This window comes from Rickettsia endosymbiont of Villa modesta (assembly GCF_964026485.1).
Lineage (GTDB): Bacteria > Pseudomonadota > Alphaproteobacteria > Rickettsiales > Rickettsiaceae > Rickettsia > Rickettsia asembonensis.
The window spans coordinates 692,057-922,742 of sequence record NZ_OZ032157.1 but is presented as its reverse complement, the minus strand read 5'-3'; the positions used below and the strand labels follow the sequence as shown (position 1 = coordinate 922,742).

The following is a 230,686-nucleotide window of genomic DNA, read 5'->3' as shown; positions in this document are numbered from 1 at the left end:
ATATCTGCTGAAGCTGATAAGGCCTCAATAGAAATCGGTAAAGAAAAAGGAGCATGTCCTGATGCTCTAGATGCAGGAAGTAATGAACGATTTAGCAATAAAACTGCAATAGCACCCACCGCTTCAATTTCGGTAATAGCAGGTAATGCCTCACCCGGAATAGAGCCGTTTGCCGCTAATAGCTTTGTACAAAAGACTTTAACCGGTTCTTTTAACGTGCGTAACAAACATTTAGAAAAGTTATTAGAAGAGAAAGGATTTAATAATGATCAAGTTTGGTCTTCGATTGCAACACATGAAGGATCAGTACAACATTTAACATTTTTATCCGAAGAAGAAAAACAGGTTTTCAAAACCGCTTACGAAATTGATCAGAATTGGCTAATTGAACTGGCAAGCGATCGTACTCCTTACATTACGCAAGCACAATCTTTAAACATCTTTTTACCGGGGAATGTTAGTAAGAAATATTTAAATAATATTCATTTTAAAGCCTGGAAAAAAGGAGTAAAAAGTTTATATTACTGTAGATCGACATCAATACAGCGAGCCGATAAAGTGTCACATGATGTACTAAAAGCAGATTTTAAAGACTTAGAGAAACAAAACGATAAGTTAGCAGAAGCCGGTAATTACGAAGAATGCTTAGCTTGTCAGTAAGGATTAGGTGTGTTGTTGTATTGATTAATGTCATTATAGCTCTGTATTACCTAACCGTCATTGCGAGCGACTGTAAGGAGCGTGGCAATCTCGTCAAATATCCTGAAATTGCTTCGTTAATTATTTCATAATTTCCTCGCAATGGCGAAAAACCAAAGCCATAAATATAAAAAAATAAAAGAAAAAATTATGTCATTACTTGATGCAAGTCCAATTTATAAACCGTTTTCATATCCATGGGCGTATGAAGCTTGGCACACTCAACAAAAAATTCATTGGTTACCGGAAGAAGTACCGCTTGCCGATGATGTTAAAGATTGGAAATATAACTTAACTCCAGGGGAAAAACATCTATTAACGCAAATATTTCGTTTTTTTACACAGGTAGATATTGAAGTGAATAATTGCTATATGAAGCATTACTCACGAGTATTTAAACCGACTGAAATATTAATGATGTTATCGGCATTTTCTAATATGGAAACGGTACATATTGCAGCATATTCACATTTACTTGATACGGTAGGTATGCCGGAAGTAGAATATTCAGCATTTCTTAAATATAAGGAAATGAAAGACAAGTATGATTATATGCAGCAATTTGGAGTGGATACCAAAGAAGATATAGCAACTACACTCGCAGTATTTGGAGCTTTTACCGAAGGATTACAACTATTTGCTTCTTTTGCGATTATGCTTAATTTCCCTCGTTTTAATAAAATGAAAGGTATGGGTCAGATTATTGCTTGGTCAGTGCGTGATGAAACACTTCATACTAATTCAATTATTACTCTGTTCAAGACTTTTGTAAGAGAGAATCCTGAAGTTTGGACGGAAACTTTACGTAAACGTATTTATGAAGCTTGTACGACTATTGTGCATTTTGAAGATGCCTTTATTGAACTTGCTTTTGAAGTCGGAGGTATTGAGGGGTTAACGGCATATGAAGTAAGACAATATATTCGTTATATTGCCGATCGTCGTTTAATGCAGCTAGGACTCAAAGACGTATATTTGGTAAATCATAACCCGCTTCCTTGGCTTGATGAAATGCTGAACGGAGTCGAGCATACAAACTTTTTTGAAAATAGAGCAACTGAATATTCAAAAGCAGCGACTACCGGTTCATGGGAAGAAGTATTCACTGAGATGGATGCCAAAAGCGGAGGCTAAATAATATACTTAGATAGAACTTGAAAAATTGGCAGCCATGTCTTCGTAAGTCCTCGGATGCTGAACACGTTGTGTCGAAGTATACATATTAACAACAAGAATAAAAAAAATTAAAAATTTCGAGTAATTTTATGACTGTTATAAATAATAAAAACTATCAAAAAGTTGTAGAAAAAGTTTTATCTTCTTCTAAAGCTAATAAAGTATTAAAGAGTGCAATTAAGGACTTATCGTCTTCAAAGAGTATAAGTTTAAGAACGATGTTACTCGGAGCAAGGTTTGTTTTAACTAATCCTGTAAATAGTTATAATCTTGTTAAGCTTGCTAAATCCTCTAATATATATCTTGATCCGGAATTTCAAAAATCACTTCTTGAAAAATCTCCAATATGGGAATTTTTAAAAAAACATTCAGATGATTTGCCTAAAATAGGTCAAATCTTAGCAAATGCGGGCTTTAGAGAATTTCAAGATAAGAGTGCTTTAGATAAAAAGGGACTCGAAATACTAAAGGAATGTTTTAAAAATGAAAAAGTACTTAAAAAACTTCAAGAAATTGCAGTTGAAGTAAAGCAAGAGCTACCGGACTGGAATAAAGTGACTTCTAGAACTTTAGATATGCTGGTTACCGATAAAAATTTCAAAAAATTCTTTAATGAAAAGAGCGAAGATATTACAAATTATATACGCACCGGAGCAACTGAAATACTTCCAAGCGATTATATAAAAACTTTTGATGATATATTACAAAAACCCGAAAAGAAAAATTTATTAAAAATATTTAAGGAACATCCTGATTTTAAGCAAGAACTGGCTGAAAATATAAACAATCCTAATACTCTAAAAAGGTTTAATAAGTTATCTCCTGAAAAACAACTAATTATTGAAAGTTTCTTAGCAGAAGTAAAAGAACAAGCTAAACCTTTCTTAAAAGAACATTTTGAAAGCTACAAAATCGATCTTAAAATTTTAGATATTATTCCTACTTTATTAAATAAAATTCCTGAGACAAAAGAGATTTTTGATACTCTTAACGCTCCAAATCAAGGTGTAATGATATCTCTTGAAAAATCCTTAGCAATGGTAGCGGGTGATGATAAATTAAAAAGTTTTTTTGCTAATAATAAAACAATCTTACCAAATATTGCTTTAGGTATTATTGAAAATACTCCTAGCGTACAAAGCATAACAAAAGAATATAATTTTGATAAACAAATGCTTAGTATAGTAGGCGAAGTTATGTCAAAACCGGAAATTGCTCATGAGATTATTGCAGACTTAAATAAAGGCGATTATATGAGTTTAACCGGTAATATAATCTCTGCACTTAATGATCATTCATTTAAATTAAAAGATATATTAGTAGAGCAAAGTAAAGAAGGTCTATTTGATAATTTAATTACAGGAGTTTTAGAACAAGATGAAAAAAATAGCCAAACTATAAAACAACAACTTATAAATTACGGTCTGGAAGCGAGTGATATTACAAAGCTAACGAGCATAATGCCTATATTACTTGATAAACCTGAATCATTAAAAAAGGTTTTTCGAGATTTTATTAAAGGTGATTATACGGGAATGGCAAAAGAGTTAATAGCTTTAACTAAAGGTAATCCTGAGATTAAGCGATATTTAAACGATAATAGAGAAATATTTGCAAGTATTTTAGATAAAACTTTAAAAGATATACCGGGCATAAATAACCTTGATAAGAAAGAATTATATAAGGTACTTCCATCAATGTTAAACCATCCTGATGAATTAGTTAAAGTTATAGAAGAGGTTGAACAAAGTAATTATCGTGGAGCCGCTAGTGCTATATATAATCTAGCTCAAAAAACCAATTATTTTGAAGGGCAATTGCCGAATATTATAAAAGCAGGTTTTAACTATGCTACTGAAAAAGTAAAAGACGTATTTAGTCCATCACAAGATTTTAAAGATAAAACTATAGATGAAATTACTCTTAGAAATTATTTAAATAAAATACAAAATGGAAAATTCAGCTTAGAGGGAGCTATATTAGTAGGTAATTTATCTAATATTGACTTCTCAGGCGTATCATTAAAAAATGCAGATTTAACTAAAGTAACTTCTTTAAAAGATTGTAATTTTAAAAATACTAATTTAGCCGAGACTAAATTACCTGACAATTTAATACTACTTACTGATACTTACAATCTCGATAAGGCTATCCCTCCTTTAGCACCTGAACTAATTAAAGAACAACAAGCAAAATTAATTGATAAGGCAATTGATAAAGTATTTTTACAAATACAAGCCGAAGAAAAAAGAAATTTACTTAGTAAAAAAGAATTTGCTCAACAGGTAAATATATTATGCGAAGAAAATCAAACGATTAAAGACTATATTATAGAGAAACTAAATTCATTACCTATGAATATGATTACTAACCTAGCTACTTCTAAAACAAATCAATATAAACATATTACAAATCATGTAAATTCTCCATTACAAATATTGAACCCTTTATATGAAAATATTGCAAATAAACAAGATATTAAGAGTAATTTATTGGCAAATATTTTAAGCGAGAAAATATCACAAAAACTTTTTGATAAAGGTGATAATAGAGGTGAAGATTTTTACATGATTAATCAGATGCTAAAACCTATCGTTTCTGAATATTCTAAAGAGAATCCCGATAATATAAATAATTGTTTAGAGCCGAAAAATCTAGAAAAGTTAGCAAGTAATATTGCCTCTACTTTAAATTCTAAATCTAAATATACTTGGGTAGGTACTATTACCGGTGGAATTTATTTACCAAAAGAAATCTTCAATGAACAGTTAAAAGATAATTTTAAGAATGAGTTTGAAAATATTAATAAACTAAATGTTTTAAAAGAAGCAACAAATATAGTTTCAAATTTAGATAGTAAAGTGCATATAGTAGATAATCACGATAAATCACATACTTACGAATCATTACCTACAAAAAATAAAAAAAATACACAGATAACTCCATAAATCTTAGATCAAATTGATTTAATTATCATATTATGCAATAAAAATTAAAATATTTAAGTAGTTCTTAATTTATTTCTTTGCATCAATTTTAAGATAATTTAATTAAAGGGGTTTTAGAACAAGATGAAAAAAATAGCCAAACTATAAAACAACAGCTTGTAAATTATGGGCTAGAAACAAAAGATGTTACAAAACTTACGAATGTAATGCCTATATTACTTGATAATACTGAATCATTAAAAAAGGTTTTTGATGGCTTTGTTAAAGGTGATTATACAGGACTAGCTAAAGAATTGGTAATGTTAACTAAAGAGAATCCCGAAATCAAAAAATACTTAAACGATAATAAAGAAATATTTGCAAGTATTTTAGATAAAACTTTAAAAGATGTACCCGGTATAAATAAGCTCGATAAGAAAGAATTATATAATATACTAACACCTATACTTCTTCAACATGAAGAGTTGTTAAAATGATTAGGCACAATGGTTTGAAAATTGTCATTTACCAATGAAGAAATTTTATTTTTATATTTTTCAATATTTTCAAAAAATATTCGTATAGAATCAGTAAATGTCTCAAAATTCGCATAAAATTTATTGTTACTTACAACAGAATGCATAAATTCCCACAGTCGTTCAATTGGATTCAAATTAGGACTATATGCTGGCAAAAATAGTAACTCTATTTTACTGTATTGTAGATATTCTTTTACCTTTTTTGACCTATGATATCCAGCATTATCGCATATCAAATAAATCTTACTTTTATCTTGATTATTTGCTTCTAATTCCTTTAAAAATTCAATAATATAATCACCATTAACCTTAGGATTGTCAGTTGTTACTACCTCTAAATCCTTAAGATTAATAGCACCAATAATATGTTTACGCTTCCAACCACTGAAACTTGGTAATGTTTTAACTACATTCTTTCTAATCCAACCAAATCTTGCTCGAGTTTGGTATTGAGGATGAACACTATCCATAAAATAAATAGACTCATCTTTAGCTAAATTATTTTTTAGCAAACTATATTGCAGCTTAAATTCCTCTTGCTTAGCTAAATCTATTTTTCCAGGAATTAACTTAGGTTTCTGATAACTAAAACCAAGTCTGTGTAACAGCTTGATTACCCCAGCTAATGTATAGATTACTCCATATTGACGTTCTATGAACAAACCTATATCTCTAGCATGCACATAATTATTATTTTCTAGATGAACTATTAACTCTGCTTCCTCCTGTCTAGTAAGTTTACTATCACTACCGCCATTTCCAGGCTTAAGCTTCTGAGCATTATGATAATCTATACTTCTTTAACTTGAAAAGTTGGAAAATGAATATTTAGATGAGCGAATAATCAATGTTCTTATGGATAATTAATATCTAATACTACCAATTCTTCAGGTAAAAGAAGTATACACTATCAAGTGCTCTATTCTGCCAGGCAGTAACTTCCTCTAAAATACCATCAGTTACCTTTGATATTAACTCAGATGATACCTTGGTAGCATATAGTTCTTCTAAGTGTCCTTGTATTTCCCTAATGGTCATTCCCCTAGCATATAAGGATATTACTTTATCATCAAATCCTTCAAATTTTCGTACTCCTTTTGGAATGAGTTGAGGTTCAAATTCTCCATCCCGATCCCTTGGCACTTCTACTGTCAATTTACGACCTTCAGGATCTATTAAAGTCTTTTCATAATTGCCATTACGTCTATTCTCTGACTCCTTGGCATTCTTAGAATGCTTCTCATAACCTATATGAGATTCCATTTCTTTCTCTAAAATCTTATTTACTATCTGCTTTTTAAATTCCTGAAATATCCCTTCTTTGCCAAATATCTCAGATGGATCACTTTGTGATAGTATTTCTGATACTACTTTTTCTATAGTCGGATTTGATACTTTGCTCTTATTCTTCATATTAGCCTCATGTAAGTTGTTTTAATTAATTTTATTCTTAACTATTTTTACAACTTACACAAACTTTCTGACACCCTCTATAGAATCAGTAAATGTCTCAAAATTCGCATAAAATTTATTGTTACTTACAACAGAATGCATAAATTTCCACAGTCGTTCAATTGGATTCAAATTAGGACTATATGCTGGCAAAAATAGTAACTCTATTTTACTGTATTGTAGATATTCTTTTACCTTTTTTGACCTATGATATCCAGCATTATCGCATATCAAATAAATCTTACTTTTATCTTGATTATTTGCTTCTAATTCCTTTAAAAATTCAATAATATAATCACCATTAACCTTAGGATTGTCAGTTGTTACTACCTCTAAATCCTTAAGATTAATAGCACCAATAATATGTTTACGCTTCCAACCACTGAAACTTGGTAATGTTTTAACTACATTCTTTCTAATCCAACCAAATCTTGCTCGAGTTTGGTATTGAGGATGAACACTATCCATAAAATAAATAGACTCATCTTTAGCTAAATTATTTTTTAGCAAACTATATTGCAGCTTAAATTCCTCTTGCTTAGCTAAATCTATTTTTCCAGGCATTAACTTAGGTTTCTGATAACTAAAACCAAGTCTGTGTAACAGCTTGATTACCCCAGCTAATGTATAGATTACTCCATATTGACGTTCTATGAACAAACCTATATCTCTAGCATACACATAATTATTATTTTCTAGATGAACTATTAACTCTGCTTCCTCCTGTCTAGTAAGTTTACTATCACTACCGCCATTTCCAGGCTTAAGCTTCTGAGCATTATGATAATCTATTAAATGTTTTCTTATCCCTCCCCATCACTCAGTAATAACACTTTCGATATCTCATCAATACTATAGCTATCATCATACATGAAAACAGCTTTGATTCTATCACAAATCCTCTTATCCCTTTCGCTTCTATGGTAAAGCTTTAATTCTTCTTTTTCTACTGATGTTAATTTTCTATAAATCCATTCTTACTTAATAACACTTGCTGACTTCTTTGACAATTTTTCATTCACTAGAGGTATAAATACCTTTGAATATAAAGAATTATTTGTATTTAGAGCTTTAGTAAATAAACACTAATATAATTCTTTTTTATTGATTACATTTTAGTTTGCTGAAAACATAACATCACTTATTTCTAAAAGATAATTAAAATTAAGCTCTGTTATGTAAGAAAAGTGTATTTAACATTATTTAATTAAATATGCAAATTATTTTTACAATTAATAACTGAAAAACTATTTTTTTAAAGTATTATTATCTGAATTATAATACTCACAATACTCTTTAATAGGGCAGATGTCGCAATCGGGTTTTCTAGCTTTGCAAATATATCTACCGTGCAGAATTAGCCAGTGATGGGCATGAGTTAACCATTTCTCATTAATAATTTGCAGTAGCTCTTTTTCTACTATTTCAGGACTATTACCTTTAGCAAGCCCTATCCTTTTGGCTACTCTAAAGACATGTGTATCAACTGCCATTGTCGGCATACCAAATAAGCAGTTTAGTACAACATTGGCAGTTTTTCTGCCGACGCCTGGCAGTTTAACTAATTCCTTAAAATCATTTGGTACTGAAGCTTGATAATTGCTTATCAATATTTTACATAATGCGATAATATTTTTTGCTTTGCTGTTAAATAGTCCGATAGATTTTATATATTTTTTAAGCCCGTCTTCGCCGAGTTCTAAAATTTTTTCCGGTGTATTATAAGTTTCAAATAAAGATTTAGTTGCTAAATTTACTGATATATCGGTGGCTTGAGCAGATAATATTACGGCTACTAATAAGGTAAAGTCATTCTTATATATTAATTCAGTTTTTGGGCTTGGATTGTCCTTGCTTAGAATCTCAAAAATTTTATTAACTATTTGTGCTTGCATGATGTATTATGAAGAGTATATATTAGAGAATAATATTTATATCAGGTTTTGAATGACGGAAAATAAAAATTTTGAATTTATAGCAAATGAAATAAAAAATAATAAAGTAGTGCTGTTCATGAAAGGTACTAAGGAAGCTCCAATGTGCGGTTTTTCTGCTAAAGTAGTAGCTATTTTGAATAAATTAGGTGTAGAGTTTCGTGATATTAATGTATTTGTTAATCCGGAATTTCGTGAAGATTTAAAAAAATTTAGCGATTGGCCAACATTCCCACAATTATATATTAACGGGGAATTAGTCGGCGGTTGTGATATTGCAACGGAGCTATACAATAATGGCGAGCTTGAGAAGATGTTGAAGAGTTGAGATGTCATTCTTAACGTCATTGCGAGGAGGCGTTGTTGCGTGGCCCAACTTCACCTCTGTCATCCCGTGGCTTGACCACGGGATCCAGTTAAAAATACTAAAATTATTAGTATTTTTTGTTGTTTTTATGGACCCTGTGGTCAAGCCACAGGGTGACACAGTGGGTTTTACCGGTCTACGCAACAATGCCTTACGAGGAAAGGCGATGCCTTGACGTGGCAATCTCATGAAGCAGTACTAAATTCCTGAGATTGCCGCACTCGCTTGCTCGTTCGCAATGACGGAAAAACAGCAAATTTATATAAAAACTATGAACAAATATTTAGAATACCCAGAAGTAGAAAGTAAAGAGCAACCGCCGAAGAAGCTAGTAGTATTACTGCACGGTGTCGGCTCAGACGGATATGATTTAATAGGACTTGTGCCTTATATCAAAAATGATTTACCCAATTGTCATTTTATTTCCCCGCATGGTATCGAGGCTTATGATATGATGCCTTACGGTAGACAATGGTTTAGCTTGCAAGACCGTAGTCCGCATATTATTGCAAAACTAATTGCGAATAATATTTCTAAACTTGAAGATATAATAAAGCAAAAACAAGAAGAGCTAAATCTAACCAATAAAGATACTATTATTATCGGTTTTTCTCAAGGTACGATGATTGGTTTATATTTAACTCTGATTCAGCGAGAACCATTTTTTTGTACTATCGGTTTTTCGGGTGCATTAATTCCACCTATGGAAGTTAATAATAAGCTTACCCCTATATGTTTAATTCATGGGGAATTAGATGAGGTGGTCGGTGTTAGCGAGAGGTATAATGCTTCAAATTATTTATCTAAGCTTCATATAGAGCATAGCGGGCATAAATTAACATCGCTTACTCATTCAATAGACGGACGAGGACTTGAGATTGCGATTAATTTTATAAACACATGTCATACCGCGACTTGATCGCGGTATCCAGTCTTTTTTATTTTTTTGGATACCGTGGTCAAGCCACGGTATGACAATGAGAGCGTTGAAGCATGCAACAAAATCAAAACATATGAGGATGAATGAATATTTTTAATAATAATTTACACGAAACGGATAAAGAAATTAATGAAATAATAAAGCATGAAAAGGCACGTCAAAATAGCGTAATTGAGCTTATTGCATCAGAGAATTTCGTAAGCCCCGCAGTGCTTGAAGCTCAAGGATCGATTCTGACTAATAAATATGCTGAAGGATATTCCGGTAAACGTTTTTATAATGGTTGCGAAGAAGTCGATAAAGCTGAGAATTTAGCTATAGAACGAGTAAAAAAATTATTTAACTGCAAATATGCAAACGTGCAACCTCATTCAGGCTCACAAGCAAACCAAGCCGTGTATCTCGCTTTATTACAGCCGGGTGATACAATTCTTGGCATGTCCTTAGATAGCGGCGGGCATCTAACGCACGGTGCAGCCCCGAATATGTCCGGTAAATGGTTTAACGCCGTTTCTTATAGCGTAAATAAAGAGACTTATTTAATCGATTATGATGAGATTGAACGCTTAGCGGATTTGCATAAACCAAAATTACTTATAGCCGGTTTTTCTGCTTATCCTCGTAATATTGATTTTGCAAGATTTAGAGAAATAGCGGATAAAGTAGGAGCTTACTTTATGGCAGATATTGCTCATATTGCAGGACTTGTTGCCACAGGCGAGCATCAAAGTCCTATTCCTTATGCTCATATTGTTACCTCTACCACTCACAAAACGCTCCGAGGACCGCGAGGCGGTTTAGTTTTATCTAACGACGAAGAGATAGGTAAAAAAATAAATTCTGCATTATTTCCAGGACTACAAGGTGGTCCGTTAATGCATATAATCGCCGCAAAAGCCGTAGCTTTTTTAGAAAATTTGCAGCCTGAATATAAAAGCTATATTAGGCAGGTAATAAGTAATGCTAAAGCTTTAGCAAGTAGCTTGCAAGAAAGAGGATGTGATATATTAACAGGCGGTACAGATAATCATATTGTTTTAGTAGATTTGCGTAAAGACGGGATTACCGGAAAGCTTGCTGCTAATTCTTTGGATAGAGCAGGGATTACATGTAATAAGAATGCTATCCCGTTTGATGAAACTTCGCCTTTTATCACTTCAGGTATTCGTCTTGGCACTCCGGCATGCACTACTAGAGGATTTAAAGAAAAGGATTTTGTATTAGTCGGTCATATGGTAGCAGATATTTTAGACGGCTTAAAAAATAATGAGGATAATAGTAAAGCTGAACAGAAAGTATTAAGCGAAGTAACAAAACTAATTAAATTATTTCCGTTTTATGACTAATTTAAACAAAAGACCGGAGTGGATAAAAGTAAAAGCTCCGAATTCCGCAGAGTATTATAATACAAAAGATTTAATAAAGAATCTGAGATTAAATACTGTGTGCGAAGAAGCTGCTTGTCCTAATATTGGTGAGTGCTGGTCAAAAAAACATGCAACCGTGATGATTTTAGGTTCGGTTTGTACTAGAGCTTGTAGGTTTTGTAATGTCAAAACCGGTAGACCGGATTTACTTGACCCGCATGAGCCGCAAAGGTTAGCGGAAGCGGTACAAAAGTTAAATCTTACGCATGTAGTAATTACTTCCGTCGATCGTGATGATCTTGATGATGGTGGAGCTACGCATTTTGCACAGTGTATTAGCGAAATTAGAAAATCATCGCCAAATACTACTATTGAGATTCTAACTCCTGATTTTTTAAGAAAAGAAGGAGCAGCCGAAATAATAGCTAATTCAAAGCCTGACGTCTTTAACCATAATGTCGAAACAGTACCGTCTTTATACAAAACGATTAGACCTGGAGCTAGATATTATAATTCTTTAAACTTACTTCACAATATCAAAAAATTATCTCCTGAAATTTTTACAAAATCTGGTATGATGGTAGGGCTTGGGGAAGAAATAAGTGAAGTAGTCCAAGTTATGGATGATTTAAGAGAAGCAAAGGTTGATTTTCTAACTATTGGGCAGTATCTGCAACCTACCAAAAATCATGCTGAGGTCGCAAAATATGTTACTCCCGAAGAGTTTAAATATCTAGAGCGAGTAGCAAAAACAAAAGGATTCTTGATGGTTTCGGCAACCCCGCTAACCCGTTCTTCATACCATGCCGATAAGGATTTTCAAAAATTAAAAGAGAATTATCAACAGCGTCATTGTGAGGAGGCATTGCCTGCGTGAATCAATTTCACCTCTGTCATCCCGTGGCTTGACTTATAGTACCGGACAATTTTTAAAAAGCTCTCGATGTCATCCCTGCGAAAGCAGGGATCCATGCTAAAAAAACCTTGATTCCAAAGATTTTTTTATTAGATAATTTTTTTTCAAATAAAGCTTTTTTAAAGCTCGATTGATCTCGCTTTATTTTGGATTCCTGCTTCCGCAGGAATGACATAAAGTGAAAATTGTCCGGTACTATGGGTTAAGCCACGGGGTGACGGTGAAAAGTACTGGATTCCCGCCGTTGCTGGAATAACATTGATGTGATAGGATTAAGAAATGATAAACGTAGAAATCATAAAAAATTACAACAAATGGCGTGAGCATAAGCAGATAAATAAGAGTTTAATCAAAAAAATAACTCAAAATATTTTATTGCGGTTTGATAATTTTAGTAAAATAAAACAATTTGAATTATCAATTTTACTAACAAATACTGCAGAAATATTGACCTTAAACAAACAATTTCGTAATATAGAAAAAGTTACTAACGTTCTTTCTTTTCCAAGCAACGAATTAAATTGGCAGGATTTATATTCTAAACTTGAATTTTTAGGCGACTCTGATTATATGCATCTAGGTGATATAGCATTTTGTTATGAGGTAATATATAATGAATCGTGCGAGCAGCAAAAAAATTTTGAGAATCATTTTATTCATCTTTTAATACATAGTATTTTACACTTAATTGGGTTTGATCATCAAAATGACACAGAAGCAAATATTATGGAAAATCTAGAAATTGAAATATTATCATATTTCGGTATTTCTTCCCCTTATTAACTAAATAAAAAAATTTATGTTAAAATCTTCAAAAAAAGAAGATTCTAGTAAAAAAAATCAAAATAATAAGTTAATTTTTACTGTACGAAAATTATTCTCTCCGATAAAAAATTTTTTTAGAAAAACAAAAACGCCTGATAATTTTGTTGGTGTCATAAAACGCCTTAAAATTAATAACCAAAAAATGACTTTAGACGAGCGTAATATTTTAGCTAATTTATTGGAGCTAGAAGATAAAACTATTGAAGATATAATGGTACCGCGTTCCGATATTGCGGCAATAAAATTAACTACGAATCTAGAAGAATTAAGTGAGTCTATTAAGTTAGAAGTTCCACATACACGAACTCTTATATATGACGGTACTTTAGACAATGTAGTAGGGTTCATTCATATCAAGGATTTATTTAAAGCATTGGCTACAAAGCAAAACGGTCGTTTAAAAAAGCTTATACGTAAGCATATAATTGCAGCTCCTTCTATGAAATTATTAGATTTGCTAGCAAAAATGCGTCGTGAGAGAACACATATTGCAATAGTTGTTGATGAGTATGGCGGTACTGACGGTTTAGTTACTATTGAAGATCTTATAGAAGAAATAGTAGGGCGAATTGATGATGAGCATGATCAGCAATTAGATAGCGATAATTTCAAGGTTATTAATAACTCAACAATTATTTCAAATGCACGTGTTGAAGTAGAAGTGCTTGAAGAAATAATAGGAGAAAAGCTAAAAAATGATGATGATGAGTTTGATACGATAGGAGGACTCGTATTGACTAGAGTCGGTAGTGTTCCGGCTATCGGTACTAGAATAGATATTTCAGAAAATATTGAAATTGAAGTTACAGACGCAACTCCTCGTTCTTTAAAACAAGTCAAAATTAGACTAAAAAACGGCTTGAATAGTAATAAAATTTAATCTTAAATAAATATGAATTTATAGGCTATCTGTAAAGTTATTTTAATTAATAATTAAAGAGATTTTATAGCGAAAATTATAAATTTTTTACAGAAATAGCTGTTCCTATTTTAAAAAAACTTATAATTTGCAGCAAAAAAGAATTTAATTTATTTAGTATATTTCAGCTTGTGCTTCATTTCCTATCAGTTCCATCGGACTTTCTTGCGACGTTGCTTCTGTATAATGCTCATATGCTAGAATAGCTCCCATTGTTGCTACTACACCGGCACCACATTTGAGAATAAAAGCTGGAGATTTAAGTAAATCACCTGCTATCACATAAATTCCAACAGCACACGCTCCTACTACTGCAAGCTTACCATACCAAGGGGTTGTATTATCGTTTACTATATCATTGATTATTTCTTTAAGCATAAATATAAATCTATTAATTAATATTAAATTTTAGAAGTATACCTCTAGTAAATGAAAAATTGTCAAAGAAGTCAGCAAGTGTTATTAAGTAAGAATGGATTTATAGAAAATTAACATCAGTAGAAAAAGAAGAATTAAAGCTTTACCATAGAAGCGAAAGGGATAAGAGGATTTGTGATAGAATCAAAGCTGTTTTCATGTATGATGATAGCTATAGTATTGATGAGATATCGAAAGTGTTATTACTGAGTGATGGGGAGGGATAAGAAAACATTTAATAGATTATCATAATGCTCAGAAGCTTAAGCCTGGAAATGGCGGTAGTGATAGTAAACTTACTAGACAGGAGGAAGCAGAGTTAATAGTTCATCTAGAAAATAATAATTATGTGTATGCTAGAGATATAGGTTTGTTCATAGAACGTCAATATGGAGTAATCTATACATTAGCTGGGGTAATCAAGCTGTTACACAGACTTGGTTTTAGTTATCAGAAACCTAAGTTAATTCCTGGAAAAATAGATTTAGCTAAGCAAGAGGAATTTAAGCTGCAATATAGTTTGCTAAAAAATAATTTAGCTAAAGATGAGTCTATTTATTTTATGGATAGTGTTCATCCTCAATACCAAACTCGAGCAAGATTTGGTTGGATTAGAAAGAATGTAGTTAAAACATTACCAAGTTTCAGTGGTTGGAAGCGTAAACATATTATTGGTGCTATTAATCTTAAGGATTTAGAGGTAGTAACCACTGACAATCCTAAGGTTAATGGTGATTATATTATTGAATTTTTAAAGAAATTAGAAGCAAATAATCAAGATAAAAGTAAGATTTATTTGATATGCGATAATGCTGGATATCATAGGTCAAAAAAGGTAAAAGAATATCTACAATACAGTAAAATAGAGTTACTATTTTTGCCAGCATATAGTCCTAATTTGAATCCAATTGAACGACTGTGGAAATTTATGCATTCTGTTGTAAGTAACAATAAATTTTATGCGAATTTTGAGACATTTACTGATTCTATACGAATATTTTTTGAAAATATTGAAAAATATATAAAAATAAAATTTCTTCATTGGTAAATGACAATTTTCAAACCATTGTGCCTAATCATTTTAACAACTCTTCATGTTGAAGAAGTATATAATATATAACTAAGTATTAATTGATTGTCAATGATAATTACCACGAAACATGGTAAAATGTAATTTTATAACATTATTTTTATTTGACTTAGCAGAGAAATTTGAGTTAAATATCGAAGCTCTATACATAAAAAATTATCGTTATGAATGAATTACATATTAAACTATAAAATTACAGTAGCACATATCCTGAAGAAATTGTTACAAAAACAAAAATGCTTGAATTTTTAAATGAATATGACAATCCTTTTAGCCGAGATTTACAAATAGGGCATTTCACTGCTTCAGCTTTTTTACTTAATAATGATAAAACGAAATTTTTATTGATGCACCATAGAAAGCTTGATAAATGGCTTCAACCAGGCGGTCATTGTGATGGAGATAGTAATATATTAAATGTAGCGGTTAAAGAAGCTATAGAAGAATCCGGAATTAATGAGATTAAAACGATAAATAAGGAAATTTTTGATATAGACACCCATTATATTCCGCAAACTCATAAGGAGCCTGCTCATTATCACTATGATGTACGATTTTTACTAAAAACAGTAGATAATGATAATTTTATAAAAAACAACGAATCGAATGAACTTAAATGGTTTAACTTTTCTGATTATTCAAAATTAGATATTGAGCTAGAACGCTCTGTTACTAGGATGATAGAAAAGTTTATGAAAATTAACCATCCTGCTTGTTAAATATAAATTATTTCTCTATAATGCCATTATCTAGAATTTTTTCATTCCGTAGTAAGAATAAGGAAACTAACACTCCAAAAAACCTCAAAATTACGCATCCAAAGCCAATTAATGAGAGTGGACATGCAAACTCTCTAGCCGGCGAAGTTGTTACTATTAAACTTAATGATCAGTCTCATAATTTTATAAAGAGTGAAAAAGTTGTTCTAACTTCATTTAAGTCCGATTCTCCTGAAAGTGATATTCAAAATAGCTTGAATGAACTTGACGTTTTGCTAGATAACATTTAAATGGATATTAAAGCTTTAGGAGAGATTGATTCAGAGTAAAATCGATAGTTTTATGCATGACTCTCAATGTCATTCCTGCTTCCGCAGGAATGACAATCATTATGCTATTTTTTGATATTCAAAATATATTTTCCTTACTGCATAAATCCACGCTAAGCATACAAAAGTAAATACCACCATTAGAATCGGTGAGATTGAGGTAAAAGTAGCAGTCGGAACTAAGGTAAAGATAATAGATTGTACAAGACCGCTAGAGGATTTGCCGACTTTCGCACTTATTACGTCAACCGCTGCTTTGCCTTTGGTTTTAAGTTCATCATCAAGCGGTATATATAACATTTCTCTAGAAGTATCCCATATAGAATATTTAGTACCTTTAGCTAAAATATTTTGAATACCGCCGATCGAAACGGCAAGAGCAAGCGGTGACATTAAAATTGCTCCATCAAATAATGATAAAATTTGTTGATCAAATACGATAAGTACAAAGAACAAAATGCCGGTCACCATTATTATAACCGGTGAAATAACTGCTGCTACAAACCAGTTGTGCATACGCATAACGTTATTACCGATGATGGTCATAACCATTATTGCAACGCCCGTCCACAGTATATACAGACTGTTAAATTCAGCATAGGTATTTACAGTCGGATATAATTCCTTAATTTTTGCTTTCCATACGGTTTCGACTAAGTTAATAGCAAATCCGAAAGCTGCCGAACAAATTAAAAGTAGCCATAAATATTTTGATTTCGCAATATATTTAAAGCTTTTAATCAGTCCCATCCGTTCTGAAGTTGATCTACCGCTTTTTGCTTTAGCATAAAATAACGGGTTAGTAAAAACGTTCTTGCTAATAAACCTAACTAACACACAACAAACAACAGCAACAATTGCTACAATTGTCGTGGATACTTGAACTAAAGTGATTTTACTATCCGAAATACTCATAAACTGCTTAATAATAGTATCTTCCGATGATAGATTCATCATTAAAAAGCCGACTAATATTAAAGAAGAGTTGCCAAATAGCGAAAAGAGAGTATAAAATCTTTTTGCTTCTTCGGTAGTAGTAAGTTCATTAGCGAACTGCCAAAATAATAATACGTAAAAAATATTAGGCCAAAGCTCGGCAAGGCTATAATATACTATATAACCCCAATTACCTACTAATGAGATATACCACTTAAAATGAGGATAGCGTTCCATCCAGTCAGCTAAATTATCGGGATGTACGTGAAAAACATGGATATTAGGATAGATTACAAAAGCAAATAAAACAAAAAAGCTGATGAAAAATGCACTTAAATAATAAAAGATCTTCTCAAAAGTAAGATGATTAATCATTTTAGCATAAATAATCACGAATAAGGCAGCTGCGGGCGTAACGCAGTAAACTTTAGCAAAACCTGCTATTTCTGCACTAATCTCGGAGATTAAAATACTGTCTTTTAAGATCCGTAAAATATTCTGATTGAATAGAATGCAAAACATTAAGGCACTCATCGGAATAAACTTTCCGAGTTCGTAATTATGCACAGGCCAAAATGCCGCTCTGAATTTGCTTTTAAACGATCGTGACGGTGAGGTACTTAGCATTATAAAGCCCTAAGGACAAAAAAAAAACTTAAGCACTTCAAGATTTTACGAAAATATATTTACAGATAACATCTTGGAGATGGTATACTGTTTATTACACTCTGAAGGTGCTGAAACCTATATAATGTATTTAGTCTTTTGTCAAGGATTATTAACATAAAATAATATATTTACAATGCAAAGTAACGATAAATATCAAGAATATAAGGACGCATAATTTAGGTAATAAATATTTAGAATCCGGTAAAATAGTAATGCAAACTGAGCATTATAGGGTGTTGTATTACTCTTCAACCAATGTCATACCGTGGCCCCGCCACGGTATCCAAAAAAACATTAAAAAAGACTGCATCCCGCTACAAGCTCGCGGGATGACAAATCAATTTACCAATTTGCATAATAATACCTTCCTAATCATTCCTTCTATCTTCAACTCACTGGAAATATTTTTTTAGCTCGTGTGAAAATTAAGGACATTAATTTAATAGGTCATTGTATCGGTGGTAACCTTGCGATAGCTGCAAAAATACTTATACCTAAATTTATAAAAACTCTGACTTTACTTACCTGTCCGTGGGATTTGTCTCATTTTTTCTATATAAGCATGTTGCATCGATATTTAAAACTAGATAGTGGCATAGAAAATTTACCGATAATTCCTAAGATTCATATTCAAATTTTATTTTTCCTGTTATTTCCTGATTATTTTAATGCTAAATTAAAAAAATTTTTCTCTATAACTTCCTATAAGGAGCAAGAATTAGTGTTTAGAATAGAACATTGGCTTATGTCAATAATATATCTAAAGGGGTTTATAATCAAATTATGCAAAATATATTAGATGAAAATATGTTTATAAATCTTAAATGGAAAATCGATAATTTTATTATTGATCCGAGTTTAATTGATTGCCCTGTATATATAGTAGGAGCGGAAGATGATCAAATAGTGCCTAAATCTTCCATTTTATCTTTGCGAAAATTATTAAAAAACTCTAAACTTATAGAAGTAAAAGGCAGACATATTAGCTATTTGATAAATGATAAATTATTTAAGGAGTATGAGTGTTAATGCTATAGCTCAAAAATTTAAGCCCGATGTCATTCCTGCGAAAGCAGGAATCCAAAAAAAAAGCGAGATAAATCGAGCTTTTAATTTTAAAAACTTACCGGGTATGTACCTTATTTATTACTGGATTCCCGCTTTCGCGGGAATGACATGAAACCGCTGTGTCAATCGAACAAAAAAGCTTTTTACGTTTGCTAAACTTTTTTATACTTTCTTGCCAAGCTTGCTCTCGGATTTCTTGAAAAGAAAGAGTAGTATTTTTGTTGTAATCAGCGAGTGAGCCGCTAAGTTCAAGCATAGATTTATTATTACTCTATATGTAATCTATCATTCAAAAGTTTACATTTTTAAATTATATTGATAAATTTATTATATTACTACTTTCAATATAAGTAAATAAATTATTTAAGGAGTACACATTATGACAAAACCGGTTTATATAACTCATGCGAAAAGGACGGCTTTCGGCTCGTTTATGGGTAGCCTTAGTACAACAGCTGCACCTATGCTTGCTGCTCATTTAATAAAGGATATATACTTCTTCAACATGAAGAGTTGTTAAAATGATTAGGCACAATGGTTTGAAAATTGTCATTTACCAATGAAGAAATTTTATTTTTATATTTTTCAATATTTTCAAAAAATATTCGTATAGAATCAGTAAATGTCTCAAAATTCGCATAAAATTTATTGTTACTTACAACAGAATGCATAAATTCCCACAGTCGTTCAATTGGATTCAAATTAGGACTATATGCTGGCAAAAATAGTAACTCTATTTTACTGTATTGTAGATATTCTTTTACCTTTTTTGACCTATGATATCCAGCATTATCGCATATCAAATAAATCTTACTTTTATCTTGATTATTTGCTTCTAATTTCTTTAAAAATTCAATAATATAATCACCATTAACCTTAGGATTGTCAGTTGTTACTACCTCTAAATCCTTAAGATTAATAGCACCAATAATATGTTTACGCTTCCAACCACTGAAACTTGGTAATGTTTTAACTACATTCTTTCTAATCCAACCAAATCTTGCTCGAGTTTGGTATTGAGGATGAACACTATCCATAAAATAAATAGACTCATCTTTAGCTAAATTATTTTTTAGCAAACTATATTGCAGCTTAAATTCCTCTTGCTTAGCTAAATCTATTTTTCCAGGAATTAACTTAGGTTTCTGATAACTAAAACCAAGTCTGTGTAACAGCTTGATTACCCCAGCTAATGTATAGATTACTCCATATTGACGTTCTATGAACAAACCTATATCTCTAGCATACACATAATTATTATTTTCTAGATGAACTATTAACTCTGCTTCCTCCTGTCTAGTAAGTTTACTATCACTACCGCCATTTCCAGGCTTAAGCTTCTGAGCATTATGATAATCTATTAAATGTTTTCTTATCCCTTCATCACTCAGTAATAACACTTTCGATATCTCATCAATACTATAGCTATCATCATACATGAAAACAGCTTTGATTCTATCACAAATCCTCTTATCCCTTTCGCTTCTATGGTAAAGCTTTAATTCTTCTTTTTCTACTGATGTTAATTTTCTATAAATCCATTCTTACTTAATAACACTTGCTGACTTCTTTGACAATTTTTCATTTACTAGAGGTATACTCTCTATCACTGCTTCTGTTGGTTTTTCACAAAATATATCAACCTTACTTAGATAATTTTTAAAGTCCTTATTTTCTTCTGCTAACCTATTAGCCATATTCCAATCTATTTCAGGTTTTTCTTTAGCAGGGATTAATATTTCACTATCTTCAGGAAACTCCATATTTATTAAAATAAAACCTATCCCATGCCTAGTACATAATATGTCGAGTTCATGCCTAGTGTCAGACCTAATTTCGTCTAGAATAGGTGCAACTAAATAACCATAATGTGCCCATGATGAATTTGATAAAGCCTAAAAAAAGACTCTCTTACGTTACTACGTTTTATTTTCTTTTTTACTTCGAAAGACCAAAGTCTTGCTTGTTTTCCACCATAATATTTAGCACAATTTTTGATTAGTGGACTCCATTTTTTATTAAGAACTTCCATGCCTACCCAATCAGGATGTAACCATATATTACTTCCAGTTCCTTGTTTATTTGAAGAAAAACTATGTCTAATTTGCATATTATAGATACCTAATTCATCAAGATATAATTTAAGTACGTCATATATACTTCTTTTACCTGAAGAATTGGTAGTATTAGATATTAATTATCCATAAGAACATTGATTATTCGCTCATCTAAATATTCATTTTCCAACTTTTCAAGTTAAAGAAGTATACTTCTTCTTCAGTTATATCATTTTCTTGTCTTACTTTATTTTTAAGGTTTGTTACTTGTTCATTATTAATTTGATAATCAGGATTTTGACTATAGTACAATCTTACTTGAGGTTCTGACTCTATTCTAATATTAGGCTTTGATTTCCACTCATTAAACCTACCTCTACTAATTTCATTTGCATAAGCCTTTATAACTTCCTTAATTTTTTCTTCTTGAGTTTTTGCTGCTATTATTCTCTTATTTCTACTTGTATTTGCTTTGCGTCTAGCTTCTTTAGGATAATTTTCGACAAGCCATTTTGCTATGCTATAAGGAGTAAATTTCTGCCCTTCATTTTCTTTTAAAAAACTAATAATAGCATTTTTACGATCAAATTCCATATTAAATATACTAATAATTGAAATACTATAAAAATATACATGTTATTTTATAAATTTCAACTTTAAATTATCAATCTTTATGATTTTATAAAGTATTATTTATTTATATACCTCTAGTAAATGAAAAATTGTCAAAGAAGTCAGCAAGTGTTATTAAGTAAGAATGGATTTATAGAAAATTAACATCAGTAGAAAAAGAAGAATTAAAGCTTTACCATAGAAGCGAAAGGGATAAGAGGATTTGTGATAGAATCAAAGCTGTTCTCACGTATGATGATAGCTATAGTATTGATGAGATATCGAAAGTGTTATTACTGAGTGATGAAGGGATAAGAAAACATTTAATAGATTATCATAATGCTCAGAAGCTTAAGCCTGGAAATGGCGGTAGTGATAGTAAACTTACTAGACAGGAGGAAGCAGAGTTAATAGTTCATCTAGAAAATAATAATTATGTGTATGCTAGAGATATAGGTTTGTTCATAGAACGTCAATATGGAGTAATCTATACATTAGCTGGGGTAATCAAGCTGTTACACAGACTTGGTTTTAGTTATCAGAAACCTAAGTTAATTCCTGGAAAAATAGATTTAGCTAAGCAAGAGGAATTTAAGCTGCAATATAGTTTGCTAAAAAATAATTTAGCTAAAGATGAGTCTATTTATTTTATGGATAGTGTTCATCCTCAATACCAAACTCGAGCAAAATTTGGTTGGATTAGAAAGAATGTAGTTAAAACATTACCAAGTTTCAGTGGTTGGAAGCGTAAACATATTATTGGTGCTATTAATCTTAAGGATTTAGAGGTAGTAACAACTGACAATCCTAAGGTTAATGGTGATTATATTATTGAATTTTTAAAGAAATTAGAAGCAAATAATCAAGATAAAAGTAAGATTTATTTGATATGCGATAATGCTGGATATCATAGGTCAAAAAAGGTAAAAGAATATCTACAATACAGTAAAATAGAGTTACTATTTTTGCCAGCATATAGTCCTAATTTGAATCCAATTGAACGACTGTGGAAATTTATGCATTCTGTTGTAAGTAACAATAAATTTTATGCGAATTTTGAGACATTTACTGATTCTATACGAATATTTTTTGAAAATATTGAAAAATATAAAAATAAAATTTCTTCATTGGTAAATGACAATTTTCAAACCATTGTGCCTAATCATTTTAACAACTCTTCATGTTGAAGAAGTATATATTATCTAATATTAATGGACTAAATAGAAGAAAAGTTAAAAATATTACTAATTGCGTTTTTTAAATTTTTAGTGGATGAAATTTATAGCATAAACACGTAAGTGCTAGTGCTACAAAAAATTCTACTATAGAAATAATGAAATTTTGATGTATTACTGCTTCAGCGGTATAGTGTAACGAATCTTTAAGTATATTACTACAATGAATATAAGCAAAATAGAACCACACCGGTTGTGCTAGTTGTATTAAAAAATAATAGATTGCAGTCTCTTATTAACTTTTTCCTGCCATACAGGGTTATTTTTTATTTTTGCTACATCAATTATATTACTATCTTTTATAGTTTCTTGTATTCTACGCTTAGCATCAACAAAATCCGGTGTTTCACGTAAAGTAGTCCTAGCAGCACTACCTATTGGAGCAATTCCTGCACCTACCCAAAATGCGATACGCCAATTAAAGCCATAGGATGTAACTAAGGTTGCTACGCCACAAGGGCAACAGTCAATCCTAAGCTAGCACATACCCCTACAAACGCTACGGCAGGAAAGCGTTTAGGAACTCCTACGGATTCCGTTAAATATAATTCTGCTCCTACTCTTTCTCCCATGGACGACATACCTTGCACTATACGGCATATTGTTACTATCCAAGCGGCACTAGTACCTACTTGGGCATAAGTAGGAAGATTAGCCATAACGATACAAGAAAACGACATTAAAATAGTGGTAATAATGACTGTAGATTTTCGACCTATATTATCTCCTATCCAGCCAAATAACAAAGCTCCTAAGGGTCTAAAAATAAAAGTAGAACAAAAAGAAAAAGCTGCAAGAAGGCGATTAACGTGAGTATCATATTGCGGAAAGAAAAGCTCATTAAGTAGTACTGCCATATGAACATATAGCATAAGATCAAAATACTCTAAAAAAGTACCTATCGATAGTAAACCTATAGCCTGTTTTTGTTCTCTATTTTAATTTTTTTGTTTTTTTTTTCATATCCCAACACAATTTTTTCTAAAAAGTTAATTTATAGAAAGGTTATATTGAGAAGATTTAAAGTCAAGAAAAAAGTTACAATATTTTATGATTATACTTATTTAAAACTTCTTTGACTAATGAAGTTGTTATTTTTCTTTTGGAAATTAAAGCAAAATAGTTAATATTTTCTAATATTTCTATAATTTTAGAATATTCCCTAGGTAAATTTACTAAAAGAAAATCTATTATTTGTCCTGATATTGTTACCGAAGAAATAGAAAAATGCTTAAATATTAGAATTTTGATTAATTCATCATCAGGTGAATTTAATACAATACTGAGTACTGATTTAATACGTGAAGATAAATCGGGTAAAGTAAAATTGCTGCTTTTATTAGATGAGGTAAGTAAAAGATATTTTTGTTTTTCGTTAATAATATTAAATATATGAAGTAATGCCGGCTCTTGCCAGTTTTCAATATCTTCAATGATAAAAGCATTATATTTTTCTAAAATTTCTTCATTAAAAAAAATATCTTTAATAATATAGGCACTGCTTAAATTTTGCCATATTTTGGTTAAATAAGTTTTTCCTGACGAAGAAGGTCCTTTAATTAATAAAGTAAATTTATAAGGATTAACGCCAAAGCTGCACTGCCAATTTTTTATAATATTATAAGCTTGCTCGTTAGAACTAGAAACAATAAACTCATCAGGATGATATTTATTAGAAGTAATAAAACGAAATATATATTGCTGCATTATTAATCCTTAGCAGCATTGTTGTAGGTCGAGGGGGTCATTTTCATGCTTCTCTATGTCATTCCCGCGAAAGCGGGAATCCAGAAAAATAATCTTAATACCAGTACAAAAATTATACATTAATTCATAAAATAAACCTAAAAAAACAAGTTTTTTATAGGTTTGACTGGATTCCCCGCTTTTAGCTAGGAATGACATTAGACACTTTTTAAAAATCATACAATAATATTATAACTTAGCCGTCTGTGCGATAGAATTTGCTAGATTTATAAAATTTAATTAGATTTAGGAGTAAAATTTTTGTAATCCCTGCAATCGGTATAGCAAAAAATATTCCAATAATTCCAAATAAACTGCCGCAGGCAAAAATCGAGAATATAATCCAAAGAGGATGCAAACCTATTTTATCACCGATAATTTTAGGAGTTAAAATATAAGACTCACAAATATTCCCGACTAGATAAATTATCATTATATATAATAATTTTGCGGTCATGCCGAAAGTTAAATAACCGATAATTAGAGTCAAAAGAAACGATATAAAAGTACCGATAAAAGGAATAATAACTAAAAATCCCGTTAAAATGCCAAGTAAAAGAGCGAGATCAATCCCTATTACGGTAAATGCAATACTATAATAAGTAGACAATAATAAGCAAATATTTAGCTGTCCTCTTATGTAAGCAGATAACAGATTATTAATTGCCGATAATATTTCAAGGATTTTCGGTCGGGTTTTTATAGGTAATAATGATTTCATGTTTGCAATAATTTTAGCCCAATCACGTAGGAAATAGAATAATATTATAGGTATAAGTAAAAATAAAATAAATATGTTAATAGTAATAATGGTATAACGCCAAAAATTATTAGCAATACTGCCAAGTATAGTAAATATACTATTTATAAGATTGCTTAAAGAATTCTTGATTTTATCGGCAATATCAGGTTCTATCGAATAAATTTTTGCCATTATAGGCGGTAATATTTCTGCTTGTAAATAATTTTTATATTTTGGAATATTATTTATAAAAGTAAAAATTTGTCCATAAATTATCGGCACTAAAATAGTTAAGCTTAAGAAAAATATGCTCAAAAATATCAGATAAATTATGCTTGATGCAAATTTATTTGATATTTTGAATTTTGATGCGATAAAACCTATAGCAGGTTGTAGTAAGTAAGATATTATAAATGCGATAAAGAATGGTTTTACTGCGTCTAAAATTAGCATAAAACCGCTTATAAAAAGCCCTAAAAAAACTAGCCAAAATATAGCGGTTCTATTCATATTATTTTTTCCATTTCTATACGAAGATCAACTTCAAAAAGAGCAAGGAGTTCACAAGGCGAGGATCGCAGCGTATACTTAATACGTGAGAACCGAAGCTCTTGTAGAACGACAACGCAAATTTTTGAAGTTCATCGAGTATTAAGATTTTTTAGCTACTTGTACGGTAGCCGGGCGAAGCAGTCTATCTCTAATTTTATATCCTGATTGCATTAAAGTAACAATGCTATTCGGTGCATGATCAGGATGTTCTATCTGCGAAATTGCATTATGTAAATTATAGTCGAACATTGATCCTATTTCCGGCTTTATTTCTTCAATATGATGTTTATGAAAGATTTTGTCCAGTTCATCTTTAGTCATCTGAACGCCTGCAATAATATTTGTGATTTCTATATCAGAATTTGCCGGTTTATGTGCTAATGCTCTTGAAAGATTATCACTAACATTTAGTAGTTCTTTAGCAAATGTAGCAATTGCATAATCTTTTGCTTCGTCACGTGCTTTTTCTAAACGTTTTCTTGTATTGTCTATTTCGGCAGTAGTTCTAATTAGTTTGTCTTTTAGCTCTTCAATTTCTGCTTTTAACTTTGTTATTTCTGGATTTGCCGTTTCAACTATCTCTTCAGCAATATCATTTATTGTTTGTTCATTATTTTCTATATTATCATTTATCATATTATTTACTTTATATTTTTTTTGAGATACATATAGATATAATAAAAATTTTTTCAATGGTATACTCGTTTAATTTGAAAAATTAAACTTCGTCTACTACTTATTTTTACTTATGGAGTACAAATTGTATTATGAGACAGTCAGGAAGAAAAAGCAACCGATTACGTCCTATTTCATTAGAATTATCACCGCTTATTAATACGGAAGGTTCATGCCTTATTAAAATCGGTAATACACATGTCATGTGTAGTGCTACTTGCGAAACTACCGTACCGCCGTTTTTACGAGGGCAGAATCAAGGTTGGGTTACCGCTGAGTACGGCATGCTCCCAGGCTCTACATCTCAGCGTATTAAAAGAGAAGCAGTACAAGGGAAGCAAGGCGGAAGAACCCAAGAAATACAGCGTTTGATAGGAAGAAGCATGCGATGTGTAATTGACTTGAAGAAACTAGGTGAGAGGCAGATTATTATAGATTGTGACGTTATTAATGCCGATGGCGGTACTAGAACGGCAGCGATAACAGGAAGCTACGTAGCATTACACCTAGCTATTAGATCATTGATGAAAAAGAGAATTTTAAAGGTAAATCCGTTAATTAGTCAAATTGCAGCTGTTTCCTGCGGGATATATAAAGGCGAGGCGATACTAGATTTGGATTATTTAGAAGATAGCGATGCTGAAGTGGATAGTAATTTTGTATTTGCAGGTAACGGTAATTTAATCGAAGTGCAAGGCACGGCAGAGAAAGAACCTTTTTCCAAAGAGCAGTTTATAGCAATGTTAAAACTTGCTAAAGGCGGTGCGGCAGAATTATTTAAACTACAAAATCAAGTGCTGCTTGGGGCTTAGAGGTGTTATTTTGTGGGGCGGTAAAATGCTCTTTATGTCATTCTGTGAGGCATTGCCCGCGTGGATACCACCCCGTCATTGCGAGCAGGCATTGTTGCGTAGACCGGTAAAATCCAATGTGTCACCCCGTGGCTTGACAGAGGCGAAATTGATCCACGCAACAACGCATTCCTGCGAAAGCAGGAATGACAGAGAATATCAATAAAATTTAAGCGTAGGGATTATCATAAAAATTAGTATCTTCACCTGATAATATAATTATCTTATCTCGATTAGTATTATTTATAAATACCTTATGATTAAGATCTGTTACTTTAACACTACTATGTGGTCCTAAGATTAATTCCTCAATATTACCTAGGCTTTTAAACGTGACCCGCTGATTAGCTCCAATTGTTATTTTATCGGGAGATATATACTTCTTTAACTTGAAAAGTTGGAAAATGAATATTTAGATGAGCGAATAATCAATGTTCTTATGGATAATTAATATCTAATACTACCAATTCTTCAGGTAAAAGAAGTATACACTATCAAGTGCTCTATTCTGCCAGGCAGTAACTTCCTCTAAAATACCATCAGTTACCTTTGATATTAACTCAGATGATACCTTGGTAGCATATAGTTCTTCTAAGTGTCCTTGTATTTCCCTAATGGTCATTCCCCTAGCATATAAGGATATTACTTTATCATCAAATCCTTCAAATTTTCGTACTCCTTTTGGAATGAGTTGAGGTTCAAATTCTCCATCCCGATCCCTTGGCACTTCTACTGTCAATTTACGACCTTCAGGATCTATTAAAGTCTTTTCATAATTGCCATTACGTCTATTCTCTGACTCCTTGGCATTCTTAGAATGCTTCTCATAACCTATATGAGATTCCATTTCTTTCTCTAAAATCTTATTTACTATCTGCTTTTTAAATTCCTGAAATATCCCTTCTTTGCCAAATATCTCAGATGGATCACTTTGTGATAGTATTTCTGATACTACTTTTTCTATAGTCGGATTTGATACTTTGCTCTTATTCTTCATATTAGCCTCATGTAAGTTGTTTTAATTAATTTTATTCTTAACTATTTTTACAACTTACACAAACTTTCTGACACCCTCTATAGAATCAGTAAATGTCTCAAAATTCGCATAAAATTTATTGTTACTTACAACAGAATGCATAAATTTCCACAGTCGTTCAATTGGATTCAAATTAGGACTATATGCTGGCAAAAATAGTAACTCTATTTTACTGTATTGTAGATATTCTTTTACCTTTTTTGACCTATGATATCCAGCATTATCGCATATCAAATAAATCTTACTTTTATCTTGATTATTTGCTTCTAATTCCTTTAAAAATTCAATAATATAATCACCATTAACCTTAGGATTGTCAGTTGTTACTACCTCTAAATCCTTAAGATTAATAGCACCAACAATATGTTTACGCTTCCAACCACTGAAACTTGGTAATGTTTTAACTACATTCTTTCTAATCCAACCAAATCTTGCTCGAGTTTGGTATTGAGGATGAACACTATCCATAAAATAAATAGACTCATCTTTAGCTAAATTATTTTTTAGCAAACTATATTGCAGCTTAAATTCCTCTTGCTTAGCTAAATCTATTTTTCCAGGAATTAACTTAGGTTTCTGATAACTAAAACCAAGTCTGTGTAACAGCTTGATTACCCCAGCTAATGTATAGATTACTCCATATTGACGTTCTATGAACAAACCTATATCTCTAGCATACACATAATTATTATTTTCTAGATGAACTATTAACTCTGCTTCCTCCTGTCTAGTAAGTTTACTATCACTACCGCCATTTCCAGGCTTAAGCTTCTGAGCATTATGATAATCTATTAAATGTTTTCTTATCCCTTCATCACTCAGTAATAACACTTTCGATATCTCATCAATACTATAGCTATCATCATACATGAGAACAGCTTTGATTCTATCACAAATCCTCTTATCCCTTTCGCTTCTATGATAAAGCTTTAATTCTTCTTTTTCTACTGATGTTAATTTTCTATAAATCCATTCTTACTTAATAACACTTGCTGACTTCTTTGACAATTTTTCATTTACTAGAGGTATACTATAATAATAAAGCCCGGTAAGTTTATTCCTGATAATGAGATGTGGCTTTATAAGAACAATAATAATGAGGTGCTTGATAAAGCAATAAAATGGGTAGAAAAAAATAAACGACGTGAAAATTTTGATGAAATAATTGACATTTTGTAGCTTTCCGATGTCATCCCCGCTTTCACGGGGATGACATCAAGTGCATTTACCGAGCCACGCAACAATGCCATGCGGGAATGACATAAATCGATCCATGCGACAACGCCTTTAGTCGCTCGCAATGACGTTAAGGCAATTCTGATTTAAACAGAGTTAAAAGTTCTTTTCTCCAAATTACCAAATTTAGAAAATTGACTATCATAATAAAGCGGAACATTTCCAACCGGTCCATTACGATGTTTTGCAACAATTATATCGGCAATATTATATACTTTATTGAGCTTATCTAACCATTCGGCATGTTTAGCATCGCCTGCTGCCGGTTCTTTTCTTGTTAAATAATATTCTTCACGGTAAATAAACATTACTATATCAGCATCCTGTTCTATAGTTCCTGATTCTCTAAGGTCGGATAGCATAGGTTTTTTATCCTCACGTAGTTCTACCGCTCTTGAAAGCTGAGATAACGCAATAACCGGAATATTTAACTCTTTTGCTATTGCCTTTAAACCTTGGGTTATTTCTGAAATCTCGCTAACTCTATTTTCAGATTTACTTACTCCTCTAATTAATTGTAAATAATCGATAAATAATATACCGAGATTATGTTTGCGTTTCATTCTTCTAGCTCTTGTTCTTATAGCGGAAATAGATAGAGCAGGGGTATCATCGATAAAAAATTGTAATTCCGATAAAGTGTTTGCTTCTTTGCGAAGGCGGTTATATTTTTCTTCACCTAGAATCCCTGTACGAAGAGAGGTAGAATCAATTTCTGCACACATTGAAAGTAGACGTGTGGTTAGCTGTTCTGAGGACATTTCTAAAGAGAAAAAACCTACCGACTGAATTTCTTGATTATCCCTAATATTTTTAAGACGCATATTATTACAAGCGTTGAGTGCAAGATTTATAGCAAATGCTGTTTTACCCATCGACGGACGTCCTGCGAGAATTAAAAGATCGGAATTATGAAAGCCGAATAATTTATTATCTAGATCAAGTAAACCTGTAGATATACCGATTACGTGATCGTTATTTTTCATAGCTCTATTGATGCTAGCAAGGGATTCTGAAATAGATATACCGATTTTGGTAAAACTTTTTTCATTTAAGCCTTCGCTAGCTAAATCGTAAAGTTTAGCTTCGGCATGTTCAATCTGTTCCTTTGCTTCAACTTCTAATGAAGAATTATAAGCATTATTTACTACTTCTTCACCGATATTTATTAAATTACGCTTTATTGCTAAATCATATATTATTTTACCGTAATCAATCGGATTTATTACCATCATTGACATAGTTATCAATTTTGCTAAATATTCCGTTCCTTCTATTTCTTGAAATAGTTCATCTTGAGTTAACATACTACGTAAAGTAATAGGTGTAGCTATCAAACCTTTTTCGATAATTTTTTCAATTGCATTATAGATTTTTTGATGAATAGGCTCAAAAAAATGTTCATCACGTAAAAATTCCGATACGTAATTTAGTAATTCATTATTGGTTAAAATCGCCCCAAGTAGCATTTGCTCTGCTTGAACATTTGAAGGTAAAACCCTTGGTATAGGTAAATTATCTTCGTCATCAGTTAGTGTATTTGTCATTTTATTTATTACTTAACGAATAAGTATAATTTTACAATTTAATTGCACATTAGCCCATGCTTTATCTGCCGTGTATATAGGATAGCCGGTAATTAACCATAGTGTAATACAAGCACGATCTTCAAGCGATAAGCCTAAATGTCTAGTTTGTTTTTTTATAGTTGCAGCAAGAAAAGATTGTTCCTCATCAAAAGGTACAATAGAATTTACAAATGGCTCTATATAATTCTTACATTCTTGATATGACATTCCAGATTCTAATAAAATTCCGGCTACTTCAGAAACATTAACAGAAGACATGGATACATTTCCTAATAATTTTTTAATTCTATATTAACGCTTTCATTCTTTATTAGAGCCAATAAGGTTGACGCATCAAATATTACATTATTCATTTTTTGCTTCATTTCTACGTTCAGCGATCAATTTATCTACTAAACTTTCTTCCGAAGAGTAGTATTTATTGATATTAGTATGGACTTTTTTTAACACAAAACTTAATGGAGAAATTACCACCTCATTTTCTTTAAGAGTAAATACTACTTTATCCCCTTCTTTTAAACGTAATTGTTTCCTATAAGCAGCCGGTATAGAGACTCTACCGTCTTTAGCTATTTTAGCACTATTTACCATATGGATACCGCAATCATTAAGATTAACCTACAATTATATTCTATACTAAAAATGATTGTAGTACTATTATTATATTTAGAACTAATTTTTAATTAAACACTCCCCCACCTTTTAATTAAATTAGTTTCAATATCGAAAAAATCTAAAACTCTAGTAATAGAATGATTCACTATATCATCTATGCTTGCAGGATTATTATAAAAAGCCGGCACGGGCGGTGCTATTATCCCGCCGTAATTTGCAACTTTTAACATATTTTCTAAATGTCCGATATGCAAAGGCGTTTCACGGGTCATTAAAATAAGTTTTCGTCTGTCTTTAAGTACAACTCCTACCGCTCTACTAATTAAACTATCTTCCATTGAGTGAGCGATACTTGCTAAGGTCTTCATACTACAAGGGGCTATTATCATTCCCAAGGTTTTAAAAGAACCGCTTGAAATGCTAGCACCTAAATCTTTATCGTCATAACAATAATCAGCTAGAAACTTAACTTCATCTATGGAATATTTAGTTTCGAGCTTTATGGTGAGAAGAGCTCCCTCTGAAATCACTAAATGAGTCTCAATATTTTGCTCTTTTAGTACTTCAAGCAAGCGAATACCGTATATAGCACCTGATGCTCCGGAAATTGCTATAATAATTTTTTTCATCTAACTTTCTACAATCTGTTAGTTTTAGTATATAATAAAAAAAAAATTATAAAATACATTATATATGCGAATAGCAAAAATATTATTACCGGCAGCAAAATTATTTCCTTTAGATTATTTAATACCGGAAGATTTAGAGCTAAATATTGGTGATCTTGTTGTAGTGCCTTTTAGAAATAAGGAATTAACCGGCATAATATGGGAGTTCACCACTATTCCTGAAGCGAAAAAGCTAAAAACCGTAAAAGAAAAAGTACCGTTAAATTTAAGTATTACCTCAGAAGTTTTAGAGTTAGTTAAATGGATGAGTAGCTACTATATGTCGGAACTTGGGAGCATAGCCAAGTTAGTACTGCCTATAGATATCGCCGAAAAACCGATCAAAGTTAAAGAGCAGAAAGTAAATAATAACTTTGTGCTACCCGATTTGTCGGAAGAGCAGAATAGAGCAGTAACAATCTTAAATGAAAGCCGTAAGCCTGTGATTATTAAGGGTGTTACGGGGTCAGGTAAAACGGAAATATATTTCCGGCTGATAGCAGATTACTTAGCAAAAGACAAACAAGTGCTTGTGATGTTGCCTGAAATTGCTTTAAGTACACAAATTATTAATCGTTTTATAGAGCGATTCGGTTTTGAGCCTATCATATGGAACTCAAGCGTTACCAAAGCTCAAAAGAAAATGATTTTAAGAGGTATATTAAGCGATAAAGTTAAAGTAGTAATTGGGGCTAGAAGTAGTTTGTTTTTACCTTTTAAAAATCTCGGTTTGGTGGTTATAGATGAAGAGCATGACGATTCCTATAAACAAGATGACGGTATATTATATAATGCTAGGGATACAGCTATCGTAAGAGGTATATTTGATAAAGCACAAATTGTTTTGTGTTCGGCAACACCGTCTATTGAAACAATGTACAATGTAGAAATAGGTAAATATCAATTGATTACATTGATTAATAGATACAAAAATGTCGACTTACCGAATATAGAAATGATCGACATGGGTAAAGAAAAGCTATCTAAGAATTCTTATTTATCTAAGATTCTTATAGAAGCTATCAAAAATAATTTAGCTAATAAAAAGCAAACATTATTATTTCTTAATAGGCGAGGCTATGCACCGCTCATGCTATGTAAAGCTTGTGGTCATAGATTTACCTGTAAATTCTGCTCTTCTTGGATGGTAGTACATAAAGCGACTAAAAAACTTGAATGTCATCATTGCGGTTATCAAAGTAAAATTTTTAGTTCTTGTCCTGAATGTCTAGAGGATGAAACATTAACTATCTGTGGTCCAGGTATAGAAAGAATAGAGGAAGAAGCGAAAGCACTCTTTCCTGAGAGTAAAATTGCGGTGATAAGTAAAGATCATGCTAAAAACCCTGAAAAAATAGCACAGCTTCTACATCAAATGGAAAATTTAGAAATTGATGTTTTAATAGGCACACAAATAATAACAAAAGGTTATCACTTCCCGAATCTTACTTTAGTTGGAGTAATAGATGCTGATCTTGGAAGCAATAACGCCGATCTTAGAGCATCTGAGCGAACTTTTCAGCTACTACATCAAGTAGGAGGTAGAGCGGGTAGGGGAGATGGTAAAGGTGTAGTATATTTACAAAGCTATTATCCTGATAATATAATTTTTAGTTATGTTAAAGCCGGCGATGAAGATAGTTTTTTTGCAAATGAACTTGAAATAAGAAAATCAGCAGATATGCCACCATTTTCCAAAACGGCATCGGTAATTTTATCAGGTTCCAATGAGTCTAAAATTTTAGAGATTGCTAGAAATATGGTCCGAATTGCACCAAAAGCAAACGTGAAAATTTTAGGACCGGCAAGCTCATTAATGTCAAAGCTCGCCGGTAAATATCGTTACCGGATACTTATTATAGCCGATAAGAAATTTAATTTGCAGAAATATTTAAAATTTTGGCTAAGCCTTATAAAAATTCCTTCTTTTTGCCATCTAAAAATAGATATCGATCCTAAAAGTTTTTATTAGCTTCTATATCTTTCTCCTTTATTCTTCGATGGTGGTACATTAGATGAATGAGGAGAAGGATTAGTAAGAGATTTTTGTATTTCTGCTATAGCTTTTTTAGTATTTTGAGTAGAATTTTTTATAGCGTCTTTATAAAAAGCAGCTTTAGCTTTATCTCCGGTGAATGAATATTTTATAAAATTACCAATATTTTTCCAAATAGGATTATTATCCATTTTTGTAGTTTCTTCACACCATTTACCTACCTCTTTCAGTTTTGCTTCAACTTTAGTTATAGCAGCTGGATTATGTTTATTATCATCATAAATTTGAATAAGGTTATTTACTTTTTCTTTAAATTCAATGTGTTTTCTACTTTGTTTTAAATGACCTATTATATCATCATTGTTTACTAATTCTCTAAGATTATCAATTATATCAGGTAATTTAGGTGGTTCAGGTAATTTATAATGTTGATTGATTTTCTCAAATTTATCTTTATGTGGATGATTCTTTATTAGCTCATCTTCTATAAAAGAAACAAACTCTTTTTGAGGTACTCCTACTTGATTTATTAGTCGTCCTAATGATTGTTCATAAGCTTTAACAGTAACGTCAAGACGCTTTCCTGTCATAGAATTGCTTAATTTTATATAGCGGCTAAATTCCGGAATAAAAGCATCTTTGGTATCAATATTATGATTTTTAAAAAATTTTTCTATTTTTTCTTGTACGGTTAAATTAGATTGTTTTTTAGGTGTTTCTTCCGGTACTTTTGTTTGTTCCGGAGCGGGTTTTGAAAAAATAATAGGCTTTTGGGTTTCCACTTGTGGAGATGTGGTATCGACAAATATATTAAGTGCTTGGGAATGTGTAGTTAAGTCAGTCTGTTTTTTATGTTCCTCGCTCCATGCCTTTATTTTCTCAGGAGTAGGTTTTGGAGGAACAGCCGGTTTTGTATTTTTTGGTGGGGTATCTGACATATTTGTTTTGTTTTCCCACTCTTTTATTCTATCTTTTACTGATTTTGGAATATTATCTTGTGCCATATTAAACTCCTATATTTATTTACATAATTAAACCATATTTTTATTTTCGTTAGTTTGCTTAAATTTTTTATAAATTGCAAGAAAAATTTCTTTTTGTAATGTAATATTTTTACTATAAGATAGTTAAGTTAAATATACCTCTAGTAAATGAAAAATTGTCAAAGAAGTCAGCAAGTGTTATTAAGTAAGAATGGATTTATAGAAAATTAACATCAGTAGAAAAAGAAGAATTAAAGCTTTACCATAGAAGCGAAAGGGATAAGAGGATTTGTGATAGAATCAAAGCTGTTTTCATGTATGATGATAGCTATAGTATTGATGAGATATCGAAAGTGTTATTACTGAGTGATGGGGAGGGATAAGAAAACATTTAATAGATTATCATAATGCTCAGAAGCTTAAGCCTGGAAATGGCGGTAGTGATAGTAACCTTACTAGACAGGAGGAAGCAGAGTTAATAGTTCATCTAGAAAATAATAATTATGTGTATGCTAGAGATATAGGTTTGTTCATAGAACGTCAATATGGAGTAATCTATACATTAGCTGGGGTAATCAAGCTATTACACAGACTTGGTTTTAGTTATAAGAAACCTAAGTTAATTCCTGGAAAAATAGATTTAGCTAAGCAAGAGGAATTTAAGCTGCAATATAGTTTGCTAAAAAATAATTTAGCTAAAGATGAGTCTATTTATTTTATGGATAGTGTTCATCCTCAATACCAAACTCGAGCAAGATTTGGTTGGATTAGAAAGAATGTAGTTAAAACATTACCAAGTTTCAGTGGTTGGAAGCGTAAACATATTATTGGTGCTATTAATCTTAAGGATTTAGAGGTAGTAACAACTGACAATCCTAAGGTTAATGGTGATTATATTATTGAATTTTTAAAGGAATTAGAAGCAAATAATCAAGATAAAAGTAAGATTTATTTGATATGCGATAATGCTGGATATCATAGGTCAAAAAAGGTAAAAGAATATCTACAATACAGTAAAATAGAGTTACTATTTTTGCCAGCATATAGTCCTAATTTGAATCCAATTGAACGACTGTGGAAATTTATGCATTCTGTTGTAAGTAACAATAAATTTTATGCGAATTTTGAGACATTTACTGATTCTATACGAATATTTTTTGAAAATATTGAAAAATATAAAAATAAAATTTCTTCATTGGTAAATGACAATTTTCAAACCATTGTGCCTAATCATTTTAACAACTCTTCATGTTGAAGAAGTATATCTATCCCTTAACTCTTTTAAGAGTTAAAATAGTAATATTTGGCATTCTTATTTTTCCTTATTTATTAAATATAATAACTACTCCTTTGAGTTTATTGATATTACAAGTTATACTAATTTCATTTTCTATAGAGGGAGTGTTGAGCTATGAAGAGTAAAAGGTTATAATGTGATAAAAAAATAAGAAAGTAAAAAATGTCAGAGCATCAAATAACAATGGTCAGTTTAGATGAATTAGTTAGCCCGGAACATCAATATCGTAAATTTAAAAGTTAATTTAATTTCAAAGCAGTTGCAAGAGAGTTATTAGCGATAGAAACTGAAGCTAATTATAAAGGCTATGGAGCATTGAGGTTATTTAAATGTTTACTTCTACAATTTATGGAAGACTTATCTGATCGAGAATTAGAACGTTATTTGGCTGATAGTAATGCCGGCAAATGGTTTTGTGATTTTGCTCTTACAGAGACGACTCCAGATTATAGTGTGTTTAGTAAAATACGTAAGAAAATAGGTACTAACTTACTATCAAAAATATTTGCAAACTTTAGAGAACAACTACGAAAGCAAGGTTATATGAGCGAGGTATTTACCTTTGTAGATGCCTCTCATTTGATCTCAAAAGCTAGTCTTTGGACAGAACGTGATGAGTTGAGGAAGCAAAAATATGACAAGCTAAATAATGAGACTTTGCCCAAAGTTGCGAATGATAAACAAGCTAAAATTGGTTGTAAAGGAGGTAATAAGTTTTGGTATGGTTATAAAAAACATGTTAGCGTTGATATCCAATCAGGGATTATTAATAAGGTTGCAGTTACCTCTGCAAATGTTACTGATAGCAAAGGTTTTAAACACGTTATGCCACGCTCCGGTGCTGCATATGTAGATAAAGCATATTGTACAAAGTCTACCAAAGATACAGCAACTAGGCAAGAAGTGCATCTTTGTGCTGTAAAGAAAAATAACATGAAAGATAAAAATTTTGACCTTGATAGATATTATACAAAAATTAGAGCACCTTTTGAAAGAGTATTCTCACAAGATAATAAACGTGTCAGATATATTGGTATTGCCAAAAATCAATTCTCGGAATTTATGAATGCTATATGTTTTAATTTGAAACGCTTAACCGTTTTAACGGCTAGCTAATATTATAATGGATAACGCATAGATAATAACAAAATCTCCACTGATTTTTACTAATTTTGTATATATACTTCTTTTACCTGAAAAATTGGTAGTATTAGATATTAATTATCCATAAGAACATTGATTATTCGCTCATCTAAATATTCATTTTCCAACTTTTCAAGTTAAAGAATATACTGAACAAAAATTATCTTAATTTTAAACACTATTTCTTCCAAAAAAATATCCTTCCTATAATTCTCTACTTAATTTCTTATCTCTCAACACTTCCTAAAAGTAAAATTTGGGGCATTTATAATCTTTACAGTAGCTATTCCTTATTTTCTAAATGCGAGTCTTTTATATGCTTTATCTAGAACTTTTATGAGTATTCTTACTTCATTTGGTTGAGTATATTTTACTAAATATTTGGGTAATTGGGGAATATCAGTTATAACTGTTCCTATAATATTAAGTTCAATGTGGGGGGTCTCACATTTTTACAAGCTAGAGAAAAAGGCTAAAAATTATCCTTAAAAGGAAAATATATTTTGTTGTATTGGTTTAAAGCTAGATATACCTAAATTTTCGTTACATAATTCAATTAAGCGATGAGTTAAAACAGGAATTTCTAAATATGTAGCAAAGCTAATAAAATGTATTAGAGTTTCCTTTATTACTTTTCTAGCTTTCTTAGGTGATTTAGCTGCTAATGTTTGTACATTATGAATACGATCAAATAATTTTATAAGTGCGGTATCATATCTTTTTTGTTTGATTAACAGGTTTAAGCTTTCCTCGGCACTGATTTTTCCATAAGGTTTGATTCTAGTTAAACCCTCTACATGTCCCGCTACTTCTATTTCAAAAATTTCGGTAATCATCTCTTCAGTAAGTTCTGTATCCTCAATAGTATCGTGAAGTAGAGCAGCATTTATCATATTAGAAGTAAAAAGCTTAGGGGCTTCGTCTGCTACAAACTCCGCAAGCATAATCGCTACCTCAATTGGGTGAGAGTAGCAAGGATCGCCTGATTGACGCATTTGCAAGCCGTGATATTTACGGGCGTAGTAGATACCTTTTTTGATTTCCTCTATATCAACAGGATTTTTTACTTTATCGTTTAAATATTCGAGTTTATCAATCAGCTTTTTAGCGTAAATGCAAATTTCAAACTTTTCTTTCCAAGAGCTTATATCTTCCATAAAAGTTATTTTATTTATATTAATAATAGTTGATTACAATTAAAGCAAAAGTTAAAAAATTGCAATAACAAATAATTTTAACTTTAAATAGATTAATAACTTTTGATTACATTGTATTTAAACAACTTCATTCTGTTTTATTATTTACTTTTGCTTCTTGTTCTTGCTGTAATTTATACTCTGCTGCTTTTTCTTCTATATAGTTAAAAAAGAAATAACAAAAAGTTAAAAAACTAGTAAGAATAATAGCAAATGTTATTAATATTAACTTAAGTTCTTTCCTTGCATTTTGAGCTTTTAAACGCTTTTCCTCCTTTTCATCTATTATTAACTCAGAGGTTAAAGTTTCTTCTTCTTTATTTTCCATATGTTAACTCTTAAAAATTAGATTATATTATGAATGACAGAGTTTAATTATCATTTAAGAGAAGTAATCTATAGAAGTAATTAAAATAAGTCAATAACTATAATTATTGATTGTAATAATTATAAATTTAATTCACCTATAAATATAATTATTTAGAGTTGAAAACATCATTAACAGAAAGGAATAACATTATGAATAAAGAAACAATAAAAGAAAAATTTAAAGGCATTGCTAACTAAAGAGAGATAATAATAAAAAAATCTTTGAAATCAGGATTTTTTTAGCATGGATCCCTGCTTTCGCAGGGATGACATCGAGAGCTTTTTGAAAATTGTCCAGTACTATAGATTTATTCACGGGATCCAAAAAAAAATGCCTAAACATCTAGTATTTTAAGTTGTTTTCCTGGATATCGTGGACAAGCCACGATATGACATCTCTCTTTAGTTAGCAATGCCAATTTAATAATGTAGTTAAAGCTATTTACAATGCTTATAACGGTGAAATCACAGAAGAACAAGCACGACAAACAGCGAGGAATTTTATCGCATTTTGTCAAAAGCTTATAGAGGTACAAACTAGATTAGAAAAGGAAAAAAACAATAAAACGTAAAGTTTAATTGACTTTTTTGGGAAGTTGTATATAGAATCATAACCGGAATGGCAAAATGCTATTTCGGGGCTTAGAAACCTCTTGCTATTATGGTTATGCATCAGCCATTATATGGTGCAATCCTCAGCACTTATGGTTGGGGATGACGATAGACATGTCCAGAGCTTAGGGGTTACTTTGAGCTTAAAATCTATTGTGAACTGTTAGTAGCGGTTTTTCTAACTCCCCAACCACCATAAAATATTTTGTGGTGGTTAGAACTTAAAAATCTAAGTTTAACTAAACGGGGTAAATCAAAATGACTTCCACTAAAAAAATAATAATCTTTCTAACACCACTCTCAAATTCTGAAAATCGTAAGCGTCGTAGAGAACTCCTTAATTCATATTGTCGGCAAAATAATTTCACTATATTAAAAATCTTAGAGCAAAGCTCATTTGATCATGTTATTTTAAGAGAGCTAGTTGCTCAAATCTTACACGAGCCTAAAGGAACCATTACTGCTTTTATTGAAGATAAATTATTAAACACTCCAAACAGTATAGTTCTCTTTTCAGTAATTGGGACTTTATATTTACTTGGACTGATTAAAACGGAAATATATAATAAATCTTATACTGAGTTAAAACTTTGTGGTTCAATACTTGATGATTTTTTAAGTATTGCGACCTTTAATCTTAATTTTTATATTCCAGGATAAATTATAGTATGCTAAGATATTGCTTTTAAAAATAAGTGATTATTAGTGTCAAAATTTTCTTTTAATATTCATCATCAGAATAAAAAAGCTAGAAGCGGTGTTATCACAACCGCACACGGTGAGATTCGTGCCCCTGCTTTCATGCCGGTCGGGACTAGAGGAACCGTTAAGGCAATACTGCCTGAATCAGTAGCTGAAACCGGAGCGGATATATTACTCGGAAATACTTACCATTTAATGCTGCAGCCGACTGCCGAGCGTATAGCACACCTTGGCGGTTTGCATAAATTCATGAATTGGGATAAGCCGATATTAACCGATTCCGGCGGTTTTCAGGTAATGTCGTTATCGAAGTTACGCAAGATAACCGAAGAAGGAGTAAGTTTCAGCTCTCATATTAACGGTGATAAATATATGTTAACGCCTGAGCGTTCTACCGAAATACAATATCTGCTCGGTAGTACCATTACTATGGCTTTTGATGAATGTACGCCTTACCCTGTAACCTTTGAAGAAGCTAAAACTTCTATGCAGCTTACGACTAGATGGGCAAATAGATCACGTAATGCTTTTGTTAAGCGGGAAGGCTACGCACAATTCGGTATTATTCAAGGTAGTGTTTACGAAGAATTACGTGAGCAGTCAGCTAAAGATTTAGTAGAACTCGATTTTGAGGGCTATGCTATAGGCGGGCTTGCAGTAGGTGAGGGGCAAGAGCTTATGTTTAAAGTACTTGATTATGCTCCTAATTTTCTGCCGCAAAATAAGCCGCGTTATTTAATGGGAGTCGGTAAGCCTGCTGATATTATCGGTGCGGTTAACAGAGGTATAGATATGTTTGACTGTGTAATCCCAACACGTTCAGGTCGTAACGGTCAGGCTTTTACCAAATACGGCACGGTAAATATCCGCAATAGCAAATACGCAGATGATAACGAGCCGTTAGAGCATGATTGCCTATGTCCTGCTTGTAAAAACTATAGTAAAGCTTATTTGCATCATTTAGTTAGAATCGGTGAGATACTTGGCTCTATGCTAATGACTTGGCATAATCTTACATATTTTCAAAGCCTCATGAGTCGCATTAGAGAATATATTAAACTAGGTAAAGATTTTGATTTTGATTCTTAAGATGGTTTGTTTTATCATATGACCTAGAAAAACCTGTTCGATGTCATTCAACAAAGTCACTTAAAAAACATGAATTACTAATGCAAAATATTGATTTAATATCTGCAGAAGAAGCAAAAAAATTACTAGAAGAACTCAGCTGTAAAATAGCAGCGTATAATCATGCTTATTACATAGAAGATAATCCTTTAGTTTCAGATGCCGAGTATGATCAGCTATTTAATACCAATCTAAAGCTAGAGCAGAAATTTCCCCATTTAGTTTTAGAAAATAGTCCTAGCAAAAAAGTAGGTGCTAAAATAGCAAATAAATTTGCTAAAGTTACGCATCAATCACCTATGCTATCTCTTAGTAATGTTTTTGATGAGCAAGATGTAAGAGATTTTATAGACCGCATTAAAAACTTCTTACGTCTTGATGAGTTTGCTCCTATCTTTTGTGAGCCTAAAATAGACGGTTTGTCTTTTTCTGCTATTTATAAAAACGGGCTACTTATAACGGGAGCTACAAGAGGTGACGGATATGTCGGTGAAGATATAACGGCAAATATTAAAACAATCAAAAATTTTCCTCATAAAATAGATAATGCTCCGGAGTTTTTAGAAGTACGCGGGGAAATTTATATTGAAAAACAAGATTTTTTAAACCTAAATGAAGAACAAGAAGAGCAGGGCAGAGATAAATTTGCTAACCCCCGTAATGCTGCTGCCGGTTCGCTTCGTCAGCTTGATGCTTCTATTACGGCTCAAAGACCGCTCAAATATTTTGTTTATTCAGGAGGAGTAACTGAGCAGCATCTAGCTTCTTCACAAGATCAATTACTTATAAAGTTAAAAGAATTCGGTTTTAGTGTTAATGAAATATCTAAGCTTACAAATTCCGAAGAAGAAATTTTCACCTTTTATGAATATCTCAAAACAAATAGAGAAAAATTACCTTATGAAATTGATGGAGTAGTATATAAGCTAAATGATTTTGCACTGCAAAATAGAATGGGGTTTATCGCTAGATCTCCAAGATTTGCTACCGCTCATAAATTTCCTGCAATAATAGGGCAAACGAAGCTGCTTTCTATTACGGTGCAGGTCGGTAGAACCGGTACTTTAACGCCGGTAGCCGAGCTTGAACTTATAGAAATAGGCGGGGTAACCGTTAGCAGAGCAACGCTGCATAATTTTCAGGAAATCATGCGAAAAGACGTACGGATTGGTGATTATGTATTTCTGCAGCGTGCCGGTGATGTTATTCCTAAAATCATGGGAGTTGATTTTGATAAACGCCCTAATGATACCGCACCGTTTGATACTCCTTTATTTTGCCCGTCATGTAATTTTAAGTTGCATTATGTGCCTGAAGATATTATTATACGCTGTGATAACGGTCTTAACTGTCCTGCTCAGAATTATGAGCGTATCCGTCATTTTGTATCGAAAAATGCTATGGATATTGAAGGGCTTGGACGTAAGCAAGTTGAGTTTTTAATAGATAAGGGATTAATTAGCAATCCACTCGATATATTCTTTTTAAAAGAAAAAAATGATTCTAGTTTAACCAAATTAGAGAATATGGATGGGTGGGGCAAAAAATCAGTAGAGAATCTTTTTAAAAATATCGAGAAATCAAAGAACGTTAGCTTGCCAAGATTCATATATGCTCTGGGTATAAGGCATATCGGTGAACAAAACGCTAAATTGCTTGCTAGAGAATTTGGCAGCTATGCTAATTTTATAGCTCAAATGGAATTGCTTAGCAAAAATGATCCTGATATTTATCAGAAATTAAATGATTTAGAGGGTATCGGCGATAAGATTCTAGTAGATATTATTGATTTTTTTGATATTAAAGAAAATACCACGCTTATCAAAAAACTTGGTGAAGTATTAAATATTGAAGATTATAAAGAGATTAGAGAACAAAGCAGTTTAACGGGCAAAATAGTAGTATTTACCGGTAGTTTACCGACGATATCTAGAGCGGAATCTAAAGCAACGGCTGAAAAACTTGGGGCTAAAGTTGCAGCTAGCGTATCATCTAACACGTATTTAGTCGTAGCAGGCGTTGATGCAGGCAGCAAACTTAAAAAAGCTAAAGAGCTTAATATTAAAATTATTGAAGAAGAAGAATGGCTTGCAATAATAAAAAATGTTTAGGAAAAGCAGCGGTTGCATTTTTTGCCACAACTGCTACTGATGGTAAAGCATATCTAGAGGAATAAGAGCTAATGAATAAAGAAATGGAAAGTCAGATAGTAATTTATCAAGATGAAAATGGGGAAGTTAATGTTGAAGTCAAGATAATAGACGAAACTGTTTGGCTATCTTTAAATCAAATAGTAGAACTATTTGCTCGAGATAAATCAGTAATTTCAAGACATCTAAAGAGTATATTTAAAGAAAGAGAATTAGAAGAGAACGCAACTGTTGCGTTTTTTGCAACAGTTCAAATAGAAGGAGAAAGGAGGGGCGAAAGACAAGGGGAATATTATAATTTAGATGCAATAATATCAGTCGGGTATAGGGTAAATTTTAGGAGAGGGATTGCTTTTAGAAAGTGGGCTACTAACTTACTTAAAGAATATCTCATTAAAGGCTATAGCATTAATCAAGATAAAATCACTCAAAAGAAATTAAATAATCTACAACAAGCAGTAGAACTATTAACTAATACTTTGATAAATCAAAATTTGGTAAATAGTACAGGACAAGAATTAATTAACCTTATAAAGAATTACTCTAAAACATGGAAGATATTAGTTAAATATGATGAAGACAAATTAAATCCACCGACAAAATTACAGTTAGAAACTAATGGATTATTAAGCTACCAAGAATCTTTAGAAGCAATTAAAAAATTAAAGCAAGAATTAGGCAAACAAGAGGATGCAGAAATAAGTAATTTATTTGGAGCTGAAAGAGACAATAGTTTTAAAGGAATTTTAGGTAATATTGATCAAACTTTTGAAGGTAAATCTTTATATAACTCGGCAGAAGAAAAAGCAGCTCATTTGTTGTATTTCATAATATAAAGATCATCCATTTAGTGATGGTAATAAAAGAATAGGTTGTTTACTTTTTTTACTTTATCTTACCAAAGCAAATATTGGGTTAAAAAATATTGGAGTAAGTGCTATGACATCACTAGCATTAATTATTGCAGAAAGCGATCCTATACAGAAAGAATTAATGATTAGTTTTATGGCTAGTAAAGCTCAATTAATATGGGTAGAAATTAAGAATTACTTACGTGAATTAAAAGAAAATAGAGAAGATGCAGAAATTGCTTTAGCAAGAAGAAATAATAATAGTGATAAACTTCTTACTTCAGAAGAAGCAACAGAATTGTTAAAAAAGAAATACGGTTTATAATTTTGAACTATCGTCATATTTACCATGCAGGCAATTTTGCTGATATAGTCAAACATTTAGTGCTAATTAGCATTTTAGAACAGCTTAAGAAAAAAGAAAAGCCTTTTGCGGTTTTAGATGCTTTTGCGGGTCTTGGTCTTTACGATTTAAACTCAGAGGCGGCTTCTAAGACTTTAGAGAGTAATAACGGCATTGACAAATTATTGAAGCTTACAGACCCTATTCCTGAACTTCTAAAAGTTTTTTTAAATATAGTAAATCTAGCAGGTCTTAATCATTATCCCGGTTCACCTTTTATAATTAAACAATTATTACGACTGAATGATCGTTTAATTGCCTGTGAGCTTCATCCAAGCGATTACTTGAGTTTAAAAAAACTACTACCGAATAATACGCATAATATAGATGCGTATAATGCGATTAAAGCTTTTCTACCGTTTAAAGAGAATAGAGGGTTAATTTTTCTTGATCCGCCTTTTGAGGTCAAAAATGAGTTTCAAAAACTACTCGAAGCTCTTAAAAAAATTAAGCTACGAGTTCTTAATAATCCCGTCTTAATTTGGTATCCTATAAAAGATTTACCTTTAGTCCGTGATTTTTACCACAACTACAAGAATATCGGATTTAAAGAAACTATAATTATTGAATATGAGCTTTTAAATAGTGATAAAAATATGGTAAAGTGTGGGTTAATGTTAATTAATCCTCCAAATATAAAAGAGGAATTAGAAAAATTAACGGAATATTTAAGCAACCTTCTTAATTTAAAATTTACGTATTATACTCGTTGAACTTGAAAAATTGGCTTCGTTATTTTTTGCTTTTAATCCTCACGACTAGTATGTACGCTGCGGTTAAAAGCTTCAAAATGCCTTGCTCTTTTCCAAGTTGAACTTCGTATATCAACTATTCATTTCACAGGAGTATAGTGATCTTTAATGTCTCTTCAAAAATATATCTTTTTACTGTTTATAGTTTTTCTTGTTCAAGGTTGCAGCAGTATTAAAGAATCTAGTGATACTACATTACTTTCTACGACTTCATCTCAATTAAAGCAAAAATATAAAATCAGTCATGCAAATTTAGTAGTACAGTATGATTTAACAAATAAAAATAGCAAATGTATATATGCAAAAAACTTAGGTCTAATAATTAATAACCCTAAACAAAATAAGATTTTTCTACAAAAATTCCATAATAAAAATCCGGCAGAATTTAATAAAGCAGCTGAAATAAAAATAGCTGATATAAAGACAGTTGTAACAAAGCTAAATTCAAAATATAAGTTTCTCTCTAAACCGGAAGCTAGCTATTTTGCAAAAAAACAAACTCATAGGAATAACATCTCGGAATTAACCAAACTTGATAGAATAATTAGCACGATTCCGCTTATGATGCCGGAATACGAGCCAAAAATTACTAGCCATTACGGAACTAGGAACAGTCCTCATAAAAAGAAAAGAAAAAAGAAATGTTTCCATAGCGGTATTGATTTGCAAGCTAAAAAAGCAGCACCGATATATGCAGCAGCAAGCGGAATTGTTATAAAAGCCGCTAGAGCATCTGATTACGGGAATTTTGTTGAGATTAAACATGGACGCAAATTTGTTACGAAATATGCTCATTTAAAGGAAATGTCAGTTAAGGAAGGAAATAAAATTAAGCGGGGTCAATTTATCGGTATACAAGGAAAAACCGGTAATGCTACGGGTGAGCATTTGCATTTTGAAATTCTACTAGACAACAAAGCAATCAATCCGTTTGACTTTATTTTTAATTGCCGTAAATTTTGATAAATAGGTTTTATTGTATAGTTTCATGTCATTCCCGCGTAGCATTGTTGCGTGGATCAATTTCACCTCTGTCATCCCGTGGCTTGACCACGGGATCCAGTTAAAATACTAAAATTATTAGTATTTTTTATTGTTTTTATGGACCCCGTGGTCAAGCCACGGGGTGACACATTGGGTTTTACCGGTCCACGCAACAATGCCACGTGGGGATGACATAGAGTAGGTTTTTTGAGCCACTCAACAACACGAATATTAACCTAATTTATATTAATATGATCAAACTTTTATATCCTGAATTTTGGCAGAAGCGAAATATTATAGCTTATTTGCTTTTGCCGGTAAGCTTGATATATCAATTTTTAGGCTATTTACGAGCTAGTTTAGCACGTCCTATTATGTTGCCTGCTAAAGTTATTTGTGTCGGTAATTGTAGCGTAGGAGGTACGGGTAAGACACAGATAGTAATGTATCTAGCCAAATTACTGAGAGCTAAAAATGTAAGTTTTGTAATAGTAACTAAGGCTTATGGTAGTAACCTTAAAAGTGCCACTACCATACATCAAGGACATACAGCATTAGAGGTAGGAGATGAATCTATAATACTTGCAAAGTGCGGAACAGTTATTGCTACTAAAAATATTAAAGAGATTTTACCATTAATTAACGAGCTTAAACCTGATATAATAATAATTGATGATTTCCTACAAAATCCTTATTTTCATAAAGATTTTACTATAGTTTCAGTAGATAGCCAAAGGCTTTTCGGCAATGGCTTTCTAATTCCTGCCGGTCCTTTAAGACAATATCCAAATAAAGCCCTTGATGCAGCTGATTTAATCTTTTTAGTCAGTAGCAATCACGATAAAATACAAAATGAACTAGTGCCTTATACAGGTAAACTAATAAATGCTCAAATCATACCCTCAAGTAATATAGACAACACTAAAAATTATTTTGCTTTTAGCGGTATCGGTAATCCTGAGCGTTTCTTTTCGACTTTAAAAAATTATGGATTGAATATAACCGGTTACAAAATTTTTCCTGATCATTATAATTATTTACAAGCGGATTTAGAAAATTTATATTCATTAGCTAAAGAGCATAGTGCTACCTTAATTACTACAAGAAAAGATCATATTAAGTTCAATGATTTAAAGAATAATATTGTCTGTTTAGATGTAGAACTATCTATAAACAACCCTGATTTATTAAATGAAAAAATTTTTAAAAAAGCTCAGATATTTAATTGAGTATTTTATCGTCGTTATATTCCTTAAAGTAACAGGAATATTCGGTGTAGATAAAGCGGCAGATATTTGTAGTTTCATAGCAAGAAAAGTCGGTATATTATTCGCCGTTAATAAAATTGCTAGACGAAATATTAAAGCAGTATTCGGCGATATGTGTGATGTTGAAAAAATCATAGATCAAACTTGGGATAATTTCGGCAGATTTATAGGCGAGAGTGCTTATATTAATAAAATGAGTGAAACCGAGTTAGAAAATAGAGCCGAGATAATAGGTATTGAGAATATTAAAAAGCTAGGAGGGCAACCCTTTTTATTGTTTAGCGGTCACTTTGCCAATTGGGATATCGGTCTTAATCTTCTGCATAAATCTTATCCGAAATTTGCCGTAATTTATCGTAAAGCAAATAACCCGTATGTTAATAAGCTAATTAATGAAAGTCGGGCTAGTGATAAATTGAGGCTTATACCGAAAGGTCCTGACGGTAGCAGAGCTTTAGTTAGGGCTATCAAGGAGAGTGAATCTATTGTTATGCTTGTTGATCAAAAAATGAACGATGGAATTGAAGTGCCTTTTTTAGGATATCCTGCTATGACTGCAAACGCCATAGCTAAAATTGCTTTGCAGTATAAATATCCAATTATACCTTGCCAAATCATTAGAACTAAAGGCAGTTATTTTAAAGTAATAGTTCACCCGCAATTAAAGTTTGAGCAAACCGGTGATAATAAAGTTGATTGCTATAATATTATGCTTAATATTAATCAAATGCTAGGAGCATGGGTTAAGCAAAATCCTTCTCAATGGTTCTGGTTTCACAATAGATGGAAGAAATAATTTATACCAGTTTAATTTGAAAAATTGGGATTGTGGCATGAATCGGCTTTCCGTCATTGCGAGCAGGGATTATTGTGTGGATCGGAAAACCTACTCGATGTCATTCCCGCGTAGGCGAGAATCCAGAAAAAAGTATAAATACAGCAAATTTTTGAAATTAAAAGCTCGATTTATCTCGCTTTATGCTGGATTCCCGCTTCCGCGGGAATGACATCCGTATCCTAGCAACAACCCACTACTGCTTAAGAAAGCATAGTCCGTAATTTTTCAAGTACTTCTTGGGCGTGATTTTTAGCATTTACCGAACGCCAAATATGTCTAACGATGCCTCCCTTATCAAGTAAAAACGTAGCTCTCTCAATGCCCATATATTTTTTGCCGAACATCGATTTTTCTACCCATACCCCTAATTGTTCGCATAAGTTTGAATTTGCATCGGATGCTAAGTCAAATCCCAAGCCGTATTTTTCTTTAAATTTATCATGAGAATCGAGTTTATCTTTAGATACTCCGATAACTACCGTACTAAGCTTATCGAATTCCGGTTTTAGCCTATTAAAATCTTGTGCTTCAATAGTACATCCAGGCGTATCGTCTTTCGGATAAAAATATAATACTATGAATTTTCCTTTTAAATCCGATAGTTTAATTATTTTATCGTTACCTATGTGCAGCGAAAAATCAGGAGCTTTTTTTCCTAGTTCTAATGTCATAACATCCTCAAATTTATTTTATATAATAACTATATATTAAATAGGTATTTTTTAAAATCGCTTTTTAAGATTATATTATTTATGATTCTGAATATATAATATTTAAGTTTAACTTTTATTAACTATTTTCAAAAAGAGGTGTTATGAGAACTATAGGTGAAGCACTTGAAGAATTACATAAAAACCTTAAGAATTCTGCTGAAATTATTACTGCCGACTTTAATAAAAAATGTCATGAAGTAGCAGATAAATTATCCGTCAAAATTAATGATTTAGAGGAATATGCTAAGGATAGTAAAGACCACTCTTTAGAAACTATAAAAGAGCAATATAAAAGTTTAACGAAAGAGTTGCAGGATTATCAGAAAATTAAAGATGATAAAGTAGAAGAATATAGACAAACTCTTGTAAAAAAACTTGATGATTTAAGTAAGAAAATTGAACAATATAACAATAAATATAAATAATCGGAGAATATAATGAAAAGAATATTAATAACACTAGGGGCTACCGCTACATTATTATTAACACCTAGCATTTTTGCAGATTCGCCTACCAAGGATGAAACAAAAGCAAATGAAGTGCAAACTGAATAAATAGCTACAAGCAGTACAAAAACAATTACCGAAAATTTACAGGAATTAAAAGACAATTTAACAAACTTAGCCCAAACGGGAGCAGATAAATTTAATCAGACCTTAAGCAATACTTATGATCAGATAGCACAAAGTGTTGCAGAGATAAAAAAGAATGTGAAAGATCAGAAAGATAAAAAAGGTGAAGAACAGCAAAAATCTATAGATGATGTAAAAGCAAAAATGGAAGATTATAAAAAAGCAGGAAGCAAGAAAAAATACGTCAGCACCTAGTGGATAAATTAGAAGAGCTAAATAAAAATATTAACGAATATAATAAAGAAAAAGCAAATTCGTGATTTTATTTAGTGGGCGTTGGTTCTACTATTGTCACCCCGTGGCTTGACCACGGGGTCCAGCCTTTTTTAATTTTTTCTGGATACCGTGGTCAAGCCACGGTATGACATCATTAAAAAATCGGTATTATTTATGACTATTACCAAAGAAAAAATTTCAGCTATGTTAAGCTCCAAATTGGGTTTTTCAAATAATTTATGCGAGGAAATAGTTAATACGGTTTTTTCTAATATTTTAGAAATAGCAAAAGAGCAAAAATTAACTTTAAAGAATTTTGGCAGTTTTGAGGTTAAACAAAAAAATCCACGTCCCGGAATAAATTTTCATACTAAATCACCAGTAATTATAGAATCAAAAAAGAATTTACGTTTTGTCCCGTCTTCCAAATTAAAAGCTTTAATTAACGAACATGACAAACAGTAAGCTAACAAAAAAATATTATTCTGCTAGTGAAGTGATTAAGCATTTCAAATGTTGCTTTACATCAATTAAGATATCTAGAGACAAAAATCCCTGATTTATCTAATTATAAAATAAATAATAGAAAATATTATACTGCTAATGATATCGAACTACTTCAAAAATCTTGTTACAAAACGAGTTATACGAAGATCAACTTGGAAAAGAGCAATGAGCCTATAAGCCGAGGAGCGGAGCGTATAATAATACGTGAGCATCCGAGGACTTACAAAGACATTGTCGCCAATTTTTCAAGTTCATCGAGTAGAATTGATATACCTCTAGTAAATGAAAAATTGTCAAAGAAGTCAGCAAGTGTTATTAAGTAAGAATGGATTTATAGAAAATTAACATCAGTAGAAAAAGAAGAATTAAAGCTTTACCATAGAAGCGAAAGGGATAAGAGGATTTGTGATAGAATCAAAGCTGTTTTCATGTATGATGATAGCTATAGTATTGATGAGATATCGAAAGTGTTATTACTGAGTGATGGGGAGGGATAAGAAAACATTTAATAGATTATCATAATGCTCAGAAGCTTAAGCCTGGAAATGGCGGTAGTGATAGTAAACTTACTAGACAGGAGGAAGCAGAGTTAATAGTTCATCTAGAAAATAATAATTATGTGTATGCTAGAGATATAGGTTTGTTCATAGAACGTCAATATGGAGTAATCTATACATTAGCTGGGGTAATCAAGCTATTACACAGACTTGGTTTTAGTTATCAGAAACCTAAGTTAATTCCTGGAAAAATAGATTTAGCTAAGCAAGAGGAATTTAAGCTGCAATATAGTTTGCTAAAAAATAATTTAGCTAAAGATGAGTCTATTTATTTTATGGATAGTGTTCATCCTCAATACCAAACTCGAGCAAGATTTGGTTGGATTAGAAAGAATGTAGTTAAAACATTACCAAGTTTCAGTGGTTGGAAGCGTAAACATATTATTGGTGCTATTAATCTTAAGGATTTAGAGGTAGTAACAACTGACAATCCTAAGGTTAATGGTGATTATATTATTGAATTTTTAAAGGAATTAGAAGCAAATAATCAAGATAAAAGTAAGATTTATTTGATATGCGATAATGCTGGATATCATAGGTCAAAAAAGGTAAAAGAATATCTACAATACAGTAAAATAGAGTTACTATTTTTGCCAGCATATAGTCCTAATTTGAATCCAATTGAACGACTGTGGAAATTTATGCATTCTGTTGTAAGTAACAATAAATTTTATGCGAATTTTGAGACATTTACTGATTCTATACGAATATTTTTTGAAAATATTGAAAAATATAAAAATAAAATTTCTTCATTGGTAAATGACAATTTTCAAACCATTGTGCCTAATCATTTTAACAACTCTTCATGTTGAAGAAGTATATTATATGGAAGCTACAGATATTATTCTTGGAATTCTACTAATTATCAAAAATAAAATAAGTAAGATATGTAGTTTACAAATTTTATTAATACTAGCTTATACTCTACTATTAACATATCTTAAGCCAATATTATGGCTAGATCCGCTTGGTCCGATATTTAAAAATATTCCAATAATATTACTTACTTTAGTATTAATGGCTATAGAACGAGATAAATAATGGATTATCTTTTTATAAAAACTATTCATATTATTAGCTCTACCATTTTATTTGGTACTGGAAGCGGTACTGCTTTTTTTATGTGGTGGGCAAATAAAACCGGCGACTTAAATGCAAAGGCATACGCAGCTCGCACTACACAGTTATAGCTGATCTTCTTTTTACTACTCCAACTGTGATAATTCAACCAGTTAGCGGCATAATATTAGTAAATATGCTTGGCTATAATTATTCTGATTTATGGCTTACCTTAACTTATATACTTCTTCAACATGAAGAGTTGTTAAAATGATTAGGCACAATGGTTTGAAAATCGTCATTTACCAATGAAGAAATTTTATTTTTATATTTTTCAATATTTTCAAAAAATATTCGTATAGAATCAGTAAATGTCTCAAAATTCGCATAAAATTTATTGTTACTTACAACAGAATGCATAAATTTCCACAGTCGTTCAATTGGATTCAAATTAGGACTATATGCTGGCAAAAATAGTAACTCTATTTTACTGTATTGTAGATATTCTTTTACCTTTTTTGACCTATGATATCCAGCATTATCGCATATCAAATAAATCTTACTTTTATCTTGATTATTTGCTTCTAATTCCTTTAAAAATTCAATAATATAATCACCATTAACCTTAGGATTGTCAGTTGTTACTACCTCTAAATCCTTAAGATTAATAGCACCAATAATATGTTTACGCTTCCAACCACTGAAACTTGGTAATGTTTTAACTACATTCTTTCTAATCCAACCAAATTTTGCTCGAGTTTGGTATTGAGGATGAACACTATCCATAAAATAAATAGACTCATCTTTAGCTAAATTATTTTTTAGCAAACTATATTGCAGCTTAAATTCCTCTTGCTTAGCTAAATCTATTTTTCCAGGAATTAACTTAGGTTTCTGATAACTAAAACCAAGTCTGTGTAACAGCTTGATTACCCCAGCTAATGTATAGATTACTCCATATTGACGTTCTATGAACAAACCTATATCTCTAGCATACACATAATTATTATTTTCTAGATGAACTATTAACTCTGCTTCCTCCTGTCTAGTAAGTTTACTATCACTACCGCCATTTCCAGGCTTAAGCTTCTGAGCATTATGATAATCTATTAAATGTTTTCTTATCCCTTCATCACTCAGTAATAACACTTTCGATATCTCATCAATACTATAGCTATCATCATACGTGAGAACAGCTTTGATTCTATCACAAATCCTCTTATCCCTTTCGCTTCTATGGTAAAGCTTTAATTCTTCTTTTTCTACTGATGTTAATTTTCTATAAATCCATTCTTACTTAATAACACTTGCTGACTTCTTTGACAATTTTTCATTTACTAGAGGTATATATTAATTTATTTTAACTTTATCTTGACAAAAACATTAACATACTCTAGAAACCATGTTTTATGGTTTTATTAATTAAATTAAAGGAGTAATAATTATGGCACCTGTATTAAATATAAACTTAAACTGTTTCATGCCTATATTTGCAAATGAAATGGTGAGTAGCTTACCTGGAAATACAAAACATACTATTTATAAGTTAGGCAATACTATACTTTCATCAGTATATAATACTGTTAAAGGAAGTTTCACTAACGGTTATTTAGTTGAGAATATAAAATGTAATTGGGCAGGGATCTCTAATCATTTAACAGATGTACCTAACGATTTATCAGCAGTAATTAGGGAGTGTACAGGCATTAAAATCCCTATAAAATCTATTGCTACTTATGGAAACAGTACTAGCGTTATTTTAGAAGAAGGTAAGCACTTACTTCAAAACACTACCTTAGTAGAATTAAAGGAATGCACTACCACTGAAGGCGAAGCTATTTTACAAGAGCATAATGCCAAAATGCTTGTTAATAATTTGAGAGATATTTTTAATCATTCGGAAATAACTTTGAAAAATGCTCAAGAAGCAGGGGTAGAAATTTTTAACTTATTGAATATACCAGTCAAATTTACTACTGATAATCTTAAGGTTATTCTAGATGCTTTCAACGTAACTTTGGACGATATATCCCCTACAGAAGTAGGTAAAAATATTTTAGATTTACTAAGTAAACCTTTCACTGAGGCAACCACTTCCACTACAGAAAAACCTAACGACGATACAAATGGCGATGGAACGTGGGGCTATGTTATTGGAACAGTAGGATTTATAGCAGCCTCATTGATGGTAGCTAAATATGGATGGGATAGGTATAAGGGAAAAAATATAAAAGATAAAAATTTAGAGTTAGAGAGTGAAAACATAAAGTTAGAGGGTAAAAACATACAGTTACAAAAGGATAATATAAATCTTAACACACTAATTGAATTTCAAGCTATATTAGATGAAATTATAGAAATTGGAAATTTAACAGATATACTTGCAATACTAAGCAAAACTAATCAAGATCCGATAAATTTACATGGTCAAGATTATGATATTTCTCTATTAAAATCAAAAATACAAGGTCTAGATAAAGCAATTATAAAGTTAAATTCTGTCTCTAACATATGTACTAATATAAATTCTTTAGGTAACACATTACATAAAATATGTGACCTTCTTAATGGAAAGGATACTTTTATTGCTATTAAATCTTTTGCAAATTTAATAAAAGAATCGAGGGAAATGGATATTAAATCCGCAGAACACCAAAACTGTCTTGAGAAAATATTCGAGACGCTACTTGGAATTGATGAAACCTCAAGCGGAGAATATACTTATATTTCAGAAGAGTTACAAAATCATGAAATGCCATTATTAGCCGATGTATCATCTAGCTCTTTAGTCATTAGTAGTATAGAACGTTGTTAGTATAATAACAAACCATCATTGACTTTTTAAAAGTTATCTATAAAATGATACTTGAAATAGCAAAATGCTATTTCGGGGCGTAAGAACCTCTTAATCAACGTGGTATTTGTGTCGACCATAAAAATGATGCAATCCTCGGCTTTATTCCGGTCGGGGTTATAATAGTTGTGTCCAAGGTTTAAAGCTTAAGCTTAGAACCTAAAGGCTATTATGGCTATCGTTGATGGTTTTCTTACTTCCCCGACCACCAAAGTTAAACTGCGGTGGTTGAAACTTGAGCAATTTAAGTTTAATCAATCGGGAGTAAATATGTCTGACCAAGATACTAAAACCATCTCAAAACTCATCATAGAATTTACTTTAAATGAAACTAAAAAAATCTAAGAGCCGAGATAGCAGATTTACTAGAAAGACCTATAACAAAAAGCGATATCGAAAGAATAGAACGCTTAGCAGAATTAGAAAAAATATTTAGTAATGATTTATAGCCTTGAAAATATCATCATCCCATTTTATTAACTACTTACTACCAAAATAAGCACTAAGATAATTTATAGTAACCATTATGATAAATAGTGCAAAACTGTAAAGTTCTATACCCGTTTCATCGTGTAATAAAGTCATTAATGCAGAGAGGTTGAATGCTTTAAAAGGAGGAAGAACATACATAATCACGCCCGCCAATATTAGCATGATTATTCCTAAAATAATACCTACTACATTAAATGCATTTATAAAAGCAATATTAACCTCCTTAATTAATTCGTGAGCAAATGAAGGCGGTAATTGTTGAGCAATAATTATTCCTTCACCGATTGAGTCACGAGCTATTTCTGCCATTGATACAGAAACACCGTTAGGGATGACTAGATTGTTACTATATATAAAGGAAGTGTTGAGAGATAAGAAATTAAGTAGAGAATTATAGGAAGGATATTTTTTTGGAAGAAATAGTGTTTAAAATTAAGATAATTTTTGTTCAGTATATTCTTTAACTTGAAAAGTTGGAAAATGAATATTTAGATGAGCGAATAATCAATGTTCTTATGGATAATTAATATCTAATACTACCAATTCTTCAGGTAAAAGAAGTATACCACTAAATACTTTATTGCTATTTGTACGTTTTGTATGACATATCGATAATTTAGTTGAATCTATGCAATAAATTCCTGTTTCCTCTCCTCTAAATAGTTGCAACATTATAACCAAGCGGTAGAATTAATCTTGACCATAATTGTATTATTCGACTATTACTTGGTAATTTAAAATAACCTCTATATTTATATGATAAGTGATATAAATAATAATTCTTAAAATCTTTGCACGGCGATATATAAAAATATAATACGATAGTTAAAAGCTCTGAAAGGCTTAAATTCCCTTCTCTCCGGCGTTTTCTATCTGTTGGTATTAATTTTTGCTTCTCCCATTCTTCATATATTTCACAAAAATTGTCTAGTATCTAAAATAAAGTTGTGATACATTTTTTCATTGTTGGGTTCTTGTTTTTTTGTTGAAAAACTTCAGTAACCCAACACTCTTAACTTGTAAATACTTTATTCTTATTCCATGCTTCTCTTCTTCCTTATCCTAAATTCGCGTTATAATATTAGCTAGCCGTTAAAACGGTTAAGCGTTTCAAATTAAAACATATAGCATTCATAAATTCCGAGAATTGATTTTTGGCAATACCAATATATCTGACACGTTTATTATCTTGTGAGAATACTCTGTCAAAAGGTGCTCTAATTTTTGTATACTTCTTTTACCTGAAGAATTGGTAGTATTAGATATTAATTATCCATAAGAACATTGATTATTCGCTCATCTAAATATTCATTTTCCAACTTTTCAAGTTAAAGAAGTATATAATATCTATCAAGGTCAAAATTTTTATCTTTCATGTTATTTTTCTTTACAGCACAAAGATGCACTTCTTGCCTAGTTGCTGTATCTTTGGTAGACTTTGTACAATATGCTTTATCTACATATGCAGCACCGGAGCGTGGCATAACGTGTTTAAAACCTTTGCTATCAGTAACATTTGCAGAGGTAACTGCAACCTTATTAATAATCCCTGATTGGATATCAACGCTAACATGTTTTTTATAACCATACCAAAACTTATTACCTCCTTTACAACCAATTTTAGCTTGTTTATCATTCGCAACTTTGGGCAAAGTCTCATTATTTAGCTTGTCATATTTTTGCTTCCTCAACTCATCACGTTCTGTCCAAAGACTAGCTTTTGAGATCAAATGAGAGGCATCTACAAAGGTAAATACCTCGCTCATATAACCTTGCTTTCGTAGTTGTTCTCTAAAGTTTGCAAATATTTTTGATAGTAAGTTAGTACCTATTTTCTTACGTATTTTACTAAACACACTATAATCTGGAGTCGTCTCTGTAAGAGCAAAATCACAAAACCATTTGCCGGCATTACTATCAGCGAAATAACGTTCTAATTCTCGATCAGATAAGTCTTCCATAAATTGTAGAAGTAAACATTTAAATAACCTCAATGCTCCATAGCCTTTATAATTAGCTTCAGTTTCTATCGCTAATAACTCTCTTTCAACTACTTTGAAATTAAATTAACTTTTAAATTTACGATATTGATGTTCCGGGCTAACTAATTCATCTAAACTGACCATTGTTATTTGATGCTCTGACATTTTTTACTTTCTTATTTTTTTATCACATTATAACCTTTTACTCTTCATAGCTCAACACTCCCTTTATAGTCATGCCGTCATAAAGAAGTCCTTCAAGAGCAGCTTCAGCCGAAGGATAGATTTTATTCATAAATTTAAAATTATTTAATATCTATTATTTAAGAAATTAGGAGGATTTTCAAAAGAAGTCAAGGATATAGACACGCTTAGTATATTAAAAAAATACTTTACAAATTTAAAATAGTATATATTATAGCTACTTATGATTAATAAAAATTAATGATACTATGAAATTAAATAAACTAAATTTAACTATTGCTGCTTGTCTTTTATATTCATCATCAGTATTAGCAACTGCATCAAATATTGATGACGATATAACAATTCAAGAAAATTCTAAAAAAATTATAGCTATGTAATTACCTATGATAAAGATATGTCCTCAAGAGCAAGTAGTGATGCTGCTATGTCATTGATTGAAGGTTATCGTCAATTAGATGATGCTATGTTTGCCGATTCAGATAATATAGCTATGAAAATCTTAAGTTATATTACAAGATTTACTGCTACGTCTTGGATTATGGTAGGTAATCATGAGATAGGCGGTCATGGAGCAAGAGCAAGAGAGTTTGACTTAAAAGTAACAAAATATGAAGTAGATCCTTTGAGGGTACAACATATTTTAAAACTAAAGATTTTAATTCTTTGCAAGTTCATAAGCAAATTGCTATAGATACAGGTGGGATTCAAGCAAGCTATTTGTTATCTGAAAATATTAAAGATAGATATATGACAAGTAACAAAATTAATCCTACTTACGGTATAGGTTATTTATGGACAAGACTAGATCAAGCAAGTTATATTTTTAGTACTAAGTTTGACGGTAAAGATAAAGATGGTAATGATATAAATGCATATGTAAAAGCGATTAACTCCATATACGGTAAAAATTATATTACTAAAAATAAAATTCGTTCATATGCTTATTTAGATTTATTTGATCCGTTTTTAGTTTATTCAGGTTATTCATTTGTAATGAATACTAACTTAAATGATATTCCTATGATTGAATTAGGACCGGTTAAATATTTACCTGCGACTAGAGCGATACTTGCTCCATACGGTTTGGAGCGTGGTTTAGTTAACCATTTTGTTGTTGATAATAAATATATTCAAGTTAATATTAATTACGGCAAAAATCAGAAATTTAAGTCTTACGGTGTTGGAGTTAAAGCTAATAACCTAGTCAAATTTGATTTTGTCGGTTTAGGTTTAGAAGCGGCATTTTGGAATCAGCCTAAAATGTTAACCGCTACTCCTTTAAAAGAGAGCTGTAAGCAAGGCGGACTTGGGGCAGTTAATTTTGAGCTTAGCTTAAATGAAACATTTAAGATAGTGGGCTCAGGCGGTTACAAAACAGCGGGATTTATCGAAGGTATGCCTTTAAAATCTTCAGCTATAGTTAGAGCAGGACTAAAATTAGATTTATAAGCATTTCAAAAAACGTCATTGCGAAGCGTTGCCTGCGTGGACCGAAAAATCCGTTCGGTGTCACCCCGTGGCTTGACCACGGGGTCCAGTTAAAATACTAAAATTATTAGTATTTTTTATTGTTTTTTGGATGCCGCGGTCAAGCCGCGGTATGACAACGAACAACATGTTTATTCCGGATGATTTCCTAAATCCCCCATAACATCTGTTTCGTTCTTTTCTGCAAGCGAAACTATATTATCCGGGTGAGTAAGGTGAAAATTCTTAAAAAATTCACTCTTGTATAATTTTTCATCTCTTTGACATATCAAATCTTTAATTTCTCCCCCTTTCTCCATAGCTATATTAAATGCTTCTTGATCTAAATTGACATATCGATAAAATTAATCATTTCAAACATTAATTTTTTTAAATCTTCTACATTATCTTCATCCATTGCTGTTTGGAATTTACTTCCTAATTCGTTAGCTTCATTCTGCATGAATACAGTAGCTGAATTTCCTTGTTGATTAGTTAATATGTTAACCTCTATTTAATTTTTTTATAAAATAGCAAACAAATATAATCATGTAAACTAAAAATTCTTATTAATTTTCTTAGCAAAATAATTTAGAATATCTTGATTTATCAGAAGTGTATACCTCTAGTAAATGAAAAATTGTCAAAGAAGTCAGCAAGTGTTATTAAGTAAGAATGGATTTATAGAAAATTAACATCAGTAGAAAAAGAAGAATTAAAGCTTTACCATAGAAGCGAAAGGGATAAGAGGATTTGTGATAGAATCAAAGCTGTTTTCATGTATGATGATAGCTATAGTATTGATGAGATATCGAAAGTGTTATTACTGAGTGATGGGGAGGGATAAGAAAACATTTAATAGATTATCATAATGCTCAGAAGCTTAAGCCTGGAAATGGCGGTAGTGATAGTAACCTTACTAGACAGGAGGAAGCAGAGTTAATAGTTCATCTAGAAAATAATAATTATGTGTATGCTAGAGATATAGGTTTGTTCATAGAACGTCAATATGGAGTAATCTATACATTAGCTGGGGTAATCAAGCTGTTACACAGACTTGGTTTTAGTTATCAGAAACCTAAGTTAATTCCTGGAAAAATAGATTTAGCTAAGCAAGAGGAATTTAAGCTGCAATATAGTTTGCTAAAAAATAATTTAGCTAAAGATGAGTCTATTTATTTTATGGATAGTGTTCATCCTCAATACCAAACTCGAGCAAGATTTGGTTGGATTAGAAAGAATGTAGTTAAAACATTACCAAGTTTCAGTGGTTGGAAGCGTAAACATATTATTGGTGCTATTAATCTTAAGGATTTAGAGGTAGTAACAACTGACAATCCTAAGGTTAATGGTGATTATATTATTGAATTTTTAAAGGAATTAGAAGCAAATAATCAAGATAAAAGTAAGATTTATTTGATATGCGATAATGCTGGATATCATAGGTCAAAAAAGGTAAAAGAATATCTACAATACAGTAAAATAGAGTTACTATTTTTGCCAGCATATAGTCCTAATTTGAATCCAATTGAACGACTGTGGAAATTTATGCATTCTGTTGTAAGTAACAATAAATTTTATGCGAATTTTGAGACATTTACTGATTCTATACGAATATTTTTTGAAAATATTGAAAAATATAAAAATAAAATTTCTTCATTGGTAAATGACAATTTTCAAACCATTGTGCCTAATCATTTTAACAACTCTTCATGTTGAAGAAGTATATATGCTAACTATTCTAGAAAAATTCTTATTTGCTCCTGTAAAAACGTTCATCAATATACGTGAAGATACCGTATCGGCTCTTAAGAGGCTTGGTATTAATAATATTCGTGATGTATTATTTTATCTACCTGTTTCATATCAAAATAAAATATTATCGCCTAATTTAACTGAGGTTAGGGACGGTGAAATAATCCAAACGGAAATTATAATTGAGAGCATTAATTTACCAAAGAAAAGTAATCAGCCTTTAAAAATTACAGCTAGCAATGATACCGGTTCTTTGTTATTAGTGTTTTTTCATAAGCCCTCTCCATTCATCTTCAATAAATTAACAGTTGGAACAAAGCATATTATTAGCGGTAAAGTACAATTTTTTGATCATCACTTACAAATTTCGCATCCTGAATTTATTACGAATCCTAAACTCGCAAAAGAAATAGAGCCGATTTATTCCCTGACATATTTACTGAGTAACAAGCAGCTATATTCATATATCATAAAAGCAATAGAGATATTTGAAGAGAAGTGTAAGAGTATAGAAGATAAAGAGGTAAAGGATTATTTGGATGTTATATTGCAGAATTTGAAAATGTTGCATGTAAGTGAGGCTGTCATACCGTGGCTTGACCACGGTATCCAGGAAAAAATTAAAAAAGACTGGATCCCGCGATCAAGTCGCGGGATGACAACCCCAAGCAATACAATAAAGCCACGGGATGACACCGGCGCTGCCAAAAAACAGCTAGCAGCCAAGGAACTTATCGCTAATCAAATATCTCTTTTTAATGTACGTACGCAAATAGCAGGTAAACAAGGTAATATTTACCCTAAAGCTGTAGCTATACAAGCAAATATATTAAATGAGTTAGGGTTTGAGCTAACTTCTTATCAAAAGCAGGTTATAGAAGAAATAGAGCTTGATCAAAGCGATAAAGTAGAAATGATGAGATTACTGCAAGGCGATGTTGGCTCCGGTAAAACTTTGGTAGCTTTGCTGACGATGGTAAATACGGTAGAAGCAGGGTTTCAAGCAACGCTTATGGCTCCAACCGATTTGCTTGCCAATCAGCATTATGAGTTTTTTGTTAAAGCTTTAAAAAATACTAATATAAGAGTCGGATTACTTACAGGTAAAATACTGGGGGCAGCTCGTAAAAATATTATGATACAACTTGAAAACGGTGAGATTGATATATTAGTCGGTACTCATGCGTTATTTCAAGAGAAAGTAAGTTTTAAGAAGCTAGGTTATATAGTGATTGATGAGCAGCATAGATTTGGAGTGCAGCAGCGTTTGAATCTAATAAATAAAGGAGTAAATCCTGATGTATTAGTCATGACTGCAACACCGATTCCAAGAAGTTTAGCACTTACTATGTTTGGTGATATGACTATCTCGAAGCTAACGGGTAAGCCGAAGAATCGTTTGCCTATCGCTACGAACACCATGTCAGTTAATAAGATAGAACATATTATCGAAGCGATAAATAAGAAGCTTATAGCAGGTGAGCGGGTATATTGGATATGTCCATTGATAGAGCAGGGAAAACCCCTTGATGTCATACCGCGGTCAAGCCAGCGTTGTCGTATGGTTCACTCCCACCATTGTCATCCCGCGACTCGATCGCGGGATCCAGTTAAAAATACTAACAGTATCAGTAGTTCTAGTTATTTTTTGGATCCCGTGGACAAGCCACGGGATAACACCGAACGGGTCTCTCGAACCATGCAACAATGTCAGTCAAGCCACGGGATGACAATGGAGGAGGAAGAGGATGGTTTATTAATGGATGTGATGAATCGTTTTAACTCTATCGAAAATATATATCAGGGTTATACCGGTATTATTCACGGTAAGATGAAGGACGAGCAGAAAAACCAAATAATGAAGCAGTTTAAGGAAGGTAAAATTAAGATATTAGTTGCAACAACCGTCATTGAAGTCGGAATAGACGTACCTGAAGCAACTTTAATTGTTATCGAAAACGCTGAGCAGTTTGGTCTCGCTCAACTTCATCAGCTTAGAGGTAGAGTAGGGCGAGGCTCTTTGCAGTCATATTGTATATTGCTCTATAATCCTAAAAGGCTTGGAAAAGTTGCACGAGGTAGGTTTGAGATAATGAAACAAACTAATGATGGATTTTATATCGCTGAACAGGATTTAAAACTTCGAGGTAGCGGTGAGATTTTAGGAGTAAAACAAAGCGGTGAAATGGAGTTTTTCTTTGCTGATTTGGCGGAAGATTATGATCTATTACTTAAAGCTCATAAATTTGCGGAAATAGGTTCAAAAGGTAATTTAAATTTTGTTAACTTTCAGATAAAGCTCTTCGCCAAATCGCAAGTAAGTGAGTTGGTTTAGGTTTAGTGATTTTCGTCATTGCGAGAAGAATTACGTAGTAATCAAGGCGAAGCAATCTTAGGAAGTTTGACAAGATTGCCACGTCGTGACTATGTCCCTCCTCGCAAGGCATTGTTGCGTAGACCGTTAAAACCTACTGTGTTACCCCGTGGCTTGACCACGGGGTCCATAAAAACAATAAAAATACTAATAACTTTAGTATCTTTAACTGGATCCCGTGGTCAAGCCACGGGATGACAGAGGTAAAACTGATCCACGCAACAAGACCTCCTCGCAATGACGGGGTGGTATCCACGCAATAATGCTTTGCGAGGAGCAAAGCGACGTGGCAATCTAGTTTTAATTTCCTGAGATTGCTACACTCCTTTTAGTCGCTTGCAATGACGATTTTTAGTCACTCAATAATGCTTTCGTAGGATTTAATTACTTTCTAGTATTTCTCCTGTCATATGAGTAGCATCATCATAATATGAAAGATTATAAGGTGGAGGAGAATCTAAATCTAAAGTATTTGAATCTATTTTGTTAGCAGAGGCTTGAATTACTATTTTATTAAGATCATGAAGCTCTGCTATTTTATGATAAAGAATTTTTGAAATTTTTTTATTGTCTGCTACTGCAGCAATCTCATAAATTGTATGACCGCTATTATTAGGGGAGTGTTGAGCTATGAAGAGTAAAAGGTTATAATGTGATAAAAAAATAAGAAAGTAAAAAATGTCAGAGCATCAAATAACAATGGTCAGTTTAGATGAATTAGTTAGCCCGGAACATCAATATCGTAAATTTAAAAGTTAATTTAATTTCAAAGCAGTTGCAAGAGAGTTATTAGCGATAGAAACTGAAGCTAATTATAAAGGCTATGGAGCATTGAGGTTATTTAAATGTTTACTTCTACAATTTATGGAAGACTTATCTGATCGAGAATTAGAACGTTATTTGGCTGATAGTAATGCCGGCAAATGGTTTTGTGATTTTGCTCTTACAGAGACGACTCCAGATTATAGTGTGTTTAGTAAAATACGTAAGAAAATAGGTACTAACTTACTATCAAAAATATTTGCAAACTTTAGAGAACAACTACGAAAGCAAGGTTATATGAGCGAGGTATTTACCTTTGTAGATGCCTCTCATTTGATCTCAAAAGCTAGTCTTTGGACAGAACGTGATGAGTTGAGGAAGCAAAAATATGACAAGCTAAATAATGAGACTTTGCCCAAAGTTGCGAATGATAAACAAGCTAAAATTGGTTGTAAAGGAGGTAATAAGTTTTGGTATGGTTATAAAAAACATGTTAGCGTTGATATCCAATCAGGGATTATTAATAAGGTTGCAGTTGCCTCTGCAAATGTTACTGATAGCAAAGGTTTTAAACACGTTATGCCACGCTCCGGTGCTGCATATGTAGATAAAGCATATTGTACAAAGTCTACCAAAGATACAGCAACTAGGCAAGAAGTGCATCTTTGTGCTGTAAAGAAAAATAACATGAAAGATAAAAGTTTTGACCTTGATAGATATTATACAAAAATTAGAGCACCTTTTGAAAGAGTATTCTCACAAGATAATAAACGTGTCAGATATATTGGTATTGCCAAAAATCAATTCTCGGAATTTATGAATGCTATATGTTTTAATTTGAAACGCTTAACCGTTTTAACGGCTAGCTAATATTATAATGGATAACGGTTCTGTCAGATTCTTTGTGTAAGTACGATTTCGCCATTTGTCCAATTTTGTAAATTAGTATCACAAAGGATTGCAAATTGATTTAAAGCCATTGCCCAATTCTTAATAGGCATTGTCCATTTTTTAGAGGCATTTGTCAATGCCAAAAAGATTATTTTCTGCATTGATTTATCATCTGGAAATACTCCCTTATTTTTAATAATTTTACGAATTTGACGGTTAGTGGATTCAATAGCATTAGTAGTGTAAATCGCCTTTCTAATGTCTTCTAGAAAGCTAAAAAATGGAGCTATGCCAGACCAATTTCGTTGCCATATATCAAAAATAACTGGATATTTTTCATCCCATTTTTTGGCAAAGTTTTGTAATTCTCTCAATCCCTCTGCTTCATTTATTGCAGAATAAACTGCCTTTAAATCAGCTGTTACCGATTTTAAATCTTTGTATGATACGTATTTTACAGAATTTCTTACCATATGCACAATACACAACTGTACTATGGTTCTTGGAAAAATACTATTTATCGCCTCTGGAAAACCTTTAAGACCATCAACACATGCAACATATATTTGTTCAACTCCTCGATTCTTCAGTTCTGTTACTACCTGCATCCAAAATTTAGAACCCTCATTCTTACCTATCCAAATACCTAATAGCTCCTTCTTGCCTCCCATATTAACTCCTATAGCCATATATATTGCTTTATTTATTATTACATGCGTATCTCTTGCTTTAACATGAATACAATCTAAGTACATTATAGGATATATACTTCTTTAACTTGAAAAGTTGGAAAATGAATATTTAGATGAGCGAATAATCAATGTTCTTATGGATAATTAATATCTAATACTACCAATTCTTCAGGTAAAAGAAGTATACACTATCAAGTGCTCTATTCTGCCAGGCAGTAACTTCCTCTAAAATACCATCAGTTACCTTTGATATTAACTCAGATGATACCTTGGTAGCATATAGTTCTTCTAAGTGTCCTTGTATTTCCCTAATGGTCATTCCCCTAGCATATAAGGATATTACTTTATCATCAAATCCTTCAAATTTTCGTACTCCTTTTGGAATGAGTTGAGGTTCAAATTCTCCATCCCGATCCCTTGGCACTTCTACTGTCAATTTACGACCTTCAGGATCTATTAAAGTCTTTTCATAATTGCCATTACGTCTATTCTCTGACTCCTTGGCATTCTTAGAATGCTTCTCATAACCTATATGAGATTCCATTTCTTTCTCTAAAATCTTATTTACTATCTGCTTTTTAAATTCCTGAAATATCCCTTCTTTGCCAAATATCTCAGATGGATCACTTTGTGATAGTATTTCTGATACTACTTTTTCTATAGTCGGATTTGATACTTTGCTCTTATTCTTCATATTAGCCTCATGTAAGTTGTTTTAATTAATTTTATTCTTAACTATTTTTACAACTTACACAAACTTTCTGACACCCTCTATAGAATCAGTAAATGTCTCAAAATTCGCATAAAATTTATTGTTACTTACAACAGAATGCATAAATTTCCACAGTCGTTCAATTGGATTCAAATTAGGACTATATGCTGGCAAAAATAGTAACTCTATTTTACTGTATTGTAGATATTCTTTTACCTTTTTTGACCTATGATATCCAGCATTATCGCATATCAAATAAATCTTACTTTTATCTTGATTATTTGCTTCTAATTCCTTTAAAAATTCAATAATATAATCACCATTAACCTTAGGATTGTCAGTTGTTACTACCTCTAAATCCTTAAGATTAATAGCACCAACAATATGTTTACGCTTCCAACCACTGAAACTTGGTAATGTTTTAACTACATTCTTTCTAATCCAACCAAATCTTGCTCGAGTTTGGTATTGAGGATGAACACTATCCATAAAATAAATAGACTCATCTTTAGCTAAATTATTTTTTAGCAAACTATATTGCAGCTTAAATTCCTCTTGCTTAGCTAAATCTATTTTTCCAGGAATTAACTTAGGTTTCTGATAACTAAAACCAAGTCTGTGTAATAGCTTGATTACCCCAGCTAATGTATAGATTACTCCATATTGACGTTCTATGAACAAACCTATATCTCTAGCATACACATAATTATTATTTTCTAGATGAACTATTAACTCTGCTTCCTCCTGTCTAGTAAGTTTACTATCACTACCGCCATTTCCAGGCTTAAGCTTCTGAGCATTATGATAATCTATTAAATGTTTTCTTATCCCTGCATCACTCAGTAATAACACTTTCGATATCTCATCAATACTATAGCTATCATCATACATGAGAACAGCTTTGATTCTATCACAAATCCTCTTATCCCTTTCGCTTCTATGGTAAAGCTTTAATTCTTCTTTTTCTACTGATGTTAATTTTCTATAAATCCATTCTTACTTAGTAACACTTGCTGACTTCTTTGACAATTTTTCATTTACTAGAGGTATATATGATATGAATAAATCGAGTAAAAAAGAGGAAAATCAAGTATTTGGACGAATTTTTATCCAAAAATCAAGAGCAAAGCTAGGACTCGGTGATGTTACCGAAGCTCTAGAATATGCCAAAAAAGCTAAAGCAATTTTCTTTAATGATCCAACTAGACCTAATAACGCCAGTTTAGGATAAGAAGAGTTTAAGATTATCGAAAAAAGAGTTTAAAATATTAGTTTTAGTAATATTAAAAGCATTAACACAAGCTAGAATATGAACTAAAAAATTAGTAGGTGATCGATGCCTTGAGTGTTCAAGATTCATATTATTTTTTAGGACATTAAATACTGACTCAACCAACGACCTTTTTCTAAGCTGTATTTTATCTTCCATTTCCAATAAATGATTCTTCATATCTTTTCTAATTCCTGTAAATAAGCGTAATCCACGACCTAATAATTTAGTAAATAATTCCTTAGAAATATATCCCTTATCACCAAAGAGTTTACCTTGTAATCCATCAGTTATATCGTCTGCTACCGATAAATCACTATTATTTGCTTTGGTAATTTTGATCGCCATAATCGCTCCCTTATTGTTAATTACTATATGCAACTTAAACCCCATAAACCATCCATAACTACTCATCCCTATTTTAGCTATATACTTCTTTAACTTGAAAAGTTGGAAAATGAATATTTAGATGAGCGAATAATCAATGTTCTTATGGATAATTAATATCTAATACTACCAATTCTTCAGGTAAAAGAAGTATATAATAAGATTCTTGTGCTTTTAGGATAAAACCGTTTGAGGCATAGAAATCTCCTTTAATATCAATCAAGGTAAGGATTATTAATGGATGTCATTCCTGCGGAAGCAGGAATCCAGTGCTTTTCACTGTCACCCCGTGGCTTGACCACGGGGGCCACAAAAACAATAAAAAATACTAATAATTTTAGTATTTTTAACTGGATCCCGTGGTCAAGCCACGGGATGACATTTCACTTTTTTCTGGATTCCCGCTTTTAGCTAGGAATGACATAGAGAGCATTTACCGGTCTACGCAACAATGCTTCACGGGAATGACATAAAACAAACCATGCGGGTAACGCTACTCCACAATGATGCTTCCTATAGTGCCGCGATAATAGGTATGAGGGTCATACATAGCTTCGCTGTAAATAGCGGGAGTTGCGAATATGCCTTTATTAACCGCTTTGATTTTATACTGATACGTCATTTTTTGATCAGAAATAGTACCGAAAATCATAACTCTATCATCACGATTATTGATATATATTGGTTTCCATATCATTACTTCCTGCGTTCGTGCTAATATATTTACGTTATTATTATCAGGTAAAAGCTCGAAGCCTGCCGGTAATAAATCAAGTATCACCATATTGCTTAAGGTTTTATTGCTACCTGAACGCATGGTGATTTCCACCGTAATATTATCACCTAATTTTACTTTGCTGACTTCTTTATTAGTTTCATCGAGATATTTTTTGGTTATCTCTATACCTTGAACTATTTCTTTATTTTCTTTTAAAACTTTGTCATAGCCTGAAGTTAGAAGCTGATAGAAAAAGCCGTTACTTGAGGATGTTAAGTCTATATCCTTATTTTCTACCGACAGCTCAGCAATCATCACTTTATCGCCGTTTAAAGTAACTTCTTTATCTGTAGAAGTCACCTTAATATTAGCCTCATCTACATTATTTATCTTATCAGCATATGTAAGACTTGCCATAATGGCGTAGCTTGCCGATAGACTATTATAGTTATCCTTAGCAAAAAGAGCGATATCCTGTACAATTTTTGGGTCAAAGTTTTTTAACCTTTCCGGAAAATGTATAGAAATTAAGTATAAATACTGACTATATTTTATTAGAGGATTATAATACTGATAGTCTGTTTTTGATATAGGTTTATTTAGAGTAAATCTATCTAATAATTTATCTGCTTCTTCATGCATTTGCAGCATTTTATAGCTAGAGGCTAAATAAACGCTAGTTAAATCATCCTGCCATGTATTTTTATGGTACTCGTCTAAATATTTTAAAATATTTGCAATATAGCTTGTAGTAATAACGCTATTTTTTGTCAGGATATAAACTGCATATGCTTTTTCTCTTGCTTCATTTAGAGAGCTGATTGATCTATTCGCCATATTCTCTAAGTAGTAAATACCTTGATTAAAAATATCACTTGGAACGGCTAAATATCTAGTTGCTCCCTCGCTTAAGAAATGCATAGCATAAACGGAAATAAATGGATCGGAATCGTCATTAAAATTGTTCCAATATCTAAATCCACCGTCATAATTTTGACGTTCCGATAAAGTTTGGAATATTTTCGATAATGATTCATCCATTTTTTTACGATCAGTTTTAAGAATCTGAACTAGCTCTTGTTCATTATATAATAAAACATTAGCAAAATTTTGGCTTATTAATTGCTCAGTGCAACCATAAGGATAATTATCTAGGAAATCTTTAAAGCCGGAAATAATAGCTAGCGGTGATTTAGAAGCGGAAATTTGCAGCTTAGCAAATTCAGGATATAAATCTCGCAAGATTTTTAAATTAGCTTTGTTGTCTGTAATAAAGCCTGTATCGACTGTTGTAACGCTCGGACTAGCAGGGCGAACGCTCGTAGTACTAGTTAGTTCTGAGCTATGCACTACTGCCATAGATATTATACCTGGCTTTAGGTGATTTATAGAAGCCACAACCTTTAAATTTGCTGAACCGAGTTTATCAATCGCTTTTAATTTAACATTAATAGTAGCTTCCTTATTTTCGTCTATCGGTATCTCTTTAGGATAATCTAATATTTTAAGTCCTTCACTTGTTTCAATATTTAGAAAAACCTGAGCATTTCCTGAATCTTTTAGGTTATTAAATATTGTTACCGGTACTGTAAATTCATCATTCGGAACTACAAATAAAGGTAAATTTGGATTGATAATAAGATCGGATTGGACTAATAAATCAGCTTTGGAAGTTCCTATAGCGTCAAGGCTTGAGGCTACCCCTATAACTCTTAAAGTGCCGTTAAAATAGCTCGGTATGTCAAATGTGACTTCTCTCTCATCAAGATCTGCTTCTAAAATTCCTGACCAAAACGCTACCGGAGGCTGGCTTTTTCTTTTAAATGGATTAAGGTTTCGAGCGACATTTATAAAACCGTCTCCGGCAGGAGCCGCCATATAAGCTTTCATTAATAAAGGACGCTCAGGTAATATTAAATCCATGATTTGTGACGTTCGGACTTCTAAGGCCTTATCGTTAATGAAGTAATTAAGCGGATCGGGAGTTTGATAACCGGCAAATGATAATATCCCTTCATCAACGGCAAATATTATGATTTTACCTGGGGTTGCAGTGCGATAATTAATTGTTAATTTTTTGCCTGATTTAATTTTTGCAGGAAGCGTTAATTCAATATCTTGTTTATGTTTATAAATGCCCGCAGTAAACGGTACTACTGCATAGCTAAAAGGTGACATAAAGATTTCCGTGGCTTCTATGTCTCTTATAAATTGTACGTTTATATATCCTTTACCTTCAAAACCATCAGGGATTTTGATTTCTTGAATGCTATTATTTTCGTCAGCTTTAAACCATTCAAAATTATGTACTTTATCTGTTTCGATAGTAATTAATCCATAACCTGTATAAGGAGTTATAACATTTAAAAGAATGTTATCGCCTGCTTTATAATCATCTTTATCAAGTTTAACTTTTAAATTTGCTTTGTCTGTTAAATTAGCTGTAACATTTCCTTCACCTATTACCGAAAATTCAGCTTGAGCAAAGATTGTATCTTCTTTATCAGTTAAGTAAATAACGTAATCTCCTGCTTCTTTAGTAGGCACTTTATAAATATAACTTTCGTTTGCTGTGATATTAACCTTGTCAGAAGATATATTAGTCTCAATAGGTACTGAACTGTAAGAATAATTACCGTTACTATCTGCTACTAAGTTATTTACATAATTAATCTTTTTTAAGTTAAGAGTTAAATTAGGTGCAGCTACTTTTTCTGCTTTATTTGATATGGCTATGAATTCTATTGCTGAAGTAGTTTTTTTCTTAATATATTTTAGATCGCTATCGCTTCTAAATCCTATAATATAAGGCAGAGGTGAAACTATAAGCGATTTGCTTGCGTTTACGCTTCTTCCTGAGTCAGGCTCAAATCCTTCCGCCGAAAATGTTAGACTAAAAGTAGCGTTATAATATTTTTCAAGGTTAAGATCAAAATTTGCCGTACCTGTAGAGTCGGTAGTAATATCTCCTAAACGTTCGTTAAAAAACTCTTTATTTCCTTTGCTACTATAAAATTTGTATTCTTTAAAGCTAGGTACGAAAAACTCGGTAGGTCTAATATCAATAAAGCTGCTGACTTTTCTATTTGCTGCAGGAGTGCCGTAAAGATTTATAAGATTAACAGTTGCTTTAAGATCTTTTGGATTCGTCCATAGCTCATCTTGTGAGTTATTGAAGTTTATGTTTATTTTCATGCGGTCAGGCTGAAAATCACCAACCTTGACAGATACGCTATTAAGATAGTTATTTGTGCCTTTATCTCCTACTAAATGTAAGCTTATATTATATAAGCCGGTTAAGGAATCATCAAGCGTTGAGAATAAATATTCGCCGAATCCTTCTGCATCTAGAGCTATTTTACTTTTATCTATTACTTTTCCTCTAGGGTTAGTTACTTGTATTTCTAAAGGTAAGCCGTCAAATTTTCCTTGCCAATCGGTTTGTTTGAGCATAATGCCTATATGACCTTGCTCGCTTGGTCTATAGATGCCACGATCGGAAAATAAATAAGCTTTTAACCCTTGATCGGAACTAACGGCTCCTGCTACATCAAACCGAGAATAATTAACTTGCCTATCAATTCTACCATACGGCATAAACGAAAAATCATCCTTAGTAGTTAATATATAAGCCACTGGAGTTTTTTCTTTTGTAAAATCATTTATATTTGATAAAATGGCATGTCCTTTACTATCGGTTTTGCTGCTTACTAACACCTCACTGTTAAGTCCTATAATATCTGCTTTAACGCCACCGGCCGGTTTACCGTTACTGATATAAGAAACAAAGATATGATGTGTTCCGCTTTTATCGGTTTTTACTATAAAACCAAGATCGGTAACTAAAATTAATCTTTTATCTTGAGATATAATGTTATTATTATTGTCTTTAGCATAGGCTTTTGCTAAAAATAAGCCTTTAGAATAGCTGCCTGCTTCTTCTAAATTAAAATATTTGCTAAAATCTAAATCGGTATAATTAGGTAAATTTAAATTGGGGGAATTAACTATTACTTCCTCTTGAAATACTTCAGAAATATTATACTCATTAAAATTATATTCATTTATGAAAGTTGGGTTTTGGAAAATATTATATCTATTTGTTTGGCTGATTAAGTGATTAATTTCTTGCTGATTAATCTTATCGATTTCTACATATAATTTATCTATGCCAAGTGAATATACGGGAAGCTTTCTTTCGCCAGCTAATGAAAGAATAGAACCGTCAGACATTAGTTTAACTTCTTTAGGATTATCGGGTATTTGTACTATTTGAGAGTAATCTGAGCCAAGTGTTAAATTATCTGATGTTTTAACACCTTTATTGACTTTAATAAGCAAAGTTCTTGAGGCAAGGGTATCTACTTTAAGGCTATGCATAGTAGTAATGCTTGGGACGGAAGGTAAAAGCTCAAAATTTATTTTTTCACTCGATTTAAGAATATCATCGGTTATTTCTTTCGGACTTTGCCATTTATAGTTTTTTTTGCCTGCAACTCCTAAGAAAGCCGGCTTATCTTGCGGTAATAAAAATAACTCTAAATGTTTTTTTATCTCCTCACCCGAAACCGGTGTATTTGTAGTAATTATAATTATCTGTTCCAGTTTTAGCTTATCATCTTTAACAATTGTAGCAGTACTATTAGTGATTTTTAAATATGAGGATAGACTTGGAATTAATACATTTTCTTTATAAGAATATCTTATATTATTCGGCGTCTTATTATTTTGCTCTTCTACATTTTTATATGTGAAAATTTCTCCGCCATATAGAGGTTTAACACCGTCTTTTATAATTACGGAAACAGTATCTTCTTTATCTGTAAGCGGTGGTATATTAGTAATAATCGTAGCTTCCGTATTATACGTGTTGAATTTGATAGAAAACGGTAATTTTTCCTTGGTTGAAGATTTTATAAATTCTATTCTTTCCTCTAAAGTTTTAGGCTCTATAGGGTAGTTAAAGGCTATTTTAGTTTGAACGAATTTTTTGGAAATATCGATATTATCCTGTAGATAATTCATTTCTTTAATAACAGGAAGTAGAGGTAAAGTTGTAAAACTTATATTATTACTTTTTAGACTGATAAAATGAGGAAATATATAATCTTCGATAGTAATCTTATAAGTTTGATGAGCTGCAAAATTGCTTTCTGGAGTAAAATTTATGTTATACCACCAGCCAAATCGCCATTCTCCTTTAATATCAGGCGAAATAGATATGTAATCATTCATTCTTTTTCCGTTAAGCCCTAGCTCTCTTTGCGGCTTTGTACACCATTCTTTAATTCTAGAGTCGCAAAGGTCAATATTTAACGAATTTTGCCCTGCTAACAGATTTTCGTTAGTTAACTTAAAATATAAAGGTATTTTTTCGTTAAAGCTTGCAGCAATTAGTTGTAAATTTATTAAACATAAGAAAATAGCAAATACAAATTTGCGGGGAATATTTTTCATATCTATAGCTTATTATTTATGATAACTTCAATTATATATAAATAAAATTAAGTAAAGCAATGAATAAGGATATTTTCTTTCAATATTTAACAAAATTTTTTTTGTTACTTGGACAAGAATATTGTTATGAGATTAGTATAAACGCGAATTTAGGATAAGGAAGAAGAGAAGCATGGAATAAGAATAAAGTATTTACAAGTTAAGAGTGTTGGGTTACTGAAGTTTTTCAACAAAAAAACAAGAACCCAACAATGAAAAAATGTATCACAACTTTATTTTATATACTAGACAATTTTTGTGAAATATATGAAGAATGGGAGAAGCAAAAATTAATACCAACAGATAGAAAACGCCGGAGAGAAGGGAATTTAAGCCTTTCAGAGCTTTTAACTATCGTATTATATTTTTATATATCGCCGTGCAAAGATTTTAAGAATTATTATTTATATCACTTATCATATAAATATAGAGGTTATTTTAAATTACCAAGTTATAGTCGAATAATACAATTATGGTCAAGATTAATTCTACCGCTTGGTTATAATGTTGCAACTATTTAGAGGAGAGGAAACAGGAATTTATTGCATAGATTCAACTAAATTATCGATATGTTATACAAAACGTACAAATAGCAATAAAGTATTTAGTGGTATACTTCTTTTACCTGAAGAATTGGTAGTATTAGATATTAATTATCCATAAGAACATTGATTATTCGCTCATCTAAATATTCATTTTCCAACTTTTCAAGTTAAAGAAGTATATAGCTAAAATAGGGATGAGTAGTTATGGATGGTTTATGGGGTTTAAGTTGCATATAGTAATTAACAATAAGGGAGCGATTATGGCGATCAAAATTACCAAAGCAAATAATAGTGATTTATCGGTAGCAGACGATATAACTGATGGATTACAAGGTAAACTCTTTGGTGATAAGGGATATATTTCTAAGGAATTATTTACTAAATTATTAGGTCGTGGATTACGCTTATTTACAGGAATTAGAAAAGATATGAAGAATCATTTATTGGAAATGGAAGATAAAATACAGCTTAGAAAAAGGTCGTTGGTTGAGTCAGTATTTAATGTCCTAAAAAATAATATGAATCTTGAACACTCAAGGCATCGATCACCTACTAATTTTTTAGTTCATATTCTAGCTTGTGTTAATGCTTTTAATATTACTAAAACTAATATTTTAAACTCTTTTTTCGATAATCTTAAACTCTTCTTATCCTAAACTGGCGTTATAATACTCGGATTTACTATATTTAGAAGGCAACTATTTGCACAAGCTATTTGTGTATTACTTTTCACTACAATTTTAAATACATTATTAAAATATACATTTGAAATACCTTTAAATCCTGCTCTAAATATTAAAGGTTTTGCTTTTCCTAGCGGTCATATGAGCAGTGGCGTAGTATTTTACGGTTGGTTTTTTGCGAATATTATGGGAGTGTTGAGCTATGAAGAGTAAAAGGTTATAATGTGATAAAAAAATAAGAAAGTAAAAAATGTCAGAGCATCAAATAACAATGGTCAGTTTAGATGAATTAGTTAGCCCGGAACATCAATATCGTAAATTTAAAAGTTAATTTAATTTCAAAGTAGTTGAAAGAGAGTTATTAGCGATAGAAACTGAAGCTAATTATAAAGGCTATGGAGCATTGAGGTTATTTAAATGTTTACTTCTACAATTTATGGAAGACTTATCTGATCGAGAATTAGAACGTTATTTGGCTGATAGTAATGCCGGCAAATGGTTTTGTGATTTTGCTCTTACAGAGACGACTCCAGATTATAGTGTGTTTAGTAAAATACGTAAGAAAATAGGTACTAACTTACTATCAAAAATATTTGCAAACTTTAGAGAACAACTACGAAAGCAAGGTTATATGAGCGAGGTATTTACCTTTGTAGATGCCTCTCATTTGATCTCAAAAGCTAGTCTTTGGACAGAACGTGATGAGTTGAGGAAGCAAAAATATGACAAGCTAAATAATGAGACTTTGCCCAAAGTTGCGAATGATAAACAAGCTAAAATTGGTTGTAAAGGAGGTAATAAGTTTTGGTATGGTTATAAAAAACATGTTAGCGTTGATATCCAATCAGGGATTATTAATAAGGTTGCGGTTACCTCTGCAAATGTTACTGATAGCAAAGGTTTTAAACACGTTATGCCACGCTCCGGTGCTGCATATGTAGATAAAGCATATTGTACAAAGTCTACCAAAGATACAGCAACTAGGCAAGAAGTGCATCTTTGTGCTGTAAAGAAAAATAACATGAAAGATAAAAATTTTGACCTTGATAGATATTATACAAAAATTAGAGCACCTTTTGAAAGAGTATTCTCACAAGATAATAAACGTGTCAGATATATTGGTATTGCCAAAAATCAATTCTCGGAATTTATGAATGATATATGTTTTAATTTGAAACGCTTAACCGTTTTAACGGCTAGCTAATATTATAATGGATAACGCATAGATAATAACAAAATCTCCACTGATTTTTACTAATTTTGTATATATACTTCTTTTACCTGAAAAATTGGTAGTATTAGATATTAATTATCCATAAGAACATTGATTATTCGCTCATCTAAATATTCATTTTCCAACTTTTCAAGTTAAAGAAGTATACTGAACAAAAATTATCTTAATTTTAAACACTATTTCTTCCAAAAAAATATCCTTCCTATAATTCTCTACTTAATTTCTTATCTCTCAACACTTCCATTATCATAATGCTCAGAAGCTTAAGCCTGGAAATGGCGGTAGTGATAGTAAACTTACTAGACAGGAGGAAGCAGAGTTAATAGTTCATCTAGAAAATAATAATTATGTGTATGCTAGAGATATAGGTTTGTTCATAGAACGTCAATATGGAGTAATCTATACATTAGCTGGGGTAATCAAGCTGTTACACAGACTTGGTTTTAGTTATAAGAAACCTAAGTTAATTCCTGGAAAAATAGATTTAGCTAAGCAAGAGGAATTTAAGCTGCAATATAGTTTGCTAAAAAATAATTTAGCTAAAGATGAGTCTATTTATTTTATGGATAGTGTTCATCCTCAATACCAAACTCGAGCAAAATTTGGTTGGATTAGAAAGAATGTAGTTAAAACATTACCAAGTTTCAGTGGTTGGAAGCGTAAACATATTATTGGTGCTATTAATCTTAAGGATTTAGAGGTAGTAACAACTGACAATCCTAAGGTTAATGGTGATTATATTATTGAATTTTTAAAGAAATTAGAAGCAAATAATCAAGATAAAAGTAAGATTTATTTGATATGCGATAATGCTGGATATCATAGGTCAAAAAAGGTAAAAGAATATCTACAATACAGTAAAATAGAGTTACTATTTTTGCCAGCATATAGTCCTAATTTGAATCCAATTGAACGACTGTGGAAATTTATGCATTCTGTTGTAAGTAACAATAAATTTTATGCGAATTTTGAGACATTTACTGATTCTATACGAATATTTTTTGAAAATATTGAAAAATATAAAAATAAAATTTCTTCATTGGTAAATGACAATTTTCAAACCATTGTGCCTAATCATTTTAACAACTCTTCATGTTGAAGAAGTATAGACCTTGTCAGCGTTGCAAGCCTCTTTCTCGTCCTTACGAAGCTTCAGATTTAGTTCGCACTCTTGTTGACGCTGTTGAGCTTGAGCCTGCTAAGAGGTGGAAAGATAGTGATTTTGATGAGCTATCAGTAGATGCTTCTACAGCACGTCGCCAATTTAAAAAACGTTTTGGTATGACGTTTGTAGAATATGCAAGAGCAAGGCGTATGGGTATTGCAATGACGCAAATTCGCATGGGTGAATCAGTAATTAATACACAAATCGATATGGGTTATGAGTCAAGTAGCGGTTTTCGAGATGCTTTCTCTAAAATAATGGGCGGACCGCCGACAAAACTTAATAAGCATTTAAATATTTTAAAAGCTGCTTGGTTAGATACTACACTTGGGGCTATGATTGCAATTAGTGATGAAAAGCTACTTTACTTATTAGAATTTGTTGATAGAAGAGGTTTAGAGCTGGAAATTGAAAGGCTAAGAATTAAGACGAAATCTGCTATTATTCCTGGAAGTACTAAACCGATTTTAATGATTGAAGAGGAGCTTAAATTGTACTTTAACGGTACTTTACAAAAATTTAATACACCTATATATCTTTTAGGAAGTCCATTTCAAAAAATGGTTTGGCAAGAATTAATTAATATACCTTACGGTAAAACACGAAGTTATTTAAATCAGGCTAAAGCTTTGGGCAAACCTACTTCTTATAGAGCTGTTGCAAATGCTAACGGCATGAATCAGTTAGCAATAATTGTTCCTTGCCATCGTATTATTAATAGCAATGGCGAACTTGGAGGATATGGCGGAGGATTACATCATAAAAAATGGCTTATTGAACATGAAAGAAAATTTACAACAAATTAGAAATATTTTACTTGAGAATGCTACTATTCCTTTGGAACGTAGAACGCTGTTTTTTAAAACTAAGGAAGGGGAGTATGGAGAGCATGACCAATTTATTGGGGTTACCATGCCAATTTTACGTAAAATAGCTAAAAGTTATTATAATTTAGATGTGGGGGATTTAAGCCGACTTATTACTTCAGAATTTAATGAAGAAAGATTTTTAGCGTTAGCTATTTTAATTATGCAATATCAGAAAGCACAAGATAAAGAGCTTTTTTATAATTTTTATTTAAACAATATAAAATACGTAAATAATTGGAATTTAGTGGATGCTTCGGCTCATCATATAATCGGGGCTTATTTATGGGATAAAGAAAAGGACTATCTTTTTACATTAACAAAATCGGAAATTCTTTGGGAGAGACGAATAGCTATAGTCTCTACTTGGTATTTTATCAAAAATAATCAATTAGATACAACTTTTGAAATAGCAAAATTACTCTTAAACGATAAACATGATTTAATGCATAAAGCAGTAGGTTGGATGCTGCGTGAAGCAGGAAAAAAAGATGAAAAACGGTTAATAGATTTTTTGGATCGTTATATATCACAAATGCCAAGAACCGCAGTTCGTTATGCAATAGAGAAATTTCCTGAAGAGGTACGTAAGAATATTTTGCAAAAAAAATAACTTATGCTAGTATACTCGTTTAATTTAGCAAAGGTATTATTATGTTAAAAACTTTATTAGTCGGTTTTATAACTTTAATTTGTGCAGTAAGCTATGCTGATGACCAAACAGCTCAAAATCCTAATTCTACAAATTCTTCTTCTGATCAGCCCGATGATCTATTACCTGCAGAGGCAGCCGTTAACTTTGCACAGCCTTGGGCAAGACCTACAACAAATGTGCAAGGTAAAGTTAGCAATTCTGCTATGTATTTTACATTAATAAATAGTAGAAGTAAGAGTTATAATTTAGTGAATATATCTTCAGATAAGATAAGCGGAATAGAAATTCATCAAACAATTAATGATCAAGGAGTTAGTAAAATGGTAAAAGTCGATTATCCATTTTCAATTGCCGGTAATATTAACGTTGATTTTAAGCCCGGTGGCATGCATGTTATGCTTTATGACCCGAAAGTAGATTTAAACGCAGGAGATGAGTTTAAAATAACTTTTTACTTTGATGACAATACACGAAAAATAGTGAATGTTAAAGTAGCAAATGACAATCCGTATAATAAAACAGGAAATTAGGAAAAACATCATAAGCTAAGCTACTAAAGGTATTATTGCGTGGACCAGTAAAACCCACGGGATGACAAATGCACAAAACATATGACCCTAGAAATTACCGGAAGTGAGTTAATTAAATCTAAACTTACAGATGCTCCTGAACGCTGCGGGGTTTATCGGATGTTTGACGTTAACAAGCAGGTAATCTATGTCGGTAAAGCTAAAAATTTAAAGAAACGTCTTACTAATTACATTAAAAGCGATTTAGATAATAAGACGCTTCGGATGATTGCAAATACTTGTTTTTTAGAGTATAGCATTACTAATTCCGAAGTTGAGGCACTACTTTTAGAAGCCCAGCTAATCAAAAAATTTCAGCCGAAATTTAATATTCTTCTTAAGGACGACAAGTCTTTTCCTTTCATCAAGTTACGTTTAGATCATGATTTCCCGCAATTGCTAAAATATCGAGGTAAAACTCTAAATGACGAAAAATTTTTTGGTCCTTTTGCTTCCGCCACGGAAGTTAATACTACTTTAACGGAATTGCAAAAAATCTTTAAATTACGTTCCTGCACGGATAATTACTTTAATTCACGTACTCGTCCTTGTCTGCAATATGAGATTAAACGTTGTTATGCTCCTTGCGTCGGTAAAATAAATAAGGAGGACTATAGGGACTTAGTAGCTCAGGTTAAAGATTTTTTACAAGGTCGTACTAAAGAACTCCAAGAGAACTTATCTAAAAAGATGGAAGAGCTAAGTAGTCAGATGCGTTTTGAAGAGGCGGCAGAAATTAGAGACCGTATTAAGGCACTTAGTTATGTGCAGCTTAAGGCAGGTGTTTCAGATATTGTTAAAGACGCAGATATAATCGCTATTGTAGAAAAGAACGGACATTATTGCGTAGAAGTGTTTTTATATAGGGCAGGGCAAGCATGCGGTAATATTCCTTATTTTCCTACTTCTACCGAAAATAGTACTAAAGAAGAAGTATTAGAATATTTTTTATTACAATTTTATCAAAAACAACAAGTGCCTGCGGAAATTATAATTAATCATGAAATTAATGATAAAGAGAATGTGATAGAGGCGATTAAAAAAATCAATAATATTACTAAACTCAATATTATAATACCTATTAGTGGAGGTAAAGCCAAGCTAGTTCAGAATGCCACAATAAATGCTTTATTCTCTCTAGAGCAATATTTGAAGAAATTTGCAAAAAATCAAGAGATTATGCTTAAAATCAAAGAGCTATTTGGTCTTTCTGAAATTCCTGAAAGAATTGAGATTTATGATAATAGCCATATTCAAGGTAAATTTGCGGTTGGTGTTATGGTAGTTGTCGGTAAAGCCGGTTTTGATAAAAAGGAATATCGGGTTTTCTCATTGTCATCCCGTGGCTTGACCATAGGATCCAGTAAATCAATAAATAATGATGATGCTAGTTGTTTTTTGGATACCGTGGACAAGCCACGGAATGACATGACTAAAGGTGACGATTATGAAATACTCCGGCAAGTTTTAACACGAAGATTAACTAGACTTAAGAATGAGCCGCATAAATTGCCAAGCTTGATGATTATAGACGGTGGCAAAGGGCATTTAAGGTTAGTTAAAGAGGTAATGAATAAATTTGAGATGAATATTCCTTTTGTTTGTATGTCAAAAGGAGTAGATAGAAATGCCGGTCTTGAGCAGTTCCATATGACAGGTAAAGAAGTATTTACTCTGGATAAAAATTTGCCGACTATGAAATATTTACAAATTTTGCGGGATGAGGCACATAATTTCGCCATAAAGAATCATAGACTCGGTAGATCGCGTGCCATAAAATTATCAAGCCTTGATGATATAGAGGGTATAGGTGAAACTCGTAAAAAAGCATTGCTGCACTATTTCGGTTCTTATAAAGCAGTATGTGATGCAACAATAGATGAGCTTACTAAAGTAAACGGTATTAACAAGTCACTTGCCGAGATGATTTTTAATGCTTTGCACAAAAAAAACTAATTTTATAACTCATGATATGGTATTGGCAGCATAAAGATTGGCCTAACTTTAAATATGATCAGAAACATAATATTAGATTTAGAGAAAAATTTTGTTAAAAATAGTGGTATTCTTTTAGGGGCAACTAAATATCTTTCAGAAGCAGATCAAAATAATTTGATTGTTATGCTTGCAAGTGATGAAGCTTTAAATATACTTCTTCAACATGAAGAGTTGTTAAAATGATTAGGCACAATGGTTTGAAAATTGTCATTTACCAATGAAGAAATTTTATTTTTATATTTTTCAATATTTTCAAAAAATATTCGTATAGAATCAGTAAATGTCTCAAAATTCGCATAAAATTTATTGTTACTTATAACAGAATGCATAAATTTCCACAGTCGTTCAATTGGATTCAAATTAGGACTATATGCTGGCAAAAATAGTAACTCTATTTTACTGTATTGTAGATATTCTTTTACCTTTTTTGACCTATGATATCCAGCATTATCGCATATCAAATAAATCTTACTTTTATCTTGATTATTTGCTTCTAATTTCTTTAAAAATTCAATAATATAATCACCATTAACCTTAGGATTGTCAGTTGTTACTACCTCTAAATCCTTAAGATTAATAGCACCAATAATATGTTTACGCTTCCAACCACTGAAACTTGGTAATGTTTTAACTACATTCTTTCTAATCCAACCAAATTTTGCTCGAGTTTGGTATTGAGGATGAACACTATCTATAAAATAAATAGACTCATCTTTAGCTAAATTATTTTTTAGCAAACTATATTGCAGCTTAAATTCCTCTTGCTTAGCTAAATCTATTTTTCCAGGAATTAACTTAGGTTTCTGATAACTAAAACCAAGTCTGTGTAACAGCTTGATTACCCCAGCTAATGTATAGATTACTCCATATTGACGTTCTATGAACAAACCTATATCTCTAGCATACACATAATTATTATTTTCTAGATGAACTATTAACTCTGCTTCCTCCTGTCTAGTAAGTTTACTATCACTACCGCCATTTCCAGGCTTAAGCTTCTGAGCATTATGATAATCTATTAAATGTTTTCTTATCCCTTCATCACTCAGTAATAACACTTTCGATATCTCATCAATACTATAGCTATCATCATACATGAGAACAGCTTTGATTCTATCACAAATCCTCTTATCCCTTTCGCTTCTATGGTAAAACTTTAATTCTTCTTTTTCTACTGATGTTAATTTTCTATAAATCCATTCTTACTTAATAACACTTGCTGACTTCTTTGACAATTTTTCATTTACTAGAGGTATATATCCAAGTCGTCATTGCGAGGAAATTACGTAGTAATTGACGAAGCAATCTAGTAAAAAATTCTGATTTACAGAATTTTTTTTATTATTTTTCTGGATTGCCACGCAAGTACTACGACTGCTCGCAATGACGGGGTGGTATGGTATCCACGCGGGTAATGCCTCCTCGCAATGACGGAAAAACCGCTCCACGTCGGGCAATGTTAAGCCATGAGCCATTCAATAAAATCTAAATATTTCTTAGAATTATTTTACTTAATTCACAATTCAAGTGTGAGAAGTTTATCTCTTCAAATCCTTTTCTTGGGATAATAATCATTGCGAATTTTATAGCATTAAGCTTAGAATCGCTAACAATAATTCTAATCAGATGTCTTATACGCCTTTTAATTTTGTTGCGAACCACGGCTTTTTTATTTAGTTTTCTGCTAACTTTGATTCCTAAAAAGGTGTTATATTTTGATTCAAGGAAGATTTTTGGAAGTTTTTTGGCTATTACCAAAATAAAATATCTCTCATGGAACTTCTTTCCAAGCTTATTTATAAGCTCAAATTCTTTTTGATTTTTTAAAGAGGTAATAGACAATGTGATAAGTCAGATTATTTTAAGCAGATAATTTATGTCTACCTTTAGCACGACGTTTTCTTAAGATTGCTCTTCCGGTTGGAGTAGCCATTCTAGATCTAAAACCATGTCTTCTTTTTCTAACTAAATTGCTAGGTTGAAATGTACGTTTCATAATATTTATACCGAACGAAAATAAAAATTAATTGTTATAAATATGTCATCCCGTGGCTTGACCACGGGATCTTGTTATCGTAGCTTGTGTCCTAAGATCCCGCGATCAAGTCGCGGGATGACACTAAATATATGCTTTTGCTTTTTCTACGATACTTGCGAATCCATCACTGTTATTGACGGCAAGTTCTGCAAGTACTTTACGATCTATATCGATTTCTGCTTTTTTAAGACCCCCCATAAATTGAGAGTAAACAAGCCCATGCTCTCTTACTGCTGCATTTATTCTTTGAATCCATAAGCCTCTGAAATCACGCTTACGATTTCTACGATCTCTGTAAGCATATTGGAGGGCTTTTTCTACTTTTTCAATAGCTACTCTAAAACAGCTATTAGCTCTACCTCTATAGCCTTTGGCTAATTTGAGGATTTTTTTATGTCGATTTTTGGAAATTTTTCCTGATTTTGCACGTGTCATTGCTGTAGCTCCTAATTAAATTAATTTATACCGTATGGTAGAAAATATTTTTTAATATTATATCCGTCTTGAGGACAAAGTATTGTAGTTCCTCTAAGGTTACGGATTTGAGCTTTAGTACGACGACGCATAAAATGTTTTTTACCTGCTTGGGATGCGACAACCTTACCGCTAGCAGTAAGTTTAAAACGCTTTTTTACAGCGGATTTTGTTTTTAATTTAGGCATATCTATTCCTTATATTGGTATTTACTAGATTTAAACTGTAATTAGGCATACCAAAGCCACGTACAGATAGAAAACTAGATGATAGTTTTTTTTATTAGTTATTGCAAGATTTTTTTTAAAGTCTTAGAGATTCACCTAATAAATAAAAATTAAAACTAGATTAATTATTGATTTTTTAAGAAAAAATTCATATTCTATATGCTATAAATTCAATCTAAAATTAAAATTTTATGAAAAATACTAATTCTTTTGAAGCTCTTACCGATGCTAACTTCAAGCTCAATATACCGCATGGAAAACCGATTAAATTTCATATCCCTAGAGGTAGTAGCGTTACAGTAAATGATGAAATGCTTGGTTTGCTTGAGGGTAGACCTTATATTAAATTCACATGTGATAAAAATTCCAATGCAGTAATATTAGAATCAGGAAAGAGTTATCAGCATTTTATACTGAATGACGAGCTAGTGGTAACTCCTTTGGGTGATGTACCCATGAATAATATTGTAGAACTTGATTAAATTTTTATTGAGCAAACGCTCTATTATTTTTTAAAGCTATTTGCTATAATGGGAATGCTGAATACATAATTAATACTGAAAATGTTCGGACAAAATCCTAAAAGAAGCATATTAAATGGTGACGGTACTAAGTTAGAGGTGCAGTCTATTTTTAAGACTATACAAGGTGAGGGTATTTTTGTAGGTTGCCCTGCGATCTTTATTAGGCTTGGAGGGTGTAATCTTGCTTGTAATTTTTGCGATACCGAGTTTGAAGATTTTGAGTTAATAGATATAGCTAAGATTTTAAATAAAGTTGAAAGTTTGGTATTAAATTCTAAAAATGAAAAATCAATTAATTTAGTAGTCATAACCGGCGGTGAGCCAATGCGTCAACCTATAGAATTATTATGTCAAAAGTTACTAGATCAAGATTTTAAAATCCAGATAGAGACTAACGGTACGTTATATCGCTCTTTGCCGAATGAAGTGTCTATAATTTGTTCGCCAAAAGCAGGTAAAAACGGTTATAGTAAAATAAGAGAAGATTTATTGCCTAAAATTAGTGCGGTGAAATTTATCGTTGCTAAAAATATTTTAGAATATAGTCTCATACCGGAAGTAGGGCAAACCTCTTATAATATACCGGTTTTTGTTCAGCCTATGGATCAAAACGACCAAAGACTTAATGACGAAAATAATGAGTTAGCAGTAAAATTAGCACTAGAAAGCGGCACTAGGTTGTCGTTGCAGACTCATAAATTTTTAGGGATTGAGTAAATATTGTCAAGTCACTTGTCATTCTCAGCTAAAAGCGGGCTTGTTGCATGGCTCTTATGTCATTCCCGCTTCCACGGGAATGACATCGAAGCATTAAGCCATCACAGATATTTTAAAAATACTTGAATTTTATATTAATTGAAGCTATTATAATCTTTTTTAAGTTTAAAGTGTTGAAATAATGAGTGAAATATTAGAACTTGAAGCTAAATCCCGTAATGAATTCGGTACGGGAGCAGCAAGAGCATTAAGAAGAGAAGGGCGTGTTCCGGCTATTATTTACGGAGCGGGTAAAACACCTGTTAGTATTTCTTTAGAAGAAAAGGAAATAACAAAATATTATAGAAAGCCGGCTTTTATCTCTCAGTTAATTAATTTAACAATTGATAAGAAAAAATATAAAGTGTTACCGAAAGCCGTGGAGTTACATCCTGTTACGGATATAGTACGCCATGTGGATTTTGTCTTTTTAGAAGAGAAAACTCAAAAAATGGAAGTGCCTGTAGTATATGAAGGGAAGGAAAGAGCTTTAGGCGTTAAAAGAGGCGGATATTTTAATATAGTAAAAAGAAGAGTTACTTTATTATGTGATGTTAATAATATCCCAAGAAATGTAACTATAGACGTTACTAACATGCCTATTGCTACCTCGCTAAAATCATCAAAAATAGAATTGCCGAAAGGATGCAGTTTTACTACTAAAAAAGAATTTGTTCTTGCAACTATTATAGGACGTAGAGGTGCAAAAACTGAAGCTGAAGGTGAACAACAAGCCGCTGAAGCAGGGAAGTAAGATAATTCTCACGATAAGGACTTGCTTAGATACTTAAATCGTCATTGTGAGGATTCGTAGGTGTTGTTGTTTGGCTCATTTTATGTCATCCCCGCGTAGGCGGGAATGACATCGAGTAGGTTTTTCGATCCACGCGGGCAATGCCGCTAGAAACGAGAATGACATTCTGAATGTTCATATATACTTCTTTAACTTGAAAAGTTGGAAAATGAATATTTAGATGAGCGAATAATCAATGTTCTTATGGATAATTAATATCTAATACTACCAATTCTTCATGTTGAAGAAGTATACTTCTTCCAAATTAATGTTTCTTCAAAAATTTTCCATTACTGTTTATTAGGTAAATTATTATGATTCTTGTTATTGGTCTTGGTAATCCAGGAAAAGAGTATCAATATACGAGGCATAATATAGGCTTTATTGCTATAGAGAAAATAGCAAACCAATATAATTCATCATTTAGTACAAAGAAAAAATTCAATTGTGAAATTGCTGAAACTATTAGTGATGGACAAAAGATAATTTTTATAAAGCCCAATACCTATATGAACTTGTCCGGTAAGTCAGTGATATCGGTGAAAACATATTATAATATCCACCCCGCAAAAATCTTTGTTATTCATGATGATATTGATTTAGAAACAGGTAGAATAAAATTCAAAACGGGTGGCGGTAACGGCGGGCATAACGGTTTAAAATCAATTGACGGTGTTATAGGCAATAATTATAATCGCATTAGGGTTGGGGTAGGTAGACCGCAAAATAATCAGGATGTAGCAGATTATGTACTTAATAATTTCTTGAAATTCGAGTATGAAACAGCGTTGCAAGCTATAGATAAAATAGCTAATAATTTTGGTTTAATATTAGAGAATAAGTTAGAAGAGTTTAAGAGTAAGGTTGGATAATGTTATTTTGAGTTGCCTGTATGGCTTAAAAAAGCCTACTCGATGTCATTCCCGCGTAGGCGGGAATCCATTACTTATAAAACTTTTTAAAAGCTCGATTTATCTCGCTTTATGCTGGATTCCCGCTTCTAGCTAAGAATGACATAGAATAAAAAATGTTTGGTACTATAGGGAACGACATAGAAAGGAAAAATTTATGACACAAGATTTTGAAATTGTTTATGCCGATGAAATGGATAAAGCCTATTCAGCTATAATTTGGGATGCTTTTAATAAAGAGGCAAGAGAAAAGAAAGGTTTAACAGGAGATTTAAAATCTTTTTCTTTCTCATGCTTAGATCAAGATAAAAATTTTCGAGAAGCTTGGTTACAAGCTTGAATTCACAAGACACGGTTATGAAAAAGACTCTATAATGTATTATTTACGGAAAGATTTATGACACTAAAACTAGGAATTGTTGGGTTGCCGAATGTCGGTAAGTCGACGTTATTTAATGCCTTAACGGCAAGTCAGGCTGCGGATGCTGCTAATTATCCGTTTTGTACTATTGAGCCTAATAGCAGCAAAGTTTTAGTACCGGATGAGCGTTTGCAACGACTCGCAAGCTTAGCTGGAAGTGGAAAAATTATTCCGTCTTATATTGAGTTTGTCGATATTGCAGGACTTGTTAAAGGGGCAAGTAAAGGGGAGGGGCTTGGTAATAAGTTCTTATCTCATATCAGGGAAGTCGATGCAATATTGCATGTACTGCGTTGCTTTGAAGATGAGGATATAACGCACGTACATAACAAAGTTGATCCAATCCATGATCTTGAGGTTATTGAAACAGAGTTAATACTTGCCGATATAGAATCGGTCGAAAAGCGTTCAGCAACAAGTGAAAAACGCTTGAAGTCAGGCGATAAAATAATGGCAGAGCAGATAGAGCTGTTAAAAGAGGTTTATAAAGTACTAGCAGACGGTAAACCTGCAAGAGTGTTAAATGAAATTTTAGGAGCTGATAATTTAAAGCAATTGCAGTTAATTACCTCTAAGCCTGTTTTATATATATGTAACGTACTTGAAAAAGATGCTGCAGTCGGTAATGAATTTACAAAATTAGTAGCGGAAAGAGCAAAGAAAGAAAATGCTAAAAGCGTTGTAATTTCTTCAAAAATAGAAGCTGAGATTGCTTTACTTGAAAGCATGGAAGAAAAAGAAGAGTTCTTAAAATTTATAGGTTTAGAGGAAACGGGGCTTAGTAAAGTGATTAAAGAGGGGTATAATCTCTTAAACCTTAAAAGCTTCTTTACCATAGGTCCTAAAGAAGCTCATAGTTGGACTTTTAAAGACGGTACTCTTGCCCCGGCTGCTGCCGGTATTATTCATACCGATTTTGAAAAAGGCTTTATTAGAGCAGAAGTTATCGGCTATGAAGATTATATAAACCTTGGTAGTGAAGCAAAAGCCAAGGAAGTAGGTAAAATGCGTTTAGAGGGTAAAGAATATAAAATGCAGGATGGAGATATAGTACATTTTAGGTTTAACGTTTAAATACTTAAAGTATCAATATTATAGGTGATATTGTGAAAGAAGTTTTAAGCAAGAAAAATATTAAGCTTTATCGAATGTTTTGTTTAATAGATGATGATCAGTGTATTTGGAGCGATAAAGAAATTGAAGAATATCATATAAGGCTTAGAAAAGAATATTATGTTCGTTGTATTTCAGTTTTTGACGCTGGCTTTCTGATGAAGAATATGATGAACTAATGATATATTATCAAAGAAAATTTAATTCTAAGGAAAACAAAGAAAAATATTATCAATATGAACAGTTGTTTATATAATTTTATTTATATTTATTCAATAATACAAAAGTTTATGCACGTTTTGATAGATTGTTTATATCATTTGATTCACAAGAAGAGTATTTATCACACGTTTTATTAAGCATAAGAGAACGATTATTTTTAAAAATTATTTTACCAGAGTATCATGCTATTATTGACGGTGGTCATGATTTGACTGATATATTAAAAGTAAAAAAAGATTATGCTGAAGGTTTGGAAGCAATAAGCAAAATAGTAAAAGATCATGGACTATATATTTTAGGTAGAAAAGAGATTAAATAGCATATTAGTATTAAAAATTAGACCGTATCTAAAATTACTCAAATATTAGTTGAAAATTTATTCAAACTAATTTATTTTTAATTTGTTAAATTAGGTGTTTTATGTTTACAAAATTTTTACTTATATTAGTTTTATTATTTTTTAATTTAATTTCATATGCTAATCCTAAACCTATAGGGCTTGAATTAAATAAAGCAACCTTAGAAGAGGTGAAAGAAAAATATAAAGTTATAAGCAAGGAAGCTAATAAATGGAACGGTACTAATTATTATATAGATCCTAAAAGTATTGATTTTAAAAATGTTTCAGATGCTTTGATGATTATGTAATGATAATAATATAGTGCAAGCTGTAATTTTAGTAATGAGCAAAAATAATTTTAATGAGTTATTTGGTATGTTGTCAGAAAAATATACATTAAAAGAAAAAAATATACCTTTTGTCGGTAATAAAAAGGCAATTTTTGTTGATGATGACTGCACTATTACTTTAGATTCTCCACATCTTAATTTTGATATGGAGTTAATGTATATAACTAATGAGTTTTACAATAAATATTTAGATAAACTACAGCAAAAAGAGCAACTTGAGAAAGAAAAAAAGAAAAATCTATTGTAAATAATATTGAAAACTTTTCATAAGTGTTTATAATTTCTTAAATTAATATAGCGTATTAGAGTATTATAAAACTTATGATAAATTATTGCGAAGATTCCGGCATGGATGCTTCTATGCTTATTTATTTTATCACCGACTACGGAAACAATTTATACTTCAGGATTACCGAGTTTAACCAAATATTTCGGTATTGACGGCGGTATCACTCAAACTACGTCTACATTATATTTTTTAGGATTTGCTCTCGGTATATTAACGCTTGGCAGATTATCGGATATTTACGGCAGAAGACCTATAGCTTTACTCGGGCTTTTTATTTATGTTGTATCTTCAATTATTAGTATTTTTGCAGTTAATATAGAGATGCTGATGATAGCTCGTTTTGTACAAGCTTTCGGGGTAAGCGTTGGTTCTGTTATTGGGCAGGCTATGGTTAGAGAGTCCTATCAAGGCTCAGAGTTATCATATGTCTATGCTAGCTTATCTCCGTGGCTGTTATTTATCCCTTCCCTCGGTTCATCTATAGGGGGCTATATTATAGAATATTCAAGCTGGCATTATGTTTTTGTATTTTTTAGTCTTACCGGTACTATATTACTAGCTTTATATTATAAAGTTTTACCTGAAACAAATTCTTATATAGATTTTTCACAAAGCAGTAAATATTTTGAGGTTTTGCAGGTAATTATTAAAGATAAAATTCTTTGGTTATATGCTTTTATCATCGGTGCATTTAACGGCATATATTATGGTTTTTTCATAGAAGCTCCTTTTATTTTTATTGATAAAATGAAAGTTTCGCCGTCTTTTTACGGTAAATTAGCGTTTTTGTTATCTTTTACCGCTATCTTTGGAGGATTTTTAGGAGGGTATTTAAAGGGAGTGTTGAGCTATGAAGAGTAAAAGGTTATAATGTGATAAAAAAATAAGAAAGTAAAAAATGTCAGAGCATCAAATAACAATGGTCAGTTTAGATGAATTAGTTAGCCCGGAACATCAATATCGTAAATTTAAAAGTTAATTTAATTTCAAAGTAGTTGAGAGAGAGTTATTAGCGATAGAAACTGAAGCTAATTATAAAGGCTATGGAGCATTGAGGTTATTTAAATGTTTACTTCTACAATTTATGGAAGACTTATCTGATCGAGAATTAGAACGTTATTTGGCTGATAGTAATGCCGGCAAATGGTTTTGTGATTTTGCTCTTACAGAGACGACTCCAGATTATAGTGTGTTTAGTAAAATACGTAAGAAAATAGGTACTAACTTACTATCAAAAATATTTGCAAACTTTAGAGAACAACTACGAAAGCAAGGTTATATGAGCGAGGTATTTACCTTTGTAGATGCCTCTCATTTGATCTCAAAAGCTAGTCTTTGGACAGAACGTGATGAGTTGAGGAAGCAAAAATATGACAAGCTAAATAATGAGACTTTGCCCAAAGTTGCGAATGATAAACAAGCTAAAATTGGTTGTAAAGGAGGTAATAAGTTTTGGTATGGTTATAAAAAACATGTTAGCGTTGATATCCAATCAGGGATTATTAATAAGGTTGCAGTTACCTCTGCAAATGTTACTGATAGCAGAGGTTTTAAACACGTTATGCCACGCTCCGGTGCTGCATATGTAGATAAAGCATATTGTACAAAGTCTACCAAAGATACAGCAACTAGGCAAGAAGTGCATCTTTGTGCTGTAAAGAAAAATAACATGAAAGATAAAAGTTTTGACCTTGATAGATATTATACAAAAATTAGAGCACCTTTTGAAAGAGTATTCTCACAAGATAATAAACGTGTCAGATATATTGGTATTGCCAAAAATCAATTCTCGGAATTTATGAATGCTATATGTTTTAATTTGAAACGCTTAACCGTTTTAACGGCTAGCTAATATTATAATGGATAACGCATAGATAATAACAAAATCTCCACTGATTTTTACTAATTTTGTATATATACTTCTTTTACCTGAAAAATTGGTAGTATTAGATATTAATTATCCATAAGAACATTGATCATTCGCTCATCTAAATATTCATTTTCCAACTTTTCAAGTTAAAGAAGTATACTTTGATAGAAATTAAAAATAATAATCCTGAAATAAGCAAAATAATTGAAAAAGACCTTCCTGAACTATTAACAAAACATGCAAGTAGTTTAGGACCTGTTGTAGATGAGTTTTTAAACAAAACACCTAAGGGTCAAAAATTAAAACTAGACGGTGAAAAATTAGTAAAGATAGCCGGTAAACATGCACCTGAATTAATTAAAATTGCCGATAAATTTAGCAAACATGAATACGGTAAAATTATAGTGCCGGCGTTAAAATTATTATCAGACCCGAAAGTTCTAGGAGTAGTAGCAGAAACTATAGTTAATTTAGGAAAAAGTAAATTTAGTAAAGATAAAGAAGCGGTAGGACTGCATACAAGTAAGGTATTAGAAGAAAGACAAAGAGAGATAGGAAAACCCGGTAGAGGAGCCTAAATCCTGAGCATTTTTAATAGAATAATCATTAATCAAAAGTACACAAGACCCAGAAAAATCTTGCTATTATTTGATTAAAATTATATTGTAAATTCAAAGTGTCATTATGAAATTACAAGGATGATAGAAAGAGATTATTATTTAACACATATCAAAGATTCTTTTTAAATATTTCCTATTTGTGCCATTCTCGGTCCAAGGCAATGCGGTAAAACTACTTTAGCTCATGCTTATATTAAACAGCTTAAAGATATCTAATTCAGATTTTTCTGTACTTAAAAGCTGTTATTAGTTAATTTTAAACTACACATAAGGGTTTTTGGTTTTTACGTAAGTGAATCTGATAGGAATACCAGGCATGTCGAAAGCTTCACGCATATTATTTACTAAATACCTGGTATAGCTATCGGTAATTTTTTCCGGATTATTGGAGAATAATTTGAAAGTAGGGGGACGGGTTTTTGTTTGAGTCATATATTTTACACGCACTCTTTTACCGCCTTTTTGTAGAGGTAGTGGGTGTGCTTCCGTAGTAAAATTAAGCCATTCATTTAATTTGCTAGTAGTTATTTTCTTATTCCAAATTTTATAGATTTTAAGACACGCATCTAAAACCTGCTCTATATTTTGTTTATTTATTGCTGAAATAAATAGAACAGGTACACCTTTAACCTGAGGCAGATGAGTATTTATCTGATAATAAAATTCTTCCTGAAATGCTTCTTTTTCAGATTCTTTAACTAAATCCCATTTATTCACTACTATAACTATACTTCTCCCCTCATTTACCACATGGCTTGCAATATTTAAATCTTGCTGTTTTAAAGGGGCTAAAGCATCAATCATTAAGATTACGGTATTAGCAAATTTAATAGAGTTAATAGCATCTGAAGCCGATAATTTTTCTAAAGACTCTGTAATAGTAGATTTTTTGCGGAGTCCTGCCGTATCGATTAATTTAATGTGATTATTTTTATATTGCCAATCAATTTCAATTGATTCACGAGTAATACCGGCTTCAGGACCGGTTAATAATCTTTCATCATTAATAAGAGCGTTTATAAAAGTAGATTTTCCGGCGTTAGGTCTGCCACTAACTACTATCTGCACACAATCTCCTTTAATTGGATCGGCTATATTTGTCTCGATTGATTCTTCTTCAGGTAACTTGGCAATAATCTCGTCATATAAATCAATTAAGCCTGTGCCATGCTCGGCAGAGATAGCCACCATACTATCAAACCCTAATTTGTAGTACTCTTTATCAAAATCAAAAGCTTTCTCGCATTTATTAACTACCAATATAGCAGGCTTATTATATTTTCTAACAAAGCTACCAAGTAGCTTATCATCAGGTAATATTCCGCTTCTACCGTCAACCATAAAGCAAATTAAATCTGCCTCTAAAATTGCTTTAGTAGTCTGCTCCATTAACCTCTCTCCCATACTATCAGGATTCTCTTCAAGTCCTGGAGTATCAATTAACAAAAATTCAAAAGAGCCGATTTTGCCTTCTGTATATTTTCTATCCCTAGTGACGCCCGGCAAATCGTGAACGATAGCTTTTTTACGTATGCTTAATCTATTGAAAAGTGTTGATTTGCCTACATTCGGACGACCAATTAAAGTAATGATTTTCTTAGTCATTATTAATATATTATTATGGTTAAGAGAACTAATAATGCTCCTATAAAACTACTATATTTGCTATTATAATAGGTGTATTTTTTATTAATATGCCGTATATAAGCCAACTACAAAGAGCAATAGCACTTATAGTAAAGGCGGGCATAGAAACGGAAGCCGAAGATTTACAGGTAAAAATCTTATGAGCCTGTACATAAAACATAAAATTGCCGATTGTACCGACAATCGTCATATATTTTTCGTAAAATTTCATGAATTTTGGAGACATATGTTTATTTTTTAAATGGATCGGTAAAACCTACTCGATGTCATCCCCGTGAAAGCGGGGAGCCAGTCGCTAAAAAGTGTAAACACACTGAATTTTAAAAATTAAAAGCTCAATTAATTTCGCTTTTTTCTGGATTCCCGCCTACGCGGGAATGACATAAATCGAGCCATAACGCCTATGGCTCCTCGCAATGACGACTCAGGCTACCCTTTAAAACTCGCAATTACCGGTATATGATCTGAAGGTTTTTCTTGAGTCCTTAAATTATAATCCATATAGCAATTTTCTAAATAGTCAATAGTATTATTACAACCAAGAATCATATCAATTCGCATACCTTTATTTTGTTCAAAACATCCGGCTCTATAATCCCACCATGAAAATTCTTGTTTACTCGGATGCCTCAATCTATATAAATCCTCAAACCCGGAATTTAGAATAGTACGTAGTTTTTTTTGTTCAATTTCAGTAAAACAAGTAGTTTCAGCAAGTAGCTTAGGTGAATATACGTCTATATCGAACGGTGCAATATTGAAATCACCGCCTATGATAGTTTTTTCATCAAAAGATTTTTTAGTTGATAGATAATTGATAAAATTATCATAAAATGCTAGCTTTGCTACAAATTTATCGCTACCGACAAATGAACCGTTAGGAGCATAGAGCGAGATTATATTACAAAACCCTATAGGTGATGATAATTTTATTTCTAAGAATCTTGCTTGATCACTGCAGTAATTATTCGGAAAATCCTTAATTATTTCATCGGCAGGAAATTTTGAAATTATAGCAACACCGTTATATGATTTTTGCCCGTGAACATAAAAATTATAAGGTAAATCGGATAATTCATCAAAAGGAAATTTTTCGGTTTCGCATTTTATTTCTTGCAATAATAAAATATCCGGATTTTCTTTAGATAAAAAATTACGCAATAAAGTAAGTCTTGTTTTTATGGAATTAATATTCCAAGTAGCTATCTTCATGTTTGTTTTTCTATGTCTTCTAATTTTTCATTACGGAATCGCCACTCAAGAAAACCAAAATGATAAACTAAGAGACTAGTAATAAATGCTCCGGAAATTACTATAATCATTGAATATTTTATTGTATGATAATTTGGATTACTACCATACATATCTAATAATAAGCTAAAAGCTATACCCCATAATACAGTAATTTCAATACTAACTCCTCTTGGTATCCTCTTAATTGAATTTTCTTTCATAATAAAATCTCGTAATATTGCACCGCAATTAGCCGTAATGAAAGCAAAAAACGGTCCCCAAAAACTTAGAGGCTCAATTTTGTGAATAATAACCATTGCAACTCCTATAATTATAATAAGTTGCTTGTCCGAATGAATCGCAAATTGCTACTATATTATTTAATGATTGTTCTAAATAATTATCTTTAGCAATATGTTTCTTATAATAGCTGAATAATTTAATAATTGTAAAACCGAGTAAAACTACTACAAATATGTAATAGAAATAAGAAGGAGTAAAATAGAAGTTTAAATGTCCGGTATCATGGTTTACTATTAAATCTAACATTATACAGCTACTAACAGAGGGTAATACCGCAAATAAAAATGTACCGAATAAAGTACTATTTTTTCTGCTACTCAAAATAATTCCCGAAAAAGCAAAAGCAAGGCAACCAAGTAAACCTATAACATGGCACCAACGAGAATCTATAGATTTAGGCAATAGAATATGATATATGTATGTCTTAATAATTTTTTTATACTCGTTACTTGCAAGAAAATCATCTATCGCAAAATTAAATTGTTCAACTATATTTAAAGATACGGTTTTTTTGCTAAACATTAAATGTAGGGGAGTTTTAATATTTAAGGGAACTTCTAATATATTCCTGTCCATTGTTCTTCCTAAAATATTAACGGCACCGACAATTCGATCACTAATGAAACCGTCAATTTCTTTCTTGATTAGTCCATTTATCAATTCCATATTATTTTGATATATTCTAATTATATCTTGATTTTTCTCATTATATAAAAAATCCGTAAATTTAGGGTCTCCGTATACAGTACCTTTCACTATTCCTAACTGGAGATTAAATAGACGTATTTGTGCTGTTAGTTCATTAACATTTTGGAAATTTAACTTTTTGGCAAGTGGTTCAATAATAAATAATGATAATTCTTCAAGGCGATAAGGCTTTGAAAAATAAGCATAGTTACTTCTCTCAGTAGTATAAGTGGCTTCTGCTGTCATTTCGGCATTTCCACTTTGAATATCTAATTGATCTTGATACCAGCTATCTTGATTATACTCAATATTGATACCTATTTTTGTAGCAATAGCGTTAATTAATTCTATATCCATACCGGAAACAGTAGTATGACCGTTTGAAGTAGCAATTAAGTATTGGTAAGGCTCATTTATATACCAGGCATTTATCAAAGTTTTTTTATCGGCTGTCCCTTCGCATTCTAAAATTGCTTGTTGTTCGTTTGCACCTATGCTCAAAGCATAAAAATTTTTAGAAATGAGAAGTATAAAAATAAAAAGCTTTAAAATTTTCATGGTCTGTATTTTTTTAGAATTGTGTTTTTTATTGTCATTCCCGCAAGGCATTGCCCACGTGGACCGGTAAAACCCACTGTGTCACCCCGTGGTCAAGCCACGGGATGACATGTTTAGCCACGAACTACTTTAATTTCGCCGTCAGAAAATTTAATATTAAAAATTTTTTCATTTGCAGCAGTAATTTTAGAAGATAAAAAATTACCCGTTTCTCCTTTAACTATAGCAAAACCTCGTTTTAATACGTTATTATAATCAAGGCTTGCAAGTAACGTACTATTTAATTCTAATGTATACTCAAAATTTTTCAAAGTATTATTTGCCGATTTTGATAGATAAGCTGTTTGATGTGTTAATTCTAATGTTTTGTAATTGAGTATTTTAGTAGGGTTAACTCTTTCTTTAGAAAAAGATTTAAGTTTTGTTTCTTGTAGTTCAATGAAGCACGGTAAAGCATCTAGCAAATTAAAACCGGTTTCGTCCAGTAATTGCTGTCTATTATTCATATAGTGAGAGAGATATCTGTGTATTTTATCGTAATTTATTATATTTTGTTCGTGATACTTAATTAACCTGCTAGTATTATTCAATAATATTTTTTCATAAGATTGTAGAGTATTATTTAAAATAGATCGTACCGGTACAGCAAATTCTGCGGCAGCCGTCGGTGTTGGAGCTCTTTTATCGGCTGCTAAATCTATTAAAGTATAATCCACTTCATGACCTACTGCGGAAATAATAGGAATTTTTGAGTTATAAGCGGCACGTACTAATATCTCATCGTTAAATGACCAAAGATCTTCTATAGAACCGCCGCCTCTAGCAACAATTATAACACTTGGTTTATTGATCTCTTCTAAATTGTTAAATCCTTCAATTGCTTCAGCAATTTCATTGCCGGAATTTTCGCCTTGTACGCTAACCGGCCATATTATTATCCGAGTCGGAAAACGTTCGCGAATACGATGAATAATATCTTTAATAACAGCACCGGTTATTGAAGTGATAACACCTATTTTATCAGGTAAAAAAGGTATAGGAATACGTTTCTTATTAAATAGTCCCTCTTTTTCTAAACGAGCTTTGCGTTCATTTAGAATTTGCAACATAGCACCAAGTCCTGCAGGTTGCAAATTATCTACCAATAATTGATAGCGTGAATTACCTGCATAACTTGAAAGCTTGCCGCTAATCACCACTTCCATACCATTATTTAAAGGAAATTTGATTTTAGCAAGAATAGGACGCCAGCAAGTACAAGCTAAAATAGCGGTATTTTCTTTTAAGTTAAAATAAGCATGACCTGAGCTTGCTATTTTTAAACCTGAAATTTCTCCTTTTACCTTAATATAGCCAAAATTATTTTCTAATAATTCTTTGATTTTATTAGAAATCTCACTAACTGAAAACTCTTTAGTTGCTTGATTTGCAATGAAATTGTCTAGCATTTGTTTAAGGTTACTTGTAGTTTGAACGGGGGTTTATGTCATTCCCGTGAGGCATTGTTGCGTGGAGCGGTAAAACCAACTGTGTCACCCCGTGGCTTGACCACGGGGTCCATAAAAACAATAAAAAATACTAATAGTATGTTTAACTGGATACCGTGGACAAGCCACGGTATGACCCCCAGCAGGTTTCTCGAGCCGTGCAACAACGCCAGTCTTTCGCAGGAATGACATCCATTAATGACATATACTTCTTTTACCTGAAGAATTGGTAGTATTAGATATTAATTATCCATAAGAACATTGATTATTCGCTCATCTAAATATTCATTTTCCAACTTTTCAAGTTAAAGAAGTATACATCTCTCCATAGAATAACCTTGCACTGCAAAAGAGCAAGCAAAATTTTTTATTATTTGATATATTACTAATAGCTTGCTATTATTTTTTACTATTAAAATATATTTATTAATATAAATGCTATTGCGAATAATATGCTTGCTTATTATCATAATATTTTCTTTGGTAAGCTTTGCCGACCTTTCTAAGAATGGTCAGAATATTAAAATTAGTAATATGATAGCCGACTTCGTAGAGTATAACGAAAGTCAGGATTTGATATATGCTAAAGGTAATATAAGAATTATCACGGATGAGTATTTATTAACGGCAGGTAATTTACTTTATGATATAGAAAATGATATTTTATGGGCAGAAGGTAATATCCGAATTAAGGATAAACAAAACAGAATAATAGAGGGTGATAAAGCAGTTTTAAAAGACGAATTTAAGAAAGGGATCATATCGGAATTCATTTTACTATCCGGTGATAATAATCTTTTAATTGCTAAACTTGCCGAAAGAATAGATGAAAATAATCTTAAGCTGCACCATGCCGAATTTACCCCTTGCGATGTTACTTGTAATAGAAACCCTATTTGGCAAATTGCTGCTAAGGATACTTATATTCATTCTGAAGAGCATAGAATAGTTTATAAAAACGTATTTTTTGAAGTATACGGCGTACCGATTTTTTACTTACCGTATTTTTTCCATCCGACTCCTACGGCCCCTGCAACTTCCGGATTATTGGTACCTGACGCCAAAAATAAAGGGTTTGGTATACCTCTATATCTACGTGCAAAACCTAATATGGATTTTACTCTCACTCCAAGAATTTTTAGTAAATATCAAACTTATGAGCTAGAAACACGCTATAGTCCGAATGATACCGATAATATGAATTTTCAAGGTAGTTACGGTAAATTACCGTATTTTCTAAAAAAAGACGGAAATGTAGTGAAAAATAAAAAGGTTTCTTCTTATCATTATATAGCAAGCGGTAATTTTATTAGTACCGATAAAGTTTATGATTATGGCTTCAGGGTGGAGCGTACATCGGATAAAGCTTATTTAAAAAATTATTATAATAACTATGCTTCATATTTAACTTCTAAAATATTCTTAAATAAAATTCATGAAGCTGATTATTTTTCGGCGGAAGGATTAAGTTTTCAAGGCTTAGGTAGTAATGATAGTAAGTATACTGACCCGTTAGTATTACCGAAAATCAATACAAAAAACGTGATAAATTTGAATGATAATGACAACAGCCATATCGTTGTTGAAAATAATACGTTAATGTACAAAGAAAGAATAGGGAAACAAGTCGCTAGAACCTCTTTGCAACTATCCTTTATGCATAATGTGCTGACTTCTTCAGGGCAAATTTTTGATTTTGTAGCAAAAGATAGAGGTGATTTTTATCTTGCTAGACGGGCTTATTTAGATAAGACGAGAGAAAGTAAATCATTTCAAAGGAATATACCGGAATTGCAAACTTTATGGCGTTATCCGTTAGTAGGTAATATAACAAAAACAATAAATTTACTTATTGAGCCGGTAGTTTCTTTTACTATGGGGCGTAAACTATCTAAGAAAGATAAAAAATTTGTTATAATTGATCCTGCTAAATATGAATTATCCGAAAAAAATATCTTTTTATCAAATCGTTATAGCGGTATTGATTGCCATGATTTCGGTAATAGATTAAGTTACGGCTTAAATACTAGTATTGCTAAAGAAGAAAATTATTTAAAATTATTTTTAGGACAGTCGCGTAATACAAGATATAGTATAGATTTGCCTGCTGATGATACGGAAAATGTAGGGCAGATTCTAGGTAATCTTTCTAATAATTTAGAAGTGTTTTATAGCTTTCGGAAAGATAGATATTTCAGACCTATTAGAGATGAGGTGGGAGGAAATTTTAACTATGATAAGATTAACTTGCTAGGTAGTTTTATTCAGCTTACAAACCTTAAAAAATATTATTCCGTAGAAAGTATAAAGGTTTCAAATAATAGAGTACGACAATTTTATGGAGACATAAATTATCAGCTAGCAGAAAATTGGACTATAGGCTTTGGTGCACGTATTGATCTCTCTAGACGTTCTCCAAATTTACTTACTCGAACTATTAGGGTGACATATGCTAAAGATTGTGTTAGAATTACTGCAAAGATTTATTCCGATTATCTAGCCGATGGAAGCAGAGGAATCAAAAAGACTACCTCTTCGCCGACTATTTCTATCGGTTTAAAAGTTTTGAATATGTGAGTTTAGCATTGTGCTTGTACGGATATTTAATCGTCATTGCGAGGAGCCATAGGCTGCGTGGATCGGTTTATGTCATTCCCGCGAAGGCGGGAATTTAGGGTAAAGCGAGATAAATCGAGCTTTATTCGATATTATGTATATCTTTTAATTACTGGATTCCCGCCTACGCGGGAATGACATCAATACAACAAGTCACTTGATTATTTAGCTTTTTATCGATAGTCAGGATAAAAACTATTCCAATTATTACGTTATGTGAGTCTAGAAATATGATAAAATTATTATTAATCATTACTGTTTTTTTTGCTTTTAATGTAGCACAAGCTTCGCTGCCGAATATAGTAGCATCCGTAAATGATGAACCTATTACTCTTAATGAGTTCCGTGCTAGAAAAAAAATGATTATGGCACTAAATAATGTTGAAAGTCTAACGCCTGCTCAAGATAAGCAGCTAAGTGATTTAGCAATCAAGAGCTTAATTGATGAATCTTTGCTTTTTCAATATGCCGGAGATAGAGCAATTCCGCAAGAAGAGATAGATAATGCTATTAAATCTATTGAAGATCGTAATAAAATGCCTCACGGTTCTCTTCTTCAGTATTTAAAAAGCAGATCGGTTAATCCTGATAGTTTTATTTCCCAAATTAAATCCGAGTTGATTAAAATGAATATTTTATCAAGTCTATCAAGATCGGTACAAGTAAGTAATAAAGAAATAGATGTTGCAATTTTATCTAGTGATCAAAAAGACGTAGAAATTTCAATGCAAGTATTTACATCTAAAGATGGTGGCAATAAAGCGTTTACACAGATGAATAATTTGAAAAATCGACTAAAAAAATGTGCAGATGTTAAAAAATCGCTTTATGATAATTTTGCTAATATGCAAATTATTACCGATAAGCTTAGCAAGATAGAAGGCGTAAAACAAACTATTGTAAAGGACTTAAGCTCGGATAAAGCAAGCAATGTTTTTGAAGTAAATAACAAATTTGAAATAATATTAGTGTGCAGCAAAAAGATCTTAAATGTTAATGAAGATGAAAATAATTATGTAGTAAACTTCCTAACCAATAAAAAGATTTCACAAAAAGCACAAAAAATGTTTGAAAATATGCGTAAGAAAGCAGCTATAAAAATAATGCTGCCGTCTTAGTATGTGGTTGTTCTATGTCATTCCCGCGAAGGCGGGAATCCAGAAAAATAACCTTGATTATTAACAGAATTATATACTTGATAAAAATAAACGTTTTACTGGATTCCCGCCTTCGCGGGAATGACCTGCCATTGCTCCCTTCAATTGCAAAACATGCAGCATCTCATCAAATTAATCCTCTTAAAAAGCACGGACAAAATTTTATTTTTGACAGTAGTCTATGTGATAAAATTGTACGTGCGAGTAACCTTGCAGAAAATAGCAGAGTGCTAGAAATAGGACCCGGCACCGGAGGGTTAACTAGGTCAATATTGCAGAAAAATCCTGAATCCTTAACTGTTATAGAAACAGATGAGAGATGTATCCCGCTCCTTAATGAGATTAAAGAATATTATCCTAATCTAAATATTATTAAACAAGATGCTCTTAAAATAAATTTAACTGATTTAGGTTATGATAAAGTAACTATAATCTCTAATTTACCATATCATATAGGTACTGAGTTAGTAATTAGATGGCTGAAAGAAGCACGGTTAATTACTAATATGACGCTAATGTTACAAAAGGAAGTAGTAGAACGTATTTGTGCTATGCCGTCAACTAAAGCATATGGCAGGTTATCGGTAATATGTCAGTTAATTACTAAAGTAGAAAAATGCTTTGACGTAGTACCGACTGCTTTCTATCCACCTCCTAAAGTATATTCTGCGATAGTCAAACTAATACCTTTAGAAAATCCGCCGTCTATTGCTCTGATAAATAAAGTTGAGCAAATAACAAAACTTGCTTTTGCAGGACGACGGAAAATGATAAAATCATCACTGAAAAATCTTGTACCTAATATACATGAAATATTAACTCAGTTGAAAATCAATGATAATTATCGTGCTGAAAATCTTACTCCTCAAGATTATTTGAGAATTGCCGAAATGTTAGACAATGTCACCTAGTTCGCTTGACGAGCGTTGTTGCATGGCTCGGAAAATCTGCAGGGTGTTATACCGTGGCTTGTCCACGGTATCCAGTAAAACCACTCAAAATACTAATATTATTAGTATTTTTAACTGGATCCCGTGAATAAATCACGGGATGACACATCATTCAGTTTTATCTAACTTTTTTGCTTCTGCTTCTTGCTGTAGTTTATATTCTGCTGCTTTTTCTTCTATGTAGTTAAAAAAGAAATAACAAAATGTTAAAAAGCTAGTTAAAATGATTGCAAACATTATTAATATTAATTTAAGTTCTTTTTTAGAGTTTTCAGCTTTTAATCGCTTTTCCTTCTCTTCATCAATTATAAACTCAGGTAATATATCTGATTCTTCTTCTTTATTTTCCATGCGTTACCAATATCTTAAGTTTATTAAAAATTAATGATAGAGTTTAAATATCATTTAAGTAAATTACGATATAAAGATACTTAAAATAAGTCAACAATTTTTAATCATTAGTTGTGATTTAATATAAATTACTGGTGCTTTTTAAAATAATTTTCCTTCACAGAACCTAGAATTTCTGATTTTAATTTTGGGAAATCTACATTATCTTAGTCAAGTGTATGAAAGTGTTTAAGCTTTCTTCGTCGTCTTTAGTCATTATATAAGGTACTTTAACATATATACTTCTTTTACCTGAAGAATTGGTAGTATTAGATATTAATTATCCATAAGAACATTGATTATTCGCTCATCTAAATATTCATTTTCCAACTTTTCAAGTTAAAGAATATACTGAACAAAAATTATCTTAATTTTAAACACTATTTCTTCCAAAAAAATATCCTTCCTATAATTCTCTACTTAATTTCTTATCTCTCAACACTTCCTAAAAGTAAAATTTGGGGCATTTATAATCTTTACAGTAGCTATTCCTTATTTTCTAAGTAATATGACAAGTCCTACCGAATTGTTTATATACTTCTTTAACTTGAAAAGTTGGAAAATGAATATTTAGATGAGCGAATAATCAATGTTCTTATGGATAATTAATATCTAATACTACCAATTCTTCAGGTAAAAGAAGTATACTACAGAGTTTAGTTATTTTATTTGTTTCAGATAGTATGCCTGCGGCTCCAATTTTTTATAAACATTTTCCAGTTTTTAAACGTTTTACTTCAGCTACTCTTACATATGCTTTATCAAGCGCTATAATGTATGTAGTGGTATCCTCTGGTCTTGTTTATTTAACTAAGTTTTTTAATTATTGGGGACTATTTATTGTTTTTGCTTTAGTAGCAACTGGTTTTGCAACTGGTTTATCTCATTTTGAAAAGGTAGAAAAAGAAGCTGGGAATTATCCTCTATAAACAATTCTTTTTGTTGGTTTTGTATTGATAAATGTGTATAGCATAGTTGAGTTAATTTTTGTACTAGTGTAGGTATTTCTAAGTGCATGCTAATTGCTACAAATGCACTTAAACTTTCCTTTATTACTTTTTTAGCTTTCTCAGGTGATTTAGCTCCTAAAGTCTGTATATTATGGACTCTATCAAAAAGTTTTATAAGTGCCGTATCGTGTCTTTTTTGTTTAATTAATTGATTTAAACTCTCTTCGGCACTTATTTTTCCATAAGGTTTGATTCTAGTTAATCCCTCTACATGTTTCGCTACTGCTATACTAAAAATCTTAGTTATCATTTCTTCGGTTAGTTCTGTATCTTCAATAGTATCGTGGAGTAGGGCAGCTTGCAGCATAATAGCAGTATAAAGTTTTGGGGCTTCTTCAGCTACAAACACCGCAAGCATAATCGCCACCTCAATCGGATGCGAATAGTAAGGATCGCCTGATTGATGCATTTGTGAACCGTGATATTTACGAGCGTAGTAGATAGCTTTTTTGACTTCCTCTATATCAACGGGATTTTTTACTTTAGTGTTTAAATATTCGAGTTTATCAAGTAGCTTTTTAGCATAAACGCAAGTTTCAAACTTTTCTTTCCAAGAGCTTATATCTTCCATAAAAGTTATTTTTTATTTTTGTTAATAATAGTTGATTACAATTAAAGTAAAAATAAAAAGTTGCAATAATAAATAATTGTTTAGCCCTAAAGAAGTATTAATAATTGTAACTTTTGGTATTTCAGCGGCTATTATTCTGTTTTATTAGTTGCTTTAGCTTCTTGTTCTTGCTGTAATTTATACTCTGCCGCTTTTTCTTCTGCATAATTAAAAAAGAAATAACAGAAAGTTAAAAAACTAGTCAAAACTATTCCAAGAGTTATTAGTATTAACTTAAGCTCTTTCCTTGCATTTTGAGCTTTTAATTTCTTTTCTTCCTCTTCATCAATATAAGACTCAGAGGTTAAAATTTCTTCTTCTTTATTTTCCATATTTTAACTCTTTAAAATTAGCTTATATATTAATGATAGAGTTTAATTATCATTTGAGAGAAGTAATTTATAGGGGGAATTAAAAGAAGTCAATAATTATTAATTGTAATAATTATATTTTTAATAAATCTATCTTACTCAAAAATACGGCTTTTTCTATTTACTAGGTAAATATACATTAGTTCTTGAGTCTTATAATAAGGCAATTGAACTTGATCCTACAAATTCTGAAGTACAATATAATAAACAAAATTTATTAAAGCGTATGTATTGTTAAGTAAAAAATGCTGGAAAGCTTGATTTTATGCTGCGTTCGCCGTTTGATACATTGGTGAATTTGCCTAAAAATGGCGAATGGTACCCGCGGCCGGACTTGAACCGGCAAGAGCTTACGCTCCACGGATTTTAAGTCCGTTATGTCTACCATTCCATCACGCGGGCAAATACAGAACTGTATTTTTCTAAGTGGACAGGCTAATAGAAAAAATACAAAAAAGCAAGTACTTTTATCATTAATATATTAGTCTGATATGAAAAAATTATTAAACACCTTTAAAATAGTTAGTTTATGCATTAATTTATTAGATAATTAACTTAAATAGTGACAAAATAGTAATAATATGATAGATTAGTTTCAGAAAGTAATACTTTCTCTTGCATGTTATTGACATGTTTATTGACAAATGCCGCAAAGTAAGGTAGTTTTGCATAATGAATTTTTATCGGCTCTTATATTTAAGTTTTAGTTATTATAAGCGTGTGTTAAGTTCAAATAAGTAATTTCTATCTAATAAAGGTTTTTATGGCTACAAATATAGTAGGTAAAGTTAAGTGGTATAATTCTACGAAGAATTTTGGATTTATTGAACAGGAAAATGGCGTCAAAGATGTGTTTGTACACAAATCAGCCGTAGACGCAGCAGGTTTACATAGCCTTGAAGAAGGACAAGATGTAATTTTTGATCTTGAAGAAAAGCAAGGAAAAGCCTATGCTGTTAACCTCAGAATTAAATAAATATATTTATAATACCAAAAGCAGCTATCCAAAATTGTTTATAATTTAGGGTAGCCTAGCCATCTTTATCAATATAGTAAATATTTTGTTTTTGTCTTATAATAACCTATATAATTTTAAGTATAATAAATTATTTTTACTAAAGGGCATGAAAATGCCCTAAATCTAATAATATTATTCTGGCTTGAATAAGATTCTAAAATAGTTTCATTATTCATTATCGTTTTATATATTTAGTTGGTTTGTAATCTAGCTTAAGCATATTTTTTGATTCAGGATAATTATATAAGTCGTTATTTTAATTTACTATAACTTATTTTTTATACAATAGACCTGCATAACTTATCTTACAGGTAGGCTCTTAATAAAGGGAATAAGAGATTTCTACTCTACTCAAGCGTACTATAGTTAAGTATGTAAGGCTGAGAGAGCGTCTCATATATCTTTAAGAAATGGGTTATGTAAGTGGTCTAATCAATAATGTGCATATTTTGATTTAAAACTATATTGGATTATATAATGAAAAATTTTAATTTATCTGAAGAATTAATTATCGCTCTTGAGACAATGAATATCACTGAGCCGACTGAAGTACAAAAGCAATCGATTCCGGTTGCAATGGCGGGGGCAGACATACTCGCTTCTAGCCAAACAGGTTCAGGAAAAACTCTCGCTTATTTATTGCCGTTAATTGATTCATTTATTAAAAATCAAACTACTGCTTTAATTCTTGTTCCGACTAGAGAATTAGCAACGCAAATACACAGTACTTTAAATAAAGTAACTACATCCTATAAAATTAATAGTGCAGTTTTGATAGGCGGTGAACCGATGCCTAAACAATTTATGCAATTAAAAAAGAATCCGAAAGTGATTATCGGTACGCCGGGGCGTATTATCGATCACTTAAATAGAGGAAGTTTAAAAATTGATCGCATAGGCATAACCGTACTTGACGAAATGGATAGAATGCTTGATATGGGGATGAAAGAACAGTTAGAAGAAATCAATAAATTTTTACCGGGAAAAAGACAAGTTTTAATGTTTTCCGCTACTATGCCAAAACATATTATTGCTGTTTCTCAAAAATATCTAAACAATCCAGTACGTATTACGGTGGGTGCTACTAATAAAGCAGCTGCAGAAATAAAACAGGAATCAATGCATGTTTCTGATAAAGAAAAATTTAGTGAATTAACTAAACAACTTGGTAATAGGGAAGGATCGGTAATTGTTTTTGTGAAGACTAAACGCTCTGCCGATCAATTAGCTAAAATGTTAAAATATGAAAATCATAAAGCAGAAGCTATACATGGTGATTTAAGTCAGCGTCAACGTGAAAGAGTAATTTTATCATTTCGTAAGTCAAATCATAGAATAATGGTAGCAACTGATGTAGCGGCTCGTGGGCTTGATATTCCTCATACACAGCATGTTATTAATTATGATTTACCTATGTGTCCTGAAGATTATTTACATAGAATAGGTAGAACGGGTAGAGCAGGGGCTACCGGACATGCACTGTCTTTTATTTCTCCTGATGATGTTATTAGATGGCGTGCAATTGATCGTCTAGTAAATAAAGGAGAATCTACACCACGCAGTGAGTTTAGGAGTGATAAAAATAATCGTAAAAGATCATTCGGTAAAAGAGCCAGCGGTGAGGGTAAAAATCGTAAAAAAACTTTTGACGGTAACAGCTACGGTAATAAAAGAAAGAAAGTATCGTAGTTTAGATTTACGTCATTGCGAGTGATCTTTGATTTCGTGGGTGGTTATTATATTGTCACCCCGTGGCTTGACCATGGGGTCCAAAAAACAACTTAAAATACTAATATTAGTATTTTAAACTGGGCCCCGCTACAAGCTCGCGGGATGACAGAAGTGGAATTGATCTATGCAGCAACGCCGATCAAGCGGTGGGATGACAAATATAAAAAAGGAGGATAAATTCATAAATTTAAATTTTTCACGATTTCAATATATATCTAATATTTTCTTTATATTAATAATTTCTTTTCCCGGAGGTTTAATTTATTTACTTACCGGTTCAACTCTTTCTTTTTGGCTTCGAGAATCCGGTTTTGATAAAATCACTATCGGGCTTTTTAGTTTAGTTAATTTTATTCATATATTTAAATTTTTATGGGGTCCTTTACTAGAAAAAGTAAGTTTTGCTCCTTCAAGTAAGCGAGGATATAAATATTGTTTAATTATTGCTTTGGTTAGCTGTATTTGTTGTGTATATGTTCTAACAAATTTTAACCCTAACACTCATTTTATACCATTTGCTTTATGCTTAGTAGCTGTGGCATTTTTTTCTTCCATTTATGATATGTTGCTTCAATCATCACAGATGTTACTTATTATAAATAAAAATTGGGGCATAAGTGAGGCAGCTTGTACTACAGGCTTTAGAATAGGTATACTTATAGCAGGTTCAGGAGCGTTATATTTATCAACTATCATATCTTGGCAAGATGTTTATCGTGCTATGGCAATTTTATGTATACCGTCATTACTATTAATTATAATTTATCCGCTTAAATTTAAAGATAAGATAATTATTAATGATTTTGATAGATTTTGGCATGCTTTTTATGACTTTATCAAGAAACCTAAATGGCTAATAATTGTTAGTTTTATGCTTCTATATCGTCTTCAAGATAATTTTCTTTCAATTATGCCGAATATGTTTTATCTCGATATTGGGTATACGAAGAAAGATTTAGCTCTTGGATATAAAGCTTTCGGTATGTGTGCTACAATCCTTGGAGGTTTTATAGGCGGGTTTTTGTGCCGAAAATATGAATATTCTTATTTGCTTAAAAGAGCATTAATATGTCATGCTTTATCTAGCCTATCTTTTTTATTTCTCTATTTTTATAATCGAGATATTACAAGTCTGTATATAGCGGTCTTTTTTCAAGAATTTACCAAAGGCTTAACTATGTCCCCGTTTTTTTCTTACCAATTAAGATGTTGTAGTTCTAAATATTGTATAACCCAAATTGCTTTAATTACTTCTATTGCTTATATTAGTACCATATTGTTTGGTAGTATTTCAGGCTATGCAGCTACTTATTTAGGTTGGACTTATTTTTTCATCGTAGCAGGATTTTGTTTTATACCGGCTTATATATTAATTAGATATTTACCGCCTTATGTTATTTCCGCGTAGTATTGTTGCGTGGATCAGCTTTCTCGTCATTGCGAGGAAATTACGAAGTAATTGACGAAGCAATCCAGTAAAAAAATGCTATAAATTGACATTTTTTATTATCTTTTCTAGATTGCCGCAGCTACTTGACGATTAGGTGTCCACGCAACAATCTTCAAGATAAATACAAATATATTGTAAAAACGGTACTATCGATTTATAATAATCAACAAATTTATTAGTGTACTTTAATTATGTTTATTCAAACTGAAGATACTCCCAACCCTGATGCAATAAAGTTTTTCCCGGGACAGGAAATAAGTAGTGAACAGCCGGTATTTTTTAGCGATATTGCTGAAGTTAAAGGAAGAAGCAAACTTGCAGAGTCACTATTTTATATTAATAATGTAAAATCAGTATTTTTTGGTAGTGATTTTATAACGGTGACTAAGCAAGCTGAAAGTAATTGGCAAGTTATAAAGCCTGAAGTTTTAATGGTTATTATGGATCATTTTGTTTCGGGATTTCCGGTATTTGAAGGAAGTACAAAAGCAGATAATGTAAATCATAACCTTGATGGGCTTTCGGAAATAGAGAAGCAAATCGTAGAGATTATTGAAACTAGAGTGCGTCCATCTGTTGCACAAGATGGTGGTGATATAATATATAAAGGCTTTGAAAACGGTATAGTTAAATTAGCTCTTCGCGGTGCATGTCTTGGCTGTCCAAGTTCTACTATTACCTTAAAAAACGGCATTGAATCCATGCTTAAACATTTTGTACCAGAAGTGCAAGAAGTTGAAGCTGTAGAGGAAGATTGTGAGTAATTTAGGTATTGCTAACTATAAGAATTCAACGTCATTGCGAGGAAAAACTGCAAGTTTTGACGAAGCAATCCAGTAAAAAATTCTGTAAATCAGAATTTTTTTAATTATTTTTTTGAATCGCTATGTCGCTTCGTTCCTCGCAAGGCGTTGTTGCGTGGATCAATTTTATCTCTGTGTCACCCCGTGGCTTGACCACGGGGTCTATAAAAACAATAAAAAATACTAGTAATTTTAGTATTTTTAACTGGATACCGTGGTCAAGCCACGCGGGGTGACAGTGAAAAACCCGTGAACGCTCACGTTAAAGAAGCTAACCTTCCTTTGCAGAATTGATTATATCATTTTGATGTCAAATAACGTAATGTAGTTCAACATCTTTTGGAGCATATACTATGATAGGTAGTTTGCTATTATATCTTAAAAATGTTTCATCGCCTAAAAATACACTAACCGGTTTTATGGTTGCTTTTACCCCAGGGCATGCCATCATTGTACTAGCAGGCTTGATCGCTAACTTGATCGATTATATAATAATTATACTTCTTTTACCTGAAGAATTGGTAGTATTAGATATTAATTATCCATAAGAACATTGATTATTCGCTCATCTAAATATTCATTTTCCAACTTTTCAAGTTAAAGAAGTATATATCCCCATCCTTCATTCTAAAGTTTTTGTTTCCAGCTTACCGCCAAACCAAACACGATTACAATCTTTGCATTTTTTGTTGCTTGCAATTCTAACGCCAGTTTAGGATAAGAAGAGTTTAAGATTATCGAAAAAAGAGTTTAAAATATTAGTTTTAGTAATATTAAAAGCATTAACACAAGCTAGAATATGAACTAAAAAATTAGTAGGTGATCGATGCCTTGAGTGTTCAAGATTCATATTATTTTTTAGGACATTAAATACTGACTCAACCAACGACCTTTTTCTAAGCTGTATTTTATCTTCCATTTCCAATAAATGATTCTTCATATCTTTTCTAATTCCTGTAAATAAGCGTAATCCACGACCTAATAATTTAGTAAATAATTCCTTAGAAATATATCCCTTATCACCAAAGAGTTTACCTTGTAATCCATCAGTTATATCGTCTGCTACCGATAAATCACTATTATTTGCTTTGGTAATTTTGATCGCCATAATCGCTCCCTTATTGTTAATTACTATATGCAACTTAAACCCCATAAACCATCCATAACTACTCATCCCTATTTTAGCTATATACTTCTTTAACTTGAAAAGTTGGAAAATGAATATTTAGATGAGCGAATAATCAATGTTCTTATGGATAATTAATATCTAATACTACCAATTCTTCAGGTAAAAGAAGTATACCACTAAATACTTTATTGCTATTTGTACGTTTTGTATGACATATCGATAATTTAGTTGAATCTATGCAATAAATTCCTGTTTCCTCTCCTCTAAATAGTTGCAACATTATAACCAAGCGGTAGAATTAATCTTGACCATAATTGTATTATTCGACTATAACTTGGTAATTTAAAATAACCTCTATATTTATATGATAAGTGATATAAATAATAATTCTTAAAATCTTTGCACGGCGATATATAAAAATATAATACGATAGTTAAAAGCTCTGAAAGGCTTAAATTCCCTTCTCTCCGGCGTTTTCTATCTGTTGGTATTAATTTTTGCTTCTCCCATTCTTCATATATTTCACAAAAATTGTCTAGTATCTAAAATAAAGTTGTGATACATTTTTTCATTGTTGGGTTCTTGTTTTTTTGTTGAAAAACTTCAGTAACCCAACACTCTTAACTTGTAAATACTTTATTCTTATTCCATGCTTCTCTTCTTCCTTATCCTAAATTCGCGTTTCTAAGGAATTATTTACTAAATTATTAGGTCGTGGATTACGCTTATTTACAGGAATTAGAAAAGATATGAAGAATCATTTATTGGAAATGGAAGATAAAATACAGCTTAGAAAAAGGTCGTTGGTTGAGTCAGTATTTAATGTCCTAAAAAATAATATGAATCTTGAACACTCAAGGCATCGATCACCTACTAATTTTTTAGTTCATATTCTAGCTTGTGTTAATGCTTTTAATATTACTAAAACTAATATTTTAAACTCTTTTTTCGATAATCTTAAACTCTTCTTATCCTAAACTGGCGTTTCTACTTTTAGCTTTTCTTCATTAGACTCTGTAGGTAAATGAATTACATATCGTTTTTGGCTATCTGTCGGTAGAGGGTAGGGTGCAATATCTTTTAACCGCTTATCGGTATCAGCTAATAAATGAGTATTTAAAAAACATAATGTAAGAAGTAGTATAATTTTTTGAAACATATTAATAACCTAGTCTATAATATCAAAAGTATGTTGATAAACTTCATTAGTAGGAAGCCCTATTGCATTAATATCAAATTTAAGCGACGGTTCAACTCTGCTACTTGCATTATGAATTCTAAAATTAATGCTAAATCCACGATTAAATACTATAGTTTTAGAATAAATTCCTCCATTTTTAGTATTAATAGTATGAATATAGTTAGGGTAATTAGTTTTTTTGGTGTTAAGTGTATTATTAAAATTATATGCTTGAATGAAAACTTTATTTGATCCATAACACATTTTTTTATAAAAATCATATTTTCCTATTAAATAAGATATTAGTGCCTTACAAACATTATTAGCTTTTTCTTCATCAACTGAACAAAGATTTGTGATTTCCTCAGACCAAGCATTGAGTATAGGCCAGTAATATTTATTAGCTTTATCAAGTAAATTTTCCCATAATGCAGTTTTATTTGAAAGAGTTTTAATTTGTCTTAATTCTCCAAATAATGGTTTTACAATATCCCAATATTTAGCACTACAACCATTACCATCAAGTCCCCATTTTTTTACAAAGTCAATTGAATCGGAAAGCCTTGTATGTTTTAACGCTTGGTGATTCGTTTTGCAAGATATGCCTATAGTAGTATTTATTCTCGTTTTTCCTGACCGGCAATTTTAACCATTTTTGGGGCTTGGGGATGGAAAGGTATATGTCTATAAGTAGCTAAAATTGTAAAAGATTATTCTTCCCAGTTTCTAACTCGATTTCTTGACATAAAAATAGGAGAATAGCCTGAGTCTAAAAATTCATGATTATTTATTGTACTAGTTATTCCTGCTTCTAAATTAGATAAATCACCTATAGCTTGTTTTAAAGTAACTTTAGTTTTTAAAGTCTCAGGAAACTGAAATTTTTTATTTAATGATTGATGGTAACCAACAATAAAAACACGTTCACGATCTTGCGGTACTCCATAATCACTTGCTTTCAATAACTTCCAGTTTACTTCATAACCTTCTTCTTGAAACATGTCTATTATACTCATAAATGATTTTATATTTCTAGAATGAATTAACCCATGAACATTTTCTGCCACAAAAAATTTTGGCTTTGTATGTCGAATAACTCTAATTTGCTCATGAAATAACATGCCTCTAGGATCTTGCAAGCCTCGTTTTGCTCCCGCTTCTGACCATGACTGGCAAGGGGGGGAGGACCGCCTATGACACCTGTTATTCCGATAGGAATATCTTCATTAGGGACATTTAAAATAGAACGATTATCAAGTTTGGTTTTAGGAAAATAATTTTGATAAGATTTAGCAATAGTTTTATCATATTCATTTGTCCAAACAGTTTTAAATCCTGCTTTTTTAAATCCAATATCCATACCGCCAGCACCTGCAAATAATGAAATTAATGTAAGGTTAGGTGTATTGCTCATTTAAATCAATCCCGTTTCTTTCTTAAAAAAGCAGGTATGTCATGAATATCGGACTCTTTATTATCTTGATCTAGAGTATTAACAACAATGTTTTTGCGTTCTAAAGTTTGATTATTTGAAGCACGCAGAGAACCCCATATTTTTCCTAAAAATGATGGTTTTGGTGAGTCATCTTCAGATTTGTTAAAAGTATTTGCATGTAGCCCTAGCTCTTTTTCATTTCCGATAAAATTTTGATTTATTGGAGAGTCGGTAATTTCAATATTTTCGGTACTATAGCTGTTAAAATCAGGAATTTCTTCTATTTGTGTAGGTTGTACTATAGGTTCATTATAAGTTTCTTCAGGAACTATATTGGTAGTTTCAGCTATTGCGGGTTTATATGTCGGTACTTTATCGGCATCAATACCGGTAGCAACAACCGATACTCTGATAATTCCTTTTAGTTCCGGATTAAATGTTGAACCGAAAATAATATTAGCATCAAGGTTATCTACTTCTTCTCTAATTCTATTAGCAGCGTTATCAACTTCAAATAAGGTCATGTCGGAACCGCCTGTAATATTGATTAATACACCTCTTGCACCGCACATTGAGCTATGATCTAGCAGCGGATTTGAAATTGCAGATTCTGCCGCTTTAATAGCTCTATCTTCACCGCTAGCTTCACCCGTACCCATCATTGCTTTACCCATTTCGCTCATTACTGCTTTAATGTCGGCAAAATCAAGATTAATAAGTCCCGGCATAATCATTAAATCCGTTACTCCTCTAACGCCTGTATGTAATACGTCATCTGCCATTTTGAAAGCATCGGCAAACGTCGTTTGTTCATTAGCAATACGGAATAGATTTTGGTTCGGTATTACAATTAAAGTATCAACGAATTGCTGTAATTCAATAAGTCCTTTATCGGCAGTTTTCATACGATGACCGCCTTCAAAATGGAAAGGTTTAGTTACTACCCCAACCGTAAGGATGCCTAGTTCTTTAGCAATGCGTGCAATAACCGGTGCAGAACCGGTACCTGTACCGCCGCCCATACCTGCCGTAATAAATACCATATTGCTATTTTCTAGATAACTACGAATTTCGCTTTCTGATTCTTGAGCAGCAAGTGCTCCAACCTCAGGAGAAGCTCCTGCCCCAAGACCTCTAGTCGTAGAAACACCGAGTTGTATTTTGTTAGTGCATAAAGAATATTCAAGCGATTGTGCATCGGTATTAGCTACTACAAAATTAGCACCTTGCAGATTAGCACTAATCATATTATTTACTGCATTACTACCTGCACCTCCTACGCCAAAAACCGTAATGGTCGGCTTTAATACTATATTTTCAGGAGCTTTTATATTTAAAACCATGATACTCTTTTATTTTATATAATTAATGTTTAAGTATAATTAAAGATTAAGGCTGTGTGAAGAAAAATTTAATTAATATATTTTTGTTCTTTTTGGCTGCAAATTATAAGATTTTTTTGAAATAGGAACAGCTATTTGCTGCAAAAATCTTATTAATTTTTGCTCAAAAATATCTAAAAATATAAATAATTAAATTTTTCTTCACACAGCCTTAAAATTTCCACAGTATTTTATGAAAAGTTTAAGATAAGTTTTCTTTTAATAGCGGAACACCGTTATTATGACATGCTTTTATTAATGCTTTATCGTTAGTGGCTATAGGAAGCCCTTCATGCATGGCAGTTAACAAATAAGTTGCATCGTATGAAGTAAGATTATTGGTTCTTGCAGTATTCATAATTTCGTACATAGGAAAATCAAAATTTGATATATTGATGGGTAAGGAGTTTAAAAAATCTATAGTTTTAATAATTTTTGCTGAAGTTATTCTAGCACGTTTTGCTGCTATTAATATTGTATTAGTTACTTCAAATTTCCAAAGAAATGGTACTACTGCTCTAAATTTATAACAATAATCTAATGTAAAGTCTGAATATTCATCACGTTCATCATTAAAGAACCATGAAGCAGTTATGGAGCAATCGGCTATAAATGGTTTAGAACTCATCTTCTACCTTCATCTCGAAGCTCTTTAATAGTATAAGGAGCCAATGTATTACCTTTGCTGAATTCTCTTATTTGCTCTACTATATTATCCATGTTAGGTTTTTGAGTTATAGGTATAATTTTTGCAACCGGCGCATTATGCTTACAAATAGTAATTTGTTCGCCGTCTTGTACACGCTGTATTAGATCGGAAAAATGAGCTTTTGCTTCTAACAGGTTAATTTGGTTAGGTAAATGTTGTTTCACATAGGTAATATAATAAATAGACTAAGGCTTTTCGGTAACATACCCTTCATATGTTTTATTTTCAAAAGCAATAACAAATTTACATTTAGATAACCATTCACGAGTTTTTTCTTTTGGTATAATTGTAGATTCAGTATTTAAATATTTACCGCCGCTTACTACTTTTTTATACAGCGACAATTTATGAAAAAATCGATTTCTTGCTATGCAACCGTCGTTTTCAGGATTTTCTATACCGTTAGAGACTAAGAAACAAGCAAAATACGGTTTGTTTGGATTGCATCATTTTCTAGCTTTGGTCTAACGGATTCACCGGTAAAAAATATCTTTATACTATCTTTATTACTAATATTTCTTTGACCAAAAACACTATCAATAATAAGGTCATAATTGTTATGATCTATAACAATTGTTCGTCCGTTTTCTTCAATGATTTCTTTTATCATCGGTAGCTCGTCTATTGTAAAGCCCGGCCACATATTAATAAAGCTCACTCTTATAACAAGTTTGTTTTCTTTTTCAGGAGCTTTAATCTTATATAGGCTTACACATAGTAACAATATGGTTATACAAACTATGGAAAGTTTTTTTAACATTTAAATTACCTATTATGAGAAAAATTTATTTATAATTTTTCTTCTATTTGTGGTGGATTTTCTGCTTCTACTTCGATAATCTCAGATTTAGAGGAAACGATTTGATAACGCTCTAATGCGGCTGGCATGGCTTTATTTCCTGAATCAATGCCGAGTTTGTGAATGTTCTTAACTCTCGACATAAAATTACGATTGAACGAGGCAGCAAATTTATCGTAATTAGTAACCATATTATGCAGGTTATTACCGATCTTTTGAGAATAATCTGCCATAGTACTGATGGAGCTTAATAGCTTTCTAACTTCTTCAATGATTACCTTATAATTTTCCGAGCGGCGATGGTCGGTAATTTGAAATTTTGCAAATGATAGCATATTCATAAGCCCGGCAGGTCCTACGGGAAAGATATTACAGCTCCAAGCTTTTTGTAAAAATTCAGGGTCGGCCGCAATCACTTTCTCAACTGCTTGTTCAGTCGGCAAAAACATTAAAGTAATAACATTGTTAAAGTTTTGCTCCTTTTTATTTAGATTAGTTAAAATATTTTCGGCATAGTCTTTATTAGCTAGAGATTTTAAATGGTAATTCATAGTTTTACTAAGGTTCACGCTATTATCCTGCTCGTCTACAAGAAACTTTGAAGCTTTGGAATCAATAACCATTAAATTACCGGAAGGAAGAAAAATAAGAGCATCAGGTCTTAGCTTTCCGCTATCTGTTGTAGTTAGACCGTATTGCATAATAAAATCTAAATTAGGACGTAAGCCTGACGATTTCAGTATATTCTCAAGGGTAATTTCAGCAAGTAGTCCCGCACCGATCGGAGAAAGCAGCGACTGTTTTATCAAATCAACCGTACCTTTTGATTGCTCTATATCTTTATTTAATGCTCCCACCATTGTAATTAATCGCTCAAACTCACTATTAAATTTTCCTGAAGCAGTAGCGATATTTTTCTCGGCTAGCTCTCTTGCTGCATTGTTTTCCATTTTATGTATCTCTATTAATTGCTTGGACAAATCTTTACCTAAATCAAATAACGCAGCTTTAGCCGAGGAAAATGACTCCTCTCTTATTTTTTCCGAATCCTTAATAGTCTGTTCTTGATATTCTACTTTGCACTTTAATTGCTCAATTTTCTGTAAACACCCTATTTTCTCTTGATTCAATAATTGATTATTATTGATAATTTCTAAATTCTGCTCCGATAAGAAGTGTAGCTGCGTTTTGAAGGTTTTAGTTTTTACATAAAACCAAAGGATTAAAGCTAATAAGATAAGTAGTGTAGCTACGATAACCGGTAATAAATAAGGCATATGTTTTGTAATTTATGTGACCATTTCGACATTTAATTATAAGCCATATCCTCGCACATACCAATAAATGTAGCTGAATTGACTATATTCACTTTATCTTCTAGAGGTCCGAGTGGCTGAGCCGGTTTTAACAATTCCGGCATTAATATAAATTTGGTTTTTTTCTCGATATTCGATAAAAAAGGTAAATGTAAGCTATGAGGACTGTATATTATTGCATATTTATCCCATTCTAGATATTGTCTATTCAAATGCTCTTTATATTCAGATGGGCCATATACTTCTATACTACCAAATTTATATTTTTTTAAAGGATATAGTTCATAATCATAAAAAAAATCATTTGGATATTTATTACGCATGCTTTGATTAAAATGAACAAATTTATCATTTTCTTTATGAAATACGAAAATATCTAAGCATCTTTCCCCGCAAATTACATAAATTTTATTATGTTTAACGCGATATCCTAATTGTTCAAATTGCGGTAATATTTGTTGCAAATGTATTTCGTCTTCATGCATAATACCGATATCTAAATCATCGTCAAAAGGAATTATGCCTTGATGTCTAACAGCTCCAAGCAGAGTGCCGCCTTCTATCCAATAATTAATATTATTCTTCTCAAGTAGCTCATGAGTATTTTTCATTAGCTGATAAAGGCTAAGTGCTTTTTTCCCACTAATTCTATATGTCTTTACCTGTTCATCGTTTAAGAATACATATCGCCAATTATGTTCTAGTAGATAAGCATAGCACAATACACCGACGAAAATAGTAAGAATTAAGCGTAAAATATTTTTAAAGGATAATATCGACTTTAATTTTATCACCTTGAACCTTAAATTACATTTTCCTTGCTGATATAACATTTTAAAACAACCGGCTATTACCTCTTTATCTCAATTTGTTTAAAAGCTTATTCTATCCTCTAAAGGACTAAAAGGCTGAGCCGGTTTTAACAATTCCTGCGTTAGTATAAATTTAGTTTTTTTCTCGATATTAGATAAAAAAGGTAAATGTAAGCTATGGGAATGCTCTATCACTGCATACTTATCCCATTCTGGATATTGTCTATTTAGATTTCCTATAGGATCAGCGGGACCATAAACCTCTATACTACCGAATCTATATTTTTTTAAAGGATATAATTCATTATCATAAAATGAACTCTTCGGATACTTATCTCGAGCTGCTAAATTAGTATATATAAATTTGTTTTGTTCTTTATGAAAAATAAAAATATCTAAACAAGCTTTTTTGCATATATTATAAGCTCTCTCGTAGGAAACAGTATAACCGAGTTGCTCAAATTGCGGTAATATTTGCTGCAAGTGTATTTCTTCTTCGTGCATTATCCCTATATCTAAATCATCGTCAAAAGGAATTATACCTTGATGTCTAACAGCTCCAAGCAGAGTGCCGCCTTCTATCCAATAATTAATATTATTCTTACCAAGTAGCTCATGAGTGTCTTTCATTAGCTGATAAAGGGCAATAGCTTTTTCCTCGCTAATTCTATATTTTTTTACTTGTTCATCACTTAAGGTTACATATCGCCAGTCATGTTCTAATATATAAGCATAAAAAAATATACCGGCAAATATAATTAATATTAAGCCTATAATATTTTTAAAGGATAACATTGACTTTAATTTCATCATCTTTCATCTCAAATTGTATTTCTTCTGCCGATGTGACATTTTTTAAATCTTCTGTTAATTCTGCAGATAATTCTATGCCGCTAACTTCAAGCAATTTTATCGGAGCTTTTATAGATAGATTTTTCTCAGCTTTGAATTTTCTGACGATATCTAAGATTTCAAGCAGCCCTTCTGCTCCTTTTGCATCCATATTATAGTTTAAGTTACCGTAATTAACCCAGTTGCCTTTAACGTGAATAGAATTTTCACTATATAATATCTGATATAACTCTTCAGTAATATGCAGTATAAACGGTGCAAATAATTTTAACAGCGTTTGCATAGTATGATATAAAGTTAATATGCTACTATATTGCCCGCTAGGGTTGTTGTTTTCCTCATCATAAGCTCGGTTTTTGCTTATTTCTAAATAATTATCACAAAATACTGCCCAAAAGAATTTTTCCGTCAGATGCATAGCATTTGCATATTCGTAGTTTTGCAACTCACTTGTAGCTAGCTTAACTAGCTCTACTAGCTTATTAATCATCCACTGATCAAACTCGTTAGTGATTTTTTCTTTAATATCTAAAAGATTTGCTTGTTTATCTTCATCTTTTAATTTCTCAAAATGTATAGAAACAAATTTAGCGGCATTCCACAGCTTATTAACAAGCCGTTTGCCGTTTTTCATAACGTCTTCAGAGTAGGCGGTGTCAGCTCCAAGCTTTGAATTTGCCGACCAATAACGTATTACATCGGAACCATATTGTTCTAGCAGCTTTTCAGGAACTAAAACATTGCCTTTAGATTTAGACATTTTGCTTCGATCTTCAGCTAAACACCAACCGCTTACCATGATGTTTTTCCACGGCAAAGTATTTTGGTGTAAATGAGCTTTTAAGATAGTATACAATGCCCAAGTTCTGATAATTTCATGTGCTTGAGGTCTTAAATCCATTGGGAATAATTTATCGTGTCTATCTTTATTAACGGCGAAATCATCAGAAATCCCATGAGTAGAAAGTTGAGGCGAAACGGAACTTGTTGCCCAAGTATCCATAACATCAAAATCAGGTTCTACTTCCTCTTTACTATAACCAATAGGTAAATCTTTTAATGGATCGACAGGTAGCTGCGAAGTATCGGCGTATAAAATCTTGCCTTCTTCACCTACTCTTTTAGAGTACCAAACAGGGAAAGGCACACCGAAATAACGTTGTCTACTAATACACCAATCCCAGCTAATGGCATTAATCCAATTCTCTAAACGAATCTTCATATTTTTAGGATGCCAGTTTAATTCACTTGCTCTTTTAAGTAGGGCTTCTTTATGTGATATAGTTTTAACGAACCATTGCGGTACGGTTAGTATCTCAAGAGGAGCCCCTGACCTCTCAGCACATTTAACGGTATGAGTTATCTCTTCTTGTTTAGTAAGTAAATTCTGCTCTTTTAAAATATCTATTATTTTTGTCCTAGCTTCTTTAATTTTTAATCCGTCTATAGCAATATCATGAGGGAAGTCTATCGTACCTTTTTTAGTGACAATAGTTTTTAAAGGTAAATTATGCGTCTTCCACCAAGTAATATCCGTTTGATCACCAAATGTACAGCACATAACTAAACCTGTACCTTTATCTGGTTGTACTAAAGGATCGGCAAGCAGCGGAACTTTCCCATTAAAAAGCGGGGTTATAGCTGATTTACCTGCTAGATGCTTATAACGCTTGTCATCAGGGTGATAAAATACGGCGACGCAAGCCGGTAATAATTCAGGTCTTGTAGTTGCTATAGTAAGTGGCTCTCCTTGCTCGGTTTTAAAAATAATATAATTCATGAATGAGGTTTTTTCCTTATCCTCAATATCAGCTTGGGCAAGAGCTGTACCATCTACCGAATCCCATAAAATTGGTTGATCATTGCGATAAATTTCACCTTTTTTAACTAAATCAAGAAAAGACATTTGCGATATTTTACGAGATAACGTACTAATAGTTTGGTACTCTAAACTCCAATCTACCGATAAAGCTATTTGATTAAATAGGCTTCTAAACTTCTCTTCTTCACTTGCTACTACCTCTTCGCAAATTTTTATAAACTCAGATCGAGACATATTATAAGCTTTTATCTGCTTCTGTTTTTCAACAAGTCTCTCGGTTGGTAGACCATTATCGTCAAAACCCATAGGATAAAAGATATTTTTACCCATCATACGCTGAAAACGCACGATAAAATCCGTTTGCGTATAGCTGTAAACATGCCCGATATGTAACTGCCCTGAAACTGTCGGAGGCGGTGTATCAACTACATAGGTTTCTTCTTTTGAAATATTTGGATCATAAGCATAAATTTGCTGCTCTTGCCAAATTTGCTGCCATTTTTTTTCATTTTCTGTAAAATTATAATTTTGCGGAAATTCTTTCATAGATTTTATAGTTGATTCAAGAATCTGATTATAAAGGTTATATATGATTATGACAATAGAACTATTGCTAATAATTTTTAGTAAATAAAAAACCTATAATTGAAAATATAGAAATTCATGTATATAATGCCAATTATTATTAAACTAAAAATTTTATGGATAAAAATATCATTAATTTAGAGTATTTAGAATTTGTAGAGCAATTAAAAATTCGAGTATCTGAAAGTCGTTATCAAGCTGCAAGGTCAATAAATAGTGAGTTAATAAAGCTATATCATCATATAGGCAATGAAATTCTTAAACGACAGGAAAAATACGGTTGGGGTGCTAAAGTAATAGATAATTTAAGCCGTGATCTACATTCTGCATTTCCTGAAATGCAAGGATTTAGCAGCGGAAACCTTAAATATATGAGGCGTTTTGCTGAGGAATATCAAGATATTAAATTTGTGCAAGAGGTGCTTGCACAATTGACGTGGTATCATAATATTACCTTACTAGATAAGGTATCTAAGAAGCAGGATAGGTTATTTTACGTAAAGCAAGCTATTGAATATGGTTGGTCACGTAATATGATGGTTACACAAATCGAACTTGAGTTACATAAAAGACAAGGACAAGCAATAACAAACTTTCAAAGTAAACTAGCCTCTCCTCAATCTGATCTAGCACATTATACGCTCAAAGACCCATATATTTTTGATTTTTTAAGTATAGGGAATGAAGCACAGGAAAGAGAAGTAGAAAAAGAATTAACTAAACATGTAGAAAAATTTTTAATTGAGCTTGGGGCTGGTTTTGCTTTTGTTGGCAGACAATATCATTTAGAAATAGGAGAACAAGATTTCTATATTGATGTATTATTCTATCATTTAAAACTTCGTTGTTTTGTAGTAATTGAGCTTAAAGATAAGGATTTTAAACCAGAATATGCTGGTAAAATGAATTTTTATTTATCGGTTGTAGATGATATTTTAAAGCATCCAAACGATAACCCTTCTACTACACCAGTTTAGGATAAGATTTTGCAAATCTTATCCTAATACTGAAAAAATAAGTAAAAATGATAGTTTAAGGCGGCTTTGCACTATCATTTTAAATCCTTGTCCAGCTAAGTATATTTAGTTTTAAATATACTTAGCTGTAATTTATTTTTATAATCAAGACGAAGAACCGCTTCGAGTCTTGATTATTCGGTATTTTTACCGAATTTAGGATAAATTCTTATCCTAAATTCGCCTTTCTATTGGGTTAATTTTATGCAAATCAAAAAATAATATACTTGCAGAATATGCATGGCGTGATATGAGTAAACCTATCGGACTTGCAGAGTATAAAATAACTGAAAATCTACCTGAAGAGATAAAAAGTGAACTCCCAACTATTGAGGAATTAGAGCTAGAACTTGCTAAAGAATTAATAAGAAAATAGAAATGCCAAACAAACTTTTGCTTACCTTAAAATTAATGCGAGCAGATAAGCCGGTACCTTATGTATTAGTTTTTTTCCCTGCTTTATTTGGATTGCTGCTTGCAAACCCTTCTAACACGGAATTAGCTTATTTATTACCGTTATTTATTTTAGGTAGTATAACGACAAGGAGTAGTGGGTGTATTATTAACGATATATTTGATCGGAAATTTGATAAACATGTTACAAGGACTAAAGACCGACCTTTAGCAAGCGGTGCTTTATCTGTTTCTTATGCTATTTTTATACTCTTTATTCTTAGTATTATCTCACTTTATATCTTGCTACTTTTAAACAAAACAGCCATATATACAGGTTTTTTTGCGGTAATAATGATTAGCCTATATCCGCTAACGAAACGTATTACCTACTTCCCGCAAATATTTATGGGATTTACCTTTAAGCTAGGGGCATTAATAGCGTATGCGGCAGTTCAGGATAAACTTGATTTAGCAGCAATTATTATGTATTTAGCATGCTGTTTTTGGGCAACCGGCTATGATACGATTTACGGATATATGGATATAAAAGATGATAAGAAAATAGGAGTGAAATCTTTAAGCATATATTTAGAGAACAAGCATCCTAAATTTTGGCTTTATATATGTTATATAGGTTTTATATTATTATTTACTCTAGCAACAAAGATAGCTAACCGTAATATCGACTATTTACCTATTTTAGCTGCTTTAATTTTACTGATATTGCAAGTAGCGACTCTTGATACCCGAAGTCCTGATGATTGTAGGACAAGGTTCAGAGCTAATAATTACGTTGGACTGCTTTTAAGTTTAGTATTTTATTAAAAAATAGTTTACTTTTTAACTTTTTATTAGTATGATTACTCTAAATAATAAAAAGGATATGAACTATGTTAAGAAACAATACTTATAAAAAATCTTTTGCAGCATTAATAAAAGACCCAACTGCAGAATTTTATTATTCAGCATATTTTTTGTGTTTTATAGAAAAATTTACTGACCCTTTGGTTTCAAGAGGGGAGAAATATCGCTTGTATACTGATTCTAAAAAATTTTGGAGTAGCAGTGAGAATAGTCAGAAAGTTTATAATCGTGAAGATGTGAATAGCATGATATTTGATAAAGTAGCAGAAAAATATGGCACTAAAGATAAATCTGCATTTAAAGAAGTATATAGCTAAAATAGGGATGAGTAGTTATGGATGGTTTATGGGGTTTAAGTTGCATATAGTAATTAACAATAAGGGAGCGATTATGGCGATCAAAATTACCAAAGCAAATAATAGTGATTTATCGGTAGCAGACGATATAACTGATGGATTACAAGGTAAACTCTTTGGTGATAAGGGATATATTTCTAAGGAATTATTTACTAAATTATTAGGTCGTGGATTACGCTTATTTACAGGAATTAGAAAAGATATGAAGAATCATTTATTGGAAATGGAAGATAAAATACAGCTTAGAAAAAGGTCGTTGGTTGAGTCAGTATTTAATGTCCTAAAAAATAATATGAATCTTGAACACTCAAGGCATCGATCACCTACTAATTTTTTAGTTCATATTCTAGCTTGTGTTAATGCTTTTAATATTACTAAAACTAATATTTTAAACTCTTTTTTCGATAATCTTAAACTCTTCTTATCCTAAACTGGCGTTTATTAAAAGAAGTAGCTGAAACTTTTTAGGTGTATAATCATTATTTTGTACCGTCATAGTTGCTATTTTATTATCTTTACTTATCTCTATATTGACAGGTACGATAGTAGCACTAGCAAAAACATTAAAAGTAAATAATATAAATAGAATAGGTAGAAATCTTAAAAAATATTTTTTTATAATATCAATATGCTACGGTTACTGTAATTGTATCATTATAAGTATCAGAAGGAACATTTGCCCCTTGAGGTATTTTTCCGTATATTGTGAGCGTTTGAGGTAATCCCGTACCTGTTCCCGGTACCCAGTCGCTTGATTGATTGCCCCAATTTTGAGTTCTTGCTGCATTAGAATAAAGATTATAAGGTAAATAGCTAGTAGTATTAACGAGGCCTGTCATTTTGCGAGTACTTGTTGTAGCGGCAGGTGCGGTACCGGCATTTAATGAAACGGTATAACCAGTACCTAAAGTACAAGTTATAGTAAGTGTGTTTGTTTGCAAAGAATCAGCAGTTGGAACATACGTACCAAAAGCTAAAGGAGTAGCCGTGACTACACAAGACGGTAAAACCGTTGCACTAACAAGGAAAAAAGCATTAGCAGACGAGGCGAAGCTATTTCCTGCACTTATAGTTAAGATAATAAAACCGATAATATTTCGTAGAATTTTAAAAGTTATTTTTCATAATTTTAATAAAAAAAATTAATATTCATTATTAATCATTAATCTTTGACAAATTTTAACGATTTTACAAAGCTAGTTTAAGAAATAGTCATATTTAAATATAAGTTTATGATATTTTTCCCACAAAAAAATTAATATCACTAACCCAAATTAGCTTGTTATAAATAGAAATATAATTGACTATTTTATTTGACTATTATAGTATAATGATAGTTTTATTTTTTCAGAGTATAAAAATGGCTACTAAAATAGCAATAAGTCAATTTAAATCTCATTGTCTTGAGATAATAGAAAAATTACAAACAGATAAAGAATCTATTATAATTACCAAAAGAGATAGAGAAGTAGCACAAATATTACCTATAAATACTGAAAAGATCTCAATATTCGGTATGTTAAAAAACAAAGCCAAAATAAAAGCGGATATATTAGAACAAATAGAAGAAAAATGGAATGCAGAACATTAATAATTTAATAATGGTTTAGTATTAGATACCCATGTTTTATTGTGGTCATTATTACAACCTGAAGAGCTATCAGAACAAACGAAACACAAAATCAATCTGGCTCAAGAAAATTCGCAATTATTTCTTAGTTCTATCTCGTTATGGGAAATAGCTATGCTTAACTTTAAAAAGCGTATTAATGTTTACGAACCTATAAAGGATTTTCTGAATTCTATAACAAATATCAATGGATTATCTATTAAAGATATTTCTCCGGAAATTGCTGCTGAAAGCATTTCTCTTATAGACGACTTTCACGGTGATCCTGCTGATAGAATTATTGTAGCAACAGCAAAATGTCTTGGAGTCACCCTACTTACTAGAGATCAAAAAATTCTTAATTGGGCTAAGTTAGGACATATTAAATCAATATCTATTTGATTATTTCCTCAATATCCAATAAAATCCTTTTTAAAATTTAAATATAAAAAGTAATGTATAATACTGATGTTGTAATAATAGGTGCCGGTCCGGTTGGATTATTTGCAGTTTTTCAAGCTGGAATGCTTGGCATGAAATGTCATGTTATTGATGCACAAGAAGTTATTGGCGGTCAGTGTATTACCTTATATCCCGAAAAACCTATTTACGATATACCGGCTTATCCTAAAATTGCAGCAGAAGAGCTAATAAAACAGTTAGAGCTTCAAGCAGCTCCTTTTAACCCTATATATCATTTAAATCAGCAAGCTATAGAGCTAAATAAACAAGATGATTTTTTTGAAATTAAAACCTCAAAAAACACTCTTATTAAAAGCAAAGTTATTATTATTGCAGCAGGAGCAGGTTCATTCGGTCCAAATAAACCGCCCCTTGCAAATATTGAAGACTTTGAAAGCAAATCGGTTTTTTATTTCATTAATGATAAAAGTAAATTTGCTGGTAAAAATATAGTTATAGCAGGCGGTGGTGATTCGGCTGTTGACTGGGCTATTTCTCTTTCGGAGATTGCAAATAAAATATATTTAGTACATAGGCGGGATAAATTTACGGCAGCTCCTGAAAGCGTAAGGCAATTAAGGCATATTGCAGAAACCGGTAAAATCGAGTTAGTAACCGGTTATCAATTAAATGCTTTAGATGGTAATAATAATGAACTTCAATCGGTTATAGTTAAAGATCTACAAAATAATACTCGCAAATTAGATGCCAATATATTACTACCGTTTTTTGGTTTAAAACAAGATTTAGGTAGCTTAGCAAATTGGGGTTTAAATGTTAAGCTTCACCATATTGAGGTAGATAATTCCTATTATCAAACTAATATAGAAAGTATTTACGCCATTGGCGATATTGCTCATTATGTCGGTAAACTTAAGTTGATTCTTACCGGTTTTGCCGAAGCAGCAAGTAGCCTTCATCATGCTTATAGTAGAGTATTTGACGGCAAGGCTCTACATTTTGAGTATTCTACCACTAAGTATGGGGAGAAGAAGTAGGGTAAAAATCATAGTACTCTTGTCATTCCCGCGAAAGCGGGAATCTAGTAATTAAAAAGCACACATACGCTAAATTTTTAAAATTAAAAGCTCGATTTATATCGCTTTTTTCTGGATTCCTGCTTCCGCAGGAATGACATCAAGAACTTTTTAAAAACTGTCCTTACTATAATTATGGATAAAAATATAGTGAACAATATAATTGACGGTAAAGCGTTAGCAAATGAGATACTAGCAGACTTAAAGCTAGAAATTCAAGAACTTAAAAGTCAAACCAACGCTTCACCAAAGCTTGCTATAGTACTAGTAGGCGATAATCCAGCAAGCATTATTTATGTAAAAAATAAAATAAAAAATGCACATAAAATAGGAATTGATACTTTATTAGTAAATCTATCTACTACTATTCATACTGATGATTTAATATTGAAAATCAATGAGTTAAACCTTGACAACGAGATTTCGGGAATTATAGTTCAGCTTCCTTTGCCAAGCTCCATAGATAAAAATAAAATTTTATCAGCAGTATCACCTTCTAAAGATATCGATGGTTTTCATCCTTTAAATGTCGGTTACTTACATAGCGGGATTAGTCAAGGCTTTGTACCCTGCACTGCCCTTGGGTGCCTTGCAGTTATAAAAAAATATGAACCGAATTTGAGCGGTAAAAATGCTGTAATTGTTGGACGCTCAAATATAGTAGGAAAACCTTTAAGTGCTCTACTATTAAAAGAAGATTGCAGCGTTACTATTTGTCATTCTAAAACACACAATTTAAGCTCTATCACTTCAAAAGCCGATATTGTAGTTGCCGCAATAGGTTCGCCTTTAAAATTAACTGCAGAATATTTTAATCCTGAATCTATAGTAATTGATGTAGGAATTAATAGAATTAGCGGCAATAAGATTATCGGTGATGTTGATTTTGAAAATGTTAAATCTAAAGTAAAATATATTACTCCTGTCCCGGGCGGTATCGGACCGATGACTATTGCTTTTTTACTTAAAAATACGGTTAAGGCATTTAAGGATTCTTATAGTACAGTATGTCATTCCTGCCTTTAGCGACTTTGTTGCGTGGTTCTTATGTCATTCCCGCGAAAGCGGGAATCCAAAAAAAGTATAAATACAGCAGATTTTTGAAATTAAAAGCTCGTTTTATCTCACTTTATGCTGGATTCCCGCCTACGCGGGAATGACATTGAATCTTATAAACATTTGCAAGTTCTACATAATTTCTTACGTTATCTTGCATATATTCTAAATCTTGATCAGTTAAATATCTAACAAATTTTGCAGGGGATCCCATCCATAATTCTTTAGATTTAATTATCTTCTTTGGGGGGATTAGGCTTCCTGCTGCAATAAAAGCATATTCTTCTATTACTGCATAATCCATTATTGTAGTACTCATACCGATAAAAGCATCATTATGTATTGTACAGGCATGAATAAGAGAGAGATGACCGATAGTTATATTATCGCCTATTTCTACCGGTCCGTTAAATCTTGAAGTATGAATTACACTACCGTCTTGTACGTTAGTATTATTTCCTATTTTTATTGATTCAACGTCGCCTCTAAGAACCGTATTAAACCAAACACTTGAATTACTACCTATTTCAACATCTCCTATTAAAGAGCTGCTTTCGGCAATATATGCAGTTTTATCGATTCTTGGCATAACTCCTTTATAAGGGATAATAATCATTAATTATAATCTACCCAAGAAATATTACCGTCTTTACGATAATAAACTATATTGATACGATCATTATTGATATTTTTAAATACTACCGCAGGTAAATCTTCTAAATCCATTTTCATTACCGCTTCTTTTACTGATAATTTTAATATTTCTACAGGCTTTTCAGCAATAATTGCCGGATTATCATTATCTTCGGAGTTAGAGGTGTCACTATCAGATTGCGGATTAATAATATATTTGGTACCTTCGTAAGCAATTTCTGATATTTTTACTTTACCAGTATGATGATTTTTGAATTTTGATTTATATTTTCTAAGCTGTTTTTCTAGTTTTGACATAGCTTTATCAAAAGCTACATATATATCGCTACAACTATCATTACTTTTGACTATACTATGTTTACCTGATCCATATTTTACTATAATATCACATTTAAAGTTAATTCCCTCTTTTGAAAAATGTATATCTATATTTATTATATCGGTAAAATATTTTTTAACGACTTGCGTAGCCCTCTCTTTGGAATATTCTTGTAAGCTATTACCGATCGAAATATGTTGAGCTGAAACTGAAATAATCATAAATAACCTTTATAATCTGAAATAATTAATACATAGGCGTTACTAAGTAACACCTATACAATTAATTTATATTTAGAGTAATTTCAAGTTTTATTACAAATTAATTTAATTTAAACTTTAGCCGTAGAGTTTAGGATGCTTATCCTTATTTTGTTGCGATTTAATTAGTTTTTTAGCAGTCTTTCTTACATAATTAGGCTCCAATGCCCATTTCTAAGCAGGTAGCATTAAAATTTTCATTATTTTCAAAAAGCCATTTTTTAGCGTTATATTCTGCTTTTGTTGCCTCCTTCTTGGTAGAGTTTAATACGCTCAAAAGGAGTAGTTAATTTAATGACATATGGTTTAGTCATATAAAACCTCTAATAATTATTAATAAAATAAGATTTTGTTAATGTAAATGTAACCAATAGGTTTTTCTTTTTTAACAAAGTCCTTAAAAAGTATAATAATTTTCAAGGCTTCAACTAATAGTGACTAATTTGGATTAATAATGATAATCAGTAATGTTTAGAGGTTTAGGTGCTGTATATTTTTTGATAAAATAAGATATTTTACTCTTGCAGAAATAGAAGAATTGTTATATATGTTGTTATCTCTTATGTATAAGGGGGTGTAGCTCAGTTGGTTAGAGCGTCTGCCTGTCACGCAGAAGGTCGCGGGTTCGAGTCCCGTCACTCTCGCCAAGTCCTTTCAGGGTTTCCGCGTTTCCTTTCGTTTTCTAAAAAATCCATATGCTCCTTTTATTCGCCTTTTGTTCTAATTTTTGTATTAAATCTCTTTTAAATCCCGAATTTTAAATATCCTCAAAAAAACTAACTTTGTATACTTCTTAAATCAACCTCAACTCATTTATTCATACTTTTAGTTAAATATCTATTGCATTCTTAAAACTCCTTACTATGATTCTATCTATAGCTCATTTTTAATAAAATATTAAAATTTATAGAATTTAATAAGGTTATAATTATGTTGAGATGGTTTCAAACTCCATATGAAAGATTAATACATACAATAACAACAAAAGATATGGCAGAAGCACGAAACTTCATTGCTTAAATAGATACAACCGAATTAAGCGAAGTCGATAAAGACGGAAATATACTTCTTTAACTTGAAAAGTTGGAAAATGAATATTTAGATGAGCGAATAATCAATGTTCTTATGGATAATTAATATCTAATACTACCAATTCTTCAGGTAAAAGAAGTATACCACTAAATACTTTATTGCTATTTGTACGTTTTGTATGACATATCGATAATTTAGTTGAATCTATGCAATAAATTCCTGTTTCCTCTCCTCTAAATAGTTGCAACATTATAACCAAGCGGTAGAATTAATCTTGACCATAATTGTATTATTCGACTATAACTTGGTAATTTAAAATAACCTCTATATTTATATGATAAGTGATATAAATAATAATTCTTAAAATCTTTGCACGGCGATATATAAAAATATAATACGATAGTTAAAAGCTCTGAAAGGCTTAAATTCCCTTCTTTCCGGCGTTTTCTATCTGTTGGTATTAATTTTTGCTTCTCCCATTCTTCATATATTTCACAAAAATTGTCTAGTATCTAAAATAAAGTTGTGATACATTTTTTCATTGTTGGGTTCTTGTTTTTTTGTTGAAAAACTTCAGTAACCCAACACTCTTAACTTGTAAATACTTTATTCTTATTCCATGCTTCTCTTCTTCCTTATCCTAAATTCGCGTTATAAGGATATTACTTTGTCATCAAATCCTTCAAATTTTCGTACTCCTTTTGGAATGAGTTGAGGTTCAAATTCTCCATCCCGATCCCTTGGCACTTCTACTGTCAATTTACGACCTTCAGATCTATTAAAGTCTTTTCATAATTGCCATTACGTCTATTCTCTGACTCCTTGGCATTCTTAGAATGCTTCTCATAACCTATATGAGATTCCATTTCTTTCTCTAAAATCTTATTTACTATCTGCTTTTTAAATTCCTGAAATATCCCTTCTTTGCCAAATATCTCAGATGGATCACTTTGTGATAGTATTTCTGATACTACTGTTTCTATAGTCGGATTTGATACTTTGCTCTTATTCTTCATATTAGCCTCATGTAAGTTGTTTTAATTAATTTTATTCTTAACTATTTTTACAACTTACACAAACTTTCTGATACCCTCGAGAATTGATTTTTGGCAATACCAATATATCTGACACGTTTATTATCTTGTGAGAATACTCTTTCAAAAGGTGCTCTAATTTTTGTATAATATCTATCAAGGTCAAAACTTTTATCTTTCATGTTATTTTTCTTTACAGCACAAAGATGCACTTCTTGCCTAGTTGCTGTATCTTTGGTAGACTTTGTACAATATGCTTTATCTACATATGCAGCACCGGAGCGTGGCATAACGTGTTTAAAACCTTTGCTATCAGTAACATTTGCAGAGGCAACTGCAACCTTATTAATAATCCCTGATTGGATATCAACGCTAACATGTTTTTTATAACCATACCAAAACTTATTACCTCCTTTACAACCAATTTTAGCTTGTTTATCATTCGCAACTTTGGGCAAAGTCTCATTATTTAGCTTGTCATATTTTTGCTTCCTCAACTCATCACGTTCTGTCCAAAGACTAGCTTTTGAGATCAAATGAGAGGCATCTACAAAGGTAAATACCTCGCTCATATAACCTTGCTTTCGTAGTTGTTCTCTAAAGTTTGCAAATATTTTTGATAGTAAGTTAGTACCTATTTTCTTACGTATTTTACTAAACACACTATAATCTGGAGTCGTCTCTGTAAGAGCAAAATCACAAAACCATTTGCCGGCATTACTATCAGCCAAATAACGTTCTAATTCTCGATCAGATAAGTCTTCCATAAATTGTAGAAGTAAACATTTAAATAACCTCAATGCTCCATAGCCTTTATAATTAGCTTCAGTTTCTATCGCTAATAACTCTCTTGCAACTGCTTTGAAATTAAATTAACTTTTAAATTTACGATATTGATGTTCCGGGCTAACTAATTCATCTAAACTGACCATTGTTATTTGATGCTCTGACATTTTTTACTTTCTTATTTTTTTATCACATTATAACCTTTTACTCTTCATAGCTCAACACTCCCATAGAACGTCAATATGGAGTAATCTATACATTAGCTGGGGTAATCAAGCTGTTACACAGACTTGGTTTTAGTTATAAGAAACCTAAGTTAATTCCTGGAAAAATAGATTTAGCTAAGCAAGAGGAATTTAAGCTGCAATATAGTTTGCTAAAAAATAATTTAGCTAAAGATGAGTCTATTTATTTTATGGATAGTGTTCATCCTCAATACCAAACTCGAGCAAAATTTGGTTGGATTAGAAAGAATGTAGTTAAAACATTACCAAGTTTCAGTGGTTGGAAGCGTAAACATATTATTGGTGCTATTAATCTTAAGGATTTAGAGGTAGTAACAACTGACAATCCTAAGGTTAATGGTGATTATATTATTGAATTTTTAAAGAAATTAGAAGCAAATAATCAAGATAAAAGTAAGATTTATTTGATATGCGATAATGCTGGATATCATAGGTCAAAAAAGGTAAAAGAATATCTACAATACAGTAAAATAGAGTTACTATTTTTGCCAGCATATAGTCCTAATTTGAATCCAATTGAACGACTGTGGAAATTTATGCATTCTGTTGTAAGTAACAATAAATTTTATGCGAATTTTGAGACATTTACTGATTCTATACGAATATTTTTTGAAAATATTGAAAAATATAAAAATAAAATTTCTTCATTGGTAAATGACAATTTTCAAACCATTGTGCCTAATCATTTTAACAACTCTTCATGTTGAAGAAGTATATACACTTTCTTTCTAAAGTAGTATTGCATACTCTTTAATTTATTTTGTATTATTTTGAAGTTTAAAAAAGAAATTTCGTAAACCGACTTTTTGAAATATTTCTTTTTGTTCTGAAGGGAAATGTTGTTTGATAAAATTAGTGCAAACATTTAATAGTTGTTGTTCTACGGGTCGTATTTCTAAATAAGCTGCTATGAGTAAGAAGCTTTCTATAGTTTCTTTTACTGTTTCTAAAGCCTTTTCCGTAGATTTAGCATTTATAGTTTGTAAATTATGTAGGCGATCAAACACTTTAATAAGTGCGATATCATATCTTTGTTTCTGTATTAGTAAATTTAACATTTCACCGGAGCTAATTTTACCGTACGTCTTAATTCTTGTTAAACATTCTACGCTATCGGCAATATTCTTATCAAAAATTTTGCTAATATCAGCATATGTAAGTATTGTATCCTCTATAGTATCATGAAGAAGGGCAACATTTATCATATATGATTTGTAAAGTTTAGGAGCCTCAAGAGCCGTAAAATCTGCAAGCATGATTGCAACTTCTATAGGGTGAGAATAATAAGGCTCCCCTGATTGACGCATTTGAGAAGCATGATATTTACGGGTATAATAAAGACCTTTTTCAATTTCTGTTATATCTATAGGCGAGTCTACTATAGTATTCAAATATTTAATTCGATCAATTAATTTTTTAATATAATCACAAACCTCAAATTTTTTCTGCCAAGTATCAATATCTTCCATAAACCTACTAATTATTTAAATTTCTTTTTTCTAGATTGCCGCGTCGCCTATGGCTCCTCGCAATGACGACGAAAAACAGTCCACGCAACAATGCTTAAATTCCGTTACTATCTACTCAAAGCTTTTAGACCTTCCTTTAGACCGTCTTTTATAAAGGAAATTTTAGCTTGTTTGCCGTCTGAGGTAATTAGTTCTAAATAATTATCATTAGATAAAATCGCGTCTAGATCGTCTTTTGTAATATAGCTAAAGCTTGACAGCCGTTTACCGTACAATTTATGTATACTTCTTTTACCTGAAGAATTGGTAGTATTAGATATTAATTATCCATAAGAACATTGATTATTCGCTCATCTAAATATTCATTTTCCAACTTTTCAAGTTAAAGAAGTATATCTTCCGGCTGATATTCATTTGTCACCGCTATTAATAACTGTACCTGCCGGAATTTGAACATTTGGCGGGACTATTTCTATTATTTTTAATTCCTGTTCTTCTTGCTCCCCATTGAAATAACCTATATGATAAATGGCTAATATTTCCTTTTCTTTATCTTTCTCTAAATTATTAATTTGTTGTGATAAGAAGCAAAGTTGTTTTTTCTCATTATTAAGAGTACAATTTAAAGTCCAAGCTCCGTACTTTTTTGGTGCCGTTGATGCGTTGACGTTTTCTATGCTATACAAAACAAAAGTGCCGGTTATTATAAATAACCCGCTAAAAACAAAAGCAATTTTTTTATACAATTTTTCATATAATTTTTAACCTTTTTAAAATATTTTCTTTTCCTAAAATTTCTGCAATTTCAAATACGCTAGGTGAAGCCGTCATACCAGTTATTAAAGCTCTTACGGGTTTCATAATGTCATTTAACTTTAAGCCATTATGAGTTGCTATTTCTTTAAATTTATTCTGCACGGATTCCTTATCAAACTGCTCAAGTTTGCTTAAGCTTTCTATAACTTGTTTGATTAAATCTGTATCACAATTTTCTATTATTTCTTTTGCATCTTGGTTGTAGATGATAGGCGAATCTACGAGATAAATCCCGGCAAGCCGTGCTAGATCAAGTAATGTTTCGCTTCTAACTAACAAGCTCGGCATTGCTTGTTTTATATAACTTACCTCTTTCTCACTAATCTTATAATTTTGTTTCAATATCTCTACAGTCTTTGAAGTTAAGCTATCATTGTCAAGCATTCTTAAGTAATGGGCATTAAGGCTATTCATCTTAGCAAAATCAAGCTTAGAAGGTGATTTACCGAGTGAATCAAGATTAAACCATTCTATAGCCTGAGTCATTGAGATAATTTCATCATCACTGTGACTCCATCCAAGACGCAATAAATAATTACATAAACTTTCCGGTAAATATCCCATATCCTTATAAGCTTCAACACCTAAAGCTCCATGCCGTTTGGATAATTTTGCTCCGTCTGCTCCATGAATTAACGGTATATGAGTCATGCTCGGTACTTCATAGCCGAAAGCATGATAAATAGCGATTTGCCTTGCTGCATTGGTTAAATGATCGTCACCTCTAATAATATGAGTTATACCCATATCATGATCGTCTACTACAACGGCTAGCATGTAAGTAGCAGTGCCGTCACTACGCAATAATACCATATCATCGATATGAGAGTTTTCAAGTACTACCTCGCCTTGTAAAGTGTCATGAATGGTTATACTACCTTCACGAGGTACTTTTAGGCGTATTACCGGTTTAATATCGGTAGGGTAGGTGGACGAATCTTTATCACGCCACTCGCTATTAAAGATAAAATGTTGTTTATTTTCTAAAGCTTTTTGTCGCTGTCTTTCTATTTCTTCTTGGCTAGTAAAACAATAATATGCTTTATCTTCTTGCAGTAATCTTAGTGCCGCCTCTTTGTAAAGATCATTACGTTTAGACTGGAATATAACTTCACCGTCCCAATCAAGCCCTAGCCATTTTAGACCTGAGAATATGGCTTCTACCGCTTCTTTAGTTGACCTTTCTTTATCAGTGTCTTCAATGCGAAGCAAGAACTTACCGTTATGATGCCTTGCAAACAAATAGTTAAAAAGGGCAGTTCTTGCTGAACCTATATGTAAAAACCCCGTCGGTGACGGAGCAAATCTAGTGATTACGTTAGTCATTTATTATCTTTTTTAAATGTATATACTTCTTCAACATGAAGAGTTGTTAAAATGATTAGGAACAATGGTTTGAAAATTGTCATTTACCAATGAAGAAATTTTATTTTTATATTTTTCAATATTTTCAAAAAATATTCGTATAGAATCAGTAAATGTCTCAAAATTCGCATAAAATTTATTGTTACTTACAACAGAATGCATAAATTTCCACAGTCGTTCAATTGGATTCAAATTAGGACTATATGCTGGCAAAAATAGTAACTCTATTTTACTGTATTGTAGATATTCTTTTACCTTTTTTGACCTATGATATCCAGCATTATCGCATATCAAATAAATCTTACTTTTATCTTGATTATTTGCTTCTAATTTCTTTAAAAATTCAATAATATAATCACCATTAACCTTAGGATTGTCAGTTGTTACTACCTCTAAATCCTTAAGATTAATAGCACCAATAATATGTTTACGCTTCCAACCACTGAAACTTGGTAATGTTTTAACTACATTCTTTCTAATCCAACCAAATCTTGCTCGAGTTTGGTATTGAGGATGAACACTATCCATAAAATAAATAGACTCATCTTTAGCTAAATTATTTTTTAGCAAACTATATTGCAGCTTAAATTCCTCTTGCTTAGCTAAATCTATTTTTCCAGGAATTAACGTAGGTTTCTTATAACTAAAACCAAGTCTGTGTAATAGCTTGATTACCCCAGCTAATGTATAGATTACTCCATATTGACGTTCTATGAACAAACCTATATCTCTAGCATACATATAATTATTATTTTCTAGATGAACTATTAACTCTGCTTCCTCCTGTCTAGTAAGTTTACTATCACTACCGCCATTTCCAGGCTTAAGCTTCTGAGCATTATGATAATCTATTAAATGTTTTCTTATCCCTTCATCACTCAGTAATAACACTTTCGATATCTCATCAATACTATAGCTATCATCATACATGAAAACAGCTTTGATTCTATCACAAATCCTCTTATCCCTTTCGCTTCTATGGTAAAGCTTTAATTCTTCTTTTTCTACTGATGTTAATTTTCTATAAATCCATTCTTACTTAATAACACTTGCTGACTTCTTTGACAATTTTTCATTTACTAGAGGTATATATCTTAATTTCATGGGCATCTAATCTTTTGTTTACCCCGGCATCTAGTAATTTAAAATTACTGTTTTTCTGGATTCCCGCTTTCGCGGGAATGACATCGGTAGTTTATGTTACTTATCAATTCTCCCCAAACACATAAAATAATTCACGTCTATATCATCGCTTAATTTCCATGCATTTTTAGCAGGATCATACACCAAGCCTTTCAGCTCTTTAATTTCAATGTCGGTATCCGTAAGCATTTCATAAATTTCCGACGGTTTTAGGAATTTGCTATAATCATGAGTGTTTTTAGGCACCCAACCTAAAACATATTCAGCAACTATTATTCCAAGTACATAAGCTTTTTTAGTACGGTTAATCGTAGAAATTATTGCCATACCGTTTGGCTTAATATGCCCCACCAAATTTAGTATAAATTGCTGCACGTTTTCTACATGCTCAATAACCTCAAGACAAATTACCACATCATATAGCTGGTCACTTTCTAATTCTTCTATAGTAGATTGTAAATAATTTATTTTTATGTCGTTTTCCTTAGCATAAGCAGTTGCCGTTTCAATATTACTTTGCAGAGCGTCAATGGCGGTAACATTAAAACCTTGAGCCGCTAGAGGTGTTGCAATTAACCCTCCACCGCAACCAACATCTAATATTTCTAATTTAGAAATATCATTGTAATGCGAGGTTATTTTCTCTATTATATATTCAAGGCGAATAGGGTTTATTCGGTGTAAGATATCGAACTCTCCGTCCTTATTCCACCAATTATGAGAAATTTTCTCAAATTTTTCTAATTCTTTTTTATCGATTGAAGACATAGTCTATGATATAGGTATTATATTATTGCAGTGTATGTCATTCCCGCGAAAGCGGGAATGACATGAGCATTATCCCACTATACAACAAACATATATAATATACTCAGATGACTTTAATAATACTAGCCTTAATTTTAATTAGCTGCATATTTGCTCCCCTTGGCTGCATTGCCCTATGGAAGAGATATATTTATTTTGGTGACGGGCTTGCTCATAGTAGTTTTTTAGCCGCTAGCATAAGCATTATAGCACATTTCCCATTAATATATTCAGGGATAATAGTTGCGATTCTTTTTTCATTTTTTGTGTTTATTTTTAAAAATAATTCTGAAAAAAATGCAGTTATTAATTTGATTTCTAGCTTTATGCTAGCTGTTGCTTTGGTTATTAATTATTTTACTTCTTTGCAGAATAATATAGTGAATTTGTTGTTTGGGGATATTTTATCCGTGTCTTTTAATGATTTGATTATACTGGGGGTAGTGCTAATAACTATTATAAGCTTTATAGTATATTTTTATAATCAAATTCTTCTTATAATCATAAATAGAGATATTGCAGTCATAAAAGGCTTAAAGGTTAATATTATTGAGCTAATATTTTTACTTCTTCTCTCATTATCGGTATTTTCTGCTATAAAGATTGTCGGTGCATTGATGGTAACCGCTGTTTTACTTATTCCTGCTATGATTGCACGGTTTGTAGCATATAGTCCCTCTCAGATGATTATAATATCAATTCTTATCTCTTTATTTATTAATTTTTGTGCTGCACTTAGTTCTTTCTATTTTGACTTACCTTTAACTCCATTGTTTATTATATTAGGTACGTTTATTTATGGTTTGTTGTATTTAAAGCGATTGTTATGAACAAAAATGAATTTACTGAATATGTCAAAGAATTGTTAGAACCATATGGTTCAGTAGCCGTTCGTGCAATGTTTGGTGGATATGGTATATATACCTCTAGTAAATGAAAAATTGTCAAAGAAGTCAGCAAGTGTTATTAAGTAAGAATGGATTTATAGAAAATTAACATCAGTAGAAAAAGAAGAATTAAAGCTTTACCATAGAAGCGAAAGGGATAAGAGGATTTGTGATAGAATCAAAGCTGTTCTCACGTATGATGATAGCTATAGTATTGATGAGATATCGAAAGTGTTATTACTGAGTGATGAAGGGATAAGAAAACATTTAATAGATTATCATAATGCTCAGAAGCTTAAGCCTGGAAATGGCGGTAGTGATAGTAACCTTACTAGACAGGAGGAAGCAGAGTTAATAGTTCATCTAGAAAATAATAATTATGTGTATGCTAGAGATATAGGTTTGTTCATAGAACGTCAATATGGAGTAATCTATACATTAGCTGGGGTAATCAAGCTGTTACACAGACTTGGTTTTAGTTATAAGAAACCTAAGTTAATGCCTGGAAAAATAGATTTAGCTAAGCAAGAGGAATTTAAGCTGCAATATAGTTTGCTAAAAAATAATTTAGCTAAAGATGAGTCTATTTATTTTATGGATAGTGTTCATCCTCAATACCAAACTCGAGCAAAATTTGGTTGGATTAGAAAGAATGTAGTTAAAACATTGCCAAGTTTCAGTGGTTGGAAGCGTAAACATATTATTGGTGCTATTAATCTTAAGGATTTAGAGGTAGTAACAACTGACAATCCTAAGGTTAATGGTGATTATATTATTGAATTTTTAAAGAAATTAGAAGCAAATAATCAAGATAAAAGTAAGATTTATTTGATATGCGATAATGCTGGATATCATAGGTCAAAAAAGGTAAAAGAATATCTACAATACAGTAAAATAGAGTTACTATTTTTGCCAGCATATAGTCCTAATTTGAATCCAATTGAACGACTGTGGAAATTTATGCATTCTGTTGTAAGTAACAATAAATTTTATGCGAATTTTGAGACATTTACTGATTCTATACGAATATTTTTTGAAAATATTGAAAAATATAAAAATAAAATTTCTTCATTGGTAAATGACAATTTTCAAACCATTGTGCCTAATCATTTTAACAACTCTTCATGTTGAAGAAGTATATAAGGGTGGTGTTATGATAGGAATTATTAAGAGCAATGAATTATATTTTAAGTCACACCTAAGCACTTATGAATATTTTCAATCTTTCGGTTCTGAGCCATTTGTATATCAAAGTAAAGGTAAACTTGTAACTTTATCATATTGGAAGGTGTTATCTGAAATTATGGAGGATCAAGAGTTATTAGGCAAGTGGTTTAAATTAGCTTTGAATGCCGCTATTAACAGTCAAAAGAAAAAATAAATGTTACCCTGTGACCCCTCCGGCGTTGTTGTGTGTAGAGTTTTTTTTCGTCATTGCGAGAAGACGCCATAGGGGTCGACGAAGCAATCTCAGGCAAGATTTCTGAGATTGCCACGCTCCTTGCAGTCGCTCGCAATGACGTTAGAATCTATCCACATTCTTCATAATCTCAAGATAGTCTATCTTACCACTTGCAAGCAGAGGTATTTCTGAATCGGTAATAATTACTTTCGGTAAATGTAGTAAAGAAATTTGAGCTTTAGATATAGTATCTGCAAAATTTTCTCTATTTATATCGGAACCGGTAGTAAGTAAAATAATTTTTTCTCCGTGTGTTTTATCGGCGATGGAAATAGCAGCGTGCAAGGAATCAGGAGCAATTTCGCTTGCAAGTTCTTCAATTTTTGTAAGAGATATTATTTCCCCCGCTATTTTAGCAAAGCGTTTTAAACGTCCTAAAATTGTTATATATCCTTCAGAATCTATTTTGACTATATCGCCGGTGTCATACCATTCTTTATAAGTACGGTGACCTTCTAAGTCCAAGTAACCAAGCATGATGTTAGGACCCCTAATGAATAAACGTCCCCCTTCATTTATTCCCTCTACTTTCTCAAGCTTATAATCAATTTTCGGTAATAATCTTCCTACCGTGCCTGCTTTATTATGCATAGGGGTATTGCAAGCTATAATAGATGAGGCTTCTGTAATCCCATATCCTTCAAAAATACGTATGCCGTATTTATTAAGCCAGAATTGTCTTGTAGATTCTTTTAATTTCTCGCTACCGGCAAATATATAGCGTAATGAGTAAAAATCATATGGGTGAGCATAATTAGCGTAACCGTTTAAAAAAGTATCGGTAGAAATTAATATAGTTGCTCCGATATCGTATATAACTTCAGGAATGCTGCGATAATTTAGTGGAGAAGGATATAGAAACAGCTTAATACCGTTTAAAGTTGTAATAATTGTACCACCAAGACCAAAGCAATGAAATAAAGGTAATGAGTTAAATACTATATCTTCAGGACTAAAAGGTACTTTAGCAGTTATTTGATATCTATTAGTTTGTAAATTTCTGTGAGATAGTAATACGGCTTTAGGTTCTCCTTCAGTGCCTGAAGTAAAAATTATCACTGCCGGTTTTTCGTCATCACGATTACGACAAAAATAATTGTAATAAGTTTGGGCAAAATAACTTCCTATTTTTGCTTTTAGTTTTAGAGCTGTACCAATCTGATTTTTAAAATCTTCTAAATATATTATTTTAATACCGAAATCTAATAAGTTAGTTATTAATTCATGTAAATTTGCTTTCTCGATAAATTGTTTTGAAGTGTAAACTACTTTAATTTGTGCAAGTTTACAGGAGTTAATAATAGTACTTATGCCGCTGCTCCAGTTAATTATAGCAGGAACATAACCGCTAGATTGCATGGCGTAAAAAGTAATTAACGTATTCGTGGTATTAGGCAACATTAAGCCTAAATTTCTGCCAAAGATATTATTCTTTTTGATTAAATCACCTAGGATAAAAGATTTTAATATTAAATCTCGATAAGTAACCGCATTATTTTCAAAATCATCAACTATTTTTTTCTTAAATCCATGAATTTTAGCAGCTTCTATAAGAGATGAGAATAAAGTATTTTTATAGTCTGAACTCTCAAACATCATGTCAGCCATGATATCATAAAGAGTCCTAGATATATAACTGCGTCGTTCTTGATTACTTGCAGCATCCATATTAATATTAGCGAATTTTACCGGCGGTAAAACGGTTATAGTAATTTTAGGAAATATTTTTCTTTTTAATATGTTTTTTAATTTTGATAAATGAGTAAATTGAGTACCGTCTATTCTAACCGGTAAAACGGTAGCACCGGCTTTATCGGCAATCATTCCCGGTCCTTCGTATATTTTCATTAAAGAGCCGGTAACGCTTATTCTACCTTCAGGGAAAATTGCTACTTTCTGATCTTTTTGTACTTCTTTTACTAAAGTCTTTATTGCCATTGGGTTACTTGGATCAACTGGCAAAGTTCTTGCCATACGTAAAAACGGTTTAATCCACCATATTTTTTGTATATCGGGACTAATTGCAAAAGTCATTTCTTCTCGTAAGTAAGTAGCAATTAGCGGCGGGTCGAGATATGAAATATGATTAGCGACAACTACTACTTTTTTACCGGCTTTTTGGAAATTTTCAAATCCTTTAACTTCAACCTTATACATAAGATCAAAACAGATTTGGAATATTCTTCGCAACAGCTTAAACGGAATAATTTTAACTTCAGGTATTAAGCGGTAAATATGTATAGTAACGATTATATTAGCTAGGCTAATAAATAATATAATCCAGGGTATAGTGAAATTTAGGTAAAATAATAAAGATAAAATAATTGTTGATCCCACCATGAAAATGGAATTAATGAGGTTATTAACGGCAATAATTCGGCTACGATGAGCAGGGTTTGCATAATGCTGTAATATAGCAAAAAGGGGAACGATATATAAACCGCCTATTGCTGCTAAGAAAAATAAATCTATAACTATTCGCCAATTATGTCTTTTTGATAAAAATACCAAAATACTTTTTAGCTGAGTAGGTTCATAGTTAACTGAGCTAATTCTACTTGCGAAGAATAAATCAATACCGAAAATACTAATGCCCAGGGCTGAAATAAATAGATATTTTACGGTAATCTCATCTTCAAATATTTTGCTACATAAAAACGAACCGACCCCAACACCAAGCGAGAAAACCGCTAAAAATAAGTTAGCAACATTCTCATCGGCTTTAAAAGTTATCTTAGCAAGTAAAGGTATTTGTGAAATTATAGCAGCTCCGATAAACCAAAACCATGAAATACCAAGTATAGCTAAATATATCTGTTTTTTTGCTTTGGCATATTTAATCATATTTATGCTTTCATCTATGATATTAAAATTTATTTTAATATCACGATTTGCATTTTTAGATTTTGGAGAGAAAAGGCTTGTAATGAAGCCGAGAAAGGCGATGGTAATTAAGGAATAAATTATAAAATTATTGCTGATTGTATAATAGCTGCTGATTATAGTACCGATAAAAATACCGATAAAAGTTCCGGCTTCAACAAAGCCGTTAGCTCCAAGTAGTTCGTCTTTAGTTAGGTGATCAGGTAATACGCTATATTTTATTGGACCAAAAAAAGTAGAGTGTATACCCATTAAGCAAATAGAACAGAACAGAATTAGCAGATTATTATGATGAAATCCATAAATTGCAAAGGCAATTATACCGATTTCACAAATCTTAATAATTTTAATAAGATTTGCACGTTCGTATTTATCGGCAATTTGTCCTGCTATGCTTGCGAATATTATGAAAGGTAGTACAAAAGTAGCATTAGCAATTAAAACGAGTAGATTATTATATTTACTTAAAGAACCAGTAATGCCGTAAGTTATAAGGATTACTAGAGCATTTTTTAATATATTATCATTAAGACAACCACATAACTGTACTATAAAATTTGGTAAAAATCGTCTATCTTTGAAAAGATATAATTTGTTTGTGTCCATATTATATTTAATATTTAAAATACCGATTTTGTTGGATTTTGATGTCATTGCTGCAAGGTGTTGGCTTTGCCCGCATGGCTTATTTATGTCATTCTTAGCTAAAAGCAGGAATCCAAAAAATAGTCTTAATATTGACAAAATAAACCTAAAAAAACAAGTTTTTTGTAGGTTTTACTGGATTCCTGCTTTTGCAGGAATGACATAGGACTCAAAACAAAATCTAAACTCCCCAAATATTAGCAATTTATATTAATATGTCAAATTGCATATAGATAAATACTTTTTAATGAGGATTATTTAAATCTTCATAATAATCGCACATTGCTTCTCTATTAGCAGGAATATTATTATTAGATTCCTCTATATCCTATTTGGGAATAAAAAGAGAAAAAATTTTACTAATTTTAATTATTACTTCATGTAAACTCACATTTATTCTCCTAAAAATTATTTTCTATTCTATCGCTCTTTATAGATATAAGGACCTAGTATCAATATTTTTCTTTATTATTCTTTTCTTTTTGTACTTTCTTTCTTCTTTGTAAATTCTTTTTTAAAGCAGTTGATAAGTTATTAAATTTAGCTGTCGGTTTGGCTTTTTTCGATGCTTCTTTGGTATCTTCGGTAGATGACATAAATAATTATCTTTTCACATTAGCATTATTATACTATATTATGGATATTTTGGAAATAAAACTATAAATAATCTATGAATCAAAGTAATATAATCTCTCCTGAGTTACTGGATGAGAGAAAAAATATTGCAAGGCAAGGGGGCGGTGAAGCTAAGATCAACGCACAACATCAAAAAGGTAAGTTAACTGCACGAGAACGCATAGAAGTATTATTAGATCCGAATAGCTTTACCGAAACAGGTATGTTCGTATCCCATAGATGCAATAATTTTGGGATGCAGGATAAAAAGTTTTTAGGTGACGGTGTTGTAACGGGACACGGTACGATAAACGGTAGGTTGGTATTTATTTATAGCCAAGATTTTACCGTACTTGGTGGCTCACTCGGTGAATATCATGCTAAGAAAATCTGCGATATTATCGATCAAGCTATAGCAACCGGTGCTCCCGTAATCGGTATTAACGACTCAGGGGGAGCAAGAATTCAAGAAGGTGTTGATGCTCTTGCCGGATACGGTGAATTATTTCAGCGTAATGTTTTAGCGTCTGGTGTTATCCCTCAAATTACCTTAATTATGGGACCTTGTGCCGGTGGTGCGGTATATTCCCCTGCCTTAACCGATTTTATATTCATGGTTAAGAATAGTTCTTATATGTTTGTAACCGGGCCCGATGTAGTAAAAACCGTTACGGGTGAAGAAGTAAGCCAAGAAAAGCTCGGGGGTGCTAGAATGCATACCACTAAAAGCGGTGTTGCCGATCTTGCATTCAATAATGATATAGAAGCATTGCTCGAAATTCGTAAGTTCTTTAATTTCCTTCCGTCATCCAATCGTAGTCCTCTTCCTGTTCGTTCGACTATTGATCCTGCCGATAGAGTCGATATGTCTCTTAGCACGTTAATACCTAACACTCCTAATAAGCCTTATGATATGAAAGAGCTTGTTGAACGTATCGTTGATGAGGGAGAATTTTTTGAACTACAACCTGATTTTGCTAAGAATATCATTATCGGCTTTGGTTATATGGAAGGTTATCCGGTAGGATTTGTGGCTAATCAGCCTTTGCATTTAGCAGGATGTTTAGATATAAACGCCTCAAGAAAAGCAGCAAGATTTATTAGATTTTGTGATGCTTTCAATATTCCTATAGTAAGCCTTGTTGATGTACCTGGATTTCTGCCTGGTACCTCCCAAGAGCATGACGGTATTATTAAACACGGAGCTAAGCTGTTATACGCGTATGCGGAAGCTACAGTGCCGAAGATTACCGTAATTACCCGTAAGGCTTATGGAGGTGCTTATATAGTTATGAACTCCAAGCATCTTAGAGGCGATATAAACTATGCTTGGTTTAATTCGGAAATCGCTGTTATGGGTGCAGAGGGAGCAGCCGAGATAATATTTAAGGAAGAATGTAAAGACCCTGAAGCTAAAAAACAAAAAATCGATGAATATAGAAAAGTAGTAACTTCGCCTTTTGTTGCGGCATCTAGGGGATATTTGGATGATATTATAAGACCGCAAAATACTAGATGGCGAATATGTAAGGCGTTAAATTTCCTGCGTACTAAAAAAGTAGAATTACCTTGGAAGAAGCATGATAATTTGCCGTTGTAATTGTTATTCCTGTGTGGATAAATCGTCATTGCGAGGAGCGAAGCGACGTGGCAATTTCGTGCCAAAGTCCTGAGATTGCTTCGTCAATTACCTTGTAATTTCCTCGCAATGACAAAAACTAAAATTATAACAAAAAACTATGAATAAACCATTATTTGATAAAATTTTAATTGCTAATCGTAGCGAGATTGCCGTTAGGATAATACGTACCTTAAAAAAGATGGGAATAAAGTCGGTTGCAGTATATTCTGAAGCAGATACAAACTCAATGTATGTGCAGCATGCAGATGAGGCTTATTATATAGGTGATTCCCCTGCAACGGAAAGTTATTTATCTATTAAAAATATTATTTCAGCGATTCGTGAAAGTGGCGCAAGTGCAGTACATCCGGGTTACGGTTTTTTATCGGAAAATCCAAATTTTGCCAATATTCTTAAAAGAGAAGGTGTGGTTTTAATAGGACCGAGTGCCGGAACTATTAAAAAAATGGGAGATAAAATTGAAGCAAAAAAGATAGCGATAGAAGCCGAAGTTAGCACCGTTCCGGGTTATATGGGAACTATAAACGATGTTAAGCAAGCGGTGGATATTGCTAAAGAGATTGGTTTCCCGGTAATAGTAAAAGCGGCTGCCGGCGGCGGCGGACGTGGTATGAGAGTAGTGAATAATCCTGCTGAAATGGCAAATGCTTTTGAGTCGGCAAAGCTTGAAGCAGCCAATAGTTTTAGTGACGATAGATTGTTTATTGAGAAGTTAATTCAAACTCCCCGTCATATCGAAATTCAACTAATTGCCGATCAATACGGCAATAGTGTATGTCTCGGAGAGCGTGAATGTTCAATACAGCGTCACCATCAAAAAGTAATCGAAGAAGCACCGAGTTCTTTTATTACTGAAGATATAAGGCAAGAAATGTATCGGCAGGTAATATCCTTATCTCAAAAAGTGGGATATTATTCGGCCGGTACCGTTGAGTTTATAGTAGATAGTAATAAAAATTTCTATTTTTTAGAAATGAATACTAGGTTGCAAGTCGAGCATCCTGTTACTGAGCTAATTACCGGTATAGATATCGTTGAAGAGATGATAAAAATCGCAGCCGGTGAGAAATTATCCTTTACACAAGATGACATAAAATTAAAAGGTTGGGCATTTGAATCACGAATTTGTGCCGAAAACCCAAGCCGAGGTTTCTTACCTTCTAGCGGTAGAATTATAGCTTATTCCGAACCTGCAAAGAGTCCTAATATCCGTATAGATACAGGAATTGGGCTTGGCGGTGAAGTAAGTATGTTTTATGATTCGATGATTGCAAAATTATGTACTTACGGTGAAACAAGAGAGCAGGCGATTGAGGTAATGCGTTCTGCTTTGAGTTCTTATATAATTAACGGTATTGCTCATAATATCAGTTTCTTAGAAGCTGTAATGCTACATCCACGCTTTGTTAGCGGCGATATTTCTACTGCCTTTATTCAAGAAGAATATCCTGACGGTTTTTCCGGAGCTAGTCTAACTTCAGAAGTAACTACCGTATTTTTAGCAACGGCTATTTTTATTTATATATCAGAGCAAAGACGTGCTTCTTTAATTTCCGGCAATATTAACAATCAAGCTAACAAAATAGGTACAAGATGGGTGGTAACTATCGATGATAAATTATTCCCCGTATTAATTACACCTGTTGAAAACGGCTATAATATACGTCACGAAAGCGATAGAATATATATTCGTAGTAACTGGAATTTAGGTAATGAACTTTTTACGGCTATAATTAACGGTAAAAAGACAAATGTAAAAATTGAGAATATCAGAACTGGTTATTTATTATCGCATGCCGGTATTAGCGTAAAAGCCTTTGTACGCTCTCCTCGTATATCAGAACTTGAAGCATTAATGGTCTCAAAAGTAGTGGTAGAAGAAAGCTCCGAACTACAAGCTCCTCTAAGCGGTCAGATTGCTGCGATAAAGGTGAAAGAAGGGCAGGAAGTGACGGCAGGACAAGAAATTATGATTTTAACTGCTATGAAAATGGAAAACCTGATTCTTGCCGAAAGAGACGGAAAAATAGCTAAAATTTTTGTTAATGAAAAGGATAATGTTGTAAGAGGACAGATATTATTAGAATTTGCATAGAGTAGTTGATGTCATTTAGTTTATGTCATTCCTGCTTTCGCAGGAATGACATAAGTGTCCACGCAACAACGCCTTCTTGCAAGGACGGAAAAGCCTATCCATGCAACAATAGAAAGCAGTTTACTATATTCATTTATTCAGACATATCCATTAAGTCACAATTTTCTCCTAAAATACTAAAGTTAGTATCTTTCTCAAGACATAAAATATTAAAGCTAGTTTCTTCTTCGAGAATATATTTCATTAAGTTAAAACTTTCTTCAATACCTGAAATCTTTGATTTGTCTACTTTATCAGCCATTTCTATAGCTTCAGCATATTTATCTAGATTGTAAAAAGAACTACCGCAATTAAATAAAGCACTTTGATAGAGTGAGAAATGGTTATCAGAGATCTGACTATAATATTTTATGGCTTCTATAAATTTCCCTTGTTGAAAGTAACACTCTCCTATATTAAACAGAGCATAAGGATAAGATGTGCTACTTTTATCTATTTTGCTATAAGCTTCTATAGCTTCTTTATATTGGTCATTCTTAAAATAATTATTTCCTTTCGTAAGATTTGGATTAGCCATGGTTCCTCCGTATTTTAATTAGATTTTTTTATAAAAAAGTATATATTACCATGAAATATGATTCCCATGTTTCATGGTAATATATATGTATACCTCTAGTAAATGAAAAATTGTCAAAGAAGTCAGCAAGCGTTATTAAGTAAGAATGGATTTATAGAAAATTAACATCAGTAGAAAAAGAAGAATTAAAGCTTTACCATAGAAGCGAAAGGGATAAGAGGATTTGTGATAGAATCAAAGCTGTTTTCATGTATGATGATAGCTATAGTATTGATGAGATATCGAAAGTGTTATTACTGAGTGATGGGGAGGGATAAGAAAACATTTAATAGATTATCATAATGCTCAGAAGCTTAAGCCTGGAAATGGCGGTAGTGATAGTAACCTTACTAGACAGGAGGAAGCAGAGTTAATAGTTCATCTAGAAAATAATAATTATGTGTATGCTAGAGATATAGGTTTGTTCATAGAACGTCAATATGGAGTAATCTATACATTAGCTGGGGTAATCAAGCTGTTACACAGACTTGGTTTTAGTTATAAGAAACTTAAGTTAATTCCTGGAAAAATAGATTTAGCTAAGCAAGAGGAATTTAAGCTGCAATATAGTTTGCTAAAAAATAATTTAGCTAAAGATGAGTCTATTTATTTTATGGATAGTGTTCATCCTCAATACCAAACTCGAGCAAGATTTGGTTGGATTAGAAAGAATGTAGTTAAAACATTACCAAGTTTCAGTGGTTGGAAGCGTAAACATATTATTGGTGCTATTAATCTTAAGGATTTAGAGGTAGTAACAACTGACAATCCTAAGGTTAATGGTGATTATATTATTGAATTTTTAAAGAAATTAGAAGCAAATAATCAAGATAAAAGTAAGATTTATTTGATATGCGATAATGCTGGATATCATAGGTCAAAAAAGGTAAAAGAATATCTACAATACAGTAAAATAGAGTTACTATTTTTGCCAGCATATAGTCCTAATTTGAATCCAATTGAACGACTGTGGAAATTTATGCATTCTGTTGTAAGTAACAATAAATTTTATGCGAATTTTGAGACATTTACTGATTCTATACGAATATTTTTTGAAAATATTGAAAAATATAAAAATAAAATTTCTTCATTGGTAAATGACAATTTTCAAACCATTGTGCCTAATCATTTTAACAACTCTTCATGTTGAAGAAGTATATTGGTATTGCCAAAAATCAATTCTCGGAATTTATGAATGCTATATGTTTTAATTTGAAACGCTTAACCGTTTTAACGGCTAGCTAATATTATAATGGATAACGCATAGATAATAACAAAATCTCCACTGATTTTTACTAATTTTGTATATATACTTCTTTTACCTGAAGAATTGGTAGTATTAGATATTAATTATCCATAAGAACATTGATTATTCGCTCATCTAAATATTCATTTTCCAACTTTTCAAGTTAAAGAAGTATATATCTAATAAATGTGCAAGAGGTTTTTTATTTGATGTTATTTCTAACTAAAATCAGTAATCCAGAAAAACAACTAAAAATACTAATTTTATTAGTATTTTTAACTGGATTCCGTGAATAAATCGGTGTTGCTGCATGGATACTCGAATCGTCATTGCGAGGAGCGAAGCGACGTGGCAATCCAGAAAAATAATTAAAAAAATTCTGTAAATCAGAATTTTTTACTGGATTGCTTCGTCGAATTACTGCGTAATTCTTCTCGCAATGACGGAAAAGCAGGTCCACGCAACAATGCCTCCTCGCAATGACGAATTGGTTATCTACTCAACAATACTTCCCTGTCTCTGTATGAATAACATTATTCAAGTTCAGAATGAAATATATCTTTTAGATTTTTTATATCACCGGTTAAGGGAGTTTCTTCATCCAGCTCCTTAAGTTCCTTAAGCGAGAAAGTACGAAATATACCTGATTTAGAAGGAGTATGTTCTAACCTAGAGCCTGTTTTTGTTGATTTAGGTGCAGCTTTGTCAAAATCCGAAACATAGACCTCGTCTTCTACTATAGTATGTGTATTTATTGGAATTTTCTTTCCGTTAGAATAATCGTCTAACAGTGCTTTAATTTCTGTAAAATTTTGTAAATCTTGATTCAGTTGTTTTTTGAATTTAGAAAATTTTTGCTTTATTTGTTCTGATGATAAATCCTTATATCCATCATAATGTGATGCTATACTTGTTTTTAATATCCTCTCTAATATACTTCTTCAACATGAAGAGTTGTTAAAATGATTAGGCACAATGGTTTGAAAATTGTCATTTACCAATGAAGAAATTTTATTTTTATATTTTTCAATATTTTCAAAAAATATTCGTATAGAATCAGTAAATGTCTCAAAATTCGCATAAAATTTATTGTTACTTACAACAGAATGCATAAATTTCCACAGTCGTTCAATTGGATTCAAATTAGGACTATATGCTGGCAAAAATAGTAACTCTATTTTACTGTATTGTAGATATTCTTTTACCTTTTTTGACCTATGATATCCAGCATTATCGCATATCAAATAAATCTTACTTTTATCTTGATTATTTGCTTCTAATTTCTTTAAAAATTCAATAATATAATCACCATTAACCTTAGGATTGTCAGTTGTTACTACCTCTAAATCCTTAAGATTAATAGCACCAATAATATGTTTACGCTTCCAACCACTGAAACTTGGTAATGTTTTAACTACATTCTTTCTAATCCAACCAAATCTTGCTCGAGTTTGGTATTGAGGATGAACACTATCCATAAAATAAATAGACTCATCTTTAGCTAAATTATTTTTTAGCAAACTATATTGCAGCTTAAATTCCTCTTGCTTAGCTAAATCTATTTTTCCAGGAATTAACTTAGGTTTCTGATAACTAAAACCAAGTCTGTGTAACAGCTTGATTACCCCAGCTAATGTATAGATTACTCCATATTGACGTTCTATGAACAAACCTATATCTCTAGCATACACATAATTATTATTTTCTAGATGAACTATTAACTCTGCTTCCTCCTGTCTAGTAAGTTTACTATCACTACCGCCATTTCCAGGCTTAAGCTTCTGAGCATTATGATAATCTATTAAATGTTTTCTTATCCCTCCCCATCACTCAGTAATAACACTTTCGATATCTCATCAATACTATAGCTATCATCATACATGAAAACAGCTTTGATTCTATCACAAATCCTCTTATCCCTTTCGCTTCTATGGTAAAGCTTTAATTCTTCTTTTTCTACTGATGTTAATTTTCTATAAATCCATTCTTACTTAATAACACTTGCTGACTTCTTTGACAATTTTTCATTTACTAGAGGTATATTAACAATTTGTTGTGTAATTTTTGCTATATTAGCTATTTTAAAAATCCAAGAATATTGTAAAAATAGTAAAAAAACTTTAGACCAAGATAATGATAACACTTATATGCCAATGGAGCTATTAAGTAAAAAAGAAATAAGTTTATAGAGCATCAAGATAATATATATCAATATAATCCTGATAAAGATATTTATGAAAAATATAGTACTACCATTTTAGGTTCTGCATCTGAAGTTTAAATTAATTATAGTATATTAAAAAATAATAACCTATAGTGAATGTCATTTAAAAACTAAACCTAATTTATGCTTAAAATACCTATAGATAATGTTATCGTATTCATATACCTAATATCTATTCTACTTATTGGTATATATTACCGAGCTAAACATAGTAGTTTTAAGAACTATGCAAATGTTGAAAGTAAAGCGAAAAATAGTAAGCTGTTATTAATAGCTACAATATTTGCAAGTTCTGTCGGAGGTGCTACCACTTTCGGCATTATGGAAAAGGTTTTTTTAGGACACGAATATTATGCTTATGCTTTGATGCTTACAATACCTATAGATATATTAATTGCGATCTATATAGTGCCTTTAATTGCCAAACATTACGGAGCTGAAAGCATCGGCGATATCCTGAGTACATATTACGGTAACATCGGTCGTTTTACCGGCGGTGTTAGCTCAGTCATTGTTTCAGTAGGGTTTTTGGCTGCTCAAATAAGCGTAAGCGGCTATATTTTTCAATATATCTTAGAAATAAATTATGTAAATGGGGTAATTTTAAGTTATAGTATAGTACTTATATATACTACAATCGGCGGCTTACAATCTATTGTTTTTACTAATTCACTACAATTTTTGGCAATGATAATCGCTATACCGACCATAACTTTTATCAGTTTAAATAAAATCGGTTTTGTAGATTTTATTAATAACCTACCTACGGAAAATGCAAATTTTGATCAGAGCAACCTACTTTCTTATACGATTGCAGCAGCTTTAAGCTTTAGCGTCATGAATCTATATCCTACATTTATTCAAAGAGCTTTAATTAATAAAAATCCTACGCAAACAACTAAAGCAATATATGCAAAATCCGCTATATATTTTTTCTTCTTGATTTGCATTACTTTAAACGGTTTAATTGCTTATAAGCTTTATCCAAACCAACCGTCAAATTTAGTATTACCTTATTTAATCAACCAAATTATTCCGCCTTTAATTCAAGGGGTAGTAATGAGCGGACTCTTAGCTGCCGTTATGTCTACTGCCGATTCTGATTTAAACGTTACTTCTATAGCTCTCGTTAAGGACATAATTAACCCTATACTTAAAGTAAAAAATCAGCATAAATTATTATTAATTGCCCGAATTATTAACATTATAATAGGGAGTTTTGCAATAATTGTAGCTTTAAGATTTAGTAATGTAATTGACTTAGTAGTGTTCTTTACCGGCTTTTGGGGACCGGTAATATTAGTGCCGTTAATAACAACGCTTTTCGGCATTAGAACATCTAAAACCGTAATGGTTTTATCATCACTTGGCGGAGCAACTGCTTTTTTAACGTGGGAATATTATTCTTTATCGTTGCAATATTTCAACCTTAGAGGGGTGTTTATAGGAACAATGGTAAGTCTGATGATATACTTCTTTTACCTGAAGAATTGGTAGTATTAGATATTAATTATCCATAAGAACATTGATTATTCGCTCATCTAAATATTCATTTTCCAACTTTTCAAGTTAAAGAAGTATATTAGTAGTATTATCTTTCATAAATGCATGATAGGGGACGGAAGTAAATAGCTTGTTGCCAATATTAAACAAATAAGCAAAGGAAGTTAGGTTGATAACTTCCGAGTGACCTGAGCGGAGTAGTGATACATTCAAATTGTGGCATGATTAACCTTTATTTATGTTCAAAATAGTAATCATTAATAAAAATTAATAAATCAATATTTTTTTATATATTAAGCTTTAATTGTATGTACGAAATATTTAGATATGTAAGTATCGCAAGTTAATAGGGTTAAACCTTCTACTATTGCTTGGGCTATCAATAGTCTATCAAATGGGTCCTTATGATATAAAGGTAAATTTGCAATATAAGTGCTATGTGCTATAGAAATCGGTAATTTTTGAAATTCATTAGCCTCAATGGCTTTTTCTAGATCATTTGGAGCTTCTAGTTTTCCTAAAGATTTTTTAATAGTAATCTCCCATGTGTTTACACTGCTTACGAAAATTATATTATCGGGATTAGCTATAATCTCTGCTATTTTATACGGCAGAGTTTTATCATTATTTAGCCACTGCAATAAAATATGTGTATCTAATAAATATTTCATCTGAGACAGTTACTTAAAAAAATCCATAAAATCATCGGGTAGGTCATCAAAATCCTCTTTTACAACAACTTTACCTTCCCAATATCCGGGTTTACGCCGTTGCTTCTTAGGATTATATTGGACAAGTTTAACGGTAGGCTTGCCTGATTTACATATAATTATTTCTTCGCCGTTTGCAGCTAATTTTATTAATTCGGATAAATGAGTTTTTGCATTATGAATGTTAACTATTTGCATTTTAAACTTTTTAACTGATTTAAACTAACTTAGTCTAGTCCGATTCAAAGTATATGTCAAGATTTTAAATGCTAAGAAGCTTCTTCATGTACTTCACCGGTTAATTCAAGGTCGTGTTTGGAATTGGAAAGAGAAGTAGGGGTTAGAGTATAGCTACGTCTACTCTAATAAGCCAACATTCGGATATCATATTTGCAGCATCGAAAGAATGTCCTGTTGTTAGGGCTGCGTTCGTTTCTATGTTTCTATCTTTAGCCATAAAATTATTATAATTATTTACCTTAAGTAAATATATTAAATAATATGAAGTTGTAAAGTAAGAATCACTTACAAAAAATCCATAAAATCATCGGGCTAAGCTTTGTTGTGTGGCTTGATGTCATTCCCGCGTAGGCGGGAATCCATAATAAAGCGAGATAAATCGAGCTTTTAATTTAACAAATTTACTGTATTTATAATTTTTTTCTAGATTCCCGCTTTCGTGGGAATGACATAAGAGCTACGCAACAAGACCGATTTATTCAGGAGATATAGAGGAAAATAAAAGATTGGATCCCGTGGTCAAGCCACGGGATGCCATCTTAATAATTTAACCCCTGCTTGTTAAAAATCCTTGACTCCTTGATATTCCTATAATATCCTATAAATTACCATAAAATCCCAAATTAACCCAAATTATACCAATGAATGTATTTTTATCTAAGTATGTAAATGGTGTTGATAAAAAGAGTAGGGTGTCAGTGCCGGCGAATTACCGTGCGGTACTAGGGAAAGAATTATTTAACGGTGTAATTGCTTATCCGTCAATTAGGAATAATTGTATAGAGGCGTGCGGTATTTCGCATATTGAGAAATTAAGACAGATGATTGAAACTCTTGATCCTTATTCCGAGGAGCGTGATGCCTTTGAGACTATGATATTCGGGGAAGCCGTGCAGCTTTCGTTTGATGGGGAGGGAAGAGTTATATTGCCGCAATCTTTAATGAAGCATGCAGGGATTGAGGAGCAAGCATGTTTTGTAGGTAAAGGGGTGATTTTTGAGATTTGGCAGCCGCAAAATTTTGAGAAATATTTAAGTTCAGCTCAAAAAATTGCTCATGAAAAGCGGTTAACTCTAAGGAATGCAAATTGATGCAGCAGCCACATATACCGGTAATGCTAAATGAAATGCTGGCAAATTTAGCTCCAAAAGATGGTGAGTTTTATTTAGATTGTACGTTCGGAGCAGGAGGATATAGCAAAGCAATATTAGAAAGCTGTGACTGTTATATCACAGCTTTGGACCGTGATCCGAATGTGATTAAAAGAGCCGAGGAAATTAAGCAAAATTACGGTGAGAGATTTGATTTTATAGAAACGAATTTTGCGGATAGTTTTGCAAAGCTTAAGGAAAAAAAATTTGATGGAGTAGTGCTGGATTTAGGCGTTTCATCAATGCAGTTAGATATAGCAGATAGAGGATTTTCGTTTTTACATGATGGACCGCTTGATATGCGTATGAGTGGGCAGGGGCTTAGTGCCGAGGAGTTTGTAAATACGGCAGAAGAAAAAGAGCTAGCCGATGTAATTTATAAATACGGTGATGAGAGCTTTGCACGAAGAATTGCTAAGAGAATTGTAGAATATAGAAAAACGGCGAGAATTGATAGTACCGGTAAGTTAGCCGAGATTGTTAGAAGTAGTATAGGATTTAGAAAAGGCAAAATTGATCCTGCGACTAAAACCTTTCAAGCTATTAGGATTTATATAAACGATGAGCTTAGAGAGTTAGAAAGATTTTTAGAAAATGTGCAGAATATATTAAAGAAAGACGGACGTTTAGTTGTGGTGTCTTTTCACTCTTTAGAAGACAGGATAGTTAAGAATTTCTTTAAAGAAAATTCAGAAAAGCCGGTAGCAAGGTCAAAATATGCTAAAGAAGATATAGCAATTGATCCGGATAAATGGCTTAAGATTATTACTAATAAAGCTCTAGCACCGTCAGATAAAGAAGTAGGGATAAATATTAGAGCAAGGTCGGCAAAACTTCGAGCCGCAAAAAAGATACTATAGCCTATGTCATTGTTGCATGGCTTGATTTATGTCATTCCCGCGAGGCATTGTTGCGTGGATACTGAATGTCGTCATTGCGAGGAAAAACTGTAAGTTTTGATGAAGCAAGGAAGAAAAAAATTCTGATTTACAGAATTTTTTTATTATTTTTCTGGATTGCCACGTCGCTTCGCTCCTCGCGATGACGATTTGGGTATCCATGCAACAAAGCCTTTCCGCGAAGGCGGGAATCCAGTTCTTTGTCATACCGCGACTTGGTCGCGGTATCTAATTTATTATTTTTAGATCCCGTGGTCAAGCCACGGGATGACAGAGGCGAAATTGATCCAGGCGGGCATGATATCGAATGCTTTTAAAAAATTGTCTAAGTATTATAGGAAATACAAGAGTAATTTAGTTATGACTATAAGAAAGTTTCACTATTTAACATTATTGATAACAATTATAGCAATATGTAGTTTGTTTAGCATAAAAGAGCGAGTCTCAACCCTTGATTATCAATTAAGTAGCGTTGTAAAACAGATAAATAGTGAGAATAATAATATTCATATTTTAAAAGCAGAGCAAGCTTATCTACTTTTGCCGGCTAGATTGGAAAAACTTGCGGCAGCTTATTTAAAATTAGAAACAGTTAAATCTTATCAAATGATAAAAGATCCGTTAGGACCAAATATCGATCAAAATATTAAATTTAATCATAATATTAGTATTTCAAAGAGTAGTAAATGGCGTTACAAAAGAATTACGAATAATAAGTATATACAAACTGTTTCGAGTAGAGTGAAGTGATTGTCATTCCGCGACTTGATCGCGGAATCCAAAAAATTAATATTTATACATAGATTCCGCGATCAAGTCGCGGAATGACAACTTATTGTATGAAACAAATTTTAGAAAAATGGAAACCAGCAATTAAAAGTTTGATAATTTGGAATGTTTGTAGTAAAAATACAAAAATCCGATTATTAATGGTTATTTGTGGCTTTTCTTTTCTTTTTTGCACTTTGTCTTACAGATTGATAATCGTTGCTACGAATGTTTACGATAAAAATATTAATTCCTTTAAAAAAAATCATCAATTTAGAAAAGAAATAATTGACCGAAACGGTAATTTATTAGCAGTTAACCTACCTTCTGCGTCATTATTCGCTAATCCACAAATAGTTCTCGATCCTGAAACTTCCGTAAAAAAGCTAGCAGAAATTCTACCTGATATTAATAAAGCTAAATTACTTGCGGAACTTAAGTCAAATAAAAGCTTTATATGGGTAAAAAGAGATTTATTACCTAGTCAGCAGGAAAAAATAACTAGCCTTGGATTACTTGGTTTTGAATTTGAAGAAGAGCAGAAACGAATTTATACTTTTTCTAATTTATTGTCGCATGTTGTCGGTTATGTAGGTAGAGATTCGGTAGGGCTTAGTGGTTTAGAACTCGCTTACGATAAATATTTAACTAATTCTGATTATGAATTAAACGAACCAAAGAATCAGAAAGAACCACTTCAATTATCTATTGATATCAGATTACAAAGTATTTTAAGTGAAGAGATTGATAAAACTTTAAAGCAATTTAAGGCCATAGGAGCAGTAGGCATTATTGCCGATCCAAATAATGGTGAGATTTTAGCATTAGTAAATAAGCCTGATTTCGATCCTCATCATCCGAGTTTAGCCAAACCGGAAGAGCTATTTAATATAGCAAGTCTTGGCATTTATGAAATGGGTTCGGTGTTTAAGGCATTAACTATGGCAGTCGGTTTTGATACCGGTGCAATAAATATGAATGATGCTTATGATATAAGCTATATGAAAGTAGGAGGATTCCAGCTTAAGGATTATACACCAAGGCAAGGGTGGCATAGTGTGCCTGAGATTTTTCTATATTCTTCAAATATTGGCACAAGTCAAATTATGCTTGAAATCGGTAAAAGCAATTTTAAAAAATACTTAAAGAAATTAGGTCTATTAGATCAGTTACAAATAGAATTACCTGAACGAGGTACTCCGTTATTTCCTTCCGAGAAAAGATGGAATGAGTTAACTAGTGTTACTATGTCGTACGGCTACGGCATTTCAATTAGCCCTTTGCATTTTGTTAGAGCAATGTTACCGGTTGTTAACGGCGGTACTTTATATGATCTTACTTTATTAAAAAGCAAGGATGAAAAAGTAATAGGTACAAAAGTTTTTAGTGAAAACACCTCTACCCAAATGAAGAAATTATTTAGATCGGTAGTAAGAGAAGGTAACGGTAAAAGAGCAGAGGTCAAAGGCTATCTTATCGGCGGTAAGACCGGTACGGCAGAAAAGCTTTCCCAAGGTGCAGGGGGGAAAAAGAAATATCTAAAAAATAGTAGAGCTTCATCGTTTTTAGGAGTGCTACCTGCATCTAACCCGCAATATGTTATTTTTATTAGGTTTGATGAGCCGAAACCGACTAAAGAAAGCTTTGGCTTTGCAACGGCAAGCTGGACGGCTGCCCCTACTGCCGGTAGAGTTTTTGAGCGTATGATATCTTTATATGGTTTAGAGCCGATAGAACAAAGTGAAGAAGAAAGTTGAAAATTAAAAATATTACTTAATAACTATAGATTTTGTAATTGCGAGGAGGCATTGTTGCGTGGATACTGATGTCATGCCCGCGAAAGCGGGAATGACAATAAGGGTAGGGAATGACAACTAATTGTAGTATAACACAGTACAAAACACATAATAAAAAATTATTCATGTTAAAGATAAAACAGGAAATATATAAAAATAGCTTACAAATAATATTAAAATTGCTGTTTGCTTTGCTATGTTTTTTTATAATATTATTTCCGTTAGTGAGTTATAAAATAAATATTCAAAGCAGAATTTTTCCCGCGATGGAAATTATATTTATTTATTATTTTATGTCGTTATATTCCTTAAATATTTTTAGTATATTTTTTCTCGGTTTATTTATAGATCAAGTAAGCGGTATGCCTATCGGTACAAATTCGTTAGTTTTTTTGTCGGCATATATAATATATAAACTCTCTTCAAAATTTTTTATAGCTAAAAACTATTTGATAAATTTTGTTGTTTTTTGTGTTTATTGCTTATTTATATTGAATTTTAAATATTTACTAATAACAATCAAGAAGCTAGAAGTAGACGGATATTTAATAATTTTCTTTCAATTTTTAACAACTATATTTTCTTATAATATAGTTCGTCTTATAATTGACTCTCCTATGAATTACTTTAAAAAGTATGCTAAATAAAAAAATACTACATGGTGAGTTAATTTCACGAAGGGCCTTTATAATCGGATTAGGTAAACTCGGATTTTTATCACTGCTTGGAATAAGAATGTTTTATTTACAACTTATTAAAAGTGAAGAATATAAGACTTTATCGGATAAGAATCGTATTAATTTCGTTGTACTTCCGCCGACTAGAGGAAGAATTTACGATTTAGACGGCAATATTTTAGCTACTAATAAACCATGTTATCAGCTAGTAATAGATAGGAGCATTAATAATAATTATCGGGATGAATTAGAAATAATTAGTAATATTCTAAATTTATCTCCGGAAAAATATAATTATATTAAGCAAAAAATTAAAAAATCTAGTCGCCACACTCCTTTAATAATACTTGATCAGCTTGATTGGCAGCAAGTATCAATGATTGAAGAACAAAAGCATAAACTGGCTTCAATATTTATCGATATAGGATATTTAAGGTTTTATCCTTTTTCAAGCACTACTTCTCATTTAATCGGTTATCTAGGTCAAATAAATGAACAAGAGAAGCAAGAGTTAAATATACATAGCTTAAGTGATTTTAATATTGGTAAATCCGGTATCGAAAAATATTACGATAATAAATTACGAGGAGAATTCGGTTATAAAAAAGTTGAAGTAAACGCTTACGGTAAGCAGGTAAGAGAAATAGCAGGAACCCCTACTAAATCGGGTGAAGATATGTATTTAAATATCGATGCTTCTCTTCAGCAAAATATCCAGCAATATTTAAATCCTAAAGGTTCTTCGGCAATAGTTATGGATACTAGAACTGGAAACATACTAATTTGTGCTTCCACACCGGGTTTTGAATCAAATAATTTCAGTAAATTATCGGAAAATTATTGGCAAAGTTTAATGAGCGATCCTTATAAGCCTTTAATTAATAAGGTAATACAAAGCTCGTATCCCCCAGGTTCGGTTTTTAAAATAATTACCGTACTTGCAGCCCTTGAAGTAGGTATTAATCCTAATAAAACCGTTTTTTGCGACGGTAGCTCTGCTCTTGGTACTAATAGCTTTAGATGTTGGAATCATAGCGGACACGGGACGGTAGATATGATGTCTGCTTTAAAGCATTCCTGCAATATTTATATGTATGAGTTAGCCAGAATAGTAGGTCCGGATAAAATTCTTGAAGTCGCAAGAGAATTTGGTCTCGGCTCAAAGACCGGTATTGATTTAGCTCCTGAAAGTAGCGGATTTGTACCGTCAAAAGAGTGGAAAAAGAAAAAATTAAAACTTCCTTGGTTAATAGGGGATAGTTTTAATTTAGCAATCGGGCAAGGATTTTTAGGAGTAACGCCGATGCAGCTTGCAAGATTTATTACGGCTATTGCAAGTAACGGTAAACTATATACGCCTAGAATATTAAAAAATGATCCGGAATTTTATAATGTCAATATTAAGCCTGAAAATATCAAAATTATACAAGAAAGTTTGTATAATACCGTTAATGTTGCGGGAGGTACGGCGTATTATAATAGAATTTTAGGTGAAAATAGGCAGCTTGCCGGTAAAACCGGTACTTCCCAAGTACAAGGCAAACTAAATGCTAAAGACGATTTAAGCCGTGACTCTATTGCCTGGGAGAGGCGTAATCATGCCTTGTTCTTAGGCTTCGCTCCTTATCACGATCCTCGTTACTCCGTTACCGTTTTTGTTGACCATGGAGGAGGGGGTAGTAAAGCCGCCGCCCCCGTAGCTCGTAAAATCATGTCAGACGTGCTGGATAAGTATACTCGCTGAATTTGAAAAATTGGCTACGTTGTTTTTTGCTTTTAATCCTCACGTTACTTGTATGTACGCTGCGGTTAAAAGCTTCAAAACCGATTCCTCTTTTCCAAATTGAGCTTCGTATACCTACTATGTGTTTTGGTGTGTTATTAATTTAATTACAAAGAATTAACGCTCCTGATTTTAAAACTTATACTAGTGACGAAGTTAGGGAATGGTTAAAAAAGAAAAATGTTTAAAGTCATATGGAAAAATAAGACACGTACAGAACTAGCTGAATTGCCTTACCCTTTAAAAATACTTGATAAAGTAGAATTATACCTTGCTCATATCAAAAAATACTTTATTTTAGTTAGTAATTTGTGTTATTAATAACTAGGCTTTGCGTGCGGAAAATTAAATTAATCTATTTTTTGCTGTAAATCATAAGCTTTTTTTGAAATAGGAATAACTATTATTGCAAAAATCTTATTAATTTTCTTTCACAAAACCTAGGAATTATTACAGAGGTATATATGTCTAAGAAAAAGCAGGACGATCAAATAATAAAAGAATTAGAAGAAAGATTAGCAAAACTTAAAGGCACTCCTCCAACACTTGAAGAATTAGAAGAAAGATTTGCAAAGCTCCAAGATAGACCTTATACCCCCACAAAAAAATCCGGTTATGACTCTGGTTATGAATCCGATGATGAGGTAGATAAGCTAGTTGAGAAGATACAATCCGAGGTTAAATTAGAACAAAAAAGTAAAGCTCTCAATGCTCAAAAAGACCAAGAAATACGTGATAGGCTAGATAAATTAAGAGAAGATAGTCCTGTAACACGAAAAAAGACATCTACAGATCTTTCTTTTAATTATACTAAATCAATAATTACCGATACTATAGATGCTCAGGCAGATATAGCTAGTTCATATGCTAATCGATCTACTGATTTAGAGGAAAAAAAAGCATTATTTAATTTAGCTAATAATCTAACTGAAGTTAGAGATATTATTAGGGATACACCTCCTATATCTAAAGAATATGAGCCTAAAATATTAGATGTTATTGCTAGAGGATTCGGTAAAATTTATGAAGGAATAAAGAAAATAGCTTCGCCTGCAGTTAATATTATAAAAGAAATAGGCAGTAGTTTTGTTAATTCGATTAAATCACTTCCTCAAAAATCTTCCAAACAACAAATAAAAGAATCTAAAATAAAATTAAAGAAGTTATATAAAACATATATTGATTTGAAAGGAGTAAAACCAAAGATAAAAGAAGAGTTTCTTAAAAAACATTATGAGCAAATTGATCAGCTACAAACTCCTCAGGAAATATTTGTAGAAACTGCCAAAATTACTAAATCTATAAGGATAGCCGGAAGACAAAAGATAAATAATCTTAAACAACAACGAATTATTAATAGGATGAAGAAGCAAAGTCCTACTGCTTTCATGAATAATAATTCATTTACACCGTCTAATACTCCTACTAATAAAGGAAAATCTTTGAAGAGCCACCAAAGGTAAAGTGGTAAAGTCTGTGTCATTCCTGCATAAGCGGGGCGTTGCTGCATGGATACCACCCCGTCATTGCGAGCATTTGCGGTGTTGTTGCATGGCTCGTTTTATGTCATTCCCGCGTAGGCGGGACCAGCATAAAGCGAGATAACCTCAGCTTTTAATTTCAAAAAATTTGCTGTATTTATACTTTTTTCTGGATTCCTGCTTTCGCAGGAATGACATAGAACAAAAATTATTCCACTCCTTTCATTCCGTTTGTCTTAGCCTTATCAAATGAAGTATCTTTAATTGTTGCTTCGGTAAAATCGGCATTTGTTAGGTCAGAGTTACTAAAGCCCGCCTGATCAATTTTAGCTGATTTAAATATGCTATCTGTTAATATTGAGTTTGAAAAATCTGTTTTAGTAAGTATTGCTGCAGAAAAATTAGCCTCTTTTAAAATAGAATTTTTTATTACCGTATTTGTTAAATTAGCATTTTTAAAGATACTATTTGAAAAATCTGTTCCATTAAATACTAAACTACTTAAGTCAAGTTTTGTTAAATTTATATTTGTTAGGTTAGTTATTTTTTGCAAATCTTTTACCGAACTTATTACTATATTATTTGGTGGAATTTTGCTCGAATTATCGCTATTTAAAATAATATTATTAGAAACATTAGTATTAATAAAACCGGAATATGCTTGGTAGTTAATATTGTTTATTTGTGAATTAGAAAGGACGGAGTTAATAACCGTAGTATTTGTTAGATTAGAATTTATTAGAGCTACTTGGTTTAAATTACCTAAAGTAATTTTAACATCTGAAAAATTTACGTTTTGTATTAAAGATTTAGAAAAATTTACATTATTAAATTGTCCGTTAGTTATATTTGAGTTTATTATTTCACTGCTGTTTAAGTCAGTATTAATCACTATAAATTGTTTAAAATCATTATTGCTAAAAATATTATTAGTATAGTTTATATTATCTAAAGTAATATTTGAGCCTTTAGTTTTATTAATCCTTACAAAATTAGCATCACTATTTTTTATTGATAAATTATTAAATTTGTTATCGTTTAGACTCATATTATTTAATATAGCATTATCGATTTTAAAATGATTTAAAACTGAACTACTAATTGTACTATTTTGTAAATCACATTTAGTAAGGCTAATATTCTGTAATGTTGAATCTTGAAAGGAAGCGTATGAAAAGAAAGAGTTATTACTTTGTACGTTATTAAAGTTTACTTCATTAAAAATACTTTGTGTGAAGTTAGAATCCTTAATTATTACTGCTGTTAATTTAGTTTGACTTAGGTCGCTAGATTCAAAATAATTTTTAGTAAAATTGGTATTATTTATTACACTTTTTTCTAAATCCGTACCGTAAAATATTGAATTTGTTATATTAGTATTTTTAAAGCTATTATTCTTTAGGTTAGTTTTTTGAAAATTAACACCGTCGATAGTGTTATTGCTCCATAATACATGACTAAATTTAGAATTTTCAAAGTTGACATTTATTATAGTAGTTTTATTAAAAGCAGTATCGCTAAAATTTGATTGAACAAAATTTGTATTTTGTAATGTTATATTGTGAAAAATTGAACCTTGAAAGTCAGAATTATACCCGGAAATATTTTTTATTACCGAATCTGCAAAATTACTTTCTTGAATTATAGCATTTGTAAGTATAGCTTTTTCTAAATTACTACCTGCAAAATCAGCACGTAATATTTCGCAGGAAGTTAAATCTATTCCTGATAAATCTTCATTTATTAGCTTTACTCCTATTAATTTGACTCCTTTTAAATTTGAACCGAACTTCTCTTTAAGGTTCACTTTAAGGTTTTTAGAATTTTGCGATATTATATAATTCCGAATTACCGTGCTTTGGCTATCCGTAAGTAATCCATTCGCATCACGAGTAGATTCGGAGCAGCTGCTTAATAACAAATAAATAGTAATTATTGATATGACTTTAAGCATTTGTTTCCTCATATTCTTCTTCATTTATTCTATTTGTGGGAGGTATATGTAAGCTTAATAATTTTAATTTACGATGCAAAGCCGATCTTTCCATACCGACAAATGAAGATGTTTTTGAAATATTATTATTAAAACGACTCATTTGTGCTGATAGATATTGACGCTCGAAAACTTCTCTAGCTTCTCTAAGCGGCATAGATAACATATCAAAACTATCTTCAAGTTTTGTGAGATTAGCACTATTTGCTAATATTTCGGAAGGTATCATATAAGGTTTGATAATTTCATTATTACCTGTAGTTAATGGATTCATAATTAAAGTCCATTCAACTACATTACGTAATTGTCTAATATTACCCGGCCATTCATAGGATTGAAGAGCAGCGATAGTTTCATCAGCAAAGTTACGTTCTTTTAAACCTGAAAATTTTGAAAGCTGCTTAACAAAATATTTAACGAGTAGTGGTATATCTTCTTTTCTCTCATATAATGAAGGTACTTTTAGAGAGGATACATTAAGGCGATAATATAGATCTTCTAGGAATTTGCCGTTATTAACTTCATCTTGAATATTTTTAGAAGTACCAGTGATAATTTTTATATCAACTTTAATATTTTTTCCACAAGGCTTTGTAATAGTTTGATCTTTAAGGAATTTTAATAATTTTACCTGGATAGGAATAGGAATATTACTGACCTCATCTATATATAAAGTACCGTTATTGGCAAATTCTAAGATAGTAGGGCGTTTAGTATTATTTTCCTGCTTTTCCGATTCGCCGAATAATTCTTGATTAATTTTTTCTGTAGTCATACAGGTAGGGCTGAAAATAATGAACGGATTATTAACCCTTTTAGATTGTTTATGAATTAACCTCGCTGCAAGTTCTTTACCGCTACCGACTTTACCGTGAATCATTATACGACTGCTAGAGCTAGCTGCCTTTTCTATTTCCATTTTATATTTTAAAGTTACCGAACATCCGCCTACTAATTCAGTTTTATCTATAACTTTTGATTTTAAATCTATATTTTCACGTTTTAACTTTGTTACTTCGCAAGCTCTTTTAAGTAAAATAACTAATTTATCATTATTAAAAGGTTTTTCTATATAATTGTAAGCACCCATTTTTATAGCATGTACTGCTGTTTCTATAGTACCGTGACCGCTAATAATTATTACCGGCATTAAAGGATAGCGTTTTTTAATTATCTCTAAAATCCCAAGCCCGTCAATTTCACTTCCTTGAAGCCAAATATCAAGTATAACTGCAGAGACGGGTTTTTCGGAAAGTATTTTAAGAGCTTGAGTACTATTAGCGGCAACCTTAGGATTAAAACCTTCATCTTTCAAATTTGCAGCAATGAGATTTCGTATACTCTCTTCATCGTCTACTATTAAAACATCGAGTTGTGACATTACAATTTACCTTAAAAATATTAATCAAAGCCTAAATATATACGTTAATGCCGAATGTAAAAGAAAGCAACATTTTTTTATAACATTTTTGTCACAATAGCTATTTATAATGTAAAGGTTGGCTAAGATTACATAATATTAAAATTATTTAAGGAATTTTAATTAATTTTATTTGCAGTTTGTAAGATTGTAAGGGATTATATATAATGAGGGTACTGTGTGATATTGTCATTCCCGCGTATGCGGGAATCTAGTGCTTTTCTGTGTCACCCCGTGGCTTGACCACGGGGTCCAGTTACTAATAATAAAATTATTAGTATTATTAAGTTATTTTTATGGATACCGTGGTCAAGCCACGGTATGACATCAGACTTATACAACAAAGCATCTAACAAGCAGTAAAACCAATTTTAAAAATTATGCTTAACATCTTTTTAATTATTATTTCATTATTTATTTGCTTAATAACCTACCTATTTATCAAAAAAACAGATATTTTTACAAATTTATTGATTTTAAATAGCTCCACGACTTTAGTGAGTTTATTTATTTGCTGTTTAGGCTTATACTCAGGCAATAGTTCATATTTGGATATAGCAATTATTTACTTTCTTTTAAGTTTTATAGCAACAAACGGATATTTAAAATATTTTATAAATGAGTCAAATGAAAACAAAACAGATTGATACAATAGACCTCTTGCATAACGTAGTTAATAAAGAGGAATTTGAAGGAAACACGCAGTGCAGAACCGCAGCGTACAACTTAGTACGTGAGGATTCGAGCATCGGATTGACGTACAAATTACCTTTAGAAACAAGTTATGCAAGAGGTCTAATAATCTTAGGATGTGGCTTGAGCGGTATGCTAACTGCACTTTCTTTTGCACAAAAGGGTATAAAAACTACTATATTCGAGAGTAAATCGGTAAAAAGTCCAGAGTTTTTTAAAGATATAAGAACTACTGCTTTAACGCCGCATTCTAAAAATTTCTTATTCTCTATTGATATATGGGAAGAGCTTGAAAAGTTTGTGGCAAAAATGCAAGACGTATATGTAGTAGATAATAAGGCTTCAGAGATATTAGACTTACGAAATGACGATGACGCTGTACTTGGATATGTGGTTAAGAATAGTGATTTTAAAAAAATACTATTGTCAAAAATAACTAATAATTCTTTGATAACATTAATTGATAATAATCAATATCAAGAGGTTATAAGCCATAATGACTACTCGATTATAAAATTTGATGATAAACAAATTAAGTGTAATTTATTAATTATATGTGACGGAGCAAATTCAAAAGTGAGATCTCATTACTTTGCTAATGAAATTGAGAAACCTTATCAAACTGCTCTTACATTTAATATTAAGCATGAAAATCCGCATGAGAATTGTGCTATGGAACATTTCCTGCCGCTTGGTCCTTTTGCTTTGCTGCCTTTAAAAAATCAATATGCTTCATCCGTAATATGGTCAACTTCTGCTGATCAGGCTGCTTTAATTGTTAATTTGCCTGTAGAAGAAGTTAGATTTTTAACTCAAAGAAATGCCGGTAATTCTTTAGGTAAAATTACTATTGATAGTGAGATTAGTAGTTTTCCGCTAAAAGCTCGTATAGCAAATAGATATTTTCATAATAAGATAGTGCTTATTGCCGACACTGCTCACACAGTACATCCTTTAGCAGGACAGGGGCTTAATCAGGGCATAAAGGATATAGAGACTTTGAGTATGATTGTTAGTAATAACGGTACATTACAAGAATATCAAAAGCTAAGGCAAGAGGATAATTTTATTATGTATAAGCTGACTGATGAGTTAAATAATATTTTTTTAAATTATTCCAAAAATTTAAGATGTTTAAGACAAATAGGATTTAAGGCGATAAATAACTTTAAGCCTATAAAAAACTTCATTACTAGCTATGCGATGGGGAAGAGGTGAGTGTTCCTATGTCATTCCCGCGTAGGCGGGAATCCAGAAAAAAAATATAAATACAGTAAATTTTTAAAATTAAAAGCGAAAGTTATCTCGCTTTATGATGGATTCCCGCCTACGCGGGAATGACATAAAAGAGCGAGAATGACATCGAATGTGAAATAACATAGAACATAATTTTATGAGATATGTATGAGTAAAGAAAATTTAAGCAGTAAATCATCTATTAATGTTCCTGAAGAAGGAGTAAAAAATGCAGCAGAAGATAATAAGCTTGAATCTTCAATAAATACTCCTGAAAGAGTAGAGCCTTTAGAAGCAGCACAAACAAAAGCTTCTGAGCCTCCACAGGAACGGCAATCGCAAAATAAGCCGGTAGGAAAAAGAACGCTGAAAGAGGATACGGCACTTTACGGTGCTAGAGTTGCTCGTGCCGGAATCGCTGCAAGTGGCGTAGCAATCGAAGTGGTAAAGGAGGGTAGTAAAGTTATCGCTAGTCCTGCTCATATAGTAGAAGGAGTAATTAACGTTGGAGAAAAAGTAGCAAAAGCTTATGATCCGGTTGATAAACTTCAGCAAGGTGCAAAAATTAAAGAAAAAGGTCCCCCAAACCCTGGTATTGCCGATAAGGTGCTTGATAAAATAAACCAAATAAATAGTTTAAAAACATCAATAGGAAATTATGAAGATAAGAAAGACTTGCTTGAAAAAGAAAGGCAAGCAAAAATAGATACCAAAGCCTTAGAAGAGTTTTTAGCTACAACCCCTAAAATTGATCAATTAAGTCAGGGGCAGCTAAAAGAACATTTTAATGTAACTAGAGCAAAGGTTGCAGAGAGACCTGAATTTGCTCCTCCTGCTGGAAAAACTAATTTTGAAAAAGCTAAATCAGCAGTAAAAGCAGGAGTCGGTTACTTTGTTGAATCGCAATTTGGTGATTTAAAAGAAATATACGGTAAAAAGGAAGAGCAGAAATCTAGTAACGTTCTTATTACTCCTAATATTCAAAAGCCGAAAACTCCTAAAATTGCTAAAGCAGAAGAAAAAGTCCATCATATGCAGGAAAGTTTAACGCACGGTAAGGTTACTTCTCGCAGTAATAATATATCGCCACTACCAACACAGGAAGAAGTGCATCTAAGAAACAAGAATCTTCAAGAGGAGTTTAGTTGTTAGTTAAAGCTTATAATAGTGTAATAGACTATCTCTTGCCACAGAGATGTTTAAGCTGTTCGGAAATATTAGGGGGGAACGGTGAATTTTGTAGCGATTGTTGGAAGAAGCTAGAGTTTATAGCAAGACCCTATTGCATTATATGCGGACAAAGATTTAGTATAAAAATCTTAGATAACTGTATACTTCTTCAACATGAAGAGTTGTTAAAATGATTAGGCACAATGGTTTGAAAATTGTCATTTACCAATGAAGAAATTTTATTTTTATATTTTTCAATATTTTCAAAAAATATTCGTATAGAATCAGTAAATGTCTCAAAATTCGCATAAAATTTATTGTTACTTACAACAGAATGCATAAATTTCCACAGTCGTTCAATTGGATTCAAATTAGGACTATATGCTGGCAAAAATAGTAACTCTATTTTACTGTATTGTAGATATTCTTTTACCTTTTTTGACCTATGATATCCAGCATTATCGCATATCAAATAAATCTTACTTTTATCTTGATTATTTGCTTCTAATTTCTTTAAAAATTCAATAATATAATCACCATTAACCTTAGGATTGTCAGTTGTTACTACCTCTAAATCCTTAAGATTAATAGCACCAATAATATGTTTACGCTTCCAACCACTGAAACTTGGTAATGTTTTAACTACATTCTTTCTAATCCAACCAAATCTTGCTCGAGTTTGGTATTGAGGATGAACACTATCCATAAAATAAATAGACTCATCTTTAGCTAAATTATTTTTTAGCAAACTATATTGCAGCTTAAATTCCTCTTGCTTAGCTAAATCTATTTTTCCAGGCATTAACTTAGGTTTCTGATAACTAAAACCAAGTCTGTGTAACAGCTTGATTACCCCAGCTAATGTATAGATTACTCCATATTGACGTTCTATGAACAAACCTATATCTCTAGCATACACATAATTATTATTTTCTAGATGAACTATTAACTCTGCTTCCTCCTGTCTAGTAAGGTTACTATCACTACCGCCATTTCCAGGCTTAAGCTTCTGAGCATTATGATAATGGAAGTGTTGAGAGATAAGAAATTAAGTAGAGAATTATAGGAAGGATATTTTTTTGGAAGAAATAGTGTTTAAAATTAAGATAATTTTTGTTCAGTATATTCTTTAACTTGAAAAGTTGGAAAATGAATATTTAGATGAGCGAATAATCAATGTTCTTATGGATAATTAATATCTAATACTACCAATTTTTCAGGTAAAAGAAGTATATATACAAAATTAGTAAAAATCAGTGGAGATTTTGTTATTATCTATGCGTTATCCATTATAATATTAGCTAGCCGTTAAAACGGTTAAGCGTTTCAAATTAAAACATATAGCATTCATAAATTCCGAGAATTGATTTTTGGCAATACCAATATATCTGACACGTTTATTATCTTGTGAGAATACTCTTTCAAAAGGTGCTCTAATTTTTGTATAATATCTATCAAGGTCAAAATTTTTATCTTTCATGTTATTTTTCTTTACAGCACAAAGATGCACTTCTTGCCTAGTTGCTGTATCTTTGGTAGACTTTGTACAATATGCTTTATCTACATATGCAGCACCGGAGCATGGCATAACGTGTTTAAAACCTTTGCTATCAGTAACATTTGCAGAGGTAACTGCAACCTTATTAATAATCCCTGATTGGATATCAACGCTAACATGTTTTTTATAACCATACCAAAACTTATTACCTCCTTTACAACCAATTTTAGCTTGTTTATCATTCGCAACTTTGGGCAAAGTCTCATTATTTAGCTTGTCATATTTTTGCTTCCTCAACTCATCACGTTCTGTCCAAAGACTAGCTTTTGAGATCAAATGAGAGGCATCTACAAAGGTAAATACCTCGCTCATATAACCTTGCTTTCGTAGTTGTTCTCTAAAGTTTGCAAATATTTTTGATAGTAAGTTAGTACCTATTTTCTTACGTATTTTACTAAACACACTATAATCTGGAGTCGTCTCTGTAAGAGCAAAATCACAAAACCATTTGCCGGCATTACTATCAGCCAAATAACGTTCTAATTCTCGATCAGATAAGTCTTCCATAAATTGTAGAAGTAAACATTTAAATAACCTCAATGCTCCATAGCCTTTATAATTAGCTTCAGTTTCTATCGCTAATAACTCTCTTTCAACTACTTTGAAATTAAATTAACTTTTAAATTTACGATATTGATGTTCCGGGCTAACTAATTCATCTAAACTGACCATTGTTATTTGATGCTCTGATATTTTTTACTTTCTTATTTTTTTATCACATTATAACCTTTTACTCTTCATAGCTCAACACTCCCATAGAACGTCAATATGGAGTAATCTATACATTAGCTGGGGTAATCAAGCTGTTACACAGACTTGGTTTTAGTTATCAGAAACCTAAGTTAATTCCTGGAAAAATAGATTTAGCTAAGCAAGAGGAATTTAAGCTGCAATATAGTTTGCTAAAAAATAATTTAGCTAAAGATGAGTCTATTTATTTTATGGATAGTGTTCATCCTCAATACCAAACTCGAGCAAGATTTGGTTGGATTAGAAAGAATGTAGTTAAAACATTACCAAGTTTCAGTGGTTGGAAGCGTAAACATATTATTGGTGCTATTAATCTTAAGGATTTAGAGGTAGTAACAACTGACAATCCTAAGGTTAATGGTGATTATATTATTGAATTTTTAAAGGAATTAGAAGCAAATAATCAAGATAAAAGTAAGATTTATTTGATATGCGATAATGCTGGATATCATAGGTCAAAAAAGGTAAAAGAATATCTACAATACAGTAAAATAGAGTTACTATTTTTGCCAGCATATAGTCCTAATTTGAATCCAATTGAACGACTGTGGAAATTTATGCATTCTGTTGTAAGTAACAATAAATTTTATGCGAATTTTGAGACATTTACTGATTCTATACGAATATTTTTTGAAAATATTGAAAAATATAAAAATAAAATTTCTTCATTGGTAAATGACAATTTTCAAACCATTGTTCCTAATCATTTTAACAACTCTTCATGTTGAAGAAGTATATATATAGAGAAAGGGTGAGATGGGTTAGGGTGATTGTGGTCGGAGATTTATGTCATTCCCACGAAAGCGGGAATCCAGCATAAAGCGAGATAAATCGAGCTTTTAATTTCAAAAATTTGCTGTGTTTATGCTTTTTTTACTGGATTCCCGCTTTTAGCTAGGAATGACATCGATCCTTAAGTCGACATCCATGCCCTTCCGCAGGAATGAGCTATACAATATTACTTACCTATGCAGAAATTTTTAAAGATCTCGCCTAGTATTTCTTCTACGTTAATAACTCCCGTAATAGCACCGATGCAGCGTGCCGTCATTCTAATATCTTCAGTTGCTAGAACTAAATCATTATCTAAACTAAAAGCCGTTAAATGTGAGAGAGCTTGTTTTAAATAATGACGATGACGTTGATTTGTTATGTAAGGCGTTTCGGTAAAACCCGCCATATTTTCGGCAATATTTTCGATATTTTTTAATATACTTGAAAGAGCAATATTATTTTTTACTGAAACTCTTAAGCATTTATATTTATCTTCAATAGAAAAGATTTTACTAGGTTCAATTAAATCGATTTTATTAATTATCACGATAGTATTTTCATCAATTAAACCTGTAATATCTTCATTTATAGAGGAATCTAATTTTTCGGCATCAAACATAATAATTTTAATATCCGCTGTTTTAGCCGAATTAATAGCTCTTTTTATACCTTCTTGCTCGATAATGTCACTACTTTCTTCTCTTATACCTGCCGTATCCTGTAAAATAATAGGGTAGCCGCCAATGTCTAAATGACCTTCAATTATATCTCTAGTAGTTCCTGCAATATTCGAGACAATTGCTATATCTCTCTGCATTAAGAAGTTTAGTAAGCTAGACTTACCGACATTCGGCGGACCGATAATTGAAAGCTTAAGACCACTATTGAGTAATTCTCCTCGTCTATTATCATTAAGATAATTAGATATTTCGTTTATAAGGTTTTTATGAGTGTTGTTAACGTCATTAAGAACGCTATCAGGTATATCTTCATCAGGGAAATCTATATAAGCTTCAAGCAGAGAGATAATTTTTAAAAGCTTGCTACGCCAGTTATTATATAATTCTTCAAGCCCACCGCTTGCCTGTCTAATTGCTTGCCTATGCTGCATAATAGTTTCAGCATTAATTAAATCGGCTATCCCTTCTGCTGCCGTTAAATCAAACTTATTGTTTAAAAAAGCTCTTTTCGTAAATTCTCCTGCTTCTGCTAAACGAATATCAGCTATATTTAACAATGTGTTAATAAGCATTATGGAGATAGCTTTACTGCCGTGCGTATGAATCTCAACTACGTCTTCACCGGTAAAGCTATTAGGTGATTTAAAATAAACAACCATAGCATTATCAATTAGCTCCTTAGTTTCGGGAACTGTAATTTGTTGATAATACATGATAAGTGGTTTAAAGTCCGCTCTGCCGGTAAGTAGCTGTAAAACTTCTAAGCTTTTAGGACCAGAAATCCTAAAAACCGCTACGCCTGCTTTACCGAATGCAGAGCTTTGTGCAAATATCGTTTCCATTTATTTTATACACTCTTGTTTATTAAATAATATATAATATAATAGCATAGCATATGATAGTACATGATAGCATATAATATTATTCTTGAGAAAATCATGACCCCAAAAACCACCTCTTTTAATTGTAGTCGTTTAAATTGTCAAATCCCGAATTATAAAACTAAAATGCTAGAACTTAGCAAGGAACGTGAGTCAAGTTCCATATATACCTCTAGTAAATGAAAAATTGTCAAAGAAGTCAGCAAGTGTTATTAAGTAAGAATGGATTTATAGAAAATTAACATCAGTAGAAAAAGAAGAATTAAAGCTTTACCATAGAAGCGAAAGGGATAAGAGGATTTGTGATAGAATCAAAGCTGTTTTCATGTATGATGATAGCTATAGTATTGATGAGATATCGAAAGTGTTATTACTGAGTGATGGGGAGGGATAAGAAAACATTTAATAGATTATCATAATGCTCAGAAGCTTAAGCCTGGAAATGGCGGTAGTGATAGTAAACTTACTAGACAGGAGGAAGCAGAGTTAATAGTTCATCTAGAAAATAATAATTATGTGTATGCTAGAGATATAGGTTTGTTCATAGAACGTCAATATGGAGTAATCTATACATTAGCTGGGGTAATCAAGCTGTTACACAGACTTGGTTTTAGTTATCAGAAACCTAAGTTAATGCCTGGAAAAATAGATTTAGCTAAGCAAGAGGAATTTAAGCTGCAATATAGTTTGCTAAAAAATAATTTAGCTAAAGATGAGTCTATTTATTTTATGGATAGTGTTCATCCTCAATACCAAACTCGAGCAAGATTTGGTTGGATTAGAAAGAATGTAGTTAAAACATTACCAAGTTTCAGTGGTTGGAAGCGTAAACATATTATTGGTGCTATTAATCTTAAGGATTTAGAGGTAGTAACAACTGACAATCCTAAGGTTAATGGTGATTATATTATTGAATTTTTAAAGGAATTAGAAGCAAATAATCAAGATAAAAGTAAGATTTATTTGATATGCGATAATGCTGGATATCATAGGTCAAAAAAGGTAAAAGAATATCTACAATACAGTAAAATAGAGTTACTATTTTTGCCAGCATATAGTCCTAATTTGAATCCAATTGAACGACTGTGGGAATTTATGCATTCTGTTGTAAGTAACAATAAATTTTATGCGAATTTTGAGACATTTACTGATTCTATACGAATATTTTTTGAAAATATTGAAAAATATAAAAATAAAATTTCTTCATTGGTAAATGACAATTTTCAAACCATTGTTCCTAATCATTTTAACAACTCTTCATGTTGAAGAAGTATATATTACTTACCAACTTCCATAATTTATCTCTTCAAATAAAAAAAATTCTTGCCGATTCCTCTATGACTTGCGTATAGTACTTGTCATATTACGTTTTAAAGGAAAGAAAGGAACATATTATGACAATAAGACAAATGGTAAAGCCGGTAATTATAGGTATATCCGGTCCTGAATTAACCGATGCCGAAAGAGAATTATTTGAAGAGCATAATCCTTTAGGTGTAATTTTATTCCGTCGTAATATTAGAAAGAATGATAACGGTGAGCAGGATAAAGAAACTCTTATTAAGCTTATTGCAGATATAAAAGAAGTATTAGGAGAAAATACTATCATCTCTATAGATCAAGAGGGCGGTAGGGTAAAAAGGCTCATAGCACCGACTTTTTATGACGCTCCGGCTGCGAAGGACTTTACTGATCCCCAAACATGTAAACACAATTATAGCAATATAGGCAAAGAGCTAAGAGAAGTAGGTATTAATCTAGATTTTGCTCCGATAGCGGATTTGATTCACGAAGGAGCAGACAAGATAGTCGGAGATAGAAGTTTTGGTTCAGAGCCGGAAGTAGTCGTACCTTTATGTTTAGCTGCTATAGATGGATTACAAGAAGAGAAAGTCGGGGCTTGCATCAAGCACATTCCAGGGCATGGTAGAGCTAAAGTAGATAGCCATATAGGGTTACCTATTGTTGATACTAGCTTAAAAGAACTAGAGGATACAGATTTTAAAGTATTTAAGGAGCTAGCGAAGCACGATAATATTAAGCTTGCTATGACGGCACATATAATTTACAAAGCTCTTGATTCTGAGAATCCTGCTACCCTATCAAAAAAAGTTATAGACTATATTAAAAATAATATCGGCTTTAAAGGGCTTATTATTTCCGATGCAATAGATATGAAAGCTTTAAGCGGTAGTATGGCAGATATTACCAAAGGAGTTTTAGATGCAGGCGTAGATGTAGTGCTTGAATGTACCGGAGAATTTAACAAAATGTCTGAAGTTCTACGTAGTGTTTCGGAATTTTCTATGGATAAATTTTCTGACCTGTTAATTGCTTGATGCTGTGTTCATTTAATGTCATACCGCGGCCCCGCCGCGGTATCTTAGGACGCAGTCTGTGATGCAAGATCCCGTGATCAAGTCACGGGATGACAACGGAACTACATTAATCTAAGTTAAAATTAATTAAACAATTTTATTGAAAAAATTTATTTTTACTATTAATCTGTTTTTTAATTTTTAGTTAAAGAATTAAGTTTATAAATTACTTGAATAGTATTATGAACAATCTTGTGGATTTAAGTTCTAAAATCTATAGGTAATCTTTACTAAGAATAGAGATATATAGAATTTTAGGTAGCAGGAGGGGATTTGATTTGTGATATTATTAATCTGCTTAAAGAAGATTTAAATAAAGCAGATATAGAAAATGAGATATATATGCGTCTTAAAGAACCTTATTCTGTTTTAAAAAAGATGAAAAGGAAAGAAGTGCCGATTGATGCGTTGAAAGACTTAATTGCATGTAGGATTATAGTTAAATCTAAAGCTCTATGCTATAATGCTTTGGACGTAGTTAAGAGTTCTCCGCATTTAGATTGGTTATACACCAAAGATTATATAAATAGACCAAAAAGCACCGGCTATCAGTCTCTTCATAATATAATGCAGCTTTTACACTCTAAACGTAATTTTGAAATACAGATAAGAAGTGAAGATATGCATAAAGATGCTGAGTTTGGTAGAGCGGCTCATTTAAATTACAAAGAAGAACAAGACTATCATTTGAAAAAAGTTTTTGACGTTAGTAATGACCCGATACTTTCTAAAGCACGTCAAATGGTGAAACAATTTGAAGGATTAGAAGAGCAAATTGTAGAATATGAAAAAGAAATTATGCGTATTTGGGATACTAAATACGATGAAATGCTAAAATGGGAAAATACTGCTGAAGTGCTAATATTTAATGAAGAGTAGTTTTCTCGTCATTGCGAGGAGGCATTGTTGCGTGGATCGGTAAAACCAACTGTGGAAGTGTTGAGAGATAAGAAATTAAGTAGAGAATTATAGGAAGGATATTTTTTTGGAAGAAATAGTGTTTAAAATTAAGATAATTTTTGTTCAGTATATTCTTTAACTTGAAAAGTTGGAAAATGAATATTTAGATGAGCGAATAATCAATGTTCTTATGGATAATTAATATCTAATACTACCAATTTTTCAGGTAAAAGAAGTATATATACAAAATTAGTAAAAATCAGTGGAGATTTTGTTATTATCTATGCGTTATCCATTATAATATTAGCTAGCCGTTAAAACGGTTAAGCGTTTCAAATTAAAACATATAGCATTCATAAATTCCGAGAATTGATTTTTGGCAATACCAATATATCTGACACGTTTATTATCTTGTGAGAATACTCTTTCAAAAGGTGCTCTAATTTTTGTATAATATCTATCAAGGTCAAAACTTTTATCTTTCATGTTATTTTTCTTTACAGCACAAAGATGCACTTCTTGCCTAGTTGCTGTATCTTTGGTAGACTTTGTACAATATGCTTTATCTACATATGCAGCACCGGAGCGTGGCATAACGTGTTTAAAACCTTTGCTATCAGTAACATTTGCAGAGGTAACTGCAACCTTATTAATAATCCCTGATTGGATATCAACGCTAACATGTTTTTTATAACCATACCAAAACTTATTACCTCCTTTACAACCAATTTTAGCTTGTTTATCATTCGCAACTTTGGGCAAAGTCTCATTATTTAGCTTGTCATATTTTTGCTTCCTCAACTCATCACGTTCTGTCCAAAGACTAGCTTTTGAGATCAAATGAGAGGCATCTACAAAGGTAAATACCTCGCTCATATAACCTTGCTTTCGTAGTTGTTCTCTAAAGTTTGCAAATATTTTTGATAGTAAGTTAGTACCTATTTTCTTACGTATTTTACTAAACACACTATAATCTGGAGTCGTCTCTGTAAGAGCAAAATCACAAAACCATTTGCCGGCATTACTATCAGCGAAATAACGTTCTAATTCTCGATCAGATAAGTCTTCCATAAATTGTAGAAGTAAACATTTAAATAACCTCAATGCTCCATAGCCTTTATAATTAGCTTCAGTTTCTATCGCTAATAACTCTCTTTCAACTACTTTGAAATTAAATTAACTTTTAAATTTACGATATTGATGTTCCGGGCTAACTAATTCATCTAAACTGACCATTGTTATTTGATGCTCTGACATTTTTTACTTTCTTATTTTTTTATCACATTATAACCTTTTACTCTTCATAGCTCAACACTCCCACTGTGTCACCCCGTGGCTTGACCACGGGGTCCAGTTCTTGGTGTCATTTCCACGCTCCTCTATGTCATTCCCGCGAAAGCGGGATCCAGTTTAAAATATTAAAATTTTAGTATTTTTAGTTGTTTTACTGGATACCGTGGTCAAGCCACGGGGTGACAGCAAAAAGTAATGGATTCCTGCTTTCGCAGGAATGACATCGGTATCTACGCGGGAATAACATAAAGGGCTGGATACCGTGGAGGGGCCACGGTATGACACTGATAAGGCATAACACCAATGTGATAAAAATATAACATTTATTAAAACCTTATAAAAACACTACAGCGATGCTTGTAATTATATACAATATATAGTATGCTACAGCCTGTAGTTTGGAAACTATTGAAACAAAATATTAGGTTATTTCCTTATCAAATGCGGGATATATTGACTCACGTTTGATAAGTTTGTTTTAATATTAGGTACTAAATTTTAACTTAAATATAGGAAAAAAAATTATGGCTCAAAAACCAAATTTTCTAAAAAAATTAATTGCCGCAGGATTGGTAACTGCTTCTACAGCTACCATAGTAGCCGGCTTCGCAGGCTCAGCTATGGGTGCTGCTACACAGCAGAATAGAACGACAGCTGGAGCTGCTACAACTGTTGACGGTGCGGGATTTGACCAAACTGCCGCTCCTGCAAATCTTGCAGTTGCTCCAAATGCAGTTATTACGGCTAATGCTAATAATGCTATTGCCAATAATGATCTTAGCGGCGTAGGAACAATAGATTCTGGTGCTGCGGCTTCTACATTAGTATTTAATTTAACAAACCCTACAACTCAAAAAGCTCCTCTTATACTTGATAATGCTGCAAGAGCTAATGGTACATTAAATGTTACTAATGGATTTATTCAAGTTTCAAATAAAACTTTTGCTACTATTAAGACAATTAATATCGGTGACGGTCAAGGTGTCATTTTCAATACTGATGCTACTAACGGTAATGCTTTAAATTTACAAGTAGGTGGTGCTACTATTAATTTTAACGGAACAGACGGTACCGGTAGATTAGTATTATTAAGTAATGCTGCTGGTGGCGGTGCTACCGACTTTAATGTTACAGGAAGTTTAGGCGGTAATCTAAAAGGTATTATCGAATTTAATACTACTGCAGTAGCCGGTCAACTTATAGCTAATGCAGTAATAGGTACTAATAATGGAGCTGGTAGAGCTGCAGGGTTTGTTGTTAGCGTAGCTAATGGAAATGCAGCAACAATCGCTGGACAAGTTTATGCTAAAGACATGGTTATACAAAGTACTAATGCAGGCGGACAAGTAAACTTTGACCACATAGTTGATGTTGGTACAGACGGTACTACTGCCTTTAAAACAGCAGCTTCTAAAGTTGCAATAACTCAAAACTCAAACTTTGGTGCTACTGATTTCGGTAATCTTGCAGTGCAGATTACAGTTCCTGGTACTAAGATCCTTACAGAGCGGTAATGCTGATGCAAATGTTGCAGTGACAAATAATATTAAAGCAATCGAAGCAGTAGGTGTGGGAGTTGTTAATTTATCAGGAACACATACTGCTGAGCTCCTTTTAGGAAATGCCAGTTCTGTATTTAAACTTGCTGACGGTACAGTTATCAATGGTAAAGTTAACCACACTACTCTTATTGGCGGTGCTCTTGCAGCTGGTGCTATTAAGTTAGATGGAAGTGCTACAATTACTGGTGATATAGGTAACGGTGGTGGTCATGCTGCGTTACAAGGTATTACTTTAGCTAACGATGCTTCAAAAACATTAACACTTGGTGGAGCAAATATTATCGGTACTAATGCCGCTGGAACAATTGATTTCCTAGCTAACGGTGGTACTATTAAATTAACAAGTACTCAAAATAATATTTTAGTTGATTTTAATTTAGCTATCACTACTGATCAAACAGGTGTTGTTGATGCGAGTAGCCTAACAAATAATCAAACTTTAACTATTAACGGTAATATTGGTACTATTGAAGCTAATAATAAAACTCTTGGACAATTTAATATCGGCTCAAGTAAAACAGCTTTAAATAAAGGTAATGTTGCTATTAATGAGTTAGTTATTGGAAATAACGGTTCAGTACAACTCGCTCACAATACTTACTTAATAACAAAAACTACGAATGCTGCCGGTCAAGGTAAAATAATATTTAATCCTGTTGTAAAGGTTAATACGATTCTTGCAGCCGGTACAAATTTAGGTAGTGCAGCAAATCCGCTTTCTGAAATTAATTTTGGATCTAAAGGAGCTAATGCTGATACTATATTAAATGTTGGCAAAGGTGTAAATTTATATGCTACTAATATTACTACTACCGATGCTAATGTAGGTTCTTTCAGCTTTACGGCCGGTGGAACAAATATAGTAAGCGGTACAGTTGGTGGACAGCAAGGTAATAAGTTTAATACTGTAGAATTAAACAAGGGTACTACTGCTAAGTTCTTAGGTAACGCAATATTTAACGGTAAAACTACAATTGAAAATGGTTCAACCTTACAAATCGGTGGTAACTATACTGCGGACTTTGTCGCATCTGCCGATGGTACCGGTATAGTAGAATTTGTTAACACCGCTCCTATTACCGTAACATTAAACAAACAAGCTAGACCTGTTAATTATTTAAAACAAATAACAGTTTCCGGTCGCGGTAACGTAGTGATTAATGAAATAGGTAATGCAGATGATGACCATGGTGCGGCGACTAATACAATTTCTTTTGAAAATGCAAGTTTAGGTGCAGCTTTATTCTTACCCAATGGTATCTTATTAGACGGTTTAACAATTAAAAGTACAGTAGGTAATGAAACAGCTACAGGTGATTTTGATGTTCCTAGACTGATTGTTTCAGGGGGTGATAGTGTAATCGCTGACGGTCAAGCAATCGGTGATCAGGGTAATATTGTAGGTCTTGGTCTTGGAAGTGATAACGGTATTACTGTTAATGATACTACATTATACGCAGGTATTGGTACTGTAAACAATAATCAAGGTACTGTCACACTTAGCGGCGGTATTCCTGACACCCCTGGTACGGTTTATGGCTTAGGTGAAGGTATTGGAGCTCCAAAGTTAGAGCAAGTAACGTTTGCTACAGACTATAACAACTTAGGTAATATTATCGCAACTAACGCAACAATTAATGACGGTGTAACTGTTACTACAGGTGGTGTAGCCGGAACAGATTTCGACGGTAAAATTACCCTTGGAAGTGTTAACGGTAACGCTAATGTAAGATTTGCTGACGGTACATTTTCTGATTCTACAAGTATGATTGTTACTACTAAAGCTAATAACGGTACTGTAACTTACTTAGGTAGTGCATTAGTCGGTAATATAGGTAGTTCAGATACTCCTATAGCTTCTGTTAGATTTACAGGTAGTGATGATGGTGCAGGATTACAAGGAAATATTTATTCACAAGTCACAGACTTTGGTACTGATGACTTAAGTGTTTTAAATTCTAACGTAATTTTAGGCGGTGGTACTACTGCTATTAACGGTGGAATCAATCTTCGTACAAATACCTTAACATTTGCAAGCGGTACTTCAACATGGGGAAGCAATACTTCTATTGAAACTACTTTAACAGTAGCAAACGGTAATATAGGTCACATCGTTATTGCGGAAAATGCTCAGGTTAATAATGCAACAACTACAGGAACTACAACCATTGACGTACAAGATAATGCCAATGCAAATTTCAGCGGTACACAAACTTATACTTTAATCCAAGGTGGTGCTAGATTTAACGGTACTTTAGGAGCTCCTAACTTTGCTGTAACCGGAAGTAATCGTTTCGTAGATTACGGTTTAATACGTGCTGCTAACCAAGATTATGTAATAACACGTACTAACGATGTAGCAAAAGTAGTTACTAATGATATCGCAAATAGCCCATTTGCAGGTGCACCGGGTGTAGGTCAGAACGTTACGACATTCGTAAATTCAACTAATACTGCGGTGTATAATAATCTTCTTTTAGCTAAAAATAGTGCTGATTCTGCTAACTTTGTTGTAGCTATTACTACCGATACAAGTGCAGCAGTAACTAATGCACAATTAGATGTAGCAAAAGACATCCAAGCTCAACTTGGTAACAGATTAGGGACCCTTAGATATTTAGGTACTCCTGAAACTGCTGAAATGGCTGGACCTGGACCTGGACCTGGACCTGAAGCTGGAGCAATACCGGCTGCGGTTGCTGCAGGTGACGAAGCTGTTGACAATGTAGCTTACGGTATATGGGCAAAACCTTTCTATACTGATGCACATCAAAGTAAGAAAGGCGGTTTAGCTGGTTATAAAGCTAAAACCACTGGTGTCGTAATCGGTTTAGATACGCTAGCTAACGATAATTTAATGATCGGTGCTGCTATCGGTATCACTAAAACCGATATAAAACACCAGGATTATAAGAAAGGTGATAAAACCGACGTTAACGGTTTCTCATTCTCTCTATATGGTGCCCAGCAGCTTGTTGAGAACTTCTTTGCTCAAAAAAGTAGTGCAATATTTAGCTTAAACCAAGTGAAGAACAAAAGTCAGCGTTACTTCTTCGATGCTAACGGTAAGATGAATAAGCAAATTGCTGCCGGTAATTACGATAACATGACATTCGGTGGTAACTTAATGGTCGGTTATGATTACAATGCAATGCAAGGTGTATTAGTAACTCCAATGGCAGGACTTAGCTACTTAAAGTCTTCTGATGAAAACTACAAAGAAACCGGTACAACAGTTGCAAACAAGCAAGTTAACAGCAAGTTTAGCGATAGAACCGATTTAATAGTAGGTGCTAAAGTAGCCGGTGGTACTATGAATATAACTGATCTTGCGGTATATCCGGAAGCTCACGCTTTTGTAGTTCACAAAGTAAATGGTAGATTATCTAAAACTCAGTCTCAGTTAGATGGACAAGTTACTCCGTTCATCAGCCAGCCTGACAGAACTGCTAAAACATCTTACAATGTAGGTTTAAGTGCAAGCATAAGACCTGATGCTAAGATGGAATACGGAATCGGTTATGATTTCAATGCTGCAAGTAAGTATACTGCACATCAAGGTACTTTAAAAGTACGTGTAAACTTCTAATCGCTCCCGATTAGCAAGTTTATAACTTTCTAAAGAAAAAAGCCCTCTTTGAAAAAAGGGGGCTTTTTTTTATTCTTTCTTCGTGCCTACAGGTCTTGTTTCATGAATACTGAGTCGTCATTGCGAGGAGGTATTGTTGCGTGGACCGTAAAACCCACTGTGTCACCCCGTGGCTTGACCACGGGATCCATAAAAACAATAAAAAATATTAATAATTTAGTATTTTAAGCTGGATCCCGCGATCAAGTCGCGGGATGACAAGAGTGAAATTGAGCCATGCAACAATGCCTCGCCTATGCGTGAATGACATCACCTACTTTTCTACCCAGTGCAATATCTTCATTAACCTCAAATTTTTATTGACTTCTAGTCGAAAATATATCTAGCTTTACAGCTAGAAATTTAAAATTAATAAATATTATGAAAAAATATACTTCTTTTACCTGAAGAATTGGTAGTATTAGATATTAATTATCCATAAGAACATTGATTATTCGCTCATCTAAATATTCATTTTCCAACTTTTCAAGTTAAAGAAGTATATATTTGCTCAAAGTCAAATATCTAATTTAGTTGTACCGGTTAGCTATTTTATAAATCATGTATCGCAATTGGAAAAGCTAAAAGAAAATCTTAATAAATACAAGCAATCTAGTATAGTAGGGGTAAGCGGTATGGGTAAAACGCAGCTTGCTAGGATGTACGCTTATGAAAATAAAGAAAACTATAACATAATTTGGTTTATTGATTGTAATCTAAATATAGAGCAGCAGTTACTCAAATTATCTAAAGCTATTAATACCGAGGTAAAATCACCGGTGATTTCAGAAGATATGGTAGTGATGAGGAAAGATTTAATAGCTTATCTAGCAAGTAAAGATAAATGGTTGTTGGTGTTTGATAATTTAAAAATAGGCGAGAATAAGAAAATAGAGGATTTTATTAATTGGGAATATAACGGTAATATTATAGTTTGTTCTCAAGATGATGTATTATCTAATATAATCAAAGCAAATGCTTTCACTAAGTCGGAAACTGCATTACTTGCAAAAAATATATTGGAAAATAAAAATCCGGAATTAATAAATTTTTTGACTCAAGAATTTGGAGGATATCCGATTCTCGTAGTTCAAGGAGCACAAATATTAAATCAAGTATACTTCTTTAACTTGAAAAGTTGGAAAATGAATATTTAGATGAGCGAATAATCAATGTTCTTATGGATAATTAATATCTAATACTACCAATTCTTCAGGTAAAAGAAGTATACACTATCAAGTGCTCTATTCTGCCAGGCAGTAACTTCCTCTAAAATACCATCAGTTACCTTTGATATTAACTCAGATGATACCTTGGTAGCATATAGTTCTTCTAAGTGTCCTTGTATTTCCCTAATGGTCATTCCCCTAGCATATAAGGATATTACTTTATCATCAAATCCTTCAAATTTTCGTACTCCTTTTGGAATGAGTTGAGGTTCAAATTCTCCATCCCGATCCCTTGGCACTTCTACTGTCAATTTACGACCTTCAGGATCTATTAAAGTCTTTTCATAATTGCCATTACGTCTATTCTCTGACTCCTTGGCATTCTTAGAATGCTTCTCATAACCTATATGAGATTCCATTTCTTTCTCTAAAATCTTATTTACTATCTGCTTTTTAAATTCCTGAAATATCCCTTCTTTGCCAAATATCTCAGATGGATCACTTTGTGATAGTATTTCTGATACTACTTTTTCTATAGTCGGATTTGATACTTTGCTCTTATTCTTCATATTAGCCTCATGTAAGTTGTTTTAATTAATTTTATTCTTAACTATTTTTACAACTTACACAAACTTTCTGACACCCTCATTCTATACGAATATTTTTTGAAAATATTGAAAAATATAAAAATAAAATTTCTTCATTGGTAAATGACAATTTTCAAACCATTGTGCCTAATCATTTTAACAACTCTTCATGTTGAAGAAGTATATCTCTAGCATACACATAATTATTATTTTCTAGATGAACTATTAACTCTGCTTCCTCCTGTCTAGTAAGTTTACTATCACTACCGCCATTTCCAGGCTTAAGCTTCTGAGCATTATGATAATCTATTAAATGTTTTCTTATCCCTCCCCATCACTCAGTAATAACACTTTCGATATCTCATCAATACTATAGCTATCATCATACATGAAAACAGCTTTGATTCTATCACAAATCCTCTTATCCCTTTCGCTTCTATGGTAAAGCTTTAATTCTTCTTTTTCTACTGATGTTAATTTTCTATAAATCCATTCTTACTTAATAACACTTGCTGACTTCTTTGACAATTTTTCATTTACTAGAGGTATATATACTTCTTTTACCTGAAGAATTGGTAGTATTAGATATTAATTATCCATAAGAACATTGATTATTCGCTCATCTAAATATTCATTTTCCAACTTTTCAAGTTAAAGAAGTATATTCATTAAAACTGAATTTCCTTCGGCGTCCTTATAATTAAGATTAAGTTGACCTGATGAAAGATTGTTTAATATTCATATAGCTTACATATTAAAAATTTTTAATATGTAAATAAGCCTTAGTGGTATACATATAATGGATTTAAATGTCAATTAATTAGTTTTTATTTTTGATATTTATAATATTCGGTTAAAATTTATTTACTGATACCCTATTATCCAATTAGTCCTGTGTGATTTCAGCAAGTCTAGTAAACAGAGCATTAATCATATCCCAGCTTTTTTTTGAATAGTGAGTAAAGAAGAATCATTAATATTTATTTGTTTTAATAAATCTATTCCCATTTGTTCATGTTCGGGATCAAGATGCATATGTGTTTTGAAATGTTTTGCTGACTTATGATTTAAAAATATTGATCCTAGTTTTTCATAGAATATAGTAGCACAAGACGCTATTACTAAATGGACAAGAACAGCTCGCTCACTATCTCCAAGAGTCATCATTTTTAGTGTAAACCAAGAACCTAAGGCCTCAAAAATAGAATCTGTAGCTTCTTCATTATTTTCTAGATTTTGGGATAATTCTATATTAAGATGCTCCCATGCAATTCGTCTGACCAAATCCGAAAATGTTTAAGAAATTTATTTTTTCGTAGGGTACTATCTAAGTTAATTTCAAATAGTTTGTTTTTTCTGAATTGCTCTTTATATTGTTCATTATCCGAAATTAGACGCTCTATCAAATCCATATAAGTAATATCAATATTATCTAAATCATATTAATCTAAGACCACTGTCACTAATTATTAATATTTACTTACCAATTTTTAAAACCATATGTGTATTTATAGATGAATATAAATTGTAAGATTATAATTTGTATGCAGTAAATATATAAAACATTTCGGCTTATCCATTTTAAATTTATTGGTATTTTTTGTGAATAATCTTTTAGTATCATTAATGTATAGGTAATCATTAAGAAGATGAGATCTAAAATGAATTCAGTATTTGAAAAATTAAACTCATTAAAGGAAATTGCAAGAGTAAAAAGAGTTGAATGCACGAAAGAAGCAAAAATTGCTATAAAGCAGCAAAGTTTTAGATTTGTCTGCTCATGTTTTGAAATAAATCCAAGTATCATTATAGCAATTACAAGAGTCCCGTAATCAATCAAAGCCCAGCTAATATACCATAATATTACCATTATAATTACATGACAATAACCGCTATAGAGAAAGCGAGTTAAAGAATTACAAAAATAATAAATATACCATTGCCCTAAATAGATAGAGATTAGAATATTTGTAGTAAGAAACTGTTTAAATAGTACAGTAGTATATATTTGTAATAAAACACCGAATATTATTATATGGGTTTTTGGCTTATCATGAAAATTATAACCGGCAAAAAAGCAAAATACCGGCATAGCTGTACGACCTATGATCCGCATAATAGTTAATTCAGGATATAGATATAAACCAACATGATCAATGATCATAGCTATAATAGCTAAGGTTTTTAGCAAATCCTGATAATTTGATTGGTGCTTATTTCTTGTTATTATCATAATTGATCACTTTTAATAAATATGCCGTGCCGAAAAATGCTCCCATTCCAGCTGCAATTGTACCGCCTAGCATGCAAACTTTAATCAATAAATATTCCGAATAAAAATATTCTAAATAATAATGTTTTATTAAAGCAATTGTAATAGACATTAATATACAGCATAACAAAATTTTACCACAGAAAAGCTTTATACCTGCTTCTATATGGAGCTTATTTTGTTTTGTAGTATAGCTATATAATAAACCTAGATTATACCAAGCTGCAATAGATGTACCAACTGCAATACCAATATGTTTCAATGAATCCATTAATAATAGATTCATACCGGTATTAATTATTATTGAAAATAAGGTTATTTTGAGCGGTGTTTTAGTATCTCCGTTAGCATAAAAAATAGGAGTTAAAATTTTTGCCAAAATAAAAGCAGGAAGTCCGAGTGCAAATGCAGAAATAGCCTCGGCTGTATTTGTAGTATCTTGAGGCGTGAATACTCCTCTTTCATAAATTATATTAATAATCGGATGAGATAGAATTATAATACCGAATGTTGCAGGCAGTGATAATAATAGCCCCACTCTAATAGCGTTATTCTGTATTTTTTGTGCAGCTACTATATCATTTGATTTATAGATTTTTGACAGCTCAGGTAGCAATATAGTAGAGAAGCTAGTACCTATTATTGATAGAGGAAATTGATATATCCGGTCGGCATAAGATAATATAGAAATAGCACCTTCAATAAAGCTAGCAATAGATTGAGATATGAAAAGATTTAATTGCTGTACACCGGAGCTAATGGTTGCCGGTCCCATATTAATCAAAAGCTTTTTTACATCGGGATCGTTTGAGTTAAAAATTATCGGAAAGTTTAAATCCGCTCTTTTCACACAGACAAACATAAAAGAAACTTGTAATATTCCGGCAATTATTAAAGATAAGCTAATCGAGATAGTAGACTCTATATAATTATCAAATGTTAAAGTAAAAATTATTACGCATACACTTAAAATAACCGGTGAAAAAGCAAAGGCTGCAAATTTCTTTACAGAGTTTAATACTCCGCCAAGTAGAGCCGTTAATGAAACAAATATTAAATAAGGTATTGTAATTCTGCATAAAAATACCGTAAGCTCAAATTTTTCTTTTTTACCGTGAAATCCAGGAGTAATAAACAGCATTAATTGTGGCATGAAGATTTGCATTAATGCTATTATTACTATTAATGTCAGAAGTAGAAGGGTAAAAACCTCGCCTGAAAAATTATTAGCGGCTTTCTTAGAAATAAGCATTTTTTCATTATAAATAGGAATGAATACGCTTGATAATGCTCCTTCTGCAAAAATTCTTCTAAATAGATTCGGTAGTTTAAAAGCGACATTAATGCTATCACCCATAGGGGTAGAGCCGAATAATGATGCAATAAATTGTTCACGCACAAGCCCGAATATGCGAGAAATTAATGTGAAAAAAGCTACTACGACCCCTGAACGAAATAATCGACTTTCTGCATAACTTGCTTCTAAAGGTAATTTGTGCGTCAATCCGGTACTCGCATCCTCACGTACTAAAGTGTACGCTGCGGTTCTGCGTTCCGTGTTTCCTTCAAATTCCTCTTTATTAGCTACGTTATGTAAGAAGTCGGTCACTGTTTATTTTTTATCTTAAATTTTCCTGATGTCATTCCCGCGGAGGCGGGAATCCAGTAAAACCTATAAAAATTTGTTTTTATAGGTTTGTTTTGTTAATTAATGTGTAATTATTGAGATCGGGGATTAAGGCTACTTTTTCTGGATTCCCGCTTCCGCGGGAATGACATCGAAAGAGCCATAGCAACGCCTCTAAATCCTGTTACAGCCCCCTATCTATTCCTTCATTGATTAAAGTATCCGCTTTTGCTTTATTTTCCCATCCGGTAACTTTAACCCATTTACCTTTTTCTAAATCTTTATAATGCTCAAAGAAATGCACGATACGTTTCTTTAGCATTTCACATAAATCATCTAATTCTTTAATATGATCGAAAGTAATATCGAGTTTAGAAGTCGGTACTGCGATTATTTTTTCATCAAGCCCTGATTCGTCTTCCATCATCAATACGCCGACTGCTCGGCATTTTATAACCGACCCAGGTACTACCGGATGATGAGCTACGACAAGTACGTCTACCGGATCACCGTCATTTGAAAGAGTATGAGGAATAAAGCCGTAATTACAAGGATAGCTCATGGTAGTTTGCATAAAGCGATCAACAAAAACCGCTCCTGATTCTTTGTCAAATTCGTATTTGATTGGACCGCTATTCATCGGAATTTCGATAATTACGTTTATTTCGTCATTATTTGCTGTTGCTTTGATTTTATCTATAAACATGTTTTTTATTTTGTTTTTGTCATGCTGTGGCTTGACCACGGCATCCAGTTAAAAATATTGAAACAACCTGTATGTTAAGTTGTTTTTATGGATACCGTGGTCAAGCCACGGTACGACACCGAGTGTTTTAACTCGGAGGTCTGTAATTCTCATCATGCTTTGCAAGTAATTGTCTTGCTATAAATTTTCCGTCCGATAATTGTCCGATAGCAATAATTCCTTGTCCTTCACGAAATAGAGCAGGGAGTACACCTTGATATAATATTTCTAAATCCTTAATATTATCGGTAATAACAAAACTTATCTTATCAGCAGCAATTTTATTTATTGAGTCTATTTTAACAAGCCCGCCGACTCTTGACTCTTTGCCTTGTTCTATTTCATTAATTTTTGACGGCGGCAAAAAAAATACTATATTTTTCTCTAAATTGTAAAGTATTATACTAATTCCAAGAGCTGCAGAGCAGAAACAAATAATCATTGTTATTAATCTATTTCTTACTCTCTTTTGCATTTTTCAATAATTTGTAATTTAAGAAGCTTAAGCCTAGTAATATTGCTAAAACTAAAAAAGTAAATAAATATGCAGTTAATATATAGTTACTCATTAATTGCCTTTCAAAAACTCCATAATTTCCTTAGATGAAGAATCTAAATAGAAATGTTTCAGATATTTTCCGTTTGCATCGATTAAATAGGTAAAAGATGAATGATCAAGCATATAGTTCTGGTCCTCATCATCACCATTTACACGAGCATAGAAAACTTTAAATTTATCGGTTACATCTTTTATTTGCTGCTCGTTACCGGTAAGACCTATAAATTTCGGATGAAAATGTTTTAGATATTCTTTAAGTACTATAGGAGTATCACGTTTTGGGTCAATAGTGATAAAAACAGGTAGAATATCTATTTTGTGTTTATTTAAAATTTCTACAATCTCCGTCATTTTATTTAGAGAGGTTGGGCATATATCAGGACAACTAGTAAATCCAAAATAAATGAGGCTTAAATTGCCTTTCAATTCATCACTATTAAATATCTCTCCATTTTGGTCTATTAGTTCAAAATCACCGCCGATTTTTACGTTATCTTCATAGATATTAACCTGACCGGCAAGCGGTTTTTCAGGCGTTCTTAAAGATAACAACAAATATAATGCTCCTACTCCTATTAATAAGCTAATTATGATAATTATTTTTATAACATTTGACTGCATTTTCATAAGATATTACCCATTTCTTCGTTATCATTCTGTAGCTTGAGGAAAATTGCCAAAATCGTCATTGTGAGAAGAATTACACAGTAATTCGACGAAGCAAGGAAGAAAAAAAATTCTGTATATCAGAATTTTTTTAATTACTTTTCTGGATTGCCGCGTCGCCTACGGCTCCTCGCAATGACGACCTTCAGTATCCACGCTGGCAATGCCATGCGGGGATAACATAAAAAGACATAAAACAAAGTCTACTCTTACACCAGACCTAATTTTTTAGGTTTAAAATATTTTACCCAAATATCTATTAACAATTTAGTAATGATAATCGCCGAAAACATTGAAGATATAATCCCGATCGTTAATGCAACGGCAAAACCTTTTATTGCTCCGACTCCGAATATATAAAGTAAAAAAGCAACGATTAAAGTAGTTAGGTTAGAATCAAGGATAGTAGCAAACGCAGATTCAAAACCGGTTCTAATAGCATAAAGATTAGAAACTCCTTTATGCAGCTCCTCTTTAATTCTTTCGTAAATCAATACATTAGCATCAACAGCCATACCCATAGTTAGTATTATTCCTGCAATTCCCGGGAGAGTTAAAGTAGCTTGGAAAAGTGAAAGTAAAGCTAGAATATATAACAATGCAAGGCTTAGAGCTATATTGGCAAATAAACCAAGTACACCGTAAGACCAAACCATAAATATACAAACTGCTATAAACCCTATAAGTCCTGCCTTTTTGCCCGACTCTATAGAATCAGCACCTAAATTTGGACCTATACTTCTCTCTTCAATAATTTTAAGTGGGGCAGGGAGCGAACCGGCTCGCAATAATAGTGCAAGCTCATTTGCCGACTCAACGGTAAAATTTCCTGTTATTATACCGCTTCCGCCCATAATCGCTCCGTTTATCGTTGGAGCACTTAGTAATTTATTATCTAAAACTATAGCAAGGCGTTTACCGGCATTATTTTTGGTTATTTCACCAAATATTTTACTACCTAAATTGTTGAAAGAAAAAGCAACTACCGCTTGTGAATTTTGGTCAAAAGAAGCTGAAGCGGTTGTAAGCTGATCCCCACCTAAAACAACTTTTTTCTTTATAACTACATAATACTCCCCATGACTTTCGCTATCTCCCTTAACTAGCATTGAACCTACCGGAACATGTCCTTTTACCGCTTCTTCAATATTGGCATTTTCATCAACTAAATGAAAAGTTAGCTTTGCAGTTTTCCCTAATATATTCTTCAGGTAAGAGGGATTTTCTTCGCCGGGAACTTGCAGTAATATATGCTTATCGCCTTGTTTCTGTAGTGTCGGCTCTTTAGTGCCGGTACTATCAACTCTCATGCGAACGATCTCAATAGATTGGTCTACTACCTTATTAAGTAAGTCATTTAATCTAGATTCACTGTAGCTAAGCTTTATTTTATTTTCGTTTACTTCAGTGATAATTTCCGGATCAATTTTGTTAATTATTTTCTTTAACGGCTTTAATTCTTCAGGTGATCTTACTTCTAATTGAATGTTATTTTGTCTAACTAACAGATTTTTATAGCCGATTTTATCCTCACGAAAATTTTTGCGTAAAGTGTCGGCAAGGTTTTCCATTGAATCATTTAAGTAGGTGTCAAAATCAACATCGAGTAATAAATGGGCTCCTCCTCTAAGGTCAAGCCCTAGATTTACTGAATCATGAGGCAGAAACTTAGAATTTACCTGCATAAAATTAGGTAAGGCACAAATAACCGCAAAAACCGTACATATAATTGAAAGAAAAATTTTCCATTTAGGAAGATTTTGCACTGCTTACCTTCTTATCTTTTTTGTTATTTTCTTTTTTTACTGCTACTTCTTTTGTACGACTAGTTATATCAACAATAGCACTTTTTAAAGCTTTAATACGTACGTCTTTAGCTATTTCGATTTCAATATTATTGTCATTTTCACTTACTTTAGTCACAATACCGTAAATGCCGCTATTTATTAGAACTTCTTCGCCTTTTTTAACTTCACTTACTAATTTCTCTCTTTCTTTGCGTCGTTTTTCTTGCGGACGTAATAATAAGAAGTAAAATACGGCAAAAATTAAAACCATCGGTATTAAGCTTGTTAATCCCGATTGTAAAGAATTTGTTTCTACAGGCACTACCTCAGTTTCCTGTATCTCTATAGTGTCGTTATTATTTGCCTGATTATCTTGCGTATTTGTTGACATATGTAATTTCCTAATTGTTGCAATAGTCTTCCTGTATAACCTCTTTCTAAAGGTATACGTCAATCCGGTACTCGCATCCTCGCGTACTTTTTTGTACGCTGTGGTGTGCGTGCCGTGTTTCCTACAAATTTATCCTTATTCGCTACATTATGCAAGGGTAAAAATAAATAAATGGTTTGGAAGATTGAATTTATGATAAACTTACTGATGTCATTTGTGAAAGGGCGTTGTTGTTTGGACTGATAAAATCTACTCTGTCACCCCGTGACTTGACCACGGGGTCCATAAAAACAATAAAAAATACTAATAATTTTAGCATTTTTAACTGGATCCCGTGGTCAAGCCACGGGATGACAGAGGTGAAATTGATCCACACAACAACGTCATGCGGGAATGACATAAAACGGAAAAAATCACTGGAGCGGGTGAAGGGATTCGAACCCTCGACTTCGACCTTGGCAAGGTAGCACTCTACCCCTGAGCTACACCCGCTTAAATATGAGGGGATCAAAATTAATTACATATAAAACGCCTTAGTGCTTTTTAATCTAAGCGAATCTGAATATAAGTAATTATAAGATAAATTGCAAGTATTAAATTAGAAATTTATTGGCATTGCTAAATAAAGATAGATTATTTAATAAAACCATTGCAAGGAAATTACAAAGTAATTGACTAAGTAATCTAGTTAAAAATTCTGTAAACTAGCATTTTTTTTTATTATTTTCTTGGATTGATACGCTCCTTTCAGTCGCTCAGCTCATTACGACATTTATCTTTAGTTAGCAATGCTATAAAATCTAATTTTTTTAAATTGACTTTTATTTTTATATAAAACAAGATAGTTCTTTATTAATTTTAACTAATTTGTAAAAAAGTATGTTAAGTTACGCAAAAGAGCAAAAGAGTTTAGCCCGTAATCAAAAAGAAGCAATAGGGCTACTATCGATAGGTACGTTTCTTGAATATTTTGATCTCATGCTTTATGTACACAATGGCGGTACTACTTAACGAGCTATTTTTTCCTGAAGCCGATGCACGAGCTGCTTCTCTATATTCTGCCATTGCATATTGTTCAACATATGTATTGAGACCTATCGGTGCTTTAATATTCGGTTGGATAGGAGATACTATAGGTCGTAGGGCAACGGTCATTATTACAACTTTTTTAATGTCGATTTGTTGTCTTATAATGGCTAATTTTAAAACTTATGCCGAAATTGGTATTACGGTAACTTTTGTAGTAACTGCGTGTCGTATCGCTCAGGGGATGTCCTCTATGGGGGAGGTAGTAGGTGCCGAGCTTTATCTAACCGAAATGACAAAAATTCCTCAACGTTATTGGGTAGTGGCTTCGCTTGTTGTTTTTGTAACTTTAGGTACAACCGTAGCATTGGCGGTAGGAACACTTGTTACTTCTTTTGGACTTGATTGGCGTATTGCATTTTGGTTTGGAGCAGCTATTGCTATAGTTGGTGCTGTTGCAAGGACAAATCTTAGAGAGACTCCGGATTTCATTTTCTATTGTAGCTATTATGTCTCCTATCTTACTAAACAATATTTCAAATACTATAGAATTACGTTTATTCCAATTATTTATTGTAGTATTTGCCCCTACTACTTTTCCGGCAGGTGCAGTGTTTTATGCAAGATTTCCGGTATTAAAACGTTTTACATGCGGTAGTTTTATATTTGCTTTATCAAGAGCTTTAATGTTTGCAGTTTCTTCTTTTGGAACAATTTACTTGATAACGCGAATTTAGGATAAGGAAGAAGAGAAGCATGGAATAAGAATAAAGTATTTACAAGTTAAGAGTGTTGGGTTACTGAAGTTTTTCAACAAAAAAACAAGAACCCAACAATGAAAAAATGTATCACAACTTTATTTTAGATACTAGACAATTTTTGTGAAATATATGAAGAATGGGAGAAGCAAAAATTAATACCAACAGATAGAAAACGCCGGAGAGAAGGGAATTTAAGCCTTTCAGAGCTTTTAACTATCGTATTATATTTTTATATATCGCCGTGCAAAGATTTTAAGAATTATTATTTATATCACTTATCATATAAATATAGAGGTTATTTTAAATTACCAAGTTATAGTCGAATAATACAATTATGGTCAAGATTAATTCTACCGCTTGGTTATAATGTTGCAACTATTTAGAGGAGAGGAAACAGGAATTTATTGCATAGATTCAACTAAATTATCGATATGCCATACAAAACGTACAAATAGCAATAAAGTATTTAGTGGTATACTTCTTTTACCTGAAGAATTGGTAGTATTAGATATTAATTATCCATAAGAACATTGATTATTCGCTCATCTAAATATTCATTTTCCAACTTTTCAAGTTAAAGAAGTATATAGCTAAAATAGGGATGAGTAGTTATGGATGGTTTATGGGGTTTAAGTTGCATATAGTAATTAACAATAAGGGAGCGATTATGGCGATCAAAATTACCAAAGCAAATAATAGTGATTTATCGGTAGCAGACGATATAACTGATGGATTACAAGGTAAACTCTTTGGTGATAAGGGATATATACTTCTTTAACTTGAAAAGTTGGAAAATGAATATTTAGATGAGCGAATAATCAATGTTCTTATGGATAATTAATATCTAATACTACCAATTCTTCAGGTAAAAGAAGTATATGTATTTTTATTTGAATAGATATTACACTAAAAAAATATGAGCAAGGCTTAAGAAAGTTAGGAAACCTAGAGCATCGGTTATGGTTGTTAGAAATACGCCGGAGCCTGCAGCGGGGTCTATATCAAAATAATGCAGTATTATAGGAATAGCAGAGCCGAATAATCCGGCTACTAAAAAATTAAAAATAACTGCAATAGCAAAAATAACGCTAAGATTTAAGTCAAGCAACATCACAAAGCTAAGTCCTGCTCCGATAATTGCAAGTACAAAACCGTTAAAAGCCGATACGGCTATTTCTTTTAATATAACTTTATTGACATTATTATAATGAATATCTTTATTAGCAAGGGCTCTAACCGTAACGGTCATGGCTTGTGTTCCGGCATTTCCGCCCATTGAAGCTACAATAGGCATAGTGGCTGCAAGCGTTACAAGTTTTGCAATAGTGTCGTTAAAATGGTTAATGATAAGTGAGGTCATGCAGGCAGTGATTAGATTAACAAAGAGCCAAGGAAAACGATGTTTAACGGTATAAAATACATTGAAGAAAGTATCTTGAGTGTGTACCCCGCTTAATGATAATATATCTTTTCCGGTTTGTTCTTCGATAATATAAATTATATTATCGATTGATACGCTACCTACTAACTTACCGCTTTTATTTACTACCGGTACAATAGTTAAAGCATATTGTCTAAAAATGAAGCTTAGTTCATTTAAGTCAGTAAAAGCATCTGCAAGCTTAAAATCTTTGCTCATCAAATCTTTTATTAATTCATTTTTTTTGCCCTTAATTAGCGTGCTAAGAGAAATGATACCGATAGGGCGTAATTTATTATCTGTAACGATTGCCGCATAAAAGTCATTCTTTACGTTCTTGATAAAATTTAATGATTCCTCGACCGTCCATCCTTCTTGAAGATTAATAAAATCTCGCTCAATTACCCTACCTACCGTATTTTCGGGATATGTACAACCTACGGTAATTTGGTGTTTTTTTTCTTTAGTAAGATTACTTAGGATAAGGTCTTTTATATCATCGTCTAGATCGATTACTACTTCAATAGCATCTTCTATAACTAGCTTATTGATTAATTCTGCAGATTTTTTTATGCCTAAAGTTTCTATTATTAAAGGCTTACTATAAGCATTTAACGATACTAACGTTTCAGGCTTAATTTCATCCTGTAATAAAGGAATAATTATTTTATATGTTTTATTGTTAAGATTATCTAAGAAATCAGCTAAATCGGCATAATGAAGCTTGGCCAGCCTGCTTGCAGCAGCATCATAATTATGATCTTCAATCAAATCATTAATTTGATCAAAAATCTCGGCAAATTGATCATGATGATCAGGTAAGATACTTTTAAATATATTGAAATTAGGCATGGCCTATTTACCTAATAGTTTATTATATATATACTTCTTCAACATGAAGAGTTGTTAAAATGATTAGGCACAATGGTTTGAAAATTGTCATTTACCAATGAAGAAATTTTATTTTTATATTTTTCAATATTTTCAAAAAATATTCGTATAGAATCAGTGAATGTCTCAAAATTCGCATAAAATTTATTGTTACTTACAACAGAATGCATAAATTCCCACAGTCGTTCAATTGGATTCAAATTAGGACTATATGCTGGCAAAAATAGTAACTCTATTTTACTGTATTGTAGATATTCTTTTACCTTTTTTGACCTATGATATCCAGCATTATCGCATATCAAATAAATCTTACTTTTATCTTGATTATTTGCTTCTAATTTCTTTAAAAATTCAATAATATAATCACCATTAACCTTAGGATTGTCAGTTGTTACTACCTCTAAATCCTTAAGATTAATAGCACCAATAATATGTTTACGCTTCCAACCACTGAAACTTGGTAATGTTTTAACTACATTCTTTCTAATCCAACCAAATCTTGCTCGAGTTTGGTATTGAGGATGAACACTATCCATAAAATAAATAGACTCATCTTTAGCTAAATTATTTTTTAGCAAACTATATTGCAGCTTAAATTCCTCTTGCTTAGCTAAATCTATTTTTCCAGGAATTAACTTAGGTTTCTGATAACTAAAACCAAGTCTGTGTAACAGCTTGATTACCCCAGCTAATGTATAGATTACTCCATATTGACGTTCTATGAACAAACCTATATCTCTAGCATACACATAATTATTATTTTCTAGATGAACTATTAACTCTGCTTCCTCCTGTCTAGTAAGGTTACTATCACTACCGCCATTTCCAGGCTTAAGCTTCTGAGCATTATGATAATCTATTAAATGTTTTCTTATCCCTCCCCATCACTCAGTAATAACACTTTCGATATCTCATCAATACTATAGCTATCATCATACATGAAAACAGCTTTGATTCTATCACAAATCCTCTTATCCCTTTCGCTTCTATGGTAAAGCTTTAATTCTTCTTTTTCTACTGATGTTAATTTTCTATAAAGCCATTCTTACTTAATAACACTTGCTGACTTCTTTGACAATTTTTCATTTACTAGAGGTATACTAAGATAGAACTTCAAAAATTGGCAAGTATACTCTCCGCTCCTCACCTTGTGGATTCCTTGCTCTTTTTGAAGTTGTGTCGAAGTATGACAACTCTTCATTTTGCTTCGGAGTATACTTATTATAATTATTTAAAACTGATTTAGTTAGGCTGTGCCTAGGTTTGACGCAAGGTGGTATACAATTTGATAATCAATATAAATCATAGAGTACAAATAAGCAATAGTTTTTATTTCAACTCCTTTTCATTTATCAGGAGTATGCAATTAGCACAAACATTTGCTAACAAGAAGAACTTAGGAGTAAATATAAAATCTGAAATATTAAAATAGAAAAAATTTGACTTTGTGAAAAACCGGCGAATGGTGCGGTCGAGAAGACTTGAACTTCCAATCTTTTTACAGAACAGCACCCTCAATGCTGCGCGTCTACCAATTTCGCCACGACCGCTTTAGAGGCTATCTGTAAATAAATGTTAATTAATAATTAAAAGGCTTTTTTAGCGAAAATTGATAAGATTTCTGCAGGAATATTATTCATATTTCAAAAAAATCTTATAATTTGCAGCAAAAAAGAACTAAATTATCGGTTAACATTTATTTACAGATAGTCTCTTAGTTTTACTCTATAGCAGATTATGAGTAAAATATCAATAGAGTTGTTTCTATGTCATTCCCGTGTGGATCAATTTCACCTCTGTCATCCCGTGGCTTGACCACGGGATCCAGTTAAAGATACTAAAGTTATTAGTATTTTTATTGTTTTTATGGACCCCGTGGTCAAGCCACGGGGTGACAATTAGTCACGACAAACTCACTACAAAACTAGGCATAATCGATTGTTTAATAGCAGCTTTCGTTAAACTATCTAGTTTTTCATCACTATTATCAAAATTACTATGATATTCTCTAGAATTTCCGGTTAACACTAGGCCAGAATCTATACCAAGGCGATTTGCTGCAAGTATATCGGTGTAAAAAGTGTCCCCAGTCATTAACATACGATTCTTAGGGGTATTATGACATTCTTTTAAAATCTTGCTATATATGTCTTCATATGGTTTACCGCTATAAATTACTTTTCCGCCAAGTTGCTTTATTTTCTCGGCATAATAGCCGCTACAATATCTATAAACACCGTGTTGATTTATTCCAAGGTCAGGATTAGCACAAATATTGACCATTTTACGTTGTACAACAATTTTAAATAACTCATCGAATTCGTTTAAATCTAAATTTTTGTTTTCGTCTCTGTAAATAGTCATTAAGAAAATATTAGCTTTGTTAATATCATCAGTAATAGGACATTGAATTCCGTTTATTATATCATTTTCTAAATGTCCTAAGTGATATATTATCGGCTTTTCAATACCGAATCGTTCTTTGCTTTCTAAAATCATTTCTACTGCTATTTCACCTGAGCTAGTAATCATTTCAGGTAACACGTTTACTCCCCAAGATTTAATTGTTTGATGCAGCGAAAAAATATTTCGCGGAGCATTAGTAACAAAATATACTTTTTTCCGTTTAATAATTTTATTAATATTTTCTACGATGCCCGGGTAAGTATGTCCTCCTTCGATTATTACACCCCAAAGATCAAATAAAAACACGTCATAATCATCAATTACGTCGAAAATATTTTTTAACTTTAATATATTCATTGTTATCTCATTAATTTGGTATTGTTTCTATGTCATTCCCGCGTAGGCGGGAATGACATCGGTGAGGTAATGCCACTAATTTTAAATCAAGAAACTTTACTATTCTAATAAGTTACGTTATAGTTATTTTTATTGTTTCTAGCAACAAATAAATATTGTGTCGGATTATGTCGGAAATTGAAGAAAAATTTAATGAATCATCATATGGTGCTGATTCTATAAAGGTTTTAAAAGGTCTTGAAGCCGTAAGAAAAAGACCGGGAATGTATATCGGGGACGTTGGAGACGGGTCGGGTCTACATCATATGATTTATGAAGTAGTCGACAACGCTATCGACGAGTCGCTTGCCGGTTATTGTGATCTAGTAAGAGTAACATTAAATAAAAACGGTTCGGTAACCGTATCTGATAACGGGCGAGGTATACCCGTTGAAATTCATAAAGAAGAAGGAATATCGGCAGCTGAAGTTATTATGACGCAGCTTCATGCCGGCGGTAAGTTTGATCAGAACTCCTACAAGGTTTCAGGCGGTCTGCACGGTGTCGGCGTATCGGTTGTGAATGCTCTTTCAGAGTGGCTTGAATTACGTATTTGGCGTAATAATAAGGAATATTTGATTAGATTTAATAATGGTATAACAGAAGCTCCGCTTGCTATTGTCAAAGAAAATATTGATAAAAAAGGTACGGAAGTTACTTTTTTTCCGTCTGTAGAAACATTTACTAATATAGAATTTGATTTCGGCACTATAGAGCATCGTCTTCGAGAGCTTGCTTTTTTAAATTCAGGTGTAAAGATTTTACTCGTCGATAATCGCTTTGAAGAAGTTAAAGAAGTAGAGTTTTATTATACAGGCGGTATAGAAGCTTATGTAAAATATATAGACAGAGCGAAGCATGCTATCCATCCATGTATAGTAGTTAATACGGAGAATGCTGAGTCCGGTATCAGTCTTGAGCTTGCGATGCACTGGAACGATTCTTATCATGAAAATATTTTATGCTTTACTAATAATATTAGGCAGCGTGACGGCGGAACTCATCTTAGTGCTTTCAAATCAGCGATAACACGTGTTATTACCTCTTACCTTGATACTACGGGTCTTAATAAAAAATCTAAAAATGACTTTAGCGGTGAGGATACTAGAGAAGGCTTATGTTGCGTACTTTCCGTTAAAGTTCCTGATCCTAAATTTTCCTCTCAAACAAAAGATAAGCTAGTAAGCTCCGAAGTACGACCGGTTGTTGAAAATGCCGTTTATACAAAGGTTCTTGAGTGGTTTGAAGAGCATCCGGCGGAATCAAAGGCAATTATAGCTAAGATTATGGAAGCAGCTAATGCTCGTGAAGCTGCTAGAAAAGCGAGGGAGCTAACTCGAAGAAAATCAGCCTTAGAAGTCTCGAACTTACCCGGTAAGCTTGCCGATTGCCATGCAAAAGATCCGGCAATTTCAGAATTGTTTATTGTTGAGGGAGACTCTGCGGGCGGTACTGCAAAGCAGGGTAGGGATAGTAAAATTCAGGCTATATTGCCTCTGCGTGGTAAAATTTTGAATGTTGAGCGAGCAAGGTTTGACAAAATGCTCGGTTCGGATCAAATCGGTACGTTAATTACAGCTCTTGGAATTAGTGTTGAGCGAGAATTTTCTTTAGAAAAGCTTAGATATCATAAAGTTATTATTATGACTGATGCTGATGTTGATGGCTCGCACATTAGAACTTTATTGCTTACATTTTTCTATCGTCATATGCCTGAGCTAATAAATAAAGGCTATCTATATATAGCCCAGCCGCCGCTTTATAAGGTAAAGAAAGGAGCAGCCGAGCTTTATTTAAAGAATGAGCAAGCTTTGCAAGATTATTTGATAAAATCAACTATCAATGATGCAACCTTAACTCTAGACGGTAAAGAACAGTTAGTAGGCGATAATTTAGAAGAGCTAATTAATAAAGTAGTTAAGTTTAACGGCTTGCTTGATCATGCTAGCAAAAAATTTAATCGCTCAATTACTGAAATTCTTGCAATTAATGACTTAATTAATAACAAAATATTTGAAGCTGAAAGTGACTTAAGACTTGAAAAAGCTTTAGATGTTTTAAATAGCTTAGAAGAGTCACCTGATAAAACTAGCTGGGAAATTTTAAAACATGAAAATAAAATAGAGTTCTTCCGTTTTAGTAGGGGTTTAAAAGAAAGTAAAATATTGTTGAAAGAGCAGTTAGAATCATTTGAGTTTATACAAATATCAAAGCTTGCTTTAACAATTTTTGATATATTCAGTAAGCAATTAAAGCTTATAGTGAAAAGTCAGGAATTCGGTATTTTAACAGCAAGCCAGTTATTAACTACCATTATAGAATGTGGGAAAAAAGGAATAAACATCCAGCGTTTTAAGGGTCTTGGTGAGATGAATTCCGACCAATTATGGGAAACTACTCTTGACCCTGCAAAAAGAACTTTGCTTCAGGTAAGAGTTGCGGAGGTCGATGAAGCGGAAGGCATTTTCTCTACTTTAATGGGTGACGTTGTTGAACCTCGTAGATTGTTTATCCAAGCGAATGCGTTAAATGTCGTGAATTTGGATGTATAGTACAGCGTCATTATTACGCAAATCGTCGAGCTAAGCGACTGTAGGTGTTGTTGCACACGGCTCGGAAAAGGCATTCGATGTCATTCCTACGAAAGCAGGAATCCATAAAATAAAACAAAAAATGTATTGGGTATATATATTATGCTCTAATAAGCATGGTACTTTATATATTGGTATTACTAACAATATTATATTATAAAGCTTGTTTATACAGAAGAATTTACTGATATTAAAGAAGCACTTACAAGAGAGAAAAACTTGAAAAAGTGGAAACGTAGCTGAAAAATAGAACTGATAGAAAAAGCTAACCCTGAATGGAAAGATTTAATTGAATAGTTCTATGGATTCCTGCTTTCGCAGGAATGACATCCTGAACGTTCGTACACTAGAGGAGCAAGCCACGGGGTGACATTGTTCTAAAAACCAATTCTCATTACAAATAACTTATGCAAAAATTAATTATTCACGGCGGTAAGCCTCTTAAAGGTAGTATTAATATTAGCGGTGCTAAGAATGCCGTATTACCTATTATGGCGGCGTCTATTCTTACCGATAAACTGTATATTACTAATGTTCCAAAGTTAACGGATGTTAGTACTATGAAAGATTTGCTAAGAAGTCACGGGGCAGATATTGAAATATTAGAACATCAAGATGAATTTGAGCTTATAATTGATACCAGAAATATAAATAACTTTACCGCAAATTATGAAATAGTTCGTAAAATGAGAGCATCGATTTGGGTGCTTGGTCCTTTGCTTACTAAATACGGTAAAGCAAAAGTATCGCTTCCGGGTGGTTGTGCTATTGGAGCAAGGCAAGTAGATTTGCATATTGCCGTATTAAAAGCTATGGGAGCTACGATTGAAATAGAAGACGGTTATATTAACGCTTCAAGTAAAGGACGCTTAAAAGGTACTCATTTTGCTTTTGATAAAGTTTCCATAGGTGCTACGATTAATGCAATACTTGCAGCTGTTTTAGCAGAGGGAGAAACCGTGCTTTTTAATTGCGGCCTGGAGCCGGAAATAGTTGATTTATGTCATTGCCTTATCAAAATGGGAGCCGATATTGTAGGTGTCGGCACTAGCGAAATAACAATTAAAGGTAAGGATTCTTTGAATAAAGCGAGCTATAAAGTACTTTCTGATCGTATCGAAGCCGGTACTTATATGTTTGCTGCTGCCATTACTAAAGGTGATGTAAAAATTTGTGGGATTGATTACCATATTATAGAAAATATAGCTTTAAAACTCATTGAAACGGGTATAAAAGTCGTGCCAATCAATAACGGAGTGCAAGTAACTTATGAAGGGAAGTTAAATTCAGTTGATTTAGAAACTAATCCCTATCCTGGCTTTGCTACTGATTTGCAAGCACAATTTATGAGCCTTATGACGCTTAGTAGCGGTGTTTCAATGATTACCGAGAATATTTTTGAAAATCGTTTCATGCATGTCCCTGAATTATGTAGAATGGGAGCAGATATAGTAGTACGAGGTAATAAGGCGGTCGTTCGAGGTGTAGAAATGTTAAAAGGAGCAGAAGTTATGGCAAGCGACCTTAGAGCTTCGGTATCGCTGATACTCGCCGGTCTTAGTACTAATAGCAAAACCGTATTACACCGAATATATCACTTGGATCGTGGCTTTCAAGATTTAGAAAAAAAATTAAGTAATTGCGGTGCGGATATAAAAAGAGTATAATAAGTCAATTGGTGTTATGAGGTTCTACCTCTGTCATCCCGCGACTTGATCGCGGGATCCAGCTTAAAATACTAATTAATTAGTATTTTAAATTATTTTTCTGGATACCGTGGTCAAGCCACGGTATGACACTGAAAAAATTTTAACGGAGAAAATTATGGCAAGAATTACGGCAGAAGATTGTAATAAAATTATACCGGATAGGTTTCGGCTTGTTGTACTAGCAACAAGATATGCTAAATTATTAAATTATAAAGTAGAAACTAATCAAATCAAAAAAGAAAAGCGTGATAAACCTCCTGTTAGCGCATTACGTAGAATTGCTGCCGGAAAAGTATCGGTAGAACAGTTAGAACAAGACCTAATAAACAGTCTGCGTACAAAAACTATGATAGAGCCGATTGTTAATCAGGATGAATCAGAAGATATAGAAGAAAAATTTGAGTATTTACCTGAGGTTTGTATAACGGAAGATCACTCTGATTTAGATGATCAAATTTTTATTGATGAGACCGGTGATGATTTTGAAGATAAGTAAATGCTTATCGGTGTCGGTACTGATATAGTACAAATTCCTAGAATCGAAAAAATATTCCATTTATATCCGGAACTTTTTGCTAAAAAAATTCTAACTTCAAAGGAGTTAGTGCAGTTTGGTTTATTGGACAAAACAGGTCATGCTGTATTTTTAGCAAAGCGTTTTGCTGCTAAAGAAGCTGTAAGTAAAGCCTTTGGAGTCGGTATAGGTCAAGGTATAAATTTAAAAGATATTACTATACTAAATGATAATTTGGGCAAGCCTATAGTAGAAGTTAGTTCAAACTATACAAACAAACTCCCACCTTTTAATATTCACCTTTCTCTTTCTGATGATTATCCTGTATGTGTAGCATTTGCTGTAGTCGAGGGGGAGTTATAGTGTCATTCCCGCGTAGGCGGGTGCATTGACCTTACGTGGATCAATTTCACTGCCGTCATCCCGCGCGACTTGATCGCGGGATCCAGCTAAAAATACTAAAATTATTAGTATTTTTAATTATTTTTTTGGATACCGTGGTCAAGCCACGGTATGACACCGAGTACGTTTAATAACGAAATATAAATTACGATCCAGCTTTGCTGTCTGCTTTAGGTAACATGATTTTTAAATCAGCTTTAGCTTCTAAATCAGAAATATATTTCTTTAGTACTTCTGCAGCTAATATATTATCAATAGTTACTTTTGCTTCTTCTTTTGTTGGAATAGGCACAGGTTTTTTCTCAAGCACTTTGATAATATGCCAACCGAAATCGGTTTTTACGGGAGTTGAAACTTCATTTACTTTTAAAGCAAAAGCTTTCTTCTCAAATTCCGGTACTAACTGTCCAGGTTGATTTAATAGAATGTAACCTATAACTCCGCCATTTGAAGCTGAAGCTTTATCAAGAGATAATTCTTCTGCAAGCTTAGTGAAATTTCCACCTTTGCTTAATTTGGTCTTTATATCGTTAGCTTCTTTTTGAGATTTAACTAAAATATGAGCAACTTTTATTTGCTCTTTACCTTTAAGATTACCGACATATTTATTATATTCGTCATCAAACATCTTATCTGTAATATTAGATTTTATATAATTTGCTAGTAATTCTTGTTGAGCTAATTGATTTTTTGCATTTTCAAGTTTTTCTTGGAATTCTTTAGAAGAAGTAATATTTGACTTAGCAACTTCTTCTTTTAACAAAATATTATTAACATAAATTTTTATTAATTTTTCCTGATCTTGCGGTGGAAAATCATCAAAATTTTTGATTGTTTCACCTGATTGAAGATTAAGCTGAGGCTTAAATTCTTTCATAATTTGCGATTCTTTTACTTCACCGCCTTTATAGGTAGCAACTACTTTGTTTTTATCGGCAAAAGCAATACCGGAAAGCATGCTAACTGATAAAAATATAACAGATAATTTTTTCATTTATGACTCATAATTGTGTTAAACATAAGCTCAAATTTTATAAAAATAATATATAACCGTCAACAGCTATTTGAGAATATTTTATTTATTAAATAATAATTTACAAATATTTGTAGTAAAAAAATGCCTTTCAATAAAAAATTATTCATTTAAATAAAATTATAACATTTGATAATTTTATAAAATATACCTATATTTAAGTACTAAAATACTAAAAATATCATAAGGACTTTGATGCTTTCTATTTTAAAAAAACTTTTCGGTACTGCAAATGATCGTACTGTAAAAAAACTATTTTCTGAAATTACAAAAATTAACTCGCTTGAGCCTGCTATACAAAAATTATCAGATGAGGAGTTAAAGAATAAAACTGTAGAGTTTAAAGAAAAGCTTAAAAACGGAGCTACTTTAGACGATATAGTATATGAGGCGTTTGCGGTAGTTAGGGAAGCGGCTAGAAGAGTTTGCGGTATGCGTCATTTTGATGTTCAGCTTATAGGCGGTCTTATATTACATAGAGGCATGATTACCGAAATGCGTACCGGTGAGGGTAAGACCTTAGTTGCAACGCTTCCTGCTTATTTAAATGCTTTAACCGGAAAAGGTGTACATGTTGTAACCGTGAATGATTATTTGGCAAGCCGTGATTCTGCTTCCATGGGTAAAATTTACAATTTTTTAGGTTTATCGGTTGGATGTATTGTTGCCGGTATGCCTGATGAAGCAAAACGAGCCGCCTATAATGCCGATATTACTCATGCAACAAATAATGAACTCGGTTTCGATTATTTAAGAGATAATATGAAGTATAGCTTGCAGGAGCGAGTACTTCGTCCTTTTAATTTTGCTATCATCGATGAGGTTGATTCGATTTTGATAGATGAAGCCAGAACTCCGCTCGTTATATCAGGTCCGGTTAATGATAATTCGGAATTATACGGTAAAATTGATAAAATTGTACGCCTGCTTAATACAAGTGATTTTGAAAAAGACGAAAAATTAAAAACTATCAATTTAACGGAAACCGGTATTACACATATAGAATCACTTTTAAGTAAAGAACATCTTATAAAGCCTGATTCCGGTTTATATGATTTTGAGAATCTAACTTTAGTACATTATGTTAATCAAGCCTTAAGAGCTCATAATATGTTTACTATTGATGTAGATTATTTGGTGCGTGAAGGTAAAGTAATGATTATCGATGAGTTTACCGGTCGTGTAATGGAGGGGCGTAGATATTCGGAAGGGTTACATCAAGCATTAGAAGCAAAAGAAAATGTGAAAATTCAAAATGAAAACCAAACTCTTGCATCAATTACTTTCCAAAATTATTTTCGTAATTATCCTAAATTATCAGGTATGACCGGTACGGCTATGACCGAAGCACCTGAATTAAAAGACATATATAATCTCGATGTGGTTGCAGTTCCAACCCATAATAAAGTTACAAGGCTTGACCTTGATGATGAGATTTACGGTAGTAAAAAAGAAAAATATGATGCTATATTAAAGCTGATTAAGGATTGTTACGATCGTGGTCAGCCTATACTTGTCGGTACGATAAGCATAGAAAAGTCAGAAGAGCTCTCAAGCGTTTTAAATAAAGAAAAAATCCCTCACAAAGTATTAAATGCTAAGTTTCATGAGCAGGAAGCTTTTATTATTGCTCAAGCAGGTAGGTTTAAGGCAGTAACGATTGCAACTAATATGGCAGGGCGAGGTACCGATATTATGCTTGGCGGTAATCCTGAAATGTTAATAGAGCAGCTAGATAAAGATCATAATTATGAAGCTAAAACAGCTGAAATAAAAGCTCAAATTGCCGCAGAAAAGAAGCAAGTTATTGAAGCAGGCGGGTTATTTGTGATAGGTACGGAAAGGCATGAAAGCCGTAGGATAGATAATCAGCTAAGAGGAAGATCGGGTAGACAAGGTGATCCAGGAAAAACTAAGTTTTTCCTATCGCTTGATGATGATTTAATGCGTATTTTTGCATCAGATCGTATATCAGGAGTTCTTAGAACACTTGGATTGAAAGATGGAGAGGCTATCCACCATCCGATGATTAGTCGTTCACTTGAGAAAGCTCAGCAAAAAGTTGAAGGACATAACTACGAGATGCGTAAAAATTTATTACGTTTTGATGATATAATGAATGACCAACGTAAGATAATATACGAGCAACGTACTGAAATTATTAAATCTAAAGATAGTCACGGTTTCTTAAATAGTACTACTGAGGAACTCGCTAAAAAGATAGTATTAACTTTTATGCCGGTAGGCTCTTATAGAGAAGATTGGGATATAGAAAATTTAAGCGTAGAATTGTATCGTGTCTTTTCTATGAAATTTGATCATAATTTAGTAAGTAAAAATGACGTAACGGAAGAAGAAATCACGAAAATCGTTATACAAACGGCTCATGATATATATAAGTCAAAAGAAGAAGCTTATAGTAGCGAGTTAATGCATAATGCCGTGAAATATATTTTACTAACTACTCTTGATCAAGTTTGGAAAGATCATTTATATAGCTTAGATCATTTAAGACAAGGCATATCGCTTAGAGCTTATGCTCAAAAAGACCCTCTTAGCGAATATAAAAGAGAAGCATTTAACTTATTCGAGCAGATGCTTAATAATTTAAAAGAATTATTTATTCAAACAGTATATCACTTCTATATTGACTTAAAACATATTCAAAAAGAAGATGTTTCACTTGAGCATAAAAAACTTCAGAAAAATATGCGTGAGAGTCGAGAAGATCCGGCATTTAGTAAATATAACGCAGGAAGTAGCCTTGAGACTGACCTTAAACCAGTCGTATCACGTATTGACCCAAAAGATAGAAACCCTGATGATCCTACTAGCTGGGGGAGGGTATCTCGTAATGAGCTATGTCCGTGCGGTTCAGGCAAGAAATATAAATATTGTCATGGTGCAAATGAATAGATGAAAACCTATAATACGCTACGATTTTTACTCGATGTCATTCCTAGCTAAAAGCTGCGTTTGTTGTGTGGCTCGTTTATGTCATTCCCGCGTAGGCGGGAATCCAGTACTTTAAAGCCTTTTAAGCTTTATTTGAATAAAACCTTGATCTTAAATATTTTTTTAAAGCTCGATTTATCTCGCTTTATGCTGGATTCCCGCCTACGCGGGAATGACATAAGAGTATTATAATGAAAACCACTTTACCTGAACGTTCTCTAAAAATCCAAGCTAGGCTTAATTTTATAGTACAGCAGATTTTAGATATTGCGCAGGATAAAATCGCTATGATTATCTTATACGGCTCTTTTGCAAGAGGCGATTGGGTACGTGATTTACCTAACGGTTACCATAGCGATACCGATATTTTAATAATTCTAAAAAAAGGTAAATATAAAGGACATGCTACTTTAAGGTTAGAAGATAATATATATAAGAGGTTAGAGAAAACAGGAGTAATAAAAGATCAGATTATCCCGTATGATTCAGAGATATCCATAATTCTTGAATCAATAGACGAGGTGAATAGTCAGTTAGAGAAAGGGCGTTATTTTTTCACCGATATTAAGAAAGAAGGTATTCTTTTATATAATAGCAAGGAATTTACACTTAGTGAAGCTAAAGATTTACCTTGGAGTGAGATGAAAGAAATTGCTAAAAAATATTATGAAGAGTGGTTTAAACATGCTAATGAATGTCTTATTGATGTTCATAACATTTTACTAAGAGGTAATTTAAATAAATGTGCTTTTGAACTACATCAAGCTACCGAAAGTTTGTATAGCACTATTTTATTAGTTTTTTCTAATTATAAGCCTAAATTGCATGATATAAAAAAGTTAGGTAGTAGAGCTGCAAATTATAATAATGAGTTATTGCAAGTGTTTCCTATGGCAACTTCCGAACAAAAAGAATGTTTTAAATTACTTCGGAAAGCTTATGTTGATGCGAGGTATGATAAAAACTATAAAATTACAAAAGAACAGCTTTTATACTTAATTGAAAGAGTAGAAAAACTTAAAGAAATCACCGAAAGAATTTGCTTGAAGCGAATTGTTTAATAGGGGTTTAGTGTCATTTCTACTGAATGTCGATGTTGTTGCATGGCTCGTTTATGTCATTCCCGCCTACGCGAGAAGGCTTTATTGCGTGGATCGGTAAAACCCACTGTGGTCACCCCGTGGTCAAGCCACGGGATGACAGAAGTGAAATTGAACCATGCAACAATGCCACGCGAGAATGACACCGAGAGGTTAGTAATTCTTTTAAAATCATATTTAAGTACTAATAAATTTAAAGCTAAAGGTAAAAAACTATGAAGAAATATAAATTAATAGAGGAAGAGCAAGAAATATTAGATTATTTTGAAAAAGGTGAACTTGTAAAACTACCTGAAGAAGAGCTAAAAAAGCAAAAAGAGATAGCTAAAATTGCAGCTGCTAATTTTTTTTAAAAAATCTGAAAGAATTAATATTAGATTGCCGTTACATGATTTGAATCATATAAAAAGAGTGGCAGCACAAGAAGGGATACCTTATCAAAGTATTTAAAGTTAGATAAATTTAGTTAACGAGTAATTTCTTTATGTAGAATATGATAAAGGAACTATTAAAGTGTAATTTAACTCTGTTATCAAAAGATATCAAGTCTTATGTAAATCGATATGGTTTTGAAAATGTTTTAAAAGAAGCTATCTCTCTTGATAGAGAAGATGTAATAAAAGGTTTAAATAAATTACGAACAATATCTACTACTGAATTATTTTCAGCATCTTCAAATAACGCAATAAAAGTTGCTAACTGGCTAGTTAAAGCAAAAAAAGCAAACGTTAATATGTGTTGTGATGTTTTTAAGGACACTCCTTTAAATACGGCTGCACGTTATGGACATTATGAAGTGGCAGAATATCTAATAGCAAAAGGAGCTGCAGTAAACGGTTACGAGGGAGCTTTGCTAGGGTCACCTTTATATGAAGCTGTAAGCGGTAAGTACTTGAATGTAGCAAAACTATTACTTGAGAAAGGAGCTGCGGTTGATCAAAGAAAATCCGGAGAAACACCTTTACATGCGGTTGCTAAAAACGTTCGATATACTTCTAAAGATATTAAGGATGATGAAATATATAAGCTGTTATTATCATATGGTGCTGATATCAACGCAAAAGTAGAGTTTAAAGGAATAAGGTTTAGTATATATGACGGAAAAACGGTATCAGAAATAGCAGAATTTAAAGTAGCGTTAGCCGGTGAAAGCGAATAATAACGGAAGAATAATCATTTTCTGAGATATTACTAGACGGTAGTTATTGACAAGTTTAGGAAAAAGTTTTATATTCTTCACAAGTTTAAGAAAAAGTTAATAGTGTATGTCTAAAGCTAAAGCAAAAATAGCTTCCAAAAATAATCCGACTTCTAGGGAACAGGCTAAAGAATATTTTCATAACGGTCAGAAAATCAAACCGGTAAAGCTTATTGCTGCTCAAAATTCCTTTCTAGCTGCTGAATATGAATCTTCCGGGGATTTAGTCGTAGGAAGTAACGGTCAGCCATTGCCTTGGGGGTTAGTTAAAAGCTTATCTTAATTACTTACAAACAATATATCTTCTACACAATCGGGGGCATAGCTCAGGGGTAGAGCATCTGCTTTGCACGCAGAGGGTCAAGGGTTCGATTCCCTTTGCCTCCACCAGTTCCTACAAGGGTTTCGGAGCTTTTTGAAATTTAGCAAAAACTTTGAATGTTCCTTTTATGTTCCAAAATGTCTAATTTTTGTATTAAATCTCTTTTAAATTCCGAATTTTAAATATTATCAAAAAAATTAACTTTATATATTCCTTAAATCCTCCTCAATTCATTTATTCATACTTTTAGTTAAATTTCTATTGCATTCTTAAAACTCCTTATTATTCTGTCTATACTTCTTCAACATGAAGAGTTGTTAAAATGATTAGGCACAATGGTTTGAAAATTGTCATTTACCAATGAAGAAATTTTATTTTTATATTTTTCAATATTTTCAAAAAATATTCGTATAGAATCAGTAAATGTCTCAAAATTCGCATAAAATTTATTGTTACTTACAACAGAATGCATAAATGGAAGTGTTGAGAGATAAGAAATTAAGTAGAGAATTATAGGAAGGATATTTTTTTGGAAGAAATAGTGTTTAAAATTAAGATAATTTTTGTTCAGTATACTTCTTTAACTTGAAAAGTTGGAAAATGAATATTTAGATGAGCGAATAATCAATGTTCTTATGGATAATTAATATCTAATACTACCAATTTTTCAGGTAAAAGAAGTATATATACAAAATTAGTAAAAATCAGTGGAGATTTTGTTATTATCTATGCGTTATCCATTATAATATTAGCTAGCCGTTAAAACGGTTAAGCGTTTCAAATTAAAACATATAGCATTCATAAATTCCGAGAATTGATTTTTGGCAATACCAATATATGAGGGTGTCAGAAAGTTTGTGTAAGTTGTAAAAATAGTTAAGAATAAAATTAATTAAAACAACTTACATGAGGCTAATATGAAGAATAAGAGCAAAGTATCAAATCCGACTATAGAAAAAGTAGTATCAGAAATACTATCACAAAGTGATCCATCTGAGATATTTGGCAAAGAAGGGATATTTCAGGAATTTAAAAAGCAGATAGTAAATAAGATTTTAGAGAAAGAAATGGAATCTCATATAGGTTATGAGAAGCATTCTAAGAATGCCAAGGAGTCAGAGAATAGACGTAATGGCAATTATGAAAAGACTTTAATAGATCCTGAAGGTCGTAAATTGACAGTAGAAGTGCCAAGGGATCGGGATGGAGAATTTGAACCTCAACTCATTCCAAAAGGAGTACGAAAATTTGAAGGATTTGATGATAAAGTAATATCCTTATATGCTAGGGGAATGACCATTAGGGAAATACAAGGACACTTAGAAGAACTATATGCTACCAAGGTATCATCTGAGTTAATATCAAAGGTAACTGATGGTATTTTAGAGGAAGTTACTGCCTGGCAGAATAGAGCACTTGATAGTGTATACTTCTTTTACCTGAAGAATTGGTAGTATTAGATATTAATTATCCATAAGAACATTGATTATTCGCTCATCTAAATATTCATTTTCCAACTTTTCAAGTTAAAGAAGTATATATCCTATAATGTACTTAGATTGTATTCATGTTAAAGCAAGAGATACGCATGTAATAATAAATAAAGCAATATATATGGCTATAGGAGTTAATATGGGAGGCAAGAAGGAGCTATTAGGTATTTGGATAGGTAAGAATGAGGGTTCTAAATTTTGGATGCAGGTAGTAACAGAACTGAAGAATCGAGGAGTTGAACAAATATATGTTGCATGTGTTGATGGTCTTAAAGGTTTTCCAGAGGCGATAAATAGCATTTTTCCAAGAACCATAGTACAGTTGTGTATTGTGCATATGGTAAGAAATTCTGTAAAATACGTATCATACAAAGATTTAAAATCGGTAACAGCTGATTTAAAGGCAGTTTATTCTGCAATAAATGAAGCAGAGGGATTGAGAGAATTACAAAACTTTGCCAAAAAATGGGATGAAAAATATCCAGTTATTTTTGATATATGGCAACGAAATTGGTCTGGCATAGCTCCATTTTTTAGCTTTCCAGAAGACATTAGAAAGGCGATTTACACTACTAATGCTATTGAATCCACTAACCGTCAAATTCGTAAAATTATTAAAAATAAGGGAGTATTTCCAGATGATAAATCAATGCAGAAAATAATCTTTTTGGCATTGACAAATGCCTCTAAAAAATGGACAATGCCTATTAAGAATTGGGCAATGGCTTTAAATCAATTTGCAATCCTTTGTGATACTAATTTACAAAATTGGACAAATGGCGAAATCGTACTTACACAAAGAATCTGACAGAACCACATTTACTGATTCTATACGAATATTTTTTGAAAATATTGAAAAATATAAAAATAAAATTTCTTCATTGATAAATTATAATGGACTGAAAAATCAAGCCAAGATTTTGAGCAATTTACTTGGTAATTTTGTTCAAAATTAAGCTGCCATTTGTGTATGATATTGTATACTATCGAGATAGACATTCATGGGTTTTTTATACCCAATACTTGAATGAAATCTCTGATAATTATATTTACTGATATAATCATTGATACCCTCTTTAAGCTCTCCTATATTTTGATAATCATTAATAAATATACAATTATATTTCAGCGTCCTAAAGAAACGCTCAATAACAATATTGTCAATACTTCTGCCTTTACCATTCATTGATATCTGAATATTATAATCTTTAAGAATCTGTATATGATCATTACTGGTATATTGACTACCTTGATCACTATTAAATATCTGTGGAGCTTGATACTTATTTAATGCTTCCTTCAATATATCAGTTACTAATGTCCCGTCCATGCTATTCGACAGTTTATAGCTTAATATGGCTTTGCTATGCCAATCTATAATGGCTGCTAGATACATAAAGCCTCCGTTAGTGCGAATATATGTAATATCTCCGCTCCAGACCTGATTAGCAGTAGAAACAACTACTTTCTTAGTTTTATCAGTTGTGATCCAGTATTTATCAAGTAGGTAGCTGTATATTTTATGCTCACTATCTTTTATAGTAGCCAGTTTCTTTTTATGAGGGTATATCGCTTCAATACCAATTAATCTCATATATTTTAGCACTCGGTCTTGACCTATCTTAAAACCATCTTCTAATAATTGCTGATACATATAACGATAACCAAATTCTGGATTATCTGTATATATCTCATCTATTCTATTTAACATATTTAAATTATAGCTACTAAGTGATTGTTCTTTATAATATGTTGAAGAACGGTTAACCCCTAATAATTCACATTGTCTTGTCTTTGGTAACTGTTCTAGCTTGGATATGACAAGACTCTTTCTATTTGATAAATCCAAGCTTCTGAGCTTTCCCACAGCCCAATCTCTTTCAATTGTAGTTTTTCCTAAAGCCTTTGCCAACGCATCATTTTGCTCCTTAAGTTCTTTAATTTGTTCTTGATATTCACTCACTACCTTAGCTGGTTCAAATGCTATTGATGCATTTGATAAAAATTGTTTCTTCCAATGTGATATACTATTGCTACTCACCTCATATTTAGACGATAACTGTGATATTGTTACTTCTTCTTTTAATAATTCTAACACTATCTTTGTCTTCTCTTCAGCACTGAAATTCCGTATCTGTTTCTTAGTCATTTTATCTCCTATAAGTTATTTCTTTATTCTAACTTATTACCAGGTTCAGTTTCTGCCGCAAGGTTGATGCTTGAAATGCCCCGCTACCACAGTTAAAAATGAATGAGATTAAGGCGGCTTGTTGCTTAATTAAATTATTAATATTTCTTTTTATAAGGTGGTAAATTTACTATTTAGAAGAAAGAGAAAAATTGCTTAGTTTAGAGACTTGGTGAAAGACAATTAGTATTTCAGTTAAACGGTTAAAAGCTTGACTTTATGCTGCGTCCACCGTTTGACACCTTTGTAGAAATACCGAAAAATGAAGAATGGCGCACCCGAGAGGAGTCGAACCCCTAACCTTATGATCCGTAGTCATATACTCTATCCAATTGAGCTACGGGTGCTAAGCTTGAAGTACTTATTTCTAAGCCTTATTTCTTGCTGCTAACATACGAAGAAGCATATATAAAAGCATAGCATTTGTCAAGAAACATAGAGTGTTCTTATGTTTCTCTGAATAATAAAATATAAAAAATTACAATTAATAGTTGAACTATCATATTATATATTGTATATAGAGGTTCATAAATTAATATGAGAAAAAAATGAATAAAGGGAGTGTTGAGCTATGAAGAGTAAAAGGTTATAATGTGATAAAAAAATAAGAAAGTAAAAAATGTCAGAGCATCAAATAACAATGGTCAGTTTAGATGAATTAGTTAGCCCGGAACATCAATATCGTAAATTTAAAAGTTAATTTAATTTCAAAGTAGTTGAAAGAGAGTTATTAGCGATAGAAACTGAAGCTAATTATAAAGGCTATGGAGCATTGAGGTTATTTAAATGTTTACTTCTACAATTTATGGAAGACTTATCTGATCGAGAATTAGAACGTTATTTGGCTGATAACACCAGTTTAGGATAAGAAGAGTTTAAGATTATCGAAAAAAGAGTTTAAAATATTAGTTTTAGTAATATTAAAAGCATTAACACAAGCTAGAATATGAACTAAAAAATTAGTAGGTGATCGATGCCTTGAGTGTTCAAGATTCATATTATTTTTAGGACATTAAATACTGACTCAACCAACGACCTTTTTCTAAGCTGTATTTTATCTTCCATTTCCAATAAATGATTCTTCATATCTTTTCTAATTCCTGTAAATAAGCGTAATCCACGACCTAATAATTTAGTAAATAATTCCTTAGAAATATATCCCTTATCACCAAAGAGTTTACCTTGTAATCCATCAGTTATATCGTCTGCTACCGATAAATCACTATTATTTGCTTTGGTAATTTTGATCGCCATAATCGCTCCCTTATTGTTAATTACTATATGCAACTTAAACCCCATAAACCATCCATAACTACTCATCCCTATTTTAGCTATATACTTCTTTAACTTGAAAAGTTGGAAAATGAATATTTAGATGAGCGAATAATCAATGTTCTTATGGATAATTAATATCTAATACTACCAATTCTTCAGGTAAAAGAAGTATACCACTAAATACTTTATTGCTATTTGTACGTTTTGTATGACATATCGATAATTTAGTTGAATCTATGCAATAAATTCCTGTTTCCTCTCCTCTAAATAGTTGCAACATTATAACCAAGCGGTAGAATTAATCTTGACCATAATTGTATTATTCGACTATAACTTGGTAATTTAAAATAACCTCTATATTTATATGATAAGTGATATAAATAATAATTCTTAAAATCTTTGCACGGCGATATATAAAAATATAATACGATAGTTAAAAGTTCTGAAAGGCTTAAATTCCCTTCTCTCCGGCGTTTTCTATCTGTTGGTATTAATTTTTGCTTCTCCCATTCTTCATATATTTCACAAAAATTGTCTAGTATCTAAAATAAAGTTGTGATACATTTTTTCATTGTTGGGTTCTTGTTTTTTTGTTGAAAAACTTCAGTAACCCAACACTCTTAACTTGTAAATACTTTATTCTTATTCCATGCTTCTCTTCTTCCTTATCCTAAATTTTCCTTATCCTAAATTCGCGTTGAAAAATATAAAAATAAAATTTCTTCATTGGTAAATGACAATTTTCAAACCATTGTGCCTAATCATTTTAACAACTCTTCATGTTGAAGAAGTATATTTATCCCTTATCGATGAGATGGAACTTTTTTACATATTTTGAGAATCAAAGCCCTTATTTTTCTTACTTCATTTTACACTATGCAGGACCTAAAAGCCATGGACTACCGATAAGCAGGAACTATGGAAGACAAATCAGGACAAATTAGATAAAATCACAAAATATTACTGGCGATATAGAGAAATAACACCTTGGAGTAGTATAAATTAATTATTTTAATTGACTTTAGCACTTAAGAGATTTAAAAGTTAACTTTAATATGTAAGGTTACAATAAAAATGTTACCGCCTAAAATTTTCTTTGAAAAAGTTAAAGAAATAATTTGGCCTATAGAAAGGAAAGAATTAAAGCTATTTATACCTATGGCTTTAATGATGTTATGTATCCTTTTTAATTTTGGAGCTTTAAGATCTATCAAAGATAGTTTAGTAGTACCCTCTATGGGGGCCGAAATTATTAGTTTCTTAAAATTATGGTTAGTATTACCCTCGTGCGTAATTTTTACCGTACTTTATGTTAAGCTTAGTAATAAATTAAATTTTGAATATATTTTCTACATTATAGTCGGCAGTTTTTTACTATTTTTCGTATTATTTGCCTATATTATTTATCCCAATCAAGATATTTATCATCCTAACGATGAAATGATAAATAATTTAATTGCTTCATACCCTAATTTTAAATGGTTCATTAAAATAGGTAGTAAATGGAGTTATGCACTGATGTATATTTTCTCGGAACTATGGAGTGCAGTAGTCATAAACTTAATGTTTTGGCAGTTTGCCAATCACATTTTTGATACTTCTAAAGCTAAAAGATTCTATCCAGTTCTTGGAATGGTCGGTAATATAGGTCTTATAATAGCAGGTAGCGTACTTGTCTTTTTCTCAAGCAGGCAGGAGGTCATTGATTCAGAATTATTACCGGATTATTTTAATTCATCTGCCGGAAATGCTATAATGCTTCAGCCTATCATGTCAATTATTGTTGCTGCAGGAATAATTGCTATGCTTCTATTTAGAATAATAAATAGATTTATTGTAACGGATTCCATAAATGTTTTAGATACAAAAAAAGTTACGGCTAAAACGAAAACAAAACTTTCGGTAATTGAAAGTATCAAATTAGTAATTCACTCAAAATATATAGGTCGTATTGCTTTACTAATAATTTGTTATGGATTATTAATAAATATAGTCGAAGGACCTTGGAAAGCAAAAATAAAAGAATTACATCCAAACACTATAGACTATGTTAACTTTATGGGCAGGTTTAATATTTGGATGGGGATATCATGCGTTACTTTCATGGTAATAGGCAGCAATATCCTTAGACGACTCGGTTGGCTCATTTCTGCATTATTAACTCCTATTATGTTGTCTATTACCGGCTTGATGTTTTTTATCTTTATAATTTTTATTGAAGAAATAGGAGCATGTTTCGGTGATTTTAATCTTCTATATGCAGCGATTATTGTTGGAGCTATTCAGAACATACTTAGTAAATCGTCCAAATACTCATTATTCGATTCAACAAAAGAAATGGCGTATATTCCTTTATCTTTAGAGCTTAGAACTAAGGGAAAAGCTGCCGTAGAGGTAATAGGTACTAAATTCGGTAAATCGCTTGGAGCATTTATTCAGTCTTTGATATTTATTATTATTCCGACTGCTACCTTTGATTCTATTATAATATATTTATTAGTAATTTTTATAGTTATGATGAGTTTATGGATTTGGAACGTTATAAAATTGAATAAGGAATATATAGAGCTGTGTAAGTAGAAAATATGGTTTCTATATCATTCCCGCGTAGGCGGGAATCCATTATTTTAAAACTTTTTAAAATATTTTTTGAAAAGCTCGAGTTATCTCACTTTACCCTAGATTCCCGCCTACGCGGGAATGACATAGACATACAAAAATACTAAAATAATGAAAAAAATTCTTAAAATAATATTATTTATAACTATCTTTATTATACTCGCATATAGTGGGCTATGGTTTACTATTATGTTCTCTTTATCACACTCTATAAATCAAAAATATGCCGGTACCAACCTTAATATAGAAGAGACTGATAATAATCCTAATCAGCAATATCTTATTAAATTTTCTAAAGTTCAGCCATATGGTTTTCCTTTTAAATTAGGTATTTCGGTAATTAATTGGCAAGAAGAGAGTATTAATAGAGCAATTGAATTTACCACACCGATAAATATCGGTTATGATTTACTTAAGCAGAAATTATTTATAAATTTTTCCGGAGAAGCATTCGGAAAATTTAAGCCGGTTGAAAGAGGGTTTGGAGTAAGATTTTATAATGAGAACTGTATATTATCAACAAAAATACCGTTAAATTTTAAATTATTTGAAATAGTACGATCAAAAAAAGATTTATTTGAAGTTATAAATTTAATAGAAAATATTAAATTTACTTCCGGTAAAACAGAAATTTTTGACTTAGTAGATAATCAAAAATTATATGAAGAAGATCATACTATACTTACTATGTTATTTGACAAAAGTAAGTATTATACAAGTAAACAGGATTTCCTTGATAATATACCGCAAAAATTAGAAATTTATTATGAAACCGAAATAGTAAAAAGTAACCTTGAAGATAGAATAATACCTGCCGGCTTATTATTATATAGACCCGCTTGGAATAATAATTTCAAATTTTCCGGTAATTTCTTGATTAGTACTAGTAGTTTGCATTTTAAAGATATTGCTAAAGATTTAACAATTGAAGTTACTAATGCAAAAATAAATAGTAATAACTTTGAAAATAATATTAATTTATTATATAAAGGTAAGTTAAACGATTTCGGCAATAATAATATTGATCTTTTGATAGATTCGCAACTTAAGCTAAAACCGGGTTTTATAATAGGTTCATTAGAATTTATAAAGAAATATTACGATAGGCAAACCTATCTGTTTAAACTTTCCGATAATAATCTATATAAAGATTTTAATAATGAACTAAGCTATATTTTAAATAATAATAAACAATATAATTTTAGTATTTTTGAAGATAGGCAATATAATTTTAATTTAAATATTAATTTAGTTACTGAATTAAATAAATTAACTAGAGCACAGATAAATGCTTTAAGTCTATATTCAAACGCATCGGGATTTAATATAACAAATGAAACTATAGTAAATGCTCTTAAAGATTCTTACAGTAAAGGTACGATAGTAATTAATGATTACTCCAAAATAATAGATGTTTTAAGTCTATATGTATATGGGGTAGGTGATTTTAAAAACTTATCTAACGAGAGCAAAGAAGTATACGGAGATGCTCTAAAATCATTTTTAAAAACCATTTCCGATCACCCGAACTCATCTAATTTAATTGATGCTAGCATTGAGTATGAGTTTAATTTATCCGATTTAAACAAAGCTAAAATAGGTAATATAGATGATATAAATAAAATTATACCTTTATATTATGTATCTTTATATCAAGCAGCAGTAAAAAAAGTGAAACCCGGTGAAAATGTAAAAGAAAAAATTATGGAGTTAATTCCTAATGTTAATCAAAAAATATTAGAGGAATGTGTGTTGACTGACATTGTCACCCCGTGACTTGATCACGGGGTCTAGTTAAAAATATTGATGTGGATACCGCGGTCAAGCCGCGGTATGACAACGAGTACGGGAATCTAGCAATTAAAAAATACCATGAATATTATAGTAAAAATACAGCAAGATTTAAAAGATGAAGTAACTAAGTTAAACGATTTAATCATTAGCTGTTTAAAAAGTGATGAAGAATTAATAGAAATAGTAGGTAAATATTTACTAGAGGCGGGTGGTAAAAGAATTCGTCCGCTTTTAACTATAATAACCGCTAAAATGTTTGATTATAAAGGCGATAATCATATAAAGCTTGCAAGTGCCGTTGAATTCATTCATACCGCCACATTGCTTCATGATGATGTAGTAGATGACAGCACTTTAAGAAGATTCAAACCTACGGCTAACGTTATTTGGGGAAGTAAAACAAGTATTTTAGTGGGTGATTTCCTCTTTAGTCAGTCTTTTAAGTTAATGGTAGCTTCCGGCTCTATTAAAGCTATGAATGTTCTAGCTAAAGCTTCAGCAATTATTTCCGAAGGGGAGGTAGTACAGCTAGTTAAGCTAAATGAACGACGCATTATAACTATCGAAGAATATCAGCAAATAGTTAAATCTAAAACCGCCGAACTATTTGGAGCTTCTTGTGAAGTTGGAGCTATTATAGCAGAGCAGGTAGACCATATTTCTAAAGATATGCGGGACTTTGGAAAATTACTCGGAACGATATTTCAGGTTATAGATGATCTACTTGATTATTTGGGTAATGATAAACAGGTAGGCAAAAATATCGGCGATGATTTCTTAGAAGGAAAAGTTACGTTACCGCTGATTTTTTTATATAATAAGCTAGAGCAAGATAAGCAGCTTTGGCTTGAAAATATAATTAAATGCGATAAGCGTACTAATGATGAGTTTATTAAAGTACGTGATTTGATGATTGAACATGAAATTCATAATGAAACAGTTAGTTATTTGAGTAACTTAGAAAATGAAGCAAATAAGTTATTAAATAAAATTCCGGTTCAGAATGATTATTTATTTTCGATTATTAGATTTATTTTGGACCGTTCTTATTAATCGTTTTGCATTCGTAGCTCAGCTGGATAGAGCATTGCCCTCCGAAGGCAAAGGTCGTTGGTTCAAATCCAATCGAATGCACCATTTAACTCAATATTATCATTCATTTTCCATAATATAGATTATAGAACTTTAGAAAAATTTTTTAAATGCTACGTCATTATTTGTAATGATGGCTGGGACGGGAGGATTCGAACCTCCGAATGACGATACCAAAAACCGTTGCCTTACCACTTGGCGACGTCCCAATGTAGAAATTAGAAATGTATAGACTTTATACCAATAAATAGCGGAAACGTCAATTACAATAATGATTGTAAAAATAAATTTATTTCATTGTTAAACCAATGCCTCGCTTGCGTGGATAATAAATCATAAATTTTAGCTCTAATTTTGTTATAATATTCCTTAATATAATTTATTTCATCAATATTAAGTAGTTTCGTATCAATCAATTTACTAGCATAAGGTACTAGGCTTAAGGTTTCAAATTCAAGCCATCCGCTATTTTCTTTTACATACATTAAATTTTCTATTCTAATTCCGTATTTTCCAGAAATATAAAAACCGGGTTCATTGGATAAGATCATACCTGCTTTCAGTACGGTTTTATTACGAAGATTGATACTTTGCGGTCCTTCATGAACGCTTAAGAAGCTCCCTACTCCATGTCCTGTACCGTGTGGATAATCTAGCATTTCTTGCCATAAATATTGCCGAGCTAGTATATCAAGATTAGCTCCTGCTATGATATTTTTTGGGAATTTGGCATTAGCTAAAGCAATATGTCCTTTAAGTACTTGCGTATAACGCTTTTTCTGCTCATCAGTCGGCGTACCTATCACGATTGTCCTTGTTATATCGGTAGTAGCACCTTGGTACTGACCACCGGAATCAATCAGTAATATCCCCTGCTCTACAAAGTTCTGCCCAAACTCTACTTCCAGAGGTAATTTGTATGTCAATCCGGTACTCGTATCCTCACGTACTTTTTTGTACGCTGCGGTACGAGTGTTTCCTTCAAATTCCTCTCTATAAGCGAATTTGGAAAGAACTCTAATTTTTTTAGCAGTTGTTGGATCAGCTCTATAATGAATAATAGCACTATTTTCCTGAAATCCGCAAATAGCAGGAAAACTATCAGAAACATAGCCCTCTTGTTTGGCTCGTTGCTCCGTAAGCTTTAAACCGAGGGAATACTCAGTCAATTCGTCATTCTCATTATCCCCGATGTCATTCCCGCGAAAGCGGGAATCCATATTATGTTTTTCTGGATCTCCGTTTTCACGGGGATGACATTGAGAAAAATCAGCAAAAAACTCACATAAAGCTACTGCATCTTTAATATGAAAATCGATTGCATGCTTAATTTCTACATCGTTCTTACAAGCTTTAAGCGTTAAGCATGGATCGGTAATTTTTTGTACTTTTTTATCAGCTATTAAGTCCATTATATGCACAGAGGCTATAGTATCATCAATCAAAATATTGTCATGACTCTTTAAAATATTTTCAAATTCTTCTTCCGGTAAAATTGTTATTTCAGGACGTGCATTAATAATTTCGGCATCAATTCTTGTAGGATCGATAAATAGATATAATTTTGTAGACGTAATGATTACTTTTGCAAACATTAAAGGTGTATAAGCAACGTCACTAGCCCGCAAATTTAGTAACCAACATATGGAAGAGCTATCGAGAATGATTAGGGCATATTGCTCGATGTCATCCCGCGGCTTGACTGCGGGATCCAAAAAACAATTATTATTAGCAACTTTATTTTTACTGGATCCCGTGGTCAAGCCGCGGGATGACAATGCAACTTCACGACATTTATTTATTTTATCATTATGACTAACACCCGCAAATTTAATATCATGTAAATAAACTTTAGAGTTTGGCTCTGATGGCTGATTATGCCAAATTTTATCAACTAAATTTCCGTTAATCTTCTGAAAATTGAACTTTAAATTTGATATGGCGGGATAAGTAAATAATTCAGGATCGTAACCTATTTTTATATCTTGACCAAATTTAGATATCTCTTTTAAGTCAAAAATTTGAAATATTGTAGGATCAAGCTCTCTTGCTGCTTGCTCTAAATAACGCCCGTCAGTAAAGAATAATGCTATATCTTTATATATAATAGCTATACCGTTTGAACCGGTAAAACCTGTTATATATTCAAGCCTTTTGGCATACTCAGGTACATATTCACTCATATATTTATCGTTAGACAGAATTATATAACCGTCTATATTATATTCTGTGAATAAGCTTCTAAGTAGATTAACTCGTTCTTTTATCATATGGCTCAATTCCACCGCTATCAAAAATTAAAATGGTAGACGAAGGTCAATTTCAAAAAGAGCAAGAGTACCGCAGAAATTGCTAGACGACGACGCCAATTTTTGAAATTCACCGAGTATACCATCCATAATATAAAGGAATACCGAGAATAGTAAAAGAGCTAGCTATAATTAGAGTTTTAACAGGTGTTTCATAGATAACCCATACACAAAAGATAATCGATATTATGGCTATAAGTAAATAATAATAAGAAAAATTTTCTTTTGAGCTAAAAATTACCTTTAAGAAAGCTAAGCTACAAATTAAATAGACGAATAAGAATGTTATCGCTGAGAAATCTATTATTTGCGTAATCTGTGCAGCAAAATTATCATTTGCCGTAAAGATTAATAATGGCACAATTCCAAGGCAGCTTACAATAATTCCGTTAGTTGGAGCGTTATTGCTATTTTTCTTAGCAAAGAATTTCGGTAATAATCCGTCTTCTGCAAGCCCTAGAGCAATCTGTCCGCTAGTTAGTACCCAAGCATTGAGTGTACCTATACATATAATCGAGGCTATAACCGTAATTACACTTGACCATTTACCCCAAAATAATAATGTAGCGGCATCAGCATAAGGAGCTTTAGAGCTAATAAGTTCAGAAGCGGGGATTAATCCCATTATACCTATGCTATTGATAATATATAACACCGCCACGCAGAAAGTTCCAACTATTATGGCTTTTGGAATGGTTTTTGCCGGATCTTTTACCGCTCCTACCGTGGTAGTTGCACACTCAACACCGATAAATCCCCAAAAAGTAAGAAGTGCAACTCTTCCCATAATGGTTGGAATGCTTAAACTCTCTACTTCTTCAGCTATAGTTATATTATCTATATTAAAATGAGATAATGCACATAAGCCTACTACAAGCAACGGAACGAATTTTAAGAGAGTCAAATAAAACTCTGCTTTTCCTGCTACTTCAGGTCCTTTTAAATTTAAAACCGTAATAGCACCTAATAATATTATCTGTAATATTAAATCCAAAATCGCTTGTGATTGAAAAAAAGGCGTTAGATAACCTATTGCCGAAATGACAACTATACTTGTACTAACAAAGGATATAACCCAGTAAGTGAAGCCGGTGAAGAAAGCTATTTTATCCCCGAAACTCTCTCGTACATAAACGTGCGGACCGCCTGTTTTAGGAAATTTTGCACATAAGGATGAGAATACAAGGGCTATACTCATGGCACCGAATAATGAAAGTACCCAGCCCCAAATGCTATATATACCGAACGGTGCTAAACTTAGCGGTAATATAAAAACGCTAGTACCGATTTGACTGCCGGTTACTAAGGCAAAAACCGCCCAGAAACCTAATTTTTGCGACATAATTTTGTTATTGATTTAATTATAGAAACGGCTTTTAATATAGCTATAAAAACGATTTTATGCAACTTATTAAAAAACACAATTTCCTGTTTAATTATTTTTATATTATGAAAGTAAAAAAAATAATAAAATATATAATATTTTTGGGCGGTATTATTTTAGCTATTTATCTTAATATTGAACCTCTTTATACACCTACTGCTTTAGTTACTTCTCCTACCCTTACTTACTTTCCTAAATATATTGCTCATAAATCCTTAACTTCTGAAAGCAGTACAAAATGCTTTAATGAGCTACGTAGACGGAATAGAAGTAGATGTGAGATTATCAAAAGATGGAGTTCCTTTTTTATATCAGGCTAAAACCTTAGAAGAAGCTACAAACGGATATGGTAAACCGGAAGATCATAAATGGGAGCAACTTAAACAGTTATCATATAAAAGCAACAATCAAAAATTATTAGCATTAACTGACCTTTTTAATTTGGTCGGATCACAAAAATTCATTTTTTTAGATATAAAGGGAGTGTTGAGCTATGAAGAGTAAAAGGTTATAATGTGATAAAAAAATAAGAAAGTAAAAAATGTCAGAGCATCAAATAACAATGGTCAGTTTAGATGAATTAGTTAGCCCGGAACATCAATATCGTAAATTTAAAAGTTAATTTAATTTCAAAGTAGTTGAAAGAGAGTTATTAGCGATAGAAACTGAAGCTAATTATAAAGGCTATGGAGCATTGAGGTTATTTAAATGTTTACTTCTACAATTTATGGAAGACTTATCTGATCGAGAATTAGAACGTTATTTCGCTGATAGTAATGCCGGCAAATGGTTTTGTGATTTTGCTCTTACAGAGACGACTCCAGATTATAGTGTGTTTAGTAAAATACGTAAGAAAATAGGTACTAACTTACTATCAAAAATATTTGCAAACTTTAGAGAACAACTACGAAAGCAAGGTTATATGAGCGAGGTATTTACCTTTGTAGATGCCTCTCATTTGATCTCAAAAGCTAGTCTTTGGACAGAACGTGATGAGTTGAGGAAGCAAAAATATGA

At 32.0% G+C, this 230,686-nt stretch carries 225 protein-coding genes, 8 tRNA genes and 39 pseudogenes (2 of these 272 cut by a window edge); 151 read left to right on the top strand and 121 right to left on the bottom strand.

Annotation, left to right across the window (positions count from 1 at the left end):
- The 4 genes and pseudogenes from AC5584_RS05330 to AC5584_RS05315 all read left to right on the top strand — a co-directional run.
- Positions 1 to 660, top strand: the final stretch of a protein-coding gene (locus AC5584_RS05330) for a ribonucleoside-diphosphate reductase subunit alpha (protein WP_410527795.1). Its footprint begins 1,164 nt before the window's first position; the window shows 660 of its 1,824 coding nt (coding positions 1,165-1,824); its start codon lies off the left edge, out of view; the stop codon is at positions 658 to 660.
- 189 nt (positions 661 to 849) lie between these two features.
- The gene (locus AC5584_RS05325; RefSeq protein WP_499216098.1) at positions 850 to 1,833 is read left to right on the top strand and encodes a ribonucleotide-diphosphate reductase subunit beta; all 984 of its coding nucleotides are present in this window, start codon (positions 850 to 852) and stop codon (positions 1,831 to 1,833) included.
- A 131-nt stretch (positions 1,834 to 1,964) separates the two neighbouring features.
- Positions 1,965 to 4,823: a pentapeptide repeat-containing protein gene (locus AC5584_RS05320; RefSeq protein ID WP_499216097.1), complete on the top strand. Its 2,859-nt coding sequence runs from the start codon at positions 1,965 to 1,967 to the stop codon at positions 4,821 to 4,823.
- 92 nt (positions 4,824 to 4,915) lie between these two features.
- Positions 4,916 to 5,296: pseudogene (locus tag AC5584_RS05315) on the top strand (pentapeptide repeat-containing protein); the annotation flags it as partial.
- Here AC5584_RS05315 and AC5584_RS05310 read toward each other — a convergent pair.
- The 4 genes from AC5584_RS05310 to nth form a co-directional block, all read right to left on the bottom strand.
- Positions 5,275 to 6,135: an IS630 family transposase gene (locus tag AC5584_RS05310; protein WP_499216994.1), complete on the bottom strand. Its 861-nt coding sequence runs from the start codon at positions 6,133 to 6,135 to the stop codon at positions 5,275 to 5,277. The pseudogene AC5584_RS05315 and the gene AC5584_RS05310 sit on opposite strands and share 22 nt — an antisense overlap.
- Before the next feature lie 82 nt (positions 6,136 to 6,217).
- Complete coding sequence (locus AC5584_RS05305; protein WP_499215983.1) at positions 6,218 to 6,754, bottom strand: transposase; 537 nt, start codon at positions 6,752 to 6,754, stop codon at positions 6,218 to 6,220.
- Positions 6,755 to 6,808: 54 nt separating this feature from the next.
- Complete coding sequence (locus AC5584_RS05300; protein ID WP_499216993.1) at positions 6,809 to 7,585, bottom strand: IS630 family transposase; 777 nt, start codon at positions 7,583 to 7,585, stop codon at positions 6,809 to 6,811.
- Positions 7,586 to 8,040: 455 nt separating this feature from the next.
- Entirely contained in the window at positions 8,041 to 8,688 is a 648-nt protein-coding gene (nth, locus tag AC5584_RS05295; RefSeq protein WP_499216096.1) for an endonuclease III, read from the bottom strand.
- 52 nt (positions 8,689 to 8,740) lie between these two features.
- Here nth and grxD point away from each other — a divergent pair, with 52 nt between their 5' ends.
- Positions 8,741 to 9,055 carry a Grx4 family monothiol glutaredoxin gene (gene grxD, locus AC5584_RS05290; RefSeq protein ID WP_499162550.1) on the top strand — a complete coding sequence of 105 codons (315 nt, stop codon included), beginning with the start codon at positions 8,741 to 8,743 and terminating at the stop codon, positions 9,053 to 9,055.
- On the opposite strand, the gene AC5584_RS05285 is transcribed toward grxD, so the two are convergent.
- Positions 9,014 to 9,241: a hypothetical protein gene (locus AC5584_RS05285; RefSeq protein ID WP_499216095.1), complete on the bottom strand. Its 228-nt coding sequence runs from the start codon at positions 9,239 to 9,241 to the stop codon at positions 9,014 to 9,016. The two genes, grxD and AC5584_RS05285, sit on opposite strands and share 42 nt — an antisense overlap.
- A 124-nt stretch (positions 9,242 to 9,365) precedes the next feature.
- Here AC5584_RS05285 and AC5584_RS05280 point away from each other — a divergent pair, with 124 nt between their 5' ends.
- The 5 genes from AC5584_RS05280 (at position 9,366) to tlyC (ending at position 14,022) form a co-directional block, all read left to right on the top strand.
- Positions 9,366 to 10,013 (top strand): alpha/beta hydrolase family protein, encoded by a 648-nt coding sequence (locus tag AC5584_RS05280; protein WP_499216094.1) that lies wholly within the window; start codon positions 9,366 to 9,368, stop codon positions 10,011 to 10,013.
- A 104-nt stretch (positions 10,014 to 10,117) separates the two neighbouring features.
- Positions 10,118 to 11,380 (top strand): serine hydroxymethyltransferase, encoded by a 1,263-nt coding sequence (gene glyA / locus AC5584_RS05275; RefSeq protein ID WP_499216093.1) that lies wholly within the window; start codon positions 10,118 to 10,120, stop codon positions 11,378 to 11,380.
- Positions 11,373 to 12,278: a lipoyl synthase gene (gene lipA / locus AC5584_RS05270; protein ID WP_410526726.1), complete on the top strand. Its 906-nt coding sequence runs from the start codon at positions 11,373 to 11,375 to the stop codon at positions 12,276 to 12,278. The genes glyA and lipA overlap by 8 nt, the downstream gene beginning before the upstream one ends.
- Positions 12,279 to 12,596: 318 nt before the next feature.
- On the top strand, positions 12,597 to 13,100 hold the full coding sequence (ybeY, locus tag AC5584_RS05265) for an rRNA maturation RNase YbeY (RefSeq protein WP_499216092.1): 504 nt from the start codon (positions 12,597 to 12,599) through the stop codon (positions 13,098 to 13,100).
- Between the two features lie 16 nt (positions 13,101 to 13,116).
- A complete protein-coding gene (tlyC, locus tag AC5584_RS05260; RefSeq protein ID WP_499216091.1) occupies positions 13,117 to 14,022 on the top strand; it encodes a hemolysin C in 906 nt (301 codons plus the stop codon).
- 153 nt (positions 14,023 to 14,175) lie between these two features.
- Here tlyC and AC5584_RS05255 read toward each other — a convergent pair whose 3' ends face one another.
- Positions 14,176 to 14,439, bottom strand: a complete 264-nt coding sequence (locus tag AC5584_RS05255; protein WP_499162555.1) for a hypothetical protein — start codon at positions 14,437 to 14,439, stop codon at positions 14,176 to 14,178.
- 262 nt (positions 14,440 to 14,701) lie between these two features.
- Here AC5584_RS05255 and AC5584_RS05250 point away from each other — a divergent pair, with 262 nt between their 5' ends.
- The 3 genes from AC5584_RS05250 to AC5584_RS05240 all read left to right on the top strand — a co-directional run bounded on the left by AC5584_RS05250 (position 14,702) and on the right by AC5584_RS05240 (position 16,577).
- Positions 14,702 to 15,526: an IS630 family transposase gene (locus AC5584_RS05250; protein ID WP_499216992.1), complete on the top strand. Its 825-nt coding sequence runs from the start codon at positions 14,702 to 14,704 to the stop codon at positions 15,524 to 15,526.
- 329 nt (positions 15,527 to 15,855) lie between these two features.
- The gene (locus AC5584_RS05245; RefSeq protein WP_277361001.1) at positions 15,856 to 16,287 is read left to right on the top strand and encodes an NUDIX hydrolase; all 432 of its coding nucleotides are present in this window, start codon (positions 15,856 to 15,858) and stop codon (positions 16,285 to 16,287) included.
- A 20-nt stretch (positions 16,288 to 16,307) separates the two neighbouring features.
- The gene (locus tag AC5584_RS05240; RefSeq protein WP_499216090.1) at positions 16,308 to 16,577 is read left to right on the top strand and encodes a hypothetical protein; all 270 of its coding nucleotides are present in this window, start codon (positions 16,308 to 16,310) and stop codon (positions 16,575 to 16,577) included.
- Positions 16,578 to 16,676: 99 nt separating this feature from the next.
- Here AC5584_RS05240 and tlc5 read toward each other — a convergent pair whose 3' ends face one another.
- Entirely contained in the window at positions 16,677 to 18,179 is a 1,503-nt protein-coding gene (gene tlc5, locus AC5584_RS05235) for a GTP/GDP exchange transporter Tlc5 (protein WP_499216089.1), read from the bottom strand.
- 254 nt (positions 18,180 to 18,433) lie between these two features.
- On the opposite strand from tlc5, the pseudogene AC5584_RS05230 reads away from it, so the two are divergent.
- Together AC5584_RS05230 and AC5584_RS05225 are read left to right on the top strand one after the other, a co-directional pair.
- Positions 18,434 to 19,250, top strand: a pseudogene (locus AC5584_RS05230) (alpha/beta fold hydrolase).
- Positions 19,251 to 19,668: 418 nt separating this feature from the next.
- Positions 19,669 to 19,782, top strand: a pseudogene (locus AC5584_RS05225) (acetyl-CoA acetyltransferase); the annotation flags it as partial.
- A 7-nt stretch (positions 19,783 to 19,789) separates the two neighbouring features.
- On the opposite strand, the gene AC5584_RS05220 reads toward AC5584_RS05225, so the two are convergent.
- The 4 genes from AC5584_RS05220 to AC5584_RS05205 form a co-directional block, all read right to left on the bottom strand.
- Positions 19,790 to 20,743 (bottom strand): IS630 family transposase, encoded by a 954-nt coding sequence (locus AC5584_RS05220; RefSeq protein WP_499216991.1) that lies wholly within the window; start codon positions 20,741 to 20,743, stop codon positions 19,790 to 19,792.
- A gap of 90 nt (positions 20,744 to 20,833) precedes the next feature.
- Complete coding sequence (locus AC5584_RS05215; protein ID WP_499216088.1) at positions 20,834 to 21,052, bottom strand: hypothetical protein; 219 nt, start codon at positions 21,050 to 21,052, stop codon at positions 20,834 to 20,836.
- Between the two features lie 92 nt (positions 21,053 to 21,144).
- Positions 21,145 to 21,399 carry a hypothetical protein gene (locus tag AC5584_RS05210; RefSeq protein ID WP_499216087.1) on the bottom strand — a complete coding sequence of 85 codons (255 nt, stop codon included), beginning with the start codon at positions 21,397 to 21,399 and terminating at the stop codon, positions 21,145 to 21,147.
- A 118-nt stretch (positions 21,400 to 21,517) separates the two neighbouring features.
- On the bottom strand, positions 21,518 to 21,940 hold the full coding sequence (locus AC5584_RS05205) for a hypothetical protein (protein WP_499216086.1): 423 nt from the start codon (positions 21,938 to 21,940) through the stop codon (positions 21,518 to 21,520).
- 167 nt (positions 21,941 to 22,107) lie between these two features.
- Here AC5584_RS05205 and AC5584_RS05200 point away from each other — a divergent pair, with 167 nt between their 5' ends.
- The gene (locus tag AC5584_RS05200) at positions 22,108 to 23,145 is read left to right on the top strand and encodes an IS630 family transposase (RefSeq protein WP_499216990.1); all 1,038 of its coding nucleotides are present in this window, start codon (positions 22,108 to 22,110) and stop codon (positions 23,143 to 23,145) included.
- Positions 23,146 to 23,639: 494 nt separating this feature from the next.
- Here the strand turns inward: AC5584_RS05200 and AC5584_RS05195 are convergent, their stop codons facing one another.
- The 4 genes from AC5584_RS05195 to grpE form a co-directional block, all read right to left on the bottom strand.
- Complete coding sequence (locus tag AC5584_RS05195; RefSeq protein ID WP_499216085.1) at positions 23,640 to 24,065, bottom strand: MFS transporter; 426 nt, start codon at positions 24,063 to 24,065, stop codon at positions 23,640 to 23,642.
- 166 nt (positions 24,066 to 24,231) lie between these two features.
- A complete protein-coding gene (locus tag AC5584_RS05190; protein WP_499216084.1) occupies positions 24,232 to 24,900 on the bottom strand; it encodes an HdaA/DnaA family protein in 669 nt (222 codons plus the stop codon).
- Between the two features lie 235 nt (positions 24,901 to 25,135).
- Positions 25,136 to 26,191: an AI-2E family transporter gene (locus tag AC5584_RS05185; RefSeq protein WP_499216083.1), complete on the bottom strand. Its 1,056-nt coding sequence runs from the start codon at positions 26,189 to 26,191 to the stop codon at positions 25,136 to 25,138.
- A 141-nt stretch (positions 26,192 to 26,332) separates the two neighbouring features.
- Positions 26,333 to 26,869 (bottom strand): nucleotide exchange factor GrpE, encoded by a 537-nt coding sequence (gene grpE / locus AC5584_RS05180; RefSeq protein WP_499216082.1) that lies wholly within the window; start codon positions 26,867 to 26,869, stop codon positions 26,333 to 26,335.
- Positions 26,870 to 27,000: 131 nt separating this feature from the next.
- Here grpE and rph point away from each other — a divergent pair, with 131 nt between their 5' ends.
- Complete coding sequence (rph, locus tag AC5584_RS05175; protein WP_499216081.1) at positions 27,001 to 27,720, top strand: ribonuclease PH; 720 nt, start codon at positions 27,001 to 27,003, stop codon at positions 27,718 to 27,720.
- Between the two features lie 208 nt (positions 27,721 to 27,928).
- Here rph and AC5584_RS05170 read toward each other — a convergent pair whose 3' ends face one another.
- From AC5584_RS05170 to AC5584_RS05140, 7 genes are all read right to left on the bottom strand, one after another.
- Positions 27,929 to 28,171 carry a hypothetical protein gene (locus AC5584_RS05170; protein ID WP_499216989.1) on the bottom strand — a complete coding sequence of 81 codons (243 nt, stop codon included), beginning with the start codon at positions 28,169 to 28,171 and terminating at the stop codon, positions 27,929 to 27,931.
- A gap of 48 nt (positions 28,172 to 28,219) precedes the next feature.
- Positions 28,220 to 28,756: a transposase gene (locus AC5584_RS05165; RefSeq protein ID WP_499215983.1), complete on the bottom strand. Its 537-nt coding sequence runs from the start codon at positions 28,754 to 28,756 to the stop codon at positions 28,220 to 28,222.
- A 54-nt stretch (positions 28,757 to 28,810) separates the two neighbouring features.
- Complete coding sequence (locus AC5584_RS05160) at positions 28,811 to 29,680, bottom strand: IS630 family transposase (RefSeq protein ID WP_499216988.1); 870 nt, start codon at positions 29,678 to 29,680, stop codon at positions 28,811 to 28,813.
- Between the two features lie 437 nt (positions 29,681 to 30,117).
- Positions 30,118 to 31,578 (bottom strand): replicative DNA helicase, encoded by a 1,461-nt coding sequence (locus AC5584_RS05155; RefSeq protein WP_499162922.1) that lies wholly within the window; start codon positions 31,576 to 31,578, stop codon positions 30,118 to 30,120.
- 12 nt (positions 31,579 to 31,590) lie between these two features.
- Positions 31,591 to 31,878, bottom strand: coding sequence for a type II toxin-antitoxin system VapC family toxin (locus tag AC5584_RS05150; RefSeq protein WP_499216080.1), 288 nt, complete (start codon positions 31,876 to 31,878; stop codon positions 31,591 to 31,593).
- 87 nt (positions 31,879 to 31,965) lie between these two features.
- A complete protein-coding gene (locus AC5584_RS05145) occupies positions 31,966 to 32,211 on the bottom strand; it encodes an AbrB/MazE/SpoVT family DNA-binding domain-containing protein (RefSeq protein WP_499216079.1) in 246 nt (81 codons plus the stop codon).
- 92 nt (positions 32,212 to 32,303) lie between these two features.
- Entirely contained in the window at positions 32,304 to 32,864 is a 561-nt protein-coding gene (locus tag AC5584_RS05140) for a UbiX family flavin prenyltransferase (protein WP_499216078.1), read from the bottom strand.
- 64 nt (positions 32,865 to 32,928) lie between these two features.
- Between AC5584_RS05140 and AC5584_RS05135 the strand changes: the two genes are divergently transcribed.
- Positions 32,929 to 34,875: a primosomal protein N' gene (locus tag AC5584_RS05135; RefSeq protein WP_499216077.1), complete on the top strand. Its 1,947-nt coding sequence runs from the start codon at positions 32,929 to 32,931 to the stop codon at positions 34,873 to 34,875.
- Here AC5584_RS05135 and AC5584_RS05130 read toward each other — a convergent pair.
- Positions 34,872 to 35,903, bottom strand: a complete 1,032-nt coding sequence (locus AC5584_RS05130; RefSeq protein ID WP_499216076.1) for a hypothetical protein — start codon at positions 35,901 to 35,903, stop codon at positions 34,872 to 34,874. The genes AC5584_RS05135 and AC5584_RS05130 overlap by 4 nt on opposite strands.
- A gap of 358 nt (positions 35,904 to 36,261) precedes the next feature.
- Here AC5584_RS05130 and AC5584_RS05125 point away from each other — a divergent pair, with 358 nt between their 5' ends.
- Together AC5584_RS05125 and AC5584_RS05120 are read left to right on the top strand one after the other, a co-directional pair.
- Positions 36,262 to 37,137 (top strand): IS630 family transposase, encoded by an 876-nt coding sequence (locus AC5584_RS05125; protein WP_499216987.1) that lies wholly within the window; start codon positions 36,262 to 36,264, stop codon positions 37,135 to 37,137.
- 321 nt (positions 37,138 to 37,458) lie between these two features.
- A complete protein-coding gene (locus AC5584_RS05120; protein WP_499216920.1) occupies positions 37,459 to 38,295 on the top strand; it encodes a transposase in 837 nt (278 codons plus the stop codon).
- Positions 38,296 to 38,807: 512 nt separating this feature from the next.
- Here AC5584_RS05120 and AC5584_RS05115 read toward each other — a convergent pair.
- Complete coding sequence (locus AC5584_RS05115; RefSeq protein WP_499216075.1) at positions 38,808 to 39,479, bottom strand: HD domain-containing protein; 672 nt, start codon at positions 39,477 to 39,479, stop codon at positions 38,808 to 38,810.
- A gap of 127 nt (positions 39,480 to 39,606) precedes the next feature.
- On the bottom strand, positions 39,607 to 39,846 hold the full coding sequence (locus AC5584_RS05110) for an RP671a family tick cell line-upregulated protein (protein ID WP_499216074.1): 240 nt from the start codon (positions 39,844 to 39,846) through the stop codon (positions 39,607 to 39,609).
- A 911-nt stretch (positions 39,847 to 40,757) separates the two neighbouring features.
- Here AC5584_RS05110 and AC5584_RS05105 point away from each other — a divergent pair.
- The 7 genes from AC5584_RS05105 (at position 40,758) to AC5584_RS05075 (ending at position 47,448) form a co-directional block, all read left to right on the top strand.
- Positions 40,758 to 41,159: a hypothetical protein gene (locus AC5584_RS05105; protein WP_499216073.1), complete on the top strand. Its 402-nt coding sequence runs from the start codon at positions 40,758 to 40,760 to the stop codon at positions 41,157 to 41,159.
- A 45-nt stretch (positions 41,160 to 41,204) separates the two neighbouring features.
- Positions 41,205 to 42,290, top strand: coding sequence for a tRNA guanosine(34) transglycosylase Tgt (gene tgt / locus AC5584_RS05100; protein ID WP_499216072.1), 1,086 nt, complete (start codon positions 41,205 to 41,207; stop codon positions 42,288 to 42,290).
- A gap of 80 nt (positions 42,291 to 42,370) precedes the next feature.
- Complete coding sequence (gene ligA, locus AC5584_RS05095; RefSeq protein WP_499216071.1) at positions 42,371 to 44,440, top strand: NAD-dependent DNA ligase LigA; 2,070 nt, start codon at positions 42,371 to 42,373, stop codon at positions 44,438 to 44,440.
- A gap of 71 nt (positions 44,441 to 44,511) precedes the next feature.
- The gene (locus AC5584_RS05090) at positions 44,512 to 45,315 is read left to right on the top strand and encodes a virulence RhuM family protein (protein ID WP_499216070.1); all 804 of its coding nucleotides are present in this window, start codon (positions 44,512 to 44,514) and stop codon (positions 45,313 to 45,315) included.
- Between the two features lie 103 nt (positions 45,316 to 45,418).
- Positions 45,419 to 45,655 (top strand): hypothetical protein, encoded by a 237-nt coding sequence (locus AC5584_RS05085; protein ID WP_499216069.1) that lies wholly within the window; start codon positions 45,419 to 45,421, stop codon positions 45,653 to 45,655.
- A gap of 2 nt (positions 45,656 to 45,657) precedes the next feature.
- Positions 45,658 to 46,446, top strand: coding sequence for a 23S rRNA (adenine(2030)-N(6))-methyltransferase RlmJ (gene rlmJ / locus AC5584_RS05080; protein ID WP_499216068.1), 789 nt, complete (start codon positions 45,658 to 45,660; stop codon positions 46,444 to 46,446).
- A gap of 147 nt (positions 46,447 to 46,593) precedes the next feature.
- Positions 46,594 to 47,448: a M23 family metallopeptidase gene (locus AC5584_RS05075; protein WP_499216067.1), complete on the top strand. Its 855-nt coding sequence runs from the start codon at positions 46,594 to 46,596 to the stop codon at positions 47,446 to 47,448.
- A 36-nt stretch (positions 47,449 to 47,484) separates the two neighbouring features.
- Here the strand turns inward: AC5584_RS05075 and AC5584_RS05070 are convergent.
- Positions 47,485 to 47,648 (bottom strand): annotated as a pseudogene (locus AC5584_RS05070) (tRNA lysidine(34) synthetase TilS); the annotation flags it as partial.
- A 72-nt stretch (positions 47,649 to 47,720) separates the two neighbouring features.
- Between AC5584_RS05070 and lpxK the strand changes: the two are divergent.
- Both lpxK and AC5584_RS05060 read left to right on the top strand, forming a co-directional pair.
- Positions 47,721 to 48,698, top strand: a complete 978-nt coding sequence (lpxK, locus tag AC5584_RS05065; RefSeq protein ID WP_499216066.1) for a tetraacyldisaccharide 4'-kinase — start codon at positions 47,721 to 47,723, stop codon at positions 48,696 to 48,698.
- Positions 48,661 to 49,533, top strand: a complete 873-nt coding sequence (locus AC5584_RS05060) for a lipid A biosynthesis lauroyl acyltransferase (RefSeq protein WP_499216065.1) — start codon at positions 48,661 to 48,663, stop codon at positions 49,531 to 49,533. Before lpxK ends, AC5584_RS05060 begins: the two co-directional genes overlap by 38 nt.
- Before the next feature lie 242 nt (positions 49,534 to 49,775).
- On the opposite strand, the gene bcp is transcribed toward AC5584_RS05060, so the two are convergent.
- Entirely contained in the window at positions 49,776 to 50,246 is a 471-nt protein-coding gene (bcp, locus tag AC5584_RS05055) for a thioredoxin-dependent thiol peroxidase (RefSeq protein ID WP_499216064.1), read from the bottom strand.
- A gap of 143 nt (positions 50,247 to 50,389) precedes the next feature.
- On the opposite strand from bcp, the gene AC5584_RS05050 reads away from it, so the two are divergent.
- From AC5584_RS05050 to AC5584_RS05015, 8 genes and pseudogenes are all read left to right on the top strand, one after another.
- A complete protein-coding gene (locus AC5584_RS05050; RefSeq protein WP_499162589.1) occupies positions 50,390 to 50,713 on the top strand; it encodes a hypothetical protein in 324 nt (107 codons plus the stop codon).
- A gap of 12 nt (positions 50,714 to 50,725) precedes the next feature.
- Positions 50,726 to 51,180 (top strand): annotated as a pseudogene (locus tag AC5584_RS05045) (hypothetical protein).
- A gap of 130 nt (positions 51,181 to 51,310) precedes the next feature.
- Positions 51,311 to 51,601: an HU family DNA-binding protein gene (locus AC5584_RS05040; protein ID WP_499162590.1), complete on the top strand. Its 291-nt coding sequence runs from the start codon at positions 51,311 to 51,313 to the stop codon at positions 51,599 to 51,601.
- Positions 51,588 to 51,774: pseudogene (locus AC5584_RS05035) on the top strand (MerR family transcriptional regulator); the annotation flags it as partial. The gene AC5584_RS05040 and the pseudogene AC5584_RS05035, both read left to right, overlap by 14 nt.
- A gap of 362 nt (positions 51,775 to 52,136) precedes the next feature.
- Positions 52,137 to 53,012: an IS630 family transposase gene (locus AC5584_RS05030; protein WP_499216986.1), complete on the top strand. Its 876-nt coding sequence runs from the start codon at positions 52,137 to 52,139 to the stop codon at positions 53,010 to 53,012.
- 13 nt (positions 53,013 to 53,025) lie between these two features.
- Positions 53,026 to 53,241: a DoxX-like family protein gene (locus tag AC5584_RS05025; RefSeq protein ID WP_499216063.1), complete on the top strand. Its 216-nt coding sequence runs from the start codon at positions 53,026 to 53,028 to the stop codon at positions 53,239 to 53,241.
- Positions 53,241 to 53,390: a DUF2269 family protein gene (locus AC5584_RS05020; protein WP_499216062.1), complete on the top strand. Its 150-nt coding sequence runs from the start codon at positions 53,241 to 53,243 to the stop codon at positions 53,388 to 53,390. Before AC5584_RS05025 ends, AC5584_RS05020 begins: the two co-directional genes overlap by 1 nt.
- Positions 53,391 to 53,416: 26 nt before the next feature.
- The gene (locus AC5584_RS05015; protein WP_499216061.1) at positions 53,417 to 53,533 is read left to right on the top strand and encodes a hypothetical protein; all 117 of its coding nucleotides are present in this window, start codon (positions 53,417 to 53,419) and stop codon (positions 53,531 to 53,533) included.
- On the opposite strand, the gene AC5584_RS05010 is transcribed toward AC5584_RS05015, so the two are convergent.
- Entirely contained in the window at positions 53,509 to 54,462 is a 954-nt protein-coding gene (locus AC5584_RS05010) for an IS630 family transposase (protein ID WP_499216985.1), read from the bottom strand. The two genes, AC5584_RS05015 and AC5584_RS05010, sit on opposite strands and share 25 nt — an antisense overlap.
- A gap of 241 nt (positions 54,463 to 54,703) precedes the next feature.
- On the opposite strand from AC5584_RS05010, the gene srfE reads away from it, so the two are divergent.
- Both srfE and AC5584_RS05000 read left to right on the top strand, forming a co-directional pair.
- A complete protein-coding gene (srfE, locus tag AC5584_RS05005; protein WP_499216060.1) occupies positions 54,704 to 56,074 on the top strand; it encodes an SrfE family effector protein in 1,371 nt (456 codons plus the stop codon).
- Positions 56,075 to 56,284: 210 nt separating this feature from the next.
- Positions 56,285 to 56,458, top strand: a complete 174-nt coding sequence (locus AC5584_RS05000) for a hypothetical protein (RefSeq protein WP_499216059.1) — start codon at positions 56,285 to 56,287, stop codon at positions 56,456 to 56,458.
- 135 nt (positions 56,459 to 56,593) lie between these two features.
- Here AC5584_RS05000 and AC5584_RS04995 read toward each other — a convergent pair whose 3' ends face one another.
- The 4 genes and pseudogenes from AC5584_RS04995 to AC5584_RS04980 all read right to left on the bottom strand — a co-directional run.
- Positions 56,594 to 56,914 (bottom strand): hypothetical protein, encoded by a 321-nt coding sequence (locus AC5584_RS04995; protein ID WP_499216058.1) that lies wholly within the window; start codon positions 56,912 to 56,914, stop codon positions 56,594 to 56,596.
- Between the two features lie 258 nt (positions 56,915 to 57,172).
- Positions 57,173 to 57,539: pseudogene (locus tag AC5584_RS04990) on the bottom strand (transposase); the annotation flags it as partial.
- A 394-nt stretch (positions 57,540 to 57,933) separates the two neighbouring features.
- The gene (locus AC5584_RS04985; RefSeq protein ID WP_499216907.1) at positions 57,934 to 58,635 is read right to left on the bottom strand and encodes a transposase; all 702 of its coding nucleotides are present in this window, start codon (positions 58,633 to 58,635) and stop codon (positions 57,934 to 57,936) included.
- Positions 58,636 to 58,816: 181 nt separating this feature from the next.
- Positions 58,817 to 58,882 (bottom strand): annotated as a pseudogene (locus AC5584_RS04980) (CoA transferase subunit A); the annotation flags it as partial.
- Positions 58,883 to 59,188: 306 nt separating this feature from the next.
- On the opposite strand from AC5584_RS04980, the gene AC5584_RS04975 reads away from it, so the two are divergent.
- Complete coding sequence (locus tag AC5584_RS04975; protein ID WP_499216057.1) at positions 59,189 to 59,485, top strand: hypothetical protein; 297 nt, start codon at positions 59,189 to 59,191, stop codon at positions 59,483 to 59,485.
- The gene (locus tag AC5584_RS04970; RefSeq protein WP_499216056.1) at positions 59,458 to 60,243 is read left to right on the top strand and encodes a hypothetical protein; all 786 of its coding nucleotides are present in this window, start codon (positions 59,458 to 59,460) and stop codon (positions 60,241 to 60,243) included. Before AC5584_RS04975 ends, AC5584_RS04970 begins: the two co-directional genes overlap by 28 nt.
- A 170-nt stretch (positions 60,244 to 60,413) precedes the next feature.
- On the opposite strand, the gene AC5584_RS04965 is transcribed toward AC5584_RS04970, so the two are convergent.
- Positions 60,414 to 60,581, bottom strand: coding sequence for a hypothetical protein (locus AC5584_RS04965; protein ID WP_499216055.1), 168 nt, complete (start codon positions 60,579 to 60,581; stop codon positions 60,414 to 60,416).
- Positions 60,582 to 61,104: 523 nt separating this feature from the next.
- On the opposite strand from AC5584_RS04965, the gene AC5584_RS04960 reads away from it, so the two are divergent.
- Both AC5584_RS04960 and AC5584_RS04955 read left to right on the top strand, forming a co-directional pair.
- A complete protein-coding gene (locus tag AC5584_RS04960) occupies positions 61,105 to 61,980 on the top strand; it encodes an IS630 family transposase (RefSeq protein WP_499216984.1) in 876 nt (291 codons plus the stop codon).
- Positions 61,981 to 61,990: 10 nt separating this feature from the next.
- A complete protein-coding gene (locus AC5584_RS04955) occupies positions 61,991 to 64,351 on the top strand; it encodes a DEAD/DEAH box helicase (RefSeq protein ID WP_499216054.1) in 2,361 nt (786 codons plus the stop codon).
- Positions 64,352 to 64,484: 133 nt separating this feature from the next.
- Here AC5584_RS04955 and AC5584_RS04950 read toward each other — a convergent pair whose 3' ends face one another.
- Entirely contained in the window at positions 64,485 to 64,646 is a 162-nt protein-coding gene (locus AC5584_RS04950) for a hypothetical protein (RefSeq protein ID WP_499216053.1), read from the bottom strand.
- A gap of 539 nt (positions 64,647 to 65,185) precedes the next feature.
- Between AC5584_RS04950 and AC5584_RS04945 the strand changes: the two genes are divergently transcribed.
- Positions 65,186 to 66,022, top strand: coding sequence for a transposase (locus AC5584_RS04945; protein WP_499216983.1), 837 nt, complete (start codon positions 65,186 to 65,188; stop codon positions 66,020 to 66,022).
- 23 nt (positions 66,023 to 66,045) lie between these two features.
- Here the strand turns inward: AC5584_RS04945 and AC5584_RS04940 are convergent, their stop codons facing one another.
- The 3 genes from AC5584_RS04940 to AC5584_RS04930 form a co-directional block, all read right to left on the bottom strand.
- A complete protein-coding gene (locus AC5584_RS04940) occupies positions 66,046 to 66,798 on the bottom strand; it encodes an IS256 family transposase (RefSeq protein ID WP_499216052.1) in 753 nt (250 codons plus the stop codon).
- 94 nt (positions 66,799 to 66,892) lie between these two features.
- A complete protein-coding gene (locus tag AC5584_RS04935; RefSeq protein ID WP_499215983.1) occupies positions 66,893 to 67,429 on the bottom strand; it encodes a transposase in 537 nt (178 codons plus the stop codon).
- Positions 67,430 to 67,483: 54 nt separating this feature from the next.
- Positions 67,484 to 68,353, bottom strand: a complete 870-nt coding sequence (locus AC5584_RS04930; RefSeq protein WP_499216982.1) for an IS630 family transposase — start codon at positions 68,351 to 68,353, stop codon at positions 67,484 to 67,486.
- 151 nt (positions 68,354 to 68,504) lie between these two features.
- Here AC5584_RS04930 and AC5584_RS04925 point away from each other — a divergent pair, with 151 nt between their 5' ends.
- Positions 68,505 to 68,678, top strand: a complete 174-nt coding sequence (locus AC5584_RS04925; RefSeq protein WP_499216051.1) for a hypothetical protein — start codon at positions 68,505 to 68,507, stop codon at positions 68,676 to 68,678.
- On the opposite strand, the pseudogene AC5584_RS04920 reads toward AC5584_RS04925, so the two are convergent.
- Positions 68,670 to 69,143: pseudogene (locus tag AC5584_RS04920) on the bottom strand (IS982 family transposase); the annotation flags it as partial. The gene AC5584_RS04925 and the pseudogene AC5584_RS04920 overlap by 9 nt on opposite strands.
- A gap of 198 nt (positions 69,144 to 69,341) precedes the next feature.
- Here AC5584_RS04920 and AC5584_RS04915 point away from each other — a divergent pair.
- Positions 69,342 to 69,515, top strand: coding sequence for a hypothetical protein (locus AC5584_RS04915; RefSeq protein ID WP_499216050.1), 174 nt, complete (start codon positions 69,342 to 69,344; stop codon positions 69,513 to 69,515).
- 82 nt (positions 69,516 to 69,597) lie between these two features.
- Here the strand turns inward: AC5584_RS04915 and AC5584_RS04910 are convergent, their stop codons facing one another.
- A complete protein-coding gene (locus AC5584_RS04910) occupies positions 69,598 to 75,279 on the bottom strand; it encodes an alpha-2-macroglobulin family protein (protein WP_499216049.1) in 5,682 nt (1,893 codons plus the stop codon).
- A 251-nt stretch (positions 75,280 to 75,530) separates the two neighbouring features.
- Here AC5584_RS04910 and AC5584_RS04905 point away from each other — a divergent pair.
- The 9 genes and pseudogenes from AC5584_RS04905 to AC5584_RS04865 all read left to right on the top strand — a co-directional run bounded on the left by AC5584_RS04905 (position 75,531) and on the right by AC5584_RS04865 (position 83,216).
- Positions 75,531 to 76,519 (top strand): annotated as a pseudogene (locus AC5584_RS04905) (IS982 family transposase).
- A gap of 394 nt (positions 76,520 to 76,913) precedes the next feature.
- Positions 76,914 to 77,750 carry a transposase gene (locus AC5584_RS04900; RefSeq protein ID WP_499216981.1) on the top strand — a complete coding sequence of 279 codons (837 nt, stop codon included), beginning with the start codon at positions 76,914 to 76,916 and terminating at the stop codon, positions 77,748 to 77,750.
- A 256-nt stretch (positions 77,751 to 78,006) separates the two neighbouring features.
- The gene (locus AC5584_RS04895) at positions 78,007 to 78,879 is read left to right on the top strand and encodes an IS630 family transposase (RefSeq protein WP_499216980.1); all 873 of its coding nucleotides are present in this window, start codon (positions 78,007 to 78,009) and stop codon (positions 78,877 to 78,879) included.
- Positions 78,873 to 79,172, top strand: a pseudogene (locus tag AC5584_RS04890) (helix-turn-helix domain-containing protein); the annotation flags it as partial. The gene AC5584_RS04895 and the pseudogene AC5584_RS04890, both read left to right, overlap by 7 nt.
- A 30-nt stretch (positions 79,173 to 79,202) precedes the next feature.
- Entirely contained in the window at positions 79,203 to 79,751 is a 549-nt protein-coding gene (locus AC5584_RS04885) for a methylated-DNA--[protein]-cysteine S-methyltransferase (RefSeq protein ID WP_499216979.1), read from the top strand.
- Complete coding sequence (locus AC5584_RS04880) at positions 79,726 to 80,424, top strand: DNA alkylation repair protein (protein ID WP_499216048.1); 699 nt, start codon at positions 79,726 to 79,728, stop codon at positions 80,422 to 80,424. Before AC5584_RS04885 ends, AC5584_RS04880 begins: the two co-directional genes overlap by 26 nt.
- A 41-nt stretch (positions 80,425 to 80,465) precedes the next feature.
- On the top strand, positions 80,466 to 80,996 hold the full coding sequence (locus AC5584_RS04875; protein ID WP_410527941.1) for a copper chaperone PCu(A)C: 531 nt from the start codon (positions 80,466 to 80,468) through the stop codon (positions 80,994 to 80,996).
- Between the two features lie 81 nt (positions 80,997 to 81,077).
- Positions 81,078 to 82,991 carry an excinuclease ABC subunit UvrC gene (gene uvrC / locus AC5584_RS04870; RefSeq protein WP_499216047.1) on the top strand — a complete coding sequence of 638 codons (1,914 nt, stop codon included), beginning with the start codon at positions 81,078 to 81,080 and terminating at the stop codon, positions 82,989 to 82,991.
- A gap of 54 nt (positions 82,992 to 83,045) precedes the next feature.
- Positions 83,046 to 83,216: a hypothetical protein gene (locus AC5584_RS04865; protein WP_499216046.1), complete on the top strand. Its 171-nt coding sequence runs from the start codon at positions 83,046 to 83,048 to the stop codon at positions 83,214 to 83,216.
- Here the strand turns inward: AC5584_RS04865 and AC5584_RS04860 are convergent.
- The 5 genes from AC5584_RS04860 to rpmI all read right to left on the bottom strand — a co-directional run bounded on the left by AC5584_RS04860 (position 83,192) and on the right by rpmI (position 85,733).
- Positions 83,192 to 84,145 (bottom strand): IS630 family transposase, encoded by a 954-nt coding sequence (locus AC5584_RS04860; protein ID WP_499216978.1) that lies wholly within the window; start codon positions 84,143 to 84,145, stop codon positions 83,192 to 83,194. The two genes, AC5584_RS04865 and AC5584_RS04860, sit on opposite strands and share 25 nt — an antisense overlap.
- 373 nt (positions 84,146 to 84,518) lie before the next feature.
- Entirely contained in the window at positions 84,519 to 84,875 is a 357-nt protein-coding gene (gene rnpA / locus AC5584_RS04855; RefSeq protein ID WP_041078967.1) for a ribonuclease P protein component, read from the bottom strand.
- 19 nt (positions 84,876 to 84,894) lie between these two features.
- Complete coding sequence (rpmH, locus tag AC5584_RS04850) at positions 84,895 to 85,029, bottom strand: 50S ribosomal protein L34 (RefSeq protein WP_011270688.1); 135 nt, start codon at positions 85,027 to 85,029, stop codon at positions 84,895 to 84,897.
- Between the two features lie 123 nt (positions 85,030 to 85,152).
- Positions 85,153 to 85,506: a 50S ribosomal protein L20 gene (rplT, locus tag AC5584_RS04845; RefSeq protein ID WP_499162712.1), complete on the bottom strand. Its 354-nt coding sequence runs from the start codon at positions 85,504 to 85,506 to the stop codon at positions 85,153 to 85,155.
- 20 nt (positions 85,507 to 85,526) lie between these two features.
- Positions 85,527 to 85,733: a 50S ribosomal protein L35 gene (gene rpmI / locus AC5584_RS04840; protein ID WP_499216045.1), complete on the bottom strand. Its 207-nt coding sequence runs from the start codon at positions 85,731 to 85,733 to the stop codon at positions 85,527 to 85,529.
- A 230-nt stretch (positions 85,734 to 85,963) separates the two neighbouring features.
- Between rpmI and AC5584_RS04835 the strand changes: the two genes are divergently transcribed.
- The 15 genes and pseudogenes from AC5584_RS04835 to AC5584_RS04765 all read left to right on the top strand — a co-directional run.
- Positions 85,964 to 86,254, top strand: coding sequence for a hypothetical protein (locus AC5584_RS04835; RefSeq protein ID WP_499216044.1), 291 nt, complete (start codon positions 85,964 to 85,966; stop codon positions 86,252 to 86,254).
- Between the two features lie 81 nt (positions 86,255 to 86,335).
- Positions 86,336 to 87,013 carry a 7-carboxy-7-deazaguanine synthase QueE gene (locus AC5584_RS04830; RefSeq protein WP_499162713.1) on the top strand — a complete coding sequence of 226 codons (678 nt, stop codon included), beginning with the start codon at positions 86,336 to 86,338 and terminating at the stop codon, positions 87,011 to 87,013.
- Between the two features lie 181 nt (positions 87,014 to 87,194).
- Positions 87,195 to 87,806, top strand: a complete 612-nt coding sequence (locus AC5584_RS04825) for a 50S ribosomal protein L25/general stress protein Ctc (protein WP_040255999.1) — start codon at positions 87,195 to 87,197, stop codon at positions 87,804 to 87,806.
- Between the two features lie 353 nt (positions 87,807 to 88,159).
- Positions 88,160 to 88,717: an aminoacyl-tRNA hydrolase gene (pth, locus tag AC5584_RS04820; protein ID WP_499216043.1), complete on the top strand. Its 558-nt coding sequence runs from the start codon at positions 88,160 to 88,162 to the stop codon at positions 88,715 to 88,717.
- A gap of 196 nt (positions 88,718 to 88,913) precedes the next feature.
- A pseudogene (locus AC5584_RS04815) lies at positions 88,914 to 89,072 on the top strand (GNAT family N-acetyltransferase); the annotation flags it as partial.
- A pseudogene (locus AC5584_RS04810) lies at positions 89,071 to 89,157 on the top strand (GNAT family N-acetyltransferase); the annotation flags it as partial. The pseudogenes AC5584_RS04815 and AC5584_RS04810, both read left to right, overlap by 2 nt.
- A complete protein-coding gene (gene ychF, locus AC5584_RS04805; RefSeq protein WP_499216042.1) occupies positions 89,154 to 90,251 on the top strand; it encodes a redox-regulated ATPase YchF in 1,098 nt (365 codons plus the stop codon). The pseudogene AC5584_RS04810 and the gene ychF, both read left to right, overlap by 4 nt.
- A 32-nt stretch (positions 90,252 to 90,283) precedes the next feature.
- Complete coding sequence (locus tag AC5584_RS04800; RefSeq protein ID WP_499216041.1) at positions 90,284 to 90,469, top strand: hypothetical protein; 186 nt, start codon at positions 90,284 to 90,286, stop codon at positions 90,467 to 90,469.
- 128 nt (positions 90,470 to 90,597) lie between these two features.
- Positions 90,598 to 90,831, top strand: coding sequence for a hypothetical protein (locus tag AC5584_RS04795; protein ID WP_499216040.1), 234 nt, complete (start codon positions 90,598 to 90,600; stop codon positions 90,829 to 90,831).
- A gap of 101 nt (positions 90,832 to 90,932) precedes the next feature.
- Positions 90,933 to 91,160, top strand: coding sequence for a hypothetical protein (locus tag AC5584_RS04790; RefSeq protein WP_499216039.1), 228 nt, complete (start codon positions 90,933 to 90,935; stop codon positions 91,158 to 91,160).
- Positions 91,161 to 91,194: 34 nt separating this feature from the next.
- On the top strand, positions 91,195 to 91,449 hold the full coding sequence (locus tag AC5584_RS04785) for a hypothetical protein (RefSeq protein ID WP_499216038.1): 255 nt from the start codon (positions 91,195 to 91,197) through the stop codon (positions 91,447 to 91,449).
- 105 nt (positions 91,450 to 91,554) lie between these two features.
- Positions 91,555 to 92,325 (top strand): annotated as a pseudogene (locus tag AC5584_RS04780) (Bcr/CflA family efflux MFS transporter); the annotation flags it as partial.
- Between the two features lie 181 nt (positions 92,326 to 92,506).
- A complete protein-coding gene (locus AC5584_RS04775; protein WP_499216977.1) occupies positions 92,507 to 93,343 on the top strand; it encodes a transposase in 837 nt (278 codons plus the stop codon).
- 179 nt (positions 93,344 to 93,522) lie between these two features.
- Positions 93,523 to 93,939 carry a hypothetical protein gene (locus AC5584_RS04770; protein WP_499216037.1) on the top strand — a complete coding sequence of 139 codons (417 nt, stop codon included), beginning with the start codon at positions 93,523 to 93,525 and terminating at the stop codon, positions 93,937 to 93,939.
- A 120-nt stretch (positions 93,940 to 94,059) separates the two neighbouring features.
- Positions 94,060 to 94,191, top strand: a pseudogene (locus AC5584_RS04765) (AAA family ATPase); the annotation flags it as partial.
- A gap of 51 nt (positions 94,192 to 94,242) precedes the next feature.
- Here AC5584_RS04765 and der read toward each other — a convergent pair.
- From der to xseA, 6 genes and pseudogenes are all read right to left on the bottom strand, one after another.
- A complete protein-coding gene (gene der, locus AC5584_RS04760) occupies positions 94,243 to 95,586 on the bottom strand; it encodes a ribosome biogenesis GTPase Der (protein ID WP_499216036.1) in 1,344 nt (447 codons plus the stop codon).
- Between the two features lie 2 nt (positions 95,587 to 95,588).
- A pseudogene (locus AC5584_RS04755) lies at positions 95,589 to 95,854 on the bottom strand (SemiSWEET family sugar transporter).
- Between the two features lie 203 nt (positions 95,855 to 96,057).
- A complete protein-coding gene (gene xth / locus AC5584_RS04750) occupies positions 96,058 to 96,840 on the bottom strand; it encodes an exodeoxyribonuclease III (RefSeq protein WP_499216035.1) in 783 nt (260 codons plus the stop codon).
- Positions 96,837 to 97,178, bottom strand: a complete 342-nt coding sequence (locus AC5584_RS04745; protein ID WP_499216034.1) for a hypothetical protein — start codon at positions 97,176 to 97,178, stop codon at positions 96,837 to 96,839. The genes xth and AC5584_RS04745 overlap by 4 nt, the downstream gene beginning before the upstream one ends.
- A complete protein-coding gene (locus AC5584_RS04740; RefSeq protein ID WP_499216033.1) occupies positions 97,156 to 98,460 on the bottom strand; it encodes a transporter substrate-binding domain-containing protein in 1,305 nt (434 codons plus the stop codon). The genes AC5584_RS04745 and AC5584_RS04740 overlap by 23 nt, the downstream gene beginning before the upstream one ends.
- Positions 98,461 to 98,522: 62 nt before the next feature.
- On the bottom strand, positions 98,523 to 99,857 hold the full coding sequence (gene xseA / locus AC5584_RS04735) for an exodeoxyribonuclease VII large subunit (RefSeq protein ID WP_499216032.1): 1,335 nt from the start codon (positions 99,855 to 99,857) through the stop codon (positions 98,523 to 98,525).
- Positions 99,858 to 99,911: 54 nt separating this feature from the next.
- Between xseA and AC5584_RS04730 the strand changes: the two genes are divergently transcribed.
- Positions 99,912 to 100,085 (top strand): hypothetical protein, encoded by a 174-nt coding sequence (locus AC5584_RS04730; RefSeq protein ID WP_499216031.1) that lies wholly within the window; start codon positions 99,912 to 99,914, stop codon positions 100,083 to 100,085.
- A gap of 116 nt (positions 100,086 to 100,201) precedes the next feature.
- Here AC5584_RS04730 and AC5584_RS04725 read toward each other — a convergent pair whose 3' ends face one another.
- Positions 100,202 to 100,366 (bottom strand): hypothetical protein, encoded by a 165-nt coding sequence (locus AC5584_RS04725; RefSeq protein WP_499216030.1) that lies wholly within the window; start codon positions 100,364 to 100,366, stop codon positions 100,202 to 100,204.
- Here AC5584_RS04725 and AC5584_RS04720 point away from each other — a divergent pair.
- The 4 genes from AC5584_RS04720 (at position 100,332) to AC5584_RS04705 (ending at position 104,707) form a co-directional block, all read left to right on the top strand.
- Positions 100,332 to 102,473, top strand: coding sequence for an LPS-assembly protein LptD (locus AC5584_RS04720; RefSeq protein ID WP_499216029.1), 2,142 nt, complete (start codon positions 100,332 to 100,334; stop codon positions 102,471 to 102,473). The two genes, AC5584_RS04725 and AC5584_RS04720, sit on opposite strands and share 35 nt — an antisense overlap.
- Before the next feature lie 269 nt (positions 102,474 to 102,742).
- A complete protein-coding gene (locus AC5584_RS04715; protein WP_499216028.1) occupies positions 102,743 to 103,630 on the top strand; it encodes a SurA N-terminal domain-containing protein in 888 nt (295 codons plus the stop codon).
- A gap of 131 nt (positions 103,631 to 103,761) precedes the next feature.
- Positions 103,762 to 104,580 (top strand): 16S rRNA (adenine(1518)-N(6)/adenine(1519)-N(6))-dimethyltransferase RsmA, encoded by an 819-nt coding sequence (rsmA, locus tag AC5584_RS04710; RefSeq protein ID WP_499216027.1) that lies wholly within the window; start codon positions 103,762 to 103,764, stop codon positions 104,578 to 104,580.
- Positions 104,570 to 104,707: a hypothetical protein gene (locus tag AC5584_RS04705; RefSeq protein WP_410527057.1), complete on the top strand. Its 138-nt coding sequence runs from the start codon at positions 104,570 to 104,572 to the stop codon at positions 104,705 to 104,707. The genes rsmA and AC5584_RS04705 overlap by 11 nt, the downstream gene beginning before the upstream one ends.
- 20 nt (positions 104,708 to 104,727) lie before the next feature.
- Here the strand turns inward: AC5584_RS04705 and AC5584_RS04700 are convergent, their stop codons facing one another.
- The 3 genes from AC5584_RS04700 to AC5584_RS04690 form a co-directional block, all read right to left on the bottom strand.
- Complete coding sequence (locus AC5584_RS04700; RefSeq protein ID WP_499216026.1) at positions 104,728 to 104,970, bottom strand: RP671a family tick cell line-upregulated protein; 243 nt, start codon at positions 104,968 to 104,970, stop codon at positions 104,728 to 104,730.
- An 876-nt stretch (positions 104,971 to 105,846) separates the two neighbouring features.
- Entirely contained in the window at positions 105,847 to 106,590 is a 744-nt protein-coding gene (locus AC5584_RS04695) for an HD domain-containing protein (protein ID WP_499216025.1), read from the bottom strand.
- A gap of 131 nt (positions 106,591 to 106,721) precedes the next feature.
- Positions 106,722 to 106,961 (bottom strand): RP671a family tick cell line-upregulated protein, encoded by a 240-nt coding sequence (locus AC5584_RS04690; protein ID WP_410526902.1) that lies wholly within the window; start codon positions 106,959 to 106,961, stop codon positions 106,722 to 106,724.
- A gap of 127 nt (positions 106,962 to 107,088) precedes the next feature.
- Here AC5584_RS04690 and AC5584_RS04685 point away from each other — a divergent pair, with 127 nt between their 5' ends.
- Entirely contained in the window at positions 107,089 to 107,238 is a 150-nt protein-coding gene (locus tag AC5584_RS04685) for a tetratricopeptide repeat protein (RefSeq protein WP_499216976.1), read from the top strand.
- 78 nt (positions 107,239 to 107,316) lie between these two features.
- On the opposite strand, the gene AC5584_RS04680 is transcribed toward AC5584_RS04685, so the two are convergent.
- Positions 107,317 to 107,402: transfer RNA gene (locus AC5584_RS04680), tRNA-Leu, on the bottom strand.
- 361 nt (positions 107,403 to 107,763) lie between these two features.
- Here AC5584_RS04680 and AC5584_RS04675 point away from each other — a divergent pair.
- The 5 genes from AC5584_RS04675 (at position 107,764) to AC5584_RS04655 (ending at position 112,238) form a co-directional block, all read left to right on the top strand.
- Entirely contained in the window at positions 107,764 to 107,976 is a 213-nt protein-coding gene (locus AC5584_RS04675; protein ID WP_410526901.1) for a cold-shock protein, read from the top strand.
- 519 nt (positions 107,977 to 108,495) lie between these two features.
- The gene (locus AC5584_RS04670; RefSeq protein WP_499216024.1) at positions 108,496 to 109,707 is read left to right on the top strand and encodes a DEAD/DEAH box helicase; all 1,212 of its coding nucleotides are present in this window, start codon (positions 108,496 to 108,498) and stop codon (positions 109,705 to 109,707) included.
- 193 nt (positions 109,708 to 109,900) lie between these two features.
- Positions 109,901 to 111,157, top strand: coding sequence for an MFS transporter (locus AC5584_RS04665; RefSeq protein WP_499216975.1), 1,257 nt, complete (start codon positions 109,901 to 109,903; stop codon positions 111,155 to 111,157).
- 233 nt (positions 111,158 to 111,390) lie between these two features.
- On the top strand, positions 111,391 to 111,963 hold the full coding sequence (locus AC5584_RS04660) for a NifU family protein (protein WP_499216023.1): 573 nt from the start codon (positions 111,391 to 111,393) through the stop codon (positions 111,961 to 111,963).
- Between the two features lie 122 nt (positions 111,964 to 112,085).
- Positions 112,086 to 112,238: a hypothetical protein gene (locus AC5584_RS04655; RefSeq protein WP_499216022.1), complete on the top strand. Its 153-nt coding sequence runs from the start codon at positions 112,086 to 112,088 to the stop codon at positions 112,236 to 112,238.
- A gap of 74 nt (positions 112,239 to 112,312) precedes the next feature.
- On the opposite strand, the gene AC5584_RS04650 is transcribed toward AC5584_RS04655, so the two are convergent.
- Together AC5584_RS04650 and AC5584_RS04645 are read right to left on the bottom strand one after the other, a co-directional pair.
- The gene (locus tag AC5584_RS04650; protein ID WP_499216974.1) at positions 112,313 to 112,450 is read right to left on the bottom strand and encodes an ecotin family protein; all 138 of its coding nucleotides are present in this window, start codon (positions 112,448 to 112,450) and stop codon (positions 112,313 to 112,315) included.
- Between the two features lie 264 nt (positions 112,451 to 112,714).
- Positions 112,715 to 113,673, bottom strand: a pseudogene (locus AC5584_RS04645) (IS982 family transposase).
- A gap of 132 nt (positions 113,674 to 113,805) precedes the next feature.
- Here AC5584_RS04645 and AC5584_RS04640 point away from each other — a divergent pair.
- Positions 113,806 to 114,108: a transposase gene (locus AC5584_RS04640; RefSeq protein WP_499216950.1), complete on the top strand. Its 303-nt coding sequence runs from the start codon at positions 113,806 to 113,808 to the stop codon at positions 114,106 to 114,108.
- On the opposite strand, the gene AC5584_RS04635 is transcribed toward AC5584_RS04640, so the two are convergent.
- From AC5584_RS04635 to AC5584_RS04575, 13 genes and pseudogenes are all read right to left on the bottom strand, one after another.
- Positions 114,105 to 114,290, bottom strand: coding sequence for an ecotin family protein (locus AC5584_RS04635; RefSeq protein ID WP_499216021.1), 186 nt, complete (start codon positions 114,288 to 114,290; stop codon positions 114,105 to 114,107). The two genes, AC5584_RS04640 and AC5584_RS04635, sit on opposite strands and share 4 nt — an antisense overlap.
- A gap of 9 nt (positions 114,291 to 114,299) precedes the next feature.
- A complete protein-coding gene (locus tag AC5584_RS04630; RefSeq protein ID WP_499216973.1) occupies positions 114,300 to 114,932 on the bottom strand; it encodes a HaeIII family restriction endonuclease in 633 nt (210 codons plus the stop codon).
- A gap of 89 nt (positions 114,933 to 115,021) precedes the next feature.
- Positions 115,022 to 115,450: a DNA (cytosine-5-)-methyltransferase gene (dcm, locus tag AC5584_RS04625; RefSeq protein WP_499216020.1), complete on the bottom strand. Its 429-nt coding sequence runs from the start codon at positions 115,448 to 115,450 to the stop codon at positions 115,022 to 115,024.
- Positions 115,354 to 115,725: a DNA cytosine methyltransferase gene (locus AC5584_RS04620; protein ID WP_499216019.1), complete on the bottom strand. Its 372-nt coding sequence runs from the start codon at positions 115,723 to 115,725 to the stop codon at positions 115,354 to 115,356. The genes dcm and AC5584_RS04620 overlap by 97 nt, the downstream gene beginning before the upstream one ends.
- Positions 115,726 to 115,730: 5 nt before the next feature.
- A complete protein-coding gene (ftsZ, locus tag AC5584_RS04615; protein ID WP_499216018.1) occupies positions 115,731 to 117,089 on the bottom strand; it encodes a cell division protein FtsZ in 1,359 nt (452 codons plus the stop codon).
- A 241-nt stretch (positions 117,090 to 117,330) separates the two neighbouring features.
- Positions 117,331 to 117,756, bottom strand: coding sequence for a type II toxin-antitoxin system VapC family toxin (locus AC5584_RS04610; RefSeq protein ID WP_499216017.1), 426 nt, complete (start codon positions 117,754 to 117,756; stop codon positions 117,331 to 117,333).
- Positions 117,753 to 118,001, bottom strand: coding sequence for a type II toxin-antitoxin system Phd/YefM family antitoxin (locus AC5584_RS04605; protein WP_499216016.1), 249 nt, complete (start codon positions 117,999 to 118,001; stop codon positions 117,753 to 117,755). Before AC5584_RS04605 ends, AC5584_RS04610 begins: the two co-directional genes overlap by 4 nt.
- 21 nt (positions 118,002 to 118,022) lie before the next feature.
- Positions 118,023 to 118,235, bottom strand: a complete 213-nt coding sequence (locus tag AC5584_RS04600) for a glycosyltransferase family 10 domain-containing protein (RefSeq protein WP_499216972.1) — start codon at positions 118,233 to 118,235, stop codon at positions 118,023 to 118,025.
- 50 nt (positions 118,236 to 118,285) lie between these two features.
- Positions 118,286 to 118,480, bottom strand: a pseudogene (locus AC5584_RS04595) (alpha-1,3-fucosyltransferase); the annotation flags it as partial.
- A gap of 146 nt (positions 118,481 to 118,626) precedes the next feature.
- Complete coding sequence (locus AC5584_RS04590; protein ID WP_499216015.1) at positions 118,627 to 119,913, bottom strand: DNA recombination protein RmuC; 1,287 nt, start codon at positions 119,911 to 119,913, stop codon at positions 118,627 to 118,629.
- 32 nt (positions 119,914 to 119,945) lie between these two features.
- Positions 119,946 to 120,746, bottom strand: a complete 801-nt coding sequence (locus AC5584_RS04585; protein ID WP_499216014.1) for a LicD family protein — start codon at positions 120,744 to 120,746, stop codon at positions 119,946 to 119,948.
- A gap of 78 nt (positions 120,747 to 120,824) precedes the next feature.
- Positions 120,825 to 121,577, bottom strand: coding sequence for a LicD family protein (locus tag AC5584_RS04580; protein WP_499216013.1), 753 nt, complete (start codon positions 121,575 to 121,577; stop codon positions 120,825 to 120,827).
- Positions 121,546 to 123,984: a valine--tRNA ligase gene (locus AC5584_RS04575; RefSeq protein ID WP_499216012.1), complete on the bottom strand. Its 2,439-nt coding sequence runs from the start codon at positions 123,982 to 123,984 to the stop codon at positions 121,546 to 121,548. The genes AC5584_RS04580 and AC5584_RS04575 overlap by 32 nt, the downstream gene beginning before the upstream one ends.
- A 155-nt stretch (positions 123,985 to 124,139) precedes the next feature.
- Here AC5584_RS04575 and AC5584_RS04570 point away from each other — a divergent pair.
- The 5 genes and pseudogenes from AC5584_RS04570 to AC5584_RS04550 form a co-directional block, all read left to right on the top strand.
- Positions 124,140 to 124,985 (top strand): annotated as a pseudogene (locus tag AC5584_RS04570) (PDDEXK nuclease domain-containing protein); the annotation flags it as partial.
- A 232-nt stretch (positions 124,986 to 125,217) separates the two neighbouring features.
- Positions 125,218 to 125,415: a PDDEXK nuclease domain-containing protein gene (locus AC5584_RS04565; RefSeq protein ID WP_499216971.1), complete on the top strand. Its 198-nt coding sequence runs from the start codon at positions 125,218 to 125,220 to the stop codon at positions 125,413 to 125,415.
- A 2-nt stretch (positions 125,416 to 125,417) separates the two neighbouring features.
- The gene (gene ubiA / locus AC5584_RS04560) at positions 125,418 to 126,260 is read left to right on the top strand and encodes a 4-hydroxybenzoate octaprenyltransferase (protein WP_499216011.1); all 843 of its coding nucleotides are present in this window, start codon (positions 125,418 to 125,420) and stop codon (positions 126,258 to 126,260) included.
- Between the two features lie 65 nt (positions 126,261 to 126,325).
- Positions 126,326 to 126,616: a hypothetical protein gene (locus tag AC5584_RS04555; RefSeq protein ID WP_499216010.1), complete on the top strand. Its 291-nt coding sequence runs from the start codon at positions 126,326 to 126,328 to the stop codon at positions 126,614 to 126,616.
- A pseudogene (locus tag AC5584_RS04550) lies at positions 126,612 to 127,085 on the top strand (IS982 family transposase); the annotation flags it as partial. The gene AC5584_RS04555 and the pseudogene AC5584_RS04550, both read left to right, overlap by 5 nt.
- Before the next feature lie 193 nt (positions 127,086 to 127,278).
- Here the strand turns inward: AC5584_RS04550 and AC5584_RS04545 are convergent.
- Positions 127,279 to 127,725, bottom strand: coding sequence for a Csu type fimbrial protein (locus AC5584_RS04545; RefSeq protein WP_499216970.1), 447 nt, complete (start codon positions 127,723 to 127,725; stop codon positions 127,279 to 127,281).
- A 290-nt stretch (positions 127,726 to 128,015) separates the two neighbouring features.
- Here AC5584_RS04545 and AC5584_RS04540 point away from each other — a divergent pair, with 290 nt between their 5' ends.
- From AC5584_RS04540 to folD, 4 genes are all read left to right on the top strand, one after another.
- Positions 128,016 to 128,246 carry a type II toxin-antitoxin system Phd/YefM family antitoxin gene (locus AC5584_RS04540; RefSeq protein ID WP_499216009.1) on the top strand — a complete coding sequence of 77 codons (231 nt, stop codon included), beginning with the start codon at positions 128,016 to 128,018 and terminating at the stop codon, positions 128,244 to 128,246.
- A gap of 39 nt (positions 128,247 to 128,285) precedes the next feature.
- Positions 128,286 to 128,666: a type II toxin-antitoxin system VapC family toxin gene (locus tag AC5584_RS04535; RefSeq protein ID WP_499162000.1), complete on the top strand. Its 381-nt coding sequence runs from the start codon at positions 128,286 to 128,288 to the stop codon at positions 128,664 to 128,666.
- A gap of 53 nt (positions 128,667 to 128,719) precedes the next feature.
- Positions 128,720 to 129,724, top strand: coding sequence for an NAD(P)/FAD-dependent oxidoreductase (locus tag AC5584_RS04530; RefSeq protein ID WP_499216008.1), 1,005 nt, complete (start codon positions 128,720 to 128,722; stop codon positions 129,722 to 129,724).
- Positions 129,725 to 129,913: 189 nt separating this feature from the next.
- Positions 129,914 to 130,789: a bifunctional methylenetetrahydrofolate dehydrogenase/methenyltetrahydrofolate cyclohydrolase FolD gene (folD, locus tag AC5584_RS04525; protein ID WP_499163000.1), complete on the top strand. Its 876-nt coding sequence runs from the start codon at positions 129,914 to 129,916 to the stop codon at positions 130,787 to 130,789.
- 103 nt (positions 130,790 to 130,892) lie between these two features.
- Here the strand turns inward: folD and AC5584_RS04520 are convergent, their stop codons facing one another.
- From AC5584_RS04520 to AC5584_RS04510, 3 genes and pseudogenes are all read right to left on the bottom strand, one after another.
- Positions 130,893 to 131,435: a gamma carbonic anhydrase family protein gene (locus AC5584_RS04520; protein ID WP_499216007.1), complete on the bottom strand. Its 543-nt coding sequence runs from the start codon at positions 131,433 to 131,435 to the stop codon at positions 130,893 to 130,895.
- The gene (gene hpf / locus AC5584_RS04515; RefSeq protein WP_499216006.1) at positions 131,435 to 132,013 is read right to left on the bottom strand and encodes a ribosome hibernation-promoting factor, HPF/YfiA family; all 579 of its coding nucleotides are present in this window, start codon (positions 132,011 to 132,013) and stop codon (positions 131,435 to 131,437) included. Before hpf ends, AC5584_RS04520 begins: the two co-directional genes overlap by 1 nt.
- Before the next feature lie 117 nt (positions 132,014 to 132,130).
- Positions 132,131 to 132,366 (bottom strand): annotated as a pseudogene (locus AC5584_RS04510) (hypothetical protein).
- A 256-nt stretch (positions 132,367 to 132,622) separates the two neighbouring features.
- Between AC5584_RS04510 and AC5584_RS04505 the strand changes: the two are divergent.
- Positions 132,623 to 132,699: transfer RNA gene (locus AC5584_RS04505), tRNA-Asp, on the top strand.
- 530 nt (positions 132,700 to 133,229) lie between these two features.
- Here the strand turns inward: AC5584_RS04505 and AC5584_RS04500 are convergent.
- The 3 genes and pseudogenes from AC5584_RS04500 to AC5584_RS04490 all read right to left on the bottom strand — a co-directional run.
- Positions 133,230 to 133,596, bottom strand: a pseudogene (locus AC5584_RS04500) (transposase); the annotation flags it as partial.
- A gap of 139 nt (positions 133,597 to 133,735) precedes the next feature.
- Positions 133,736 to 134,100, bottom strand: a pseudogene (locus tag AC5584_RS04495) (transposase).
- Positions 134,101 to 134,147: 47 nt separating this feature from the next.
- A complete protein-coding gene (locus tag AC5584_RS04490; protein WP_499216969.1) occupies positions 134,148 to 134,954 on the bottom strand; it encodes a transposase in 807 nt (268 codons plus the stop codon).
- 179 nt (positions 134,955 to 135,133) lie between these two features.
- Here AC5584_RS04490 and AC5584_RS04485 point away from each other — a divergent pair, with 179 nt between their 5' ends.
- Entirely contained in the window at positions 135,134 to 135,856 is a 723-nt protein-coding gene (locus AC5584_RS04485; RefSeq protein ID WP_499216968.1) for an IS630 family transposase, read from the top strand.
- Positions 135,857 to 135,904: 48 nt separating this feature from the next.
- Here AC5584_RS04485 and AC5584_RS04480 read toward each other — a convergent pair whose 3' ends face one another.
- From AC5584_RS04480 to ubiG, 6 genes and pseudogenes are all read right to left on the bottom strand, one after another.
- A complete protein-coding gene (locus AC5584_RS04480; RefSeq protein ID WP_499216005.1) occupies positions 135,905 to 136,618 on the bottom strand; it encodes an HD domain-containing protein in 714 nt (237 codons plus the stop codon).
- Between the two features lie 107 nt (positions 136,619 to 136,725).
- Positions 136,726 to 136,901, bottom strand: a pseudogene (locus AC5584_RS04475) (invasion associated locus B family protein); the annotation flags it as partial.
- Positions 136,902 to 137,031: 130 nt separating this feature from the next.
- Positions 137,032 to 137,372 (bottom strand): annotated as a pseudogene (locus tag AC5584_RS04470) (invasion associated locus B family protein); the annotation flags it as partial.
- The gene (gene gltX, locus AC5584_RS04465; protein WP_499216004.1) at positions 137,369 to 138,760 is read right to left on the bottom strand and encodes a glutamate--tRNA ligase; all 1,392 of its coding nucleotides are present in this window, start codon (positions 138,758 to 138,760) and stop codon (positions 137,369 to 137,371) included. The gene gltX and the pseudogene AC5584_RS04470, both read right to left, overlap by 4 nt.
- A 30-nt stretch (positions 138,761 to 138,790) precedes the next feature.
- Complete coding sequence (locus AC5584_RS04460) at positions 138,791 to 139,744, bottom strand: IS630 family transposase (RefSeq protein WP_499216967.1); 954 nt, start codon at positions 139,742 to 139,744, stop codon at positions 138,791 to 138,793.
- Between the two features lie 255 nt (positions 139,745 to 139,999).
- Positions 140,000 to 140,710, bottom strand: a complete 711-nt coding sequence (ubiG, locus tag AC5584_RS04455) for a bifunctional 2-polyprenyl-6-hydroxyphenol methylase/3-demethylubiquinol 3-O-methyltransferase UbiG (RefSeq protein ID WP_499216003.1) — start codon at positions 140,708 to 140,710, stop codon at positions 140,000 to 140,002.
- A gap of 107 nt (positions 140,711 to 140,817) precedes the next feature.
- Here ubiG and AC5584_RS04450 point away from each other — a divergent pair, with 107 nt between their 5' ends.
- The 4 genes and pseudogenes from AC5584_RS04450 to AC5584_RS04435 all read left to right on the top strand — a co-directional run.
- The gene (locus AC5584_RS04450) at positions 140,818 to 141,579 is read left to right on the top strand and encodes a metal ABC transporter permease (protein ID WP_040256055.1); all 762 of its coding nucleotides are present in this window, start codon (positions 140,818 to 140,820) and stop codon (positions 141,577 to 141,579) included.
- Positions 141,576 to 141,671: pseudogene (locus AC5584_RS04445) on the top strand (TfoX/Sxy family protein); the annotation flags it as partial. The gene AC5584_RS04450 and the pseudogene AC5584_RS04445, both read left to right, overlap by 4 nt.
- Before the next feature lie 58 nt (positions 141,672 to 141,729).
- The gene (locus tag AC5584_RS04440; RefSeq protein ID WP_499216966.1) at positions 141,730 to 142,767 is read left to right on the top strand and encodes an IS630 family transposase; all 1,038 of its coding nucleotides are present in this window, start codon (positions 141,730 to 141,732) and stop codon (positions 142,765 to 142,767) included.
- Positions 142,768 to 142,771: 4 nt separating this feature from the next.
- Positions 142,772 to 143,017, top strand: a pseudogene (locus AC5584_RS04435) (TfoX/Sxy family protein); the annotation flags it as partial.
- A gap of 141 nt (positions 143,018 to 143,158) precedes the next feature.
- Here the strand turns inward: AC5584_RS04435 and AC5584_RS04430 are convergent.
- Complete coding sequence (locus tag AC5584_RS04430) at positions 143,159 to 146,587, bottom strand: acyl-[ACP]--phospholipid O-acyltransferase (RefSeq protein ID WP_499216965.1); 3,429 nt, start codon at positions 146,585 to 146,587, stop codon at positions 143,159 to 143,161.
- A 491-nt stretch (positions 146,588 to 147,078) separates the two neighbouring features.
- The gene (locus AC5584_RS04425; protein ID WP_187145856.1) at positions 147,079 to 147,222 is read right to left on the bottom strand and encodes a hypothetical protein; all 144 of its coding nucleotides are present in this window, start codon (positions 147,220 to 147,222) and stop codon (positions 147,079 to 147,081) included.
- A 74-nt stretch (positions 147,223 to 147,296) separates the two neighbouring features.
- Between AC5584_RS04425 and AC5584_RS04420 the strand changes: the two genes are divergently transcribed.
- Together AC5584_RS04420 and AC5584_RS04415 are read left to right on the top strand one after the other, a co-directional pair.
- Positions 147,297 to 148,841, top strand: a complete 1,545-nt coding sequence (locus AC5584_RS04420) for an acyl-CoA carboxylase subunit beta (RefSeq protein ID WP_499216002.1) — start codon at positions 147,297 to 147,299, stop codon at positions 148,839 to 148,841.
- A gap of 139 nt (positions 148,842 to 148,980) precedes the next feature.
- Positions 148,981 to 150,978 (top strand): acetyl-CoA carboxylase biotin carboxylase subunit, encoded by a 1,998-nt coding sequence (locus AC5584_RS04415; RefSeq protein ID WP_499216001.1) that lies wholly within the window; start codon positions 148,981 to 148,983, stop codon positions 150,976 to 150,978.
- 133 nt (positions 150,979 to 151,111) lie between these two features.
- On the opposite strand, the gene AC5584_RS04410 is transcribed toward AC5584_RS04415, so the two are convergent.
- The gene (locus AC5584_RS04410; protein ID WP_499216000.1) at positions 151,112 to 151,555 is read right to left on the bottom strand and encodes a tetratricopeptide repeat protein; all 444 of its coding nucleotides are present in this window, start codon (positions 151,553 to 151,555) and stop codon (positions 151,112 to 151,114) included.
- 313 nt (positions 151,556 to 151,868) lie between these two features.
- Between AC5584_RS04410 and AC5584_RS04405 the strand changes: the two genes are divergently transcribed.
- Both AC5584_RS04405 and AC5584_RS04400 read left to right on the top strand, forming a co-directional pair.
- The gene (locus tag AC5584_RS04405; RefSeq protein WP_499216964.1) at positions 151,869 to 152,744 is read left to right on the top strand and encodes an IS630 family transposase; all 876 of its coding nucleotides are present in this window, start codon (positions 151,869 to 151,871) and stop codon (positions 152,742 to 152,744) included.
- A 406-nt stretch (positions 152,745 to 153,150) separates the two neighbouring features.
- A pseudogene (locus AC5584_RS04400) lies at positions 153,151 to 153,290 on the top strand (zinc ABC transporter substrate-binding protein); the annotation flags it as partial.
- A gap of 491 nt (positions 153,291 to 153,781) precedes the next feature.
- Here AC5584_RS04400 and AC5584_RS04395 read toward each other — a convergent pair.
- Positions 153,782 to 154,642: an IS630 family transposase gene (locus AC5584_RS04395; protein WP_499216963.1), complete on the bottom strand. Its 861-nt coding sequence runs from the start codon at positions 154,640 to 154,642 to the stop codon at positions 153,782 to 153,784.
- 545 nt (positions 154,643 to 155,187) lie between these two features.
- On the opposite strand from AC5584_RS04395, the gene AC5584_RS04390 reads away from it, so the two are divergent.
- A complete protein-coding gene (locus AC5584_RS04390) occupies positions 155,188 to 156,561 on the top strand; it encodes a sodium:solute symporter family protein (RefSeq protein WP_499215999.1) in 1,374 nt (457 codons plus the stop codon).
- Between the two features lie 299 nt (positions 156,562 to 156,860).
- Here AC5584_RS04390 and AC5584_RS04385 read toward each other — a convergent pair whose 3' ends face one another.
- Positions 156,861 to 157,238: a type II toxin-antitoxin system VapC family toxin gene (locus AC5584_RS04385; RefSeq protein WP_499162091.1), complete on the bottom strand. Its 378-nt coding sequence runs from the start codon at positions 157,236 to 157,238 to the stop codon at positions 156,861 to 156,863.
- 9 nt (positions 157,239 to 157,247) lie between these two features.
- Complete coding sequence (locus tag AC5584_RS04380; RefSeq protein WP_045813176.1) at positions 157,248 to 157,475, bottom strand: type II toxin-antitoxin system Phd/YefM family antitoxin; 228 nt, start codon at positions 157,473 to 157,475, stop codon at positions 157,248 to 157,250.
- A gap of 683 nt (positions 157,476 to 158,158) precedes the next feature.
- On the opposite strand from AC5584_RS04380, the gene mraZ reads away from it, so the two are divergent.
- The 8 genes from mraZ to AC5584_RS04340 all read left to right on the top strand — a co-directional run bounded on the left by mraZ (position 158,159) and on the right by AC5584_RS04340 (position 166,054).
- A complete protein-coding gene (gene mraZ / locus AC5584_RS04375) occupies positions 158,159 to 158,608 on the top strand; it encodes a division/cell wall cluster transcriptional repressor MraZ (RefSeq protein ID WP_410527496.1) in 450 nt (149 codons plus the stop codon).
- Positions 158,608 to 159,528: a 16S rRNA (cytosine(1402)-N(4))-methyltransferase RsmH gene (rsmH, locus tag AC5584_RS04370; protein ID WP_499215998.1), complete on the top strand. Its 921-nt coding sequence runs from the start codon at positions 158,608 to 158,610 to the stop codon at positions 159,526 to 159,528. Before mraZ ends, rsmH begins: the two co-directional genes overlap by 1 nt.
- Before the next feature lie 239 nt (positions 159,529 to 159,767).
- On the top strand, positions 159,768 to 159,884 hold the full coding sequence (locus AC5584_RS04365) for a palindromic element RPE4 domain-containing protein (RefSeq protein WP_499215997.1): 117 nt from the start codon (positions 159,768 to 159,770) through the stop codon (positions 159,882 to 159,884).
- 43 nt (positions 159,885 to 159,927) lie between these two features.
- Positions 159,928 to 160,317 (top strand): cell division protein FtsL, encoded by a 390-nt coding sequence (gene ftsL / locus AC5584_RS04360; RefSeq protein WP_410527492.1) that lies wholly within the window; start codon positions 159,928 to 159,930, stop codon positions 160,315 to 160,317.
- Positions 160,318 to 160,406: 89 nt separating this feature from the next.
- Positions 160,407 to 162,092, top strand: a complete 1,686-nt coding sequence (locus AC5584_RS04355) for a peptidoglycan D,D-transpeptidase FtsI family protein (protein ID WP_499215996.1) — start codon at positions 160,407 to 160,409, stop codon at positions 162,090 to 162,092.
- 164 nt (positions 162,093 to 162,256) lie between these two features.
- Positions 162,257 to 162,778, top strand: coding sequence for a hypothetical protein (locus AC5584_RS04350; protein ID WP_410527167.1), 522 nt, complete (start codon positions 162,257 to 162,259; stop codon positions 162,776 to 162,778).
- Positions 162,768 to 164,552, top strand: a complete 1,785-nt coding sequence (gene mrdA, locus AC5584_RS04345; protein ID WP_499162084.1) for a penicillin-binding protein 2 — start codon at positions 162,768 to 162,770, stop codon at positions 164,550 to 164,552. Before AC5584_RS04350 ends, mrdA begins: the two co-directional genes overlap by 11 nt.
- A 503-nt stretch (positions 164,553 to 165,055) precedes the next feature.
- The gene (locus AC5584_RS04340; protein ID WP_499215995.1) at positions 165,056 to 166,054 is read left to right on the top strand and encodes a hypothetical protein; all 999 of its coding nucleotides are present in this window, start codon (positions 165,056 to 165,058) and stop codon (positions 166,052 to 166,054) included.
- A gap of 226 nt (positions 166,055 to 166,280) precedes the next feature.
- On the opposite strand, the gene AC5584_RS04335 is transcribed toward AC5584_RS04340, so the two are convergent.
- Entirely contained in the window at positions 166,281 to 168,026 is a 1,746-nt protein-coding gene (locus AC5584_RS04335) for a pentapeptide repeat-containing protein (protein WP_499215994.1), read from the bottom strand.
- Positions 168,019 to 169,446, bottom strand: a complete 1,428-nt coding sequence (locus AC5584_RS04330; protein WP_499215993.1) for a sigma-54-dependent transcriptional regulator — start codon at positions 169,444 to 169,446, stop codon at positions 168,019 to 168,021. Before AC5584_RS04330 ends, AC5584_RS04335 begins: the two co-directional genes overlap by 8 nt.
- A 419-nt stretch (positions 169,447 to 169,865) precedes the next feature.
- Here AC5584_RS04330 and AC5584_RS04325 point away from each other — a divergent pair, with 419 nt between their 5' ends.
- The 5 genes and pseudogenes from AC5584_RS04325 (at position 169,866) to AC5584_RS04305 (ending at position 172,778) form a co-directional block, all read left to right on the top strand.
- Positions 169,866 to 170,132, top strand: coding sequence for a monovalent cation/H+ antiporter complex subunit F (locus AC5584_RS04325; RefSeq protein WP_499215992.1), 267 nt, complete (start codon positions 169,866 to 169,868; stop codon positions 170,130 to 170,132).
- Positions 170,113 to 171,396, top strand: coding sequence for a 2-octaprenyl-6-methoxyphenyl hydroxylase (ubiH, locus tag AC5584_RS04320; RefSeq protein WP_499215991.1), 1,284 nt, complete (start codon positions 170,113 to 170,115; stop codon positions 171,394 to 171,396). The genes AC5584_RS04325 and ubiH overlap by 20 nt, the downstream gene beginning before the upstream one ends.
- Before the next feature lie 186 nt (positions 171,397 to 171,582).
- Positions 171,583 to 171,784, top strand: a pseudogene (locus AC5584_RS04315) (2-octaprenyl-6-methoxyphenyl hydroxylase).
- A 71-nt stretch (positions 171,785 to 171,855) separates the two neighbouring features.
- Positions 171,856 to 172,566 (top strand): hypothetical protein, encoded by a 711-nt coding sequence (locus tag AC5584_RS04310; protein ID WP_499215990.1) that lies wholly within the window; start codon positions 171,856 to 171,858, stop codon positions 172,564 to 172,566.
- Positions 172,560 to 172,778: a double zinc ribbon domain-containing protein gene (locus AC5584_RS04305; RefSeq protein WP_499215989.1), complete on the top strand. Its 219-nt coding sequence runs from the start codon at positions 172,560 to 172,562 to the stop codon at positions 172,776 to 172,778. The genes AC5584_RS04310 and AC5584_RS04305 overlap by 7 nt, the downstream gene beginning before the upstream one ends.
- Here the strand turns inward: AC5584_RS04305 and AC5584_RS04300 are convergent.
- Both AC5584_RS04300 and AC5584_RS04295 read right to left on the bottom strand, forming a co-directional pair.
- Entirely contained in the window at positions 172,754 to 173,626 is an 873-nt protein-coding gene (locus AC5584_RS04300) for an IS630 family transposase (RefSeq protein WP_499216962.1), read from the bottom strand. The two genes, AC5584_RS04305 and AC5584_RS04300, sit on opposite strands and share 25 nt — an antisense overlap.
- Positions 173,627 to 173,881: 255 nt before the next feature.
- On the bottom strand, positions 173,882 to 174,718 hold the full coding sequence (locus AC5584_RS04295) for a transposase (protein ID WP_499216961.1): 837 nt from the start codon (positions 174,716 to 174,718) through the stop codon (positions 173,882 to 173,884).
- A 179-nt stretch (positions 174,719 to 174,897) separates the two neighbouring features.
- Here AC5584_RS04295 and AC5584_RS04290 point away from each other — a divergent pair, with 179 nt between their 5' ends.
- A complete protein-coding gene (locus AC5584_RS04290) occupies positions 174,898 to 175,620 on the top strand; it encodes an IS630 family transposase (protein ID WP_499216960.1) in 723 nt (240 codons plus the stop codon).
- Positions 175,621 to 175,850: 230 nt separating this feature from the next.
- Here AC5584_RS04290 and mnmE read toward each other — a convergent pair whose 3' ends face one another.
- Positions 175,851 to 177,188: a tRNA uridine-5-carboxymethylaminomethyl(34) synthesis GTPase MnmE gene (mnmE, locus tag AC5584_RS04285; RefSeq protein ID WP_499215988.1), complete on the bottom strand. Its 1,338-nt coding sequence runs from the start codon at positions 177,186 to 177,188 to the stop codon at positions 175,851 to 175,853.
- Between the two features lie 429 nt (positions 177,189 to 177,617).
- Between mnmE and AC5584_RS04280 the strand changes: the two genes are divergently transcribed.
- From AC5584_RS04280 to AC5584_RS04265, 4 genes and pseudogenes are all read left to right on the top strand, one after another.
- The gene (locus AC5584_RS04280) at positions 177,618 to 178,493 is read left to right on the top strand and encodes an IS630 family transposase (protein WP_499216959.1); all 876 of its coding nucleotides are present in this window, start codon (positions 177,618 to 177,620) and stop codon (positions 178,491 to 178,493) included.
- Between the two features lie 8 nt (positions 178,494 to 178,501).
- Positions 178,502 to 178,579, top strand: a pseudogene (locus tag AC5584_RS04275) (MerR family transcriptional regulator); the annotation flags it as partial.
- Positions 178,580 to 178,621: 42 nt separating this feature from the next.
- On the top strand, positions 178,622 to 179,566 hold the full coding sequence (locus tag AC5584_RS04270) for a glycoside hydrolase family 3 N-terminal domain-containing protein (protein WP_499215987.1): 945 nt from the start codon (positions 178,622 to 178,624) through the stop codon (positions 179,564 to 179,566).
- 312 nt (positions 179,567 to 179,878) lie between these two features.
- Positions 179,879 to 180,484, top strand: a complete 606-nt coding sequence (locus tag AC5584_RS04265; protein ID WP_499215986.1) for a RelA/SpoT-related domain-containing protein — start codon at positions 179,879 to 179,881, stop codon at positions 180,482 to 180,484.
- Between the two features lie 324 nt (positions 180,485 to 180,808).
- Here the strand turns inward: AC5584_RS04265 and AC5584_RS04260 are convergent, their stop codons facing one another.
- On the bottom strand, positions 180,809 to 181,645 hold the full coding sequence (locus tag AC5584_RS04260; protein WP_499216958.1) for a transposase: 837 nt from the start codon (positions 181,643 to 181,645) through the stop codon (positions 180,809 to 180,811).
- Between the two features lie 270 nt (positions 181,646 to 181,915).
- Positions 181,916 to 182,083: a palindromic element RPE4 domain-containing protein gene (locus AC5584_RS04255; RefSeq protein ID WP_499215985.1), complete on the bottom strand. Its 168-nt coding sequence runs from the start codon at positions 182,081 to 182,083 to the stop codon at positions 181,916 to 181,918.
- Positions 182,084 to 182,322: 239 nt separating this feature from the next.
- Here AC5584_RS04255 and AC5584_RS04250 point away from each other — a divergent pair.
- The 3 genes and pseudogenes from AC5584_RS04250 (at position 182,323) to AC5584_RS04240 (ending at position 188,145) form a co-directional block, all read left to right on the top strand.
- A pseudogene (locus AC5584_RS04250) lies at positions 182,323 to 186,949 on the top strand (autotransporter outer membrane beta-barrel domain-containing protein).
- 102 nt (positions 186,950 to 187,051) lie between these two features.
- Complete coding sequence (locus AC5584_RS04245; RefSeq protein WP_410526804.1) at positions 187,052 to 187,177, top strand: hypothetical protein; 126 nt, start codon at positions 187,052 to 187,054, stop codon at positions 187,175 to 187,177.
- A 383-nt stretch (positions 187,178 to 187,560) separates the two neighbouring features.
- Positions 187,561 to 188,145, top strand: coding sequence for an NB-ARC domain-containing protein (locus AC5584_RS04240; protein WP_499215984.1), 585 nt, complete (start codon positions 187,561 to 187,563; stop codon positions 188,143 to 188,145).
- A gap of 44 nt (positions 188,146 to 188,189) precedes the next feature.
- On the opposite strand, the gene AC5584_RS04235 is transcribed toward AC5584_RS04240, so the two are convergent.
- From AC5584_RS04235 to AC5584_RS04185, 11 genes and pseudogenes are all read right to left on the bottom strand, one after another.
- Complete coding sequence (locus AC5584_RS04235; protein WP_499215983.1) at positions 188,190 to 188,726, bottom strand: transposase; 537 nt, start codon at positions 188,724 to 188,726, stop codon at positions 188,190 to 188,192.
- A 904-nt stretch (positions 188,727 to 189,630) separates the two neighbouring features.
- Positions 189,631 to 190,156 (bottom strand): annotated as a pseudogene (locus AC5584_RS04230) (hypothetical protein).
- A gap of 68 nt (positions 190,157 to 190,224) precedes the next feature.
- Entirely contained in the window at positions 190,225 to 190,977 is a 753-nt protein-coding gene (locus tag AC5584_RS04225; RefSeq protein WP_499215982.1) for a TraX family protein, read from the bottom strand.
- Positions 190,958 to 192,520 (bottom strand): murein biosynthesis integral membrane protein MurJ, encoded by a 1,563-nt coding sequence (gene murJ, locus AC5584_RS04220; protein WP_499216957.1) that lies wholly within the window; start codon positions 192,518 to 192,520, stop codon positions 190,958 to 190,960. Before murJ ends, AC5584_RS04225 begins: the two co-directional genes overlap by 20 nt.
- A 307-nt stretch (positions 192,521 to 192,827) precedes the next feature.
- Positions 192,828 to 193,349: an inorganic diphosphatase gene (gene ppa / locus AC5584_RS04215; RefSeq protein WP_499216956.1), complete on the bottom strand. Its 522-nt coding sequence runs from the start codon at positions 193,347 to 193,349 to the stop codon at positions 192,828 to 192,830.
- Positions 193,350 to 193,476: 127 nt separating this feature from the next.
- Entirely contained in the window at positions 193,477 to 193,863 is a 387-nt protein-coding gene (gene ccmE, locus AC5584_RS04210; protein ID WP_499215981.1) for a cytochrome c maturation protein CcmE, read from the bottom strand.
- Between the two features lie 93 nt (positions 193,864 to 193,956).
- Positions 193,957 to 194,574 (bottom strand): SCO family protein, encoded by a 618-nt coding sequence (locus AC5584_RS04205; RefSeq protein WP_499162117.1) that lies wholly within the window; start codon positions 194,572 to 194,574, stop codon positions 193,957 to 193,959.
- Between the two features lie 248 nt (positions 194,575 to 194,822).
- On the bottom strand, positions 194,823 to 196,379 hold the full coding sequence (gene secD / locus AC5584_RS04200; RefSeq protein ID WP_499215980.1) for a protein translocase subunit SecD: 1,557 nt from the start codon (positions 196,377 to 196,379) through the stop codon (positions 194,823 to 194,825).
- A complete protein-coding gene (gene yajC, locus AC5584_RS04195) occupies positions 196,363 to 196,791 on the bottom strand; it encodes a preprotein translocase subunit YajC (RefSeq protein WP_499215979.1) in 429 nt (142 codons plus the stop codon). Before yajC ends, secD begins: the two co-directional genes overlap by 17 nt.
- Positions 196,792 to 196,981: 190 nt before the next feature.
- Positions 196,982 to 197,191, bottom strand: coding sequence for a hypothetical protein (locus AC5584_RS04190; protein ID WP_499162114.1), 210 nt, complete (start codon positions 197,189 to 197,191; stop codon positions 196,982 to 196,984).
- 17 nt (positions 197,192 to 197,208) lie between these two features.
- Positions 197,209 to 197,283: transfer RNA gene (locus AC5584_RS04185), tRNA-Gly, on the bottom strand.
- Positions 197,284 to 197,670: 387 nt separating this feature from the next.
- Here AC5584_RS04185 and AC5584_RS04180 point away from each other — a divergent pair.
- The 4 genes and pseudogenes from AC5584_RS04180 to AC5584_RS04165 all read left to right on the top strand — a co-directional run.
- A complete protein-coding gene (locus tag AC5584_RS04180; protein WP_499215978.1) occupies positions 197,671 to 197,802 on the top strand; it encodes an MFS transporter in 132 nt (43 codons plus the stop codon).
- A pseudogene (locus AC5584_RS04175) lies at positions 197,777 to 198,253 on the top strand (MFS transporter); the annotation flags it as partial. The gene AC5584_RS04180 and the pseudogene AC5584_RS04175, both read left to right, overlap by 26 nt.
- 61 nt (positions 198,254 to 198,314) lie before the next feature.
- Positions 198,315 to 198,542: pseudogene (locus AC5584_RS04170) on the top strand (MFS transporter); the annotation flags it as partial.
- Between the two features lie 140 nt (positions 198,543 to 198,682).
- Positions 198,683 to 199,293: pseudogene (locus tag AC5584_RS04165) on the top strand (transposase); the annotation flags it as partial.
- 186 nt (positions 199,294 to 199,479) lie between these two features.
- Here AC5584_RS04165 and mgtE read toward each other — a convergent pair.
- The 4 genes from mgtE to AC5584_RS04145 all read right to left on the bottom strand — a co-directional run bounded on the left by mgtE (position 199,480) and on the right by AC5584_RS04145 (position 203,652).
- Positions 199,480 to 200,850, bottom strand: coding sequence for a magnesium transporter (gene mgtE, locus AC5584_RS04160; RefSeq protein ID WP_499215977.1), 1,371 nt, complete (start codon positions 200,848 to 200,850; stop codon positions 199,480 to 199,482).
- Between the two features lie 38 nt (positions 200,851 to 200,888).
- A complete protein-coding gene (locus AC5584_RS04155; RefSeq protein ID WP_499216955.1) occupies positions 200,889 to 201,749 on the bottom strand; it encodes an IS630 family transposase in 861 nt (286 codons plus the stop codon).
- A 603-nt stretch (positions 201,750 to 202,352) separates the two neighbouring features.
- Positions 202,353 to 202,439: transfer RNA gene (locus tag AC5584_RS04150), tRNA-Leu, on the bottom strand.
- A gap of 352 nt (positions 202,440 to 202,791) precedes the next feature.
- The gene (locus AC5584_RS04145; protein WP_499215976.1) at positions 202,792 to 203,652 is read right to left on the bottom strand and encodes a TIGR01459 family HAD-type hydrolase; all 861 of its coding nucleotides are present in this window, start codon (positions 203,650 to 203,652) and stop codon (positions 202,792 to 202,794) included.
- A 167-nt stretch (positions 203,653 to 203,819) separates the two neighbouring features.
- On the opposite strand from AC5584_RS04145, the gene gyrB reads away from it, so the two are divergent.
- The 5 genes and pseudogenes from gyrB to acpS all read left to right on the top strand — a co-directional run bounded on the left by gyrB (position 203,820) and on the right by acpS (position 208,868).
- Positions 203,820 to 206,243, top strand: coding sequence for a DNA topoisomerase (ATP-hydrolyzing) subunit B (gene gyrB, locus AC5584_RS04140; protein ID WP_499215975.1), 2,424 nt, complete (start codon positions 203,820 to 203,822; stop codon positions 206,241 to 206,243).
- 121 nt (positions 206,244 to 206,364) lie between these two features.
- Positions 206,365 to 206,525, top strand: a pseudogene (locus AC5584_RS04135) (GIY-YIG nuclease family protein).
- Between the two features lie 164 nt (positions 206,526 to 206,689).
- A complete protein-coding gene (murA, locus tag AC5584_RS04130; RefSeq protein WP_499215974.1) occupies positions 206,690 to 207,949 on the top strand; it encodes a UDP-N-acetylglucosamine 1-carboxyvinyltransferase in 1,260 nt (419 codons plus the stop codon).
- Positions 207,950 to 208,106: 157 nt separating this feature from the next.
- On the top strand, positions 208,107 to 208,487 hold the full coding sequence (rpoZ, locus tag AC5584_RS04125; RefSeq protein WP_499216954.1) for a DNA-directed RNA polymerase subunit omega: 381 nt from the start codon (positions 208,107 to 208,109) through the stop codon (positions 208,485 to 208,487).
- Complete coding sequence (gene acpS / locus AC5584_RS04120; RefSeq protein WP_499216900.1) at positions 208,488 to 208,868, top strand: holo-ACP synthase; 381 nt, start codon at positions 208,488 to 208,490, stop codon at positions 208,866 to 208,868.
- A 55-nt stretch (positions 208,869 to 208,923) separates the two neighbouring features.
- Here acpS and AC5584_RS04115 read toward each other — a convergent pair whose 3' ends face one another.
- Together AC5584_RS04115 and AC5584_RS04110 are read right to left on the bottom strand one after the other, a co-directional pair.
- Positions 208,924 to 209,025: a palindromic element RPE4 domain-containing protein gene (locus AC5584_RS04115; protein ID WP_499217115.1), complete on the bottom strand. Its 102-nt coding sequence runs from the start codon at positions 209,023 to 209,025 to the stop codon at positions 208,924 to 208,926.
- A 27-nt stretch (positions 209,026 to 209,052) separates the two neighbouring features.
- A complete protein-coding gene (locus tag AC5584_RS04110) occupies positions 209,053 to 209,901 on the bottom strand; it encodes a foldase protein PrsA (protein WP_499216899.1) in 849 nt (282 codons plus the stop codon).
- 234 nt (positions 209,902 to 210,135) lie between these two features.
- Between AC5584_RS04110 and secA the strand changes: the two genes are divergently transcribed.
- The 8 genes from secA (at position 210,136) to AC5584_RS04070 (ending at position 215,583) form a co-directional block, all read left to right on the top strand.
- The gene (gene secA, locus AC5584_RS04105; RefSeq protein ID WP_499216898.1) at positions 210,136 to 212,856 is read left to right on the top strand and encodes a preprotein translocase subunit SecA; all 2,721 of its coding nucleotides are present in this window, start codon (positions 210,136 to 210,138) and stop codon (positions 212,854 to 212,856) included.
- 78 nt (positions 212,857 to 212,934) lie between these two features.
- Entirely contained in the window at positions 212,935 to 213,087 is a 153-nt protein-coding gene (locus AC5584_RS04100) for a hypothetical protein (protein WP_499216897.1), read from the top strand.
- Positions 213,087 to 213,956 carry a HEPN domain-containing protein gene (locus tag AC5584_RS04095; protein ID WP_499216896.1) on the top strand — a complete coding sequence of 290 codons (870 nt, stop codon included), beginning with the start codon at positions 213,087 to 213,089 and terminating at the stop codon, positions 213,954 to 213,956. Before AC5584_RS04100 ends, AC5584_RS04095 begins: the two co-directional genes overlap by 1 nt.
- A 42-nt stretch (positions 213,957 to 213,998) precedes the next feature.
- Positions 213,999 to 214,214: a hypothetical protein gene (locus tag AC5584_RS04090; RefSeq protein WP_499216895.1), complete on the top strand. Its 216-nt coding sequence runs from the start codon at positions 213,999 to 214,001 to the stop codon at positions 214,212 to 214,214.
- Positions 214,211 to 214,348 carry a hypothetical protein gene (locus AC5584_RS04085; protein WP_499216894.1) on the top strand — a complete coding sequence of 46 codons (138 nt, stop codon included), beginning with the start codon at positions 214,211 to 214,213 and terminating at the stop codon, positions 214,346 to 214,348. Before AC5584_RS04090 ends, AC5584_RS04085 begins: the two co-directional genes overlap by 4 nt.
- A gap of 140 nt (positions 214,349 to 214,488) precedes the next feature.
- Positions 214,489 to 215,154 (top strand): ankyrin repeat domain-containing protein, encoded by a 666-nt coding sequence (locus tag AC5584_RS04080; protein ID WP_499216893.1) that lies wholly within the window; start codon positions 214,489 to 214,491, stop codon positions 215,152 to 215,154.
- A 106-nt stretch (positions 215,155 to 215,260) separates the two neighbouring features.
- On the top strand, positions 215,261 to 215,476 hold the full coding sequence (locus AC5584_RS04075; RefSeq protein ID WP_499216892.1) for a hypothetical protein: 216 nt from the start codon (positions 215,261 to 215,263) through the stop codon (positions 215,474 to 215,476).
- Positions 215,477 to 215,508: 32 nt separating this feature from the next.
- A tRNA-Ala gene (locus AC5584_RS04070) sits at positions 215,509 to 215,583 on the top strand.
- 233 nt (positions 215,584 to 215,816) lie between these two features.
- Here AC5584_RS04070 and AC5584_RS04065 read toward each other — a convergent pair.
- On the bottom strand, positions 215,817 to 215,987 hold the full coding sequence (locus tag AC5584_RS04065) for a hypothetical protein (RefSeq protein ID WP_499216891.1): 171 nt from the start codon (positions 215,985 to 215,987) through the stop codon (positions 215,817 to 215,819).
- 445 nt (positions 215,988 to 216,432) lie between these two features.
- Between AC5584_RS04065 and AC5584_RS04060 the strand changes: the two genes are divergently transcribed.
- The 3 genes from AC5584_RS04060 (at position 216,433) to AC5584_RS04050 (ending at position 217,964) form a co-directional block, all read left to right on the top strand.
- Positions 216,433 to 216,969 carry a transposase gene (locus AC5584_RS04060; RefSeq protein WP_499215983.1) on the top strand — a complete coding sequence of 179 codons (537 nt, stop codon included), beginning with the start codon at positions 216,433 to 216,435 and terminating at the stop codon, positions 216,967 to 216,969.
- 94 nt (positions 216,970 to 217,063) lie between these two features.
- The gene (locus AC5584_RS04055; protein ID WP_499216314.1) at positions 217,064 to 217,816 is read left to right on the top strand and encodes an IS256 family transposase; all 753 of its coding nucleotides are present in this window, start codon (positions 217,064 to 217,066) and stop codon (positions 217,814 to 217,816) included.
- Positions 217,785 to 217,964 (top strand): hypothetical protein, encoded by a 180-nt coding sequence (locus AC5584_RS04050; protein ID WP_499216890.1) that lies wholly within the window; start codon positions 217,785 to 217,787, stop codon positions 217,962 to 217,964. Before AC5584_RS04055 ends, AC5584_RS04050 begins: the two co-directional genes overlap by 32 nt.
- On the opposite strand, the gene AC5584_RS04045 is transcribed toward AC5584_RS04050, so the two are convergent.
- The 3 genes and pseudogenes from AC5584_RS04045 to AC5584_RS04035 all read right to left on the bottom strand — a co-directional run bounded on the left by AC5584_RS04045 (position 217,961) and on the right by AC5584_RS04035 (position 219,543).
- On the bottom strand, positions 217,961 to 219,157 hold the full coding sequence (locus AC5584_RS04045) for an IS3 family transposase (RefSeq protein ID WP_499216242.1): 1,197 nt from the start codon (positions 219,155 to 219,157) through the stop codon (positions 217,961 to 217,963). The two genes, AC5584_RS04050 and AC5584_RS04045, sit on opposite strands and share 4 nt — an antisense overlap.
- Positions 219,158 to 219,200: 43 nt before the next feature.
- Positions 219,201 to 219,299 (bottom strand): annotated as a pseudogene (locus tag AC5584_RS04040) (glycoside hydrolase family protein); the annotation flags it as partial.
- Between the two features lie 167 nt (positions 219,300 to 219,466).
- A tRNA-Arg gene (locus AC5584_RS04035) sits at positions 219,467 to 219,543 on the bottom strand.
- 389 nt (positions 219,544 to 219,932) lie between these two features.
- Between AC5584_RS04035 and AC5584_RS04030 the strand changes: the two genes are divergently transcribed.
- Complete coding sequence (locus AC5584_RS04030; protein ID WP_499216953.1) at positions 219,933 to 220,064, top strand: transposase; 132 nt, start codon at positions 219,933 to 219,935, stop codon at positions 220,062 to 220,064.
- Here the strand turns inward: AC5584_RS04030 and AC5584_RS04025 are convergent.
- Positions 220,056 to 221,013 (bottom strand): annotated as a pseudogene (locus tag AC5584_RS04025) (IS982 family transposase). The gene AC5584_RS04030 and the pseudogene AC5584_RS04025 sit on opposite strands and share 9 nt — an antisense overlap.
- 243 nt (positions 221,014 to 221,256) lie before the next feature.
- Here AC5584_RS04025 and AC5584_RS04020 point away from each other — a divergent pair.
- From AC5584_RS04020 to AC5584_RS04000, 5 genes and pseudogenes are all read left to right on the top strand, one after another.
- Positions 221,257 to 221,477 (top strand): annotated as a pseudogene (locus tag AC5584_RS04020) (glycosyltransferase family 8 protein); the annotation flags it as partial.
- 68 nt (positions 221,478 to 221,545) lie between these two features.
- Positions 221,546 to 223,051 carry a nucleotide exchange transporter Tlc3 gene (gene tlc3 / locus AC5584_RS04015; protein ID WP_499216889.1) on the top strand — a complete coding sequence of 502 codons (1,506 nt, stop codon included), beginning with the start codon at positions 221,546 to 221,548 and terminating at the stop codon, positions 223,049 to 223,051.
- A gap of 150 nt (positions 223,052 to 223,201) precedes the next feature.
- Positions 223,202 to 224,866 (top strand): hypothetical protein, encoded by a 1,665-nt coding sequence (locus AC5584_RS04010; RefSeq protein WP_499216888.1) that lies wholly within the window; start codon positions 223,202 to 223,204, stop codon positions 224,864 to 224,866.
- A 96-nt stretch (positions 224,867 to 224,962) separates the two neighbouring features.
- Complete coding sequence (locus tag AC5584_RS04005; RefSeq protein ID WP_499216887.1) at positions 224,963 to 225,937, top strand: polyprenyl synthetase family protein; 975 nt, start codon at positions 224,963 to 224,965, stop codon at positions 225,935 to 225,937.
- Between the two features lie 7 nt (positions 225,938 to 225,944).
- Positions 225,945 to 226,021, top strand: a tRNA-Arg gene (locus tag AC5584_RS04000).
- Between the two features lie 89 nt (positions 226,022 to 226,110).
- Here the strand turns inward: AC5584_RS04000 and AC5584_RS03995 are convergent.
- The 3 genes from AC5584_RS03995 to AC5584_RS03985 all read right to left on the bottom strand — a co-directional run bounded on the left by AC5584_RS03995 (position 226,111) and on the right by AC5584_RS03985 (position 229,627).
- A tRNA-Gln gene (locus AC5584_RS03995) sits at positions 226,111 to 226,185 on the bottom strand.
- Positions 226,186 to 226,239: 54 nt separating this feature from the next.
- Positions 226,240 to 228,246: a M24 family metallopeptidase gene (locus AC5584_RS03990; RefSeq protein ID WP_499216886.1), complete on the bottom strand. Its 2,007-nt coding sequence runs from the start codon at positions 228,244 to 228,246 to the stop codon at positions 226,240 to 226,242.
- Positions 228,247 to 228,355: 109 nt separating this feature from the next.
- Positions 228,356 to 229,627 carry an APC family permease gene (locus tag AC5584_RS03985; protein ID WP_499216885.1) on the bottom strand — a complete coding sequence of 424 codons (1,272 nt, stop codon included), beginning with the start codon at positions 229,625 to 229,627 and terminating at the stop codon, positions 228,356 to 228,358.
- A gap of 264 nt (positions 229,628 to 229,891) precedes the next feature.
- Here AC5584_RS03985 and AC5584_RS03980 point away from each other — a divergent pair, with 264 nt between their 5' ends.
- Together AC5584_RS03980 and AC5584_RS03975 are read left to right on the top strand one after the other, a co-directional pair.
- Complete coding sequence (locus AC5584_RS03980; RefSeq protein ID WP_499216952.1) at positions 229,892 to 230,173, top strand: glycerophosphodiester phosphodiesterase; 282 nt, start codon at positions 229,892 to 229,894, stop codon at positions 230,171 to 230,173.
- Positions 230,174 to 230,327: 154 nt separating this feature from the next.
- A protein-coding gene (locus AC5584_RS03975; RefSeq protein ID WP_499216951.1) for a transposase crosses the window boundary here: on the top strand, positions 230,328 to 230,686 show its 5' portion. Its footprint extends 208 nt past the window's final position; 359 of the gene's 567 nt are visible here — the first part of the coding sequence; the start codon lies at positions 230,328 to 230,330; the stop codon falls past the right edge of the window.

Coding starts and splice junctions, on each gene's coding strand:
- xseA (WP_499216032.1), bottom strand. CDS start 99,857: ATGCTAGACAATTTCATTGCAAATCAAGCAACTAAAGAGTTTTCAGTT.
- AC5584_RS04925 (WP_499216051.1), top strand. CDS start 68,505: ATGAATAAATCGAGTAAAAAAGAGGAAAATCAAGTATTTGGACGAATT.
- AC5584_RS05280 (WP_499216094.1), top strand. CDS start 9,366: ATGAACAAATATTTAGAATACCCAGAAGTAGAAAGTAAAGAGCAACCG.
- AC5584_RS04325 (WP_499215992.1), top strand. CDS start 169,866: ATGCTTAACATCTTTTTAATTATTATTTCATTATTTATTTGCTTAATA.
- AC5584_RS05190 (WP_499216084.1), bottom strand. CDS start 24,900: ATGCAGCAATATATATTTCGTTTTATTACTTCTAATAAATATCATCCT.
- ligA (WP_499216071.1), top strand. CDS start 42,371: ATGCAAAATATTGATTTAATATCTGCAGAAGAAGCAAAAAAATTACTA.
- AC5584_RS04910 (WP_499216049.1), bottom strand. CDS start 75,279: ATGAAAAATATTCCCCGCAAATTTGTATTTGCTATTTTCTTATGTTTA.
- AC5584_RS05140 (WP_499216078.1), bottom strand. CDS start 32,864: ATGAAAAAAATTATTATAGCAATTTCCGGAGCATCAGGTGCTATATAC.
- AC5584_RS04650 (WP_499216974.1), bottom strand. CDS start 112,450: ATGGCATGCCCTGGGGTAAAAGCAACCATAAAACCGGTTAGTGTATTT.
- AC5584_RS04085 (WP_499216894.1), top strand. CDS start 214,211: ATGAAGAAATATAAATTAATAGAGGAAGAGCAAGAAATATTAGATTAT.
- tlyC (WP_499216091.1), top strand. CDS start 13,117: ATGTTAAAATCTTCAAAAAAAGAAGATTCTAGTAAAAAAAATCAAAAT.
- AC5584_RS05130 (WP_499216076.1), bottom strand. CDS start 35,903: ATGGCACAAGATAATATTCCAAAATCAGTAAAAGATAGAATAAAAGAG.
- AC5584_RS04225 (WP_499215982.1), bottom strand. CDS start 190,977: ATGATAATAACAAGAAATAAGCACCAATCAAATTATCAGGATTTGCTA.
- AC5584_RS04390 (WP_499215999.1), top strand. CDS start 155,188: ATGCTTAAAATACCTATAGATAATGTTATCGTATTCATATACCTAATA.
- AC5584_RS04270 (WP_499215987.1), top strand. CDS start 178,622: ATGACAATAAGACAAATGGTAAAGCCGGTAATTATAGGTATATCCGGT.
- AC5584_RS05000 (WP_499216059.1), top strand. CDS start 56,285: ATGGCTATCGTTGATGGTTTTCTTACTTCCCCGACCACCAAAGTTAAA.
- srfE (WP_499216060.1), top strand. CDS start 54,704: ATGGCACCTGTATTAAATATAAACTTAAACTGTTTCATGCCTATATTT.
- AC5584_RS04080 (WP_499216893.1), top strand. CDS start 214,489: ATGATAAAGGAACTATTAAAGTGTAATTTAACTCTGTTATCAAAAGAT.
- AC5584_RS04245 (WP_410526804.1), top strand. CDS start 187,052: ATGAATACTGAGTCGTCATTGCGAGGAGGTATTGTTGCGTGGACCGTA.
- AC5584_RS04335 (WP_499215994.1), bottom strand. CDS start 168,026: ATGCTTAAAGTCATATCAATAATTACTATTTATTTGTTATTAAGCAGC.
- rpoZ (WP_499216954.1), top strand. CDS start 208,107: ATGGCAAGAATTACGGCAGAAGATTGTAATAAAATTATACCGGATAGG.
- AC5584_RS04655 (WP_499216022.1), top strand. CDS start 112,086: ATGTCGCTTCGTTCCTCGCAAGGCGTTGTTGCGTGGATCAATTTTATC.
- AC5584_RS04725 (WP_499216030.1), bottom strand. CDS start 100,366: ATGATAATAAGCAAGCATATTATTCGCAATAGCATTTATATTAATAAA.
- AC5584_RS05075 (WP_499216067.1), top strand. CDS start 46,594: ATGTCTCTTCAAAAATATATCTTTTTACTGTTTATAGTTTTTCTTGTT.
- AC5584_RS04060 (WP_499215983.1), top strand. CDS start 216,433: ATGAAGAATAAGAGCAAAGTATCAAATCCGACTATAGAAAAAGTAGTA.
- AC5584_RS04965 (WP_499216055.1), bottom strand. CDS start 60,581: ATGGAGAAAGGGGGAGAAATTAAAGATTTGATATGTCAAAGAGATGAA.
- AC5584_RS05150 (WP_499216080.1), bottom strand. CDS start 31,878: ATGTCTTCTGTTAATGTTTCTGAAGTAGCCGGAATTTTATTAGAATCT.
- AC5584_RS04540 (WP_499216009.1), top strand. CDS start 128,016: ATGGCTACTAAAATAGCAATAAGTCAATTTAAATCTCATTGTCTTGAG.
- AC5584_RS04430 (WP_499216965.1), bottom strand. CDS start 146,587: ATGGACACAAACAAATTATATCTTTTCAAAGATAGACGATTTTTACCA.
- AC5584_RS04005 (WP_499216887.1), top strand. CDS start 224,963: ATGAATATTATAGTAAAAATACAGCAAGATTTAAAAGATGAAGTAACT.
- AC5584_RS04415 (WP_499216001.1), top strand. CDS start 148,981: ATGAATAAACCATTATTTGATAAAATTTTAATTGCTAATCGTAGCGAG.
- AC5584_RS04575 (WP_499216012.1), bottom strand. CDS start 123,984: ATGAAAGAATTTCCGCAAAATTATAATTTTACAGAAAATGAAAAAAAA.
- AC5584_RS05135 (WP_499216077.1), top strand. CDS start 32,929: ATGCGAATAGCAAAAATATTATTACCGGCAGCAAAATTATTTCCTTTA.
- AC5584_RS04235 (WP_499215983.1), bottom strand. CDS start 188,726: ATGAAGAATAAGAGCAAAGTATCAAATCCGACTATAGAAAAAGTAGTA.
- AC5584_RS04785 (WP_499216038.1), top strand. CDS start 91,195: ATGAGCAAAAATAATTTTAATGAGTTATTTGGTATGTTGTCAGAAAAA.
- xth (WP_499216035.1), bottom strand. CDS start 96,840: ATGAAGATAGCTACTTGGAATATTAATTCCATAAAAACAAGACTTACT.
- rsmH (WP_499215998.1), top strand. CDS start 158,608: ATGCAGCAGCCACATATACCGGTAATGCTAAATGAAATGCTGGCAAAT.
- AC5584_RS05185 (WP_499216083.1), bottom strand. CDS start 26,191: ATGAATAGAACCGCTATATTTTGGCTAGTTTTTTTAGGGCTTTTTATA.
- gyrB (WP_499215975.1), top strand. CDS start 203,820: ATGTCGGAAATTGAAGAAAAATTTAATGAATCATCATATGGTGCTGAT.
- AC5584_RS05060 (WP_499216065.1), top strand. CDS start 48,661: ATGAAAAAATTTTTAAAAAAGCTCAGATATTTAATTGAGTATTTTATC.
- AC5584_RS05165 (WP_499215983.1), bottom strand. CDS start 28,756: ATGAAGAATAAGAGCAAAGTATCAAATCCGACTATAGAAAAAGTAGTA.
- AC5584_RS04700 (WP_499216026.1), bottom strand. CDS start 104,970: ATGGAAAATAAAGAAGAAGAATCAGATATATTACCTGAGTTTATAATT.
- AC5584_RS05210 (WP_499216087.1), bottom strand. CDS start 21,399: ATGCAAATTAGACATAGTTTTTCTTCAAATAAACAAGGAACTGGAAGT.
- AC5584_RS04110 (WP_499216899.1), bottom strand. CDS start 209,901: ATGAAAAAATTATCTGTTATATTTTTATCAGTTAGCATGCTTTCCGGT.
- rph (WP_499216081.1), top strand. CDS start 27,001: ATGAGACAGTCAGGAAGAAAAAGCAACCGATTACGTCCTATTTCATTA.
- glyA (WP_499216093.1), top strand. CDS start 10,118: ATGAATATTTTTAATAATAATTTACACGAAACGGATAAAGAAATTAAT.
- acpS (WP_499216900.1), top strand. CDS start 208,488: ATGCTTATCGGTGTCGGTACTGATATAGTACAAATTCCTAGAATCGAA.
- AC5584_RS04720 (WP_499216029.1), top strand. CDS start 100,332: ATGCTATTGCGAATAATATGCTTGCTTATTATCATAATATTTTCTTTG.
- AC5584_RS04835 (WP_499216044.1), top strand. CDS start 85,964: ATGAAAAATACTAATTCTTTTGAAGCTCTTACCGATGCTAACTTCAAG.
- ubiG (WP_499216003.1), bottom strand. CDS start 140,710: ATGTCTTCAATCGATAAAAAAGAATTAGAAAAATTTGAGAAAATTTCT.
- gltX (WP_499216004.1), bottom strand. CDS start 138,760: ATGACTAACGTAATCACTAGATTTGCTCCGTCACCGACGGGGTTTTTA.
- AC5584_RS04555 (WP_499216010.1), top strand. CDS start 126,326: ATGTTAAGAAACAATACTTATAAAAAATCTTTTGCAGCATTAATAAAA.
- AC5584_RS04065 (WP_499216891.1), bottom strand. CDS start 215,987: ATGCATTCTGTTGTAAGTAACAATAAATTTTATGCGAATTTTGAGACA.
- AC5584_RS04660 (WP_499216023.1), top strand. CDS start 111,391: ATGTTTATTCAAACTGAAGATACTCCCAACCCTGATGCAATAAAGTTT.
- grpE (WP_499216082.1), bottom strand. CDS start 26,869: ATGATAAATGATAATATAGAAAATAATGAACAAACAATAAATGATATT.
- lpxK (WP_499216066.1), top strand. CDS start 47,721: ATGATCAAACTTTTATATCCTGAATTTTGGCAGAAGCGAAATATTATA.
- AC5584_RS04330 (WP_499215993.1), bottom strand. CDS start 169,446: ATGTCACAACTCGATGTTTTAATAGTAGACGATGAAGAGAGTATACGA.
- AC5584_RS05320 (WP_499216097.1), top strand. CDS start 1,965: ATGACTGTTATAAATAATAAAAACTATCAAAAAGTTGTAGAAAAAGTT.
- AC5584_RS05050 (WP_499162589.1), top strand. CDS start 50,390: ATGAGAACTATAGGTGAAGCACTTGAAGAATTACATAAAAACCTTAAG.
- nth (WP_499216096.1), bottom strand. CDS start 8,688: ATGCAAGCACAAATAGTTAATAAAATTTTTGAGATTCTAAGCAAGGAC.
- AC5584_RS04100 (WP_499216897.1), top strand. CDS start 212,935: ATGTCATTCCCGCGTAGGCGGGAATCCAGTACTTTAAAGCCTTTTAAG.
- AC5584_RS04090 (WP_499216895.1), top strand. CDS start 213,999: ATGGCTCGTTTATGTCATTCCCGCCTACGCGAGAAGGCTTTATTGCGT.
- AC5584_RS04825 (WP_040255999.1), top strand. CDS start 87,195: ATGAGTGAAATATTAGAACTTGAAGCTAAATCCCGTAATGAATTCGGT.
- ftsL (WP_410527492.1), top strand. CDS start 159,928: ATGACTATAAGAAAGTTTCACTATTTAACATTATTGATAACAATTATA.
- AC5584_RS04865 (WP_499216046.1), top strand. CDS start 83,046: ATGATCAGAAACATAATATTAGATTTAGAGAAAAATTTTGTTAAAAAT.
- AC5584_RS04740 (WP_499216033.1), bottom strand. CDS start 98,460: ATGCCTTGCGGGAATGACAATAAAAAACACAATTCTAAAAAAATACAG.
- AC5584_RS04665 (WP_499216975.1), top strand. CDS start 109,901: ATGACAAATATAAAAAAGGAGGATAAATTCATAAATTTAAATTTTTCA.
- AC5584_RS04355 (WP_499215996.1), top strand. CDS start 160,407: ATGAAACAAATTTTAGAAAAATGGAAACCAGCAATTAAAAGTTTGATA.
- murA (WP_499215974.1), top strand. CDS start 206,690: ATGCAAAAATTAATTATTCACGGCGGTAAGCCTCTTAAAGGTAGTATT.
- tlc3 (WP_499216889.1), top strand. CDS start 221,546: ATGTTACCGCCTAAAATTTTCTTTGAAAAAGTTAAAGAAATAATTTGG.
- AC5584_RS04530 (WP_499216008.1), top strand. CDS start 128,720: ATGTATAATACTGATGTTGTAATAATAGGTGCCGGTCCGGTTGGATTA.
- AC5584_RS04915 (WP_499216050.1), top strand. CDS start 69,342: ATGGATGTCATTCCTGCGGAAGCAGGAATCCAGTGCTTTTCACTGTCA.
- AC5584_RS04520 (WP_499216007.1), bottom strand. CDS start 131,435: ATGATTATTATCCCTTATAAAGGAGTTATGCCAAGAATCGATAAAACT.
- AC5584_RS05240 (WP_499216090.1), top strand. CDS start 16,308: ATGCCATTATCTAGAATTTTTTCATTCCGTAGTAAGAATAAGGAAACT.
- pth (WP_499216043.1), top strand. CDS start 88,160: ATGATTCTTGTTATTGGTCTTGGTAATCCAGGAAAAGAGTATCAATAT.
- AC5584_RS04995 (WP_499216058.1), bottom strand. CDS start 56,914: ATGGCAGAAATAGCTCGTGACTCAATCGGTGAAGGAATAATTATTGCT.
- AC5584_RS05090 (WP_499216070.1), top strand. CDS start 44,512: ATGAATAAAGAAATGGAAAGTCAGATAGTAATTTATCAAGATGAAAAT.
- AC5584_RS04380 (WP_045813176.1), bottom strand. CDS start 157,475: ATGCAAATAGTTAACATTCATAATGCAAAAACTCATTTATCCGAATTA.
- AC5584_RS04180 (WP_499215978.1), top strand. CDS start 197,671: ATGTTAAGTTACGCAAAAGAGCAAAAGAGTTTAGCCCGTAATCAAAAA.
- tlc5 (WP_499216089.1), bottom strand. CDS start 18,179: ATGCTAAGTACCTCACCGTCACGATCGTTTAAAAGCAAATTCAGAGCG.
- AC5584_RS05115 (WP_499216075.1), bottom strand. CDS start 39,479: ATGGAAGATATAAGCTCTTGGAAAGAAAAGTTTGAAATTTGCATTTAC.
- ftsZ (WP_499216018.1), bottom strand. CDS start 117,089: ATGGTTTTAAATATAAAAGCTCCTGAAAATATAGTATTAAAGCCGACC.
- AC5584_RS04045 (WP_499216242.1), bottom strand. CDS start 219,157: ATGACTAAGAAACAGATACGGAATTTCAGTGCTGAAGAGAAGACAAAG.
- AC5584_RS04095 (WP_499216896.1), top strand. CDS start 213,087: ATGAAAACCACTTTACCTGAACGTTCTCTAAAAATCCAAGCTAGGCTT.
- rplT (WP_499162712.1), bottom strand. CDS start 85,506: ATGACACGTGCAAAATCAGGAAAAATTTCCAAAAATCGACATAAAAAA.
- AC5584_RS04940 (WP_499216052.1), bottom strand. CDS start 66,798: ATGTACTTAGATTGTATTCATGTTAAAGCAAGAGATACGCATGTAATA.
- lipA (WP_410526726.1), top strand. CDS start 11,373: ATGACTAATTTAAACAAAAGACCGGAGTGGATAAAAGTAAAAGCTCCG.
- AC5584_RS04340 (WP_499215995.1), top strand. CDS start 165,056: ATGTCTAAGAAAAAGCAGGACGATCAAATAATAAAAGAATTAGAAGAA.
- AC5584_RS04190 (WP_499162114.1), bottom strand. CDS start 197,191: ATGTCATTCCCGCATGACGTTGTTGTGTGGATCAATTTCACCTCTGTC.
- mrdA (WP_499162084.1), top strand. CDS start 162,768: ATGCTAAATAAAAAAATACTACATGGTGAGTTAATTTCACGAAGGGCC.
- AC5584_RS05155 (WP_499162922.1), bottom strand. CDS start 31,578: ATGACAAATACACTAACTGATGACGAAGATAATTTACCTATACCAAGG.
- AC5584_RS04620 (WP_499216019.1), bottom strand. CDS start 115,725: ATGAGCAATACACCTAACCTTACATTAATTTCATTATTTGCAGGTGCT.
- yajC (WP_499215979.1), bottom strand. CDS start 196,791: ATGTCAACAAATACGCAAGATAATCAGGCAAATAATAACGACACTATA.
- AC5584_RS05255 (WP_499162555.1), bottom strand. CDS start 14,439: ATGCTTAAAGAAATAATCAATGATATAGTAAACGATAATACAACCCCT.
- AC5584_RS04590 (WP_499216015.1), bottom strand. CDS start 119,913: ATGCCTTATTTATTACCGGTTATCGTAGCTACACTACTTATCTTATTA.
- AC5584_RS03985 (WP_499216885.1), bottom strand. CDS start 229,627: ATGTCGCAAAAATTAGGTTTCTGGGCGGTTTTTGCCTTAGTAACCGGC.
- AC5584_RS05195 (WP_499216085.1), bottom strand. CDS start 24,065: ATGCTATATGTTCATATGGCAGTACTACTTAATGAGCTTTTCTTTCCG.
- AC5584_RS03990 (WP_499216886.1), bottom strand. CDS start 228,246: ATGATAAAAGAACGAGTTAATCTACTTAGAAGCTTATTCACAGAATAT.
- uvrC (WP_499216047.1), top strand. CDS start 81,078: ATGACCCTAGAAATTACCGGAAGTGAGTTAATTAAATCTAAACTTACA.
- AC5584_RS04450 (WP_040256055.1), top strand. CDS start 140,818: ATGACTTTAATAATACTAGCCTTAATTTTAATTAGCTGCATATTTGCT.
- AC5584_RS04480 (WP_499216005.1), bottom strand. CDS start 136,618: ATGGAAGATATTGATACTTGGCAGAAAAAATTTGAGGTTTGTGATTAT.
- mgtE (WP_499215977.1), bottom strand. CDS start 200,850: ATGCCTAATTTCAATATATTTAAAAGTATCTTACCTGATCATCATGAT.
- AC5584_RS04690 (WP_410526902.1), bottom strand. CDS start 106,961: ATGGAAAATAAAGAAGAAGAAATTTTAACCTCTGAGTCTTATATTGAT.
- AC5584_RS05085 (WP_499216069.1), top strand. CDS start 45,419: ATGACATCACTAGCATTAATTATTGCAGAAAGCGATCCTATACAGAAA.
- AC5584_RS04145 (WP_499215976.1), bottom strand. CDS start 203,652: ATGAATATATTAAAGTTAAAAAATATTTTCGACGTAATTGATGATTAT.
- AC5584_RS05325 (WP_499216098.1), top strand. CDS start 850: ATGTCATTACTTGATGCAAGTCCAATTTATAAACCGTTTTCATATCCA.
- AC5584_RS04580 (WP_499216013.1), bottom strand. CDS start 121,577: ATGATGAAATTAAAGTCAATGTTATCCTTTAAAAATATTATAGGCTTA.
- ubiH (WP_499215991.1), top strand. CDS start 170,113: ATGAAAACAAAACAGATTGATACAATAGACCTCTTGCATAACGTAGTT.
- mraZ (WP_410527496.1), top strand. CDS start 158,159: ATGAATGTATTTTTATCTAAGTATGTAAATGGTGTTGATAAAAAGAGT.
- AC5584_RS04410 (WP_499216000.1), bottom strand. CDS start 151,555: ATGGCTAATCCAAATCTTACGAAAGGAAATAATTATTTTAAGAATGAC.
- ppa (WP_499216956.1), bottom strand. CDS start 193,349: ATGTTTATAGATAAAATCAAAGCAACAGCAAATAATGACGAAATAAAC.
- grxD (WP_499162550.1), top strand. CDS start 8,741: ATGACGGAAAATAAAAATTTTGAATTTATAGCAAATGAAATAAAAAAT.
- AC5584_RS04670 (WP_499216024.1), top strand. CDS start 108,496: ATGAAAAATTTTAATTTATCTGAAGAATTAATTATCGCTCTTGAGACA.
- AC5584_RS04715 (WP_499216028.1), top strand. CDS start 102,743: ATGATAAAATTATTATTAATCATTACTGTTTTTTTTGCTTTTAATGTA.
- AC5584_RS04385 (WP_499162091.1), bottom strand. CDS start 157,238: ATGAAATATTTATTAGATACACATATTTTATTGCAGTGGCTAAATAAT.
- AC5584_RS05105 (WP_499216073.1), top strand. CDS start 40,758: ATGACTTCCACTAAAAAAATAATAATCTTTCTAACACCACTCTCAAAT.
- AC5584_RS05205 (WP_499216086.1), bottom strand. CDS start 21,940: ATGGAATTTGATCGTAAAAATGCTATTATTAGTTTTTTAAAAGAAAAT.
- mnmE (WP_499215988.1), bottom strand. CDS start 177,188: ATGGAAACGATATTTGCACAAAGCTCTGCATTCGGTAAAGCAGGCGTA.
- ccmE (WP_499215981.1), bottom strand. CDS start 193,863: ATGCAAAAGAGAGTAAGAAATAGATTAATAACAATGATTATTTGTTTC.
- AC5584_RS05215 (WP_499216088.1), bottom strand. CDS start 21,052: ATGGAGTTTCCTGAAGATAGTGAAATATTAATCCCTGCTAAAGAAAAA.
- AC5584_RS04050 (WP_499216890.1), top strand. CDS start 217,785: ATGGCGAAATCGTACTTACACAAAGAATCTGACAGAACCACATTTACT.
- AC5584_RS04350 (WP_410527167.1), top strand. CDS start 162,257: ATGTTAAAGATAAAACAGGAAATATATAAAAATAGCTTACAAATAATA.
- AC5584_RS04955 (WP_499216054.1), top strand. CDS start 61,991: ATGCTAACTATTCTAGAAAAATTCTTATTTGCTCCTGTAAAAACGTTC.
- AC5584_RS05040 (WP_499162590.1), top strand. CDS start 51,311: ATGACTATTACCAAAGAAAAAATTTCAGCTATGTTAAGCTCCAAATTG.
- AC5584_RS04055 (WP_499216314.1), top strand. CDS start 217,064: ATGTACTTAGATTGTATTCATGTTAAAGCAAGAGATACGCATGTAATA.
- AC5584_RS04010 (WP_499216888.1), top strand. CDS start 223,202: ATGAAAAAAATTCTTAAAATAATATTATTTATAACTATCTTTATTATA.
- hpf (WP_499216006.1), bottom strand. CDS start 132,013: ATGATTATTTCAGTTTCAGCTCAACATATTTCGATCGGTAATAGCTTA.
- AC5584_RS04610 (WP_499216017.1), bottom strand. CDS start 117,756: ATGAGTTCTAAACCATTTATAGCCGATTGCTCCATAACTGCTTCATGG.
- AC5584_RS05025 (WP_499216063.1), top strand. CDS start 53,026: ATGGAAGCTACAGATATTATTCTTGGAATTCTACTAATTATCAAAAAT.
- rpmH (WP_011270688.1), bottom strand. CDS start 85,029: ATGAAACGTACATTTCAACCTAGCAATTTAGTTAGAAAAAGAAGACAT.
- der (WP_499216036.1), bottom strand. CDS start 95,586: ATGACTAAGAAAATCATTACTTTAATTGGTCGTCCGAATGTAGGCAAA.
- ybeY (WP_499216092.1), top strand. CDS start 12,597: ATGATAAACGTAGAAATCATAAAAAATTACAACAAATGGCGTGAGCAT.
- AC5584_RS04880 (WP_499216048.1), top strand. CDS start 79,726: ATGAAAGAAAATTTACAACAAATTAGAAATATTTTACTTGAGAATGCT.
- bcp (WP_499216064.1), bottom strand. CDS start 50,246: ATGACATTAGAACTAGGAAAAAAAGCTCCTGATTTTTCGCTGCACATA.
- rpmI (WP_499216045.1), bottom strand. CDS start 85,733: ATGCCTAAATTAAAAACAAAATCCGCTGTAAAAAAGCGTTTTAAACTT.
- AC5584_RS04695 (WP_499216025.1), bottom strand. CDS start 106,590: ATGGAAGATATAAGCTCTTGGAAAGAAAAGTTTGAAACTTGCGTTTAT.
- AC5584_RS04975 (WP_499216057.1), top strand. CDS start 59,189: ATGTCCTCAAGAGCAAGTAGTGATGCTGCTATGTCATTGATTGAAGGT.
- AC5584_RS05020 (WP_499216062.1), top strand. CDS start 53,241: ATGGATTATCTTTTTATAAAAACTATTCATATTATTAGCTCTACCATT.
- AC5584_RS04935 (WP_499215983.1), bottom strand. CDS start 67,429: ATGAAGAATAAGAGCAAAGTATCAAATCCGACTATAGAAAAAGTAGTA.
- AC5584_RS05305 (WP_499215983.1), bottom strand. CDS start 6,754: ATGAAGAATAAGAGCAAAGTATCAAATCCGACTATAGAAAAAGTAGTA.
- ychF (WP_499216042.1), top strand. CDS start 89,154: ATGACACTAAAACTAGGAATTGTTGGGTTGCCGAATGTCGGTAAGTCG.
- ubiA (WP_499216011.1), top strand. CDS start 125,418: ATGCCAAACAAACTTTTGCTTACCTTAAAATTAATGCGAGCAGATAAG.
- AC5584_RS04205 (WP_499162117.1), bottom strand. CDS start 194,574: ATGAAAATGCAGTCAAATGTTATAAAAATAATTATCATAATTAGCTTA.
- AC5584_RS04790 (WP_499216039.1), top strand. CDS start 90,933: ATGTTTACAAAATTTTTACTTATATTAGTTTTATTATTTTTTAATTTA.
- secA (WP_499216898.1), top strand. CDS start 210,136: ATGCTTTCTATTTTAAAAAAACTTTTCGGTACTGCAAATGATCGTACT.
- AC5584_RS04075 (WP_499216892.1), top strand. CDS start 215,261: ATGTCTAAAGCTAAAGCAAAAATAGCTTCCAAAAATAATCCGACTTCT.
- AC5584_RS04635 (WP_499216021.1), bottom strand. CDS start 114,290: ATGTTTCAAAAAATTATACTACTTCTTACATTATGTTTTTTAAATACT.
- AC5584_RS04885 (WP_499216979.1), top strand. CDS start 79,203: ATGGGCGGACCGCCGACAAAACTTAATAAGCATTTAAATATTTTAAAA.
- AC5584_RS04675 (WP_410526901.1), top strand. CDS start 107,764: ATGGCTACAAATATAGTAGGTAAAGTTAAGTGGTATAATTCTACGAAG.
- AC5584_RS04745 (WP_499216034.1), bottom strand. CDS start 97,178: ATGGTTATTATTCACAAAATTGAGCCTCTAAGTTTTTGGGGACCGTTT.
- AC5584_RS04830 (WP_499162713.1), top strand. CDS start 86,336: ATGTTCGGACAAAATCCTAAAAGAAGCATATTAAATGGTGACGGTACT.
- AC5584_RS04875 (WP_410527941.1), top strand. CDS start 80,466: ATGTTAAAAACTTTATTAGTCGGTTTTATAACTTTAATTTGTGCAGTA.
- AC5584_RS05110 (WP_499216074.1), bottom strand. CDS start 39,846: ATGGAAAATAAAGAAGAAGAAACTTTAACCTCTGAGTTAATAATAGAT.
- AC5584_RS04425 (WP_187145856.1), bottom strand. CDS start 147,222: ATGTCATCTACCGAAGATACCAAAGAAGCATCGAAAAAAGCCAAACCG.
- AC5584_RS05145 (WP_499216079.1), bottom strand. CDS start 32,211: ATGGTAAATAGTGCTAAAATAGCTAAAGACGGTAGAGTCTCTATACCG.
- AC5584_RS04705 (WP_410527057.1), top strand. CDS start 104,570: ATGTCACCTAGTTCGCTTGACGAGCGTTGTTGCATGGCTCGGAAAATC.
- AC5584_RS04420 (WP_499216002.1), top strand. CDS start 147,297: ATGAATCAAAGTAATATAATCTCTCCTGAGTTACTGGATGAGAGAAAA.